Here is a 219,225-nt window from a genome sequence, read left to right as displayed (position 1 = left end):
GAAGTAGGAAGCTCGGTCGCATCGACTCCATCGAATAGCGTGATACCGACGTCACCGAACGCACCGGCTACGGTGCCAAACGCACCAATGGGCGTGACGGCTGTGGCAGTGAATGGTCAATCGCAAGCGACAGTGAGCTTTACGGCACCGATAAGCAACGGAGGCAGCCCCATAACCGGCTACACTGTGACCTCGAGTCCGGGAGGATTGAGGTCTAGTGGTACAGGCAGTCCCCTCACCGTTACGGGATTGACGTATGGGACGGCGTATACATTTACCGTCGTTGCAACAAACGAAGTAGGAAGCTCAGCCGCTTCGACTCCATCGAATAGCGTGATACCGACGTCACCGAACGCACCGGTCACGGTGCCGGGCGTACCAATGGGCGTGACAGCTGTGTTAGTGAATGGTCAATCGCAAGCGACAGTGAGCTTCACCGCGCCTGCTAGCAGCGGAGGCAGCCCGATCACAGGCTACACCGTGACTTCGAGTCCAGGAGGCTTGACGGCAAGCGGTACAGGCAGTCCAATAACCGTTACGGGCTTAACGAAAGGCATAAGCTATACGTTCACGGTAATTGCGACCAACAGCGTTGGCAGCAGCAATCCTTCCGAAGCTTCTAATGCCGTATGGCTAAGAGCTTCTTCCAATAACAACGGCAGCTCAAGCACACCAACACAGCCAACGCCTCCAACAACATCGGAGTCTGATACAACGGGTGCTACCGTTCTTGTTAATGGCAAGCTGGAGAATGCAGGAACAGTAAAGGTAACAAACGTAAATTCACAGACGGTAACAACCATCGCGATTGATCAGAATAAGCTGGAAGATAAGCTCGCGAAGGAAGGTCAGTTTGCTGTGGTGACGATATCGGTGGATACCGGATCTGATGTCGTGATCGGAGAGCTCAACGGGCAGATGGTCAGTAAAATGGAATTGCAGCAAGCGGTATTGGAAATTAAAACGGATAAAGCGAGTTTTCATATGCCGGCTCAACAGATCAACATCCAATCAATCTTAGATCAGGTGGGCAAATCGGTAGCCCTGCAAGATATTAAAGTTCAGATCGAAATCGCTGTGCCTAGAACGCCGGTGCAATGGGTTCCAAATGAATCCACAGAAGGAACGATTGCGATTGTCGTTCCACCGCTTGACTTTACTGTAAGGGCTCTCTATAAGGACAGTACAATTGAAGTCACCGAGTTCAAAGCATATGTTGAACGTACAATTGCCATTCCAGACGGCGTAGATCCTAACAAAATCACGACTGGAGTCGTGATTGAAACGGATGGAACGCTGCGCCATGTGCCGACGAAGATTGTGCTGTTGGACGGCAAGTATTATGCCAAGGTGAACAGCTTGACGAATAGCATCTATTCTGTGGTATGGCATCCGCTTGACTTTAAGGATGTAGAGCTGCACTGGGCTAAAAAATCTGTAAACGATATGGGATCGCGTATGGTTATCAATGGCATCGGCCATGGCTCCTTTAATCCCGATCAAGATATTACACGTGCGGAGTTTGCAGCTATCCTGATTCGTGGATTAGGACTGAAACTAAAGGCAGAGGCATCGGGTTTCTCTGACGTTGATCCGAAGAGTTGGTTCGCCAGTGCGATTGGGACGGCATTCACGTACAACCTGATCAACGGATTCGAGGATGGCACCTTCCGCCCGAATGATAAGATTACACGCGAACAAGCGATGACGATTATGGCAAGAGCGATGACCATTACGAAGATCGAAGCGAAACCATTGCAAAATACGGGACAAGTATTAAACTCCTTCACCGATTCGGGGACGATATCGAATTGGGCTGAGAGCGGGATTTCCGACTGCTTAAAGTTTGGGCTCGTTTCGGGACGAAACAACACAGAATTGGCTCCTAAAGCCTTCATAACAAGAGCGGAAGTTGCTGTTATTGTTCAAAGACTTTTGCAAAAGTCTGATCTAATATAACAATTATATAGCTGCATTCAATAGCGTTGCATTGATTTTACCTGAAAATTCAAAACATTAACAAAAAAAAGGCACCGACATCGCTGTCAGTGCCTTTTGGCTTGTAAATCTGAATTTAATTAGTCGTTAACCTGCTTTACTTAGTTGATGAAGTTAGCTTTGGTTAACAAACGTTTCAGCATAGCAGCTGATTGTGCGCGTGTAGCCTGGTTAGTAGGAGCGATCGTGTTGTCAGTGATTCCATCAATGATTCCTGCTTCAATCGCTGTTGCTACTTCTTGTTGAGCCCATACGATCTTGTTAGCATCGGTATACTTAGCTAACAATTCATTTTGACGTTCAGAAGTAACAGTTGGTTTAGCACCTGCGTAATTCAAAGCACGGACGACCATTGCTGCAAGCTCTTCACGTTTGATCGGTTGGTTCGGTCTGAAAGTTGAATCCTCATAACCATCAATGATTTTGGCTTTGGTTGCTGCGCCTACAACGCCTGCGAACCAATCACCTGATGCAACATCATTGAAGGAGCTGCTTCCTGCCGCTTGCTCAAGACCGAGTGAACGAACCACCAAGGCTGCAAATTCAGCACGAGTGATGTTACGCTCAGGTTCGAAAGTTGTATCGGTTACGCCATCAACAACCAGCTTGTTGGCCAGTAATTCGATGTAGCCTTGAGCCCAATGGCCTTGGCTGTCAGGGAAGTTTTTGTTCAATTCGATTGCTGTATAGATACTGTTACTATTACGTTTAATTGTAGCTGTGCTGCCTGTGTCTGCTGTATTAATCAGAGAAGGGACAAAGCTTAATTTTTTCGTTGTTGTATCGAATACAACGCCTGTCGAACGTGTGGAATCTGCTGCTTTGGTCAAAGGAAGAATACGGCTCACATAATTCGAACCGAGATCAATCGTTTGAGTTTTGCTGTCTGGTGCAAGTCCCACAAGGTTGAAATCAACCGGTGTAGCGATTTCTGTAGCACCTAAGGCAGTAGCTGCAGCTGTAATACTAGCCACATTATCTGCACTTGCAGCACTGATCGATACTTTAATAATGAGCGCATCCACTGTAGTGCCGAGAGCGCTTGCCAAGTCACTTAGTTTCAGTACCGAGATCGGAAGGATATAAGTGCCTTTACTATTGGTGATCCGTAGTGTCTTGGTTGTGTCATTAGTGAAGCTGGTCAATGCCTTAGCTGGAATCAAAGCCAGATCTCCACTAAGGTTAAGCACGACTTCATTGTTAGAAGTTAAAGCGTTTTGCAGCATGTAGGCATCAATACTTCCGTCAGAAGGAACACTCATGGTTGCTCCGGAAATAGTTCCGCCACCACCACCGCCGCCGCCACCGCCGCCAGTGCTACCGCCGTTGTTATTGCTTGTGTATGAAACTGTCGTAGTTGCAGATTCGCTTGGATCTACAACACCAGCTTTATACACAGTTGTAGTTACTGTAAGTGGACCCTCATAGCCATTAACAGATAGACTTGGTATTTGGTAGCTCCATCCTTGGCTGCTTGAGTAAGTATTGCTATAAACGGCTGGGGTCACAGAAAGCAATGCACCGCTGTTCCCGTACACATTGACGTACACTGCGTCTCCAACATTGGAATCTAAATAAGTAGTGGAAGATACAGTTGCATTCAAGCTATTGTTCTGAAATGTTAAATTAGAAAATCCCGTTGCAGCAAAAGCCAGAACAGGCAGCATGATTGAAAGCATCAGCGCAAGTACGGTAACTTGAGCAGTTTTTTTGGTAAAAGCTGGCTTCATTAACGTTTCACTCCTATCGTTTCTTTTGTTTTTTTTGTGAAAAGGTTCGTTTGTCACTATGCTTTTCACCTCCTTTTTCGACATAGATATGCTGGGTACATGTCTTGTTACAAAGTTCGAACGCAACTCCCTTGTTTAAGTCCGTCTGACCCAAAAAAGAACATTGGGTATATCTGGGTTAAAGGAGACTGAGAAGTAACGCTTAACCTAACTTTTACTTACCCTGTGTAATTAACGTTGAAACACACAAAAAAATCGCCCGCAAAAGGCGATTTTTTAATCAGCACTGGATGGCAGCCAAGCAGCATGATTTCTTTTCAGATAGAAACGGGTTTGAAGGCCCGAAGCGGGACAACAGATAAAGCCAGCATCAGGCAGGCAAATGCTATAAAGTAAGGAGAAGTATGACTTCTCATATGTCCGGCCACAATGGGACCTATAAAGGCGCCTATGGAAAAGGATATGGATAAAAACGAAAATACACGCCCATAATGGCTTGAGCTTGTAATTCCTGCCAGCAGGGAGGCGATAGCCGGAAAAATGATGCCTTTGGCCATTCCAATCATAAATAAAGAGACGTAGATCGGAATAGGCCAATGGATGGATAAGCCGAAAAAAATAATCGCCAGCCCCAGACTGCCCATAGTGGTCCTTAGAAATGGGGATTTGCGGTTCAAGAAGATCATGCTCAGGGTGACCAGTGCCCCCAGACTGACAAGTGAAAACAAAATGCCCGATGTCAGAATGGAACCGTTGGATTCCTTCATTAGAGGCAGTTCAAAAAATAATATCCCTTGTGCACAGGAAATAGCCAAAGGAATACCAAAGAAAAGCCAGGGAACACGATCGTTTTTGAGTTCAGGCAGCTCATCGGAATGTTCGGCAATGCTCTGGGCGTGTGGGATGGACAAGTCGCCAATCGCCTTCTGACCGGTTGCTTCCTTCACTCCGACCATGGCAAGGACACCGGTAGCGATCAGAATCCAGCCCAACACCGTGAAGGATTGCGCAAAGCCGAGCTTGGCTACCAGATAAGCGCCGACAGCAGGGCTTAATACAGAGGCCATCGTATGTACGAGTCCATTACCCGCCATAAACTTGCTTTGCTGGACACGGTCCTTGGCAATCTTGGCAAGCAGGGATAGACATGCAGGCGAGAGGAAGGCAAGGACAAAACCGCTGATCGAACGGATAATCAACAAATCCCAGGGATCTGTTACCCTTGATTGAACTAACAGCACAATACCTGCTACAATTAGGCTAAAGACAATAAAACCTTTACTTCCATAACGGTCTACACCATAACCTGCCAGCAGGTTACCGGGCAAGTGAGTCAGTGAGTATACACCTAAAATGAGCCCGATGAATGAAGGGGCAGCGCCTAGCGAGATTGCAAACGGGGATAATATCGGGTATTGCGCATGCAGATCGAAAAAAGCTACAAACATGAACAAATATAACCACAGCGCGGTTTTCAATCGTATCACCTCGAATGGGATCCATAGTCTGCTTGCTTTCAGCAGCGTTATACTACGTTTACGTGACAAGCCCGGAGGTTAGTACCACTATTTTTGCGAGCCGCAGAACAAGCCTTACATACAACGATTTATTGAGAAGAGGTTGCCGGGTATGGATCCGTTCCTGCTATTATTTTTGGTGGTTATATTGGTCTTTCTTATTTTTCGATTGCGAACCACCTTTCGTAAGGCCAAAAAGTTCGACAAATCCGACCAGATTCAGCGCCAGCTCGCAGAACTGAGGAAAAAAAGGGATGAAGACAACGATAAAGATAGTGTATGATTACCAGTATTGAGTGAGATGAATTTGAGGAGAGATGAAGGTTGGATTTTATTACGTCGTTTTTACAAGAGCGTTGGTATATTATTTTGTTGGCTATCGTGATCTTATTCGTTGTTGTCCGCATCGTTAAGACCGTTATCAAATGGGTCATTGTACTTGCCATATTGGCAGGATTATATTTCTATGGTGCCAGCTATAAGGATCAATTGCTCAATATTGGAGCTACGGTAACAACTGAAGTAAAGAATCAGGCGATCAAAGTCGTATCGAACGAAATGAAGGATGCGCAATATAAGCAAAATGCGGACGGGTCTTACACGGTTACGACCAAAAGCCTGAAGGTTGATGGCAAGCCGGGAGCCAGCGAGGTCACTGTCACTTTTATGAATCAGACCTTTACAATGAAGCTTGATGATATGCTGAAGGCATTGATCGAGCAAGCCAAGACGAACAAAGCAACCTAACGAGTGCTGCATTTCTTTCATCCTTGAAGAGATTAGGAGTTGAAGCAATGGCATCGACAATCAACCAAATCAGTTCAATCAATTGGATCACTGTGCTTATTGCAGGAACGCTAGTCTTTTCGATCATTCAGGGGATGATTCGAGGCGCGTCTTCCTCAGCTCGTCACTTGGCGCTGATGGCAGCAGAAGGCGCCGCTATTGTGGTTGGCATAGTGCTGTCCTGGTGGTTGTCCTCCTGGGTCTCGCCGTATGTTCAAGGATGGCTGGTTGAGCTCAATATTGTGATTCCTACCAAGGATCTTGGTCTATTTGAGCAATTTTATTACACAGTCGTTACATCGGTTCGAGATTTTCCGCTGCTGCGGCTAGGCGTTTTATTCATTATTGGTTATGCTGTAATTAAACAGATCATCTACCGGATGATCAATCCGTTCTTTGGTCATTGGGGGACAGATAAGTTTCAGGGGGAGTCAAGGCATGGCAGCACCAAACGTCCGGGTATGATTAGCAGTGTGATGGGCGGAATCATAGGTACATTTTCCGGTCTTGGCCGCTCACTGCTCATAGTAGCAGCGCTCTTTATTTACACTACCTTTTTGCCGCAAACCGAAATCACCCCGTATATACAAGCTTCTACCCTGTATCAGGAAGGTGCAACGGCAGTTATCAAGCCGGTGGCAGGCGATTTTTTGACCAATCAGCTTCCCGTATTTACCAGAAAGTTTGAGGCGGAAGTCAATAATATTTTACAAAGAAAGTATGATGTGCTGGATGCACAAATCCCTCCCGGCATAGCGGAAGCGGCCAAAGAGGTAACGCTCAAAGGAACAACTGACGAGGAAAAAGCGAAGCTGTTATATAAATGGATTGGCACCAGAGTAACTTATGATTGGGATAAGGTTAATCTCTATGAGCAAAAAAAAATCTGGAAGGAGCAAACGCCGGAAGAAACGTATGCAACAAGAAAAGGCGTTTGTATTGATTATTCCAGACTGTATGCCGTGATGGCCCGTTCGATCGGATTGGAAGTCAGAGTTGTTACAGGGCTTGGCTATGATGGTCGTGGCGGATATGGACCTCACGCATGGAACGAGGTATATTTGAACGATAGCAGCAAGTGGGTACCACTCGATTCTACCTGGGTATCCAGCGGTGGCAACTGGTTTAATCCCCCGAATTTTAATCAAACACATATCAGGGAAGTTTAAGGTTGTACGCATTACAAAGGAGTTGTAAGCATGTTTGGTAACAAAAAAGCTAATGATGACCCTCAGCAGCAGGAATCAGCCAAGAGAAGTCATTTTACATTTAGGGTTAATCTGATCTTTTTCTGCACGTTTTTCTTTTTTTCCATTCTGATTGTCAGACTTGCCGTACTGCAGTTTGTCGAAGGCAGCCAGCTGAAGGCGGAAGAAGCCAATAACACCAAGATGGATACACCGATAGGTCCGATTCGTGGCAATATCTATGATCGGGGCGGGGCGCCGCTCGCTTTTACCTCGTCAACCCAATCGCTATATTTCCGTATGGAATCCGACCAAAAGAAAGACGATGTCATAACGCTAGCTCGCAAATTAGAGGAAATATTCAAGGAGCATGGGACGCCGCCCAATAATTTGCTGGGTGCAGCGGAAATCATTAAGGAGATGGATGTCGGTTACGATCTGGACAAGAATACGACGACAGCTCCGAGCTACTCCTTTGTTCCCCGGCGGCTCAAATCAGGCTTGTCTAATGATGAAATCGCATATATACTGGAACGCCGCGATGAACTGAAATGGCTTGAGATTATGGAGGAAAGTATTCGTACTTACGACAACGGTCCCATTGCAGCCCAACTGATCGGATATATGAGACCCTTTTCCACGGCAAGAGAGCCGAACAATGGACTGCCCTTCTACAAGAACAAAGACAATACTAAAGGCTATCTAGACACTGAGTATGTCGGATACGATGGTATCGAGCTGATGTATCAGGAGGATCTTCGCGGTAAAAATGGATCAAAAACATACCCGGTGAATGCCTCGCAAAAAATTATCGGCAAAGTGTCGGTCAAAGCACCGGAAAAAGGAAATAATTTATATTTAACGATTAATAAAAATGTTCAGGAGGTTGCCGAGAAGGCCATTATCGATCAGCTTGCGGCTGCCAAGTCAACGTCCAATCGTTCTGCTTCCGCGCCGAATGCAAGGGCTGGTTATGCGGTTGCGATCGAAGTGGAAACAGGCAAGGTCGTTGCAATGGCCAGCATGCCGGATTATGATCCTAACATATGGAACGGGGTTGTGTTGACCAGCGAGTACAACCGGATCCAACCATTTATTAATAATGGTACGATTACAAGCGCCTTTCCGGATTATCCGCCAGCCGAGCTCAAGAATCATCCAACCTCGGTTGTATATGTAGGATCGATCATTAAGCCGTTATCGGTGTTAATTGGATTAAATGAAGGGCTGTTTGGGGTCGATACGCTTTATAATGACACCGGTGAGTATACGTATGGTAAGGACAATGGATCGAAGCTGACGAATTCAGACCGGGCTTCCTATGGGTATATTAATGCTGCGGATGCGATCTGGCATTCCTCCAATACGTTCATGTCAGCGATGGTTGGTTACAAGCTTCATCAAAAGTATGGAAGCCAATCAGCCGACGTTTGGGAGTCTTATCTGAACAAATTCGGTCTCGGTGTGCCGAGCGGAAGTGGTTTGCCAAGAGAAAATGCGGGTATCAGCGAGTTTAAAACGAATGAGAAGGAATCCATGCAATCGAGAATGGTATTTGCTTCATGGGGCCAGAATGAAAAATATACAACGATGCAGATGGCGCAATATGCCGCTACCCTGGCAAGCAGAGGCAAGAAGCTAAAGCCGCTTCTTGTGGATAAAATCGAAACCTATGAAGGTCAACCGGTGCAGACGATGGAGCCTGTCGTGATGGAGGAAACTACATTCCCCAAACCGTATTGGGATTCGGTCATTAAAGGGATGGAAAAGGTGTTTGTGACAGGCTTTGACGGATTTCCTTATCCTTATGCCCGTAAAACAGGAACCTCTACACAATCCGTTGGCGGCAAGCTGATTGATAATGCCGTGTTTATTGCGTTCGCTCCAGTGGAAAAACCAAAGCTTGCAATTGCTGTCGTAGTCCCTGAAGGTGGTTTTGGTTCGTGGAATGCGGCTCCGATTGCACGCAAAATTTTTGATGCCTATGATCAGTACTATGGCTTGGATGGTGTGCCCAAAGGGGCCAAAGGTACTGCGGAAGCACCATAGCTGCGAGTGTATACATGTTCACAGAACCTGTCTGTTATGGACGGGTTCTTTTGGTGTAACCTTACGGATTTTACTAAGAATATGCTATACTAAAATATCGAATAAATCGAATGATAGTTAACGTTGCCGTTGTACACTTGAGGAGGAAATGAAGACATGTGCGGTATTACCGGAGCAATGTATTTTGAAGATAGGGAACCGTCTCAGACGATGCTGAAAGCGATGACGGATTGTATGGTGCATCGCGGACCCAATGATTTTGGATTTTGGGGTGAGAACCGGATTGGACTGGGCTTTCGCCGGCTGTCCGTTATCGACCTTAAGGAAGGTCACCAGCCTCTGTCCAATGAGGACGATACCGTATGGATTGTTTTTAACGGGGAGATTTATAATTATAAATATTTACGCAGCTCGCTTCAGGAGAAGGGGCATGTGTTCAAAACACATAGTGATACCGAGGTTATCGTTCATATGTACGAGGAGTTCGGAGAGGAATGTGTGAAGCATCTCCGCGGGATGTTTGGCTTTGTGATCTGGGATCGTAAAAAGAAGCGTCTATTTGGAGCGCGTGATCATTTTGGGATCAAGCCCTTTTATTATTTCAAGAACAGCAGGCAGTTTTTGTTTGGATCGGAAATTAAAAGCTTGCTGGCTGCAGGCGGCATGGACCGCTCGATACATACAGAAAGCTTGCTCAATTATTTGACCTTTCAATATGTACCGGAGCCGGATACCATGTTTCGGGATATTCAAAAGCTGCCTCCGGGTCATTATATTTCCATCAGTTATGATGGACAGATGGAGATCAGTCGTTATTGGGACCCGATGTTTGAGACTGAAGAGCGTCCTTTTGAGGATTATGTCGAACAGATTCGCGAGGGCTTGAAGGATTCCGTTATTCATCATATGCAAAGTGATGTTGAGCGCGGCTGTTTCTTGTCCAGTGGTATTGATTCTACGGCGATAGCCACCCATATGCGTTCGATTGAGCCGATCCGCACATTTTCCGTAGGCTTCGAAGGTGCTAATAATGAGACGGGGATTGCTCAACAAACAGCAAAAGCGTTGGATACCGAGCATTATTCGAAAATTATTACGCAAAAGGATTTTTTCGATGTGCTTCCCAAGGCGGTATGGCATCAGGATGAGCCGGTAGCTGATCCTTCGGCTATCGCTTTGTATCATGTTGCGCAGCTGGCACGTGAACAGGTTACCGTTGTTCTATCCGGAGAAGGTGCGGACGAGCTGTTTGGCGGCTACCGAATTTATAACGAACCGAATTCGCTGCGCTCTCTTGACCGTCTGCCGATGGGCTTAAAGCGGATGCTGCACGCCGTTGCTAGAATGATGCCTCAAGGGGTATACGGGAGAAACTTTGTGCTTCGCGGTACGACACCGTTGGAACAGAGATTTCTGGGTAATGCGAAGATTTTCACGGAGGATATGAAATCTGAGGTTGTGCGCATGGATCAGGAAATGCTGCGCAGCTACCGCAACCCATGGCAGATTGCTGAACAGTACTATGCCAAAACAAGGCATCAGGATCCGGTCACACGTATGCAATATATCGATATGAATCTGTGGCTGCCAGGCGATATTTTGATGAAAGCCGATAAAATGACGATGGCCCATTCGCTAGAGCTGCGTGTGCCTTTTCTGGATGTGGAGCTGTATGAGGTCGCTCGTAAAATCCCGGCACGTTATCGAATCGCGGAAGGCACGACCAAATACATTTTCCGCAAAGCAATGGAAGGGATCATTCCTGATTTTATTCTTAACCGTCCGAAGCTTGGATTTCCGGTACCGATGCGCGATTGGCTGAAAGGCAATCAGGGCAAAGTGATGCTGGAGCAGATTGAAGCCAGCGGTATTGAGGATTACATTAACATGGGTACGATTCGTAACATGGTAGCCAAACACCAGAATGGACAAGGTGATTATGCAAGGCGTTTGTGGACCGTCTATATGTTTGCCCTATGGCATGTTACGTACATGCAGGACCTGCCTAAGCCTTCTGTAGCCGCAGCACTGTAGAGAGAGGGGACTTGAACGGATGAATAAGGGAAATTACAAGCTTATTGCTTTGGACATGGATGGAACACTGCTGACGGAGGATAAAAAGGTATCCGAGGAAAACCGTGCAGCGATCCAGGCTGCCGAGCAAGCCGGAATCAAGGTGATGTTCGCAACCGGACGAGGGATTCAGAATGTGGAAGCTTACATTGAGGAGCTAAAGCTGGAAGCGCCGATTGTTACCGTAAATGGAGGCGAAGTCTGGTCAGCACCAGGCAAGCTGCACAGCCGTGCACTGCTGGAGCCTGCTCTTATCAAAGAAATGCATGCACTGGCGATTGAGTATGATACTTGGTATTGGGCTTATGCGGTTGGTGATATTTATAATAAGGAACGATGGGTAGAGCAGGTGGATGCCAGACAATGGCTGAAGTTTGGTTATTATTATGAGGATGCTGCCTGTCTGCAGGCTATTCGTAGCAAGCTGGATTCATGGGGCGTGTTTGAGATTACGAATTCGCATCCAGCGAACCTGGAGTTAAATCCCAAAGGAGTTCATAAAGCGAGCGGTGTCCGACAAGTATGTGAAATGTTCGGATATGACATGTCGCAGGTGATAGCGATGGGAGACAGCCAGAATGATATTTCGATGATTCGGGAGTGCGGACTTGGTGTAGCGATGGGCAACGCACAGGAAGAGGTTAAAGCGCTGGCAGACGTAATCACAACGAGCAATGAGGAGCACGGTGTGGCGCGGATTATCGAACAATATATTTTATCGTAAGTAACTCTCAGGAGGTTTCCACCCATGCTCATAACGGCTTGGATTATAGTCATTCTCTTGTTTATAATCGGCATGATCGGGGCCGTTTATCCAATTTTTCCGGGAGCGGTAGCGATTTTTGCAGCATTTTTTGTGTATGGCTGGATGGTCAGCTTTGAGCCCTTCGGTATTTGGTTTTGGGTGATTCAATCGACGATTTTCGTGGGCTTGATTGTGGCAGATTATGCGGTCAGCGCGCTCGGGGTGAAGAGGTTTGGCGGGAATAAGGCTTCTGTCATCGGGAGTATGATCGGTTTGATTGTGGGTCCGTTTGTCATTCCTATCGTTGGTTTAATCGTGGGTCCGTTTCTCGGGGCCGTTATTGGAGAACTCATCATAGGAACAGAAGCCAAGCAGGCGTTCCGGGCAGGCCTAGGCGCATTGATCGGATTGCTTTCAAGTGTTGTGGTGAAATTGGTTTTGCAGGCTTTAATGATTGTGTTATTTTTTATTTGGGTGCTGTAAGGATAAGTTCACGCCTGGTTCGGCAGGCGGTCGAGTATACAGGCAATCAGGCAGGGAGTAGGGAATATCGTGGCAAAGGATTCACTGGTAAAAGGAACACTCATCTTAACCGTGGCAGCGCTCGTTGCAAGAGCACTTGGTGTTGTTCAAAGGGTTCCGCTAATTGTTTTATTGGGTGACATCGGGATGGCGAGCTATGGAGTCGCCTTTAACATCTACTCGATGCTGCTGGTTGTGGCGACAGCCGGTATTCCAAGTGCGCTCAGCAAAATGATTTCAGAACGCACGGAGCTTGGGCTTTATGCAGAAGCAGGTCGCATTTATCGTGCTGCCATAGCGTTCGCTGTAGGGGCGGGAGTCGTCATGACTATTTTCCTCTACGTTTTTGCGCCTTATTACGCTAACATGACATTGAATCCGCAGGCAGCGCTGCCGATTCGTACATTAGCGCCTGCGCTGCTGCTGTTTCCGTTAATTGCCATTATGCGCGGCTATTTTCAAGGTAGACGGATGATGATGCCCAATGGCTTATCACAAATTGTGGAGCAAATATTCCGTGTCGCTGCATCAGTCCTGCTGGCTTACTTATTGCTCGCGCATAGCTTGGATTGGGCAGTTGCAGGTGCTTCATTCGGAGGAGTAGTCGGTAGTCTGGCGGCGGTAGCGGTCATGATTTATTATGCGCTTAGGCTGCGTCGCAATGATCGTTCAGAAGGCTTGGGGGGATCGGAGCAAGCAGGTGCCCCTCGGTTGGAGGCAAAGACAGCTTCAAGTCCACTTGCGTTCAAAACAATTTACGCACAGCTGTTCAAGCTATCGATTCCCATTGTCATTTTCTCCTTAACCGTTACTTTGGTGTATACGATTGATTCCTCGATTGTGACCTTGCTCTTGAAGGATCAGATCGGAGAAGCCAGTGCACAGGAGATACTTGGTGTGTTGGTAGGACGTGCTCAATCGCTGGCGGGTATTCCTATCATTTTGGCGATAGCGCTCAGTCAGTCGGTGGTGCCGATCATTTCTTCCGCTTATTCCAAAAAAGATATGGTACAGGTAGGCGAGCAGACAGGTAAGGTGATGCAGCTTTCGATTTTAAGCGGTTTACCGATGGTGCTTGTTATTTGCTTGGCAGCAGGTCCCTTAAACGGATTTATTTTTGGTAACTTAAAGCATTCAGCTATTGTTGATACGTATGCGGCACCGATGATCATCGTATTAACGATCAGCTCGATTTTTCAGATTGTGATGCAAACCTCGGGTGCTGTATTGATGGGGATGGGTAAAATGCGTCCTCTCGTACTGCACGTAATAGCAGGTATTGCCATCAAGCTGGTGGCCAGCTTGGCGCTTGCACCTTGGCTTGGAATTTATGGAATTATAGCGGCTACTTGTCTTTGCTTTATGGCGATGACCGTGCTCAATTTGTGGGTGCTTCGCAAAGAAGTTTCCTTCCTTATCCTGGGTGCTCGCCGCTGGTTGGGTGTGGCGATGACGACGGTACTGATCGTGCTCATTGGTATTGGCCTGAGCAGTGTTGTTCATGCTTATATCGGGCCTTACAGTCAGCCTCGTCTGGCTCCCTTTATTCAGGCCGTTATCTTGTGTGCAGTTACGGCGGGTGCCTATCCTGTATTACTGATGTTAACCAAAACAGTAAGTGTATCGGATTTGCACCAAATGCCGCGTCCTATTCAACGTCTGGTAGGTCGGGTAGCCCCAAAGCTGATGAATACAAGCAGCAGTAAGCACTGACTCCGCGTCGGTGCTTTTTTCTTTGATAACAAAAAAAAGGAACCTGTTGTGGGAACAAGTTCCTTCATAATGGTCAGCTTTCAGCACGATGTAATCAGCCGCGACTGTTTATTCTGGCATAATCAGCATCAAGCCATAGGCAGCAGCAGTTGTCAGCACAGCACTCCAGAACACAATGCCTACTCCCATCCATAGCAGCAGTTTACGAGGCTCGGCATTGAAAGAGATCCCGATAGCAGCTCCGAGCGGAGAGCCTGTGAGGAGGGGCGATAAGAAACCGAGACCGATAATACCATAACGATTCCAGATACGGCCCATGCGGCTGTTTTTTCCATTTTTGTTTTTTTGAAATCGACGTATCAACCATTCCCGCAATGAACTCCCAAAGAAAATAATGATCAGCGCGCTGAGCCATGATCCGAGTCCGCTTAATATGCCTGTTGTGACGGGATGGAGCTGTAGAGTAAATCCTAATGGAATTGCCAGCCATAGCTCAAACATGCCGGAACCCAGGACAGAAATCCACGAAAAAATATGATTCACAAAGCTCGCTCACCTTCCCAAGTCAATTTGATTTTGTTTCTCCTACCAACACATACGTACAAGCTATCGTTTGGTCTCGTATGATTCCCTTGTATTGGACAGTTAATTTTAGCAGATCATATGACGATTTGCACGAAAATGGACCAACCTTGCCGGATTGACCGATAGATCTATAGGCAGCCATCTGCTTCTTTTGAGTCAAAAAGGCTCAAAATGGACAAATAATATAGTAGCGAGCTTTACATGACCGGTTTGTTACAAACCTAATGGATTCATAGGAAGGGATGGTTGATATGGGTGATCAACAAATAAGAATCGGATTGGTTGGATATAAATTTATGGGAAAAGCACATAGTCATGCTTATCGTGACCTGCCGTTTTTTTTCGATCTGCCGGCCGTCCCTGTGATGCAGGCGATCTCTGGCCGGGATGAGGATGGCGTAAACGCGGCGGCTGAGAAGCTGGGCTGGGCTTCTCATGAAAATGATTGGCGAGCCCTGATTCAGCGAGATGATATTGATGTCATCGATATCGTCACTCCGAACCATTCACATGCAGAAATCGCGATTGCTGCATTGGAAGCAGGGAAACATGTATTGTGCGAGAAGCCGCTGGCGATTAGTGTAGATGAGGCCAAACGTATGCTGGCAGCTGCTCGCAAATCGGGTAAGGTCCATATGATTTGTCATAATTATCGCTTCTCTCCCGCTGTACAATTTGCCAAGAAGCTCATTCGTGAAGGGCGTCTCGGTCGTATTTACCACTTTCGAGGCCTGTATTTACAGGATTGGCTTATAGACCCCGACAGCCCGCTTGAATGGCGGATGCGCAAGGAGGAGAGCGGATCTGGCAGTCATGGTGATTTGGCCTCGCATATGATTGATCTGGCGCGTTTTCTTGTTGGAGACATCGATGAGGTAGTAGGCACAATGGAAACCTTTATCAGCGCCCGCCCGCTGCCTGAACAGGAAGCCCCGGAGAAAATAACGGAGATGGGTGAGGTTGATGTCGATGATGCATCCGTATTTATTGCCCGCTTTAAGAATGGGGCGATCGGAACATTTGAGGCTACCCGTTTTGCAGGCGGTAACCGCAATGGCAATCGTTTTGAAATAAATGGTGAACGCGGCTCCATACGCTGGGATTTGGAAAGCATGAACGTACTGGAAGTATATTTAAAGGATGATGAGCCGGGTCTGCAGGGCTTTCGAACGATCACCTGTACGGAAACCGAGCATCCTTATGGGAACATTTATTGGGCACCCGGCCATAATATCGGCTATGAGCATACCTTTTTAGGCTTGATGCGTGAGTTTTTGAATGGTATCGCTACAGGTCGCTGTCCTCAACCGAGCTTTGCCGATGGGCTTCAGAATCAAATGGTGCTGGAAGCCGTCGAGAAATCAAGCCGCAGCCGACAGTGGGTATCTGTAGACGGTTAGTGAGCATTCTCGTGATGGGAACGAAGAAGCTCTCCGATTGACTATCATAAGGAAGCCTCCAAATCCACTGTCATAGTGGGTCCGCGGAGGCTTCATTTGCTTACATAAGGTGGGGAGTGAGATGGGGAGTTGACCTTTCGCACACTGCTTCATATGCTCTGTCGATTGCTTGGTCACTGGATCGGTACAAATCCACTCTTTTCGATAGCGGCAGCTCCCTTGGCGCTTAGAAGCCAGCTGAGCATACGTGAGGTTGGCTCATCCTGAGGCTCTTCATCGCGGGTGACGGCATAGAGGACTGCCGTTAACGGGTAGCTGCCATTGCGTATGTTGTCCTTATTGCTTTCAATGCCATTGAGCTTCACAAACTTCACTCCTTGCCGGCGGTGCATTTCATTAGCGTAATAATAAAATGAGTACCCGATCGCATTGTTGGCATTCGTATATTCAGCTACCTTATCAATCATGCCGCCCATTCCGGTAATTTTGTGTTCTCTTGCCGCTGTGATTAAGGAATGACCCTTCATCACCTTGGTTTCCATATAGGTTTGGCTTCCTGAGTTGGGCTCTCTCTGAAAAGAGGTGATTGCCTCGTCGTTCCCGCCAACCTCCTGCCAATTATGAACGGTGCCTGAATAAATGGCTTGGATTTGCTGGATTGTAAGCGACTCGACGGGGTTGCTTTGATGAACGAGAAAAATAAAAGCATCTTTACCGATAGGAGTCAGCTTTAAGGCCACTCCGCTCTCCTTGGCCAGCTGCAGTTCCTCATCCGAGGGTCCGGCCACCAGAATAAGGTCGGCTTTTTTACTAATCAGATTGACATAAGCATTGTGGGTTGTGTTGAAGTTGACGGTGCGTGCGGCTTTTGGACGATTCATCCCTACAAGCTGATGTGCCAGCTCTTGTCCAAGGTGGATAGCTGCCGTTGCTCCGTCTACTTTGGGGTAAGACTGCGATGTGAATTCGGCGGAGCTTGGGATGACTAAGGACATACCGAAACAGAGTGCCATACAGCAAGGAAGGGTGCTGATAGAGACCAGGGTGTTTGAACGGGACCAGGATCTTGAAGTAATGGAATAAAGCGCCGTGCCCAACATGCTGCATAGAGGAGGCAGGAAGGTAGCAGATAATCCGATAAAGGGCATCCAGCCGCCTGGTACGTAATGTCGGATATAGTCGAAGCCGCGGGTTGCCCACGATACATAAATAAGATAAATAAACCAGGTGTTTCCTTCAAAGCCATCCATTGGAGAGCTGCTGCGGTAGCAGGAATACCACAAATACACACCTACAACGAGCACGGGCAGTGAAGCAAAGGTAAGCAATCGGACGGATTCCCTGCTGACAGCGGCGATAAGCAGCCCATAGCTGATGAATGCAGCTGTAATCACCGAGAGGATCGCCGCATGAAGAATAGCCAGACTACCATCGCTCAAATTATCTGTTTGCAGCCAAGATCCAACTGAAGATTCAGTAAATACAAGGATTCCAATGCTGGCAACGAGATAAAGAATAAGCGATACGATACCCCAGCCCAGCAATGAGAAGATGATAAGTATCCAGTCTTGTGCAGGTGATTGAGCAGATTGCTTAATGTCCTCGGGAGTGGAAGGATCGGTTGGAATCATGAGATCTAACCTCTTTTCTATACAAATACGAATCATATCATGATGTTCAACTTATTCCACTTACGAAGGTCATTTCCTGCACTCGGATGATCTAATCCTTTTTGATTTTACAAGCATTATCAAAGCTGAGCTGGGCACCAATTTGCCGCAAAAGCATTGCTGTATCGAATAAAGCCCAATGTTCCGCGATTTGACCATCTCTGATTACATATTCCCGATAAATAGTCGCTTCGATCCGATTACCGGTAGGTGCAGTTCCTCGGAATTCTCCCAGATGTGTGCCACGCATAATCATCCGTACCATAACCTTATCCCCTTGCGCAATAATCTCATTAATGGTGCTGTATTGATCCGGAAAAGCGGTATTCAGCACAATAGCCATCTGTTTAAGGCCATCCACGGTGTGCGGTTGATAGGCGTGATCGATATAATCTGCGGTCAATACACTCTCGATACAGTCAAGCTTCTGTTGGTTGATTCCAAAAGGCTTCGATAAAATCCCGTACAAGCTCGATATTGGCTTGTTCCTTCGTGTTGGGTGCTGTGGTTGTCATAAAATAGCCTCCTTGTTGTGACCAAAGCTCTATCTGATCGGGCTCAGTCCATATAGTCAATTAAATTGACTAATTTTTATGTTATAATAGTTTGCAAATATTGTCAATCTAATTGACTATCTAGGGAGGCTCTACCGATGATGAATCAACCGTCCGGAAGCTATGAGTTAACGATCCTGCTTGGGCTGTCATTCAGTGCCATAACGGATGATTTGCATAGACAATTGGCCAAAAAAGGCTTTGATGATGTGCGTCCTGTTCACGGGTTTTTGTTTCAACGAATTGCAGCCAAGGGAGCTACTGGCAACGAAATCGCGGAGCATCTGGGTGTTACCAAGCAAGCCGCGAGTCAAATGATCGATTATTTGGAGCAGCATGATTATATTGAACGCAAGCCGCATCCGCTCGACGGCAGAGGGAAGCTTGTTATACTCACTGAACGAGGTTGGTCATGTATCCGGAATACGGAAGAGATTTTTATAAGCATTGAGCAGCGATATGCGGATATTGTGGGAGAGGAAAGAATGAATATGCTTAAGGCGGATTTGCGCAGCTTGGTCCATACCATCAGTGATGAGAGCAGTCCACTGAAATTTCGTCCGGTATGGTAATTACCCCAGAAAAAGGAGTTTTCGCAGTGCATGTCGAATTGGTACCAGATGCCATAACAAATCTATTATGACGGAGGTACAGAATGAATAACAGAAAACCACATTCATGGATCGCGCTGCTGCTGGTCGCAGCACTGATTATGCTGACAGGTTGCCAGTCCGTAGATGGTCTGGATTTAAACAAGGTCATGAAAAATTCGTATAGTATCCAATCTGCCGAAAGCAAACAAACGATTGCGTTGGAGATTACTCCAAATCCCGCTGCAGAGACAATGACTGAAGAAGATAAAAAAGCATTTGAGCTGTTCAGTAACGTGCAATTGACAATTTCCGAAGCCATACAACAGGATTATACCCATATTTCCATTAAAGGTGTATTTGAATACAACAAGGGAAAAATACCATTTCAACTGACAATATCTGACCAGGATTATACGATTTTGGTGGAGGGTGCCAAGAAACCGATTGTTATTCACAACAACGGAGCCCTGCAGGAGTTGCAGGCACAACAAGGCTTATCCAAGGAAATGGAGCAGTTGATCAAGCAGACCTATCAAAAAATATATGCTTGGTATCCGTCCTTTGGGGGCTATTTAGCCGGGCTTATCCCGAATGTGAACAAAATTTCTGTATCGAGCGCTAGTGAGATGGTTGGTACTGAAGGCTTGAAAGGTAAAAATATCCATGTAGAGCTCAAAGGAAGCGAACTCGTTGAGCTTACCCGATCGTTTCTGAAAAACTTGCTGGCTGATGACAAGGGTTTAAAAGAAATGCTGGGTCAAATCTATGATATCTTTGTTCCGATTGTGCAACAAGTCATGAAAGAAAATCAAGATGCAAGCGGCTCTTACAGTGATATGATTTCACCTTATTTGAACAATAAAACATTGGCTGTTGAGCTTGCCTACACGTATATTACGAGCAATTTGAAACAAACCATTGAATACTATGATACGTATGTCAAAGAACTATCCGAATCGTATTCTGGTGAATCGTTGAAGGTATTGCTGAGTGATAAGTTTTCCGTGAAGACGGACGTGTTTGTCGATGGTGATTTGATGCCGCGTAAGTCATCAACCGAGGTACTAGTCAACATGCCTGATGACAATACAACAGCAGTAAAATCGGTTAAGCTGACCACCACAGCCCAGACCTGGAACATCAACAAGCCGGTTAAAGCAGCTGTAATTGATACAAGCGCAGGACAAATTGAAATGAATTCATTTAACAAGCCAAACCAATTCCTGGCTGCTTTGGACCCGAAATCATCCTTATATGAATTATTAAAATATGATCTGCATATTACCAAAAAAGATATTAACCTGTTGATGGATAATTACAGCGGCTTCGACGATACGACCAAACCATTTTATCGTAATGGCGTTATTATGGTTCCTGCCCGTTTTGTCGTCGAGGAGCTGGATGCTGAAGTCAACTGGAATGCAGCCAATCAACAAGTTACGGTAACAGATCCCTCTAGTGGAGTAGTCATTAAGCTGAATGTTGGCAGCAAGCAGGCAACTGTGAATGGATTAATCAAGCCGCTTGAAGTCGAGGCAGAGCTTAAGGATGGGACAACTTACGTACCTGTTCGATTTATTGCCGAAAGCCTGGGTGCCACTGTGAAATGGAATTCAGATATGCAGATGGTTACGATTAGCCGCGAATAGTACTCACTGACTCATCTTGCTTCTTTTCCCATAAGCAGCAGCAAAAAGCCTGATTCTGCCGGATCAGGCTTTTTGCTGCTGCTTTATATGTGCATATATCCCTACTCTTCTTGCTGAGAAGCCTCTGGCTTTTCCTTGGGAACTGATGCTTTGGGACCGGGTAATCTACCTGCACGAGCTACCGCCTCACGAAGCAAAAATTCAAGATGTCCGTTCACACTTCGCAATTCGTCATCAGCCCAACGTTCAAGTGCCTCATACAGCTTGGGATCTATACGCAGGGCAAAGCTTTTTTTGGAAGCCATCAGATGGGTCCTCTAGTACAAGCTGCTTGTATTAATAATAGGACTCGCAGAGCGGTCGGATACAATCGCGACCAGCAGATTATTGATCATCGCAGCTTTTCGTTCCTCATCCAGATGGATCGTGCCATCCTGTTCGATTTGAGCGATTGCCATCTGGACCATACCGACGGCACCTTCCACAATCATGGTACGCGCCGAGATGATGGCCGATGCCTGCTGCCGCTGCAGCATGGCGCTTGCGATTTCAGTCGAATAAGCCAGATGTGTCAGCCGTGCTTCCATTACCTCAACGCCAGCCAGCGACAACCGTTCCTGCAGCTCTCGTCCGAGCTCTCTCGAGATTTCCTCCGAATTGCCGCGAAGCGAAAATCCAGTGTCATGAAACAAATCATACGGATATTTGCTGGCAACGTGCCTCAATGCAGTTTCACTTTGGATTTCAACAAACTGCTCATACTTGTCAACATCATACATCGCTTTAGCTGAATCGATCACACGAAACACGACGACAGCAGCAATCTCAATCGGATTACCTTCAATATCATTGACCTTCAGCTTGATGCTATTAAAATTGCGAACCCGTAATGAAACCTGTTTGCGCATAGAAAAGGGGAGAGTCAGCGACATGCCATTATCACGGATCGTTCCCACGTACCTGCCGAAGAAAGTGACGACGAGGGCTTGATTGGGTTGAACAATAGTCATACCCGACAAAAGGATGATCGAGATCACAAGTGAAACAATACCTAACATTACATACGTATTAATCAGCAATACAATACCAAGACCGACAAATATGGCAATTAACAGCAATCCAAGAAAACCGTTTTGTACCCACGCTTTATACTCTTTCATAGTATCACTCCTTAAAAGTTAATTAGTTATGCATTCATTTTCATATCATAATGATATCACTTATTCTAATAAATGTAAAACGTATGACAAAATTTTCATGAATCGATGGAGCCTTGACAGATAAAAAACATCATGCTATAACTAATAAAAGCTTTTTCTTAAAGCTTCATTCAGAAGGCGGTGGATGTTATGGAGCAAGTGAAATCAGAAGCGATTTTTCAACAAATTATAGATGGTGACAAGCCAACCATTGCAGTATTTAAAGCAACCTGGTGCAAGGACTGTCATTACATTGAGCCTTTTATGCCATCGATCGAAGAACAATATGGAGACCGATTGAATTTTATCGAATTAGACCGGGATGAAGTTCCAGATTTATGTGAGCAGCTTAACATTTTGGGGATTCCAAGCTTTATCGCTTTCCGTAATGGTCAGGAGCTTGTCCGGTTTGTAAGCAAACTGCGTAAAACAAGAGAAGAAATCGAGCAGTTTTTGGACCGTGCTGTAGAAGTAGCCACTGCTCTCAATAAATAAACCCGTTTCTGATGACGGATTAGAGCCGATTGCTTTCAGGGAAATACATCCTGGAAACAATCGGCTTTTTAGTTTCAATGCTTTGTAACAATTCCGCATGGATTTGGCTCCCTTTTATCGATATAATGATACATGAGCGATCGACTTGTCATGTCCTTGACGTATCCTGTCGAAGCTCAGAAAAGTAGGTGATATCAGCATATGAACCAGCAAAAATGGCTTAAGTACTTCTCATTTGCAAGCATGTATGGCATGTTTTTGATTCTCGTTATGGGCGCGCTCGTGACGAAAACGGAGTCCGGCCGTGGGTGTGGAGACGATTGGCCGCTATGCAACGGAAAATTTGTTCCAGCGTATACGATTGAGTCGATTATCGAATACAGCCATCGGTTTGTTGTGGGTGTGGTAGGAATTGTTTTGCTCATTGCGACCATTCTTGTTTTTGTTTGGTGTAAAAGAAAAGATGCGAAGATTTTCGTGTCAGGAGCGATGTTTTTTACAATACTGCAGGCTGTGCTGGGGGCTCTGGCTGTCATTTGGCCGCAATCCTCGTCGGTTTTGGCGCTGCATTTTGGATTTTCTTTAATGGCATTTGCATTTACTTTGCTGCTTTCCTTGGTTTTTACTCGCTTCGGAAGCATGCTGTCGGGTTCGACCGTTTCAATTACCGCTGGTCTTCGATGGGGCATTTTCCTGATTACCATTTACAGCTATGCAGTCGTATATCTGGGTGCATTCGTGCGGCATACCCAATCCTCAGGTGGATGCATTGGATGGCCGTTATGCAACGGGAGCATCATTCCCGATATGATTGGCCCGACCCGAATCGTGTTTGCCCACCGCATGGGTGCTGCGGCCTTGTTCATTCTTCTGTTGTGGTTGTTCCTTGCGATACGCTCTCAAACACGTTCTCAGGACAATATATATCAATCCGCCAAGTGGGCGCTGATTCTCGTGATTTTACAAATCTTCAGCGGCGCTTTTGTGACCTTGTCCATTGGATATGATGTGTATTTGATCGCGAGCCTGCTGCACGCGGTGCTGGTCTCCGCTTTGTTCGGGATATTGTGTTACTTATGTGTACTCGCCTTTTTGGCCAAAAAGCAGAACGGACAGGCTTACAAAGCTCGATAGCTGCGTAAGCCTGCTGGTTTTTCCATATGATCGCAGGATGAACGTAAATCTCAGTAAGTCCAAAGCGCATCTGGACTTATGAGATGGTTTGGAAGCGCTACAAAAACAAGATGGCAATAAGTTGCAAAGTCTTATATAAAAAGAGCATCGACATACACAGAAGATCACGATAATGGGTATCCTATTGTGAGGACTTGCCTGCGCCGGAAGATGGACTATCACTCTGTTGCATGAATACCGATGTTTAGGAATATAGAAGGGAAGTGAGTTCTTTATATGCTTAGAGCGATGTTCGGTGAACCGGTACGTGAGGATACAGGTCTTATTGCCTCAGCGAATCATTCGATTCAGCAATATTTGGCATTATTACATACGATTCCTTTTGCCAAGCGCAACTCTCAGGATCGGCGATATATCATTTGGGGGAACAGCTTTCTGAGCGCGCTTGATGAGCTGGAGCAAAGCCAATATGCGGCAATCCGCTACAGCGAGCACATTTCGAAGACCTATATAGATGATATGGGTGCTGAAGAACTGATTCATTATCGCCGGTATTTGTATTTTTACCGAAACGCTATCATTCGAATATTTGCCATTCTGGATAAGCTGGGTCACTTTATGAATGAACGGTTCAGGCTCAAAACCGAGGAGGTCAAATCCCGGTTTTCCTACTTTACCGTGCTTCGCAATATGCATCAGAACCATCTGTATGTCGAGCTTGAAAAGCAGCTGTATGATCTGAAAGAATCGTCCAGAAAACCCGTGGATCGTCTGCGCAACGAGCGGAACATGGAGATTCATACAATTAACGCCGATTTGTTGGATGATTTGCTGCAGGCAGCGGAGGAAGAGCAACTGCAAGACGAACGGATGAAGGCGGAAAATGTATCCGAGCGTCTGTTGGACCTGGCAGTTGGATGTGAAATGGTATTTGTTGCTGTCCGTACTACGTTTGATTATATTGGCAAGTTGTCGGAGTCAACCGGACGTTATGAAGCCTGACGGATTGACCTTGAATCAGTTGTTAGCTTCCTCTATACTTTAAAGATATATGAGCAAGTGAGGAGAGGACATTCGAACATGATCGAACAACGGAAAGTCGCGCTTATAACAGGCAGTGCCAAAGGTTTAGGCAAAATGACTGCACTCCGACTCGCCGATTCCGGCTGCGATATTATTATCAATTATGTTCATAGCGCTGTTGAGGCGCAGAAGTTATGCGAACGTATACAAGCGAAGGGTGTACGCTGTTTGGCACTCCAGGGTGATGTATCGCGTTATGAGGATTTGCAATATGTGACAGAAACAGCTGTCCAGGAACTGGGCGGCATTGATATATGTATTAATAATGCGGGTCCTTTTGTACGTGAACGCAAGTTCTTTAATGAATACAAGCAAGAAGAGATTCAGTACATAATGAACGGGAATTTGCTCGGTGTCATGCAGCTCGATCATTTGGTGCTTCCTATGATGCGCAGCAAGAAGTGGGGGAGAATCATTCACTTTGGATTCGGGCATGCCTCAGAGGCACGAGGATGGCCTCACAGGGCTGTCTACGCCGCGGCCAAGGTTGGGCTTGTCTCATTCACCAAAACGCTCTCAGTTGAAGAAGCACCCTTTGGGATCACGGTGAACATGATCTGTCCGGGTGACATTCATGGAGACAACAAGGAGAAGCTGATCGCTGATGTGGAGCATGAGATCGATCCGGAATCACCTCGCGGACGTCCGGGTGTTGGGGAAGACATTGCAAGAGTGATTGCCTATCTATGTGAGGAGCGCTCTGATTTTATAACAGGAAATATTATGGACATTTCCGGAGGACTGGATCCGATTCGTGCCAATATCCACAGTATGGAATGAACTGGATATTGTTAACAGGTAATAATTACAAAAAACCCGAGAGTGCGGAATAGCCATCAGGTACGACAGCTATTCTATGCACTCTACGGGTCTTACACTTCGTCTGTCATCCAGACGTGATGCTCAATTAAAATACTTGTACAACCTCGATAACGCCTTCTACTTCTTCAAGCAGAGCGCGTTCGATACCGGCCTTCAAGGTAATGGTTGAGCTCGGGCAGCTTCCGCACGCCCCCATCAATTTCAGCTTAATGATGCCGCCTTCCACATCAACTAGCTCTACGTCGCCGCCATCGCGCTGCAAAAACGGGCGTAGCTTATCTAAAACCTCCAGTACTTCATCGTACATGGTGCTTTGTGCTTGTTCAGTCATTTGACGTCAACTCCTTTCTAACTATATTATAATACAATTACAGTGAAATTAAAATGGTTAACAGGGCAGGTGACTCATCAACATGAGAGCAATTATAGAATTTTGCAGCAGTAATTTGCATAGCGGTACCGAACTGGTCATGAAAAAGCTTGAAGAAAGGCCAGACCTGGATGTGATCGAATACGGCTGTCTTGGCAATTGTGGGGAATGCTATACCTTTCCTTACGCACTGGTTAACGGCGAAATCGTCGCCGCTGCTAACGCAGAGGAGCTTGAACAGCAAATAGAAAACAAAATAAAACAGATCGATGAGATGCTCGATCTGTTGGGAGAATAAATCTTAACCGAAGTGGTGCTTGGATAACCAGAGCACTCCACTTTTAAGCGCCCGCGGCACCAGACCGGTAATGGGGCGCTTGCCCATAACACCAAAGCCGGATTTTTTACCTAGGGAACCAAGAACCCCCTTCAGCTTGATGGGACCCAGCTTGGGCTGCTGCTGCTTCCAGCCGGCGCGAATAACTTGTGCAATTTGCTCGCCCTGCGCTTCAGCAGCTTGTCCACTAGGTGAAAAAGGCAATGAGGCACAATCGCCAACAACATAAATGTCCGTGTAATCATGAATTTGATGGTACTCATTGATAATGAGACGGCCTTGGTTATCCTTGGGCAATTGCAGCTGCTGTACAATCGGACTTGGCTGAATACCCGCTGTCCAGATCGTTACATCCGTATGAATTATTTCCTGCTGATTATACAAATTATTGCCTTCCAGTCGTGACAGGGATACATGAGGGATCAACTCGATCTCATGAGACAGCATCCAGTCGCGAACAAATTCCTGGAGTTTGTCGGGAAAAGCGGATAAAATGCTCGGTCCACGATCCAAAATACGGATGTTCAGGTCAGGTCGGCTTTCACGAAGCTCGGCCGCCATCTCCACACCGCTTAAGCCTCCGCCCACAATTGTGATCTGTCCATATGGATTCGTATCGTTAACCCTTTGATAAGTTTTGCGTGTGCCTGACAAGGTTTGAATACTGTTGGAATATTGCTCGGCGCCAGGTATTTCGTGATATTTATCCACACAGCCAAGTCCGATGATCAGTGTGTCATAGCTCATGGGCTCATCATTTTCAAATATAACCAGCTTCTGAACAGGGTCTACTGAACGAACCTCTCCGTATTTCAGAATCAACCGAGGATCTACGGGAAATTGGACACGAATCTCCTTATCGGAGAGCGTGCCTGATGCCAAGGCATAATATTCGGTTTTTAAACCTTGGTAAGGCATCCGGTCGATAAGCACGAGCACGGTGTCGGCCGGCAAATCTTTTTCAAGCAGCTGATTAACGATCGTCAGACCGCCGTAGCCTCCACCCAAAATAACGATTTTTTTCATAATTGACAAACTCCTTTTTTACAGCCATCCAAATGATTTATATGCAGTGAGTACGTATGATGGGGCAGATGCATTTAACTACTCAAACACTTTGATTTCATTATAAAAAGTATCACGTTCAACAGCGATTCGTCCTGCTCCTTGGACAAGCCATACAAGCTCATCCCGTGTTAATCCTTCCGGTGACAGGGCACCTGCTGCATGACTGATCTTTTCTTTGATAATGGTTCCGTGTACGTCAGAAGCACCAAAGGTAAGAGCAATCTGGGTCAATTGAGTTCCAAGGTTAATAAAATAAGCTTTGATGTGTTGAATATTATCCAGCATCAGACGGCTGATCGCGATTGTTTTCAAATCGTCAAAAGCCGCTACACGGCGCTTGATTCCTGCATTGACACTGGCAGGTTGTACGGAATTCGGGATAAATACCATAAAACCGTTCGTTTCATCCTGAAGCTCACGCAAATAAATCATGTGCTGAATGCGTTCCTCCAACGTTTCGATGGAACCGTAGAGCATGGTCGCATGTGTCTTGAGTCCAATACTATGGGCCACACGCTGGATTTCCAGCCATTGATCCGTAGTCGCTTTACCGACACCCATCTTTTTACGGTATCGTTCGGATAAAATTTCTGCTCCGCCGCCTGTCAAAGTGCTCAAGCCTGCGTCGACCAAAGCCTCAAGCACCTCTTTATAGCTTAACCCACTGATGCGGGAATAAAACTCGATTTCGGCCGCGGTGTGCGCTTTAATTGTAACATTCGGGTACCGCTGCTTTAATGAGCGTATCGCTTCAAGGTAGTATTCAAATTTAACGTGGGGATTATGACCTTGGGCAATATGGAACTCACGCATGCCGGGATGATAATGCTCATCAATAATGTCAAACATTTGCTCCGCTGTCAGGGTATAGGCACCTTCTTCACCTTCATCACGGCGGAAATGACAAAAAGCACAGTGGGCCTCACATACATTTGTAAAATAAAGGCTCATGTTTTCAATGAAATATACTTTTTTTCCATTCTTGCGAAGATTGACCTCGTTAGCTAATTGGCCAATGGATAATAAATCGTCAGATTGGTACAAGAACACGCCATCCTCTGCAGACAATCGTTCACCATGCTTGACTTTTTCGGCAATTTCGGCCATTCGTTGATCGGGGTTACTAATAATAATGCTCATGATGCCACCTCCTATAAAAGTATTTGTAGAACCAACTATAGTTAATATTAATTAGGCACGAATGGGTAAGCAATACTGTCTATTATAAACAACCTCATCTTGTGGGGCAATACGCAGTTCGACAAAAAGGGTTGAAAACCCTTATAATGGAATTGTAAGAGGAATTATGTATAATTAAGCCGCTGTTTTTCATGCATACTTTTAAAGCTATAAGTCTATTTAAAAGGGTGGTGCTATAATTGATGCCCCTATACTCGAACGAATTGATGGGAATTTCCATAGAAATCGAACGAATCAGAGCCCAGATGATCAAACTTGTAGAAGAACATGGGTTCATGCACCCGATTGTGCAGCAATGCAGCGGGCAATTGGATTTGTTATTATTGTCTTATTATCAATTGGACAAGCAGTTGAAGCTTAAGGGTCTTGAGGAGTATGCATATTAAGAGTATACTGAAGTAGCAGAGGCTTTATGTAGCGAGTTTTAATGAGCTGAGCTATCTGCGGCACTTGTACACTGACCGAGTCTATATATCCAACTCATTTGGTGCATATGAAGCAAGTACTTCAAAAACTCTTAGGAGGTTATGACCGTGGTAAAAATTAGCGAAACCGCAAGCGATAAAATTAAAGAAATGCTGGCTAGCGAAGAAACGCCAAATCTGTTTCTGCGGCTTGGAGTCAAGTCAGGCGGATGCAGCGGCTATTCTTACGGCATGGGCTTTGATGATAAAGAAAACAGCGATGACAAAGTGTTTGAAATGCATGGTCTGAAAGTGGTTGTGGACGGTGAGAGCGCCAAGTATTTATATGGCGTTGAGATCGATTTTAAAGACAGCGGCATGGGTGGCGGCTTCACCATTGATAATCCGAATGCGGTAGCTTCCTGCGGCTGCGGATCATCGTTCAAGCCTGCTGACTATGAAGGAACTCCAGAACCTTGCGATGATAAAGTGGAAGTCTAAGACTTCATCAGATGAAGCCTCCAGTCCTGTAGATGCAAATGCATCCAGAGGATAGGGGGCTTTTTTGTATGCTTATATATACGTGTCAAATTGCTGTAAAACGATTCAAACTATAAGAATGGGGTAAATAAAATAAAATCATCTTATTATGGGGAAAACTTCCAAAACTATCATATAAATTTTACGACAAATTTCGAAGTTAATCACCTGTGTATAACCTTGTCCACATTATCCACTGCGCTATCAGTCACTTTATTACACTTACCAACAAATTGCGCACAGCTTATACACAAGATCCTGTGGATAACGGAACACTTGTTCTATTAGGTTGAACATGGTAATATGATTTTACTTTACAGAATTTGGGTGATTATTGATGAGGTTAATGAGCAATGAAGTACTGATTCACTGTTATTTCAAAGCCCTCGATTTGAAGCTTGAGGCAGAATTCATTAATCTGCTGAGGGACGAGATCAAACATCGCCAAATTAATTTGGACTACTACACTAATGGCGAAGCGCAGGTTAGCTAATTCTCATCATAGATTGGAACGACAAGGCAATCTAAAAAGGATATTCCAAATTCGGGCTTGGCCGGAAGGAATATCCTTTTTGGTTCAAAATGATGAGCTTCTTGTTGACAAACTACATTTTCATATTGCTGCTATGACCTGGGGATAATTTGGCAGTAGGATCGATATATACTTTCGCATTGTTAATAGCAGTTGGCGCTTCGCCAAATCCTACAGCAATCAGCTTCAGCTTGCCCGGATAAGTGGTAATGTCACCGGCGGCAAAAATCCCGGGGATACTGGTCTCCATGCGGGAATCGACGATAATAGAGCCATTGTCGATTTCAAAGCCCCATTCAGCGATCGGGCCCAGAGAGGAAATGAAACCAAAGTTGACGATAACCGCATCAACGTCGACATCAGTCGTTACACCGCTTTTGCAATCAGTCAGTACAACTCTGTTGATATAATCCTCACCGTGAAGCGCGGTAATTTCTTTGGGGGTTAAAATTTCAACCGTGGATTTATTCAAGTTTTCCACACTATGCTCATGAGCACGGAATTTATCACGACGATGTGTCAGATAAACTTTCTCGGCAATTGGCTCCAACATGAGCGCCCAGTCAACAGCAGAGTCGCCGCCACCGCTGATCAGCACCTTTTGGCCTTTGAATTTATGCAAATCACTCACGAAGTAGTGAAGGTTTTTCTTCTCGTATTTGGAAGCTTCCAGCAGCTCCAGACGTCTTGGCTCGAATGCGCCTACGCCTCCGGTAATGATAACCGCCTTGGAGGTATGCACGCCTTTGTCTGTCACGACTTCGAACAAACGCTCATCCTTCTTGATCACTTGCAATACTTTTTCTTCCAGACGAACATCCATAGGGAAGTGCTTCAACTGACGCTCCAGGTTATTAACGAGCTCCTGAGCCGTTACTTTTGGGAAGCCGGCTACGTCATAAATATATTTTTCCGGATACAAAGCAGCCAATTGACCACCTAATTGGGGCATACTTTCAATAATTTTTACGCTTGCTTGACGCATACCTCCATAAAAAGCGGCAAACATACCAGCAGGACCGCCGCCTACGATAATAATATCCACAATCTCATTTTGCATGTGCTTATTGTACCTCCCTGAATTAATTAAATATCAGTGATAATAATTATCATTGATAATGACTATCAATTATTAATATTCGAATTATATTATACATGATGACAGAATGGAAGGATATATTACATGATAAATTTGTGAACAATGAGTGAATATATGAATGGAAGTCGTAAAGCTATCATATAGGAAACGTAAGGAGCTGCAGAAAATAGTCAGCAATTAGGAGGAAACGTTTAAATACTCTTGTTAGTTTACGTTTTTTACCTGTATATTAACCAAAACAAAACTTGCTATTTGTCACTTTACAGTATACTATGTCTTGAGAACTTGTTTACACAGATGTGATTTCTGACACGTGAACGGTCATATTTTTATTTCAATTGGATCAAACTATTCGTTAGAAAATGACCCGCGATGTACTTTGTGTAAATTTTCACAAATGATTTTGTGAACAATTACAATGAATGATAAAAAGAAAAAGAAACTAACGGATGGAAGGGATTAACCATGAGTCGAATACCTCGAATAGTCATTTTGGGAGCAGGATATGGCGGTATTGTTACGGCTATTCGCTTGCAAAAGGAATTGAACTATAACGAAGCTGATGTAACACTTGTTAACAAACATGACTACCACTATATTACTACACATTTACACATGCCGGCTGCAGGAACGGATAATCCCGAGAATGCGCGTGTCAATATTCTTAAGCTAATTGATGAATTCAAAATTGATTTTGTTAAATCGACAGTTGTTCAAATTCGGCCACAAGAGAAGAAGGTTATACTGGAAGAAGGTACACTTTCTTACGATTATTTGGTTGTGGGATTGGGCGGAGAGCCTGAAACCTTTGGTATTCCTGGCTTGAAGGAATATGCGCTGAGCATTCGCAGTATTAACAGTGTTCGCTTTATTCGTGAGCACATCGAGTATCAATTTGCCCGGTTTAAACGGGAGCCGAACCGTCTGGATTACTTGACTTTTATCGTAGGCGGAGCTGGATTTACAGGAATCGAATTTATTGGAGAGATCACAGACCGCATTCCGAAGCTGTGCAAAGAATATGATGTCGATCCTTCCCTTGTGAAAGTATATAACGTTGAAGCTGCGCCAACAGCACTGCCTGGTTTTGACCCGGAGCTTGTTGAATATGCGATGAATGTGCTGCAAAACAAAGGGGTAACCTTCAAAATTGCCACAGCGATCAAAGAATGCACACCAGATGGGGTCATTCTGGCAACCGGAGAAGAAATCAAAGCAGCAACAGTTGTTTGGACCGGCGGTATTCGTGGTAACCATATGCTTGATGATGCGGGCTTTGAAACGATGCGTGGAAGAATCAAGGTTGATGAAAACCTGCGTGCTCCTGGTCATGATAATGTGTATGTACTAGGCGATTGCTCGCTTGTATTCAGCCCGGAAGGTCGCCCATATCCACCAACTGCCCAAATTTCGATTCAGCAGGCGGATATCTGTGCACACAATCTGGTTGCATCGATTCGCGGTGAGCAGCTTAAGAGCTTTACCTATGAAAGCAAAGGTACAGTAGCTTCACTTGGACGCGGCGAAGCCATCGGTATTGTTGGTTCACGTAAAGTAAAAGGCGGTATGGCAGCTATTATGAAAAAGGTTATCGATATGCGGTACCTGTACATTATTGGCGGCATTCCTCTGGTGCTGAAGAAAGGCCGTTTCTAGATATGCGGCACTGCAGCGTACAGGTACGCGGGTTATTGAAAAGGGAAGAGCTGGACCGCTATAACGCACTGATTGATGTGGGACATTTTCTGGAATCCCAGACCCGTTATGATCTGGTTTATACGGTGCAAAAAGAAATCGACATTCTTATTCTACCCGCCATCGAGCGGTTAAAGGAAAAGTCGCGTCAGCGTGATCGGGACACTGAGGCTTATCTGGCACAAAAGGCTGAGGCCAATCGGGATGACAGATTCGATGATGAAGACGAAGACGACGAATAATGTGTGAAAAAGCCTTGCAGCATCCGAAATCTTCGGTAGTTGCAAGGCTTTTAATGATGTTATAGCTTGAGCATAGTTTCCATTTTGTCGCGATTAAGCAGATTGCCCACATAGAATTCACCGAATTCACCAAAGCGTGCGCTTGTTTCATCAAACCGCATTTCATGAACGATTTTTTTGAACTGCAGGGCATCTTCTGCAAATAAGGTAACGCCCCATTCCCAATCATCAAGGCCGATCGAGCCCGCGATAATTTGCTTGATTTTACCGGCATAACTACGTCCGATCATGCCATGTGCACGCATAAATCCACGGCGCTCGTCTACGGACAGCATATACCAATTGTCGTTACCTTCGCGGCGTTTGTTCATAGGGTAGAAGCAGACATGGCGTGCTTTAGGTAATGTTGGCTTCAGGCGCGCAACAATATCAGGATCTTCCATTGGATCTGTACCCGGTTTGGCCATGTAGCTGCCCAGCTCAACTACAGATACGTAAGAGAATGTCGGAATGGTCACTTGTGCAAACAAGGTTTTGTTAAACGCCGTTTCCAACTCGTTCAGCTCTTCAAGCGTTTCCCGTAGATGCATGAACATAAAATCAGCTTTTTGCCCAACGATAGAATAGAAGGCTGTACTGCCTTCACGCTGATCCTCAGTAGCCTGATATTGGGCTAATAAGCTGTACAGCTCGTCCTCCGCGCGACCTCTTTCTTGCTTGCTTAAGCTTTTCCATGCCGTCCAGTCAATTGCACGGAAATCATTTAAAACGTACCAGCCCTCAAGGGTTTGCATTGCTTCGCTCATTAAGAACACTCCTTCTATGTATGAATAGGGATATTACATATAAGCATATCAACGTATCTCTTACGAATAAGAAACGGTGAGGCAACACCATCTCGCCTGTATTATTGTAACGAAATCGACAGCAAAGGGCAAATGGTTAGATGCTCAAGGTACATATATAAAATATGAAGCGTTCATGAAGCGTTCACTTTACCCGGAGCTAAAATTTCTATAGAATATATAGTGATGCATTCGATTGAAGGAGTTGGGGATTGTGCTGCAACTGATGATTGTTACCGTGCTGTTGCTCGTGTTGTTCTTCGGTCTCGGTTTTATATTGAACATGCTGATGAAAACGACATGGTTTCCGATTTATGGCTATATTGTGCTGGTTATCGGATTAATCATTTATTGGGGTTGGGGGACAGGCTCTCTCGCATCCAATATTGCGGAGTATTCATTTGTTGATTATGTGCCGGCTGTCGGCGGATTATTGGGAGCGGCACTCAGTGGCTGGACCATTAAGGCTTTACGTGATAAAGGTTACCAAATGTTTTAACGACCTGTACATAAGCCAAGCGTGCAGCGTAAGAGGAAAGCAGGTGTGAGCTATAATGAATGGCCAGCAACGTAAGGATGTAGTGCCAGGACGCAAGGTACAGGTAGTTCAAAAGCAAGACCAGAGGAGTGGCAAGCTGACCGCAGGTGTGGTCAAGGATATCCTGACAAATTCACCAAACCACCCGCATGGGATCAAGGTCCGGCTCGTGGATGGAACTGTGGGCAGAGTCAAGGAAATTATTACAGACTGAAATGGAAAGCTCCCGAAGGGTTTGTTGCGACAAAGCTTACGGGAGCTTTTTCAATACGGAGTGCGTCTGACCTGATCATGTCGCATATTCTAATAGAAGAAAGCGCAATCACAGCTTTGCTGTTTTCCCTCTAAGCTTAATCGATCGTTGTTTTCCTGACCAAAAACTGATGAGTACAGCAACCAGCCCGAGTGTTACAATAGAGCTAGCCAGCCATGGATTGTAAAGGACTGTTGAAGACGTGCTGATCAACACCCCACCTGCTCCAGCACCCGCCGCTAATCCCAAATGAACAATCGATGTATTTATACTGAGAACGAGACCTGACGACTGCGGCGCTTGTTGAATAAAATACGTTTGGATAGCCGGACCGGACATGAACATAGACACCACCATGACGGTGAGCAGCACTAACCCTATCATAAGCGAATCGGCAAAAAGCGGAAGCAGAGCCAGTACAGCCACATGAATGACCACACTCAAAGTTACCATACGAGCCGCCCCCCACCTGTCAACGCCATACCCTCCAAAACGGGAGCCGAATGCGCCAAACAGACCAAACACAAGCATAATGATGCTGATACTGGTAAATTTCACATGATAAATGTCCTGAATAAATGGAGTTAAGTAAGTGAACAGGATGGAATTCCCGGATTCTCTAAAAAAGGTGAACAACAAACCACTCACGATGACCATACTGCCCAGCACTTTGAATTGCTGCTGGAACGGAACAGGAGCATCCCCTTCGATATTGGGAAGAAGGCGGTATATCACGAATGTAATCCATACACTGAATAACGCTAATACAATAAAAATCGCCTGCCAGCTCAGCCAGTTGGTAATAGCTATCCCTATTGGGACACCAAGGATCATCGCGCTGCTAAAACCGAGAATGATCGTACCGATTGTGCTGCCCAGCTTCTCGGGGGGAACAATCCTCGCAGCGGTGCTTAATGCAGTGACAAGGTAAACACCTGAGCTGACTCCAAGTATGATTCGGGATATCATCAGCATCGCGATATGTCCACTTGCAAAGGATATCAGACAACCGAGTATAAATACGGTGAGTGAGCCCACCAACACTTGTCTGCGTCCCATACGGGCAGTGAGTGAAATCAGGATGGGAGTTCCAATCGCAAACGATAGCGAATAAGCTGTAATCAATTGTCCGGCAAGAGAGATGGAAATACTCAAATCATCGGCAATGACCTGCAATATTCCAGAGACGACCAGTTCGGAGGTTGCGGTGAAGAACACTCCAAGAGCTAGCAGATAAATAGGGAGTCGATTCATTACATTCAATCCTTTCTGTAACTCGCAGTACCGTCTGATCACCTATAACCAGCTTATGGATGTTCGTTATTAGGCCTTTGCGAGATCATTTGATTGAATTATAATGAGGTTACAATATAAATGTAAGAAGGCAAACTATTTGGACATTATCCAAATAAATGGACTTACTAATTTTAAGTAAGTAGGTGATATGGTTTGGAAATAGTGAATGAAGAGAAGCAGGAATTCACCAGCATTTGTTCTGTGCTGCAAATACTCGGGGCCAAATGGGCTTTTCTGGTGATCGCCGAGCTGTCCAAAGGGCCTAAGCGCTTCAAGCAGCTGCATAGGGACTTAGCGATTATCAAGACACAATCTTTAACCGATGTGCTGCGGCACCTGGAGAAAAATGGGATTGTTTTACGTGTTGTATTTCCTTCTGTACCCGTCGCGGTAGAATATTCATTGACAGAAAAAGGGGCGGATTTTCAGACCGCACTGAAGGAGATGGACAAGTGGGCGGTCAAGTGGGGAAAGACGGATTGAAATCAGGCGATAACATCCTGTCGAAATCTATGTTAAAATGTAGTTTACTAGACTAGTAACAATTCATGGATGGGATTTGAGTTAATGCGAATTACGAATATGCATCATTTCTCGGAATATCACCGTTTTTATGTGGCGCGTGATTTTTCATTAAGTGGTTTGGATATGAAAATGCTCTCCACAATCTATCAGCCTATGATCGGAGCGTATGCGGTCAGCCTGTATCATACGCTGTTTCTGCAGCTGCCAATCGATAAGGTTGGATACTCGGCTACCGAGCAGCAGCGAAGGCTGTTCTTATCGCTGGAGCTGGAGACTGGGGAGCGTGGACGCAAATATTTTATTGAACAGACAGCGAAGCTGGAGGCTGTGGGCCTACTGAAAACGACGCGGAAGTTCGCCGAAGTTTCGGATGATTATGTGTATGTCTACACGCTGTCAGCCCCATTGTCACCGAATGAATTTTTTAAAAACCAGCATTTGACCCTGCTGCTCAGGGACAAGGTTGGCAAATATATGATCTATTCGCTGCGTGATGAGCTGGTGCTGCCAGAATCAGACGAGTTGAAGGGTGCCAATGAGGAAAATTTGTCGGTTCCTTTCTACGAGCTGTTTCATTTGAATTCGCAGGTCATTGATCTGGAAATGGAGCAGGCATTTTTTGAAACGGCAGTGTCCAAACCTTCGGAAACCAAGCCTGAGAGTGCAAATAAAGGCTTTCAGTATTCGGATATCATTATGCATTTTCCGCGGGAATCGGGCAATCGTGTGTTCGTGGAGCAATTGAAATACGAGCCGGAGCAGATGGGACAAATTAATTATGTTGCCAAGAAGTACGGCTTGTATCTAACGGACATTTGCCGGCTGTTGGACGAGGATGGTGTGTTTGATCCGCAGGGCGAGTTGATGCTTGAACTGCTGCAGCACAAGGCGAACATGGTCTTTCGACAGGATAAGAAGCGTGGTGAGGAACGCGGGCGTTATTTGGCTAAGGTCGATCAACAGACACGTGGAGCAGCGTCATCTAATCAGGAGAACGGTGCAGACATCGCTAGTGACAAGACAGTTGAAATGGAGTTTTATTTGCAGGTACCGGATATTTTCCAGGGCGAATGCAATCAGCATCAGTACAACTATATTTTACGGAATGAGCCCTATATCTTTTTATTGGAGAAAATCTTTTCCAAAGGCACCGTACCGGACGGACTGCTGGATACGCTGGCGAAGGTCGATTTGAATTATGGCTTGAAAGAGGAAGTTATCAATGTCATGATCCATTACTTATATATGAACAAACGCTCATGGTCCAAGGCATCGATAGAGTTCAGCGTTACGGATATGCTGGCCAAGCAGGTGAACTCTTTCGAGCAGGCTGTGCAATATATACGCGAGCAGTCCAAGTATCAGGAGAGTAAGACGGCCCCTCGCACAGGCAGCCGAACTGGTACAGGTGGAGCCGCGGGCGGACGTAGTACGGGTACAGCACGTGGTGGAGTGAGACAGAAACCGCTGCTTCCTACGGTGGAGGACAAGCCAAGCACAGCAGCGGCCTCACGGAGTGCAGAAGAGCGTGAAGCTATGCGAAGAAGAGCGCAAATGCTTGATGGTAAAGTCTAGTAATTAGGTAGGACTTCTTTAAACATTTAATAACGGGAAGGAGTGTAAGAACCTATGGAATCGCTCGCGGATGCGTTAAAGTCGCTGCCCAACTCCAAATTTCGTCAACAAGCCGAGGAAAAGGTGAGACAAATCGTAGCTGATCCATTAGTGGTGAAGCTGCGTGCCAAATATCCGACGCTCGATGAATATACAATGAAAATCAACATGAACCGACTGTATCAATATGTGAGCGAGCATCGGAACTGCTCCAACTGTCCGGGACTGGATTTGTGCCCAAATGATTTTGCAGGGCATTATACGCTGTTATCGGTCGAGACAGAAGCCGGAAAAGCTAACCTGTATGATACCAAGGTAGCCTGTAAGAAGCAGATCGCGAGACAAAATCAGGAGGCTATCCGCAGCCGGATCCGCAGCTTTTATGTGGATGAGCGGGCACTGTCACAGGGCTACTCGTCGATGGAAATTTTCGATAAGGACCCTGCGCGTGAGGAAGCTGTGGATAGTCTTATTCGTTACATTATGAAAACCCGTGATGAAGGCTTGCAAAGCTCGGGTCTCTATTTGGCTGGAAGCCTCGGCACCGGCAAAACCTTCCTGATGTGTTATCTGCTTCACGAGCTGGCGAAGAGCGGCTACTCCGGTGCCATTGTGTACATGCCCGATTTTGCCGAAGATTTAAAGGCGATGTTCCAGGATCCGCAGAAGCTGAAGGAAACCATCGATGCGCTCAAAGATACGGACTTGCTCGTATTCGACGATATGGGAGCGGAGAATTTGAACCCGTGGCTGCGCGATCATGTAATGGGTGCAATATTGAATTACCGAATGAATCGCAAGCCAACCTTTTTCACGTCAAATCATGATTTGGATGCATTGGAGCAGCATTTTAGCTTCACCAGCAAGGATGGCGATGAAGAGTTCAAAGGAAGAAGAATTATGGACCGAATTCGTCCTTTTGTTGAGGTCATTATGGTGAACGGCTACAATAAGCGTGGCAAGTAAACTGCAATAATAGGAACAGTCAAAGTCCGTCTCTGTAGGAGAGCGGGCTTTTTCTAGTGGTATCGACACAAAAAAAGCCTGTTCCCGGAAGGAACAGACTTTACTGACGTATCATCGGCTTGAAACAAGCTCGACGCCTACTTCATTAGCAGCGTAATAACTGTTGCGGCAACGCCCATGAGCAGCAAAAAGGCGAAAAATGCACCGAAACCAATCGCCGTGTCCAGAAAATCATTACTCGGCTCTTCGTTAATATGAAGCTCGGGGTGATTTACATCGTTCATAGCCATAATTCCTCCTTGGATTGAGTAAAACCGATGGTTGAAGAATTATATTCAGTATACCCAACTTCACAGATAAATGTAAAGCATAGGGAAGTGAAAATTGTACACCACATTTATTGATTGTGACAAGATGAAGGCGGAATGCGCTGGAAACAGTTAGCCAAGCGGGTTTGCGGTTGAAAATAGGGTCTATTGTGGTATACTTTACATGTTGACAACCTATTTTATCGGATAAAGGAGAACTTTTTATGGCTATCGTAAATGTTACAGATCAATCCTTTAAGAATGAAGTTGAAGGATCTGGCACGGTTTTGGTTGATTTTTGGGCTCCATGGTGTGGACCTTGTAAAATGATCGCTCCTGTTTTGGAAGAGCTGGATAAAGAGCTTGGAAGCTTGAAAATTGCTAAGGTTAATGTGGATGACAATCCGGAATCAGCTTCCCGTTTTGGCGTAATGAGCATCCCGACTCTTATCGTTTTCAAAGATGGCCAACCTGTTGATAAAGTGGTAGGCTTTCAATCGAAGGATGCTTTGAAGAACGTTGTATCGAAGCATCAGTAATGTGCCAAGTGAGTTTTGCTACGCAAAACTCTAAGTAAATGCTTACGAAGTTAGTTTTGCTTTGCAAAACTCAAAGTGAATGCTTACGAAGTCAGTTTTGCTATGCAAAACTCATGGAGTAAAAGCTCTTTTTCTGCTATGCTGGAAAAGAGCTTTTTTTGTGCTTAAAGGAGTGGAAATGTGATGTCTACACATGAAGAGGAGCAGGAACGTAAGCAGAGGGCAGAGCAAATTCGCAGTAAGCTGGCGCTGCTGCCAGAGAAGCCAGGCTGCTATCTGATGAAAAACAAGGAAGGCACGATCATCTATATCGGCAAAGCGAAGGTGCTGCGCAATCGGGTACGCTCGTACTTTACCGGAAGTCATAATGCCAAAACCTATGCGCTTGTTAATGAAATTGCCGACTTTGAATATATCGTCACGGCCAGTAATGTCGAGGCGTTAATTCTGGAATGCAACCTGATCAAGAAGCATCATCCTCGTTATAATGTACTATTGAAGGACGACAAGTCCTTTCCCTATATCAAAATAACGCATGAAACCCATCCGCGGTTGGAGGTTACTCGCCGTGTGCTGAAGGATAAAGGAAAATATTTTGGCCCGTATCCGAATGCGTTCGCCGCTCAACAGACGAAGAAGCTGCTGGATCGGCTGTATCCGCTGCGCAAATGCAAAAAGCTGCCGGACCGGGTTTGTCTGTACTATCATCTGGGTCAATGCATAGCTCCCTGTGAGTACGAGGTAGATCAAGAAACGTACGAGCAGATGGTACAGGAAATTTCGCGTTTTCTAAACGGCGGTCATGATGAGATCAAGAAGGATTTGACGCGCAAGATGCAGGAAGCGTCCGAGGAGCTGAATTTTGAACGGGCCAAGGAGCTGCGTGATCATGTACTTCATATTGATCAGGTCATGCAAAAACAAAATATTACGACAACAGATGCGATGGATCGCGACATATTCGGCTATGCGGTAGATAAAGGCTGGATGTGTGTCCAAATATTATATATGCGTCAGGGCAAGCTGATTGAACGGCATGCTTCGATGTTTCCTTATTATGGCGATGAGTATGATGATTTCGTAACTTTTATTACGCAGTATTACAGTGAGAATCCGGCACTTCCGAAGGAAATATTTTTGCCGCTGGAGGCTGTAACGGTGCTGCCTACGGCTGCGTTGACGGCTAAGACGGAACCAGCTGAGACTACTAGCTCTCAGTCTGATCTAAGTCCGGAATCGAGCTCTGAACAACCGGAGACCGACGAATCGGAGGCAGGACCCGAGATCGAGATTGCCAAGAAGGATGTCAAGGAAGCGCTGGAGAGCTGGCTCAAGGTAAAGGTGCATTATCCACGCAGAGGCTCGAAGAAAAATATGGTTGCGATGGCTGGTGATAATGCCCGTGTAAGTCTGGATGAGAAGTTCCGGTTAATTGCCCGCGATGAGCAGCGTACCGTAATGGCTGTCGAGAATCTCGGAGATTGGCTCGGGACTGGCGTCATTCGCCGCATTGAGGCATTCGATAATTCGAACATTCAAGGTTCTGACCCGGTTTCGGCAATGGTTGTATTTACGGATGGCAAGCCGGATCGCAAGGAATACCGTAAGTACAAAATCCGTACAGTTATAGGTCCTGATGATTACGGTACGATGCGTGAGGTCATAAGACGTCGTTATGAGCGTGTTTTGAAGGAAGGCTTGCCACTACCAGATCTGGTCGTTATCGATGGAGGAAAAGGGCAAATCTCCGCGGCTATCGATGTGCTGGAAAATGAACTGGGTCTATATATTCCGGTTTGTGGACTCGCCAAGGATGACCGTCACAAAACCGCACAGCTGATCATGGGAGACCCTGCAGAAATCGTTCCACTGCCGCGTGATAGTCAGGAGTTTTACCTGCTTCAGCGTATTCAGGACGAGGTCCATCGCTTTGCTATTACGTTCCACCGCGAAACGCGCGCCAAATCGATGATCGTCTCCCAGCTGGATTCGATTCCGGGAATTGGTGAGAAGAGGCGTAAGGCGATGCTGAAGCATTTTGGCTCGATGAAAAAAATAAAAGAAGCCAGTATTGAAGATTTCCGGCTTCTGGGTATCGGGGAAAAGCTGGCCACACAAATATTACAATCACTTAATCAGGATCAAGACGAGGCATAGATAGTGCCCGTCTTTTTTTGTTGCCATGCAGCCGATACAGCACCCAGCCGACAAGACCAGGGAATATCAGATAAAAACTGCCGACCACGATATGCATCCAATCCCCGAGACCATACAGCGAGAGTCCCATCAAAATACTATCCATCGAGGCGTGGGCAAAGAGTACAGTCATAAACCCGTATTTAAGAAAGGCATATCCAAAAATGACACCGATAATGGTAACCTCAACAAGTCGGGTATAGACCGGATAAATCGGATATTGGGTATGGCTCATCGCCCAGATGATGCTCGGAAGCAGTACAGCCAGAAACCGAATGCGGACAATTTTCAGAAAGAAGGCAATGCCGAACAGCCGGTATACGGTTTCTTCGGAGATAGCCGCTGCCCAGGCCATGAGCGGAAATAGTGCAGGGAACGTCATGTTCAGCACAGAATCTGCTGCATCATTCACCGACCATACGTCAAAAGCATGCTCCGCTATAAAGAACAGCACTTGCTGGACGCCGAGAATAAAGAAACAGAGCAGGTAGCCGCGAGTCATGGCCACCCATACCTGGCTCCCAAAAGCGGGGTCCTGCCATTCCGGCAGCGGATTCCAGCTGTAACGGGACCACATCTGTCTGCCGGCAAGGACGGAGAGGTAGACGCTAACAGCCATCATCGCAATAATAATATTGAGAAACCACAAGTAAAAGAGCGCTTCGAACTGGGATGGACCCGCCGTATGTGAGGTTCGGAAAGCCGGAAGCATATTGAAGTTGTTTCCAATGTAAATAATTAGAAAAATCAAGGTCAGCCACAGGCCGCGGCGAAATGTGATTTGACGCCGATAACGTATGATGATGAACAGAGCTGCTGCTGCCATAATTAACGATACACCCATACTGATGTTGGTCATCAGGGAGGCGCTGCTATTTTGTATCTCCTTCCATTCCCCAAACGCAGCCGGGATCTTGAAATCTGGCTGGAAGGAAACGACCTGACCCTTCGAGACGTTGAGTGTAAGCTGTAGTTTTGCCTGTCCGATCAGATCGGTTCTGCTCTCATAAACAAGCACACGCCCCGATGGGGTGGCAGCATTATTTTTTTTGTTCAGGTCGGGAACGGTGTCCAGCAAAGTGAAATTGGTTGGCGAGTAACCCTGTTCCTTGATCGTCTGCTCGGCTAGCAGCTGAGGGTCCACTCCTGGCGCAGATACCGTATCTGCTTTGGACGATGGCGACACATATGTCTTCCAGCCAAGCACCTTCTGATTAGAGTAATTGATATCGATGTAATAAGTTTTAGAGCTGGCAAGGTCGTTAATTTCAACCTCGTAGTAGTCCAGCGGTAGCTGGGTATATCGCTCCGTATAAGAATTGAATAAGTGCTCCTTTTGCAAGTACCCGCTTCGTTCGGAATGAGTTTGGTATAACGTGCTCGTATTATGATCGTCTGATAATGCGAAATGCTGCCTGGCAAATACGACTGCCGTGTCAGCGGCTGCCTGCTGGGTAATAGTTGGTAGTCCATCTGCTTCTTCATTGGATGGAGGAGGCCCAGACAAATACGAGGATATGAGAATGACGGTAAAATAAAGGATAATACCGACAACTGCCAGCAGCTGAAGTGGTCTATCCAATGAACGATTGATCATATTAGTCTCCTTGGAATGAAGAAATGGGAAGGCTTGATTATTGTATTCCATAAACTTAGCATACATGTCTGATCAAATCCAATGCATTACCAAGCATAACGGGGATAAACGTTGAAAACCAAAGCGAATCCTCAGTTTGATGCCTGCCAGCTATAATAAGAATCGGAATATCCCTGCTTTTCGAGTTATTACGACTTTGTACTTATGGAAGAATAGCCTTATAATTCATATCAATTGAATACAGAAGCCGAATTTCTTTCCGAAAACGGGGGAACCATTTGTAGTAGTAAGGGGTGAATTCGATTCCATTCATGAGAGTGGAATTGATAGGGTACCTGTAAACCCGAATCCGTCAGCTAACCTCGTAGGCTTTATGGCAGGAACCTGTTTAGTTGACATTGGGTTTCCGGTGTCTTTTTTTTGCTGTTTTTCAAATATTTGTGAGGTGAGAAATGAAATTAACGTTGAAACAAATCCAATTAACGCCTCCGCAAATTCTGGTATTGGGCTTTGCCGCGATTATTTTGATTGGAGCACTGGTGCTTACGCTTCCAGTCTCATCGGCAACGGGGGAACGATTATCTTTTATTAATGCCTTGTTTACAGCGACATCTGCCACTTGTGTGACTGGGCTTGTTGTTGTGGATACAGGTACGTACTTCTCCATGTTTGGCCAAATCGTTATTGTCACGTTGATTCAGATTGGCGGACTCGGCTTTATGACGATGGCGACCTTATTTGCCTTTGCATTGAAGAAACGAATTTCTTTGAAGGAACGGCTCATTCTTCAGGAAGCGATGAACCAAGGGAGTATGGAAGGCATTGTGCGCCTGATTCGTAAAGTAATTCGCTACTCGCTTACGATAGAGCTGATAGCTGCGATCATTTTTTCCATCCGCTGGTCAATAGATCTTGGTCCAGCCAAAGGCATTTATTTCGGAATCTGGCATGCGGTTTCATTTTTTAATAATGCAGGATTCGATTTGTTCGGCTCGGTGAGCGGCCCATTCAGCAGTCTGACCTCGTATGCGGCCGACCCGGTTATCAACATCGTTTCAATGGGACTTATTGTGTTGGGCGGTATTGGTTTTATCGTCATGTCGGATCTGCTCGAATATAGAAAAGTAAAACGGTTGTCGCTGCATTCCAAGGTGGTGTTAAGTACAACGGGGGTGTTGATCCTCACAGGTGCTGTGGTGATGTATGCTTTTGAATTCAGCAATACCAAAACATTAGGATCATTGGACTGGTCAGGGAAAATATGGGCCTCGCTCTTTCAATCGGTAACACCGCGAACAGCAGGGGCCAATACGGTGGATATCGGAGCTATGCGACAGGCTTCCCAATTTTTCATGATTATTCTGATGTTTATAGGTGCCTCACCAGGCTCGACAGGCGGAGGGATCAAGACCACAACCTTTATGACGCTGATCGGTGCTATTGTGGCGATGATTCGCGGCAAGGAGGACATTGTTTTGTTCCATTACCGCTTGGGTAAGGATCGTATCCTTAAGGCGATTACGTTAACGATGATTGCACTATTTCTTGTGATTTTCGTGGCCATGATATTATCCACCACAGAGAGTCATCCATTTCTGATGATACTCTTTGAAGTCACCTCGGCTTTTGGCACGGTAGGCCTGACGATGGGATTAACGACGGATTTGACGGTGGTCGGTAAAATATTGATTTCACTGACGATGTTTGCTGGCCGTTTGGGGCCAATAACCTTGGCGTATGCGCTGGGACCAAAAACCGAAAAAGAATTATACAGATACCCTGAGGGGAAAATTACAATCGGATAGGGGAAAAGCAGGATGAAGCGCACGCAGTATGCAGTAATTGGATTGGGGAGATTCGGGTCAAGTTTGGCCAGAGAGCTGACCAAGTTAGGGCATGAGGTTCTTGGCATTGATCAGGACGAAGAAGCAGTTGATGAAATGAGCGAGGTATTGACCCATGTCGTCGTTGCAGACTCCACGGATGAAGAGGTGCTGCGCTCACTTGGTATACGTAACTTTGATTGCGTGATCGTGGCGATTGGGAGCGATATTCAATCGAGTATATTAACGGCTATTTTGCTTAAGGATATAGGGGTACCGTTGGTTGTCACCAAAGCGTTATCCGAGCTGCACGGCAAGGTGCTGAATAAAATCGGCGTTGATCGGGTCATATTCCCGGAGCGCGATATGGGAATCCGTGTAGCGCATCAATTAGTATCACCGAATCTATTGGATTTTATCGAGCTGTCCAGGGATTATACGATAGCTGAGCTGTCAGTACCGAAGCGAATGTCGGGGAGAACGCTGAAGGATCTGAACTTACGAGTTAAATATGGCTGTAGTGTCGTTGCTATTAATAAGAAAGAAGGCGTCATTATTGCGCCTACGGCTAATGATTTATTGGAAGAACGGGATATTTTGGTGATCATAGGCACGAATTCGCAGATCGAATCTTTTGAGAATGAAGTCGTGAAGTGATCGGTTGTAGGGACATGTGGATATCCTTGTGAATCAGATTCGGAGTGTGTTGAGTTGAATAACGAGGTCAGTGAGCTGGTTTACCATGTATTGTTCTTATTGATATTTATATTGGGTATGGGTATGTTGTCAGGTAAATTAGCCGCCTGGTTGAAGCTTCCAGATGTCGCTTTATTTTTGATTGCAGGGATGGTCGTGGGCCAGGGACTGCATCTGGTAACGGAGACAAGCAGCTCGTTTACGAATCAGTTTATATTAACCTTGGGTTCAGTCTTGATATTATTTGATGGCGGTCGCAATATCCGGTTGTCCGGTCTTCGAAAAGTATGGCTCACCTTGACACTGCTAAGCGTCCCCGGTGTGTTGATCACCTGTGGGGTTGTCGCTGTGACCGCACATTGGCTGCTGGGCATGCCTTTATTGTACGCAGTGCTGCTTGGGGCTATCATCTCATCGACAGATCCGGCAACTCTGATACCTGTGTTCAAGCAGGTGCGGATTCGTACCAAGGTGAGAGAAACGGTTGAGAGTGAATCGGCATTCAATGATGCGACCGGTTCGATTCTGACGTTTTCCGTACTGGCTGTGATTACCGGAGGACAGGCGATTTCTGTATCGGCAAGTGTTATGCAGTTTCTGGTTACCGCGCTTGGCGGAATTCTGGTTGGGGCTGTAATAGGTTTCATATTGGTCTATATCACGGCGCATAGCAAGCTCGGCTGGATGCGGGATTACGCCACCATAGCGATGGTGGTTACAGCTATTACCGCTTATTTGCTGGGTGAAACGATACATGTCAGCGGGTTTATGGCTACATTTACAGCAGGGCTCATTTGGGGTAATGTGCATATATTCAAGCTGGATTTACAGGACAAGCATCAAGAGATGGGTCATTTTAGCGAAAATATAACCGTTATCATGCGGATGTTGATTTTTATTATGCTTGGCAGTCAAGTTAATTTTGGCGTGATTTGGGCTAACCTGTGGCCGAGTCTTGGGGTCATCGCTGTTTTCATATTCATTGCACGTCCATTAACTGTGCTGGCTTCGGCACTGCCGGACCGCAAGGCACGCTGGACCTGGAGAGAGCTTGTATTCATGTTCTGGGTTCGTGAAACAGGAGTAATTCCTGCGGCCTTATCCGGTATGGTGGTTGGACTTGGTGTGAAGTATGCGGACGTCATGGCTTCGGTAACTTTCCTAGCGGTGCTGTTCACGATCCTGCTGCAGGCAGGTACGACGGCCTATGTGGCCCGAAAGCTGGGTGTCACTGAAACCGATACGGCTATAGATACGGAGGAGCTCAATCGCTCCGGTTAAAGTGGCTCTTGGCCTTTTCAATAAAACGTTGTGCCGATGGATGATGAACGGCTTCCTCTGTGAACAGCAGCGAGGTCGTTCTTGTTGTTTGATCTAGAGCAGGAATGAAACGGACGACCAGCTCGTTTTCCTCCAGAAAATGACGGCGAAGATAAGATTCAGGCAGCAGTGTGGCGGTTTTACAGGTGGACACGAGACGAATGATCGCTTCGAATGAATCGATTTCCATTTTGACATCAGGATGCAACGAATAACGCTGGAACAGCTCATCCATCAGAATTCGGTACCAGGTGCCCCGTGAAAATAAAATCATCGGCAGCTCGTGCAGGTCTTCGATATGAATGGTCGCCTTATCCACAAAAGGATGATTATCCGGGAGCACAATACATAGACGGTCGTCGAAAAGCGGAATGCACTGCAGCCCGGGGTGCTCAATCTTCGAGGCCACCAGGCCGATGTCCACCTTGCGCTCCTTGACCATCGGGACGATCTCATGGGTTTTTCCGGTGATAGCTTTAATATCGGTATGAGGGTAGTCCTTGGCATAAATCGTAATGAGATCAGGCAAGGTGGACTGCAGTGTGGTGAGACTGGCCCCGATGATAATACTGGATGGCTTATCGGTCGTTTTGAATGCCTCCAGAGAACGCTGCAGCTTGCGCCCCATAGCGCGCTGCTCCAAGGCATACTCGTAGCAGATTTGTCCGGCACGGGTAATCTCCAGCCGTTTGCCTTTGCGGTGAAACAGCTGGATTCCAAGCTCCTCCTCCAAACGCATAATTTTTCTGGATAAGGCCGGCTGTGAAATATTTAACGTTTGGGAAGCCTTATTCAAGCTTTCCATTTCGACGACAATGGCGAAGATATCGATATTCTCAAACATCCAAAAACCTACTTTCTGTTATGTGCAAAACGCATAAGTGATTATAAATAATCGGCACTTCCATTATAAGCACTAAAGGAGTACGATGTATAGGTCACGTAATCTTCACAAAATTTGTCTATAACTGCATAAAACGTTGTCGAATCATGGAAAATAGGCGTAGCGAACTTGTTGACGCTTGTTTCTTGCGGGGGTACAATGAAATATGGTTTTGACAATCGTGTGAACACGGCTATTTACTACTTAAGGGGGGAACGCATTCTAATGTTTCGAAATTCGTATTTAAATCGTAAGCTGCATTCATTACTTGGTGTTATCCCGGTCGGATTCTTTCTGATCGAACACCTAATAACCAACTACTCCGCTTCTAAAGGCGGACATGTGGCATTCCTGGAGCATGTTGATTTTCTGCACAATCTACCACTCACATTAGCGCTGGAGATTGTAGGGATCTGGATTCCGCTGTTGTATCATGCCATTTACGGCTTATATGTCGCTTATACAGCACGGAATAACGTATCTAACTATGGATATTTCCGCAATCAAATGTTTTTTATGCAGCGTGTGACAGGGGTTATTACATTCTTGTTCGTGGCATGGCATTTCTTTCAAACCCGTTTTCAAATTACACTGGGCTTGCCACAGGAGCAAATCGGCGTGCAAATGCACCATATTGCAACCAATCCGATCAATTTTGTATTGTACTGTATCGGGATTGTGGCTGCGGTGTTCCACTTTAGTAACGGTATGTGGTCATTCCTGGTTAGCTGGGGAGTCACTGTCGGACCGCGGGCGCAAAAAATTTCTACATTTGTATGGATGGGCGTATTTGTATTGATGACGATTATGTTCATCATGTCTTTGACCGCATTTTTAAGTCCTGAGTTCCAAAATCTGCCGATGCCGGTTAAAGGTTAAGGAGGGAATACACAACAATGGCTAATTCAAAAGTAATCGTAGTTGGCGGGGGTTTGGCCGGATTAATGGCCACAATTAAAGCCGCTGAGGCAGGTGTTCACGTTAGCCTGTTTTCACTGGTTCCTGTTAAACGTTCACATTCCGTCTGTGCGCAAGGTGGAATCAATGGCGCCGTTAATACAAAAGGCGAAGGCGATTCCACCTGGGAGCATTTTGACGATACCGTATACGGAGGAGACTTCCTCGCCAATCAACCGCCTGTTAAGGCGATGTGTGATGCTGCACCTGGTATTATCCATCTCATGGATCGTATGGGCGTTATGTTCAATCGTACACCTGAGGGCTTATTGGACTTTCGCCGTTTTGGAGGAACCCAATACCACCGTACGGCATTTGCCGGAGCTACTACTGGGCAACAATTGCTCTATGCATTGGATGAGCAGGTTCGTCGTTGGGAGACTGCGGGTCTCGTAACCAAGTATGAGCATTATGAGTTTCTGGGAGCTATTATCGATGACGATGGCGTATGCCGCGGTATTACTGCACAGGATCTACGCAGTATGGAAGTATTGTCCTTCCCTGCAGATGCGGTTATTTTGGCATCAGGTGGTCCTGGTATTATTTTCGGTAAATCGACGAATTCGGTTATTAATACAGGTACAGCGGCTAGTGCGGTGTATCAGCAAGGTGTTTATTACGCGAATGGCGAGTTTATCCAGATCCACCCAACGGCGATTCCGGGTGATGACAAGCTGCGCCTGATGTCGGAGTCTGCACGTGGTGAAGGCGGTCGGATTTGGACCTACAAAGATGGCAAGCCTTGGTACTTCCTGGAAGAAAAATATCCAGCCTACGGTAACCTGGTTCCTCGTGATATTGCAACCCGCGAAATCTTCGCAGTGTGCGTCGACGACAAGCTCGGTATTAACGGTGAAAACATGGTATACCTTGACCTTTCTCATAAGGATCCAAAGGAACTGGATGTTAAGCTTGGCGGAATTATTGAAATTTATGAAAAATTCATGGGCGATGATCCACGTAAAATCCCGATGAAAATATTCCCTGCGGTCCATTATTCGATGGGCGGCATGTGGGTCGATTTCAATCAAATGACCAACGTTCCTGGCTTATTCGCCTGTGGCGAGTGCGAGTATCAGTATCATGGTGCAAATCGCCTCGGTGCAAACTCGCTGTTGTCTGCTATTTATGGCGGGATGATTACAGGTCCGAAGGCAATCGAATATATTAAGGGCTTGGATAAGCATACCGAAGATATATCGACCAGCCTGTTTGATCAGGATCTGGCAAGACAAAAGGACAAGTATGAAAGCTTGTTAAAAATGGACGGAACCGAAAATGCTTACGTGCTTCACAAGGAATTGGGCGAATGGATGACCAACAACATGACGGTTGTTCGTTACAACAAGAAGCTGCAGGAAACCTTGGACAAGATCAACGAATTGAAGCAGCGCTACCAGAACATCAGCATGACCGATACAGCACGCTGGAACAATCAGGGTGTAGCTTTTACCCGTCAATTGTGGAACATGATGGAATTATCCCATGCGATGACATTGGGAGCTTTAATGCGTGATGAGAGCCGCGGCGCTCACTATAAACCGGAATTCACCGAGCGTGATGACGAACGTTTCCTGAAAACAACGAAAGCCAAATGGACTCCAAACGGCCCAACCATAGAATATGAAGATGTTGACGTATCTTTGATCGAGCCACGTAAACGCGACTATTCGACGGATAAGAAGAAAGGAGGACACTAATCATGGCTGAGACGAATACAGCTAACAAAAAAGTGAAATTCATTGTAACCCGTCAGGATTCTCCGGAAAGCCGCTCTTATACTGAGGAGTTCGAAATTCCATATCGTCCTAATATGAACGTCATCAGTGCCTTGATGGAAGTGCAGCGTAATCCTACGAATGCCAAGGGTGACAAAACGACACCGGTATGCTGGGAATCGAACTGCCTGGAGGAAGTATGTGGAGCTTGCTCGATGGTCATCAACGGTAAGCCTCGTCAAGCATGTACAGCATTGGTGGATAAGCTGGAGCAGCCGGTACGGATCGCACCGATGAGTACGTTCCCAGTTGTTCGTGACTTGGTTATTAACCGCGAGCGGATGTTCAATGCACTCAAAAAAGTAAAAGCATGGATTCCGATTGATGGTACGTATGACCTCGGACCAGGACCGCGGATGGCTGAATCCAAACGTCAATGGGCTTATGAGCTGTCCAAATGCATGACCTGTGGGGTATGCCTGGAATCTTGCCCGAACGTGAATGACAAAACGTCCTTTATCGGACCTGCTGCCATTTCCCAGGTTCGTTTGTTTAATGCTCATCCGACAGGTGAGATGAATGCGGAAGAGCGTCTGGATACCTTGATGGAGGATGGCGGCATTGAGGGCTGCGGTAACTCGCAGAACTGCGTTCGTTCTTGCCCGAAGGGAATTCCACTCACAACTTCTATCGCCGCTATGAACAAAGATACAACCAAACATTTGTTTGCCAAATGGTTGGGACTGTAGAGGTATTACGCGTAGACCGACTCCTTCATCTGTGATGAAGGGGTCTTTTTTACGATATTTACATATTGACGAATGGGCTTTTTATGATTACAATTTATTTAAACGTTTAAATTTTAGGTTTTAGGGGTGGTTCATTGAGCAAAAATCGTCAGATCACCATTGTCGATATTGCGGAAGCGGCTGGAGTCTCTATTGCAACCGTATCCAATGTGCTTAACCGTCGCAAGGTTCCGATGTCAGAGGGGACCATTCGCAAGGTTGAGAAGATTGCCGAAGAGCTTGGATATCGCCGAAATGTAATGGCCGCTAACCTGAGCCGCAGGAAATCCTTCGAGCTTGGGCTGATGATACCGAACTATGATGCTTATTATGGCCGTTTTGCTGAAGAAATGGAGCGGACCGCGCATCGCTTCGGTTATCATATGTCCGTTTTCTCTGCGGGTGGCTATGATCCGGATATGGAGAAACGTCATCTGGAAGTACTATTACAGCGCAGGGTTGATGGGTTATTTTGCCACGGGCTTGCAATGACTCCCGAAACGACGCGTCAAATTGTTGGCGACGGAACACCGCTTGTGCTGTTCAATGCCTGGGATTGGCCGCAGGATATAGCCATTCATGCCGTTAATCTTAATTTTGCGGATGGGTGCGTGCAGGCTGTCCATCATTTGGTAGAGGAAGGATGCGAAGCTCTGATCTATCTCAGCTCCGTACGATCCAAGGCGACGAATGAGCAGCGGTTAAAGGGCTTTAGGCAAGGATTGGCTGAGCTGCATAAAGCGTCTGTGGCATCTGGAATTGTAGATTTGGGAGGCAAACCGATGGCAGAGCTGGTGAAGCAAACTCAGGAAATCAGTGGGGGAAAGGGACCCATCGGTATTTTGGCATTTGACGATCTCACAGCTCTTCGTTTCATGTCAGCCGTTCAGGAGCAAGGCTATCGGGTACCCGAGCAGTACAAAATTTTTGGGATCAATAATGATCCTGTTTCCAGTGCTTGTTATCCGCCTATCTCAACACTTGATATTCCGTATAGCCAGCAGGCCCAATACGCAATTACGCTGATGCTTCGTCAATTGGGCGAGGAGCCGGACACGGATAAAGGGGTTCCCGCGCTTCCCGATTCAACTGAGCATGAGCTGCGTATTCCCTTGACGATGCTGCCGCGTCTGTCGACTTCAAGTTAAAAGCTGGATCATCCGTTGTACCTATCTATAAAACTAATCGAATTAGGAGCGTGATTGTGCATGTGGAAGAAAGCAATTGAAGATGTATTGGATAAAACGAGAGCTAATATTAATCGGTTTGGCGATTTATTCCCGCATGTCAGCAATAATGGGAAATACGAGCTGAACGCGAACGATGAGTGGACGGACGGATTCTGGTCCGGTATTTTGTGGTTGTGCTATGAGTATTCCGGTGATCCTGTATTTAAAGAAGCTGCTCTTAGAACGGTAGACAGCTTCCGCAGTCGTCTGGAATCGAACACGAAGCTCGATCATCATGATATCGGTTTTCTCTATTCGCTGTCTTCCAAAGCGCAATGGATTATTGAACGTGATGAAGCCGCGAAGCAATTGACGATTCAGGCAGCGGATGTGCTGCTGGCACGTTGGAGACCCAAGGGACAATACATCCAGGCCTGGGGACCGGAAGGCGATCCGGAGAATGGTGGTCGGATCATTATCGATTGCCTGCTGAATTTACCGCTTCTGTATTGGGCTTATGAGCAAACGGGTGATGAGAAGTACAAGGAGATTGCTGTTATTCATGCTGACAAATCGCGTCGTTTTCTGGTTCGTGGCGATGATTCCTCGTATCATACGTTTTATTTTGATCCGGAGGATGGCGAATCCTTGCGAGGCGGCACACATCAGGGTTATAAAGACAGCTCTACCTGGACTCGCGGACAAGCCTGGGGCATTTACGGCTTTGCCTTATCGTATCACTATACGAAAGATCCGTTATATCTGGAAACGTCCAAACGATTGGCAAGGTACTTTCTGAAACGTTTACCGGAGGATGATGTTGTATACTGGGACTTCGATGCTCCGATTCATGCAGATACGAAGCGAGACAGCTCCGCCTCGGCGATTACCTCAGCAGGTATCCTTGAATTGCTGACACATTTGGAAGCAGACGATCCGGATCGCGCATTCCTTGAGGATGGGCTCCAGCGTTCGATGAAAGGTCTGGTCAACAGCTATGCTACGATTGGACAACCGGATGCAGAGGGTCTGCTGGATCATGGCTCCTACAGCGTTCGCGGCGGCAATGCGCCGGATGATCATGTGATCTGGGGAGACTATTATTACCTGGAAGCGCTGGTTCGGTTGGAAAAGGGCATCAAGGGCTATTGGTACGATAGATAAGTCAATTGAAGATTATTGAACGGTAAAAAAGGACCTTCAGCTCTACTTTTTTAAGTGGGGTTGAGGTTCCTTTTTTCATGGTGAGGGGCTAATTCAGCCGCTGATTGTTCCTCTTCACGATGCAGTAAAAACTGCTTGCCATACTCTCCGTGAGGATGAATATTGGCATTCTCCATTTGAATCGTTGAATGAGTGATACCATACTGCTCCTTCAAGGTTTCGTTAATGGCCAGAATGATACAGAATGGCTGAATGTTCTCGTTGATGAATACATGAGCGGTCAAAGAGTAATGATCCGATGAAATCGCCCATAAATGCATCTCATGCACGTCCTCAACCCCCTCCACCTGTCCGATCGCTGCACGGACTTCATCCAGATTAAATTGCGTTGGTACAGACTCCATCAGGATTAAATAAGAAGCTTTAATGATCTTCAAACCGCCCATGAAAATAATAGCGCCGATACAAATACTGATTAAGGGATCAAACCACTGCAGCTGAGTGAAATAAATAAGTATGGCAGACACAATAACACCAACCGAGCTCAGTAAGTCGCCGATAAAATGCCATAACGCGCTCTGGATGTTCAAGTTGTTCTCTTCCTTCATGCTGCGGCTCAGTATGACCGTCAGTACAATATTAACAACCAGACCGATGGAAGAAATCACAAGCATCAGCTTGAAGTCAATCGGTTGGGGATTAATAAAGCGAGTGATGCCCTCAACAAATATTCCGACGGAGATAATCGCCAGAGCGAGTCCATTCAGGAAAGAAGCCACAATCTCAAAACGCAAATAGCCAAATGTAAATCTGGCATTGGGTGGATGTGTGGCCAAATAGATCGCAATCATGCTGAGTCCGAGCGCCAATACGTCCGAGATCATATGGGCAGAGTCAGATAGCAGGGCTAAGGAATTGGACAGCAGACCTCCAATGATTTCGACTATAGTGAAAAAAAGCGTTAATATAAGTGTAAGCCACAATGTTTTTTTGGATTTGGATTGTTCTTTGACATGGCCCAGGTGATGGTAGTCATACATGAAGCTCGCCTCCTTAACGATTAAATAAACCTATGGATGGATTATACGTCAAGGTCTGAATTTTGGCAAATACTTTAATTGATACTGTTTATCATCGTTTTGATAGCGATTATCACTATTATGAGAAGTTTTATCATTGATTTACTCTGTTTTACTATCAAATACTTCAAATTTACTAATTCAATATGGCAAAACATTCGAATTTCATTTCGTTACTTAACATGATTAATAAGCGCTTTCAAAATTGTTACACAACTGAAATATATCTGTTATGGTTTTAACATCTTCGTCGTGTATTATAATAAACAAGACCCCCTTTTTAATATAAACACTTGAAGAGTCGCCCCGTTGGCGGCTCTCTTTTTTTGTCCAGATGACAAATAATACTTATAGAGCAAGGGTTTACTGGGCATATGTGTTAAAGTTAGGGGGGCTTTTGAGGGCATGGAAGGATATTGGAAGGAAACCTGAGTAACGAAGTTTCAGTGCAGAGATTGTTTTATATCTCTATTCCATTTGATTATTGTCATCATCCAGATCAAGTAGCTTTTCTAAAGCGTTTGCTGCGTCCATTTTGTAAGGGGTAGAAATGAACATAGAGGACTCTGTTGACGAGCTGCTAGAAGAAATGGACGAGTTGATTGGAGAACATAATGTCTTTACTCGTGCAGAAGGAGACGATGGCCCATATGCTTGGGAAATCTATCAATACACACTGAAGCTGAGAGAGATTCAGAAGTGTATTTTTGCATGGCGGCCAAATAGAAAGATGCTATACTGGGTGGACGGAAGTATAGAGGATTATAGAGTTTCAGATGAACAGCAAGAAGAAAGCTACAATCGGATTTGTACACGTAATCAAGAATCATCAGCATCCCTGGCGTGATAGATTGAACTATGTATTCGATAATGAGGAGATGGCCAAAGAGGCATTTGAAATTCTGAAGCCGTTTTGTGACAAGCGCGGAGTAGAGTTGTCAATCGTATAATCTTATAAATGTGAAGCGCATTGTAGGGATATATTAGAGGTTGATGCGGATACGTATATAAACGGTTGGTTCTATTGTTATTCCTGCTATGACGGGACGGTAATCTATGATACTTCAGGAGAAACGGGACATTACGACTTCAAGCAAGTAGTGGATCGTATGGTGAATATGCCGAACAACCTCTGGGGCACCAACGAACCGATAACCCTCGTTTATTCCCTTAACCATAATGAGCAGTCCTATTATTTGCTCTTAAGTTTGCCCAGTGAAGCGATGCAAGCAGGGCAGTACTTCTTCTATACGCGTACGAACGAAGAATGTTCGTTACACTGTTCGGGATCGTCACACTCGTTAATTGGTTAACATAAAATGCACTTACCAGGAGCGATCCATTCCAATCGCAGATCCGGATTCTGGCTATGAACTGAATCCAACAGCAACTGAAGGTTATCCTCGTCCTAGAGGAACGAACGACACGCCTTATTATATGAGTTGATCGGTACTATTTGGGGTTAATCTTCGTCTAAAATTAAGCCACCATGAATCCAAGCATTATCCTTAGTACCGATTGTGACTTGATTTTGAAATTGAAGCATACGGAATTGGGGACGAAAGCAATCATTTCCAAGTGAACAGCAACCAAACAGAACCATACTCCAACGGAGAAAACCCTTATATATCGTGGCTTTAGCTGGCCGTGATAGATGGGAGTCCAATAGCCTATGTTTCCGCATACGACACATGTGGAGTGCTGTGTGTTTGTTGGTTAGGGAGTAGTGTTTTGGAGCCACATTTACCTGAATGAGTCCTAATGTATCACAAATTTTGGCTGACTCTTTAGAAGATCAATCGGATTCTGCAAATAAATTAAGATATCGTAGACGAGTTGGAGAAGGCCGGTATCCCGCCGCTTCATGTTCTTCAGATGACAACCCTGAAAGGTGCTGGATTTCTGGACCGGATGAATGATATGGGGACCGCGGATACTGGCAAAAACGCCGATTTGGTCCTTCTGGACGCCAACCCCATAGAAAGCGTACAAATTCTGGTATTAACGCTGTGATACGGGCGGGTGCTTACCACGATAATCAAAAGCTAAGCTCAATGAAGGAAAGGCTTGGAACAAAATAGAATCTAAGGCCAAAATTATCCGCATGATGACAGAGAATCCTGCAAATTTTTATGATATGGAATTTTCAATAGCTTTGTGTTGTTCATTGTTTTCAAATGCCACAGTAAGACGTGGTACAGGTATGCCTAACTTTTTTGCTTCTCTCACAACTTCAAGTACCGCAAAACCTGCTTTACTATTGTTGTATTCGATGAAAAGTCGTGGTAAGCTGCCCTTTGCAAAAATAACCTTGTTAAAAAGCGTACCGAGAAGTGCTGGTGGAATCTTAGTTAACAGTAGAGAAATTGTATCAATCTTTGCGCCTCTTGCTTTAAGTACAGGGATAATTCCCCTCATATTCTTACCAACATTTGCGAATGAGTCACTATGATTCAGGAGTGCTGGAAAACTTCCCATTTTTAACACCTCGGTCTCCATAGCCGCATTCATGGCAAAGTGATTCCATAGCCAGTTTTGCATATCCTTTATCCAACTAATTTTAAAATGGGCACTTTCAAATAGTTCTTTGACCTTGTTGTTAATATGTTCAGTGCCTACCCGTGGTTTTTCCAGAAATAGCATTTTCAAAAAGCCGCCTCTAAGCCTATTGTCCACGATGCCGCCGCCGCCTCCTGGGAACCCAAAGACAACATTGTTCATAGACAACGGTGAGATCGATGATTTCAAATCTTGCCAAACGTTATTGAATATTAGGACAGGGGTGTTTCCAGCAGCAGTCGATAGTAATTGTGCTGCTTCTGGAAGTTGTTCCGTGTTGACACTCACAATAATGAGATCATAATTTGGGCTCATCTCCTCATGCAGTTTGACGTTCCAGCTTTCTTTTATTAGCTGTTTCCCTCTTCGTGCGTCCCACATTTCAAGCTCTATATTGCTTCCGAAGGTTTCTTTTCTCCCTTTTCTAACGTAAAACTCAACTGTATGCCCTGCCTTCTCAAAAGCCCAAGCATATTGGGACGATATTACACCTCGACCGAAGAATAAAATTCTCATATTAGCCTCCTAAAAATATATATTAATCCTTGTTGATGATCAAACAACGTGTTGTATAATGTTATTGTATAGATTCACTATACGGTCATCAACCATCAGATTTTTAATATCTGTCGTATAATCGATTGAACAGAAAATGGAGGCAAATAATGCATAAGCAACCTGAAATTACGGACAAAACAAGGCAAACATTTATAAATGTATTCTGTGATTTATATAGCCAAAAACCAATCGAAAAAATATCCATTCAAGAGATTGCTAACCAATCAGGATATAATCGCAGTACATTTTATCAATACTTTACGGATATCTATGAGTTGTTGGACTGCGTTGAAGAGCGTGTCTTGAAATCCATTAACGAGGAAATGGCAAGCAGAGAGTTTTCCACACATACTTTCCAAGATGCACTTCAATGCTTGGAAAATGCAGAGGAAATTTCAGTTCTTAAAGCCCTCTTGGGCGACTATGGTTCTGTTCATTTTGTTGAACGCCTGAAAAGAGAAATTCCCTTTGAGAGATTGATTGTGGACTTTCCAACAAATGATGTCTTAGCACCATACATAATTGAGTTTTACATATCAACATTAATATCTATGTTTCGCCTTTGGATACGCAACGGCAAAGATCTATCGTCGGAAGAATTGGTCAAGTTGGTAGATAGCCTATTTGCAAATGGGATAACACCGTATCATATCTTTGGCACGGTCAATCCGCGGCGCCCTGATTCGAATAAAAAGTAAGGGGACGAGGAGAAAGAGAGTGAGGGACTTTAATATCGGCTCATCTTGCCACTTGGCGGGTATCATTGGCGCATTCTTGATATACAGGGCAATACGGCCTTGATTTTAACTGAACACATGATCGAACAACACTCCTATATTACTGACAATGAAAAAAAATACGGTGAGCGGCAGTATGAAGTTGATTTTATACGAAACCCGCCCATGTTGACTACGTGGTAAGGACTAAACCCTTATTATACAAGGGTTTAGCACAAGCTTTTCCTTACTGCTCAGCCCTCTAAAATTCACCACAACTTCGAGAGATCCACCCCGTTGGCGGCTCTCTTTTTTTGTCTGGAAGTGGAAGAAATAGGCTGTTGCTAACTCATTTTTGTATTGTAACTATTCCCCATATAAGGTATTGTTCATATTAGAGAAACACGTATAAGCAGCTGGACTGCAATATTTTTTTGTTGTTGCGGGACGTAAAATGTCTATACGGGACAATTCACGTCCCGAAATCAAAGTGCTCAGCTTCGAATTACCTGTTAAGAACTTAAGCCAATTAGGGGGAGTCCAACATGTTGAAGGAAAAAAATTATGCGTGGATGCTGATTGCTTTACTGTGGTTGTTCAGTTTCTTTGGATCTATTGGTCGGTTTGTCCAGTCCTATTACCAGAATGATATTTCTGAATATTTAGGTGTAGGAAGAGCTTTTCTTGGCTTAACATGGTCTGTAAACATATTGATTTCGGCATTATGCGCACCTATCGGCGGTTTGTTGGTAGATAAATACGGATACAAAAAGATCATGCTGCTCACAGGACTTATAGGCAACATTGCCATACTAACCGTGTTATATGCAAATACCCCGGTAGGTTATTTTATCGGCTTCGGCGTCCTGTCAGGATTGGGAGGTATGAATGCATCTTCGATTTATGTTCTGGTAACTGACTGGTTTAAAAATCATCGAGCCAAGGCTTTAATGATTGCAAGCAGTGCAAGCTCTCTGGGACTTGCCGTATTAACCCCTATTTTTGTTTACTATGAGGAATGGTTAAGCTGGACGAAATTGTACTGGATCTTATTTGTTATCGGTTGGGGATCGATTGTGTTTATCCTCTTTTTTGTCCGTACGAATCGTGTTGAGCAGGGTGCCGAGGCCGAGCATCATCAGGATAAGCAAGCTCCCAAAGAGCCTAAGCTGTTGGAAAATGCAAAAAGATGGATTCCTAATTTCATTCAGTATTGCAAAAATCCTACCCTTGTCGTCGTCATGATTGCTTTGTTTACGTGCGGCTTTAATATGGGAACGGTTGAGAGGCATTTTATTGCCATTCAGCAGGTTGCCCATGTACATGAGACCGTATTTGCGTCTTCACTGAGCTTGCTTGGCTTGCTGGAAATCGCAGGAGGATTATTTTTCTCATTTCTGATTGATCGTATCAACAGATTGTTAGCCTTATCGATTTTATATTTCACTCGAATTATTGCATTTGGATTTTTAATGATGCATTTTGAATTGTCGCCGATCCTGTTTGCTCTGCTGTTTGGCGCAAGCTATTTGGGAGCTATTCCTGGAGGTATTCTTGTAGCAACGGAAGCTATGAAGACTTCCCATAAATCGATGGGACTTCAGACGGGCGTGTTGATCCTTGTCCATCATCTGGGTGGCGTTTTCTCTGGGTATTTGGGGGGCGTTAACTACGATTTGTTTAACAATTATGATTTGCTTATAGCTGTTGATATCGGTTTAACTGCTTTTTCGGCTGCAGCCTACTACACCATATATAAAGCGAATAGAATGAAGCAAAGCCATGGGGTGTCTCGTGAATTGTCGTGAGAGTAGAAATATTGAAGGACTCGTGAAAATCCAACTATGGTTTGTAGGAAATGTCAATGCTATTATTAGTACAAGGTAAAATTTGTCTAGAGGCATTTCGTAGGTGTGAGTACATGTTGTCCATTCGATTTCAATCCCACTTTATTCTAAGGAGAGCCGACCGCATGCGCTTGTTACAAGGAAGTATTTCTGCAAGATTCAAGGTTATTTACGGACTGTTTTTTTTATTGATCATTTCATCGACCGTCTGGCTGTCCTATTTGAGCTCCAAGGGCAGTCTGGAGGAACAGCTGCGCAACACGAATATTGCACTGCTGAACCTGACCCAACAAAAAATTGAAATGATGCTGAGGGAAATTGATACGAACACGATTAATTTTATTCAGGAGCCGGAGGTTGTTTTTTTTCTGAATGGTCGTTACTTGAATGATGAGCTGCGCTTTAATCATTTTCGGGTGTTGAATGACCGGTTCAAGACGCTGATGTTTGCCAACAGTAATATTTCCTCGTTCTATTTGTACTCGATGGAAAGCAAAAGCTTGCTGACCGGAACTATGTTCTCGGATGAAGCGGATTTTTATGACATGAAGTGGAAGGATGCTTTTATGTCGATGAAAGGGTACCAGCAGTGGCTGGATACGAGAAAAATCGCGGAGATTAACACCGGACTGCTGCTTGAAAAAAATGTGATTACCTTGGTTCGTTCATTTCCGTTGATCGGTATGCCGCAATTTCGTAAAGGGGCGATTATCGTCAATATCGAGGAGAGCACGATCTCCAATCTGATACAGGATGTGGATAAGCAGCGGGTCGGGCAAACCTTGGTCATGAATGAGCAGGGAATCATTATTTCATCACAAAACAAGGAGCAATTGTTCCAGCATGTGAGCAGCATCAAGTCGGCTCCTTCACTGAGTGAATTATCGGGCAGCGGCTACGTGACTCATAATACGGACAACGGGAGCTACACGACCTTTTATTTGACGTCTGCCTACAACGGCTGGAAATATGTAAGTATCATTCCGAATCCGGAGATGAACCGTCCGCTGGAAATCATTCGCAATTTGCTGTTGGCTGTCGCGGTAGGCATGTTTGTACTGGCGATCGTGATTGTATTTGCTGTAAGCAATTATACGTTCCGTCCCTTGGAGCGCTTTTTCCGTTCATTTACGGAGAAGAAGCTGGGTCAAGCTGGTGATTTGACGTATATGGAGAAATTTTTCAAGCAGGTTATTTCTGACAATGAATCCTTGCAAAAGCAGATGCATGAGAGCCTGCCAGCCCTGAAATGGCGCTTGATTATGAGCTTGCTGATGGGAGACAAGACGAACTACAACCGGATGAAGCCGTATTTTGACACGCTTGGTATTGAGCTGAGCCCTGTCCATTTTGTCGTGATGACTATTGAGCTGGACCGTATCCAGGATATTGCGTCGTCTCGTGATGTGTATTTGTTCACCTATGCCATCAGCAATGTGGCTGAGGAGTTGGTAGACGGCGTATGCAAGGGTGTATCGGTGGAATTAACGGACGGCAGGGTTGCTGTCATTATGAGCTTCGAAGAGGATGATGCCCAGGGCAACCAGATTCAGGCGCTGCAGGTAGCCGATCTGGTGAAGGATTATGTAGAAGGCCATTTCAAGCAGACCGTTACGATTGGCATCGGTCGTCCTCATCTGTATCTGGATGGTATCCATGCTTCCTATCAGGAAGCGTTAAGTGCGCTAAAATATAAGCTCATTATGGGGGATAACACGGTTATATCGATCGACGATATTGCAGGCAACAATCTCAACGACAAATATTATCGGATTTCCGGTATGAGTGATGCCGTCGTTAACTTTATTCAGGAAACGGATAAGGTGAAGGTAGGCTTGCAGGTGGAGAAAATATTTGACGAAATTATCGCCAGCAACGTACCGCCAGAAATGATCAGGCAGATGTGCATCCAATTGATTATGAAATCGATCAAGGTGATCTCGGATAAAGGGATGGAGGTCAAGGAATTTCTCGATCCGAAGGAAAATATTTATAACCGGATTGAGTCCTGCGTAAGCGTTGACGATATCAAGAGCTATATCGCTGCGTTCCTGCAGCAGTTGATTGTCCACACTGAGGAGAAGCGCTCAAGCAGAGGTACCAATGATACGATCAAGCAGGTGCAGGAGTATCTGGAGCAGCATTATATGGACAGCGATTTGTCGCTCAATTTGTTAGCTTCCCAATTTGGGCTGAGTGTTCCTTATTTAAGCAAGCTGTTCAAGGAAACGACCGAAACGAATTTTATGGACAGTTTGATTCAAATCCGGATGGAAAAATCGAAGGAGCTGCTGATGGATCCGAAGCGGAAAGTCAATACGATAGCAGAGAGTGTTGGGTACAACAGCACCCACAGCTATATCCGGATTTTCAAGAAATATACGGGGCAAACACCAGGAGAATTCAGGGAAAACCATAAAAAAGGTGCAGAGGATAAAAAGTGAACATTTTCAAATGGATCATCAACCGTTACGATGAGGGTGTTATCTTGGAGAACAGAAAGGAGGTGCAGCTTTGAAAACACAAATCGGCGGGGCGCCCGCAGAAGCGGGTCTACATCAATCGGCGCAGCCGACTCGAATGAAGCTGGCATGGAAATATCTCAAGCGGGATAAATATTTGTACCTGCTGCTGCTTCCGATATTGGCTTACTATTTTACTTTTAAGTACGCGCCGATGTTCGGAGAGATCATTGCCTTCAAAAACTATCGGTTTGCCGATGGAATCTGGGGCAGCCAGTGGGTAGGACTCAAGCATTTTGAACGGTTGTTTACGAGTCCGGATTTCTTTAATGTATTGAAAAATACGTTGCTGCTGAATGTGTACAGCATTGTGTTTGCTTTTCCTGTGCCTATTGTACTGGCCATTATCTTGAATGAGGTCCGTGTTGAATGGTATAAGCGGACCATCCAGAACCTGCTGTACATCCCGCATTTTATTTCGTGGGTTGTGCTGGGAGGTATCGTAATTGCGCTGTTGTCCCCTTCTACAGGTGTCGTCAACATTGCGCTGGTCAAGCTGTTCGGGATTGAGCCGATTTACTTTATGGCAAGCAACTTTTGGTGGCCGATCACGTTCATTTTGTCAGGAATTTGGCAAAATGCCGGGTGGGGAACGATTCTGTATTTGGCGGCCATGGCGGGTATCGATCCTCAGCTGTATGAAGCGGCCAAAATTGATGGAGCGAACAAGCTGAGACGAATTTGGCACGTAACGCTGCCTGGAATCCGCAGTACGATTGCCATTCTGCTGATCCTGAGAGTGGGACAGATGATGGATGTCGGCTTCGAGCACATTTATATTTTGCAAAATAAAGCAGTATATGAGGTATCCAATGTCATCAGTACCTATGTGTATCATGCAGGGCTTGAAGGCATGCAGTACAGCTATACGACGGCTCTTGGATTGTTTCAATCGATTATCGGGTTGATCTTGATTGTAAGCGTGAACAAATTTATTAAAGCCATGGGTGAAAACGGGCTGTGGTAAAGGGGGTAATAAGGTGATAGGCAGACAGTCAATTAAGGTAAGAATCCTCTACGGCACGTTGTATACGCTAATGGGCCTGCTGGCTATGATGACTTTGTTTCCATTCATCCACGTGCTGGCTACCTCGATGAGCGGTTCGCGCGCTGTGATGTCCGGTGAAGTGTTTTTATGGCCGAAAGAAATCAATTTTTCCTCTTTTTCGAATTTGATTGATGATGGCCAGCTGTTCAAGGCAATGCAAAATACAGTAGTAATTACAGTGCTAGGGACGCTATTTAATATTATTGCAACGATTATTGCCGCCTATCCGCTCAGCAGGAAACGGTTGAAGGGGCGGAATTTGATTCTGATGCTGATTACCTTCACGATGCTGTTTGGTGGTGGGCTGATTCCCAACTATATTTTGATCAAGACATTGGGGATTATGAATACGTATTGGGCGCTTTGGCTTCCAGGGCTGTTGAGTACGTACAATTTCTTCGTAATGAAAACGTTTTTTGAAAATTTGCCTGCGGAATTGGAAGAGTCGGCAGCGATCGATGGTGCTAATGACCTGTTCATTATTTGGAAAATCATTCTTCCGCTATCGATGCCTATCATTGCAGCACTCACGTTATTTTATGCGGTGAGCTGGTGGAATTCGTATATGAACGTGCTGATGTTTATTACGAGCTCAGGCAAGCTGTCCCTAATGGTCAAGCTGCTGCAAATGATTGATACGACCAGCCAGAATCTGCTCAATGCGAACGCCACAAGTGGTGGTGAGGGAGCAACGATGCAAAATCTCGTTACACCTGAGGGCATACGTGCAGCAGCCATCGTTATATCCGTCACTCCGATTTTGTGTATTTATCCGTTTTTACAAAAGTATTTTGTCAAAGGGGTATTGATCGGATCGATTAAAGGCTGATCCAGATCGCAGCAGGGTAGTCATGCAAGGCTTAAACAACCAACAAACGGAGGCGAAATCATGATGTTACACAAGAAACACATCGCTCTTATGCTGGCAGGCGCTTTGGCTATCGTGCCAATCGCTGCATGCAGCACAGATGGAGGAGACAACAAGAAGACGGATACGGCAGCGAACGGGACTGATAAAAAGAAAAAGCAGGAGGTCAGCATTACGATCCTGGATCGTGGACAGGTGGCCAGCGATGAAGGAACCTATGAAAGTAACCGTGTCACCAAGTACATCAATGAAAAATCAGGTATTAATGTCAAATGGGTGCCTGTCGTACGAACGCAATCCACGCAAAAGATGAATACGTTAATCGCTGCTGGCGAGGCGCCGGACCTGATGTGGGAATTTGGCCGTGACTATATGTCGACGCTGAAAGATCAGGGAGCGATTCAGCCAATCGACGATTATATTGAAAAATACAGTACCTCCTACAAAAATTATTTGAAAGCGCACCCGGAATTGAAGCCATATACGATGTTTGATGGTAAAACCTACATTGCTACTAGTGCGCGCGGTGTCGATGCGATAGCGAACCATGCGATGTGGATTCGTCAGGACTGGCTTGACAAGCTCGGCTTGAAAACCCCGACAACGATGGATGAGCTGATGACGGTGATGCGGGCGTTTAAGGATAAGGACCCCGATGGCAACGGAAAAAATGATACGCTCGGCGCCGCCTTTAATTTTAATTACAACGGCATTGTTCAGGCGATGTTTGCTGCGCACAGCGGACTGTGGTACTTGGAAAATGACAAGATGGTTAAAGGAAACTTTACCGACCGGTATACAGATGTACTGTCACTGCTGAAAACGATGTTTGATGAAGGCTTGGTCGATAAGGAATATATTACTGATAAGAACTATCAGAAGGAAAGACAGCTGTTAGTGACAGGGAAAGCCGGTGTCTACTTTTCCAGCTGGAATATTGCCGCCGAATATCGTGAGCTCAAGCAAAATGTGCCGGATGCCAAGCTGGTTCCTTTGGAGCCCGTGTCCACGAAGTACGGTAAATTCGGACTGTTTCAGGAGCCGCCTGCGAACAAGCTGATCGTATTTAACAAAAATATGAAGGATCCGGAAGCAGCCGTGAAGCTGTTGGATTGGATGATTGATAAAAATTGGTTCGACGTCAGATTCGGTCAAGAGGGTGTTCACTACAAGCTGGTTAATGGTGTGCCGCAAGCGATTGATGCCGAGAAAAATAAAAAAGAGCTGCTGTATGCGCCTGAATATGCGGTATTGGACCAATACAGTCCGAAGCCGGAGGACTTTGCCGTGATGGCCGCACAGGATGCCATATCACAGGAATATGCCAAGATTCAGGGTGAATCGTTGAAGGTTGCTATGAAAAATAAGTTTAGAAGGGATATCCCGTTTAACCCTACGTTCCCTGAGCTCAGTGAGACGGCGACAGCGTTCACACCACTGGCTGAGGAAATCGAAACCAAGGTCATCACAGGCGGCAATCAATATAATGCCAGTTGGGGGATTGAACAGCTGCGCAAGGAATGGAAACGTCTTGGCGGTGACAATGTCGATAAGCTAGCCCAGCAATGGTACGAGAAAAATTTAAAAGGCAAGTAAGCTTGATTATTTGAATAAGGGAGTTGTGCGAAGGGATCATGGTAATGGATCATAAACAAATGCTGCTTAAACAATTGGATGTATGGCACGGACAATATAACCCAGAGGTGCAGATGGTGCGCAAGCCGTTCCATACCCCTGGCTACCACAGCACCCTGAAAAATGTCGAGTATACCCATCCTACACTTGCCGCTCTGGTATACGCGTTGGGACTGCTTGACAGCAGGCAGGCTGAATATACAGAGCGTGCATCCGGGATCATTAGTAAGGTGATCGGTCTACAGGATCAGAACCCGGAGAACTCCACTTATGGCATATGGTCCTGGTTTATGGAGGAGCCGCTTGAGATGATGGCTCCACCGGATTGGAACTGGGCTGACTTTTGCGGAAAACGACTTGTATTAGCTGAGCAGCGTCATGCCGACCTGCTCAGCCCTTCGCTGAGGGAGCAGATTAAGCAGGCTGTATGCTGCGCCTGCGATGCGATTATTAAGCGCAATGTAGGCCCCGGCTATACGAATATCGCGATTATGGGAGCATTTGTAACTCTAATTGCTGGAGAGCTGTACGGACATAAGCCGTATGCAGATTATGGACTTGAGCGGCTGCGCAAATTCAGTGATTACACGAAGGCATTGGGCACCTTTCAGGAGTTCAACAGTCCGACCTATACGATTGTCGCGATACAGGAGCTGGCCAGCATACACACGGCAACGGTTAATGAGGAAGCCAGGCAGCTAAGTGCCGATATGCTGGATGTGGCATGGCGTATGACTGCCGAGCATTTTCATGCTCCAAGCCGCCAATGGTCGGGACCGCATAGTCGCAGTTACAGTACGGTCATGACACCAGAGGTGCTGTCATTTTTGCAAATGGCGAGCGGTGGCACGCTCTCATTGAGACCGAATAAGGACATCATCTACAATCTGGATTGGTATGAGAATGCAATTGATTGCCCTCAGGCGTATTTATCTGCATTCGAGCATACCGAAACGACAACGAATCGGCAGGTTATTCAAAAGGATGAGGCAGGCCATGCCTTGAATATTGCCACCACTTATATGAGCGGAGCTGTCAGTGTGGGCACATTTAGCAAGGATGTGATGTGGAATCAGCGCCGCAACCTGCTTGGCTATGTGAGAAACGGCGATAGCTTCAGCTATATGCATCTGCGGTTGTTGCATAATGGCTACGACTATTCATCTGCGGTGTACTCCAGTGTGCAGGATCAAGGCGATGTGCTGTTCGGTATCGGCTTCTGCACAAATGGCGGGGATACCCACATTGGTCTGGATCCCATTGATGGAACGATTGAAGCAGCCGACCTGCGACTTCGATTTGAAATTGGCGGATGCCTGGAGGGTATTGAAGTCGAAGATTTTTCTGCCGATGCAGGGTCTGTGTCCGTTCGAATTGAGGATCAGACGATGCGTGTGAAGTTATTGTTTGCAGCGTTTGATGGGGAGCAGCCGGCATGGAAACTGGTTAGTGAACCAAATAAGCTGTGTCTGGACTACGTCATCTATGCGGGGGAAAGCAAGCGATTCTCGTTTATCCAAATCCAGCAAGCGCTTCTTATGTTTGCATTTCGCTTAACCGAAGGAAACATTGGCGAGCTGGATGCAACAGCTGTTTATGCGGAGCATAAGGATGATGGTTCTGAAGAGGGCGCTAGCCGGGAGGTTCACGCCGAGTATCATTCGACTGGTGGTGCTGTGCTGCAGCTGCGGCTGCCGGTTAAGCCGACTGAGAAGCAGCACATGCTTCGATCCAAGTAAATCTTGCAAGGTCATATCATGGGCAGGGAGGTATTGGAATGGCCAAAGGCACCATCATTCACAATGAATTTCACAGCATCACCGATTCATACACGGGTCAAACATTGACCCGGCTTACCGCACCTGAGCAAGTGAATCATCATCCCTATTTCTATTACAAGATGATAACGAATGACAATCGCTATCTCATATATGCCAGCGAAAGGAATGGACAGCGCAACCTGTATCGGATGGATTTGCAGGATGGCTCTGCACTTCAGTTAACAGAAGGGGCAGGTGTTCATGACTTCGGCTGCAGTCTTACCAGCGATGATCGTTATCTCATTTATTGCCGTCAGCATCAAATAATCCGCATGGATATGGCTACATTGAAAGAGGAGGTTTTTTACGAAACCGAAGCGGGCTGGACACCGAATGCAAATCCGGGCTTAAGCTCGGATGATCGTTATCTGGTGCTTGTCGAAATCAATGATCGCGATGTGATTGCCAGCAAGGGGGATTGGTCCACCTTTGAATTACAGTGGGCGAAGAAGCCGCACTGCCGAATCATGTATATCGATATCGAGCAAAAGACGAGTCGAATTGTCCATGAAGAGCTGAACTGCTGGCTGGGACACCCACAAATTCGTCCTCATGATCCAACGACGATATTATTTTGCCATGAGGGGCCCGGTCACCGGATTGATGCAAGGCTGTGGCTGATTCAGGCGGATGGTACGAATCTGCGCTGTGCCAAGGAGCAAACCCATGAGGAATTGATCACTCATGAATACTGGCTCGCAGATGGCTCCAAATTCGCATTTGTATATCGGCATGAAGATTATGAATGGCACGAAAGTATTCGTTTTATGGACCCGGATACGTTGGAAGAGGAAATATGGATGGATTCATCCAAATATTGTCATTTTATATCCAATCATGATCATTCCAAAATTGTCGGGGACGGGCAGCTTCCCGAACAGCATTTTATTTATCTTGTTGATGTTCAGGAGCGCAAGGAATACAAGCTGTGCTCTCATGGAACCAGCTGGAAAAGCTATGGCAATACGCAGGATGCGCATCCACACCCCGCCTTTTCACCGGATGGCACATTTATTATATTCACATCCGATATGGAAGGGATTCCATGCATATATAAAGTAGATCTGGATTAGAAGTCAGGTGAATAATGCGCGAGTGACCGAATGAATAGACTGTTCCCGCAGCTGCATGCAGCCAAGGAACAGTCTATTTGTACTTTCTATGATCATGTTATGTCTAGCCAGGCTGAATCAGGGAGAACAATATTCAGCTTCATACACATAAGAAGAATATTCCGGGTACATGGAGACATAATTATCAGCAGCTGTTTGTGCTTGTGTGAAGGTGCTGTAGGGTCCGAGTGTTGTTATTGCATGAGTCCCGCTGCTGTTGACAAGATCGATATCCGCAAAAAATTTGTATTGATTGCAGGTGCAAGTAGGACAATTGTATCGACCATCTGCCCAAGCTGGTGTAAGCGCTACCATAAATAAAGTCAAAGCAGCAAAAAGAGTAACCAGGTTCTTTTTCCTCATCATTCCATCGCCTCCTTTCCATAGTTTAATATAATAATAGCAAAATACATATTTTATAAAAATAGGTAATATTATATAAATATTCGACAAATTTTACTGATAGCAGATCAGTTGTTCCTCTATCAATGGGTGATTAACCCCAAAACACTGTATATTTTTATTATTATTTATAGATTTCCCTCATTTATTAATACCGCTAATCAAGCTAACATTTGATTATAAAACTACTAGATCAAATGATAGGGAGTGAACTGGAGTGGCAAAATTCAACAGATTTATTGAACCCATATGGGGTTATGTATTCATTTCTCCCTGGCTGCTGGGACTATTCGTCCTCACGATCGGGCCGATGTCCCAATCCTTTTATTTATCGTTGACAGCGTACAACCTGCTTGAGCTGCCAACCTGGATCGGTTTTGGGAATTATCATGAAATTTTTACAGATGATAAAGATTTTTGGAAGGCGATGCAGGTAACCTTCACGTATGTAGTGCTTTCTGTACCACTGAAATTATTTTTCGCTTTAATGGTAGCTATGCTTTTATTTCGTGCGATACGCGGCATGTCTGTGTTCCGGGCGATATTTTATTTGCCTTCTCTGATCGGAGGCAGCGTAGCGATATCTGCGATATGGCGAAACCTGTTTGGTGCTGATGGTTTCCTCAACAAGTCATTGAGCATTGTGGGAATACAAGGTATCGACTGGATTAATACACCGGGGACGGCGCTATACACGTTAGTTTTGTTGGCCGTATGGCAGTTTGGATCCTCGATGGTTATCTTTTTGGCTGGACTGAAGCAAATTCCTCGGGATCTTTACGAATCTGCTTCTGTGGATGGAGCTTCCAAGATTCGTTCGTTTTTTGCGATTACGCTTCCCATGCTGACCCCCATCATTTTATTTAATCTGGTTATGCAAATTATTGGCAGTTTTCAAATGTTCACGCAAGCGTTCATCGTCACTAAAGGCGGGCCGATCAATTCGACATTGGTATATGCTTTGTACGTATACCAGAAAGCATTTGCTTACTTTAACATGGGGTATGCCAGTGCCTTAGCGTGGATCCTGCTTATGATTATTGCCGTATTTACAGCATTGATTTTCTGGTCGGCCAAACGATGGGTTCACTATGAGACTTAACAAACATTTAATTATATGGATCGGATGGGGATTAGGGTGAAACGACAAAATCTAGTTCAGTATATTTTCTTGACCTTGTGCAGTATCGTGATGATTTACCCTGTCTTCTGGTTGGTGGGGAGTTCTCTGAAATCAAATGAGGATATCCCTAAAGCGAATTTGATTCCGAGTCAGTTTCATTGGGACAATTTCTCCAATGGCTGGACAGCGATTCCTGGCTTCAGCTTTGCGCATTTTTTTTATAACTCCTTTTTCATCGCAGTCCTTTCCGTGATTGGGACATTAATATCGAGCGCATTTGTTGCTTTTGGTTTTGCGAGACTGAACTTCCCATTGAAGAAAATGTGGTTCGCGATTTTGATGCTGACATTAATGCTTCCTGCACAGGTTACTTTAGTGCCGCAATATATTTTATTTAAATATTTTGATTGGGTAGGGACGACACTGCCGCTGATTGTTCCGCATTTTTTGGCGGTAAGCCCGTTTTTTGTGTTCCTTATCATTCAGTTCATTCGTGGGATTCCACAAGATTTGGACGAATCCGCCAAGATAGACGGTTGCTCTACACCGGGGATCGCTTTTAAAATTGTACTTCCGCTCTGTTCACCAGCTTTCATCACGACAGCGATATTCAGCTTTATCTGGACCTGGGATGATTTCTTGGGGCAGATGATTTATTTGACAGATACTGCGAAGTACACGGTGCCGCTCGCTTTGCGTTTATTTCTGGACAACTCCTCGGCTGTCACATGGGGACCAATGTATGCAATGTCGCTATTGTCGGTGATCCCTTGCTTTATCATTTTTATCCTTGCCCAAAAATATTTTGTGGAAGGTATAACCACTACGGGGATTAAAGGATAAGGGTTTACAAAAGGAGTTCACGGGCCTTATGCTAGTGCTAAATGGCTGGACAGTAGGTGATCTTTATCATGAAGAATCCATTTAAAACCTTTTCATTCCAGGTAACTTTCTTTGCTTCCTTCATTATCATTTCAGCATTATTGATCATGCTTCTCGGTATTACAAGCTATTATATTACGAATCAGGAAGTCGTGGAGCAAACGATCTCTTCAAGAAAACTTTTATTGAACGAAATCAATAAACAGCTGGATATTCAGCTGCAATCCGTCGAATATGATTCACTTGTCCTCGCCAGCAACCCGAAGCTGATCCATTATTTGCAGCTCAGCGAGCAATCCTTCGAGCGGATTGGGCAAAATTCAGACATTGTGGATATGCTGAGCCGACCCAGCTATGTCAAAGAAGGCATTCACTCCTTACAGCTGTATGCCAAAGATACCAGCGTAGACAAGCATATTGCAGGCAGCGGCGTGTACGATTATCAAATCATCGAAAGAAGCTCCTGGTATAACGAGATCAAGGATGCCGACTACTGCTGGATAGGCACACACCCCGTTGAGGTAGGCAGCTATGCTCCCGAAGATCGGCTTGTTGTCAGCTTTGCCCGCAAAGTGCTGTCCCCCTCGGGCAAGGAGATCGGTATCCTTGTTGTGAATTTAAAAATGCCTTTTGTGCAAAAGATTGTTTCGAGCAGCGGCACCCATGTAAGCCGATTTGTGCTCGATACACATTCCCGGCTGATTGCGGAATTTAACGATGCGTCTGGAGAAGCCGTTACCTATGAGAGTCATAGGAACGAGCTGGCTGCTATATTGGCACAATCGGAATCGGAGCAATTCGCAATAGCGAAGCTGGAGAAGAAGGAATTAATCATCTGGAATAAGCAGGATCGAACGCTGTGGATAACGATGGACGTTATTCCCTGGGAGGATATTACCAAAGGAAGCCGCAGGATAGAAACCGTTATTTTAATTGCATCTGTCCTGTGTATTCTGCTCGCTATTATTATGGCGTTCTTATTATCCCGACAATTCGCTGCGCCCATTCGAAAACTGACTCATTCTATGAACCTAATGAAAATTGGCAAGCTGAACGTTCAGATCGATAATGATTATGAGAATGAGTTCGGACATTTGAATGCGAATTTCAATCAAATGACGGAGCGTATAGATCGGCTGATCGTTCAGGTGGAAGAGCAGCATCTGAAAAAAAGAGAAGCAGAGATCCAAATCCTGCAGGAGCAGATTAACCCGCACTTTTTGTACAATACTTTAGATATGATTAATTGGCATGCGATTGAATCAGGTAGCAAGGAAATCAGCCAAATGTTGGCTCTACTTGGCAAGATGCTGCGTATCGGTCTATCCAGCGGAGCTACCTTCATTACGGTGAAGAGGGAGCTTGAGCATCTGCATTGTTATGTGGAGCTGCAAAGAATCAGGCATAAACACAAGATTCAGTTCGATATCTCGGTACCGGATTCGTTAAAAACCTACTACACGCCTAAACTGATCATCCAGCCATTTGTAGAAAATGCCCTGATTCATGGGCTTCATTCCCGTGGTGAGGGTATGATTAAGATTACTGGATGGGAAGACGAACGGAGTATATATTTGGCCATTGAAGACAACGGAATTGGGATGGATGTGGGTGGTGCTGACCCAAGCAGAGAGCATAATGGCATACGTAATGTACATGAACGCATTCAGCTGTATTTTGGCGCAAACTTTGGGGTGCACTTGTACAGTCAAATCGATGTGGGAACCAAGGTTGTCTTGTCCTTGCCCAAAATGCTTACAGAGGCACCCAGACCTTACGAAGGAGAAGTTTCATGATCAAAGCGGTAATTATCGATGATGACATCACCACGATTCAGGGTCTTACTCGTAATGTGCGTTGGAACGAATTCGGGATTGAGGTGGTGGCAACCGCCAGGAACGGCAGAGATGGATTGGATAAGATCCGGTTTCACCGACCTGAACTCATATTGACCGATATTTTTATGCCTGTGATGGATGGAATCGAAATGCTTAAAGCTGTACGCGAAGACGGAAATATGGTGGAAGTTATTATCCTGAGCGGCTATGAGGATTTTAAATACGCTCAATCTGCAGTAAAGCTGAAGGTTAACGATTACTTATCCAAACCGGCGACACTCGATGAAATTGAACGTGTGCTTCAGGAAACGGCACTTAAAATTGAGAAAAGGGCGGCTTCCGAGAGGGAAGACAAGGAGCTGCGAGAGCTTCTGGAATACAACCTGCCGATCACGAAAAAGCAGATGTTTAAAGGGCTGCTTGAACCGGAATTTTGCCATACGCCATTTTATCGCAAAGTGTCCGAATATTTGAAGATCGATTTGTCCGGACAATATTTCACCGTTTTATTAATTGAATTTTTCATGAATCGGGAGCGGAGCTTTAAACCGAGCGATGTATCCCTGTTTGCATATGCTATCAGTAATATTGTGGATGAGCTGTCTCAAAGCAAGAAGGGCGTGTACGTGGCCGACATTCAGCGTAATTTAATTACGGTTATTGTCTCGACGCCATCTCATGTGAAAAAGGACCATGTGAAGCTGCAGGTTAAGGAAATAGCGCACGAATTTTTGGGAAAAATACAAAAGTACTTAAAGCTGCAGGTATGGGCTTCTGTTGGCTTCATCGGGGAGCATATTTCCGACATTCCTAAATCTTATTCGGCTGCTGTTGATTTGTTGGCGGAGCGGGAAGAAATGCGGAATAAGCAGCTTATCGTCGCCGAGGATGTTAAGGATATGTCCAAAACGGTTACGCGCCGTCCCATGGAAAGCTATCAGGTTATCATCGATGCCGTTATATCAGGCCAAGAGGATTTGGTAGAGGAACGAATCACAGAGCTGACCAAATCGCTGCATAAGGGCGACGTGCCGAGCATCAGCGTGCTAAGGGAATTTTCCGTCGATATCGTTGGCATCCTGGCATTGGCTCTGTATGATCACGGCTTGCAGATCGAGGATATTCATGCCGGCTTCAACATGTACAAGGAACTTGAGCTTCTGTACAGCATTCCTGATTTTGCCGCCTGGCTGCGAGAGCTGCTGCTCCCGATCTGTGAGGTTATGAATCGAAGGAGCAGCCAGAAGCATCGGAAAACGATTGATTTCATCATGCGCTATGTGCAGGAGCATTATGCCGAAGACATCACTCTCGATGTTTTGGCGGATAAGGTTTATTTGACCCGGAATTACTTGAGTCAGATTTTTAAGCAGGAAACCGGAGAAAACTACAACAGCTATATGACGCGAATCCGTATGGGCAAAGCCAAGGAGCTTATGCTCAGCGGCAACTATAAGATCTTTGAAATTTCTGAATTGGTCGGTTATAAGAACCATGCCTATTTCAGCCAATTATTCAAAAAACATACGGGATTAAATCCTTCCGAGTTTAATCATTAATAACAGTCCGTATATTTTCAATATATTTTGTAGATTTCTCTTATTCTATTAAAATCCACAAATTTTATAATAGTTAGGTAAGCAAGTAAATGGATAAGGGGTGTATCAACAATGGCTAGTCATCATGCAAGGAGCCGCACATTTTTCAGCTCGTTACTAAGTTTAACCTTATTAGGAGGCCTTATGGCCGGATGTGTTCCTACGGAGAAGAACCAAGCAACCACTACAGAGAAAGTCGATCCCAAACAAACACAAGCCCAGCAGAACGTGGAGCTGAGATTTGCCTGGTGGGGAAGTCAAGGACGGCACGACAGAACGCTGAAGGTCATTGACAAGTTCCAACAGCTCCATCCGAATATCAAAATTAAACCGGAATATACGAGCTTTGATGGGTACTGGGAGAAGCTGTCCACCCAGGTGGCCGGCAACAATGTTCCTGATATCATGCAGATGAGTATTCTCTACATTAAGGAATATTCGGATCGTGGTGTGCTCGCCGACCTCACTCCTCAAGTGGGTAAGGAGCTCAAAGTTGATGATTTGAATGCGGATGTGGTGAAGAATCAAGGAACGGTTAAAGGCAAGCTGACCGGATTGCCGGTTTCCGATAATGCCTCCGTCTTAATCTACAATAAAGAAATGTACCAACAGGCAGGGGTTGAGCCTCCGAAGCTCGACATGACCTGGAAGGAATATTTTGATAAGGCACGTGAAGTGAAGTCCAAGCTTGGAGATAAAGTATACGGTGCATTCGATATGTCGACATCCTTGGAAGCCTACATGTATTATGTGTTTTCTGTCGGTGAGCAGCTTTATAAGGATAACCGACTCGGCTACACGGACCCGACGTTCACAAACTGGCTGAAAATGTGGGATGACGCTCGTAAGGAAGGCATTGTACCGCCAGCTACCATGACCGCTTCGTTCCTGCCAATCGGTAATGCTGATCCTAATAAGGATGGGTTAATGAAGGGGATTGTTCCCATCATGGGACCTCAATTTACAGCTACGTTCCCGGCATATGAGAATGTGATGAAGGATAAAATCGATATGGTTTCTTATCCGAAGGATAAACAATCCGGCAGTGCGATTTTACCGGCGATGTTCCTTTCCGCTTCGGCCAAAACGAAGTATCCGAAGGAAGTAGCAATGTTCCTTGATTTTTTCCTGAATTCGAAGGAAGCGGCAGATATATTGGAAACGGAAAGAGGCATGCCGGAAAATAAAAAAATGCTGGAGTACCTGACCGCGAAATTCAATGAGCGTGATAAGAAAATGGTGAAAATGCTGCAGCATGTGACCAGCGATAAACCTTCGATGTATGATGGTGGACCTAAAGGGACGGGTGAAGTGACCAAGCTGTTTGAACAAACAGTGCAAAAGCAGCAATTTGGTAAAGTGACCATTGATGAGGCGGTCGCTGATTTCCGTAAAGAAGCCGACAAAATCTTCGAGAAGAACAATTAATAGAATAATTTTACATCTAGAAGACTGTCTAACGATGGGCTTCTATCCTGTTCTGCTATTATATTTGGGTGAAATGGGGATTTACAATGATGAATGCTCGTCAGTTTTCAATTATTGGTTGTCAGCATGCGCATATCGGAATATTTATCAGTGAGATGCTTGAGCTCGGATATACATGTGCCGGAATCTACGAGGATGAGAATGTGGAGCTGGCACAAAGCTTTGCAGATAAATTCGGAATCCCTCTTGTGAAAGAGAAAGAAAGCCTGCTGGGCGAGTCGGTATCGATTGTCGGCTGTGCATCGATTAATGATCAAAAGATTAATGTGATTGAGTTATGTGAAAGCCATGACAAACCTATCATGATCGATAAACCGGCTGTTACGAGCACAGAAGGGCTGGAGCGGCTGAAGGCAGTGATCGAACGGGGGAGAATTCAAGTCGGGATGCTGCTTACCGAACGATTTCATCCCGCAATCTACACCTTAAAGAAACAGATTGATCAAGGGGTACTGGGCGATATCGTCTCGATCGGCATGCGCAAGCCTCATCGACTGGATGCAGCGAAAAGACCCGCGTGGTTCTTCTCCAAACAGCAGTCTGGCGGTATCCTGATTGATCTGCTGGTGCACGATTTCGATCTTTTGCGATGGTTGACCGGTAAAGAAATAGAAACGATTAACGGGTATGTCGGCAAAACGATTTTGCCTGAATACCCGACCTTCTATAACACGGCCAGCGTACAGGTCGTCATGGAGGAATGTATCACTGCCCAGCTATATACGGATTGGCACACGCCAAGCCAGAGCTGGACTTGGGGGGATGGCCGTATCTTCGTAACAGGTACCGAGGGTTGTGCCGAGCTTCGTCTGCAAGGCGATCCTCTGCTGCAGAAGGATACCGTTATGATCCAATTGACGAATCAATCGCCTATGGGATTGGTTCCACTTGAACAGCCGAAGCATTCCATTACAAGCGACTTTATACGGCGTATTCAAGGAGAAGATGCTACTGTGTCTCAGGATGACATTCTCAAGACGTCCGAAGCGACCATCACGGCGGATGATCTTGTTATCCATTTAAATACGCAGGAAAGGAAGCGACAGGTATGAGCACAGTAAAGAAGACCAAATTTGGCATTCTGGGATGTGGTGTCATTGCCGAGATTCATGCAAATGCTATCCACGAGATCGAAGAGGCGGAACTGGTTGCCATATGTGAAAAGAATGAGGAGAAAGGAAGGCAATTTGCAGAAAAGCATGGAGGTCAGCTGTACGTACAGCTCGAGGATATGCTGCAGAATGATGAGATCGAGGTTGTTTGCATTTGTACACCAAGCGGATACCACGCTGAGCAAACACTGCTTGCCGCAAGAGCGGGCAAACATGTGGTGGTGGAGAAGCCCATGGCGATCCATATGGAAGATGCGTATCGGATGATTCGGGAATGCAAGGAGCAGGGTGTTCTGCTTGCGACGATTTTTCCAAGAAGAATGTCTCCCGCCGCCCAATTTGTTAAGCAGTTTATCGCTGATGGCGGACTGGGAAAATTAAGTCTTTGTGATGCCTATGTGAAAATATACCGCAGCCAGCAGTATTATGACAGTGCCGGCTGGAGGGGGACATGGGCGATTGACGGGGGCGGTTCCATGATGAATCAGGGGATTCACACGGTTGACCTGCTGCAATGGCTGGTGGGTCCGGTCAAATCCATCTATGGACGAGCAAACACGATGTTAAGACAAATTGAGGTAGAGGATACCGCCGTTTCGCTGCTCAGCTTCCATAATGGCGCCATGGGTGTCATGGAAATCACTACAACGGTATATCCTGACTTAGGCCAACGGCTGGAGATCCATGGGGAACGGGGAACCCTCATTTACAAGGAAGACGACATTGAGCTGCTAAAGGTGAATGGTGAAGAGCTGGAGATCCCTGCATTTGAGCCGTTCCAGGTTATCCCTGACGGACACCGTCTGCAGCTTCGCGATATGGCTCTGGCTGTTCAGGAACATCGCGCACCGATTATCCCAGGGGAAGAAGGTATTCATGCGCTTGAAATCATTCTGGGTACCTATGAATCTTCTAACAGGCAGTGTGAAGTCGTGTTGGATAAACCGCATCAAAGTCTGAAGGTTGAAAATTTGCAGGTGAACGTATATAGAGGAAGACGCGAATTAGGTGCAGCGGCTGGACGACAGGCGGCACAGGCCGTACGCAAACGACTTGCGGAGCAGGAGCGTGTACGTATCGTATTTGCAGCAGCCCCTTCTCAGAATGAGTTTCTGGAGCAGTTATGCCAAGAGGAGGGTCTCGACTGGGAGCGAATCACTGCATTTCATATGGATGAGTACATAGGGCTGCCGCAAGGTTCGCCTCAGCGCTTTGCGGAGTTTCTGAAAAGTAGCATTTTCGATAAAGTGAACCCAGGTGTTGTGCATCTCATTGATGGCAGCCTTGACGTGGAGATGGAATGTCACAGATATGCGGAGTTATTGCAGGAGGCACCGATCGATTTTGTCTTTCTCGGTATCGGAGAGAATGGACATATCGCCTTTAACGATCCGCCGGTAGCGGACTTTGCAGATCTGGCTATGATCAAACCTATTGTACTGGAGGATGCATGCCGACAGCAGCAGGTGAATGACGGATGTTTCCCGAAATTGCAATCAGTGCCTACGCATGCGCTTACTTTAACCATTCCTGCCCTGATGTCTGCGTCTGAGCTGTTTTGCATGGTCCCTGGCCTGACTAAACGGGAGGCCGTTCACCGTACATTAAACATGCCGATAACGACAGCCAATCCGTCTACTATTCTTCGTACACATCCCAGTTGTACACTTTATGTAGATCAGGATTCGTTTGGGGAATCGTTATTATCCGTGTTATCGAAGTAAATTTTATAAAAGGTGCTCCTTTCTTTGGGGGTGGTGTTACGGACAAACATCCCACCAAGTGAAGAGCGCCTTTTTTGTTTTTAATTGAAGCTGCTTTCCATATCATACTTTCATCCTGGTATTATTAAACGGAGGATCATAATAAAAGTGGTAAATAAGGCCTAATAAATGGTAATCATTGTCGATTAATAGTGGATTTTGGTAGCACTTTCATGTATATTTAATACATATTTATGAAAGTTCCCCCAAGTCAAAATAGTTTAAGGATGTTATTGATGAGAAATAAGTCTTCTTATTCCCGAAAAGCTAATTTGTCCATGGTTATCAGTGAATTCGAACTACCCCCCATGCAGGATTTATTAATCATCGGCAAGCAGGCTCCAGTGGGACCCGAAGCTGTTATGCGCATGGCGGAAGCGCTCTCCCCCGAACAATTTACAGTATTAAAAATTGATCACCCCAAGGTGGAGGGAATATTAATTCGTCGCTCCTTATTGGAAATGATGGATCAGCAGCTACTGCTGGAAATTATTATGGAGGAAGCCGATTGTATGGTGAATGAATGCATGGTATTGCGAGCCGAGTTGAAATTTACGATGTTCGTTGAGCGGGAGGTAGAATTAAATTGAAGGTGGAGGACTTGATATCGGAACAGCTGCAATATATCACTTCTGGCAAAAGTGTTCAATATGCAGCCAGGCTGATGGATGAACTCGGTGTCAATTCACTTGTGGTGAATGATCAAGGTCAGATTACCGGTATTCTGACTTCCAAAGATATACGTTCGGTTCATCCCAACCGGATCGTTGCAGATGCGATGACGGGAAATCCGATTTGTATTCCCAAGTCAACCTTTATTGGAGATGCTATTTCTATCATGGAGCAGCATCAAGTAAAACGCTTAATTGTCAAAGATGGAAATCACGCAGAGGGCATTGTAACCAGAGAGGTGCTAAAAACAACACTTGGCAAATATGAGGATCTGTTAACAGGCTTATATCGATCCGCGTATATGGAATATGTGTTTAATCATTTTGTTGCTCTGAATCGGATGTTTCATATTTTGTTTATAGATCTGAATGATTTTGGCCTTATTAATAAAAAGCATGGACATCCAGTCGGTGATGATGTACTTATTCATTTTTCAACCCTGCTTAAAAACATAACGAATGAACAGGATTACATATGCAGATATGGCGGTGACGAGTTCGTCATTATTTCAACAAGGAAATTACAGGAAGTAGAGAAGCTGATTCAGCAGCTGACGGAGCCGATGCATGTGATGAATATTACATTATCGGCAGCAGTAGGTTATATTAACGGTTTCGATCACAATTACGCTTCTTCGAGCTTTAGAGAGATGATCAGCAAGGCTAGTATGATATCAACAAGCTTGAAGCCTGCATACGACGAGCACTTATTGCATGGAAAACATTGAAAAGAACGGCTCCGAGTTATAAACTAGCTTAGGGGCTTTTATTTATTCCAATGTCCTACTATCATCACGAGGAGAGCTAACTGAAGTATGGCACAATGGAAGGTTTGGATTATGGGTCTCGTCCTGGTTGTATTAACGGGCTGTTCACCTCTAACTGTACATAATGAATCTGTGGGATCTACGACTATTTTGCGAGCCGATGGAAAGCTCCAGGTGTTATTTTTGGATGTTGGGCAAGGGGCAAGCCAATTGCTGATCAGTCCATCCGGCAAAACGATGCTTATTGATGCAGGTAATAACGACAAAGAACAAGTCATGCTGGATTATCTCAAGCAATATCAAATCACAAAGCTCGATATCGTAATCGGGACACACCCGGATGCGGATCATATCGGAGGCTTGGATAAGGTCATTGATCAAACGATTGTAGACAAAATATATATGCCCAAAATATCTTCGAATACCCGTACCTTTGAATCGTTATTGGAATCGATCAGCAATAAAAAGCTCAAGGTCCAAACGGCCAACGCAGGTTTAACATTGGACTGGGACAAAGAGGTTCAAGTGGAGATGATCGCCCCGGCTGCTGTATATGACAATGCGAACAACATGAGTGCTGTTGTGAAAATTACTTATGGTACGACTTCGCTGCTGTTAACCGGTGATGCAGAGGCGGCAAGCGAGAAGGATATGATTAAATCAGGTGTCGATCTGACATCGACCGTGTTGGGGGTAGGTCATCATGGGTCGAAGTCTTCAACCTCCTTAACCTTCCTGAACAAGGTGAAGCCCCAGTATGCGATTATTCAATCGGGCAAAGACAACAATTATGGTCACCCGGACAAGACAATTTTATCCCGACTGAAAAAAGCAGGAGCCAGCGTCTATCGCAATGATTTGCAGGGGACGGTGTCAGTCATATCGGATGGAAAGAACGTCACGATTGCTACGGAAAGGAAGGAGAAGTAGCTTGAAAGGAATTGTAGATCGTATTGAAGGCAAATACTACGTCATTGAAATTGCGGGCGTGATGACCGATGTTCCACGGAGTCAGGTTGCAGCTGGAGTGAAGGCGGGACATGCGGTCGAGCAGCAGAAGGGAATTTGGGTAACTGACGCTGCAGCTACCAAAGAAAGAGAGAGCCGCATCAAGAGGCTCATGAAGGATGTATGGGCAGATTAAATATTAGTAGCTGTTGAAAATAATAATCCGATCAAGAGCAAACCTCGTCGTGCCGCGATGGGGTTTTTGTTATGGGCTGTAGATGAGTCCGACTCCGTTCAAATTCAAATTAAGTTGCTTTGTCCTATGGTGCCAGTTGAATTACCGCTCCCGCCCTCTGGCTCGCATGTAATATGCTATAAAAAAACGAACGGGAGGAGCTGATAGACGATGCGTAAACGTGTATCTCTGTTCAACTCATATATTTTCATTTTTCCAAGTTTGTTCCTGACACTGGCGCTTGGTATCTATCCCATCGTCTGGGCGCTACGCTATATGTTTTACGATTATCAAGGCTTTGGGATACCCCGATTTGTAGGTCTTGATAATTTCTCCAGACTGCTGCGTGATCAGGAGTTTTGGCATTCCGTGTACAATACATTTGTCTATGCGGGCGGTAAAATCATTCTGGTTCTGCCGATTTCGCTATTGCTTGCGGTCATTTTAAACCGCGGCTTGAAAGGTAAAGGATTGTTCAGAGCGATTTATTTTATGCCTACTATTATCAGTGCATCGGTCATGTCGATCGTATTTTTTACTATTTTCAATTCATATAACGGTGTTCTTAATCAATTTCTGATCAAGTATGGGGTTATTTCCCAATCAATAGATTGGCTCGGTCCGCAATATGCGATGCTTACGGTTATCATTACTGCGGTATGGGGCGGGATCGGTAATTACATGCTGCTGTTTATTGCCGGCTTGCAGGGCATACCAGAGGACGTATATGAGAGTGCATCACTCGATGGAGCGAATGCAGCGCAAAAGTTCTGGTATATCACACTTCCAATGCTCGGTACCGTACTGCAAATGATTATTATGCTGGCCATCATCACGGCATTGAAAGGCTATGAGAGCATCATGGTATTAACCGAGGGGGGACCGTTCGGCAAAACAGAGGTCATGTACCTGTATGTATACAAGCAGTTTTTCCCGGTGTCGGCGTCAACGGCCACTGTACAGCAAATCGGCTACGGCAGCGCGGTTGGATTTACAACAGCTTTGATTGTCGGCTTCATTACGATCATTTATTTTTACATGTCCAAACGGCTGAATCAGGATTAAGGAAAGCGGGGTGTAAGTGAGATGGATACAAACTTGAATCGCAATGGAATTAGGGCAAGCTATTGGTTGGGGCATATTGTAAAATGGGCATTTTTAATCAGTATAGCTTTTGTCACACTGTACCCGCTTATTATGGCTGTTCTGGGTTCACTCAAAACGAATGCTGAATTAACCACGGGAGCTACTTTTCTGCCAACCGTATGGCAGTTCTCGAATTATGCTACTGCCTGGAAGCAGGCCAATTTTGCGCTATTTACCTGGAACAGCTTCTTTATTAGCACCATGGTCACAATTGCAACGCTGCTGATCGCTTCGATGGCCGCCTACGCGATAGACCGTACGAAGTTTCCAGGCAAAAAACTGTATGTCGCGTTGCAGGCAAGTACGATGTTTATTTCCATTGGTGCTGTCGTACTCAGACCGCAATTTGATTTGATGGTCATGCTCGGCTTGAACAAATCGCTGTGGGGTGTCATTATCATCCTGATCAGCTCCCATGCTACGGTTTATTTTATGTTGATCGGTTTTTTCAAGGCGATTCCCCGCGATCTGGACGAGGCTGCTTACATTGACGGCTGTAACTTTTATAGCGTTTTCTGGAAAATCATTCTTCCGCTGCTGCGTCCGGCGCTTGCAGTTACGGCCTTGTTCACGTTTCGCGGCGCCTGGAATGAATATATTTTGCCGCTCGTATTCACCATGACCTCGCCGAAACTGCAGACACTGACGGTAGGTCTCGCGAATCTTCGTTATGGTATTGGTGCAGCTGCAGAGACTCAACTGATGATGGCCGGTGCTTGTCTATCGTTCCTGCCGATCCTCGTGGTCTATATGATAGCGAACAAGTCGTTCATGCAGGTTACCGCAGGTGCTGTCAAAGGTTAAAAAGCTGGTCGGAGGTAGAGGCGGGAGACGGAAAGTAGTTTTCCCCTCCATAAAAGTCGGATTGTCCTTCACGGTTCGACAAGCTCAGCCGTTATGCTGAAAGCAGTTACATGATTTCCAATTAGGAACCTATTCAAGAATGGTTTATAATTAAAAAGGAGGGTTTTATCAAAATGATGAAAAAAACGATAGGAACCGTGCTGGGCGTAGCTTTGGTCGCTTCCTCTCTGGCAGCATGTGGAGCTGGACAGGATAGCGGGACGCAAGCTGGAGGGACCTCGGGTACGGGTACAGCGACAGGCGGAAAAACCAAGATCTCTTATTGGACGATTGATCGCCATGATGCGGATTACATGAAAGAGGCCATCAAGAAATTTAATGACGCGAACCCCGACATTGAAGTGGAAATGACGGTAATGGCCGATAACTTTAACCAGGCTGTGGATATTGCATACGCCAGCAAGCAGGCTCCTGACGTGCTGCGTACGAACGATTTTCTCGGTTTTGTAAAAAAAGGCTATTTGCTGCCGATTAATGATTTGATGAACGATGATTTGAAAAAACGATATGCCAATCTGATGGTCGAGGAATCGAACATGGTTGAAGGCAAAATTTATTCGCTGCCGAATACCGGACAGTTTTGGAGATTAATATATAATGTAGATTTGTTTGAAAAAGCAGGAATCAAGGAACCGCCAAAAACAGTAGCGGAATTGGTTGATGCAGCCAAGAAGATTACAGAAGCGAACAAGGATGTAGGCGCGTACGGCTTCGCTGAAAACTTCAAGAGCGCAAGCTCCGCATTCAGCCGAATTGCCAATCCAATTGGCTCCTTCAGTGGCACTTCCGTTGTAGATGGCTACAACTATAAAACCGGACAGTACGATTTCTCCGTGTACAAGCCCATTGCTGAAGCGCTCTATCAAATGAAAAAGGATGGAAGCTTGCTGCCGGGCGTGGAATCGTTGGATATTGATCCACTGCGTGCACAATTTGCAGCCGGTAAAATTGGTATGTACTTCAATCACTCTGGCGAGCCGGGTGTATTCCAGAACCAATTCCCGACCAAAATACGCTGGGCTGCTGCTCTGCCTCCAACCCTGGACGGCAAGCAATCAGGAACCGTTTCGGTTATTGCCGGCAACTACGTTGGTATAAGTAAAGACACGCCGAACAAGGAAAAAGCGTGGAAGTTTATGGAGTACCTTGCCAATATTAATTTCCAAAAGGAATATCATGAAAAGGGCTTTGGTATCTCTGTCGTTCCTGATGTGAATGCCACTGCTAACAAACCGACTATTCCGGGCATCGATGGATTCCTGCCGAGCAAATATGATGCACTGTATTCACCAACTCCGCTTTCCGTAACGGAAGCTAAGGTTGAGGGTGTCAAGACAGGCAATGCGATTACAAAGTATATGCTTGAAGGCGGAGATGTCGATAAAATGTTGACGGACCTGACAACTCGTTATAACGCCGCTCTGGAAAAAGCACGTGCTTCCGGCGATACGAAGAGCAAAGCGAATCCAAGCTTTGATCCAGGCAAGCTGCAAGGCACTTTAGCCAAGTAATGCTGGATGGATCTGGCTATAACTGTAGTTGATTATCATAATGATGGACGCGCAGCAGAAAGCGGCGCGTTTTTTATTATTGAGGTACGGAGGAGGAACAGACGTGAAACACTGGTTTTATAGGCTTTCGCTCAGACGTCGGCTATGGATTGCCTTTTTACTGCTGACTTTAATATCTATCGCCTTGACCGGACTGATGTCCTACTGGATTGCTTACAGCTCAACAGAAAAGGAAGCCTTCCTCTCCAGCCAGAACACATTGAATAAATCGGCGCGTGTGCTCGATGAAAAGCTGCGTCATACGATTGTAGCGACCTCCTCCATGATGCTTAGCGATGAATTCAAGCAGGCGATGAATGATGTGTACGATCACCGAACATCGGCCTACTATAGACAGTTGTCTTCCCTACAGATACCGCTTGCGCAAATGAAGCTGAGTGAGCCATCGATTCAATCGATTTTAATCTATACGCCGATGGGTGATCTGTTCGCGACGAATGACCTTCGCAATAGCCAGGTCCCTTTTAAGAGCACAATATTTTCGAAGTATTTGGAAAGCACGGATCGCGCCTTGTGGATCGAAGGACATGAAGATCCTTTATTTCTCGGTAATAAAAGAGTGATCTCCTTATTGATGAAATCGATCTCCGAAGTTAATGTACAGGACGTATTTATTGTCGTTAATTTAAAGGAAGATGCCATCCGCAAAGCGATTACCGATGATTTGCTTGACCATTCGGACAATTATTTTCTCGTTTCGCGCAGCGGCGGTAAGGTACTGCCGATGGCATCCACAATGGAAACGTTTCAGAATGACCCGGAATTTATGAAGCCTATGCAGGAGCAGGAACGGGGATTTTTCAAATACTCCAAGGGAAACGAGCCTTATTTGGTCAATTATGCGCGTCTGACGCTTACGCAGGATTGGCTGCTGGTCAGTGTGCAAAAGCAATCGGATTTGCTGTATCAAGTGAATCGCATCAAAACAGCCACGCTGTTCATCATGGCCTGCTGCGCGGTGCTGGCCCTGCTGCTCTCCAATCTGATGTCAGGCTTCTTGCTGAAGCCGCTGCATAAGCTTCAAGGTCTTATGAAGAAGGTCGAGCATAACCAGCTTGATGTTCGCTTTGAGAGTAAGTACGAGGATGAGGTTACACAGGTCGGGTTGAAATTCAACCGCATGCTGGAGCAAATATCGAAGCTGATTGACGATGTGAAGGATGCCGAGAACGAGAAAAGAAAGATGGAGATTAAAGCGCTGCAGGCGCAGATTGATCCGCATTTCTTGTACAATACGCTCAATACAATCGTCTGGAAATCGGAAACAGCGCAGAATAAGGATGTTACCGATATGATTGTTTCCCTCTCCTTGCTGTTCCAGCTTGGTCTTAATGGGGGCAACGAGATGACGACCTTAGCGAAGGAGATCGACCATGTACGGCAATATTTGAGCCTGCAGCAAAAATGCTACGAAGGCTTGTTCGATTATAACATTATGATCGAGGATGATTCGCTGCTTGATATACCGATATTGAAAATCATTTTGCAGCCGCTGGTGGAGAATTCGATCCTGCATGGCTTTCAGGAAATGGACGTTGATGGACAAATTATGATTACAATCCGACGTCTGGATTCAAATTGGCTCGAGCTGCGAGTGGAGGACAATGGTTCCGGCATGGATGCCCGGCAAGTTGACGAGGATATGCGGCAGGAGCAGACGTTTAAGAAGGGCTATGCGCTGCGCAATGTATTTGGACGTCTGCGACTGCAATACGATAGCAGAGCCGATATTGAATTATCGAGCATTCCGTACCGTTCAACCGTAATTACCTTAACGATTCCATTGGAAAGTGAGTGACGATCAAAAGTGAACAGTGAGCTTAGAATGTGTGTGATAGATGACATCAAGACGGTTGTTGATGGTATCGCCAATCAAATTCCCTGGAGTCTGCATGGGATTCGTGTGGTGGGCTCGGCCAGCAACGGCGAGAAGGGTATTGAGCTCATACGTGAAACAAAGCCTCATATCGTGCTGACGGATATCCGCATGCCGCGAATGAATGGGCTGGATATGACACGTTGGGTATTAAGCGAATTTCCTCGTACCAAAATCGTTTTCCTAAGTGGATATACCGATTTTGACTATGCGCAGCAGGCCATTCAGCTTGGCGCTTTTGATTATATATTGAAGCCCTTCACACCACAAAAAATTATTGATGCCGTTCTCAAAGCCAAAGCGTCGATCGAAGAGGAACTTGGAAGCCAGCAGCGGTTTCATGAGATGGAGCGCAAGCTGAGGGAGAGTTTACCTTATTTGCGGCAGGAATATTTTCAGCTTCTGCTGCAGTTTCCCACTACGCCGGAACAGGCCGCCAAGCGTTGGGATTTTCTCAATATTGCACTCGAACGTGAGCAATTCGTTGTTATGCTTACGGAAATTGACCAGTTTGCCGAGCTGACTCATAAGCTTCCTGTGCAAGAGGTCGAGCTGATTCGGTTCACCCTGCACAATATTCTGGAGGAGACGATTGGCAATGTAACGAAAGGATTTGTGTTTCGGGATCATTCGCACCGGTTCGTTGCTGTGTTCAATTCGCCTGATTCCGGGAGTGCCGAGAGGCTGGCCGAGCAGTGCCGTGAAAATATCGAAAGCTATTCCAGATATACGGTATCTCTCGGTCTGGGGGAAAACGTACACCATATTCATGAAATTTCTTATTCGTATACTCAGGCAATGACCGCACTATCCTATAATTTTTATACCGGTGGCAACAGTGTATATGGCTACCAGCATGTGGATCATCAAACGGCACCGCGCTTTTCAACGGAAAAGGAAAAGGAGCTGTTCTATTGCCTGCGTTCGGGCAATCTGCACAAAGCGCAGGAGCTTGTAGACGAATTGTTCGATGAAACCGTATCTGTGCCTGTGCCTTATGCTCCAGAGGCTGTAAAGGTCATGTACGACGAGCTTGCCTTTATGATGAATCGGGTATTTGCAGAAAAGCTGACGACTGAAGAAATGAAGCCGCTGGAGGCGCATCTGCTGCATATTAAGAATTTGCATTCCTACAAGCTGACAGAGCTTAAGGGAGGCATCAACGAGCTGTGCAGAATCGGCTGTGAGGTCATCCAACAAAGGCAGAAAGAAGAAGCCAATCAGGTCGTCGAACAAGTAATCGCTCATATTAGACAGCATCTGGATGTGAACCTGACAGTGAATGATTACGCCAAGCTGGTCTACTTAAGCGGCAGCTACTTTGCCAATCTATTCAAGAAGGTCAGAGGGATGACGGTTGGGCAATTTGTTACGACAGAGCGAATGGAGCGGGCCAAGGCTTTATTGCTGGAAGGCAGGCAGGTTCAGGAAATTGCCCAGGCGCTCGGATATGAGGATCGACCCTATTTCAGTGAGCTATTCAAAAAGCATACAGGGATGACGCCTTCCGAATTCAAGCAGCAATATGCGAATTAATATCGGAGTTATGCATACATCGACCACAATTGCATACAGGTAAGCCAACTATCTCCATGGATTCATGGGGATTATTTGTTGTTCAGCCGACACAAGTTGGCTGTTCACAAGAAACCTATAATGTGGTTAACTTAATAGTGTATGTAATCGGTTGCAAAGTCAGTTTGGGAGAAGGAGGATCGGTCTACCATGCTTAAAGGACAATGGCTGATTGATGGAAAGGGCAGACATCGTGTATTTATACGCTTGCTTATTCCGTATATTCTCTTTTTAATATTGCCTATGATCGTCGGCTGGATCATCTATCAAAAGACGATTGAAACGATGGAAAAGGAAGTTACTGCCAATCATATGAATGTGCTTGAGCAGAGCAAGGATATACTGGAGCGAAGACTAGAGGAAATTTCCTCCATCGCCCAACAGTTGTCGGTAGATACTCGCATCATCCAATTTCAGCCGGTGATCGATCCGTTTGAGGGAACCAATACTTATCGTGTTCTGGATACCAACAAAAGCTTGTATAACTATAAGCTGTCCAACAATTTTATTTTTAATTACTACGTTCTGTTTAAAAACAGTGGTCTTGTACTGACCCCGGGCTCAAGCTATTCGATCAAGGAATTTTATGAGAATATAGCAAAGTACAGCCGACTTGATTACACAAACTGGAACAAGCTGATGTTCGATCAATATTTTACACGTAAATATATTCCTTCCCAGGAGGTTATGGTGAACAATACCCCCTATACGATGCTGACGTACATCCAATCGCTGGGCTATCCGGGAAACCCGCAGGGTGCAATCGCTGTGATGATCGATAACAGGGAGCTGCAAAAGCTGTTCCACGGACTGGATATCTCCGGTGACGGTTGGGCTTATATAGTCGACGATCAGGGGCAATTAATCAGCTCATTGTCTGCGGATGCCGTTCCACTCCCAGTCGATATCGCCAAACTGTCAGGCTCTCGGGGCGTCGTAGAGCAAACGATAGACAAGAAACCGATGATGATCACTTACGTGAAATCAGCCTCAAATGGATGGACGTATCTGGTGGGGCAGCCCACGCATATGGTGCTGGAGAAGGTTCGTTATATTCAGAAAATTACGTTATCCCTGACGTTTCTGTTTCTAGTCATCGGGGTCATTATCGCTTATTTGCTGGCGTATCGGAACAGTAAGCCGCTTCGTAATATTGTCAATATGATCATGGAAAAGGCGGACGTCAGTCCCCAGCATAGGGATGCCTATGGCTTGATCGGAGAAACGGTATCGGGCTTGATCAACAATAATCACAGGCTGAAATCGGAAATCGAGCAGCAGGCCCCACTGCTTCGCGCGGCGTATTTTCAAAGACTGTTGAACGGGGAGTTTCTGTCGGTACATGATGCGAATGCGCTTCTGAAGCATGTAGGAATGGATGTAACGGGGATGAGCTATGTAGTTGCCATCCTGCATTTGCGGGGGCTGGACAACGGCTACAGCGGAGATCTTCTGGAAGAGCTGGATATGAAGCGTGTTTTGACCAAAGAAATGCTGCGCAAGACGATGGAGCATAACGGTTTTGTCTATGATGTCGCTGAGGACCAGCTTGCTGTGCTGTTTTGCTGCAATCAATCCCAGTCGCTGCGGGTTAAGGCGCATATTGAGAGCAATCTTCTGGAAGCGGATGAAGCGGTTGGTGATCTGTTGAAATATGTCCCCATCTATGGGATTGGGGCGATTCATGACAGCCTTACAGGCGTATCCAGATCGTACGAGCAAGCAAGGCAAGCACTCAGTTTTCAACTATGGCAAAATCGCGAAGGGATTTTATGGTTCGACGAATTGCCGGATGATCGCAACAATTATTATTTTCCATCCGATTTGGAGGGCCGGTTAATGAATTTGGCCAAGGCCGGTGACAGGGTGGAGGTCAAGCGTATACTGGAGGATTTGTATCGAGAAAATTTTGAAATCCGGCGTCTTTCCTTTTCGGTCATGCAGCTCTTTCTATATGAAGTCTGGGGGAGCATCGTGAAGCTTCTGCCGCAAATGGAGCTGGCTCAGGAACAGGTTTTTCATCAGATGAAGCCATTGAGCAGCGAAACGCCTTCTTACGAGCATATGAAGAACAATTATGCCTCTGTTATATCCACCTATGAGTGGATCTGCGATAGCGTGAATGCGCATAAGAAAAGCCAAAATATACAGCTGGTCGATCATATTATCACGATCCTGAACAAGGACTATATGCAGGATGATCTGAGTCTGGATGTAGTTGCGGATCGAATACCGATTTCCAAGGTATATTTATCACAGTTTTTTAAAGAGCAAACCGGTATCAATTTTTCCGATTACCTGGAGAGCGTGCGAATGGATCATGCCAAGACGTTGCTGCTTGAATCCAGATTGACCATTAACGATATTGCTGCGAATGTCGGATACAGCTCGTCCAATACATTTTGCAGGGCATTCAAACGCCTTCATGGTGTCAGCGCTACCGCTTATAAGAAATCGCAAACCGGCTAAAATACGGGGTTATACAAGCGTTTTCTAAAATATTGCACACCAGGAATAGCAATGCACATTGCTATTCTTAACTATCGCACAAAAAGAAAGCGTTTTCGGATATACATTTGTTCTCCTGAGCCTTATGTTGGAATTACGAATAATGAAAGGGGGAACAACGATCATGAAAGTGGCAGCCGCTACCAAGACGAGAGCACAAGCGAAGATAGAGCCACTGTCCGCTCGGAGGCGCATACAGAAATGCTGGCAATTGTATGTACTACTGGCGCTTCCGTTGATTTACATTTTGGTATTCAGGTATTATCCGATGTACGGAGCGACGATTGCATTTAAGGATTACACAGCTTTCAAAGGAATTAATGGTAGTGAATGGGTGGGCTTCAAGCACTTCATCCGGTTCTTCAATTCGTATGAATTTGGCAAGCTCATGACCAACACATTAATTATTAGCTTGTACAGCCTGATTGCGGGAATCCCTTTTCCGATCATTCTGGCCTTGTCGCTTAATTATGTGAAGAATCAGTTTTTCAAAAAATCGGTCCAAATGATCACTTATGCACCTCATTTTATTTCAATCGTGGTTATGGTAGGAATTATTCTGGAGCTGCTCGATCCCCGAAATGGACTCGTGAATGTGATGCTGCGAACGCTTGGCTTTGAATCGGTCCATTTTATTGCCAAACCCGAATACTTCAGTTCGATCTATGTATGGTCTGGTCTATGGCAAAATGTTGGTTTCTCCTGCATCATTTATTTGGCGGCCTTGTCAGGTGTAGATCCTTCGCTGCATGAAGCGGCGGTTATGGATGGGGCTAACAAATTCAAACGGATGCTGCATATTGATCTGCCCAGCATTCTTCCGGTGATGATCATTTTGCTCATTTTGAACACAGGGCATATTCTGGATTTGGGCTTTGAAAAGGTGCTGTTGATGCAAAATGCGCTGAATGCACGGACCTCCGAGGTTATCGATACTTACGTGTATAAGGTGGGGCTTGCCTCGCAAGCTATGAATTATTCGTATTCCACGGCGATCAACCTGTTCAAGTCTGTCATCGGTCTCGTTCTACTCATCACGGTCAACCAAATTGCCAAGAAAGCCAAGCAGGAAAGCCTATGGTAAGGGCAGCGAGAGGAGGTAACAACTGTGGAAACTACGAATATCAGGGAAACGAATACGGATCGATGGTTTAACATCGGCAATTATGTCATTCTATCGCTGTTTTTAATTACGGTTTTATACCCGTTAGTATTCATTGTAAGCGCATCCTTTAGCAGTCCAGGTGCCGTAATTGCCGGAAAAGTATGGTTATGGCCGGTAGATCCGACCTTGGATGGCTATGCAGCCGTATTCAAGCACAAGCTGATCTGGAGCTCATTTCGTAATTCTGTCATTTATACAGTAGTAGGAACCTTGATTAATGTATCCTTGACGATTATGGCAGCGTACCCGTTAGCCAGACGGGATTTGTATGGGAAAAATGTGATCATGCTGCTGCTCGTATTCACGACGATGTTTAGCGGTGGCTTGATTCCAAACTACCTGCTCGTTAAGGACCTGAATATGTTGAATACGATGTGGGCGATGATTTTACCTACAGCTATGGGCGTATTTAATGTGATTATTGCCCGTACTTACTTCAGGACAACGATTCCTGATGAAGTGCTGGAAGCCGCGCAGTTGGATGGCTGTAATGATTTTAAATTTGTCTGGAAAATTGTTATTCCGTTATCTGGACCAATTATAGCGGTTATCACCCTGTATTCGGCTGTTGGCTATTGGAATCAATATTTTAATGCGTTGATTTATTTGAAGTCGCCTGCGTTGTTTCCGCTGCAGCTCGTGCTCAGGGAAATCCTCGTGCAAAATGAAGTCGATGCAAGTATGATGTCCAATTTGGCCGACGAAGCAAACCGCGAAGGCTTGCGAACCTTGCTCAAATATTCGCTGATTGTCGTATCTTCACTGCCTCTGATGATCGCTTATCCCTTTGTGCAAAAGCATTTCGTAAAAGGGGTCATGATTGGATCACTTAAGGGGTAGGTTGATAGCCTAACTGGAATAGAATAAAGGGGTTTGGGTTCATACAAAAAAGGGAGGTACTACAATGAAAAAGTTATGGATAGGCAGTTTGAGCTTGGCAATCGCAGCGGTTGCTGTGTTGAGCGGATGCACAGATAAGGCAGCAGGGCCCCAACAAGACAATGCGGCAACTGCAGCGAAAATAAATCCGGCAGGACAATTCCCGATCATGAAAGAAAAAACAACACTTAAGGTGCTGGTTAAAGGCAGTTCGTTCGTTGAGGATTTTGCAACCAATGAATATACGAAGTTTCTCGAAGAGAAAACCAACATTCATATCGAATGGGATATAGCACCTGAGAAGTCAGCGATAGAAAAGTTGAATTTGGTGCTGGGCAGCGGAGATTTGCCTGATGTGATCATGGGCTTTGATATTAGCCCCACACAGCAGTTGATATACGGAAATACTGGGGAATTTCTTGATTTGACCAAATATATCGATCAATATGGTACAGAAACGAAGAAAATGTTCGAGAAGCTTCCTTATGTGAAAGAAGCTATTACGGCGCCGGGCGGTAAAATCTTTGGACTGCCGCAGGTGAATGAATGTTTCCACTGCTCCATGTCACAAAAAACGTGGATTTACAAGCCGTGGCTGGACAAATTAGGGTTGCAGGTACCGACTACGACGGACGAATTCTACAATGTGCTTAAGGCGTTCAAAACCCAGGACCCGAACGGGAACGGAAAAGCAGATGAAATTCCGCTGGCAGGTGCGGCTGTAGGTCCGAATGTTAATATTGATTCTTTTATTATGAATGCTTTCATCCTTAACCCAAGTATCATTAACGGTAGTGAAAAACGGTTGTTTATCAATAATGGAAAAGTCACAGTAGCATTTGACAAACCGGAATTTAAAGACGGCTTGGAGTACCTGCACAAGCTGTATGCAGAGGGACTGATTGCTCCGCAATCGTTCACCCAGGACCGAGATCAAGCGAAGCAAATGGGCGAGAATCCGGGAACCGTCATATTAGGGGCGGCTGTAGCCCAGCATGATGGTATATTTACCGATTCAAGTAAGGGTAATGTGGGAAGATGGTTGGACTATGTTGCCGTTCCAGCGTTAAAAGGGCCAAAAGGTGTTCAGGTAGCTCCATTAAACAACAGTGTGAACCAAGGTAGACTAGTTATAACCAAAGCAAGTAAAAATCCCGAAGCTGCTTTCCGCTGGGCGGACTTGATGTACGATCAGGAAATGACACTGCGTAATACGGAAGGTCGCCCGAATGTTGAATGGAAATTAGCGGATCCGGGAGAGGTTGGAATCAACGGGAAACCGGCTATTTGGAAGTATACGGATGTGAAGCTGTCGACGGTACAAAATGTGAAATGGTCGCAAACCGGTCCATCTTTGCGTACGAATGATTTCCGTTTGGGCCTGGTCCCTGACCCGAAACTCCCGCAGGAATCTATTCTATACAATGAAACGAAAACCAAGTATGAACCTTATAAGCAAAAAGATGATACCGTTCTTCCACAGCTTTTCTTTACCAATGAGCAGGCAACAGAGCTAGCTGATTTGGATAAGACCATCAATGATCATGTCAAAGAAATGATCGCGCGATTCATTATCGGAGATGCCAAATTGGATAAAGACTGGGACGGTTACCTGAAAAATCTGGATAATATGAAGTTGAAGCGGTACCTGGAAATTTATCAGGCTGCCTATGATGCAAAGAAAACTAAGAAGTAAGGTTTCGATAATTTTGTGAAAAAGAGGCAGTCCCTCAGGTCATTCATCTGACCAAGGGACTGCCTTTGCAAATTCCTATTGCTGCTTCTCGGGTATTTCCGGGATGACTTTGGGACTGATTTCAGGAGCTGGCTGTGGTGTTGATGGTATCTCCGGGATCAAATCCGGTTTAATTTCGGGTGGAGTTTTCGGTGTTATATCCGGAATGGGTTTCGGATTAATCTCTGGTGGTTGGTTCGGATTGATTTCTGCATTCATGCTGAACACCTCCCTCATAGTTATTATTAAACAAAAAAGCTTTTTTTAAATAATTGTAAATATGATTTGCAATTTATAAATCTATATGCTATTATAAGTGAGCGTTGCAGGTCCGTAGCTCAGTTGGTAGAGCAGTTGACTCTTAATCATCTGGTCGTGGGTTCGAGTCCCACCGGGCCTATACTTTTATAATTACATATAAACTGCTGATCCAGCAGTTTCATAGTGCGAGAAAATAACCCTCTGTCATCACTTTAATGTGAGATGGAGGGTTATTTTTTATCGTAATACTATGTTGCTTTTTAGATTATATAGGGTTCTGCTATGGGGCTTAGTCTCAAAGTAAAATCTGAGACTGGCCCCCAGCAGACCGTTGTTAAATGGATAAAGGACTTGCCTGTAATTCTGCCGTGTATTCCCGCAGCACTTTGCCAAGCCTTGCTATTCCCTTGATGATCCGTTCCTCCGTCATGTTGGAATAATTGAGGCGCAGCGTATTCTCATGGCCACCATTCGGGTAGAAGCTGCCGCCAGGTACGAATGCAACATTGTGATCCAGGCAGCGTACGAGCAAGTCACGAGCGTTAAGCTCAGGTGCCAGCTCCAGCCAGGTGAATAAGCCACCGGAAGGAATATTGAAACGGACATCGGCAGGCATTTCACGACGAAGTGCTTCCATCATCGTGTCACGACGCTTGCGGTAAACCTCTACGATTTTGACGATTTGTTCACCCAGATCGTACGTTTCCAGATAGGCATCGAGCTGCCGTTGGCTAATCGTTGACGCTTGAAGGTCGGCTCCCTGCTTCAGCAGCACTAATTTGGGTATAATAGCGGAATCAGCTGCTGTCCAGCCCATGCGCAGGCCCGGGCAGAAGGTTTTGGAGAAGGTTCCCAAGTGAAGAACACGACCTTCGGTATCCAATGATTGCAGGGAAGGGATAGGTTCGCCCTCAAAACGCAGCTCACCATATGGATTATCCTCAATAATAACCAGATCGAATTCATTGGCAAGCTTGATGAGTTCTTGTCTTCTGGCTAGTGTCCAGGACCGTCCGGTCGGATTTTGAAAATCCGGAATGACATAAATAAGCTTGGCCCGCTGTGTAGTCTGCAGAAGCTCCCTTAATTGAGCGATATCCATGCCTTCGTGATCAGTAGGAACCTCGACGAATTCAGGACCATAAGCACGAAAGGCCTGAATAGCTCCAAGGTAAGAGGGGCTTTCACAGAAAATGACATCGCCTTCGTCGAGGAAAGCTTTTCCTGCCAGATCGATTCCTTGCTGGGAGCCGCTCGTAATGAGAATATTGTCAGCCGTCCAAGCCGTACCCAGTGTGCGGTTCATCCGAAGTGCAATTTTGTCCCGTAAAGGTCGATAGCCTTCAGTGGTCGCATATTGCAGCGCTTCTTTACCGTTCTCCTCTAGTACTTTTACGGCGATCAGCTGCAGCTCTCTAATAGGAAATAACTCAGGATCTGGAAGGCCTCCGGCAAACGAAATGACCTCAGGTCTTTCTGTCAGCTTTAATATCTCTCTGATTTCTGATGCTTTTAATTGGTCCATACGTTTAGCGAATCTTGAAAAGGCCATGGGGTCCATCCTCCTTGGAATAGGTGTTAAATAATAGGATCTAATCCTTCTGTTCGGTTGCCTGTTTGATGGTATCGACGAGCATCCATCGTGTCGTGCACGGCTAAGACAAATCGGCGAATGCCTTCATCGATGGAGTCCTCCTCGGCACATGAAAAGTTAAGGCGAACATAGGCCGTCTGCGGCACTTGGGCAAAGAACGGGTTGCCTGGCAAATAATCGACACCACGATCGGCTGCACGAAGCATCAACTCATTGGCATTCAGTCCGGCTGGCATCCGGCACCAGATGAATACGCCGCCTTCAGGCTCCTGCCAAGTCATACCTGGTACCTCATATTTATGAAGTGCTGCGACCATAAGCTGCTTACGCCGATGATAACGATTTCGCATATCGTTCAGATGCTCCTCCAGCAGCCCGCTGCGAATCATTCTCTCCATCAGAAACTGTGAGAGTGTGCTCGTATGCAGATCAGCCATTTGCTTGGCAATAGCCAGTTGACGAATGACAGACTTGGGAGCACTTAGCCACCCCATACGTAATCCAGAGCCTATAAGCTTGGAAAAGGTACTGAGATAGATGACATGATCATGGCGGTCCATGGCATGGATAGGTGGAACATGATGGCCGGAATAACGCAGATCACAATAAGGGTCATCCTCGACGATGATCGTCTTGTAGCGATAAGCCAGCTCAAGCAGACGTTCCCTGACATCCTGATTCATCACCAAACCCGATGGATTCTGGAAGGTAGGCAGGACATAGATCAGCTTCGGATGATACTTGGCTAACATGGACTCCAGAATATCAAGTCTCATCTGTCCGTCGGTATCTGCAGGTATTCCCATTAATCTTGCTCCGGCTGAACGAAACGATTGCATAGCGCTGAAATAACTGGGTTCTTCAACAAATATGATATCACCCGGATCGATGAATACTCGGGTAAGCAAATCAATACCTTGCTGAGAGCCGGACAGTATGAGCACTTCCTCGGCAGCGGCATGAATCCCACGCTTCTCCATCCACATACATATCGCCTCACGTAGTGAATGAATACCTTCCGTAGCGGTATGCTTCCATAACGAATCGCTTTTCTCCTGCATGAGCAATTGCAGCTGCTCTCTGAGCTTGACCGTCAGTTTAGGCCCAGGGTCTGGCAGCGCAACACTGAAGGAAATGGAGTCATTGCGCTTGGAAAGAGACAGCAGATCACGAATTAACGGGTCACCTGCTGAGAACGATCGTTCACTGAATAACTGCCGCCATGGAGGCGTACTATAGCCGGGAAGCTGGGTGGAGGCAGCAGGTGCATCCGCAGAGTTCAATGGAAGTACGACGGTTCCTTTGCCAACAAAGGATTCGATCAAACCTTCGGACTTCAATTCAACGTATGCGTTTAATACGGTACTGCGATTCACTCCTAATTGCTCGGCCAGCTTTCGCTCGGGTAGGAGACGGTAGCCGGCTGGCAGCTCACCATTGAATATAGCTTCACGTATTTGCTGCGTAATTTGCATATAAATCGGTATGGAAAGCTCTCGTGAAATAATAATATTCATAGATAGCACTCCAATGGTGATCAATTGGTTGGTGATAGGATCAATAATCACGTGTATTTTTTTATTTTACCACGAAATGAACAGATGAAAACAACCAATTGGCACGTATATAGACCAGCCAATTTTTACTATTGACCCTAACGTAACGTGATAGCTTATGATCATCTCAGGAGGTGAAGCGAGGGTATGGCTTACAGGGTAAAGGAAGTTGCAGAGCTTGTGAATATCAGTGTACGGACTCTGCATCATTATGATGAAATCGGCTTGCTTGCACCCGGGTCCATCAATCAGGCAGGTTATCGGTTGTACACGGATAGAGAGCTGGAAAGGCTTCAACAGATCTTGTTTTTCCGGGAAATCGGTTTTTCGCTGCAGGAAATCAAGGTCATACTGGATGATCCTGGATTCGATCGTACCCAGGCATTGTTAGCTCATAAGGAGCTGTTGCTGGAAAAAAAGAAGCGGTTGGAGCGCATCATCGATACGGTGAATCAAAGTATACAATCGGCACAAGGAGGCATGGAGATGAGTAACAAAGATAAGTTCGAGGGCTTTGACCAAAGTGCTATCGAGCAGCACAAAAAGAAGTATGCAGCTGAGGCGAGACAAAGATATGGTCATGAAGCAGTTGAAGCGGTTGAGAAGCGGACAGATAGCTATACGAAAGAGGATTGGGCGAACATCACAGAGAAGAACGACAAGATCCATACCCGGATCGCTGCAGCTATGCATCGCGGTACGGATGATCCCGAGGTGCAGGTGGCCGTGGGTGATTTAAGACAGCATATTACGAATTACTATTATGACTGTACACCGGAAATTTTTCGTGGACTAGGTGATTTGTACGTAATGGATCGACGTTTCACCGCCAATATTGATAAGCACGGACCTGGCTTGGCTGCATTTCTCAGAGAGGCGATGCATATTTATTGCGACAGACTTGCAGCTGGGAATTGAGTAGCTAATGGGCCTTAAAAGTGCGGTGAATAAGTCTCGCTGCGCGGCCAAATATCCTTCCGATCGCTGTTGTTTCCGTATTTTTTAAATTTTATAAAATATTTAGCGGTAAAAACACGGAAACAAAGGCGAGCGCTGACGCTTCTACAGGACCATTTGGCCGCTCCGCTCGTTATTCACCGAACTTTTAAATAAGACTAAGTATTAATAGCTAGTCTCAAATATGAACGAGGAAGCCTCCAGATCGACGAGTAAAGTCGATCTGGAGGCTTCCATTTCTTCAACTATTCAGCTTTTTTTACATACAGTCTGCTGGTTTCTTCCCAGATCTCACCCGGCTCCAGACCGAACAATCCGATCAGTTCGGGGTCGAGCTCCTGCTTGATATTCGGTGCGTTCACCAGATTGATTTGCGGCTCTGGACAAAAGAAACCTTCCGTCGCTCCGTTGTTCCAGATCATCCATTGCTTGTAGCTGGTGCCGACATCATAGACCAGAGTCAGCTTATTGCGCGTATCGGTAAGCTCCATTCGATTTCTTCCATTTTGTGGAACAGCTGTATAATGATTATCCATCGATTCAAAGAATGGGGACAACCCACCAGCCTTCATGTTATCCTCATCTGCTGTAAGCGCTTGAAACTGACCTGTCGGCAGCATCCGTTGATCCAGCTCCCAGCGTTCGCCAATCGTCATATTGAAGCGATAATCGGATGCCGAGCTGTCCGAAGCGAATGGTGCATTGATTGAGGTATGAAAGGCAAGCAGACGAGGCATCGGCGTGTCGCCGTCATTCCGAATCAGCACATGCTGCGATAAACCATCGCTGCTTAAGGAATAACGAAGCTGAATCGTAAACGCATGCGGGATATATGTATATACAGAATGCCCCTCTGTTACCGTCAAGCTTAAGGTTACCCAGCTCTGTGCTTCATCAGCTCCAAAACCATCCACCTTCCATGGAATATTATGAACAAAGCCGTGAAGATGATTGCCAGTCTTTGGTTCATTGACAGGAAAACGATACACGCTGCCATTCCAATGAAAGTCGCCGTCTTCATAACGATTCGGTGGAAACAGTACAGGGATGCCATGAATGATCGGATTGGCTTTGAAGGCTTCCATCTCATTCTGCTCCGGTTCGTGCAGGAAGCGGTACTGGTTGGCTGTATCGCGAAAGGCAATCAGATTGGCGCCCACACCCGGCAAAACAGCAGCTTCATAATTCGCTGCACGCAGCCATACAGCCGGTTCTTCTTGATACATGCCTTCATGAGCCTGTGCTTGATTGTTCATATTTTCCTCCTGAAATGATAAGAATAATAGCCTATACCCATTATAAGAAAAAGATCTAAAAAAACAAACAAAATGATAATTTTACAGCATGCCAATTGGTCAGAACCCTTTATATAATGAGGGAAAGGAGCTGATAACCATGCTAACCAAAGAAACCTATGACAGCACAACCGCTTATGTGAATACGTATTCGATTCCTTCCGAATTAAAAATCACCGATATTCGATTTGCCGATATTGAGGGTTCCCCGATGCACTGCAGTTTAATTCAGGTATATACCAATCAAGGATTAATCGGTTTTGGCGAAGTGAGGGATGCGGCGGACAAGAACTATGCGTTACTATTAAAATCCCGTTTGCTTGGAGAAAATCCATGCCAGATTGACAAGCTGTTTCGTCGTATCAAGCAATTCGGAGGCCATTCCCGTCAAGGCGGAGGGGTGAGCGGTATCGAAATCGCACTTTGGGATTTGGCAGGAAAAGCGTACGGTATCCCGATTTATCAAATGCTGGGAGGCAAGTTCCGCGATAAAATCCGAATGTATTGTGACACCGATGTGCAAGGCAGAGATACCGGACTGACAATGGGGCAAGCGCTGAAATCACGGATGGAAAAAGGCTATACGTTTTTGAAAATGGATCTGGGCATTAATCAAATTATCCAGGAGCCGGGCACCTTAAGCGCACCTTTGGGCTTCTTTGAAGATATGAAAAAGCTGTCGGACGTATGGGCAAATCGGAAAAATATCGAAATGACGGAAATGGAAATCATCCATGCCCGCAACCGCATGTATGACGCCTACAATGTTGCGCATCCTTTTACCGGCATCCATGTAACTGAAAAAGGGCTCGATATGCTGGAGCAGTATGTGAGCGACGTACGTTCAGTCATCGGCTATGAGGTACCGCTTGCGATTGACCACTTTGGTCATATCGGCGTGGAGGACTGCATCAAACTGGGACGCCGGATCGATAAATATAATTTGGCCTGGATGGAGGATATGATTCCATGGCAGTACACGGATTTATATGCCAGACTGGCGAGATCGGTCACGACACCGATTTGTACCGGGGAGGATATCTATTTGAAGGAAAATTTTAAACCGCTGCTGGAATCCGGTGGAGTTGCGGTGATACATCCGGATCTTCTGACTTCTGGCGGTATACTGGAAACGAAAAAAATCGGCGACATGGCGCAGGATTACGCTGTTGCAATGGCCATTCATATGGCTGAAAGCCCGATTGCATGCTTGGCTGCCGTTCATTGTGCAGCAGCTACGGAAAATTTCCTTGCGCTTGAATTTCATTCCGATCACATATCCTGGTGGGACGATATTGTGATTGGGCGTTCACTGGCCAAACCGTTAATACAAAATGGCTTTATAACCGTACCGGATGCGCCGGGACTTGGTATCGATTCCTTAAATGACGAGGTAATTGCCGAGCATTTGCATGCGAATATACCGGGCTTGTGGGAATCGACGGACGAATGGAACCATTCGTGGTCCAACGATCGTCTCTGGAGCTAAATAAAGACAGGATTCAGAAAAGCGAACCATCGGCGTAGCCGTCATTCGCAATTTCGAATCCTGTCTTTTTGTATGAATCGCACCTCATAGAGGCCTGAGTTATACCTTTAATTCGGCTAGCTGAATTTGCCGTTCGCGCTCTCCCGCAGCTGCAGCCTCCATTAATCCTCTTATATAACCAACTCCGTACAAGCGACCAAGTAATTCATAGCCCGGATTATCATTATTCTCGCCCTCCATCGTCGGGACGTGGTCAGGTCTAGCCGGACCTTGAAAACCAACCTCGTAATAGGTCTTCATAGCTTCGAGCATATCCGTTTTACCGTCATCATGAAACGTTTCCTCGAACTTCTCTGGCGTTCCGCGAACATCACGGAAATGGACGAAAAAGATTTTGTCCTGCGCAGCAAACTTGCGAATCACAGTCGGTATATCCTCACCTGCTGTCGCTAGTGTTCCTTGGCATAACGTAATACCGCTGTATTCGCTCGGCACCAGATCAATAGCTTGCTGCAGCGCATCCGAGCTTCGCAGAATTCGTGACACCCCACGAATCGGAGATATCGGCGGGTCATCGGGATGCAGAGCCAGCCTGACCTTTGCTTTTTCCGCGACAGGTACAATACGTTCCAGATAGTATTTCAAATGTTCCCATAATTGATCCTCACTTACGATACCGGCTTCGGTCAAAGGCGCATTGGCTAATAAGGCATGATCGTAGCCGGAGACCAGCGCACCTCCACGGGTACGGATCGTGGTTGAGGTGCGAAACCAATTGAATTGAGCCATAAAGTTATAGCAGAGCACAGAGATGCCAGCAGCCCCCATATTCGTGATGAACTGGCACATGATATCAATCTCTTCATCTCGTCCTGGCAGGCCAAGCTTGATGCGATTCGTCTCGGGCGCCGATTCAATGACTTGAAGATTGAGTCCAAAATCAGCGAATCTTTGTTTCATTTGCACCAAATTCATATAATCCCATGGTTTCATACCGTGATCTTCCTTGGGTAGAGGACCAACCGCATAATTAACACCCATCTGCTTGGCAAGATGCCAAAGCCTGCTTGGATATCCGGGGAAAAATTCAGCTAATTGAAGCATGAATAGACTGACCTCCTTATAATGAAAACCTGTGCTTTGTTCTGCATGGTCCCACAATACACCGCCCTGTTCTTTTGTAAGAAGCAGGACGGCACAAGGATACACTGGACGGTTTACTTTTTGTTCAGCTTCGCTTCGGTTTCCTTGCCTTTGGCTACGATTTTGTCATAAGCTTGTTCAATCGTTTGTTTTTTGAACATGACCGCTTCCATTTCCGATTTATACAAGCTTGTGAAATCGGACCAGCCTTGAGGAGCTGGATAGAACGGAAGCGCCTTATCCAGTGCATTACCTAACAGATCCTTACCCATCAAATCTTTTTTGCTCAAGGTAGGCTCCAAGGTTTTGTAAATCGCATCGTTGATCGGAACGCCACGAGTCAAACCGAGTGTTTTGCCTACTTCCTGATCGGAGATAAACCATTGAATAAATTTCTTGCCTTCAGCCGCATATTTGGTGGATTTGCTTAAACTGAAGAAGATTGTGGCTTGTGCCCATCCGCCTCCAGCTGGACCTACAGGATTGTTTACTACCGAAATTTTACCCGGGTTGAGTGTCTCCATGACGCCAACAGAACCGACAGTAACACCTCTTGCCATGACACCGGATACCATCGCATCAGCTTTGGGATCATTTTCTTTAAAGGCCGTGGTGGCTTCTGCAGATGGAAGGGTTCCGTCAGCACGCCATTGCTCATGCATTTGTTGAAATTTGAACCAGAGATCTTTATCCAGATTAAATTTGGTTCCATCCTGCATGATCGGTCCTTTGCCATTGGACGTCTGATAGAACTGATACCAATCCCATACGCTTGTATTATCGGTAAACGGATATTTACCTTTAGGCAGCTTGTCATGAGCTTCCTTCATGTAAGTGAAATATTCATCCCATGTCCAATCCTTATGTGGCAGCTTCACGCCAGCCGCCTCCAGCTCCGCTTTGTTGAAGGCGACTCCCGCACCGTTATGACTGAGCGGAATTCCATATAATTTGCCGTCAATCTTGACGTTGTTGACGATTCTTGGATCGACAAGTCCCTTCAGATCGACATCGGACAAATCCATGAGCAAGCCTTTTTTGGCATATTCGTTAATATAAGCTCCGTCCATTTGCAGGATGTCGGTCATGGAATTGGAGGCAGCGAGTGTAGGTAGCTTGGTCCAAAAAGCATCAAACGCCATATATTCGGAAGTGAATTTAATATTTGGATTTTTGGCGGAATACATTTCAAGAGCTTTCAGAGTCGCTTGATGGCGGTCATCCGGTCCCCACCACATGATCCGCAGGTCGGCATTTTTGCCGGCAGCTGGTGCATCCTTGGCCGGAGTACCGGTGCCAGTGGTCTCAACGGTTTTGGAGCAAGCGGTCAGAATCAATGAAAAAGCAAGCACCGCTACAATTATATTTGTCTTTTTATTGGCTTTCATTATACATAACACTCCCTTTGATCATATAGTTGTACAGGCTCCACCCGTTAATCGATCTGCCTGCACAGCGCAGCGTACGCTTCCATAACATGGCTAGCTCATGAATGGATTGCATGCCTTCCGTGAGGCCGATGAACCTGCAGGCTGTTTATCCGACTCGTATCCAACATTGTCGCTTCACGCAGTTGGTTTCTGAAGATTACAACTGCCAGTCTGTCATCCGGGTGCGGCCAACATCCCAGATCGTTCAGTACAAGCTGGGGGTACAGTTATCCTTTAATGCCGGTTGTAGCAATGCCTTCAACAAAATGCTTTTGTGCCGAGATGAACAAAATGACGGATGGAATAATCGATAGCAGGGACATCGCGAGAAGCTGTCCCCATTGAATTTCAAACTGATCAATGAACATGCGAAGCGCCAGGCCAACCGTATAGTTATCAACCGAGCTTAAATATAAAACCTGTGCAAAAAAATCGTCCCAGCTCCATATAAAAGTGAAAATCGCTACGGATACCAATGCTGGCTTAATTAATGGAAAAATTACATGTGAAAATGTTTTGTACACCGAGGCTCCATCGATCTTGGCGGCCTCATCGAGCTCTCTTGGGATCCCGCGTATAAATTGAACGACGAGAAATACGAAGAAGGCGCCGCCTCCAAAAAAGTGCGGGAGAATAAGCGGGATATAGCTGTTTACCAATCCCCAATTGTTAAACATGATGTATTGAGGCACGATGGTAACCTGTCCGGGAAGCATCAAGGTGAGCAGCAAAATCGAGAACCAGAAGGAACGAAGCTTGAATTTGAGTCTGGCAAAACCAAACGCGACGACCGCACTGCTCAATACGGCACCGAGCACATTCCAGAATTCCATCACCAAGGTGTTGAGATAAAAGGTAGTAAAGCTGTATTTGGGTGAAAATACCCAGCCTTTGGAGTAATTTTCCCACATAAAGGTGGTCGGCCAGATCGATGTGGATTTCATATCTGTTACCGTTTTGAGCGAAGCGCCCAGCCACCAGAAAATCGGATAAATCATGATCAAAGAAAATAGGATCAGGATCAAATGGCTGCGAAACGTGCCGAAACTGGTGACTCTGTTCATTTGTCATTCCCGCCTTCCGACTCATAGAATACCCAATACTTGGATGCCAGGAAGTTTAAGCCGGTCATGATCGCTATAATCACGAGCAGGATCCAGGCAAGCGCCGAGGCATATCCCATTTGATAATGTTTGAAAGCCTTTTCATAAAGATAAAAAGCATACATATACGTAGAGTTTGCGGGTCCACCAGCTGTAATGATGAATGCAGAAGTAAACGTTTGAAAGGAGCCGATGATGCCAAGGATGAGATTGAAAAACATAACGGGAGAGAGCATGGGCAAAGTAATGTGAAAGAATTGACGTATCTTGCCTGCCCCATCAACGGATGCAGATTCATACAAATCCTTCGGTATTTGCCGTAAGCCAGCCAAAAAGATAACCATCGTGGAGCCGAACTGCCATACATTGAGTAAAATGATTGTACCAAGCGAAGTATCGGGATTGGCGATCCAGGCTTTACCTTGAACACCAAACCACGAGAGGATCTGATTAACATAGCCGTCCAGACCGAACAGGTTGCGCCAGAGGATTGATACCGCTACACTGCTTCCGATTAGCGAAGGGAAGTAGATCGCCGTTCGGTATATATTCATTCCTTTCAGACTTTTGTTAATGAGAAGCGCTACCATCAATGAAAAAAATAACTTGAGTGGAAGTGAAAACAACACGAACGTAAAAGTAACTCCGAGCGATTTGGTGAACAGATTGTCTTTGAAAAAGATTTCCGTGTAATTGTCGAGTCCCGCCCACACGGGCTGCTCAAGGAGTGAATACTCAGTGAAGGACAAATAAAAGGAGCGTCCTATCGGCCATACGGTTAGCAGTAAAAAACCGAGCAGCCAGGGAGAGATGAATATGTACCCTTCCAAGTGGTTGCTGAATAAGTTTTTTTTACTTTTGCGAATGGGAACTTCTGCTATCGTGTTCATACTGGATATTTCCTTAACCCCCATTTAGTCACTTCCTTATCCTATGATTCTTGTACTTTCACAGTGTAGCAAAGCGAATTTAACATGCACAGGTGAGGATTTTATGATATTGTTTGATTTTTTAATCAGTCTTATCAGGGTGAATTTAGCTTGCTGCAGGGGGAAATACACATGATGTAAAACCATCAATGCGGTAGTTGGAGGCCATAAATGTAAATCATGGAGTATACAAAACGGATGTCATGTAAACGCATTCAAATAGCTTGAATAGTGGAAACAACTATCTCCTTTCTATTCCAATATACAGACGGTTAGTCATTTCATATAGGGGAATATCATCAGTTGTTAGGGGGAATATGATAAGAATTTACCCATTCGATGAAAAATTTATAGTTACTGTACGAAAAATGCGTAAAAAAACCACATCGACAAATCTGTGAATTTGCTTAACATAAGAGGTGGAAATACATTCAGTGAGAAGGAAGGGTTGCATTTGAAATATGATAACCCCGAAGACATTATTCAATTGACACCACTGTGGCAGGGCGAGAGATTTGCCAATGGCCGCCCCCGGGTATCGAATGATGTATTACGCCGAATGGCGAAAATTACTTTGGAGGAAGCATGGGGCACCTTGTGGAATCACGGTTATGCTTTTCAATTTGAAGGCGATCTCAAGATTGTGCATCCGAATCAGGTGATGGTAGGACGTGCCGTGACATCTGTGTTAGTTCCCAAACGTCCGGATCTGCATGAGACTTTACTGAGCTATGGTCATCAGCAGGAGGACAGAAAAGGCTTTTTCAACCAATGGGTCATCGATACGCTGCAGGAGGACGATATTGTAGTAGTTGATTTGTTTGATAAAGTCCATCAAGGGACCTTTGTGGGTGGGAACCTGTCAACGGCGATTGCTTCCAAAACGAAGCGGGGTGGTGCCGTGATCTGGGGTGGTATCCGTGATAACCAGCAAATAGTTGATATTGAAGGAGTCAACGTGTTTTATCGTGGCAGTGATCCGACAGCGATAGCAGATGTCACAATGGTAGGAATCAATACCCCGTGCCGAATTGGTAAAGCGATCTGTCTTCCGGGTGATGTGGTGCTGGGAACACCGTCAGGTGTGCTGTTCATTCCGCCTCATCTGGCAGAGCTTACAGTCGTTCAGGCAGAAAAGTCGCAGGTACGCGATATTTTTGGCTTCGTTCGATTGCGCGAAGACATCTATACAACAGCTCAAATCGATTCGCCATGGACAGTTTCCATCTGGAATGACTTCACAGCATGGTTGGATAGCACACAGGAGTCGGCTGAGTACCGTCATCTGACCTGGGATCAGGAGCTGGAGGATGCTATGAGAACAGAGACAGAAGGAAATTCAGGTCAGGTTCGATTGTAATATGAAATTAAAAAGGGGCAAAACAGGAGATCCCGCCTATTGCCCCCATAGCTTAGTGGATGGCTGATTCCCGATAATCACTTGGCGAGCATCCAACCTTTTTTTTGAATATTTGGCTGAAGTAGCGGGAGTCCTGATAACCAATCGATTCAGCGACTTCATAATTTTTTAGATGTGTGTTCTTTAACAGGTGTTTGGCTTTGTCGATGCGAATGTCGGTTAATTGCTCGATGAAGGTTTTGCCGGTATTCGTTTTGAATAGTAAGCTGAGGTAGGAGGGTGTCATGTACACTTTTTGGGCAAGGCTGTCAAGCGTGGCGTGCTGAAATTCATTCTCCATGTTCTGGATCGTTTTCATAATAATACTCGTATGGTTGTAGTTAAACTTCCGCATAATAATGCCCCGTAATTCCATGAAGCATTCAAGTACATAGGCTTTAATTTCCTCGAGATTTCTCTTGGTGACCACCGAGATTACATCGAATTGGTTGCAACGGGTATCATTCCCGAACTCCGCTAACACTCTTTTTTCCATTCCGACCAGCAAACGAACCGTAGCTTCGTACAAAACCAGCATTTCATTCGAACCGTTCTCGATCAAAAATTCGTAAAAGACGTCTATCACGTGCTCGACTTCAGAGGAATCTACGGCTGATTTGAAAGTATCATAAAGCTCCTTTTCTTTCACATATGAATATTCACACATGTACTCACTCCTAACCAAGTTTTCCGGATTACAATCTTTTTGTTAGGTTATTTGTTATGTTGTTAGCAAAAACATGCTGTTTTTACAAAATGGTATCGGTTACATTACCAATTTATGATAATAGTACAATGAATAGGGTGGGATTTCAACCTAATTTATTAGAATTTAGAGAATTAAAGCAGATTTTTAAAAAAATAAGCATACATCATGCAAATAAAACCTAACAAAATAATTTGTTAGGTTACTGTATGTTAAGCCTTATTTTTGAAAAGCGCGGGTGCTGTCTCTGACTATCAATTGACTTTGCAGTAAAACTTTTTCATACGGCATCAAAGGGTTATCGATTCTCCACAGCAATAAATCAACGGCCTTGGCTCCAAGCGCCGCTTCCTCGGCTATGATGGTTGTCAATTCAGGGAACAATTTGATGATGTCTTCATTGTTATCAAAGCCGGTTATAGAGCAATCGTCCGGCACCTGAATGGCGAGCTCGTTCAGCACATTCAAGACATGTAGGGCAATTTGATCATTGGCACATACGAAAGCAGTAGGGAAGGTGCTCCCTGAGAGCTGTACAAGCTCGGATGTAAGCCGATTGTAATTGTCTTCATCTACAGACGGCTTGATCCTAAGCAGGCTGCTGTTGTATGAATAATCATTCATTTTCTCATCCATCACGGATTTAAACCCGCACCATCGGTCAAAAAAACTTCTCGAATAATGAATATCCCCGACAAACTGGATGCGGGTATGGCCTGTATCCAATAAATAATTGGTTAACCTTCGTAAACTATCAAAGCTGTTCATAAAAACGCTATCGGAAGCGAGCAACTCATCCTCATGATCGACCAGAACGAAAGGGATCGATAAATTTCTAAGTTCCAGAAGCATTTCGGGAGCAATAAGGCCCACACTGATTACGCCTTTTAATCCTTCAGGTTTAATAACAAGGTTAAAATTTTGTGGAGAATCATCAGTGATGATAATCGTACCGATGCCTCTTTTCTCCAAATTGGCTGAAATTCCTTCCAGAATTTTGCCCCAATAGGCCGATTCCTTGTTCTGACTTCTGATGTTGGGGATGAGAATACCGATTATTTTGTAATCAGGATCTGTGGAAGGCTGCTGATCAGGGCTGCTGTTTTTTTGATTGCTATAACCGTATTCGGCAGCGACTCTATGTATCTTTTCACGGGTTGCTTCACTTATACCTGATTTGCCAGACAAGGCCTTGGATACAGCGAACTTGGATACGCCTACTTTATCGGCGATTTCCTGCATAGTAACCTTTTTGCTTCGAGACATGATGCTCACTCCGATAATAGGTTTTGATACAATTTTTGCATACTTGTAAACCGAATATCAACTGTTTTTATTTACAAACCGATGGTCGGTATGTATAATGAAATTAACTATTAAACTAATCATTTTACGGAGGTGTTACTTCTTGAAACAGGAAGAACGAAGACAGCAAACGAAGCAAAAGCTGCTTGACACGACCAAGGAGCTGATCCGCGAGAGGGGCTGCGATTCCTTGACGATGAAAGATATTATGGATCATTCGGGCTTGTCCAAAGGGGCTATTTTTCATTATGTAAAAAGCAAAGATGAGATTTATGCATGGGTGCTCAAGGAAAGAAATGAGACGATCAATCGCAGCTTCATGGGAGAGGTTGAGCGTGGAGATAAGGATTTTGAGGGGCCTTTACGGAAAATAACAGAAACCCTTCATCATTTGGATGATCCCGCGGATGTGTCGAACAAAGTTTTGAAATATTTGATTGGCAAGGAGGATCAGCCCGAGGTTGCGGAAGTGCTGGAAGAGTTTTACGAGCAGACACTCAGCTTTTCCAAACAATGGATTATTACTGGTCAGCAGCATGGTGTCATTCCGAATACGGTTGATGCGGACAAAACAGCAGGATTGTTTGTGCTAATCTCACTTGGCTTGCGTATCCGTTCTTCTTTAACTTCTGCTCCTGCTACTTTCAGTTTACAGGATTATTTCAGCTTTCTGTCTGATACGTTAAAGCCGCGATAAAAATGGAGAGGTTGTGTGTGCAAATGAGCTATTGGTTAGTGATCCATATTATCGGAGTTGTTCTGTTAGTCGGAAATATCGTGACGGCAGCGTTCTGGAAAATACGAGCGGACTTGCAAAATAATCCGGTTGTGATTCATAGTGCAGTCAAAAATGTGATGCTGGCGGATTATGTATTTACGCTGCCAGGTATCGCACTTATTACGGTATCCGGCATAGTCATGGCGGTTCGTTCAGGAATGCCGATGTCAGGTTTGAGCTGGCTTACGGTTTCACTAATACTGTTTGCGATTTCAGGGATCTTGTGGCTGGCAGTGCTCATACCGCTTCAGCGCAGCATGATTCGGCATAGTGCTCACTCCGTAGAACAAAAAGCGGTTACGGAGGGATATCGTCGCGCTTCCCGCTATTGGGCTGTTTTTGGCATAGTGTCGACGCTACTGCCGGTCGTTATTTTATATTTGATGATTACGAGGACCCTATAATTAGGTAGAGAGAGGTGGAGGAACATGGCTCCGTTATATACGCTTATTATATCGCTATTATCATTTCGATTATTTGGGGTGCTTGGTTGGTCATATTTTATTTCTTGGCATGCATCGCTTCAGGCCGCGGTGACCGTCATGCTGCTGCTTACAGCTTCAGCCCATTTCGGGAAAAGGCGTCCCGATCTGATACGGATGGTTCCCTCCTGGCTTCCTGATCCGGGTAGGATCGTAACCATTACCGGTTGGCTTGAACTGGCTGCTGCTGCAGGAATTCTGATACCTGGCATTTCGCAATTGACCTCGATTTGTCTGGTCATCCTGCTTATAGCGATGTTCCCTGCAAATATTCAGGCTGCCCGTCAGGGCTTGACCATTAATGGAAAACCTACACCTCCTCTCGGGATTCGTTCATTGCTGCAAATTATATTTGTGGTCGCAGTTCTAATAGCTGGATAGAAAGCTTTTTGTATTGGGTAACTTATATATAAGTAGCTTTTAGCAGCATAAGGACCATTCTCCGCACATCTCACAATCAAATATTGAAGGCGAGTTGTACATATGAAAAAAATCTCTTGCAAAGAGAATGAGTTTTCATTATTATATATTTAAACAATTTAAATATTATCTTGTATAATATTAAACCTATGATAGTGAGGTGAAAAGCATGGAGAAAGCAATGAGCTCATCTAAGGAAAAGGAGTCTGCTTACGACCAAGGTTCCTCATTGGAAGCCCATGATCCGAACAATCGGAAAGGATTGCTGGTTGCGGGATTAATCATCGCCATGCTGTTCGGTGCATTGGATGGAACGATTGTCGGAACCGCGATGCCAAGAATTGTTGGTGATTTGGGTGGACTTGGTTTGATGACATGGTTGACGACAGCCTATATGCTGACGTCTACGGTTATTGTTCCGATTGCCGGGAAGCTGGCCGATTTGATGGGGCGCAGAGTTGTTTATGTAACCGGCTTGAGCATTTTCATCATAGCATCCGCCCTGTGCGGATTGTCGCAAAATATGACCGAGCTCATTTTGTTCCGTGGCTTGCAGGGCATCGGCGGCGGGATAATGATGCCGATGGCGATGATTATTATAGGTGATATTTTTACAGGCAAACAGCGTGCCAAATGGCAAGGGGTATTCGGTGCCTTGTTTGGGCTTTCTTCCATTATTGGTCCGCAGGTCGGCGGCTGGATTGTTGATGCTGCCAGCTGGCGTTGGGTGTTTTATATTAATTTACCTGTTGGCGTATTGGCTATTGTATTGATTGCAATTGCCCTTCCCAAGTTTCAAAGAAAAGACAAGGTTCAATTCGATATTGCCGGTATGACCACGATGATTGTGGGTGTCGTAAGCTTGCTGCTGGCATTAACGTTCGGCGGGAAAAATTTTGCCTGGGTTTCCTGGCAGGTCATTGGATTGATTGTACTTGCGGTCGTTTCTTTGGTTAGCTTTGTTGTCATCGAATCGAAAGCGAAGGAGGCCATACTGCCTGTCTCGTTATTCCGCAAAAAAACGTTCACGATCATTAACGGGGTCGGCTTTCTGATGAGTGTCGGCATGTTCGGTGCGATCATGTTTGTACCGTTGTTCATGCAGGGAATTGTCGGGATTAGTCCGGCAGCGTCCGGTACCGTGATGACGCCAATGATGATCACGATGATTGCGGCGAGTGTTCTCGGCGGGCAGATGGTTCAGAAGATCGGTGTACGAACGCAGATGGGTATTGGGATGGTCATTATGGCTGTCGGATTTATTTTGCTAACCACACTCAGCATGACAACCTCGAAGCTGACGGCCTCCAGCTTTATGATGGTTATAGGTCTTGGCATGGGGCTGGTAATGCCGCTGCTTACATTAGCTTTGCAGGAAAGCTTTCCTAAGTCAGAGCTTGGCGTGGTCACCTCCTCAAGTCAATTTTTCCGGCAAATTGGCGGTACATTTGGGATGACCATACTAGGAGCGATTATGAACCATCATTCTAGTAATCTGCTGACTGTTAATCTCGTTCCGGTGTTGAAGCAAATTCCACAGCAAGGCAGCACATTGATAAGCGATATGATTGCCAAAATCAGTTCGGACCCGCAATCACTATATTCGGTGCTGCTCAATCCTGAGGCGCTCAGCCAGATGCCGCAGGCGTTAACCGCTCAGATTGTACCGATTTTAAAAACAGCCTTGGTGGATTCCTTGCACACTGTGTTTATGTTTGGTCTCGTATTCGTCATTTTGGGTGCCATTCTAAGCCTGTTTGTAGGCAAGGTACAGCTGTCGGATCGTAAAGGCACTGACAATAAGAATGAGCCACAAGAAGCTGTGTAATAATGCGGATTACAAGCCACACGATAACGTGTGGCTTCATGCGGAAGAGTAAAGCAGATGATAGTCGTGATCCTTTACGATATTTGCGATTAATTGGCTATTTTTGGAGTTTTAAAAACATCTGTTTTTCTGATATATTATTTCGTGTGCTAAATATTTTTATTATAATGATTAAGACATGTAAATGTTAAAGGGGAAATGATTTTGTTTAGTAAAAGGAGTGAACGTCCTTGATTGATTATTTTGATATGGAGAAGATCGAGCGTCTGCATCGGCAGCTTCATAAAAAAGTTGTATCTGAATGGAACACAGTTAGTCCGAGTCCGATGAATTTGAGCTTGCCTCAGGCGAATATGCTGCATATGCTCCGCAAAGAGGGTATTCAAAGAGTATCCGACCTCGCTGAGAGATTATGTATGACACCCGGAGGACTTACGTTATTGTGCGATAAGCTGGAAGAAAAGGGATTAATTCTAAGATATCGGGATGAAGGCGATCGCCGCAGCGTGTATCTGGAAATTAGTCCGCAAGGCGTTGAAGCCAGCATAGCAAGTCAGCAAATAAAGAATGAGCTTTTTAAAAAAATGCTTCAGGGAATACCTGCCGAGGAGCTACAAATTTTAGATAAGCTGTATACTCATCTTTTGCACAATCTTGAAGAAGAAAAGAGCTAGGCCTTTATTTATGTTCATTTATTTCGTATACGAAATAATGTAATGGATACAGACATTTTAGAGATGGAAAGAGGATTGAGGAGAAACATGAAGCGAAAAGCGGTGTTAATTGTTATTTTGACGGTACTGGTGATCGCCGGCGGTGGTATTGGTGGTATGTTCTGGTATCAGGGTCAAAACTTTGTATCATCTGAGGATGCAAGGCTTGCTGGTGATATTTATAAGGTGATGCCGCGGGTAACAGGAAAGGTTCTTTCCATGCAGGTGAACGAAGGAGATCATGTACTGGCAGATCAAATTATCGGTCAGCAGGATAGCAATAACCTGAGTATCAGTAATTTGGAGCAGGCTACGTTAAGATCACCGATTAAGGGAACTGTTATTAAATCATTAATCAAAACAGGCGAGATTGCTTCTCCAGGCCAAACGGTGGCAATGGTCGTCGATCAAAGTCAGCTTTATGTGTCTGCCAACATCGAAGAGACGGAAATTCATAGACTTCAAGTAGGTCAACCGGTAGAAATCACAGTGGATACCTTCAAGGGCTTGACCTTGACAGGAAAGGTTCAAGAGATCAGCAAAGCAACAGCATCTACCTTTTCACTGCTGCCTGCGTCAAATACAAGTGGTAATTTTACAAAAGTGACGCAGCGAGTTCCTATTAAAATTTCCATTGATAATCAACAAGGCTTTGAACTATCGCCGGGACTTAGCAGTGTGATCAAGATCAGAGTTAAAAATTAATGAACGCAACCATAATTAAGGTTAACTGATAAAGGGGAGCAAAACGATGAAAACAAGGCATCAAATTTGGGTTCCGGCGGTACTGTCGCTTGCACTGGTGAGCGCATTGTCCGGTTGTGGTTCTTCTGTCACAGGAGGCCAGGCTAATGGTGCAGGAGCTGAAGCACCCGTGAAAGTAATGAAGCTGGGTCAACTCACAGACTCCGGCTGGAGCGGTAAAATTAATCCGGATCAAGAAGTGAAAATTGTCAGCAAAATCTCAGGAAAAGTATCTACTGTTAATGTAAATGAAGGTGCTGCAGTGAAAAAGGGTGATGTGCTTGTACAGCTTGAGACCGATGATCTCGTTCAGCAGCTGAAGCAGGCAGAATCGGGAGTGGTGGCTTCCAATGCCAAGCTTGCCGATACGCAGTCAGGTGCACGATCACAAGAAATTAAAGCAGCTGAAAGCTCCGTCCGCGCGGCTGAAGCGGCCCAAGGGCAGACCGTCGCAGCAGTCGAGCAGGCCAAAGCAGGCTTTGAACTGGCAACGAACACGTACAACAGGCTTCGCAATCAGTTTGACAGCTCTTCAGCCGTAACGAAAGAGGACGTCGATCGCGGAAAGCTGGAGTACGAGAAGGCCAGAACTGGTTATGAGCAGGCTCAGGCCGCAAGTCAGGCCGCGGCTGCACAGGTCGATGCTGCGAGAGCGAAGCTTGAGCTGACACAGGCGGGAGCCACAAGCAACACGATAATGGCACTGCAAGCGGATCTGGATCGTTTGAACGCTGCTGTTCAGTTAGCGAGTAATTCTGTCAACAATGCAACCATTACGTCACCAACGGATGGCATTGTCATCAAGCGCAGCATACAGCCTGGCGAAATGGCGCAGCCGGGTGTTGCATTGTTCTCCGTTGTGGATATGAATCAGGTTCAGGTAGAGCTAAGTGTAACAGACACACAAATTGGCTCCATCAAAGCAGGAACTGCGGTTGACGTGAAGGCGGCTAATATACCGGATAAAGCATTCCCGGGTACGATTTCCTTTGTAAGTCCGGTTTCCAATGCCAACAGCAATACGTTCCCGGTTAAAGTTACTGTGGACAATAAGGATGGTCTGCTGTTTGCCGGAACTGTCGCTGAGGTGCATCTGAAGGATGCTGCCAAAGCTCGCCTTGAGGCTCCTAAATCGTCGATCATCAAGAAGGATGACAAAGAGTATGTCATCAAGGTAGACAATGGAACGGCTCACAAGATCGAAGTCAAGACAACAGAAAAAAATCAGGATTGGGTCTATATAGAAGCGAATGCCAATCTGCAAGCGCAGCAGCAAATTGCAGTGACTCCCAGCGATAGCATCGTTGACGGCGCTAAATTGAAAGTGGAATAGGTGGTGCAGTATTATGGCTGACGCTTCGACATTATCGGCGGATTCCAAAAGTGACGGCAGCATGTGGCTTGGGCTCATTGCCATTGTGCTCGGCACCTTCGTGTCCGTCCTGAACAGCAGCTTGATGAATGTTGCACTGCTGAAATTCGTTGCCGTGTTCGGCTCGGATGTGCCAACCGTTCAATGGGTTATTACCGGCTACATGCTGGCTGCAGCTGTAGTTATTCCAATGAGTGGTTTTCTGGGAGCACGGTTCGGCAACAAAAATGTATTTATTTACTCGGTGCTTGGCTTTACCATTGGTTCCGTTCTGTGTGGAATCGCCTGGAGCGATTCCACCCTGATCATGTTCCGTATCATTCAAGGGCTTGCCGGTGGTTTTATTATGCCAGTCGGCATGTCGATCATTTACACGACATTTCCACGTGAAAAAGTAGGAACAGCTATCGGATTATGGGGCGTTGCTGCAATGGTAGCGCCCGCGCTCGGACCGACCGTTGGTGGATATATGATCCAGTATTACAGCTGGCGTTGGTTGTTCTTGGTTAACATACCAATCGGGTTGTTCGCTTTTATTATGGGCAAAATTTTGCTGAAAGATTCACCAAGAAAATTGGATATAAAGTTCGATACGGCTGGCGCAGTGCTTTCCATTCTGTTTTTTGGAACCCTGATGCTCGCATTATCCAAAGGACAGTCCGAAGGCTGGACATCGCTATTTATTGTTAGCCTGTTGTTTGTATCCTTCTTCAGTCTGCTGCTGTTGATTTGGGTTGAACTCGGCAGTAAGAATCCATTATTGGATCTGAAAATATTTAAAAACCCGCAATTTACGATGAGTACCATTGCCGGTAGTCTCGTCATGATGGGAATGCTCGGAGGCACCTTTCTGACTCCTCTTTACTTGCAAAATATACAGTCCATGTCTGCCATGGATACAGGGCTTCTCATGATGCCTCAGTCCATTGCAATGGCCTTTATGATGCCGATCAGCGGTAAACTCACAGACAAGTTTGGCATCATTCCCGTTGGAATAGTCGGACTGGCCACTCTTGGCTTTACGACGATGGAGCTTCATATGCTGACGGCCGATACGCCAAATCATTGGCTTAATGTTGTCTTGACGATACGTGCTATTGGTATTGGACTTGTGATGATGCCTTTAACGTCTGCGGGTATGATGTCCATTCCGACCAGCCAAGTCGGCAATGCGTCTCCACTATCCAATGTTGTGAGGCAAGTAGCAGGATCGATGGGTATTGCTTTGTTTACTTCCATCATGAGCAGTCGTCAACTCGTTCACTATCAGCATATTTCCGAAAGCGTCCCTGTCGATTCGTTGGCAGCGAGCAATGTGATCTCAGCAATGACAGGAGCTATTTATCAATGGGGCGTGGATACGACCACTGCGAGTGGAACTGCCGCTGTATATCTTGCAGGGATGATCCAGAAGGAAGCTCTGGTTCGAGGTATTGCCGATACCTTCTATATATCTGCGATTCCAGCATTCTTGTGTATACCGGTTGTGTTCTTCCTGACCAGCAAGCGGAAGGCTGCTCCTGCCCCTGCTGAAGCGGAGGTTAAGCCTCCGGCTACAATCAGCTTGGAAAAAGATGGCGTATTGAAGGCTTAAAGATTAAAGCTTAAATCAGATTTTGGGAGGATTTACAATGAAATTATATTGGAAACAGGCCGTCTCTACGGTGATGATTGCCTCGTCGGTTGTGCTAGCTGTCTCTCCTGCATTCGCGGACGCAGCTGTGCCTGTGCCTACTGTGGTCGCGTCACCGACTTATAGTATTACAGATATGACGCAGGCTCAAGTGAAAAACGTGCTTTTAGAAAAGACCGCTGGAGGCTGGAGAATCGGTTCCGTCATAAAACTGTCAAATAGCTCCGGAGCAATTGTACGTATTCCTGATTTCGAATTGCGCGCCAAGGCAGCCGATGGTACTTCTTATACGCTTCAGCCGAGTGCAGCCAATGCCAAATCGATCTCACCACAAAGCAATGTCGAGCTTAGCTATATGACTGAGATTGATGCGAAAAATGAGATTTCTTTGACAGATCTGATATGGGTAGATGTTAATATGAATGTATACCCCAAGCAGGAGACCGTGCTTGCTGATGCAGGTATCGGATCGATTGTCTGGAAAGGCAGCGATGCTGTTATAGATGATGCTTCGCTATTGAGCTGGGGACAATCCTTCACGTTACCTGAAATCACTTCATCACTTACGTATTCAGCGGTAAGCCTGTCGACGCAATTTACAGAGCAAAAACCGACCTATGTGGTTCAGTTAAAGGTAAATAATTCGAGCAGCTTTACAGAAACCGTGCCTGATTTTACTTTGAGCGGCAAAGCAAGCGGGCAATCGTTTGTTGGTAAGCGCGTCGAGCAAAAACCGATCAGCGTGAATCCTGGAGAAAGACAATATCTGTATTACACTATTTCAACAGATGCCGGAATAAAGCCGGAGGCTTTCTATGTACTAACACCTGAAAGCTTTCTGAAGCAGGGTCAAACGACACCGCAATCCTATTATACCGGACGAATTGGCTTCCATCTGCCAACTGAGGATGCGAATATAGTCAGCTTGCCAGCTTATCAAATGGGCACGCCAATAACGATTGATGCCGTTAGTCAAGCCGTGAATCCCAAGCTAGCTGTCTCCTTGGTACGCGCAGATTGGTATGAGAACGAAGGACAAAGCTATAAAACAGTCGTTGCCAATTTGAAGTACATGAACAATAGTGATAGCCCATTGCCAATTCCTGCGCTTGGAACCGAGCTGGTGAATAGTTCAGGAACTGCCTATACCGGGAACGTGCTGCCAAGCACTATAAAAGAAGTATTGCCGGGTATGGGAGTATCAGTTGCCTATGCTTTCACAATGCCGATTTCCGAGGAAGCAGAGAGTTTTAACTTCAAGCTGCAGGAGCCACAGGGTGAATCGGGCTTTAAGGCTTCGATTGCACAATTGAATGTAGCTGTGCAGAAAACAGTGCCTAACGATACAGAGTTAAATTTATATCCTTATAATGTGAAGTTGAACTCATGGGCCTTATCGATGGTTATTTCGCAAAATGCTTCCACCAAAGATTATAATTATACGTACAAACTAAAGACATTAATGGATATTAACACCACAGATAATGTCGTGACGGAAGAAAGCAATCCCAAGCTGCTAATTGAGTTGGATAATCCTGCTGGTGAACGCATTGCCTTCAAAACCTTATTGCTCAGTGGCCCGGACCGGATCATGAGTGGTAACCAGAATATTTACTTCACTAACGGCAGCTCTGATCAGATGGAATCACCGCTTAAATTGAAAATCTATGAAACGATTACAACGCCAATAGGTGAAGCTAGACGTTTGTTATCATCTTTGACACAGTAATAGATATCGTAGAAAGAAGCTGCTGGAGAAATAGCGGGCCCTCTTCTTGGCGACATTCGAATAATATGATATAGTTTGAACAATTATCAACAAATGATGCCAGAATGGGGGCTCTGTCTATGAATCAAGCCATGCATATTTCCAAATCTATTCACAAGCTGACCCGTTTATATAATGCAACACTTGAAAAATTCATGAAAGAGCTCAATCTGACCAAGCCACAGGGTATAATCATAGGTCAAATTTATAAGGAACCGAAAACCATTGGGCAAATTACAGAAGCGGTTCAGCTTTCATACAGTACGGTATCGGGTATCATTGACCGTTTGGAACGGGATGAATGGATTCAAAGAGTACGGGATAAGACCGATCGAAGAGTGATTTGGATCCAAAGAACCGAGAAAATGGAAGAAATTAAGAACAAGGTTGAATTTTATCATGAACAATTTTTTCATACCGTGCTTAGCGATCTTGATACAGACGAGCTTGATAAGATTGCATCAAGTCTTGATTTGCTAAATTCGCAATTGGAAAAAAAGGGCTCATGAAAGTCTGTGTCAATTTTTAATGCATGCATAGCTTCCGAATCCACCCGAGTGGGTGCCGGGAGCTATTTTTATTCACAAAATTGAGCATTGACAAGGCTTCATAAACAGGTGTACGGTAAAGATACATAGGTCAATATTCCTACATAAGCGGATAATTGAAACGATGGGAGGCGAGTATATTGAAAAATGACTTGAATTTGCATAAGCTGTCGATGAACGGGCTTGGACTACAGGGTCTTGATACTGAAACGGAAGTCCGCAACGTGCTCCTGACAGGAAACGATCATTTTTGTCCGGTTTCGCTCGGTAAAAAGACGACAGTGTCACTCTGGATACTGATGGTGCTATCTATAGGCGCTGCTGTTTGGCTGCATATGTATTACTCTTCTCCATTGCTATTGGGTTTATATGCGGTTCCTGTCGTTATCGTTGCTTTGTATGTAGCCAACGTATACCTGGTGTCGACTTTTGCTGCCGCTGTAATGGGAATATGGCTGTACTTTAGCGAAACAGGCTGGATTCCTGTAATTGGTGCTGTTGCCCTGCTGCTGATCTCCATGCTGATTCGTAGAGTTACAGTTGTATCACAGCGTAATTTTGTGCAAAAGATGGAATTTGAAGAGTTGTTTATGAACACGATTTTGTCATTTTCCAAAAGCATTGATGCTCGTGATCCCTATACAGCCTTTCATTCCAACAATGTCGCCAATTATGCCAAAAAGATTGCTACCGAGCTGGGCATGTCCTCTCGGGAGATAGAAGCCGTTCATTTGGCGGGACTCATTCATGATATAGGTAAGATTGGAACTCCGGAATCGATTTTGCAAAAGGAAAGCCGGTTGACAGAGGAAGAATATGATGTAATGAAGAAGCATGCCGAGGATGGCTACCAAATTATTAAGGATATTAAAAGATTACAGGAAATCGGTGCGACAGCAATGGTCAGGCATCATCATGAACGCATGGATGGACGGGGATATCCGCATGGCTTGAAGGGTGATCAAATTCCGTTTGGAGCCAGAATTTTGGCAGCGAGCGACGCGTTTGATGCGATGACAACCAATCGTTCCTACCGGCAGAAGCTTTCAATGGAGACTGCTGCAGATGAGCTGCGCAGGCATAGTGGAACACAGTTCGACCCGATGGTCGCCAATGCCTTCCTCAGGGTATTGGTAGAGGACGGGCTGATACCGGCTGAAGAGGAGCAAGGATCCTTGGGTCTTATGGCCTCATTGCAAAAATCATAATTGAACGATAATCGAGAGTGCAGCTGCGGCTGCCTCTTTTTTGCTTTTTTGGCATGTTGATGGATGTTGAGGTGTAAGGTTGCATGCAGGCCCGGGTTTGGTTACAATAAATCTTGACCAAAAAAATGATGCAGTCAACTATTCAGATTGCTTTGTGAGACTCGGAAAGGATAGATATATGGATAGGAGCGGAAGACGTGAGCAAATTATTAGAGCGGCCCGTGAGGCATTCCAGAACTTTGGCTACAAGGCTACAACACTCGATCATATAGCCAAATACGCCAATATGGGGAAGGGAACCTTTTATCTTTCCTTCAAAACTAAAGAAGAGGTGTTCACTTGTATCGTAGACGATGAGCTCAAGCAGTTCGCCAGGTTTGCTGAGGAAGCGATAAATAAGTACGGTCTGAACATTGAATCACTGCACCATTATATATGTAACCTGTCTGGCTACCAGCAGCAGCATCCCTTGTTTTGCAAGCTCAAGCAGGAGGCGGAAGCATTTCAGACGTATGAGGTCAAGGAAGGCCTCACACGGATCGAGAACACTGCTTTTGATCAGCTCAAGGAGCTTATTATCAAGCTGATGGAAACGGGCGCCATGGAGCCGAGCGATGTGGAGTTTACTGCATTTCTTATTACCGAGCTGTATACAGCTCTGCTGTTTAAATGGGGAGAGAAGCATGACCCGCTGAGCAATGAGGAGATTTTGGAAAGGTTTCAGCAGTATTTACAACCGGGCTTATGCCCACCGAACAGAAAAAAGAATAGGGAGATTTCATCATGAATGCAGTTGAAAATAAAACCATGCCGCTCGTTTTTTTAATGATAAATATTTTTATCGCCATGCTCGGGATCGGCTTGATTATACCTGTATTGCCTGAATACCTGAAGGCGTTTAATGCTGGTGGGCAAGCTGCAGGCTATATGATAGCGGCTTTTGGATTGACCCAGTTTATATTTTCCCCAATTGCTGGGGAATGGTCTGATAAATACGGACGTAAGATTATGATCGTCACCGGTATGGGATTATTCACGATATCGAATCTGGTATTTGCTATGGCTGATCAAATATGGCTGCTGTACCTGTCCAGATTGATAGGCGGTGTCGGAGCGGCAGCCATGATTCCTTCCATGATGGCTTATATTGCCGATGTAACGAGTGTGGAGAAGAGAGGTAAGGGTTTGGGGCTTCTCGGAGCTGCCATGTCGCTCGGTTTTGTAATCGGTCCTGGTATCGGAGGTTTTCTTGCCGAATTTGGGATTCGGGCACCCTTTTACGTATCTGCCGGTGTTGCGGCCTTAGCTTTGATTGGTTCCTTAATTTTCCTGCCGGAGTCGCTTTCCAAAGAGAAGCAGCTAGCTACACGACAGGTTAGGGTTAAGAGAGAAAGTATTTTTAAGCAGTTTGTGCTTTCCTTTAAAGCGCCTTACTTTATATTGTTGCTGTTAATTTTTGCATTGACCTTTGGTTTGGCTAATTTTGAAGCGATATTTCCTTTGTTCGTTGATGCCAAATATGGATATACGGTCAGGGATATCGCGATCCTGATTACGATAGGCGCTTTAATCGGTGCTTTGGTGCAAGCTCTGCTGATCGGTAAATTAATTCAACTGTTCGGTGAGAAATTGTTAATTCATGTTACGTTCGTGTTATCGGCGGCCTGTCTTGTGCTGATGCTGCTGTCAGGCAACTTCTGGTTCGTACTGATCGTGACGATGCTGTTCTTCACTTTAACTTCTATCATGCGGCCGGCGATCAATACGCTGTTATCCAAAATGGCAGGTGAAGAGCAAGGGTATGTGGCAGGTATGAACAATGCTTACATGAGCTTGGGCAACATCTTCGGACCTGCTGTTGCCGGAACCTTGTACGAGATTCATCTCAATCTTCCTTATGCGTTCGGTGCGATCGTACTCGTCATAAGTTTCTTCTTATCCGCTGTGTGGGGACGTAAGAAATATGCGGATGCTCCTGTTGACTTGCAAAAGTCATAAGACGAATCACTGGAATTCATAAATCCTTTACCCGGATATGACAGGGGCTGGTCACTACCTGTACAATCCGGATAAAGGATTTTTTGTTGTTCTCCTGGCATGAACCTCGCGGCCAGTCCATATATTGAAACAACGGTATGGGCATCGATTTCGGGGAGAATGGGGTGAAGCCATGAGCAGGCACATTGAGCTTCAGCATGTGACGCTGGATGTAGACGGAATGACCTGTGCAGCTTGCGGGGCAAGGATCGAGAAAGTAGTAGCCAAAATGGATGGAATCGAACAAATTCATGTGAATGTAGCCCTGAGTCGCGCCTCTGTAGTCATCATCCCGGATCGAATCAGTGTAGAACGAATTGAAACGAGGATTGAACAGCTGGGGTTTACAGCGAAGGAACGTCATTCAGACGGGAACAACGGGGCCGATGCTCGAACGAGCGGCATCAGCAGCGGAATGATGTTCGGGATGTCCCTGCTGCTTACGCTTCCCTTTCTATGGGCAATGGCTGCACACCATGAGTGGACGGCCTCAGTCTGGGTACCCGAGCTGCTGCTGCATCCTTGGTTCCAGCTGGCTTTGGCGACACCGATTCAGTTCATACTCGGACTCCCATTCTATACAGGGGCTTATCGTTCTATAAAAAGCGGCAGTGTCAACATGGATGTGTTGATTGTGATAAGTACCTCTGCTGCTTATATATACAGCCATTATTTGTTGTTTCATGGTGTATCGACGATTGGTCATGGCAATGTGATGACCGGAGGCCATGGAGGCCATACCCCGTTATATTTTGATGCGAGCGCGATGATTATCACAATTGTTTGGTTGGGCAAATGGCTGGAAGCTTTGGCCAAGCGGCAAGCACTAAGCGGCATACATCAGCTTCACCGTCTCAGGCCGGAGATGGCTTCCGTCATGAGAGAAGGCCGAGAACAGCGGATCCCTGTGTCCCAGGTTGTGATCAATGACATTGTTGTCGTCCGGCCAGGCGAAAGTCTGCCAGTAGATGGTCAGGTTATAGAAGGTTACTCGAACGTCAATGAATCGATGCTTACAGGGGAAAGCATGCCGGTTGACAAAGCTGTCGGGGATCGGGTTACTGCTGGAACATTAAATGGCAACGGTATGCTCAGCATCAGAACGACCGAAGTAGGAAAGCATTCGACTTTGGCGCGAATCATTAAACTTGTAGAGGAAGCGCAGAGCACCAAAGCACCCATTCAAAGAATGGCAGATCAAATTTCCAGTATATTCGTGCCGATTATTATGGTATTAGCTGCAGCAGCATTTATCACCTGGTATATGGCGCTTGAGCCAGGTCAGCTTGGAGGCGCTTTGGAAAAGTCGATAGCCGTTCTGCTGATAGCTTGTCCTTGTGCTCTTGGTTTGGCGACACCGATTTCGATTCTGGTAGGCTCCAGCAGGGCGACACAGTCCGGTATCGTAATTAAAGAGGGTAAAATGATGGAAATATTGCCACAAGCCAATGTGATTTTGCTGGACAAAACAGGGACGATTACAGGGGGAAACCCGAGGGTTACCAACGTGTGGGCTGCTGATGTGTTAACCCGGCCCGGTTCTGCTCGTGTTCTGCCCTTTGAGAAACGTTCTGCGCAAGCTCGTAGCCGGAGCACTTACCTGTCTATGGAAGACCGATCTGCCGTTAACGAGTCATTCATGCTGCGTATGGCAGCGGGTGCGGAGCAGCATTCCGAGCATCCCTTAGGCAGGGCTGTTGTGGAAGAGGCGTTGCGCAGAGGAATCACATTTCCTCAATGTGAGAATTTCAAGTCGATACCAGGTTGTGGGATTCGTGCATTGGTAGAAGACAGAGCCGTATGGTTAGGCACACGTCAATGGCTGGAAGCTGAAGGTATAGCAGGCCTCCCGCAGGTAGAAAAGGCTAGTCAGGAGAAACGGAGACATCCACAGTCCGGTCTGGTTGATCAATGGGAGCGGCAGGGATTCACAGTCATATGGATTGCGATAGACGGGCGATGGGTCGGGGCTATAGCACTTAATGACCCGGTGAAACCGACTGCTCGCAAAGCGATCAAGCAGCTGACTTCAATGGGATTGGACGTTAGAATGGTGACGGGTGATCGAGCATCGACCGCACATTATACAGCCAAACAAGCGGGAATCAGTCAGGTATACGCGGGAATGCTGCCTGAGCATAAAGCGAATCTGGTACAAAGCTTGCGAGAGCAGGGTCATCGAGTGGCAATGGTGGGCGATGGAGTTAATGATGCACCTGCCTTGAGCGCAGCAGATATCGGAATCGCAGTCGCCAATGGAACGGACATTTCCAAAGCGGCAGCAGATATCGTGCTTCTGAAGCATGATGTAAGCGGAGTTGTCCGCGCTCTTGTCATCAGTCAAAGAACAATAAGAATCATTCGTCAAAATCTGGCCTTTTCGCTGTTATATAATGTACTGGCAATTCCGATTGCGATCATGGGCTATCTTGCGCCATGGATGGCCTGTACGGCTATGGCGCTCAGCTCTGTAACCGTCATTTGCAATGCGTTGAGGCTCCACAGGGCGTAGCTGTGATTAACCAATAACATACAGCTGGAAAATCAAGGTTTCGCACAGTGGTTTTTTATTGACGAAAAATAATCGTGCTGATAAAGTAATATTAACGATGCACTATCCCAATAAGAATAGGGGCCATAGATTTGATAAAGACGAAGTGGGAGTATTGTCGGGCGAATGACTTTAATGAGCTGCACGTACTGGGGCGTCAGGGCTGGGAGCTGGTTGGTGTTACCGGAGCAGGATCAGCAGAACTTGAAGCGGATAGAGGGGCTACCTTTTATCTGAAGCGACCTGTCCCATCAATTAGAGAGCAAATTACGTCCGAGCAGCGGGACCGGGCATTGGCAGAGAGGCAGGGAACGGAATGAAACGAGGAGGTATTTTAAATCCGACTTTGAATCGTATTTTGGCTGAGACAGGCCATACCGATCTATTGACCATCTGTGATCGTGGTTTTCCGGTACCCATGGGGATCGAACGGCTTGATCTGGCTTTGACAGATGGGATTCCGACTGTATTGGACACGGTCCGAGCCATCTATGGTGAATTTTTGATTGATTCGGTTATTGTCACGGAGGAGATGAGACAGGCAAGTCCTGAACGCTATCGTGAGCTGACTGAAGCTCTGCCGGACGTAGCTTTTCGAATCGTATCCCACCAGCAATTCAAGGATATTTGCGTGGAGTCGCGTGCAGTAATCCGAACAGGCGATACCATTCCTTATGCTAATATTATGATCGTATCAGGATAAATAAAGTAACTCTTCATTTCCAATATGTGATAAAATCTAATATATAGCAATAATATTGGGGACTATAACCAAGGCCTGTTTATTTCCTCCAGAACACAAACAGAACTGTCCTCTCGGGCAGTTTTTTTACGTATAAGTTCTTCAACATCTTGATAAACAGGAAGGTTAATTTCATGGATAAACCTAATTTCTTAACTGATGTTCGAAGCATGAAGCATGCTTATATTTCCTATTGGTCAAAGCTGTTTAGTAAACGTTTTCCAGACCATTATGATGCGACTTACTTGTACAGTCTTGGTGAAGCAGGTTTCAACTATATAACTGAATTACATATTGCTGCCGATTTCCATCCATTTCAGCGTAGCTTGATGGAGGGCTTCCTGTTATTTGAAAAGCAGGAAGAGGGCGTGGCATTCATTTTCTGGGCGCTACTGCTATGGCGGCAGACATTGCTTGAAGTTGAGGAAAACAGCTTGACGTTGACATCCTATAAACAAATGAATTCGAGAATTGATGGTATAGAAGTTTTGATTTTTACTAAATACTGGAAAAATTATTTATCGCCAGATCAGGACAACTCGTCCGCGATCACCCTGCAGCATGATGACCGAATTTCGTTGTTAGGCAAGATGGCAGCTAGTATGGCGCATGAAATTCGTAACCCTATGACCTCGATCAAAGGCTTTTTGAAATTATTGCGACACAATATTAATGAAAATAACTATGAACGGGCCGACAGCTACCTCGGTTTTATTGAGGATGAATGCGATCAAATTTTGATGCAGGTGACCGGATTTCTCAGTTTTTCCAGAAAGCCGATCATGGATGAGGAAATGGTACATATTTCTGTAAGGCAGGTGCTTGATCATATTTTATCGCTGTTAAATCCACGGCTCATTAACGAAAATGTTGACCTGTTGCTGGACATTCCACCGGGAGCGATGCTTTATGTTCAAAAAATGGGGATTCAGCAAGTGCTCTCCAATGTATTAAACAACGGGATTGACGCCTTATCCGAGCTGAGAAGCGACAAAAAAATGAGCATCTCTATCGTCGAGGACAGCTTTAACACTTATATTCAAGTAGCTAATAATGGGCCACGAGTACCTGAGGAGCTGTATAGCACCATATTCAATCCGTTTGTGACCGATAAGGAAAATGGTACAGGTCTTGGCTTGGCCATATGCAAACAGATCATGCTGAATAATGAAGGAGACATTACCTTTACCAGCAATGAAAAAGAGACCGTTTTCATGTTAACGTTTCGTAAAGCTTCTATAATAAGTTGAGTGCATACAAAACCTAATTTATCCCTGCAGGCTGTGTCACTTTCCTCTTGAATGGGGTAAGAAAGAGGAACAATCACGATGGGGAGGGCTGTTGTATGGCAAAAGCCGTAGATCCTGCAAAAAAAAATCGAGCACCTGTCGAATGGACACAGCATTCCCAATTGCCACAATCCTCCGAAGGGCCCGGCGTTAGGAAAAAGCATTTTTCATTGATGAGTTTTGCGCAAAGCTTATACGGCCGATTTGAAGATGACGACGTTCCTGCCATGGGAGCGCAGCTGACCTATTATTTAATTCTTTCGTTTTTTCCGTTCCTTATTTTCGTATTTGCCGTCCTTAGCTACTCGGATATTAGCGTAAGCGATGCAATCAAAAATGTAAGCAGCGTGCTGCCGCAGCTTTCCGATCAGATGATTGTGGATGTATTCACAGAGCTTCAGAAATCACGCAACGGCTCCCTGCTCTCCATTGGTCTATTGGCAACTTTGTGGTCGGCCTCCAATGGGATCAATGCTGTAGTCAAAGCATTAAACAAGGCTTACGATGTTGAGGAGAATCGACCTTTTTGGAAGGCAAGAGGCATATCGTTTATTTTCACAATAATTTTGGCGGTATTGATTTTTCTAAGTATGATCCTGCTGATTTTCGGTAAAGTCATCGGTGAGACCATTTATCGAGTTACGCAATTACCTGGTAATTTTGAAGTGCTGTGGGGAATTGCTCAATACGTGATTCCACTGATTACTATGGTATGTGCTTTTGTGCTGCTCTATAAGTATACGCCTAATCTCCGGCTTCGCTTTCGTGAGGTCATTCCGGGAGCTGTATTTGCTACGTTAGGTTGGGTCGTTACTTCAATTCTGTTTTCGTTTTATGTAAATAATTTTGGTAGTTATACGAAAACCTATGGAAGTATCGGCGGGATCATCGTGCTGCTGACATGGTTGTATTTATCGAGTATTCTCATTATATTAGGCGGGGAAATGAATGCGACCCTGCATTTTGACCGGGAAGGAAAAACAAAGGATGGTGCCAAGAAATTTGCATTTCCATTGCTATTTGGCAAGAAAGGCAAAAAGTGATTCAAGTCAAAGCTATCACCGATACCCATATACAGATGGGTTAGTGATAGTTTTTTGCATTTCATTTACTTGTGTTTATTAGAGTGGTTGTTGAAATACATATTTCCAAGTAAACTGATACATAGTGTTGGAGGCAGGAAGATTATAAAAATTGATTAAGATGAATAGGGAAATCAAACCAAAGGGGCGATACTACAAATGAACTTCATGGGGCAGAGGGTACTTCCAGCCGTCCGGAAAATGAGAGATTTGGAGCTGCTGATCAAAAGCCCATTTCAATATTTGGTGCTGCTGGATAGCCATGTTTCCCAACTGCAAAGCGTATCACAGCTTGCCCGCAGTAATGGGAAGAAGCTGCTCATTCATGCCGATTTGATCCATGGATTGAAAAATGATGAGTATGCAATTGAGTTTTTATGTCAGACCCTGAAGCCGGCAGGTATCATTTCGACGAAAAGCTCAGCCGTTGTAACCGCCAAAAAGCACAAGGTGCTTGCCATTCAGCGGCATTTTCTGCTGGATACTACGGCTCTTGAGACGATCTATAAAATTACAGAGAAAAACCAACCGGATTTTATTGAGGTGCTGCCAGGCGTCATGCCTCATATTATCGCAGAGATGCACGCAAAGCTCAGCATTCCTATACTTGCTGGTGGCTTGATTCGTACGGTAGAGGAGGTAGAGCTGGCCCTGCAGGCAGGAGCTGTCGCTGTCACTACCTCCCATAAAGAAATTTGGAGCCATTATTGAACCCGAGCTCAAATTACCGCATATGGAGCGTGAATACCGATAATGTCTCCCTGTTTACTTCGATTCAGCACTCAACGGAACTACGGCGTCGCGGATATGTCGCTCCAAGGTTTCAACATGTGTATCCGTTTCGGATGCACTCCAGCCAAATCGTTCAGCCATATAAGCTGTAACAGGCTGCTTCCAGCGCTGTAAGGCCTCAATGTTGAAATACAATGCACCTGTCCGGCGAATGAAAAAGTCGTGAGGTGTCGCTACCATCTCGGCTTCAATGCTATACAGAAGAGATGCGAACCATTCGCCTGGAATGGCATATTGCTTGGCTTCCTTGTCATGCAGCTTGTATAGTTCGAATACCCGATCAACATTGGAGCCGTAGCGACGGACTAATACGTCGGCAGCAGCACCTGTAAGCCCGATACTTTTTCCGTAGGCAATCTTGTCTTGAACAAATTGGCTGTAGCCGCGCGAACCACCAGTGTCACCACCGGACAGCACGATGCTTGCAGTTGTGCAAACCGGGAAAGTGCTGCGGCCTTCCTCTGTTTGCAATTGAGTGGCAACGAGATTAACGATTCGCTCGGCCATTTTACGATATCCTGTCAGCTTGCCGCCTGCTATCGTAATTAAACCCGATGGAGCGACGAATATTTCATCCTTACGCGACAGCTCGGATGGTGATTTACCATCCTCGTGAATGAGTGGTCTCAATCCCGACCAGCTGGATTCCATGTCGGCAGGAGTCAGATTGAGCGTAGGGAACATGAAGTTGGCCGCGCGGATAATGTAATCGCGGTCTTCAATCGTCATTCTGGGATGCACGATATCTCCTGTGTAATTGGTATCTGTTGTACCGATATAGGTTTTGCCTTCTCTGGGAATAGCGAACACCATTCGGCCGTCCGGTGTGTCGAAGTAGATTGCCTGATTCAACGGGAAGCGGGACTGATCAAAAACAAGATGGACACCTTTGGTAAGATGCAATCTTTTGCCCTGCTTGGAACCATCGATATCGCGAATCGTGTCCACCCAAGGACCAGCCGCATTCACGATTTTTTTGGCTTTGATATCGACGATTTCCCCACTCAGCTGATCCTGAACACGCACGCCGATCAAACGTCCATTATCGTAAAGCAGCTCATTCGCTTTGGCATAATTGACCGCTTTGACTCCACGCCGTACAGCTTCCTTCATGACTTCAATCGTCAGTCTCGCATCATCGGTACGGTATTCCACATAGTAGCCGCCGCCCTTCAGCTTATCCTTGCGCAGCAAAGGTTCTTTCTTGAGTGTAGCGTCGAGAGAGAGCATAACCCGGCGCTCCTGTTTGGTAACACCCGCTAGAAAATCATACACGAGCAGGCCAACAGAGGTAGCCAGCTTCCCATAGGTTCCGCCCTCGATAATCGGCAGCAGCATCCATTCAGGTGTTGTGACATGAGGCGCATTCTCGTATACGATAGCCCTTTCTTTACCGACCTCGGCGACCAGCTTGAATTCAAGCTGCTTTAAGTAACGCAATCCGCCATGGATCAGCTTGGTTGAACGACTGGAGGTGCCTGCGGCATAATCCTGCATTTCAATAAGTCCTGTGGACATCCCGCGTGTTCGGGCGTCCAATGCAATTCCTGCTCCCGTAATACCACCTCCGATAACAAGAATATCCAATGTCTCGGTTCCCAATGCTTTCAGAAATGCGGACCGTTGCTCCCCAGAAAAATTCAAGCTCATAGCTACCCCATCCTTCGCAATAACAGTATTTTTGACGAAAACAGCAACAAAAAAGACCGCCACACCCCCTGAGGTAAATGCCAAACGGCTCCCCAAAGGTTGTATCGGTCCACTCTTAGTCTCTGACCACTTATTAACTTGTCTTTTGTGTGAATATTACCGTCATCATATCATGAGACGGGTGATTAATCAATAATGGGATTGCAATTGTCGCCGGGTAGTAACGTGGCATAACTTAAGGTTGACAGTTAAAAACGGGATGTGGTAGATTGCTTCTTGAAAACTAATATGCGCGTGAATAGGGTTGAAATGGGGGAGAGACACGATGACAAAACCGCGTTATGTCGTTGCAATTGACCAAGGGACAACAAGCTGTCGAGCGATTGTATTTGATCCTCAGGGTGTGATAGTCAGCACAGCTCAACAGGAATTTACCCAATATTTTCCACAATCTGGTTGGGTTGAGCACGACGCTGAAGAGATATGGCAAGTACAGCTTAAGGTTCTTCGCGAGGCAGTGAGATCGCTTTCAATCGAAGATATTGCAGCGATAGGAATTACGAATCAACGTGAAACAACAGTTGTTTGGGATCGTATAACAGGCAAGCCGATTCATAGGGCCATCGTATGGCAATGCCGCAGAACAAGTGCAATGTGCGATGAGCTTAAACTTAAAGGCTGGGAACCAACCATTCGCAGTAAAACGGGATTGCTGCTGGATGCCTATTTCTCCGGTACCAAGCTCAAGTGGCTGCTGGATTCAAATGCGGATATTCGTGAAAAAGCGGAGCGTGGCGATGCGCTGTTCGGCACGATCGATTCGTGGCTGATCTGGAAGCTGACCGAAGGGCGTCAGCATGTGACGGACGTATCGAACGCTTCGCGCACGATGCTGCTAAATATTCATACGGTGCAGTGGGATGAGGACATCCTAAGAGATTTAAATATTCCGCTTGCGATGCTTCCGGAGGTGAGGTCCTCGAGTGAAGTATATGGGCACACGCAACTTCTGGGCGATGGCTTCAGTATTCCGATTGCCGGAGCGGCAGGAGATCAACAGGCAGCTTTATTCGGACAGGGCTGCTTTGTTGAAGGCATGGCCAAGAACACCTATGGTACGGGCTGTTTCGTGTTGAAGCAAACCGGCGAGAAGCCTGTTATGTCCTTAAACGGCTTGATTACGACAATCGCCTGGAAGCTGAACGGCAAGGTTTATTACGCGCTCGAAGGCAGCGTCTTTAATGCCGGTACGGTTATCCAATGGCTGCGTGATGGATTGGGTATTATCGGTGATGCTGCTGAGACAGAGGCAATTGCGTTATCTGTAGAGCATACGGAAGGCGTATATTTTGTGCCGGCATTCACAGGTCTTGGCACGCCTTATTGGGAGCCGGATGCAAGAGGAATGATAACGGGACTTACGCGTGCTTCGAAGAGAGCGCATATCGTGAGGGCTGCACTGGAATCGATTGCCTTCCAGAGTCAGGATGTGCTGCAGATTATGGAAGCTGAGTCAGGCATACATCTGCGCGAGCTGCGAGTAGACGGCGGTGCAGTCCGCAATGAGTTTTTGATGCAGTTTCAGGCTGATTTGCTTGGCGTGACGGTAACACGTCCCAAGGTGATAGAAACCACAGCGCTCGGAGCTGCATTTCTCGCAGGCCTTGCGGTTGGCGTGTGGCAGGATGTTTCCGAGCTGGAGCAACTCAAGGGCTTTGACCGTGCATACGAGCCGGGTATGGATGAAGTGAAACGCGAGGCGGTCGTTGCGGGCTGGAAGCGGGCCGTTGGATATCAGCTGGGAAGCAGCGATAATTAGAACGGTTGAATGGCAAAAAAGGACCTGAGGCGATATGAGCTTAGGTCCTGTTTGCTGCTGTATGGTGTTATTAAATACCCGAGTCAATGAGGATAAGCTCTGAAGGTAGATTGAACATTTTGCCGATGCCTCTTGCACATATTAATGCCTCTTGCTTACTGCTCCAAGTATAACTAATTTCCTCCTCTTGAATTCGATTTACAGGGACTCCGTGAATCTTGACACAATAGGTACTGATGCTTTTCCTGGATATCTCAATCTTGTTCACGGACCTGGCTTCACTTAAAGATAGTTTCATCCACATTCACTCCTATTTCGATTTAACAGGACAGCATCATCTGACAAATTCCGAGTCAACGACGCTCCCTTTTGAACGTGTCCCTAGTATATCAAAGCCTTCTGGACAATTTCTGAACAATTCCTATGGCTATCTATCCCGTGACAATAAAAAGAGGCTTACCCTTGATTTTTAAGGGAGGCCTCTCTTGTTATTCAAATTCAAATATATGGATAATTGCAGATGGTCTACTTACTCAATGGTTAAACCAAGCCCTGCTGCGACACGTTGCCCATATTCGGGGTCAGCCTTATAGAAGTGCCCGATCTGGCGCAATTTTATTTCATCGTTATCAACAGGCTTCATGGCGCCAACAATATTGTTAACCAATCGTATACGCTCTTCATCACTCAAAAGACGGTATAAGTCGCCCGCTTGTGTATAGTGATCATCATGGTCATAAGCTACACTGTTCGCAAGACCGGATACCGCGAAAGCGGCGGGTTTGGCTTCCGCAGATTCCTTCGGACCGCCATAGCTGTTCGGTTCGTAGTACACGGATTTACCGCCATTGCTGGTAGAAGTCATTTGACCATCACGCTGATAATGATTCACTTCTGTGTGGGGACGGTTGATCGGCAAAGTATTATGGTTCGTGCCAACTCGATAACGATGAGCATCTGCATAGGCGAACAGGCGACCCTGCAGCATTTTATCCGGTGAAGCTTCAACTCCTGGAACAAAAGAGCCAGGTGAGAACGTAGCTTGCTCAACCTCGGCAAAATAGTTTTCTGGATTGCGATCCAATACCATTCGGCCAACTTCGATCAGGGGATAGTCCTTTTGCGACCATACCTTCGTCACATCAAACGGATCATAACGGTACGTATCGGCATCCGCCAGCGGCATAATTTGTACATACAGCTTCCAAGCCGGGAAATCGCCCTGTTCAATGGCGTTAAATAAATCCGCGGTATGATAATCGGGATTATCACCGGCAAGCTTGGCAGCAAGATTGACATCAAGATTCTTGATGCCCTGTTCCGTTTTGAAGTGATATTTTACCCAAACGGCCTGCCCTTCGGCATTCACCCATTTGAAGGTATGGCTGCCAAAACCGTGCATATGTCTAAGCGTGGCTGGAATACCCCGATCGGACATAAGAATGGTCACCTGATGCAACGATTCCGGAGAAAGAGACCAGAAGTCCCACACCGCATCAGGGTTTTTCAAATGTGTTTGCGGATGGCGCTTTTGCGTATGTATAAAGTCAGGAAATTTAATGGCGTCTCGAATAAAAAATACCGGCGTATTGTTGCCAACCAGATCATAATTTCCTTCTTCGGTGTAGAACTTAACGGCAAACCCACGTGGATCACGAACCGTATCAGCAGAACCCAGCTCGCCGGCAACCGTAGAGAAACGAATGAACATCGGTGTGCGCTTGCCGATTTCTGATAAAAAGTTCAGCTTGGTATAGGAGGACAAGTCATGAGTCACTTCGAAATATCCATGTGCACCGGCACCTTTGGCATGAACAACACGCTCAGGAACGCGTTCTCGATTAAAATGAGCCAATTTTTCCAAAAGGTGTACGTCTTGAATGAGTGTGGGACCGCGTGATCCGGCTGTCATTGAATGCTGATTGTCTCCGACCGGGGCGCCCCAGCTGGTCGTTAGATGGTTATGGTCTGTAGTCAAATAAAATCACCTCTTATGTTAAATTAATGAAGCTCATTCTACTATATGATAACAATTCTTAAATTAAAATCAATATAAATAAAAAAGACTTATTCATGTAAACCGCCTCGAGGAGCAGTTTAAACGAATAAGTCTCGGTGTTCAAGTTACGACTCTCTTAGCCGAAATGATGCGTCCCTTCCATGTATCGTCCAGATCCGTCACAATGACGCCAATACCTACCCGGTACGTATGCAGCACTTTATTGTCTCCAAGATAGATGGCTACATGTCCGATCCGCTGGAGTCCCGATTCATTTTTTCGTTGTGGTGTCGTGAAAAAAATCAGATCGCCTTTGCGAATTTTGGTTATAGCTACATCTTGTCCAATCTGGCTTTGCTCTCTGGAAACCCGTGGAAGCGTCACTCCGTTTTCACCAAAGACATACCGTGTGAATGACGAACAATCGAACGTAGCTGTCTGCTTGGGGGAGGCGCCGAACTGATAAGGTGTGCCTATATACTTTAGGCCGGTGGTAATCACCGCATCGGCCTTTTGCTCCCACGCGGGCCGGTCCGTCTTGAACCGGTAATCCGTCGCTGCGGCAGATACATAGCCTTGTCGGCCGTTAACGGTAATCGCGAGCCATTCCCGATTGACCTCCGCCGTGACGGTTACTTTGGCACTCGCTGGTATCGTCTGCAGAACGGCTGCATTTTTATCTGCTTTCTCCAGCATGACGGAAGAGGTTTTGAGCAGCGCCGTGTTAGGCGCATAATCCGTCTGGGATGGCGCAGGCAGGTCCAGACCAGGATCATCGCTTTGAGCCGGATCGATGAAGGTGGCTGTTTTCGAGGAGTCGTCCCATCCCACCTCGTACCCAAGCGTTTCGGCTGCCAGGCGGATAGGGATGTAGGTGGTGCCTTTATAGTTCATGCTTCCCGGAAGCTGCTCAGTCCCATCGTTATATCCATCCTGCGCTGAATAACGGGTATCTCCCGCCTTCCAATAAAATGGGGACAAATCAGCGGTTACCTGCTGTATCTTCCCAGAAGCCAACGAAATTCCCGAACCGAGTCCTCCCACAAAAACAACAAGTCCAAGCGCTATGTACGAAGCTGATTTTTTCATGCTGTTCTTCCCCTCTTAAGTGAAGTTAGTACTAACTCTATTCGGAGGGAAAAGTTCATTTGGCAGGATTCTGGCATGTGTAAATACTGGAAAGTACTAATTTTGCTATCACAGCCCTCTACGCGGTAAAATATATTCATAAGGCAGGGGGAGGAAGTTATTATGCAAAGAGCGATTTGGGCTGGCATTGGAGCCGGTTTATTCATTGGAATTTTTTTTAGAATCGTGGAATTTGAATGGAAAATAAGGGTATATACACTTTTGCTGAATGTGGATTATGTACCTGTGCTGCGAGATTTGACTTTGACTGAAGCGACTGAATTTTCTATACATATGATCATCTCGGCCGTTGTAGCTCTCGTTTTTTACAAACTCATTCGACGTAAAGACTATGCCAAGCGAATTGTGCAAACCTTTGTTCTGTGGAGCGTAATCGTCGGTGCTGTGCTGTATCTGACTACCATGTTATCTTCCAAAACACCAGCCATTTATGATGTGAGCGCGATCACGGTCTGGCTTGTGGGCCACGCTATGTACGGATTCCTGTTGGCCTTGCTTATGGGTAGGCGAGCTCCCAGATAAAGCTGGGCATTAGGGTTTGATCGATATTTAAGATTGTTCAAATGAAAGGTTTATTGTATAGTGTACCAAGACAGTTCGCGACCATCCTGTCTATAAACAAAACTATGGAGGTAAGCGCATGAACAAATCAAGACGTACAGCAAGTGATCTATCAAAAGGAGGGGCAATCCCTTATCTGCCGATAGATGGGACGACAAAAAAGCTGATTTTATTGATGGCAGTCTTTATTTCGTCGTTGATGATTGCCAACATAGTGGCGATTAAAATTGTCGATGTCGGCTTTGCCGATGTCACAGCCGGTATTTTCTTCTACCCGATTACGTTTATCATTGCCGATACCATATCGGAAATATGGGGGAGAAAGGTCGCGCGGCAGGCGATCTGGATCGGGTTGTTTATGAATGCCTGCATGGTTGGAGCGTTCACACTCGTCATTCATATGCCTTCGGCGGTGTTTTTTGAGAATCAGGCCGAGCTGGCAACGATTCTGGGCGGTGTTCCAAGAATTGTGCTCGCATCCTTAGTGGCCTATTCGATCAGCCAAAATATTGATGTGTATCTATTCACTCGTCTGAGAGAGAAAACCAATGGTAAGCATCTTTGGCTGCGCAGCAATGTGGCGACGATTACGTGTCAGCTGCTCGATACTTCGGTGTTTTTCGTGATCGGGTTTATCGGAATTATGCCGATTCCCGACATGGTGGCGGCTACAGGTACGGAGTTCGGCGTCAAGATCATGATGTCTATTGTAGGCACACCGATTATTTATTTACTGGTTAGATGGGTGAGAGGAAACTCCAGGTCGACAACCCAGCAGCCTCAATATGAAGTGACTCATCATACGCAGATTCAATAGCAATGGCGAATACCCCTTATTCCACGATTTCAGCGGAGTAAGGGGTATTTGTTATTTGCTAGGGGCGCAATTCGGCATATAATAGTTTGATTTGCTCTATTTGGTCTTCCTTTATTAAAGGGATAAATTGCGTGAGATAAACCATATCTTCAACAGTTACAAGACTATCTATATAAGCTTCAAGAAGATGTAGATTATTATCTTTGAATTGTATAAATTGGTTAGGGTTCTTTTTTTTAATTATATCGGCTATTTTCACATACTCTGAGACTTGATCTAACACACGATTCCTATTCCTGAGAGCGTAATCCAATTTATGATCGAATTCCGGATCAGAGATATCATCATCATAGCTCTTGAATTCCTCAGGGCCTTTATCCATTAGAAATGTTCCATCCAGATAAAGGATTGGAGATTTTTCTGAATTATAGCCTGAGTATTTTTCAATATGGATCACTTTCATTTGATTATCGTCTGTGAAATCGATACAAGCAAAGACTACCCAAGAAGAGGAGTTATTTTTTTTAAGCAAATTTGCCATAACTTTTTGACCAGAAGCATTGCTTACTATCATATGGGGTTTCATACTGATGAAACTACCGACTCGACTTGAGAGTTCGTGATAAGCTGCAAACAAGGCATACTTGATATGCTCTGTGCGATGGAACGTGATTCTTTCTGTTCCTCCACTCCTTGAATCTCCGTCCAACACGATGTATGGAGAGATTTGACTATTTCCTAAGTTATTATAGTATACTTTCCCGGCTTTATTGTCCTTTGTTACATAAAAACAATAGAAGTCCAAGTCATCCTCAGAGCTGTTCCATACTAATTCAGTAACAACCGTTGGAGATTTCTGCATGGCAGCAGTTTCCTCTTTACTTAATTGCGTATAGGAAAGATCCTTAATGTCTGTACTGCTTGCGACTGCAACTTCTGATTTTGTCAATGGGTTGATGTCTTCGAGTTCAGTTGGATAATCATCAGAAATCTGTAATCCGTAATTGGTACAGAGATCTTTTAATCCACCGAAAAAACCACTGCCAATAGCATTGAATTTCCAGTCTCCATTATGGAGGTAGAACTCGCCAGCAACAATAGCGGTTTCTAGCGTCATGTCTGAACCAAGCTCAAAGGTATAATAAGTTTGTAAGGTGGTTGAATGGATAATATCAAGACGAATTTGTGATACCTGATTGAAATGAAATCCTAAATGATCACCTTCGTGGATGGTCAAAGCGATAGCAATTTTTTGGTGGGAAGGGTTCAGCTTGTTCCAGGAAAGCATAAAATCGACTTGTGAAAGATGATCATTAGCGGTGTAAGAAACCGCTTTGTCCAAACTAACGGGATTCCCGTAAAAAATAAAATTTTCGTCCTGCTCACACTTCCCTGAGCTAGAAAGTAAAAATGCTGACGCATCAATCTCCATATCGGGATTCAAAGACTTCCAGCTTATTTGTACCTTGATATCATGAAATCCCCGTTGCTTGGTGATATCAACTTTTTGCCCTCTATGTAAGTTCATATGTAACTCTCCTAATGTCCCATCGAATAGGGTAATAGGGGTATTGTACCACTTATTGTATAATAAGGTAATACACAGAGTTGCCATATTGTATGAAAAAAACCAGCCCGACTTGCGGACTGGTTGTAGGTCTTCCTCATTTGAACTTACAAAGGGACGATTTGACGTTCCTTTTGTTTGAAATACACCCATTCTTTAAAGCCGATCTCCTTCAAACGCTTGCTGACCTCGTCCCAGTCATCGCCTACACGCTCAGGCACATGGGCATCCGATCCGAAGGTAGCTCTGACTCCGTAATGAAGCGCCCGTTCAAGAACCTCATCAACCGGATACCAGCCGCCGCAGGCTTTGGTTTTGCCGGAGGTGTTGATCTCGATTGCGACATCGTTCTCGCCAATGATCTGGAGGGTACGATCCACGGAATCGGTCGGTACCGCCGAGAAAGGAACAAAGTAAGCGCGCATCGCATCAATATGCCCAAGAATTTGAAAAATACCGCTGCGAGCCGATTGTTCAATCAGACCGTAATAAATGTCTTTTTGTTCAACGAGCTGAGCATCGGTTAGTCCCTGGAAACGGGTTTTGTTGAAAATACTTGTACCCCCGGACAAATGAACGGAGCCGATAATGTAGTCAAAAGGGTATTGCTCATATATTTGCCGATACAGCTCTGCATGCTCAGGGAAAAAATCGGATTCCACGCCCAGCAGCACATCGATTTTTCCGCTGTATTCCTGCTTGAGCTTCAACACTTCATCAATATAGATTGCGAACTCGCTTTTGCCCATTGCAATACCCGGCTGTTCCCGTTCCTTCGTACTCCCGAAATAGGGAGAATGGTCAGAGATCCCGATTACCGATAGTCCGTGACGAATACCCGCCTCGACATAATCGCGTATGGTGCCCACGGCATGGCCGCAGCGTTCATGGTGTGTGTGTAAATCGAATTTCATTAAAATTCACTCCGATCCGATAAATTGTATTTCTTGCATGCCTTTTAAATCCAGTAAGAATTGATGCAGCGCCGAGCTTAAATAGCGTCCGGATTTATATATAACGCCGACAGGGTGGCTGATTTCGAGCTCATGAACTTTAACCATCTTTAGGGTACCCAAACGAAGCTCGTTAGCAATCGACATCTTCGAAATAATCGCAGCTCCTAAATTCAGCTCGACCATTCGTTTTACCTCTTCGCTGCTGGACAGCTCCATAACGATTTGCGGGGTGATGTTAAGCTGCTTGAAAATTTGATCGACAAACCTGCGGCCTGCTGTTTCAGGCGAAAGCATAATTAACGAAATGTCATGCAGCCTCTCTATAGGTACGTGAGCGTAGCGGCTGAGCGGATGATTAGGTGATACGACCAATTCGAAAGTATCGTAGTACAGCACCGAGCTTTCGAGTGAAGGCTGTTTTTCAAATAAGTACGTAATGCCGATATCAATGGTACCATTTTCGACGCTATGCATGATTTGTGAGGTTGTCATCGAGTGGATCGTCGTTTTGATCAATGGAAATTGATTTTGAAAATAGGACAGCACACGCGGTAAAATCTGAATGGCAATGGAGGTAGTTGTCCCCAGATGGATATGGCCTTGCGGCGTATGGTTCAAATCGTTCAGTCGTTCCTTCATATCCTCAACCGTATGCAAAATTAATTCTGCATGTTCGAGAAATATTCGTCCGCTATCGGTCAGGGTTACTGGCTGGTTACGGTCAATAAGTACGGTCTTGAACTCATCCTCCAGACTTTTAATCTGGGCGGATACAGCTGGCTGTGTGAGATTGAGCAACTCGCCCGCCTTGCGGAAGCTCATGGTTTTGGAAATCGTAATTAACGTTTCGAGTTGGTTCAAATTCACTTGATCAGACCCTCCTCTCTAAAAAGTTGTGCCTTAGGTGGGTATACAAACCGATTTGAAAAATAGATAAATTTTATCGATTTACCCAATAATATAAATACAATTTCTCAATATAGACATTATATGACACATGGCAGCGAGGAGCAAACCTAAATAAGGGAATTTCTAAAAAATGAGCCGATATTCCTTGTTAATTTTTGATTAATCACTTGTTAATTACTCAAATTTGAATATAATAATTAACGTAAGTACAAAAGTAAAAATGAGGGTGAAATGATGGTTAACAAAAAATCTAACGTCCGTCTGACGATCGTCGGATTAATGCTGGGATTGCTCCTGGCTTCACTAGACCAAACGATCGTCTCCACGGCGATGCCAACGATTGTCGGTGAGTTTGGTGGCTTGGACAAGTTTGTGTGGGTATTCTCCGCATATTTGATTGCCAATGTCGTATCGATGCCGATTTTCGGTAAATTGTCCGATATGTATGGGCGCAAGAAATTTTTCCTGCTTGGCTTGGTCGTGTTCATGATCGGCTCTGCCTTATGCGGGACCTCAACGAGTATGTTCCAATTGATCGTTTATCGAGCGATTCAGGGCATAGGCGGTGGCGCTCTGCTGCCGATTACATTCACTATCGTATTTGATCTGTTTCCTCCTGAGAAACGGGGTAAAATGCAGGGCTTGTTCGGTGCCGTTTTTGGTATTTCGAGTGTGTTGGGGCCGCTGGCTGGTGCTTATTTTACGGATTATGTGAATTGGAAATGGATATTTTTCATTAACTTGCCGCTTGGTGTGGTCTCTCTTTTGCTGATCACTTTATTTTATCACGCGACACTGCCTAATAATCCGAATCAAAAGATCGACTGGTGGGGGACGATTACTTTTGCTGCTTCCGTGTTGTGCCTGATGTTCGGGTTAGAGCTTGGAGGCAAGGAGTTCGCCTGGAACTCTCTGCAGAGCTATAGCTTATTCAGCGGTTTTGTCATTCTGCTGGCGTTATTTCTCTGGATCGAGACCCAAGTATCTGATCCCGTCGTACCGCTTAAATTGTTCCGCAATAAATTGTTTACAGCGAGTATGGGAGCCAGTCTGTTCTATGGAGCGATTCTGATGTCTGCCGCTTCTTATATTCCTCTGTTCATTCAGGGCGTTTATCAAGGCTCGGCTTCCAGTGCAGGGCAAGTGCTGACTCCGATGATGCTGGGTGTTGTCGTCAGCAGCGTATTCGGGGGCCGTTTTATTAGTAAATTGCCTTACCGTAATATATTGCTCGTATCGTGTGCACTTCTGCTTATAGCAACCTCGTTGTTATCGACGTTGTCCTATTATTCACCTGCGTGGGTCCAATCGCTGTATGGTATATTTGGAGGTACGACTCCACAGCTAACGCCACGACCATTGGTTATCGTTTATATGATTCTTATGGGTCTGGGGATCGGGGCATCCTTTCCGGTGGTTTCGATGTCATCGCTTCATAATGTCGGCTTTGAGTTCCGCGGCACCGTGACATCTATGGTTTCCTTCTTTCGTTCGATCGGCTCGGCAATCGGGGTGACCGTACTTGGAAGTGTGCAGACGGGCGCATTGACTTCGCGGCTGACTGAGCTGCTTCCGGGCTCCAATATGTCACAAATCGATCCTCGAGCGCTTTTGCAGCCTGAGGTTAGAGCCAAGATTCCACCGCAAGTGTTGGAAAAGCTGACGGTTGGGCTGGCAGATTCGATTGCTATTGTTTTTCAGTGTACATTGCTAATGGCGGTTGCTGCCTTGATCTGTATTTTGCTGATGGGTAAGGCGAGGATGGAAATTCCGGCGCATACGAAGCAAAAGGCGTAATGTCAGTACTCGAAATTATCAGGAATAAGGTGATTGCTCCATGTCCATGAAGCTGGTTATTCTCGGACTATTAATGGAAAAAGAAAGCCATCCCTATGAAATCAAGCAGACGATGATGGAACGTGAAATGCATCATTATATCAAAATGCGTGACGGTTCCTTGTACTATGCGATCGAGCAGTTGAAAAAAAATGACTATATCGAGACCGTTGAAACCGTCAAGGACAGCAGCAGGCCGGATCGGACCATATATCGGATTTCACCATCCGGCAAGCTGTTGTTTCAAGAGCTGCTGCTGCAACAATTTCAGGAAAAATCCCCTGTCTATTATCCGATGGTAACGGCATTAATGTTCTCGGGTTATGGGGATCAAGGCAGAATCTATGAGATTATTGTAAAGAAAATCGAAGAACAAAAGCTGAAGAATCGCAAAATGAAGGATCTTTATGAGGAGCATATTCCGATCGTGCCGCGCGGCGTACTGCATATGATGTATTGCTCTTATGAGCATGGCCTCACCCAGCTGCGCTGGCTGGAGCGTCTGGCGAAGGATGCCAAGGAAGGACGCCTGAGCGAAGAAGGCCTTCCCCTGGATGAACAGGCGTAGTTACCATATTTGAAAAGAATGAAGCCTCCAGATCGCTGCAAAGCGGGAATGGAGGCTTCATTCTTCATATATCCCTATGCTAGGCATCGAACCCATCTGACAAGGTATCCAGTTGGCGCGGGGTACATCAGGATCCTGATACAACGCTGATAGGCTCAAGATGGGCATGATCGTTAAATTGCAGCAGCGACCACTGCTGGTCTTCGAGCTTAAAGCGGCTGATGGACGTATTCGCTGCCTGGAATGATTGCATATGATGGGCTGGAAGTCCAACTGCGTGACGCAGGAAGGCGCGAATTGGACCTCCATGTGTAACAATGACAATATGCATCCCGCGATGGAGCAGGGCGATGCGTTCAATCTCTGCAACAACCCGCTTGTGCAGGTCTACGAAGGATTCTCCGCCCGGAGAGCGGAATTCCGGATTGACCCGACTAGCCTGCCATCCCGCAGGATCGGCTGCAGCGCAAGCCTTGTAGCTCATTCCTGTCCAGTCGCCACGGTTAATTTCCCGTAACTGGGAGGAGGTTCGAATTTCCTTGTCGTGCGGCTTCACGATAATGGCGGCTGTTTGCACGGCACGCAGCAGATCAGAGCTGTATACCACATCAAACTTCACAAATGACAACCGCGCTGCCAGCAGCTGGGCTTGACGGGTTCCTTCAATCGCTAACGGATTATTCATTTGTCCTTGAAATATAGGCTCGCGGTTGACATCCGTTACTCCATGGCGTATAAGACTGACTATTGTAGGGTTCATCTGATCAACCCTCTTTTTCTTGGCTTAGCGCTTCGGCCAGCATCATCAAATGGTCACAGACAAGCTCTGCCCGAATACCGGTACGCTGCTCATGTGCTTCCAGCGTACTTGACTTCACAAGGCCGGTAAGCACAAGTGCGGTTCGGCAGCCCGCGGCTAATCCGCCTTGTATGTCGGTTTGCAGATTATCGCCGACGACCCATATTTGATTGGATGGCAGGCCCAGTCTGGCAATAGCATAATTCATAATAATCGGAGACGGCTTGCCAATAATCGTCGGTTCCACTTGACTGGCTCGCTCTATACTTGCGGCAATGGAGCCTGCACCAGGATGAAGCTCATGGTTCATTGGCAGCAGATGGTCGGGATTGGTCAATATAAAGGCTGCGCCACCACGAATATATCGAACTGCCGTTGACAGCTTTGCATAGCTGAATTCCCGGTCGATCCCTTGCACAACAAAGGCTGGTTGAGCACCTGGCTCAACCGTCTGAAAGCCCGCATCCTGCAATGCCTGCTGAAGCCCTGTTTCTCCAATCGCATATACCTGCTTGCTGCTGGCCCGCTCCTGCATATAAAGTGTGGCTGCCTGGGATGAGGTAAGCACCTCTTCCGGCAAAGCCTCAATACCAGTTTTACGAAGGTGCGCTGCCACCTGCTCTGGCGTACGCGACGAGTTGTTCGTTACGTATAAATAGGGATAATGATGGCTGCGCAGCCATTCAATAAATGCCGGCGCATAGGGAATAGGCGCATCCCCATCATATAAAGTCCCATCCAAATCGAGTATAAAACCTTTCACTGTCGGCTCTTCCTTTCGTTGACACACTGATTCTCAACTATTGTGTGCATGTCATATTGTAACAAATAAACTAGCAGAACCGCCACAATCTATTTCGCTAGACTAATTGATTTACATTGCGGAGCCTCTGTGATATCATAGTAAAAATTTTCCCCTGGAGGTCACGATGGATGTAATTAAGGCTGTTGTCTTGGATTTGGATGGAACGCTCTTGAATAGCCGTCGCGAAGTATCAGCACGCAGTCTTCAAGCCCTCATATCTTGTTATCAGTCTGGTATTCATATGATCATTGCTACAGCAAGGCCTGCGAGGTCTTTGCGTATGCTTTTACCCCCTGAGATGCTGGAAATGGGTTGTATAATCTACTATAACGGTGCCCATACTGTTGATTCTGCTTACGATATGGAGGACCATCTATGGGTGGAGCAGCAGACGATGCTTGAGCTCTATGAGGCGATTATGAGGCGGAATTCGGGACAAATCGTATCATTTGAAGTAAAGGGTACGATGCACTGCAATCGCAGTTTGACCCCTGAGCATGCCATTCTTCTTGGTTTTCCGGACGGTACCCCGTTTCCTGAAGTATGCAAACGAGAAGAGATGAATCAATTTTTGCTTTCCAAAATGCTGCTATCGAATGACGATGATATCTATACCGAGCTGAATCTTGAATTTGGACATCGAGTCAAAATCATGTTGACGGATAAAGGCCGACTGATACAGATTATGAATGCCGGTGTTTCCAAAGCAGCTGCCCTGATGCCTGTATTGACACGCAGAGGCATACACCCTGATCATGTGATGGTTTTTGGAGATGATTATAATGATCTTGAGCTGTTTGATATGTGTGGGTATCCGGTAGCCATGGGCAATGCCATTGACGAGTTGAAATTAAAGGCAAAGCTAATGACAGCAACCAACGATCAGGATGGTGTGGCTGTCGTTCTGGAATCCCTATTACAGACCCACCCATAGTAGTACAAAAAGCGAAGTATAAGGGAAGTGGATGAACTGATGAATAAGTTTGACAAGCAGGAAAAAAGGCTGCTGCTCATATGCGTCATTGTCATCGTGTTGTTGGGTGTTTCGTTGCTGCGCCGGTTTTTTTAGCAAAAGCGGTAGGGGGAATAAACAAAATCGGTTAATTTATTAATAATGGGCATGAGGATCTGTCTTTGCTTCATAGCTTTGTAGTAGGAAGAACTACGAGGTGAAGGAGAGATGTCTCATGTCTTTTTTTGATAGGATGAAGCAAGGTGCATCGGGCGCAGCCAAAAAAGCGCAGCAGACGGTCGAGACCACTAAACTGCGTACGCAAATTACAGCCAAGGAAAAAGAGCAAGAGAAGACAAGCAAGCTCATTGGGGAAGCGGTATATAAAGCTTATACGGCGGGCAATTGGAAACAGGCGGACAAGGAAGTGACCGCCCATTGTCAGCACATTAGCGCCTTGCGACAGGAAATCCAGTCCATTGAACTGAAAATCAAACAAGCCCGCCATATGAAGGAATGCCGCTGCGGCAAGGTTGTTGCCAGTGAGGTTAAATTTTGTCCGGCTTGTGGATATTCGTTTACAAGCTCATATGAAGAGAAAGCATCTGCGGCTGAAATTCGCCTTATTTGCCAGGGGTGCCGGACCGCCAATGATGCGGATACGAAGTTTTGCTCACACTGTGGGCTGACTATGTAAGGAACTTTGGCTGCCTCGCAGGAGCTGACACCATTTATTGCAAAGGCCCTGATTGTTGATTTTGTCGGGACATGAGGTCTGTGGTCCAATCGATCATTCCGTTCATCATCGCAAGAACCAGATTAATCACATCTTCTTCTTTAAGTGGTTTGCCTGAGGTTTGATTGGATATATAGCTTTGCATTTTGTATTCCAACTGACTGGTTAAATCCTTGAGCTTGGAAAAGTCCTGGGCAATAGCTTGAAAATCACTATCTTGTCCGTTGGACCCATCATAACTGCCGCTTTGATTGCCACTGCCATCGGTTTGTTCTGAATCGCTGCAGGAAGAACTGCTGCCACCGGAAGAATCACTGCCGCCGCTATCGGCCTGTTTTGAATTACTGCCAGAAGAATCACTGCCGCCGCTATCGGCTTGCTTTGAATTACCGCCGGAAGAATCATTGCCGCCGCTATCGGCTTGCTTTGAATTACTGCCGGAAGAATCATTGCCGCCGCTATCGGCTTGCTTTGAATTACTGCCGGAAGAATCATTGCCGCCGCTATCGGCCTGCTTTGAATTATCCCCGGAAGAATCATTGCCGCCGCCGGACTGCTTTGAGTTATCTCCGGATGAGCGGCCACCGCCGTTGGCTTGTTTTGCTTGACCACCAGTTGAATTTGACCCGCTATTCCAATTTGACTGGCCGCTGTTGTTGACTTGGTTTTGAAGCATTTCTTTTATCGATTGCAATTCCTGTGTCAAGCCTTGATTTTGTTCATTTAATTGCTCGATTTCATTCTTCAGCTCGCGATTACTAATCATGGCGGTCGCTCCTTCAAATGGCATTAAGATGACCATAGTATGACTCATTCGTTTAAACTTCATCCATAAATTGACGTTTGGTATAAGCTTTTGGGGCAAGAATCCTTGGGAGAGCTGTGCTGCAGAGAGAAATGAATGATGACTCTCGCGAGTACGGTTCTATTTTTGTGTAAACAAGGCTTGCCTATTGAAAAAAAAAATGTTTTAATACATTTAAATTGTAATTATTACTATTAAAATAAACATAAATCAGGAGTTGATTTAGGAATGGATCGATTTGATTGTATTATCGTTGGAGCCGGACCGGCAGGTATAGGCGTCGGTATTGCTTTGCAGGATATGGGTTTGACCCAATTCGTTATTTTGGAAAGAAGTGAGGTAGGGGCTTCATTCTTGCTGTGGCCGGAGGAAATGCGCTTTATTACCCCGTCCTTTACGAGTAATGCTTACGGCTTGCTGGATTTGAACGCGATTGCGTTAAGTACCTCACCGGCCTACACACTTGGAACGGAGCATCCTTCCGGGGCAGACTATGCAGACTATTTGCGATACTTTTCTCCATACTGCGCAAAGACGGATTGCTGATACTTAACGAGGGTAATGGCAGCTTTCTGACTATGCTCAGTGCAGGTCAGACGTTCCTGCTGGTTTACTTGGCATCCACACTGACAGCGTGTCTGGTCACACTGTGGACCATCGGTCAGGAACTGGGTATTCGCTTCGCCGCAACGCTGGCAAGTAAACAGCTGCTCACGTCTGTAGGTAGCACGCTTTTGCTTGCATGGCTGTTCGCCTAAACCTCTAATCATGTCCAAAAGACTACCTCAGATCTCGTTTAACCTGGCAGAGCCCCCATTATGGAATAATTACGATTAAATCATTGACGAAAGCCAACACAGCTGATAGAATGAAAAAAGTAATAATTACTATTAACGTCTTTGGCCATCAAATGTAGAATTATGGGTATGTCATACGAAGGTTCTCATCGAATCGGCTTCCCAATGCGGCAGCTTTTCTTTTAACAGCCATATCGTAATAATTACTTATTAGTTAGGAGGCGGAATGTACTGTGATCGATCGGGGCGTGGAGCGTACGATTCAGGTGATGTCCAATCATGGACTGCGAATTACCGGACAGCGTAGAACGCTTGCGCGATTATTTGCAGAAGCATCCGGCTTTTTGTCAGCGAAGGAAGTTTATCAGAGTCTGGAAATGAAGCACCACGGACTTAGCTTTGATACCGTCTATCGCAACCTTAGATTATTGCAGGAATTGGGAGTGCTGGAGCAGTTCAATTTTGAGGATGGAATGAAATTCCGTCTGGGCTGCGATGGACATAAGCATCATCACCATCATCTGATATGCATGTCCTGTGATCACATCTATCCGCTCGATTATTGCCCCCTGGAGCATCTGACGAATCTTCCGGCGCATTTTCAGGTGGTGAAGCATCAATTTGAAATATACGGATACTGCGAGGAATGCCAACAACCCGATAACAAGCCCTTGCAGGACATTGTATCCGTTTGAAAGGAACATGAGTATTATGCTGCTTGCTTCAATGAATAAAGTGGTGTTTGGCTATAATGACATCCCGAGTCTGGATGGCGTCAACATCGAACTATTTTCCGGCGAGTTCGTGGCCGTAGTGGGACCCAATGGCGCCTCCAAAACCACTCTGCTCAAGCTGGTGCTTGGTCTGCTGCAGCCATGGAGCGGTGAGGTCCGGCTATCCACTTACAATAAGGATGGGAACAAGCTGGCAGTCGGTTACGTCCCCCAGCAGGTCGCTTCATTTAACAATGGATTTCCGAGCAAGATTCTCGAATTCGTGCTGTCGGGTAGGTATACCAGAGGGTCATGGCTGCGCAGGCTGCGTCCTGAGGATCATGAAATCACGGAACGTGCCCTGCGTCAGGTCGGCATGTGGGAGCAGCGACATCGGAAGATTGGAGAGCTATCTGGTGGTCAAAAGCAGCGACTGTGTATAGCCAGGGCTCTGGCGCAGCAGCCGGATTTGCTCATACTTGATGAGCCAACAACCGGTATGGATGAGGAAAGCCGATACGGGTTTTATGAACTGATGCACCATCAGGTGAACGCACATGGTCGCACAGTTGTCATGGTCACTCATGGGCTGTCAGAGGTTAGCCACTATCTGGATCGCATCATTGAGCTGGAAAGAAAGGAGCACGGAGGATGGAAATGCTGCACTACGACTTCATGCAGCGGGCATTTTGCGCCGGTGGAATCATCGCAGTAATCGCTTCGGTGCTGGGTGTGTACTTAATGCTTAGACGGCAGGCGCTTATGGCTGATATGCTGTCGCATGTTTCACTGGCCGGGGTGGCAGCCGGTGCCGTTCTGCAAGTGAATCCGGCTTTAATGGGATTTGCAGTAGCTGTGCTTGGCGCGATTGCGGTTGAATATGTACGGCGATCATACAAAACCTATAGTGAAATTTCAGTTGCGATCATCATGATCGGCGGATTGTCTACCGCTGTTGTTCTGATGAGCTTGAATCAAAGCATTAACAAAGGTTTTTCTGCTTATTTGTTTGGCTCGGTGGTGGCGGTCAATGAAACCGAGCTCTATATGATGCTGGGCGTTGCTGTGATCGGAGGGATTTTCTTTTATACGCTGAGAAGACCTTTATACCAAATTACGTTTGACGAGGAAACAGCCCGAACCAACGGTCTCCCAGTCAAGCAGATTTCACTTGCCTTCAGTATTCTAACGGGAATGATTGTAGCTGCCGCTATGCCGATTGTTGGTGTGCTGCTCGTCTCTTCCTTGATCATTCTGCCTGCCGCACTCGCGATCCGGATAGCCCCGAGCTTTGCAGCTGCGCTGCTGTTATCCATGGTCATCGGCTTGGTCGGCGTATTCAGCGGACTGACGGCCTCTTATGCCTGGAGCACCCCTCCGGGTGGCACGATTGCACTTGTACTTCTAACTTTTCTGGTAATCGGAATCGGGGTTAAAAAATGTATCATCAAGCTAGGCAAAAATCGCAATACCAGTATGGATTTACAGAAAAGAGAATTTCATAGCGAGGCTCGCAGTTTTATGAAAGAACCATCTATTCAGGAAACAGGGGGAAAGCATCATGAACGCGTGGTTTAAAACAACAGTTGTATTGGCAATCTCATCAAGCTTAATGCTTGCAGGGTGTGGGAATTCCGATTCGCAGGCAGCCTTTAGCGGCAAGAAATTGAAGGTTGCTGCATCTTTTTATCCGATGGTTGAATTCACCAGACAGGTGGCAGGTGAGCATGCCGAGGTGATCGGCTTGATTCCTTCAGGCGTTGAGCCGCATGATTGGGAGCCTTCAGCCAAGGAGATGAAGCTGATCAAGGAGGCCGACGTTTTTGTTTATAACGGGATTGTGGAGGGCTGGGTCGAGGCTTCATTGAAAAGTGCGGCTAATGATAAAAGGATTGTGGTGGAAGCCAGCAAGGGAATCGATTTGTTGGAGGGCTTGCCAGAGGAAGAGGAAGCTGATCAGAAGGCACCTGCCAAGGACGGAGCCAAGCAGGAAGAGCACCATCACGACGATGATCACGATCCACACGTATGGCTGAACCCGGTTCTGGCGCAAAAGGAAGTAGCATCGATTCAGGCTGCTTTGGAGAAAGCCGATCCTGCCCATAAAGACGATTACAAGAAAAATGCCGATGCTTACATAGCGAAGCTGAAGGATCTGGATCAAGCCTTCAAGACGGATCTGAAAAGTCCAAAACGCAAAGAATTCGTGACCCAGCATGCTGCATTCGCCTATCTGGCCAAGGAGTATGGATTGATTCAGGTGCCTATCGCAGGACTATCGCCTGAACAAGAGCCATCCCCTGACAAAATGGTTGGCATTGTGAAGTTCGCGAAGGAAAAGCAAGTGAAAACGATCTTTTTCGAAACACTGGTTGATCCTAAAGTGGCGGCTACCGTTGCCAAAGAAATAGGAGCCAAAACCGATGTGCTCAATCCCTTGGAAGGCTTGACGGATGAAGACAAGAAGAACAAGCTGGATTATATCGGCGTGATGAAAAATAATTTGGCAGCTTTGAAAAAAGCATTGAATGAATAACTATTCATAGAATCTATTCAAAAAGGTCGGTTACTGCTGAAGGGGCATGCTTAAGAGCTGTGGTTAACGCTGCCAGTATCCCCTTTTTCTCTGGCCTTTCTTCTGAATTTATAATGATAGTAATAATTACATATAAAAGGAGCTTGACCATGCAACCATTCCAAATACCCGTAACCGTGCTGAGCGGCTATCTCGGTTCTGGTAAAACCACATTACTTAATCATGTACTCAATAATCGAAATGGACTGAGAGTAGCTGTTATTGTTAACGATCTGAGTGAGGTTAATATTGATGCAGACCTTATAAAAAACGGCGGCGGCTTATCACGTACGAATGAGACGCTGGTGGAGATGTCCAACGGCTGTATATGCTGTACATTGCGGGAGGATTTGCTTCGGGAGGTTGAAAGGCTTGCTAAGGAAAACCGTTTCGATTATATCCTGATCGAATCCACTGGTGTTGGTGAACCGGTTCCCGTAGCGCAAACCTTTACGTATATGAATGAGGAGCATGGGATCGATCTGACCCGATTTTGCCGTCTGGATTGTATGGTTACGGTTGTTGACGCCTATTGCTTCTGGCAGGACTTCTCATCCGGCGAAACACTGCTGGAGCGCAGCCAGGCTGTTGGGGAAGACGATACACGTGAGGTTGTGGATTTGCTTATCGATCAAATCGAATTTTGCGATGTGCTGATACTTAATAAGTGCGATAGCGTAGAGGAGGACGAACTGCTGGAGCTTGAACAAATTCTCCGTAAGCTGCAGCCTCGTGCCAAGCTGATTCGTTCCGTTCAAGGGCAGGTGGACCCGGCAGAAATACTGAATACCGGTTTATTCAATTTTGACGAAGCGAGCGTGTCGGCAGGCTGGATCAAAGAGATGGAAAAGCCTTCACATACACCTGAAACTGAGGAATATGGCATCTCTTCTTTTGTATATGAAAGGATAAGACCTTTTCAACCGGAACGCTTAATGGAGTGGATGGCGGAGTGGCCAGCTGAGATTGTCCGTGCCAAAGGGATGATGTGGCTGGCAACGCGTAATGATTACGCACAAAATATAAGCCAAGCCGGTCCTTCGGTTCAATTTGGTCCTGCCGGATATTGGGTTGCCGCGCTTCCTGAGGAGGAGCAAGCAGCACTCCAACTGGAGGATCCCGAATTGAATGAGACTTGGGATGTGGTCCATGGTGATCGTATTAATAAGGTTGTATTTATCGGTATTGAGATGGACAAGGCACAAATCGTCTCCTCCCTGGACGCCTGTTTATTGACGGATGAGGAAATGCATCAGGATTGGACCTTGTTCGTTGACGAGCTCCCGAATATGCTGGAACCGGAATTAGAGACCGTCCAGCAGTGAATTAGGGTTACAACGGCCGCAAAGCGGAACTGGAAGGAGGTGAACAGCTTGCGAGTAATCATCACATTGGCTTGCACGGAAACTGGAGATCGTAATTACACGACAACCAAGAACAAAAGAAATCAACCGGGACGTATGGAATTGCGTAAATACAGCCCCAGATTAAAAAAATATACCATTCACCGCGAAACCAGATAATAGCCTGAACGTGGGACCGGGCTGCAAAGTCCGGTTTTTTTTAAGAGATACGGATGTATCTTCGTCGAATAGGCTCCGATCAGGAGCTTTTCTTATCATCAGGGGTTTCGAACGAAAAAAAAGAGCCAACAGATTCGGAAGCATGCTATAGCTTCTGAGTTCTTAGCTCCCTACTTCGGCTATTTGGTTTTGCGCCTGTACTTTGAGATGGCTGTTGTGGAGCCACGGTCTGACTCTGTTTTTCTGATACCCTTATCGTTGTGTTCAAAAGAACCACAAAAACTTCCGCCTGGGCTCGACTTGCCGTTCGGAACGAGGGATTAGATTGTATTTGACAGCTTCATGAGCAATCGCTGCTCCTGTCTCTGCCAGCATTTCTTTACCTGTAGATGTCTCCAGCATGGTCTCTGAATCCTCAATGGATTCATGATCCCGGCTCAGAGATTTTATCCACATAAGCCGTTCAGTCGTAACCGCGACTTCCCCGATTAGTAGCTGCTGCTCTGTCAATTGCCGCTCCATGGACTCGATTCGTTGTTTAAGCGCCGCATGCTCCCGCTCCTGTATCTTAACCCGCTCATAGAGCATCTTCATCGTGAGCTTGGGAATCGTCTGCTGCTTCGACTCATCATCATTGGATACAATAGTGCTCACCTTACCTACTCCTTCTGATTCATAGATTTCATCAGCTCGTATTCTCTGATAACTCTATCGTACAGCAAGTCCATTAAGGATACTGTCACAACCTGCTGTCAAAATCAGGGCATAATCGACGATTAAAATAACAATACGATAGCAAGCAGATCAAACAGGACTAACGGTATAATAAACGGGAAAAATGAGGTATGGACTTTCTTGCCATCATTGACGGAAGTAACCTTAAGATGTACCCTTTTACCATCGACTTTGACAATCTTTCCTACATAGGTATTTCCATTTCTGGATTTGATACGGACACGTCGATTTAAATATTTGATACATTTATTGTAATTGGAAATAACGGACATAAGGATAACCCCCTTTTCGTGTGATACTGTATGATATGGCACTGGCAAGCAATAAGTGTGGACGGTTCGGGAGTTGGCAGCCTGCAGGCTGGACCCCGGTTGTTAAGGTGATGCCATTTGAACAACGGGTGCTAGTTTGCAAACCGATCATGGTTGTGGTTCACTATGGTGTAAGTCAGGCCTCAGGAGGAAATTCATGATACGACAGGCAACAAAAGAAGACGCGGCAGCTGTTATCAGTTTAATGTATACAGCGATAGGCGGTATTGTGCACACACTGGCAGGAACCGATGATGTCGAGGATGCGTTGCAGGTGCTGGAGCAGTTTTTTCAGGAAAAAGGGAGCCGGATCAGCTTCGAAAATGTGCTGGTCCTGGAAGAGGATCAGCGAGTAATCGCCTTTATGCTTGCTTACCACGGCAGCCGCGCTGCGGAGCTGGATCGTCCATTTCTTGAACGTCTGGCCGCGATCGGCAGCACAACACAAACCATTGAACGTGAAGCGCGTGAGGATGAGTACTATTTGGATTCCATCGCTGTTCATTCGGACTATCAGGGCAGGGGCATCGGGACCGAGCTGCTGCGCTTGTTCCAACAGCAGGCCATAGAGCTTGGACATCATAAAATTATGCTGCTTGTAGATCAGGAAAATGCGTCTGCCAAGCAGCTATATGTTAAGCAGGGATATAACGAAGATGGTGTTGTTCAGGTCAGTGGACATCTTTTTTATCGGATGATTAAACGATTAGATCAGGTTCACTGAACATGCTAAATTTATATTTTTATTGTAATTATTTACATTCGATGTTAGTATATTAAAAATTATGTGGAAGGACTTCTAGGGATCCGAGGGCTGGTAACGGCCTGCTCGAACCAAGCGAAGTCGAACGCAGCTGGCTGCTGCGTTACACCGTAGGGATAAAAGACCTCGAGTAAGTTCCGCCTGTCCAAGGCGAAGCTGCTCGAGGTCTTTTCTGCGTTAGTGGAATAAAGGGGGATGAAACGATGAATGCGATCCGGGTAGCAGGGTTGACCAAATCTTTTGCCGTGAAGCGTAAAGCAACGGGTTTATTGGGGAGCATGCAATCGCTGTTCAAGCCCCAATACACGGAAAAACTGGCAGTACGCAGTGTGGATTTGCAGGTAGAGCAGGGTGAGATGCTCGCCTTTCTGGGACCCAATGGTGCCGGTAAATCAACGACGATCAAAATGCTCACGGGAATTTTGCATCCATCCGGGGGTGAAGCGCAGGTTCTGGGGTATTGTCCCTGGAAGGAAAGAAGTCGTCTGGCCTATCATATCGGTTCCGTATTCGGTCAGAAGTCCCAGCTGTGGTATCACCTTCCGCCGTTGGATTCCTTTGAGCTGATGAGTCGAATCTACGAATTGAAGCGTTCCGATTTCTACAGCCGTCGCGATGATCTGGTTCGCCGTTTTGAGTTGGGGCCTTATTTGCACACTCCAGTACGGAAGCTGTCTTTGGGTGAGAGGATGCGCTGTGAGATTGCCGCCGCGATGCTGCACCGACCCAAAATTGTATTTCTCGATGAGCCGACTATCGGTCTGGATGTAATCGTCAAACAAAAAATTCGCGAGCTGATTTTGGAAATGAATCGTGAGGAGGGCATGACGGTTTTTCTGACCTCGCATGATGCGGGAGACGTGGAGCAGTTATGCAAGCGTGTCGTCGTAATTAACCACGGTGAGGTTATTCTGGATGATGGTGTCGAACGGATGAAGCGCGAGCTGCTGACGGTGAAGACGATTCATCTGCAGCTTCAGGAGGCAGGTGCGAGCTTCAGCTTTCCTGGTGTGGAAGTGCTGCAGCAGGACGGACTCACGCTAAAGCTGTCTATCGAGACGACAGCTGTCAGCATGGAGCAGGTGCTGGCGCATATCGTAAGCCAGTACCGGGTTATCGATGTTACGATTGAAGATCCGCCGATGGATCAGATCATTAGCCATATTTATGCCAGAGAATCTGGATTCGTTGAGTAGGAGGGGAGCGCGCATATGATGCAAGCGTTGAATAAACATACAGGTGCAGGCGGCTCATACCCCCATGCTGCTGATATTGACAAACCGCCGGGCCCACGTGTATCGTTCGTCGGCAAGCTGTTTAAGTATGGGGCTATCGGCAGGGTAACGCTGCGTAATCATTTTGCCTATGTGTACGATTTCCTTATTCGCTCGATATTTCTTATTCTCATTATGTATATTTTCATTCAGCTGTGGAGTGTTACCTACCAAGGTGAAGGAACCTCACTAATCGAGGGTTATAGCTATGCACAGATGATTTGGTATATTTTGTTTGCTGAGGCGCTCACGACAGCATTTCCGAGTCTGGCGACACGGGTGGAGGAAGAGGTTAAGAATGGAGATGTTGGCTACAAGCTGACGCGCCCCTTGAACTACATTGCATTTCATTATGTAGGTTATGTTAGCGAGGTCTCTGTGCGACTGCTTGTTAATCTGAGTATAGGCGGGCTGCTTGGCATTGCGATCTTCGGATGGCCTGATTTTGGCTGGGGTTGGATGGGCTTTCTGTTGATGTCGCTTGGTGCGATAACGATTAATTTTTTGCTTAATATGGCTCTTGCTCTTTGTGCGTTCTGGGTGGAAGAAACAAGGGGACTGGAATTTGTGTACCATAAGCTGCTATTCACGGTAGGCGGAATGCTGATGCCTCTTGAGCTATTCCCCAAGCTGCTGCAGGAGGTATGTCGCTGGCTGCCATTCCAAACCGTCTTGTATTTCCCTGCCAAAACCGCTGTAAAGTGGGCAGATATATCCCTCGCTCCGATGCTGCTCACGCAAATATGCTGGATCCTGCTGCTGGGTACAGGGGTATGGATGATTTATCGCCGAGGTGTTCGCAAGCTAAATGTGAACGGCGGGTAAAAGAACGTCGATGCCAGGTGGGACCTGAGGTGATGATCTGTGAAGTCAGAGAGGGGGACAAACAAGTGATCAAGCAAGCGGCAGGTCTTATGGCATTCGTATGGGGCTGCTGGAAATTAAATTTGGCAGGTGCGATGGAATTCAGGATCAGCTTTATGTTAACTGCTGGCATGATGGTAGTGAACAATTTGGTGTGGATTGTATTCTGGGGATTGTATTTCCAGAGATTCCAGGTTGTCAACGGGTGGTCGCTGCAAGACGTTATGATGATGTGGGCGGTCAGTGCAGGAGGGTTTGGCTTGTCGGCCGTATTGTTCGGCAATGCTTATCGGTTGGCTTCGTTGATCGCGTCAGGTCAATTGGATGTATTTCTGTCCCAGCCAAAGCCGGTGCTGCTGCATATTCTGATCAGCCGGATGTCGGTTTCAGCTATTGGTGACGTTTTGTTTGCCCTGCTTGTATATGGTTTGTTTGGAGACACGTCATTGGCGGGGATATTTAAATTCATGCTGGCTCTGCTTATTGCGCTGTTGATTTTTATATTTTTCGTCGTCCTGGTGCAATCACTTGCCTTTTTTATCGGGAATGCCGAGGGTATCGGGCAGCAGGTGTTTAATGGGCTATTGGCTTTCTCTACGTATCCTACGGGCATATTTAGCGGCTGGGGGAAGCTGATATTGTTTACGGTTATTCCTGCCGGCTTTATCAGCTATTTGCCGATAGGTTTGCTGCGTTCGATGGAACCGTTATTTGTGTGGCAGGCGATTGGTGTTGCAGCAGGTTTGACGATTGTGGGGACGGCTTTTTTTTATTACGGTCTGAAAGGGTACAGCTCTGGCAACTCGATGGGGATGCGGATGTGATTCAGGCTTTCCAGGCGAAAGCCGATATCGTTAAGAAATAGCGATGTAATCTGCGTTGAGATTCCATTGCATTCATGGTATTGTCGGCTTGCTGATCTACGTTCGCTGGCTGCCGTTTATGCTATAATAAATGCTCTATTCGCTTCTAATTTGGCTGAAATGGGTAATTTACTGGGAAGCTAAATTGCTATAAAACGCAGCATAACCTGTCATAAACGGAGAGGATGTTAACCAGAATGAACGACAAATATGAGAGAATACAATCTATACCAAGCGAACACAAGGAAAAATCAAAGAAGAAATCGGAAAGACGCAGTAGAAAAGGTCTACTCGCGCTTATGCTGGCAGTTGCTGTAGGCGGCGGTACTAGTCTGACTCTGCAAGGCCCGTCCGAAGCGTACGCAGCCATACTGGGAGGAGACCGAATAACGGTTGCTTCCCATCCCTTACTTATTGATGGGGTGCGCAAGATGGTTCCAACCGCGAATGTTAAGGGTGACACTTACATCGGTTTACGTTCCCTGAACGATGAGCTGGGATTGGAAACAGGCTACGACGCAGGTAATCAAACTGTCACCGTGAACGGGCGAGGGCGGACGTTAAAGTTCGAGTTAAAGGAGTATAATAGTGCCTATTTGCTGAATGACCAGCTTATTTACGGCTTGCCGCCTATTGTACAGGAGGATACGACTTATGTGCCGCTTCGATTTTTGCTCGAAAGTGTCGGTTATGGGATATCCTACGATGCAGCGTTGGGTATGGTAGGTATTGAATCTATCCAGGAAAATCCGCTTACTTACCATACGGTGCAAATCGCTGAATCCAGTAAAGAACTATCACTGAAGGTCAGCTATCCGCAAATCAGTGGCTTGGCTGATGACGGTATTCAGCAAAAGTTGAATACTTTTCTGAAGCAGGAGGTCGAGTCTCACGTCTCGGCGAGCAAGGTATTGATGGACAAAGCAGCAGCCGACAATAAAAAGGCGGAAGCAGATAATCCGAAATTCAAGATTCCTCCTGTAAGCCTCGATGGTATATATAAGATCACCTATAATGAACAAAAGCGGTTAAGCCTCTATATCGATTATTATATTTATTTGGGTGGAGCGCATGGGATGACTGAACGTGTACCTTATACATTTGATCTCACTACGGGTAACCTGCTAACACTCCAAGAGGTAGCAGGTGGCAATGCCAATTATGTGTCGATTATTAATAATGAAATTATTAGACAGTATACGAACACAGGATTAAGTCTATTAGAGCCGTTCAAGACGATAGAGCCCGATCGTCCATACTTTCTGAAACACAATGGCGTTGTGATCTATTTTAACCCATATGAATATACGGCGTACGCTTTCGGAATGACTGAATTTGAAATACCCTATGCGGCATTTCGCTAATCCTTTCTGCCAGGAACCTGCATAATCATTGATATTCCAGCATTTCAAGACAAAAGTTATATACTTTTGCGACAGAAGTAGGTATAATGAGGGAGAAATTAGACCTATGTATGACTCGTGATATTGTCGCAAAGGAGCCAGATCATTTTATGAAGGCGGAATACATCAATCCATTTTTGGAATCTGCTAGAATTGTCATAGAGCAAGTCGCCAATATTCGTCCTTCTACCGGACAACTGGGAATAAAGGATGTCAAATTCGTAGAGAACTTTATCTGGATACAGATTGGCATGACAGGAGAAATGCAGGGAGATGTCGTATTCGGTCTGCATGAAGAGGTTGCGTTGAAGATGGTTTCCGCAATGATGGGTGGCTATGTGGTCACCGAGATGGACGAAATGAGCAAAAGTGCCATATCAGAGCTTGGTAACATGATCAGTGGTAATGCCAGCACCATGTTGTATAATCAGGGAGTGCGCGTGGATATAACGCCTCCGAAATTGCTTCATTCCGCCAATGCTGCTGGATTTATTCCCAAGAAAGCATTGACGATTCCTTTAATTATGGATGGAATTGGTGAGTTGGATATACAGGTTTTGATCGTTTGATTCTAATCGGGTACAGAGAAGTGGTAGCTTCCGGCTTGACGGACAGCTACCGCTTTTTTTTTGAAAATATATGAATTTATATGTTTCACTCTATAACATGCATATATTTCTGGGTAAACGAACTCGTCCATGAAGGACGGCGTAGCCGTTTATCCGCGAATGTAAAGTATAAAGCTGCTGCTTTCGGGGTATGGCTAGACAAACGTTACCGTTCTTCCAAATTCGGCGGTGCCGTCTATTCTTGTGGGGGTGTCTCAAATGTTTAGCGGTAAAATCGTTGTCGTCACGGGAGCTTCCAGTGGAATCGGAGCCCTCATGGCGGAGGAGCTGTCGAAGCGTGGTGCTATTCCAGTGCTGATGGCACGCTCGGTTGATAAGCTGGAGAAAGTTGCTGCCAAGCTGCAAGGTGAGCATCGTATATATGAGCTGGACGTTACTTCTACCGCACAAGTGGTCTCTACGATGGAGCAGGTTATTGAGCATTACGGACGTATTGATGTTCTGATCAATAATGCAGGTTATGGCCTATTTGAGAAGCTGCTGGATTGTTCCATCGAGGACATGGCCGACATGATGGATGTGAATTATCTGGGAACCGTTCGCTGTACCAAAGCCGTGCTGCCTGCCATGATGAAGGCAGGTAAAGGTCATATTATTAATATTGCTTCAATGGCAGGCAAAGTCGGATCAGCCAAATCCTCAGGGTATTCGGCAACAAAGCATGCGGTGCTTGGATTTACTAACAGTCTCCGACAGGAGTTGGTTGGTACAGGGATCAAGATGACTGCGATTAATCCGGGACCGATTGACACGCCTTTTTTTGACAAGGCTGATCCTTCTGGCCATTACGTAACGAACATCAAATGGTTTATGCTCAAACCGGAGCAGGTTGTCGGCAAAATCATGCGTGCGATCGAGAAGGGGACTCCAGAGGTAAATATGCCTTTTGTGGCAGGATTTGGTGCCAAGCTGTTCCAGCTGTTTCCGCGGACCTTTGAAAGGTTCACCTACAACATGATGAATAAGAAATAAACGCATTTTAACTGTACAGACCCTTATGATATGCAAAAATGCAAGCGAGCGCCTTGGACCATATGGTAGTGGTTCAAGGCGCTTGCTTGGTGTCAGGGTATGGATGCTTACATCTGTGTGTAATTAAATTGTGCTTTCCTGCAGATCGTACTACTCTTCAGGATTCGTGCTTTTGTTCTTTTCTTTCAGCTCAAGATGCATGGCGCGTACTTCCTCGAAGAGACCCCGAATGACAGCTCTACTTTCTGGATGATCCTGATTCCAATGGCTGGCCAAGGCGGGCATCGTTTTGTGAATATGATTATATATGGACCAAACTTTGATTTTTTCCACCATTTCCGGCGATCTGCTGCCTGTCACCATTTCTGCAAAGGTTTCGACCAAAGCGTTGAATTCACTTTCAAACTCTGTATTCATAGAAAAGCCTCCTTGTCTTCATATTAATAAGGTAACGCTAGTCTAGCGTATTTGTGTGAGTTCTGTAAAGCAGGAGATCCCGAAGTCCGATGGGTAATGAGTGAAGTGGCCATATGATCATGGAGAAGTGTTAGCGTTCCAAAGATATTTGGCACGAAGCGGGGCTTATTCATTGGACTTCTTAGGAAAGGAAAGAATCCTATTGATGAACATCGGTGAAACCGGAATACCTTCAGGTACGTTATTACAACGAGATCTATTGCAAAGTCATAGACAGGATGTACGCCTCTATGTATTAACCTATTCGAGTGAAGGCCTGAGGGTCAAAGGATATCTGGCAGTGCCGGACTCGAAAGGACCTTGTCCAGCATTGATCTTCTGCCGCGGCGGTATTCGCAAAGTAGGTATGCCCCGCAAACGTCGGGTGATGACTATGGCGGAACGGGGATATGTGGTGTTTGCTCCTTTTTACCGGGGGAATGAAGGTGGCGAGGGACGAGATGAGTTTGGCGGGGAAGACCGGCTGGATGTCATTCATGCGATTACAATGATCAAATCTCTCCCTGAGGTGAAGCCAGGGCTTGTCCCGTTAATCGGCTTCTCCCGTGGATCGATCATGGCTCTGTCAGCAGCCAAAGCGTGTCAGGGTGTAGGACCTGTTGTCGTATGGGGTGGTGTTAGCGATTTATTCGATACCTATGAAGAGCGTGTCGATCTGAGGCGTATGCTCAAGCGAGTTGTGGGTCATCCCCGCAAGCAAATAGATGCCTATCAAAGTCGATCTCCCGTATATTGGGTGGATGCTTTGAAGGTACCGATTATGATCGTTCATGGTACTTCAGATGCTTTGGTTCCAGTGAGACACGCGTGGAAGCTTGCCGAAGGCTTGAAGCGATCAGGCAAGGAGTTTGCTATGGAGCTGCATGAGGGCTTCGGCCATCGTTTTCCAAGGGAACAGGATGACAAGGCATTGGACGCGGTATTCGAGTGGTTGTCACAGAAGCTTCAGCAGATGGAGATCTCCTATTGATGTTACCCACTTCCATTGGTATGATGCTTTTATAGGCTTGTTTGGTTAAAGGTAAGGCAAAACCCAGAAGTCCGGTGAATCATGAGCGGAGTGGGCAAATGATCCTGGAGAAGCGTAGCGTTCGCCTTTGTTTCCGTACTTTTACAGCTAAATGTCTTATAAAATCAAAAAATACGGAAACAACAGCGATCGGAATGATATTTGCCCACGCAGCGGGACTTATTCACCGGACTTCTTGTAGATGCTTACGAAGAAGGTTTTGCCAAGGCAAAACCCTTAGGAGGAATTAGATGAACAGTTTTTCAAGTTTGCAAATTGATGAGGTTTATATAAATAAACTGCGGGAAAAAGATATTGTGGTCCCATCGCCGATTCAGGCGGAGTCGATCCCGGTTATTTTATCCGGCAAGGATGTGGTGGCGCAATCCCAAACGGGCTCTGGTAAAACCCTGGCCTACGTGCTGCCATTATTACAGCAGGTTGACAAGAACTCAAGAGAGGTTCAAGGTATCGTGATTGTGCCTACTCGCGAGCTTGGCTTTCAAATACTGGAAACCCTGCAACTGCTAGCCGATGAAGCGGGTATCCGTGTTCAGGGACTAATTGGCGGTGCTGCCTTAACCCGGCAAATCGACAAGCTAAAGCTTCGGCCGCAGCTGATTGTCGGCACACCGGGCAGAGTGATGGAGCTGTTAAAGCTGCGCAAGCTGAGCGTTCACCATGTGAAGACGGTTGTCGTCGATGAGGTCGATCAAGTATTTGATCTGGGCTCCATGCGAGAGGTAGAAGTCATCTTTAAAGGTACGCAGCGCAACAGACAAATGCTATTTTTCTCGGCTACGATGCCTGAGCCTATCCAGGCTGTCATCAGCCGCTGGATGCAGGACCCGGTTTATGTGCAAATCTCGCCTGAGCAGCGGACCTCGGAAACACTTAAGCATTTGTATTTCGTCTGCGAGGACCGTGACAAGATTGATACGCTTCGTCGTATCGTTCGTTTGTACAATATGCCTGCGGCGATTGTGTTCATTAATGAAATCGATAATGTCGCTGAAATTGTGGAAAAGCTGAAATTTGCCGGATTATCCATCGAGGCGTTGTATGGCGACGCAGGCAAGCAGGAGCGGGCAAAGGTGATGCAGGCATTTCGGGCAGGCAAATTCCAATTGCTGCTGGCAACGGATATCGCGGCGCGCGGCTTGGATATTCCTCATGTGACACATGTCATCAACTTTGAGCTGCCGATTGATGCGGACCATTATGTACATCGGGTTGGACGGACTGGACGGATGGGGAAAAAGGGTACGGCAATATCCATCCTAACGAACAAACAACGGTTTATTATCGATAAATTTGCCAAAAAGCTGGGCTGCAAGATAGAAGAACAAGAAATGGCTTACGGCAAGATTTATCAATCCGGATCACGTGGAGCAGCCAGATCAACAGGCCCTTCCAAAGGCAAGGAAACACACGTGAGTCAGGCAAACAAGAAGGAGCTCGGTTCAACTGCGGCTGAAGCCATATCTACCAGTTCTCCTAATTTGGCGCCTGCCCGCAGCGCAGCATTGGGTAAGCCAAACCCTGCCAAAGCCTCATCGGCAGCGGGTAAAGCACCGAGCAGGTCTGCATCAGGCAAGCCGGTAAGCTCACCTGCAAATAAGCCTGTGAGTCCAGGTCCATCCAGATCTGAGAGCAGAACCGAGACCAAGCTTGGGATTGCGTCGGATATTCGCAAGTCAGGTGCCTCGAATGCTGCAGCCGCAACCAAGCCTGAAGCCAAAAAAGGCACCAAGCCAGTGCAGCAAAAAACCGAGCGTGAGCTTAAGCGGGAACGTAAAAATAAAGGGGCTCCGCGCTGGTTGAAAGAAAAGCAAAACAAGCCGACATAAATTATTTGCAACTTGTTTATCGATAGTCAGGAGGAACTACGGAAATGGGGAAGCTATTGCGTTTTGTGGGAATGCTGCTTATCCTTTGTATCCTGCTGTTGGGTGTTTCCTATGCGTATGCGCAGCCGGATCGATTGCTGGACCTGAATTATTCGGAAATTTCGGTTCGTGATAAGTTAACGGATATGTTGGCAAACCGAAGGCTTGAGGTTGTGTTGACCGAAAGCGAAGTGAATGATTTGCTGAAAAAGACGCTTTCCTCACGTGCGCAGCTGAATGAGGATTGGAAGCTGTCAGGGGCACAATTCAATCTGAAGGGAAACCAGTGGACAGCTGATGTAACCTTGATGTACAAAGATAAGTGGCCGATTGGAGCCCAGCTGTTTTTTACAGTCAAATGGGAGGATCCTTTTCTGACAGCTACCCATACAGGAACCCAAATCAAGCAATTATCTGTACCGATGGATTGGTTTCAATTGCAGCCGCTGCAAATTCCGTTGAATGACTACCTGCCCAAGCCTGCAGGCATACGCGCTGTGACGTTCCAGGACAATGTGGTAAGGCTCGCGCTTCGGAGACGATAGGATCATGTAGAAATAAAAATAATTATTAAAGACGAAGAGCCTCAGCCCATCATGACAACGGGTTGAGGCTCTTGGTTTACTATTCTAGCGATTACCGCTGCCGCGCAGCTGCTTGTGAATCTTTTTCCAACGTTCCTTTTCCGCACGTGCGGCGCCTGCGTCGGCTTTACGCTCTGTATAGGCCAGCTCTTTTTGCAGCTTCAAAAAGCTATTCCAGCGAGCATCGTCCAGTGTCCCTGCTTCGAGAGCCTGCTGAATGGCACAGCCAGGCTCCCCGTGATGCCCGCAGTCGCCAAAGCGACAGCTTGCTGCCAGCTCGTCAATATCCTGAAAAGCGGTGTGCATCGATTCGCTGCTGTCCCAGAGCTGAAGCTCGCGCATTCCCGGCGTATCGATCATGAGCGAGCCGCAAGGCAGCACGATCAGCTCACGGTGTGTGGTCGTATGCTTGCCGCGGTCATCTCCATCGCGTGCGGCACCCGTTTTTTGCTTCTGTTCACCATACAGGCTGTTGAGCAGCGTTGATTTACCTGCCCCGGAGGAGCCAAGCAGCGCAATTGTTTCTCCGGGCTTCAACGTGCTGAGAATCGATTCGATCCCATCATCTTCCAGACTGTTGACGGTATAGATGGGTACACCTGGGGCAATAGCCTCTACCTCCACATATCTGGCTGCTATATCGTCGCATAAATCCTTTTTGGTCAGTACGATTTCTGGTGCGGCTCCGCTTTCATAGGCAAGCAGCAGGTAGCGTTCCAGCCGTCTTACATTAAAATCGAGGTTTAAGGCCATAACCAGAAACACACGGTCTATATTGGTGGCTACGATCTGCTCCTCGACGGTTGAACCGGCAGCTCTGCGTGAAAATTTGCTTTTTCGCTTCATGATGTCATGAATAATCACGCGCTGCTCGCCTGGCAAGGGGGTCATCCAGACCCAATCGCCAACTGCCGGATAATCCTCTCGCCGAGTTGCTTCATAGCGGCTTTTGCCAGAGAGTTCACCTAACCATTCCCCGTTCTCGCCCATGATCCGGTACAAATGCTTATGCTCCAAAATGACACGTCCAACCTCATAACCAGTATGTTGTAAGGCCTGTTCTGCAAAAAATGGCTGAAAGCCGTAAGTTTCCAGTGGTGTTTTCATGAATATCTGCTCCCTTATTCGCTTCGATTATGCAGGGAGGACAATCCGATTACACATGTATGTTTTTACCGGGTCCAATCCCTGTTAATTTGGTTCCAATTGTCCTGCATTTCGGTCATTCTAGCGTTATGAGTTACAATTCTCTTCATATACTTCACTCCCAGTTATCAGATCTATGTTCAGTATAGACAATAGCGCGTATTTTCAATAGGGTAAAAATGATTATATAAAAAAAGCAGCCCCCATCATGTCCTGCTAGGAGCATTTTGGGGGCTTCCTTATTTACGATCTAATGTGGTGTAGGGGACGGCTTATTTCTTTCGTGTATTCACATAAGCAGGGTATACGATTTTACCTATATCTAGCTTGGCGATTTCATCAGCCGTCCAGCCTTTGATTTTGTTATTGCCTACAACGCCTGTCAGCTTGATCTTGTATTTGGTTTCTAGGTAGCTGTGAAGCGCAGGCATATCGGATTCCTTCAGCTCCCGCAGCTTTTTCTTACCCTGGATTTGACCGAGCAGAATACCGATGGTTTCAGCGGCAAGGCTCGTATTCGGCTGGATGCGTGCGCTGCCGTACGCAATTGCGGACGAACCGACATTTTTACCAGCCACAAGCACATTATCATAATCCTTCAGCAAAAAGCTGCGTAGGGGCATTCCGTACTTGTCCGGTCTTCCCATTTCAATGCCCCATTTGCTGGTGCTGATACCTTGGAGATCAAGTGGATAACCGGCGATGCTGACGTTGTCCCAGAACATATTCGCCCCAAGCATATCGGATGGTTTTAGTACATAATCCGTTTCATAATGATTATATTCGCGAATATACAAGTAGTTGGGGGAGCCGTTCAGCTCGGCCTTTTCCCAGCCAATTATGTTTTTGCGGAAATGGTTGAGAATCAGCGGCAGCTCATTTTTTCCAAGCTCCATCGCTTCGGCTACCGATTTCTCGTCGGAAGGATCAACGGTGTATATCAGAAAAGCATTGATTAACACTTCGCCATCCCGCTGGTTCACGGCATTCAATCCGCGTAAAAACACTCTTTCATTACTCGGTTTATACGCACTTGTCATTCCGCTAAGACCGATCGCATAGCTTTCACTGACCGAACCACCGCCATATTTGGTTTTGCGCTCCTGTGCTGTCATATTGTTAAAGCTGGAGCTGAATTTGGCCCAATCGACATTTTTGAATTTAAGCATAAATCCGGAACTCATATATTCGATTTTGGTCTCTCCATAAAATTGCTCCAAACCGGGCATCCGGTTTACTTTTAACTGACTTAACAGTGCGGCAAAATCGCTGTTATCCACCCAATAGGCTGCCTTGATGTTCTTCTTGGCACCGTCTTTGCCTGCATACGTTACAGATTCAACGGCATTTGGTCCGAATTGTCCTGCTGTTTGTTTAATATCGACGATCTTGATGCCTGATTCTATCGGGATGTCTTTTTTGAGCTTGTCAAAGTATTGCGTAAACTCTGTAAGCTTGCGGATTTTGCCATTGCGGAAGCCATCGAACAGCTCCTTGGCACGTCCTTGCACCATCAGGTTGTACTTGTCATCCCGGGTCTCATCGAGAAACAGCATTTCACCTTGCAGCACCTGTCCGCCAAATCCTTCTCTCGGATCCAGTACTTTCACTTTAAGACCTTCATCGGCTGCGGCTCGTGCCAGATAGAGGCCTTCCAGTTCACTACCGAATATTGCGATATCGACCTGCTCTGTTGGAATAGGCGGCTCCGGTGGTGGCGTTGGTGCAGCCGTTTGCGGCTTGGCAGCCGGTGGTGTTTTGCTAATGTCGGCAGCCGACTCGATACGGGTCTTGTCCTCTTTGGTAAAAGTCATCCATGAATAAAAAACACCCACAGCGACCAACGCAAATAAGGCCAGCGCGACAGAAAGCTTTTTTGCATTCCATTTCATGCTTTTAAATCCTCCCTCAACTCATACCTCTTCGTGATCTATCCATAGTCGGAATCATCGCCCTGAAGGCATTGTCGTCCTAAGTTTACCATTTATATCCCGATTGATCAAAATGACCCCCATAAACGTTTGAGCAGCGGCGAAACTTTTAGTAATTCCAAAGAACTCTTCGCGAAGGTTCGGATTCATTTTAATTAACCAACAACAACAAAATTTATGTTATGAGGATGAGGAGAATGATGATGAATCATTTATTTAAGAAGGTATTAGTGACAGGTCTGACACTGGCTATGGTAGTAGGCGGTTCTACAGCGGCTTTTGCCGATAATAACAAAGGTAAGGGCAACGATAAAGACAATGACCGAGATAAAGGGCGCGATAAGGCTCAAACCGTTCAAGCTGTAAAGACAAATTACAATGATAAAAATAACAAGCTTGAAATCAAGCTGACGTTTGATGATGTCAAAGGCTCCGATGTCGAGTGGGCCATGCGTTATATAGCAAGTCTTGCATCCAAGCGAGTGTTCGAGGGTTATGAGGATGGTACCTTCCAGCCACGTAAAACCATTACTCGTATTGAAGCGATTACAGCTGCAGTTCGTTTGATGGGATTGCGGGATCAAGCGGAATCGGCAGAGGCGATGCAGGCGAACCTGAATTTCAGTGATGCGGATAAAATCAAATCCAAATATGCTTGGGCAACCGGTTATGTATCCGTAGCGCTGCAAAACGATTTGTTCGAGGAGTCGGAAAACGCTGTACAGCCGGAAAAGGAAGCGGATCGCTTGTGGGCGACAACTTTATTGATAAAAGCACTGAAGCTGCAAAATGAAGCAAAAACCAAAATGAATACGAAGCTTACTTTCAAGGATGCCAATAAAATCCCGGCCGGTTCTGTCGGTTATGTAGCCTTGGCAATTGAGAAAAAACTGGTTGACGGCTACGAGGATAATACCTTCCGTCCGAACAATCCGGTGACACGTGCCGAATTGGCGGCGCTGCTGGACCGCACAGGCAGTCAATTGCCTGATAACACCTCGGTTCGCGGTACGGTGAATGCTGCAGTAAGCAACAATGTGCTGACTTTGAACGTTAACGGTCAACCTTACAGTGTGGAATTGGATGCAGGAGCTTTTATTTACCGCAACGGAGCTAGAGTTGCTGCAAGCGAGCTGAGAATAGGCGACGATGTGGTAGTTCGTACTTATGGCGGCAAAGCGATTTTCGTAGAAGTAAAGACGTTGGGGAATGGCAATCAGCTGCCCGATAACACTACTTTCACAGCTTCGGTTAACACAACAGTGAGCAATAATACTTTGACTCTGACCAAGGATGGTCAGACCTACAGCGCTCAGCTTGATGCTAATGTGTCTATTATCCGTAACGGCGTGTCCGTTGCAGCTTCCGAGCTAAGAGCAGGCGATGTAGTATCAGTGAGTACGTCCGGAGGAAAAGTTATTCTGGTATCCGTGACAACACCGGTGAACGGCAATCAGCTGCCCGATAACACTACTTTCACAGCTTCGATTAACACAACAGTGAGCAATAATACCTTGACGCTGACCAAGGATGGTCAGACCTACAGCGCTCAGCTTGATGCCAATGTGTCTATTATCCGTAACGGCGTGTCCGTTGCAGCTTCCGAGCTAAGAGTCGGTGATTCGGTGCTGGTAAGAACCTATGGTGGCAAGGTGATCTTCGTTCAAGTAGTGACTCCGACACAGGATCAGCAGACTGACTTTACAGTGGTAGGTTCATTGAATACTTACACGCTGAACACAAGCGGACAAATTGCGACAATTTCAATCAATCAGACATTGAGCAGTGGTTCAGTGCAAACTGCCGTCTATAATGCAGCAAGCAACCTGTCGATCCAGGGTGATATGTCCTTGCTGACCACTAATCGTGCGATTGAACTCAGAGGCAAAAACCAGGTCGTTCATACGATCGTGATTCGATAATAGGATCCTTAGAGATCTATAGAGAGATTGACACAAGAGAGAAGAAAAAGGTTGATTACCCAGGAACAGCTCTTTCATTCAGGCCCTTAGTGCCGGATGGAAGGGCTGTTCTATTATTGTATGGGAATGGATGAGTTTCATAGGGGGCGGAATCGGGTAAAAACACATAAGCAAATGACGAATACGTGGAGGGGAACCCAATGGTGATACGACATGAAGAAAAACCACTGACTGCTTTGTCGGAGGAGAAGATAGTTGAATTTTTGATGGATATTCGCGACCGTGTCGATGCGGTAGAATTACTTAAATCTCAGCATGAGGATACGCACGAGGTCAGCTTTTATAAAGGTCAGCTTGCCGAGTTGAACCGGATTATCGAGAACAGCAAGCTGTTTTTTAATATGGATGTGTTTGATCTCAACTACGCCCATAAAATGCTGGATTCGTATGAGCTCAGCCTTCAGGACGCATCGGGTAAAGGTTTTCAGGCTAAGGTTAAAGCATTTGATGTGGAGCATGCGCAGCATAAGGCAGCGCTTGACTACCCGGATTACAGCTTTGTAGAGGCTAGAAAAATATAGTCATGTGACGGAACCACTGCTGAGAAATCTTCATGGCAGTGGTTTTTTTTGCGTGTGAAGCAGCTGCAAAAAGAAAACTATGGACAACCTGTCCTCGGGGTGTATAATTATAAAAATGTACATTCGGTGGAGGTTAATATGGACAATCAGACAATCAAGCTGGAAGATATCATCATGGCGAGTCATTTGCTGAAGGATGTGGTGTCTCATACACCTCTGCAAAGAAACTCCATTCTATCTGATAAATATAATTGTAATGTGTTCCTGAAGCGTGAGGATTTGCAAGTTGTCCGTTCCTTCAAAATTCGTGGTGCCTATAATTTAATGCGTAGTCTGCCTGAAGAAAAGCTGCGTAAGGGCGTAGTATGCGCCAGTGCCGGCAATCACGCACAAGGCTTGGCTTATTCCTGCAAAGCGCTTGAGGTGCAAGGCAAAATCTTTATGCCAACCACAACACCACGTCAAAAAATATCCCAGGTCAAGCTGTTCGGAGCTTCCTATGTGGAAGTGATCCTGATTGGAGACACCTTCGACGATTCCTTAAGGGAAGCGCTGCTGTACAGTGAGCGGGAGGGGATGCAGTTCGTCCATCCTTTTGATCATCTTAAGGTAATGGCTGGCCAAGGAACCGTAGGTCTTGAGCTGATGAATGATATGAAAGACCCGGTGGATTATGTATTCGCCGGTATTGGCGGCGGCGGTTTGGCTGCAGGCGTGGGTACCTACATTAAGGCTATTAGTCCATCCACTCAGGTGATTGGTGTTGAAGCTGCAGGTGCACCCTCTATGCGTCAATCTATCGATGAGGGTCAAATTATCACCTTAAATGAGATAGACAAGTTCGTTGATGGTACGGCGGTCAAGCGGGTAGGGGAGTTAACTTACGAGGTATGCCAAAGAGTTGTAGACGATGTTCTGGTCGTACCTGAAGGCAAAGTGTGTACGACGATTCTGGAGCTGTATAATGAGAATGCGATTGTCGCCGAGCCAGCAGGTGCGCTGACGATCACAGCACTTGAGTTTTACCGCGAGCAGATTGCCGGGAAAAATGTCGTTTGTATCATTAGTGGCGGCAATAATGATATCGACAGGATGCAGGAAATTAAGGAAAGATCATTGATTTATGAGGGGCTGAAGCATTATTTTACCGTTCAGTTTCCACAGCGGGCAGGAGCCTTGCGCGAATTCCTTGATGAGGTATTGGGACCGAACGACGATATTACACGATTCGAATATACGAAGAAAACAAGTAAGGAAAACGGCCCGGCGCTAGTAGGCATTGAGCTGAAAAATAAAGAGGATTATGAACCCCTCATTGATCGTATGGAGAGTAGAGGCATTAAATATGTGGAGATTAATAAAAATCCTACCTTGTTTAATTTGCTGATTTGAGGTTGATATACAGGTATGCTTGCAAGCCTTCCAGAGTAACACTTTGGAGGGCTTTTCTTTATGCTGACCGCCCTTGAATTTGAGAATCCGCGATCTATAACGATTTAAACCTGACATGGAGGGTAGTTTTCATGTATACTAGAAGATAAGCACAGAATCATTCCTGACTAATACTGATAGGAGAGGATGTCGCCATGTTAATTGTTTATTGGAATTGCTTACTATTTGGTATTGCCTTTGCCGTGATAACGCTTGTGATTGGAGAAGTGATTGGTCACTGGCTGGATAGCGCTGCGGCTGCGCTGCATCTGGATCATTTTGACTTTATGCAGCCCATTGTGATCGTTGGAGGCATCACTACATTTGGCGCGGCAGGTATTATTTTTCACAAATACACGCTGCTTGATGTCACACTTATAGCTATTTTGGCGGTGCTTATTGCACTTGTGCTGTCGGCTGCAATTTACATTTTTTTCGTGCGCAATATGAGCAAGGCCGAGCACTCTATCGGACATTCGGTCGGTGATTTGGTCGGCAAGGCAGCCGAGGTTTCGGTTACGATTCCGACGCTGGGCTATGGAGAAATCATTATTCATACGAACTCCGGCATATCTAATTATCCGGCTGTCAGCTTTGAGGGCTTGCAAATTATGCAGGGCCAGAAAGTAGTGATCGTTGAGTTAAGAGGCCGCGATTTTGCGGTAAGTGAGCTTAATATTTAAACCCTACTAAAAAAACGTAAAAGGTGGGATTTCTTTGACGCAATTGACTACTAACTATGAATACTTAACGATTCCTGTATTATTGATTGCTGTTCTGGTTATACTCGGATTGGCCTTTTGGTCACGGTATAAAACGGTCAGTCCAGATAAAGCGATGATCATCACCGGTTCTTTTTTAGGCTCCAAAAATGTAATGAATGATGAAACAGACCGTAAATTAAAAATCATTCGTGGTGGCGGCGCATTCATCCTCCCCGTATTCCAGCAGGCACAGTTTATTTCGCTTTTGTCCCACAAACTGGATATTGCGACTCCTGAGGTATATACGGAGCAGGGGGTACCTGTACTCGCTAACGGTGTTGCAATTATCAAGGTTGGTGGATCGATCGAGGATGTTGCTACTGCTACCGAGCAATTTCTCGGCAAAAGTGATGAGGAGCTGCGTGGTGAAGCGCAAGAGGTGCTGGAGGGCCACCTTCGGGCGATTCTCGGCAGTATGACGGTTGAGGATATTTATAAAAATCGTGATATATTTGCTCAAAAGGTTCAGGAGGTTTCGGCCATCGATCTTCGTAAAATGGGCTTGCAAATCGTTTCCTTTACGATCAAGGATTTGCGCGACAATAACGGATATCTGGACGCATTGGGTAAACCGCGGATTGCTGCTGTGAAGCGTGATGCGGATATTGCCCAGGCCCAAGCGTCCCGGGATGCGCGAATTCAAAAGGCAAATGCCGAGGAGCAGAGCCAGAAGGCCGAGCTTGCGCGCGACACGAACATTGCTGAATCCGAGAAGGATAAGCAGCTGAAGATTGCTTCATTTAAGAAGGAGCAGGATGTAGCGAAGGCCGAGGCCGATCAGGCTTATGGCATACAGGAAGCCAAGTCGAAGCAAATTATCGTAGAAGAGCAAATGAAGGTTGAGCTTGTTCGCAAAGAACGGGAAATCGATCTGGAAACCAAGGAAATATTGCGCCGCGAGAAGCAATATGATTCCGAGGTCAAGAAGAAAGCGGATGCGGATCGTTATGCGATCGAGCAAGCAGCAGAAGCGGATAAGTCCCGTCGTATGCGTGAAGCCGATGCAAGACAGTATCAGATTGAGGCAGAAGCGAGAGCCAACGCGGAGCAGGTACGTATTTCTGGGATTGCCATCGCAGAAGCGGGCTTGGCGAAGGGTAATTCCGAAGCTAATGTTGAGCGGGCCAAAGGTACCGCACAAGCGGAGGTCATTCGTCTTCAAGGGTTTGCGGAAGCAGAAGCCAAGGAAAAGCTTGCTGAAGCCTACGCCAAGTTCGGTGAAGCAGCGATTCTGGATATCATTGTCAAGATGCTGCCTGAGCTGGCTGCCAAAATTGCCGAGCCGATGTCTCATATCGATAAGCTGACCATTGTAGATGCCGGTGGCAACGGTGGCGGCGCCACAAAGATTAGCAAATATGTAACCGAGTTGATGGCAACAGCACCAGATATGCTCAAAAGCGTATCGGGTATCGATTTGGAGGAGCTCGTCAAAGGGCTGACCAATCGGTTGGGAGGCGTGGGCGCACCTGACAAACAACAGATCGTGTCCACTCCTGCTGAGCATCACAAAGTCATTCCTCTGGAACAGATCGTTGTACCGACAGAGGGGAAATAAACGAAATCAGGCAGCAGCCTTCCGGCCGTCACAGACGCTCGGAAGGCTTTTTTGCGGTTATACGGAAAAGTGTCGACTGGCCGATTGAGTCCATGAGGAGCGGAAGCTACGCGCCTGTTTTAATCACGGGCGCGGCTCCCTGCAGTTGATGAAGAGGAGCTGCCCACATGAGTAGAATAGCAAAGCTTCGCTTACGACCGTTCTGTTTTAAATTACCGTCAGGAGCTATATAATGAGGGAACAAGAGTCATTCCCGCTTGCAATTATCGGTAGGGCTCTTTCCAAGGAGGAGAAGCTACGTTGCTATCAGATCAAGTCGAACAATTTTTGAATTTATCATCCCGGCTGCGCCCCGCTTATATTCCGAGTCTGGGAAGCCATCAAGAGGCAGCCGTCAGCATTGGGGATATCCTCCCGGAGGTACCCACACTGCTAATGACATTGTACGGTAGAGTGGCCGGCACCCGCAGAGAGATAGAAGACCAGACCCTGATGGATTTTATACCCGGCTATCGGCTTATTCATCTTGAAGAATACGAGCAGGAAATGCAGCAGCTATCCGAATTATTGCTCAACAGGCATAAGGAGCCAGGCGAGATCGTACTGCCTTTGTTAACGAACTATGCGAGTGACTATATTTGCTACCGTAGGTCTGTTGAGGGTGTTGAACAAATATGTGATTTGTTATTGGCTGATCATGACGATCTGGAAGTTATTCATGCTTCACCCGAAAAGTTCATGGAAACCCTGTGTGCCTTTTATGAGCAGCAGGTATACTATTTGGATGATGAGGGATATCTCGATTATGATTTGGTAAGGGAAGGCGAGGTAGGAGCGGCTCTGAATCCTGATGTGGCGTATTGGTCATCATGAGGGATAAGCTCAAGGATCGAATAGGATGTTGTACACGGTATTAGGCGGCTAGTTAAAATGGATAGAGTATTCAGGAAACCCTGATATCTATCCATTTTGGTTATCGTTTATTTCCCAGCTCAGTGCTCTTGTCCATTGAACCGTTAACAGGGGTTTCTTCTGCGATGTTGTCGTCTGAAGGCTTATTCACTTCTTTCAGCTTTTCTGTCGTTGACTGTGTCATTTCGCCGATTCGCTTTTCAATATCAGAAATTCCCTTGTTCAAATTCGATAACTTCTCGCGCTTGCCTGTTGCAGGAAGATTAGATAAAGATCGAGCCTCATCCGCTTTAATTTCATTTTTCAAAATCCGTGTTTCGCCTTGCATATTGTTTTTCTGCGCAGACATTCTTTCAATTTGATCCAGATTTCCAGCCAGGCTCGCAATGTTATGCAGCTGTTCAGCCTGTACCTCATTATCTGTTTTCGTTTCAGCAGCGACTGCCTTTGTAGGTTTCTTGCTTTCTTCATCCAGTCCTAATGCCTTTTGCTGATCGTCTATTTGTTGTTGACTAATTTGTTGATCCAATAAACGGAGCTGCTGATCGAGTTCCTTAATCTGGTCCTTGATCGTATCTAATTGACCGCCGTCTTTCAAGGTTTTTTCCACTAATTTATTTTTGTTCTCCAGCAGGTTTTCCTTTTGTTTCATTAACGCTTCAATCATTGCATTTTTTTTGAATGTATCGTTTTTGGCAAACATGTTACGTGCCCCTTCACTAATAGACACGGAGTCTGCTTTGTCAGCTTTCTTAATGGACATACTGCTGTCTATTGCTTTTATCCCGGCGTAAGGGCTCTGGGTTATAGCTCGTGATGAAAAAGAAACTTGCATGTATTCACTCCTTTCTCCTAAATATAGGTAAATGATGGGCGTTATAATTCCACCTAAATGATATATCGGTTACAAATCAAAATTGTGTATATATAGCTCTTCATAGGTCGGATTGTTTGACTTTAAATTACATTTATTTCCATAATGTGTTCATACCATGATTTCTTATTTGCGCTTTCTTCGGCACTTGAGATAAAACTAGCACTACATTTAACAAATCAACAGACGAGCCCAGAGCATTAAGGATAATGAGGAAAATAAGTAATGGATTCAAATATCCCATGGCCCCTAACAGTAGAGGCAGAACTATCGAAATGAGCACGAATGGCGCGAGAGATACGATCAAATAACGCATGCGAGACATAATTTCCTCTGTAAATACAAATCCACCGAAAACTTGAATACCAATTCCCGTGTGCTTGGATTTCATAAAGCTTGGAATCAGGCTGAGATGGATCAGCTCATGGATCAGTAGGAGCACGAAAATAGAAAGGATATACAGGATATTAATATTAAAGCTTATCCCACCACCTTGAAACCCATAATCCTCTAAACTCACTGGTACAAATATCCTCGTTAGCATCAGCGTTAGGAAGCCTCCTACAAGCATAAAAGGAACCGATAATAAAATCGCAACGGGCAGGGATTTGGGTTCTTTTAACTGTACCCAATGCTCGGAAATGAGCCGAGCTTGTTTATCTGGGTCAGCTTTCGGTAATTGAAAAGTGATCTTCATGCTTGCTAACCCCCTGTTATGGTGAATACACGAATTAAATGCCTTCCTGCAGCATCGGTTCGTACATCATAATGGCATGATTTTCAGTAATCATTTCATCATCAATAAGTTCATGATCAATATTGTACACTTTCCTGGATATGCGGTTATGTCTGACATAACCACCCCAATACTCGTGGGTTATCCAGTGTTCCTTTTCATAGATTTCATATGTTTGGGTTGGTGGGATATCTGACTTCCATTCCCCAACCAAATGGGTATCCGTCAAGTAAATAACCAATTGATAAGTATGATTGGTTTCATTCTTGACTTGCAGGTCAAGGTAGTTATAAGCACAAGTGGCTCCACTTCCGAAGGGCTGGCTTCGATTGGAATCGGGGAATACATCGTAGCTATGTCGATATCGCTCCGTGACGGTTAATGGTGAATGTAAGGTCATCCAGTATATGAGATTGGATAATTGACATAAGCCTCCCCCGACGCCTGTCGTAACCTTTCCATAAAACAAAATCATGCCATCCACATAACCTTTTCTGCGGGTTGTATTTCCAATTAAACGCCAATATGAAAAGGTTTCGCCCGGCTTTATAAGCAGTTTATTGAGTGTCTGTGAAGCAATGATAAGATTCTTTATTTTATTATGCTGCAGCCACATATCCACATCTTTTAATTCACGAAGTAAGGGAGTCTTATGTTTGAAAATTGTATATGGCAAAAGTGTATTTTGTTTGGCTGCAGCGTATTTTTTTCTACCGACATACCATTCCAGATAACGCTTGCAGCGATAATACTTCTTACCCAAATAAATTCTAAAGGGACTTCTTGTTATTGGCTTCAAAGATTTCATCCTTTTTTTACCTCCTTACACCCGGGAATACTGCATAGTAGAAACTCGAACAAGTCTGAACATAAAAAAGATGAGTAGCGCAAAAAGGGTAGGTCCCACTTTACGTTACTCATCAAGTTGACTTTCGGGAGCTTTCAAAAAAACGCGTGCCTTCCTTAAGGAGGGAGGCCAAACCTGTATTACTTGCTCGATCTACGTTAACGTGTTTACTCGGCAGCTACTTTTTCTAAATCCTGTACGCCGCGGAAGATGGATTCAAACAGCTCTTCCAGGTTAACTTCCTCGATGCATGAGAAGGCAACACGCAGGTCGGTTTCACCCAGAGCAATCGTACCAATCCCGTATTCGTTCAGCAGGTGAACACGAAGCGTTTCGGCATCGACGGTTTTCAGCTTAAGGCACATAAAGTAGCCGGAGTTGAACGGGTAATAGTCCCAGCTTCCGTTATATTTGCCTGTGTCGAGAATGCTTTTCACTTTGTTGGCGCGGCCCTTCATGATGGCGGCTTTTTCCTGCTTTTGTTCTTTAAATTCAGGAGCGTTCAAAGCATGCAGCACGAAGGTTTGGGATGGATGCGGTCCGCTGGAAATCGTAGCACGGATGATCCCGAGTGTTTTTTGCTCCAACGCAGCCAGCATAGGATCGCTCAGTCCGGCATAGGTGATGAAGCCTACACGGAAGCCCCAGACGAATTCTTCCTTGGTCGCACCATCAATCTTGATCGATAATACACGTGGATGTAGACCAGCCAGTTGACCAGCCAACGATTCCTGCATCGAATCTTCAAAGAATAGACCGAAGTAAGCATCATCAGTAACAGCTACAACATTGATCCCAGCTTCCGCAGCTTCCTTGATGACAGCGACGATTTGCTTGCCTTCCTCGGCACCTGGTGTATAACCAGTTGGATTGTTAGGGAAGTTCAATAGTACGACCGCTTTGCCCTTATCCTTTTGAGAGAGTAAAGCTTCACGCAAGCCCTCTGCATTAAAGCGGCGCTCGCTGTTGTATAATGGGTAGTTCAAGATTTGGGCACCACGGCGAATCCCGAAGGTCAGCTCGTAGTTCTCCCAATTTTTATCAGGAATGATGACCGTATCGCCAGCCTCGGTAAACAAATCTGCGACGATGCTTAAACCATGAGTAAGTGCATTGGTGACGACCGGGTTGCCCAGGCCTTTATCGGATAAGGAAGGGTTCTCTTCAAGCATTTTTTTACGCCATGCGGTACGCAGCTCTGGCTTACCAGCTGGAGGTGCGTACTCATAAAGATCCTTCGGATTGTATGCGGATAATGTATCCTGAATAACCTTGAGATGCATCGGCTTCCCGTTTTCAAGAGCGGTTCCGATCGTAGCATTAAAGGTTGTTGCTTTTACCTTGGCTTCAGCAGATTGGCTCAAAATGCCTACCTTTGGAAAATAGATTTCTTTTCCGAGATTCGAAAGCATTTCATACACATGCGTATTTTCATTCGCAATCGTATTGTTGAGCTGTTGAGCAAGAGGGTTCATTGAAGTTTCATCCTTCCGTCTTCCATATGGAGTTGCCTAATTAGTTCGGCAACATTATACCATTTTAAGGACGATGAGTCACGGTTTGATTTGAAGGCTTGAGTTTGAATCTATACACTTGTAGGTTCAAAAGAACAGCAACTGCTTACTCGAATATTTCATATTCACGTACTTTTCGCTGCCCATATGCTGCAGCGGGAGCAGCGTCAATATGTGGTGCTGCTTCTCCGGCTTCGACCATCCGGCGGATCAACGTTTCGCGAAGCTGATCAGCAACCTTGCGATGGGATTCCATTCCGGCCAGATTGGTAAGCTCATACGGATCTGCATAGAGATCATACAGGAACTCCTCGACATATCGGTCAGAGGAAGCGGTAAGGACGGGATCGCTTTTGATTGCGGAAGTGACACTGTATTTCCAGCGCTGCGTACGGATAGCCCGCGCTGTCTGCGACTCGCTGATTTGCACAAATACTTCAGCGGGCCATTCGGCGTGACGGTTATTCAGCAGTGGAACGACGGATCGGCCCTGCATATGGTCAGGAACCTCGATACCTGCTGCATCCAGCAGCGTAGGTACAAAATCGACGAGACTGACAAGCTCCCTTACGCTACCACCGCCTGTGAATTGCGAGCCGTACAAGGCACTGGGTACCCGGATGGAGCTCTCATGGCAGGAACGCTTGTACTCGGCATTACGCGTCTTGAAATGCGAGCCGTGGTCGGACGTGAACAAAATGATCGTATCCTCAGTCAGATGTAAGCTGCGCAGCGCATCTCTTACCCTGCCGAGCGCCTCATCGAGCCGTTTGACCATTCCATAGTAGCCGCCCAGATGCTGATGGGCGGTTCCACCGAGCGCAGCCAGATCGGGCGGTACCCACCGGGAGGTATACATATCCCGGTACACATCAGGTGCCGGATAGTCGTCTCGGTGATTCTGATGATGCGGCTCCAGGTACGAGAGAAACAGGAAGAAAGGCTTGTCCTTACGGTCGTCGATATAGCGGATGGCTGCGTCTGTTAATGCGTCTACGCGATAGCCTGGCAGCTTGACGGGCTGGCAATCATTGTCGTAGAGCAAGGTTTCATAAGCATCTGAGGTATGCTCCAGGGCATCGGCTGCAAGCCAATATTGATAACCGCCGCGCAGATGCTCAGGCACCGGCTGGTCGCGGGTTACGGCGAGATGCCATTTGCCGATGTAGCCAGTGTCGTAACCGGCATCGTTAAAATAACCAGCAATCGTAGGCAGCTCCTGAGGGAGCGGGATGCCATTCCGGTAGCAGCCCGTTTCGGTGGCGTACAAGCCGGTTTGCAGGCATGACCGCGCCGGTCCGCAGACCGGCTGGCAGGTGAAGGCATGCTCCAGGTGGGTTCCCTGACGGGCCATCTGATCGAAATTTGGGGTCAGTCCGAGCGGGTTTCCATGAACGCCGGTCGTATCCCAGCGCTGCTGGTCGGTAAAAAACACGATGACATTGGGCTGCTTGCGCTGTGTCTTTGCGGAATTGCGCATCATTAATCACTCCTTATCACTTCATATCTAATACCCATGTTAAGCTCAAAACGTTAACCTTTCAATCCGGTTGTGGAAATTCCATCCACAAAATGCTTTTGAGCAATAAAGAAGACGATCACGCAGGGAAGAATCGTAACGACGGACATCGCCATAACCTGATTCCAGTGGACAGCCCCTTCGTTATCCAGCACCATCCGCAGTCCCAGCGCGACCGTAAATTTGGATACACTGTTGATATAGATCAGGGCATTAAAGAACTCATTCCAGGTCCAGATAAATTGGAAAATGCATACCGAGAACAGCGCGGGCTTGGCTAACGGCACGAGCACCCGTGTCAAAATCCGGAACGAACCACAGCCATCAATAAAGGCGGCCTCATCGAGATCGCGGGGAATCCCACGGAAAAACTGAATCAGTAAATAGACGAAAAACGCGTGAACGGCCAGCAGGGCAGGTACATAAAAGGGCAAATACGTATTCAGCCAGCCGAAATTTTTGAATAAAATATAACGCGGTATCATAATAACGGCATCAGGCAGCATCAACGTGGACATCATCAGCCCAAACAGCAGCTTTTTGAGCGGAAATTTGAAGCGGGCAAACCCGTAGGCGACGATGGTGCTGGACACTGCAGTGAGGATCACGACTGGAACGACCATAATGAACGTATTGGTGAAAAATGTGCTGAAGCTGTTTTTGCCAATTCCGGTCCAACCCTTGCTGTAGGAATCCCAGACAAATGTCGAGGGAAGAAGCCCAACCGTGGAGAATACCTCCTGATTCGGTTTGAATGAAGCGAATACGAGCCACAGCAGTGGATAAATAAAAAGCAGTCCAAATAATGACAAGAGAATTATGGTCCAGAGGTTGTTTTGACGTGTCATTTATCATCGCCCCCGTCTTCATAATGCGTCCAGCGGTTGGACGTTTTCAGCAAAATAAACGTGAATGTCATAATAATAATGAACAAGATCCAGGACAGGGCGGAGGCATAACCCATTTTAAAATAGTGAAACGCGTTATCGTACAGCATCAGTCCATACAAATAAGTCGATTTTACCGGACCACCGCCTGTAATGACGAAAGCCGCCGTAAACTGCTGGAAGGCTCCAATCGTCTGCATAATCAAATTGAATAATATAATCGGTGTCAGCAGGGGCAGAGTCACGCTGAAGAAGGTGCGAGCTTTGGAGGCTCCATCGACCTTGGCAGCTTCATACAATTCCTTGGGAACTTGCTTCAGTCCTGCAAGAAACAATACCATCGAGGAACCAAATTCCCAGACTGGAAGCAGCGTAATGGTGAATAAAGCCAGCTTGGGGTCGCCCAGCCAGTCGATGGGAGGTATCGATAAGTACGACATCAGCTGATTGACCAGCCCTTCGCGCATAAACAGAAATTTCCACAGGACGGATACAGCAATACTGCCGCCAAGAATAGAGGGAAGGTAATAGACGGTACGGAATATGCCGATACCTTTCATCGATCTGTTCAAAATAATCGCAACCAGCAGTGCGAAGGCGAGCTTGGCGGGAACAGCCATCAGGACGTAGAGAAAGGTGACCCATAACGATTTATAGAAATCACGGTCGTTCGTAAAAATGTCAATATAGTTAGTGAAGCCAACGAAGCTTGGCGGTCGGATCATGTTATAGTCCGTGAATGAGTAATACAATGATGCGAAGAAGGGGTAAAGCGTCAGGATGATAAACCCTATAAGCCAGGGGCTGATATATAACAAGCCGACATATTTTTTGCTCAGTGTTCCCATAAGTTCACTCCTGTCTGTATTCGACATAAGACGACAAACGGGAGGTGCAGCCTGCCGCTCCTCCCGTTGTTTCGAGGCTACCCCGAAGTCATCCCATTCGATTTGATCTGTCCAAGCCTGTTATTTAATCGCTTTTAATTTATCGTTCAGCCTTTTGATGATTTCCTGAGCTGCGGCATCCGGAGTTGTACGTCCGAACGCGACCTGCTGCATATAATCCTCTACGAGCTTGATCAGCTCCTGATTGCTGCTGATTCCGTTGAGCGGCTCGCCCGGCTTTTCCAACGCGATCTTGACCGCTTTGGCTACAGTTGGATCAACCAGCTGCTTCTCGACGAGTGCCTGCGAATTTTTCTCGACAGCCGGAATGCTGTAGGTATCACGAAGAATCAGTGCTGCTTCCGGATCGGTCAACAGCCAGCCAGCGAACTTGGCGGCTTCTTCCGGGAATTTGCTGCTTTTATTAATCGCCAGTGGATTACTTGGGTTAACCAGCACACCTGAATCCTTGGCGTTTTGCGGAACTGGATACATACTGACGTCGATTTGCGGGATAAATGATTTCAGCTTTGTAATGGTCGAAGACAGTCCGAATGCAATCCCGATGTTGCCTTTTTGCCACGTAATATTTTGCGTAATTTCCGGGTACAGGCTGCTTTCTGCCACAGGCTGCAAGACACCGTCATCCAACAGCTTCTTGTAATACGTCAGCGCTTCCGCCAAAGTAGCCTGGTCAAAGCCGAGTGTTTTATCCGTATTGATCCACTGCTTCCCGGTTTTTTGCTTCACATAAGGCTGCAGGAAGCCGCGGACGTCCAGCATCGAGAGCAAGTAAGCATTAGCATCCTGCTGATGCACCTTTTTACCGAATTCATGTAGATTATCCCAATCCCACTTGGTATCCTCGGGAATATTGAACTTTTTGAAAAATTCCTTGTTGTACGCCGTAACCATGCCGTTGATCCCCATTGGAAGTCCGACCATTTTGTTATTAAACACGACATATTTGTTAAGGAAATCGCTGTTGAAGGCACTGAGATTCAGATTGTCCTTTTGCGTATTCAAATCCATTACCAGATCACCTTTAACGGCAATTTCATCGATCCAGTCAAACGACAGTGGTGTTAAATCGGGTGCGGTACCGCCAGCGAACTGTGTGACCAGCTTTTGGTAATAACCGTCAAAGCCGCCATACTCGGCTTCAATCGTCACATTCGGATGCTTGCTCATGTACAAGCTGATCGCTTCCAGTATCGCTTTATGACGGCCCTCGGAGCCCCACCATGCAAAGCGAAGCGATACCTTGCCTGCCGGCTTTACGCCTCCATCTGCCTGTGAAGCGGTTCCTCCGCCACCTGTGCTGCAGCCTGTAAATACGACAAACAGCAAGGAGCAGATGCAGACCATTTGAATCCATTTCATCGTGTGTTTCAAAATTAATCCCCCTTGATTATCATTTAATAGTATAAAATATAAAGCCAATGCACTAGAATGAAAAGGCATACAGATTTGTTTTAGGTATCATTATTCACATATTTGGACGAAAAGGTATCATTATTTGCGCTTATCGTTTCTAAGGCGTATTTTTGTTAAAACAGGGGGTTTTCAACCGATGTACAAGCTGGTATTGGTCGATGACGAGGTGGAGATCAGGAACGGGCTTACGCAGTATTTTCCATGGAATGAGATTGGCTTTGATGTCGTAGGCGTATTTGAAAATGGAAAAAAAGCTTTAACCTATATAGATACCCACGCCGTTGATGTGCTGCTGTGTGATATCCGCATGCCGGTCATGACCGGGCTTGAATTAGCGCAGGAGCTGCACAGCCGTCAAAGTAAAATCAAAATTACGCTGTTAAGCGGCTACAAGGATTTTGAATATGCCAAGCAGGCGTTATCCTACGATATCAAGGGCTATATCGTCAAGCCGACCAAATATAATGAGCTGTATGAGCATTTTTCGAAGCTGAAGCAGGAGCTCGATAAGGCGGACGAGGAGCAGCATGGCAGACATGGCAATGATGACAACAGCACGTTTAACGAAAAAGTTATCGCAGCGATCCGCACGTATGTGGAGCAGAACTACAAGCACGCAACACTCGAGGAGGCCGCGTCGCTCGTCAGAATGAATTCTTACTATGTTAGCCGTTATTTCAAGGAAAAAACCGGACAAAACTTTTCCGATTATGTAGCGGAGGTTAAGATGAGCAAGGCTGCTGAGCTGTTGAAGGATATTCGTTACAAGACGTATGAAATCAGCGAAATGGTCGGCTACAGCCATGCCAAAAACTTTACACGCACCTTTAAAAAGCACTTTGGCATGAATCCGCGTGAATTTAGAAACAGCCGTGAAGATGAAAGAGGCTAGCAATGAGAAAAAAGTTTTTTTTGAAAAACCTGCTGCTGTTTCTCGTCCCGCTGCTGATTCCGATTCTGATCCTGGGTACGCTTTCTATTGTTATTACCCAGCGGTATATTCAAGGGGAAATCAACAAAAATAATCTGAATTTGTTCAACCAGATCGACCGCAATATTGAACTGATTTTTAATGAAATCGATTCGCTCAGCATCAGTCTTGGCAATCCGGAGGTTCTGTACAGGCTGGAGGACATTTTGCAGACACAAACCTTAACGCTGGAAAATCTGAGACTGATGAAAATATCGCAAAATTATATTAATGCCCCGGTTACGGCCAAGCCCTTTATAGAATCGATCTATGTGTATGTGAATAATGATCACAATCAATTCCTTGCCAACGGCGTGGGCTTGACGAATTTCAGCGAATTTCATGATGTATCGTGGAGGGACAGCTTTAATAATAATCAAAATAAAACCGACGTCTGGACGGAGCCGCGGGAAATTCAGCGTTATTCGTTTGAAGCACCGATTCCGGTTACAACTGTTTATAAAAACCTGTTTTCTACCGTACAAAATGAGCCCAACGGTGTCATCGTGTTGAATATTTATACCAACTATATCGAGAAGCTGCTGGAAAATATCGTTACCTACCCAGATCAGCATATTTTGGTGGTGGACGGGAATAACCGCGTTATTTTTAAAAATCGCCGGCTTGATGAATTGAAGCCTTTTGATCTGAAAGAAATCCTGCTGTCGGATACCTCCTTTACCTTAAATACGAACGAGGGGGCGTATTTGATCTCGCAGCTGCATTCAAGCAAATACGGCTGGAGATACATCTCGATCACACAGGGGCAAGGGCTGACGCCTATACCATTTCAGCTCAGTACGCTTTCACTCTCTCTGGTACTGTTGTCTTTCATTCTGGGGCTGCTTTTAACCTACTTTTTGACTCGGCGCAATGTGAACCATATCCGCAATATTATTACGATTATCGATTACGCGGACCGTGGAATTCCACTACCCGCTACCTCGTCTGCGAGCGGAATTGATGAGTATGATTTTATCACGCAAAAAATTATTAAAAATTTCATTGAGCAAAATTACCTGCAGGTGCAGCTGTCCGAGAAAAAGTATAAGCTTCAGGCTGCCGAGCTGCTCGCGCTGCAATCGCAGATCAATCCGCATTTTTTGTTCAACACGCTGGAGACAATTTATTGGAAGGTTGTCGGGTTGACGGGAAAGCCGAATGAAGCGAATCAGATGCTTGAATATTTGTCCGATCTGCTGAAATATGCGCTGGATACGCCTAATAGAATCGTGACGCTGGAAAAGGAAATTATTTATACAAAAAACTATATTTCGATTCAGAAAATCCGCTACCGCGACCAGTTTGATGTGATCTGGGAGTATGACGATGAGGATATTAAAAGATACAGTACTGTCAAGCTGCTGCTGCAGCCGTTGATCGAGAACTCAATCTATCACGGAATAAAAGTGAAGGAGGGCCAGAGCTGTATCAAAATAAAAATCAACCGATTTGAATCCTACATTCGCATCGCCGTTATAGATAATGGAATCGGGATGAGCCGGGAGCGCTTGCTGGAGGTCAATCAGATGTTGGGTTTGGAGGAGCAGGCCATCGAGGAGGTCGAGCATATCGGACTTGTCAACACGAATAAACGGATCCAGCTAACCTACGGTATGAAGCAAGGAGTTCGCATTCAAAGCAAGCCAGGGGTTGGAACGGTTGTTTCCGTATGTATTCCTTATTAGAAAAGAGGTGACCAAGTCCCGCGGCACCCTTACTATTTGGTCGTAAGCAAGCGTTAGTATGGATGCTGTGGCGGGAGGAAGCAATTTATGATACCATAGACAGGTATGCGGCTAACTGTCCGTACAAGAAAATGAAACGTTTTAATATTGAGGTATCGATGAATGACCTCAATCCAGTACCTATTTTCGAGGAGGCAATTGTTACAATGGAAATTCGCTACGCAACGAATCCAACGGAAACAAAAACGTATGATACGGCAAGACTAAGAAGTGAGTTTTTGATCGAAGAGCTGTTTACTCCAGGCAAGCTGAATATGGTATACAGCCATGTGGACCGTTTTATTACGGGTGGAGCGATTCCGGTATCCGAGTCTATTAAGCTCGAAGCGGACAAGCATGACATGGGTGCTGAATATTTCTTGGAACGTCGTGAAATCGGTATCATTAATGTGGGTCCTAAAGGCTCGGTCATTGTCGATGGTACAGAGTATGAATTGGACAATAAGGATGGCCTGTACATAGGTCTTGGCAACAAGGAAGTTATTTTTAAAAGCGCGGATTCCGCAAATCCGGCACGTTTCTACTTTAATTCAACGCCTGCACATAAAAATTACCCAACCGAGAAAATCGAAATCACCAAAGCTGAGCCTGCGCATCTGGGTTCTATTACTTCCTCCAATGAGCGTACGATTTACAAGTATATTCATTTGAATGGTGTACAGAGCTGTCAATTGGTAATGGGTATGACGTTGTTGAAGCCGGGCAATATGTGGAATACTATGCCTTGTCACACGCATAACCGTCGCTCGGAAGTGTATTTGTATTTTGATATGCCGGAAGATGGTCTCGTATTCCATATGATGGGCGAGCCTACTGAAACTCGTCATCTTGTTGTTCGCAACGAGCAGGCGATTATTTCCCCAAGCTGGTCGATCCATTCCGGAGTCGGCACGAATAACTATACGTTTATTTGGGCGATGGCTGGTGAAAATCAAGAGTTCAGCGATATGGATATGGTAGCTCCACAGGATTTGAGATAAGTCCTCTATTCAAAATTTCTGAATCATAACTGTACAATCCAAAGTCCGCAGGCATTATGCCTTGCGGACTTTTTGAGTTAGGGAATCCAAACGTTGGATTTTGGCTAAGACTGCTTCCGATGATGAGGGCAATAAGCTTTCATAAGCGCCGCGGTTTCGGTATCAAGCTCCAGATTTCTTTCAACGAGTCCAGCGGTGATTTGTTCTAATCGGTCCTCTTGCATATTCTGCCCGAATTTAAACTTGGCTGACATCTCGGAAATCACGATACGTACAACGGAAGTCGCTTTAAGCTGAGGGATGTAATCGGTATCCAGCGGATCAATCTGCTCATAGCCACCTTCGCTTTGCAGCTTCTGCATAAATGCGCTTAGCGCTGCTGCCTTCTGCTGCAGATCACTGACCAGCTCCGCATGTCCCTTGATCAGTACAGATTTAAAAAACGCAGTAGCCGGGCAAGCAAGCTTGGTGTCTGACCAGTAAGAAGGAATAATCGCATATTCCTTGGCAACGGAGAAGGTGACTCGTGTATCTGATTTGAGGTTTTTCATTTTTTGTCCAGCATGGCTGCCGTGGAAATACAGACAGCCCTCATAATAGACGAAATTTAAAGGAGTCAACTGCGGCCAGCCATCCTCACCATTCGAGCCTAACACGCCAAAGCTTACCTCCTGCAAAAATTGCAGCGTTTCCTCTTGATCCATCACTTCAAATTCTTTTCTTCTCATAGGGATGACCTCCTTGATTGGTTTGATTATGAGCTTAACGTACTTATTGACAAATAATAAGCTCCAATTTAGAGTTAAATGACTGTACCAATATGGTTTCTCTAATTAAATCAAGAGGAGTCCTCGGCATGCACTTTCAAATTCCGTTTCATCTATACCGTTCCAAGTACCCTACCAAGCTGCTGGCTTTGTATCATTCATTAAGAGATTCAATCCTGGATGGAGTTCTGACTTACGAAACACGGCTTCCTTCGAGCCGGGAATTGGCAGCATTGTACGGATTGTCCAGAGGAACAGTCAACGTCGTTTACGATATGCTGAATTCAGAGGGTTACGTGCGAAGCGAGATAGGACGCGGGACCTTCGTTTCGATCCATTATGAACCGAAGTCCACTCCTGAGCGGCAGAGTCAAGTTTACGTACTGTCGGATTGGGGAAAACGGCTTATGTCGCAACCAACAGGGGATGTTTCGTATGACTTACCTGCAGTTGCTGTGAAGCGAGTTGATTTTCATTGGTTTGCACCGGATATCGGATTATTTCCACAAGAAGAATGGAACCGGCATCTTCATGCTGCGGCCAAGGAATTAACTGGACAAGGAGTTATTCCACGTGGTGAACTGCAGGGAGACTATGAATTACGGAACAGCATCGCACAATATTTACGTAGGGCCCGGGGGATCGATAGTCATCCATCGCAAATTGTCATATTCAACGGTTCGATGCAGGCTATCGCGCTGACGGTTCAACTGTTGGTTAATCCCGGAGATCCTGTTATCGTAGAAAATCCGGGCTATATGGGAATTCGGCGAGCTGTGCATACAGCAGGAGGTATTACCAAGCCGATCTCTATGGACGGACAAGGAATTATTCCAGATGATTGGGAAGCCAAGCTGTTGTTTGTTACACCAAGCCGTCAGTTTCCTACAGGCGTTGTATTAAGCATGGAACGGAGACAGCAGCTTTTAAAATGGGCTTATGAGCAGGATGCGATTATTATCGAAGATGATTACGACAGCGAATTCCGTCACCGTGGCAAGTCATTGGAGCCTCTGAAGGTATTGGATCGGGAGGATCGTGTCATCTACATCGGCAGCTTTAGTAAAACGCTCTTGAGCGGCATTCGAATCGGTTATGCAGTTATGCCTGCTTCTTTGGTGGAACCGATAAGCAAGGCGAAGGCCTTATTTGAACCACGGCCTACCGGCTTACTGGAGCAGCGGACACTTGCAGCTTTTATGGGGAGTGGCAGCTACGAACGTCACCTGCGTAGAATGAAGCGTGCTTACAGTCGCAAGTTCGAATGCCTGCAAAAATGGCTGTATATGCTGCTGTCCGGTCAATTCGCCTGGGTGGAGGGTGACGCAGGTCTGCATATTTTTGGATGGTGGCGCGGCAATGAACCGACCTATCTCGAGTTTCGTGAGCAATGTGCTCAAGCGGGTATCCGCTGGTCAGAGGTTGGTGTACCTGTTCAGTCGACAGAAGCAGAAGCAGATAAAGTCAGGTATGGAGCATATTTTAATTTCCCGCATTTGTCAGAGGCAGATATCGAGTATGCGATCAAGAGGATGGAAGAGGTATGGAAGTCGATACAAACTGAATAGCTCGGAGTAAGGGCAATGCCCACTACCCCAAGCCAGGTAACTTTTATGAATGTTCTACTGAACAAGGCTGATTGCGAGTAACCTGCGTAGACTTGTCGGTTTATGATTTGCGTTTAACGAAGCCCAGTATTTGTCCCATCTTGACTTTACTGCCGACCTGAAGGTCGGTGCGGCTTTCAAAGGTATCGGTTTCCATCAGAAGCACGACTGTGGAACCAAATTGAAAATAAGCGAGCTCATCACCACGTCCGGGTCGCTGCGGCAATGGAGAGACGTATTGAATGCTGCTGACATTCATCGCTCCAACCTTGACGACGGCAATTTCTCCGTCCTCATGCTGCATATACGTAATCAGTCTTTCATTGCGGCTTAATACTCGGCGCATTTGACGGAGACCAAACTCATTAACGGGATATACTTTGCCGGGAATGTGTTCTTTTTCAATAATATCACCCTCAATAGGGGTGTGAATTCTGTGGTAATCGGTTGGGCTGAGATAAAGCACAAAGTAAAAGCCATTCTTATAGCTGACCGCACGCGGCGAGAAATTAAGCATTTCATCGATCGTGTAATCTTGTCCCTTGACATTAAGAATTAATCCTTCGCTGATCGGTCCCATACCGGTAATGGCTGCATCCACCGGACTGACTACGATATGTGGAGACATATCAATCGGACGAAGGCCATTTTTTAATCTACGTGTGAAAAAGTCATTTAAAGACACATACTCGTTCCATGGCTTCTCTGCATCCTCCAACCGGATACCATAAATGCCGGCAAAGCGCGGGATCAGCTTGCGGCTTACTCTGGATTGAGCAAATGCTCCCGTTACCCGGGATATCGCTTTACGTGAATAGAGCTCTGTCAGTAAGCGAAAAAAAGATTTCATCATGAATGCAATTCACCTATTTCTTGTCGATTGGATACTAACGAATATCTTGACACATAACCTGCTGCAACGCAAGAAAAAAGAAGCTTTTTCTGAGGATGGCCGGAGGTTCCGGTATGGATAAAAATAGGTTGCGCGCCACCGAATAGTTGGTACAATAAGCAGGAGGATCATTCATTTAGCCCATTTTATTCAAGAGGAGCTGTTCCATTTGCCTAATGTAGATATGCCCTTATCCCAGCTTCAGGATTATAAGCCTGAGCTTACGAACGAGGCTGATTTTGACTTGTTTTGGGATAACGCCAAAGCGCTTTCAAATCAAAAGCCTCTTCATGCACAAGTAAGTCTCGTGCAAGATCATCCATTGAAATCGATTTCGATATATGATGTAGTTTTTGATGGAGCGGATGGCACACCGATTCATGGTTGGTACGTAACTCCGAAGGGTGAACATCAACCCGGTTCACTGCCTGTCTTGGTCAAATATCATGGTTATTCGGGCAATCGCGGTTATCCGAACGAACTGCTGCAATGGGCTTCGATGGGAATGGCGGCTTTGGCGATTGACGTAAGAGGTCAGGGTGGCTTAACACCAGATAGGGCCGAATATCCCCAGGGAGGTATTCCAGGTTGGATGACCTTGGGCATACTGGATCCGGCTTCTTACTATTATAAGCAGGTGTATCTGGATTGTATTCGTGCTCTTGATTTCGTATGTTCACGCGAAGAAGTGGATGCCAGCCGAATTGTAGTATATGGGGGTAGTCAAGGTGGTGGGTTGGCACTCGCCACAGCGGGACTGGATTCTCGTCCGAAGCTGGCGTTGCCTGTATTTCCTTTCCTAAGCCACTTCCGCCGTTCTGTAGAGATTCATGCTTCTGGACCCTATGTGGAAATCAAGAACTGGTTCCGTCGGTATGATCCCGAGCATCGACAGGAAGAACAGGTGTATAGAACGCTCAGCTATTTCGATGGTATGAATATGGCAAGCCGGATCAAGGCCAGAACCTTAATGGCGATAACCTTGCAGGATATCACATGCCCGCCTTCGACCTGCTTTGCTGCTTACAACCACTTGGCTGGTCCAAAGGAAGTTCGACTGTACCATGATTACGGACATGAGGGATTGCCTTTCCATGAAGAGGCAATGATGCGTTTCATAGAAGCTTATCTGTAAGTAAAATCAGTGAAATCACAGAGCCGTTCACTTCCGATTTGGAGGTAAACGGCTTTTAATATCCGGTAGTCTCAAATTATACACATTTTCGACAAATTAATTCTAAAGTATTGTTTATATTTCTTTTTTATTAAGAAAAGCAGATTATAATGTTGTGAAGTAGGTCTTACTACATATAAAATAGGAGTGAAAAATGATGAAAAAAGTATTAAAGTTTCTAACGGTTTCCATTATGCTTTGGGCTTGTTTGCTTGGTATGTCTTCACTGGCATTTGCTGATGCAGCAATGGATTTTGAGATCACATCGGTAGCTTATGAGAACGGTGTCTTGACCGCAGTAGGTAAGTTTAAGAACACAGGGGACAAAAGCATTGCAGATGTAACGAAAGTAGACGTTAAGATCATCCTCCACAACGATGCTGGTGATTCCAAAGAAGTAGCTAATCACTACTTTACAGACTTAAAGCTGAATATCAAACCAGGTGAAGCAGCTGAGTACACTCTGACTTTCTCTGATGTACCTGAGTACACAGATGCAACTTCATGGACGGCTGAAGAAGGCGAATGGGAATTTACATACTTTGATGATGCACCAGCAGCAGCACCGGCAGAAGAAGCGGCAGCTCCTGCACCAGCGGCTGATACAGCACCGGCAGCGCTTGATTTCTCAGTACTTTCAGTGTTCTATGAAGATGGTAGTTTGAAAGCGTCCGGTGTTTTCACAAACACTGGCGGTAAAAACATTGATGTTGTGCAAAAAGTAAGTGTGAAAATTATTCTTCATAATGATGCTGGCGATTCCAAAGAAGTAGCTAACCAATACTTTACTGATCTGCCTGTTCACTTGAAACCGGTAGAAATGAAAGAATACACACTGATTTTCACAGGCGTACCTGAATATACAGACGCAACTTCATGGACGGCTGAAGAAGGCGAATGGGAATACACCTACTTTGAATAAGCGTTTTTCGTAAAAAGTTGTACAGTGGACAAGCCTGAATGCGGGCTTGTCTTATTTTTTTGTCGTTGACATTTTGATCAAACCTGATAATATGAAGGTTGTCACTAGGGGAGCCATTTGGGCTGAGACTGAATCCATAGATTCTAAACCCTCTGAACCTGATCTGGATGAAACCAGCGTAGGGAAGTGGAGAGCACTCGAAGCGTGTAATGGATTCATACATGCAGACCACTTCCGATATGGGAGTGGTCTTTTTGGCACTCACTTATCGGTTCAAACAGCCCCCATAATCGAAGGAGTGGGTATTATATGTCCAAAGGTTTAAAATTGACCGATATTCTGGTCACGGTCGTCATCTCTGTTGTCTTTGCGATCATTTACCGTCTGTGGGGAGATGTGTCCAATGTGGTGAAGCTCGCAGGCTTCCAGTTGGATCAGTTGATGTACGGCGTATGGTTTATGGCGGCTGTTGTTGCCTTTCTGATCATTCGTAAGCCGGGTGTAGCACTGCTTGCAGAAATTGCTGCAGCTTCCGGTGAGCTGATCGCAGGCTCTCAGTACGGAGTTGAAGCGTTAACCTATGGGATCGCCCAAGGACTTGGAGCGGAATTAATATTTCTACTGTTTGCTTATCGCCGTTTTTCGATCACAGCTGCTTGCTTGGCTGGTGTAGCTTCGGCTATTGCATCGCTTGTGTTTGATGCTTTCAAAGGCTATTTGCTTGACCTTGAATCCTGGAATTTGATTTTGTACTTTGTATTCCGGATTATCGGGTCCATCTTCTTTACCGGACTTTGCTCGTACGGTCTTGTTAAGGCACTGGAGGCAACGGGTGTTACCCAACTGGTCCGTCCAGCCAGCCAGGCTGACTTCGATGCGCTGGAGCGTAAGCAATGATGGACGTATGTGCCTCGGTCAAGGGCTTACGCTTGAAATTTGCAGGAAGCCCTTCCCTGCAGTTCGAGGATCTTTCTGTTGAATTGTATACAGGGCAGAAGGTGCTGCTGCTGGGACCAAGCGGATGCGGCAAGTCAACCTTGCTGCAGGTGCTGACTGGCTTAATTCCGCAGGCTATCGAGATTCCGATGAAATGTGATGCTATTGAGATTCCCTCCTCCTGGGGGTATGTGTTTCAAGATCCCGATACGCAGTTTTGTATGCCCTTTGTAGATGAAGAGATGGCTTTTGTACTGGAGAACTTGGGAGTGCCGCGGGCAGAAATGCCGCAGCTTATCGAGAGTGGACTTCGCGAGGTGGGGCTGAATTTTGAACAAAATCACGTAGCGATTGGCTCCATGTCGCAAGGGATGAAGCAGCGGTTGGCCATAGCGTCTGTACTGGCTTTAAAGCCGGAGGTATTGTTTCTGGATGAGCCCACCTCACTGCTTGATCCAGAAGGAACCCGAGAAGTATGGGATACGATCAAAGCGGTCGGGCAGGACAAAACGATCATCATTGTCGAGCATAAAATTGATGAGATCATCGATTTTGTTGATCGTGTCATCTTGTTTAATAAGTATGGAGAGATATTGGCCGATGGTACTCCAACAATGATTTTTGCCGATTATCGAGTGGAGCTTCAGGAATATGGCATATGGTATCCTGGAGTATGGGAGCACTATTCGGATGAGCCACTGTTTAAAGAAATTGCAAGTAGACGAAGCAATGAACTGAGCAGTAAGACGGCGTCCGCTGCTATGGCTGATACAGAGACGCTAGCCCTGCATAACTTCAATGGTTGTCAAGGACGTCGGGTGACCAAGATCGCAGTCGCTGAGCTAAGCTTGACAGTCGGGGAATGGATTGCCGTTGTCGGTCATAATGGCGCAGGCAAAAGCACGCTGCTGCAGGCCATGATGCAATTGATCCCGACAAGCGGCAGTTACAGGCTGCTGGGTCAGCAGGTACGGGGCTTTAAAGATGTTGTAGAGACAGCTGCTTATGTATTCCAAAACCCGGAAATGCAATTCGTGACCAATTCGGTGATCGATGAAGCGTCATTTGGTTTTAAGCTTGATGGACAAGCTGATTTCACAAGTAGAGCTGAAGCATTACTAGCTGAGTTTGATCTGTATGGTCAAAGAGCTCTTCATCCTTACCAGCTCTCACTTGGCCAAAAACGCAGGCTCAGTGTTGCCACTGCCATGTTCAAGGATCAGAAGCTGCTGCTTCTGGATGAACCGACCTTTGGGCAGGATGCTGCCAATACCTTCGCCATATTAGAGAAGCTGGAGGCATGGCGGCAAAAGGGAACGTCGATCATTATGGTCACCCACGATTTGGATATTGTCCGTTATTTTGCGACGCGTGTGTGGGTCGTGGATCATGGGAAGCTGACAGCAGATCTTAGCCCTGCAGACTATCTGAATTCAATTGCTGATAAGGATGATCGCTTGTATAAAGGGGCTGGCGATGAGGTTGAGCTTGTCGGAGAGGGCAGCTTGTAAGCGAAGGTTTATAAAGCTTGCTGTGTCCAGTGAAGGTTGATAAGGAAGTGGAATATTGTGCATCATACTTTGGATTTCAAGGAAACCTGGCTGCACCGTGTCAATCCCGGATTGAAGCTGCTGTTGTCGATTGCCATGTTTTTTGTAGTGCTGCTGACCGACAATATTAACGTATTGATTAATGTTACGGCTGTTCAATTGGTGCTGCTGCTCTGCTGTACGGGTCACCCCATACGCAGGCTGCTGCTGCTATGTCTCCCATTTGGTCTGCTGTTTGTCTCCTCATCGATGTCGATGATGATGTTCGGTAAAGGAGACGCAATGTGGCTGCAATGGGGACTTATACGTGTGACCGAGGAAAGCTTTTTTCGTGGGGTGCATATCGGTTTAAAAACCGTCAACATGGCACTGAGTGGCTTGCTGTTTGCGTTAACGACCCGACCGGTTGCCTTGTTTTATTCGCTGATGCAGCAGTGCAAGCTACCGGCCAAATATGCTTACAGCTTTATGGCGGCGCTGCGCCTCCTGCCGATGATGATCGGTGAGTTTCAAACGCTGCAGATGGCTATGAAGGTTCGTGGCGTGAAGCGGCGCATGGGCTTGCGTGGTATATACGATACACTGAAGGTGTATGCCATTCCCATGCTGGCACAAAGTATTCGCCGTGCACAGCGGATTGCAGTAGCGATGGAGGCGAAGCGATTCTCGACCGTACGTCAGCGTACTTATTATTACCGTATCGGCTTTTCCGTCGCCGACTTGGGTTTGGTTCTCTATTTGGCGGTGATGCTGGGCGCTGCTTGGTATACCGGTCAGCACGCTCCTTATTTTCATATCGGTGATGTCAGATATCAAGTGAACGGATAATAAAGTTCGAGGATCAAGAAAACCAACACAAGGGGGCAATATCCATGAAGTTTAGTGATCAATTGCGTCAAGCTGTCGATGTAAGCTGGCAGGCCAGTTTTGAGCATCCTTTTGTACAAGGAATTGCCAATGGCACACTGCCGTTGTCCTGCTTCCGTCATTACTTACTGAACGATGCGTATTATTTATCTCAATTTGCTCGGGTTCAGGCGCTTGGTGCGGCCAAGGCAGACAGCTTGTATGACTCCAACAGGATGGCTGCCCATGTGCAGAGCACGTATAATGCCGAATTGTCGCTGCATGAGGACTTTGCGAAGCAGTTGGGTATTTCCGATGAGGAACGAGCAGCCTTTGAACCGTCACCAACGGCTTATGCTTATACATCTCATATGCTGCGTGCGGCTTATTCCGGACATTTAGGTGATATTGTAGCGGCGATCCTGCCGTGTTACTGGTTGTATCATGAAATTGGCGAGCGTCTACAGGCTTATAAGCCCGAGGAGCCGATCTATTCGCAGTGGATCAGCACCTATGGGGGCGAAGCTTTTGGTGAGCTGGTTCAGGAGCAAATTGATCGGTTAGATAAAATTGCCGAGCAGGTTACAGATGCAGACCGTGAGCGAATGAAACGGCATTTTGTGATTAGCAGCCATTATGAATATAACTTTTGGGAGATGGCTTATACACAAGAAATCTGGCCCACCTATGGTGCGTAGAAACAAATGCCAATTGTGTAAAAATTCGCTATCATCAATAAGCTCAATAACAAGCTGTGAATGAAGCAGGGAAACCTGCGTCATTTACAGCTTTTTTATGTCTCTGACTATACCTGCCATTTTTGTAATAAGCAGATCACTTCATGGGGATACTAAATTTTATATGATCTGTTTGATTATGGCAGGATTACAGCTATGACGAGAGGATATTCACATCATGTCGTTATTTAAATGGCTTATCAAAAAACAAATTAGAAGTGGCAAAAAGCAGCATTATAAGGAAGCTCCTCCTAATAATCAGGCTCTAACCGACTCTGAGATTTCCATAATCAATGCCGGAAACTTCAAGAATCGGCTGAACTGGATCCGTCAGCAATTAAGCAACTGTTCCGATGTGGTTTATCATACATTCATTGCCGGTCCTGATCAAGAGTGCGCATTGATCTATTTGAGAGGCATGATTGACCAGAAAACGATTCAAGAAGAAGTCTTGGCTCGTATCTTATCCCTCCAGACTCAAGATGCAAACCAATTCCGCAATCAGATCTTCAATCTGAAGCAGTTGTCTGTCACCGACCTTACAGAGCTGACTACCTTGCAAGAGGGTGTGACGGCTGTTCTAAATGGACATGCTTTGCTGCTTGTTGAGGGTGAGCCGAGATTGCTCGAATTCCCATTCACTTCTTATCAGACCCGATCAATTGTAGAGGCACCTAATGAAGCGGTCTTAAGGGGGCCGCGAGAAGCATTTATAGAAAACCTGGAAGTCAATTTAACCCTGATCCGAAGACGACTGAAAACGCCTGATTTTAAGACGGAAATGCTGCTGGTCGGTACAAAGACACAAACCAAAGTGATTATCGCTTATGTTCAGGGAGTTTGCAAGCAAGAGCTAATAGATGAAGTGAATAAACGAGTATCACAAATTGAAATCGATGGTGTTCTGGCCGACAGCTATCTGGAGGATTTTATTGAAGATTTCCCCTTTTCGCCTTTCCCGCAGTTGCAGTATTCCGAGCGTCCCGATACGGTTACGGCTTCCTTATTGGAAGGAAGGGTGGCTATTATGGTGGATGGCTCACCAATCGTTCTACTTGCGCCTACCACTTTGTTCATGCTGATGCAATCCGCGGAGGACTATTATCAGAGGTATATTGCAGCCACGTGGATACGCTGGATTCGTTATATCTTTCTCATGGCATCACTACTATTGCCTTCCATTTATATCGCAGTTACCACGTTCCATCCGGAGATGATTCCGGCAAAGCTGCTGATCACGGTAACGTCATCTAGGGAGGTTGTACCCTTTCCAGCTCTCATAGAGGCCATCATGATGGAGATTTCCTTCGAAGCATTACGGGAGGCGGCGGTTCGAATCCCCAAATCGATCGGTCAAGCGATATCCGTTATCGGAGCCCTCATTATTGGCACTGCAGCCGTTCAAGCGGGGATTGTATCGGCAGCGATGGTTATTATTGTTTCGCTGACAGGCATTGCCTCCTTTATTATTCCACACTTCGATCTTGGTTTGGCCTTTCGGTTGCTGCGTTTTCCAATCATGATTTTAGCGGGGATCTTTGGTTTATTCGGGATTTCCTGCGGGATGATTCTTATCTATCTTCATCTCATCAATTTGCGTTCGTTCGGAACGCCTTATCTGTCTCCCTTTGCCCCTTTGATGATAAGTGATCTGAAGGACACCTTCTTAAGGGTACCCTGGTGGTTGATGAACAAACGTCCGTCCATATCGGGAGCCAACCGTACGAGACAGCAAGCTGATTCCCGTAAATGGGCGCAAGAACAGGAGGGGAATGGGGATTGAAAACAATATTTGTTTTATTGTCCCTGCTTTTACTTACAGGCTGCTGGTCATCCGTCGAATTAAATGATCGTGCTTTTGTAAGAATGATGGTTTTGGATAAAACCAAATCCGGCATAGAATTATCTCTCGACTTTACATTGCCGAATCGGTTGATTCCTGGATCAGCAGGAGGAGGATCGGGGGAGCAAACCGGTAAGCCGTACACGTACATTAATGAAACTGGCATTGATATCAGTGAAGCTTTTCGAAAAATGCAATCAGATATGTCACGTAAAATCAGCTTCGGACAAACACGTGTTGTGGTGGTCGGCAGAGAATTGGCAGAGGCGGGAATCCAACCTATTCTGGATTTTATTGCTCGTGAACCCGCGATGCATATTAATGCCTACCTGTTTGTAGCACCCGGAAGAGCCCGAGAAATTGAATCCATCGCGGCCATATTCCAAAGATTCCCTTCGGACATCTTAACGGCATACGGGGAAACCCACGTGGTCCTGGATACGACTATAAAAGATTTTCTTGCGGCGAACTACAACGGGGGAGATATGGTTGTGCCTATGCTCAGATTTGGAACGAAAAAAATTGCAAGCGAAAAGCAAAAAGAACAAAAATGGATGGGTACCGCTGGGGCGGCTATTTTTAAGCAGGGGAAAATGGTAAGTACGTTAAATAAAAGTGAAATGCGGGGGGGACTATGGATCCTTGGAAAACTGAAGAATGCGGAAATTTCACTTCCTTCGCCGACCGATGGTAAAAATATAAGCTTTATCGTACAAAGGGCAAATACACGAATAAGTCCACGAATCAAAGAAGATCAGATCGAAATACAACTCCAAAGTAATGCTGAAGCTGAAGTGCTCGCTTCGAGCTCGAATATTAATTTAAAGGATTTAAAACAATTAGAGAAACTCGAACAAAGTCTCAATCTGGTAGTCAAGAAGCGAATAATAAGTACGATTGCGAAGACAAGAGCGGTAAGCTCAGATGCCTTCCAACTTGGAAATTACATAGATTGGCATTATCCGACGAAGTGGAAAAGCATCAAGCCTAATTGGCGGGATGTCTATAGCAGCGAGATGAGGTTAAACGTACAAACGGATGTTACGATCACACGTCTGGGTACTTTTCAGCATGCTATCATGGAATCGGAGGCAGAGTAATGATTATTATCGGCATCTTGTTTGGCACTATTGCTTGCTTTGAATGGCGCTATATGGCGTTAAAAAAACGCAAAAAGCGGACTATTCAATGCGTACTGGGTACCGCAGCTCTCCTATTTATCGCATTAGAAGCCATATTTTATTTTAGAGAACAATGGACGGTTGGTGACGTCATTCAAACGGTATTTGCACCCATCGAAAAAATCATTCTCATGCAGGAATGAAAGGGAGGATCTCAACATTGGAACGGGTATCCCAATCGCAGATTTATATGCTGTTCTCCCATTTTCTGTTTACTACGACACTGGGTTTCTTTGCGAGCACCCTAGTGAAACATGGCCGTTATACGGCCTGGTTGTCCTTACTTCTAGGTTCAGCTATAGGGATTGTGATTACTTATTTCGCCTATAAGCTGGCCATTAAAAGGCCAACTCAGTTTTTGGGGAGTTACGGCAAGGAAATTTTGGGTAAATGGCTGCACTATCCACTGATCATCATGATGATATTTTCGTTCATGTTTGCCGCAGCGTCGGTTTTGCGGCAGTTACAGGATTTTATGATAGAAGTTTATTTGCCCGCTACACCGGGATGGGCTGTTTCTGCCATGTTCGGGATATGCCTTGCCTATGCGGTTCGTTCCGGAGTCGGAACGATTTTTCGCAGCTCACAGGGGATTTTTTTCTTAAGCGTGGCTGGAGTACTGATTGTTCCTTTTTTTGTGCACAAGGAAATCAATTATCATATGGCCATAGCGATGTTCAATCATTTTGAAATGAAAGGTATTTGGAACGGCACCTATATGGTCACAGCACTGTATGCTGAAATGACGTTTATCACCTTCCTCTTCCCGTATTTCACCAGTCAAAACAAGACAATGAGATCGTTGATATGGGCTGTAATTACGTCGGTAATTATTGTACTGACGAATCTGATTTCGATAATATTGGTTTTTGGTCCCGACTTAACGGCTAACCTGCAGTATCCACAGCTTGAACTGATACGCTACATCCGGGCCGCAGCCACTCTTGAAAATTTGGATCCTGTACTTATCGCAATCTGGTTATCAAGTTTGTTTATCAAGATCAGTTTGTTTTTATATATAGCTATTATCTGTGTAACGCATACCTTCTCGTTAAAGGACCACAAGCCTTTCTCATTATTCATGACGGTTATCGTGGTTGGTTTATCTTTATATATGGTCAGGTCAAAACCAGAATTCGACGAACTGTATAGACACGGAGAATTCACGTTTCTTTTGTTAGTAGATTTGATTCCCATTGTGTATTTTGTGGTGGATCAGATCCGTTCTTCTCGTGTGAAGCAGGGATAGATCGATAAATGTTTGTTCTATAAACATAAAAAAAGCTAAGTCCAAGGGCAGCGCCTCGGACTTAGCTTTTTTGCTATGCTCTCTACTTCTCCTACAGAGGAGTCAGGTGAATATAAGCGAAGCGGCCGTGGTGTTCTGGAGAAGCGGAGCGTTCGCTTTTGTTTCCGGAATTTCACCGATAAATGTCATCCATTCAAAAAATTCCGGAAACGACAGCGATCGTAAGAACACCATGGCCGCGCAGCGACACTATTCACCTGATTCCTCTCGCCATACAACGTTCACCTTTACAGCCCTCCAGCTGTGATCGATATCATAGTTGATGAAGGCTGGAACCTTTTACAATAAGCACAGAAAGCACAGTTGAAAGGATGGAATCAGGATGAAAAAGGAGCACAAGCACAATGATGAATCGTTAAAAGGGACCCTTGTGTCGGTCCTGCTGCTCGGAGCTTTTATCGCGGTAAGCTGGCTAGGAGTCTATGCACTCTTTATTGCCCGCGGCTAATAACTACCATAGATCAAAGGGAGATGGTCACATGCATTTACATCGATATGAAAAGATTTGGTTACTATTTGGGGTGTCCATGCTGGTTGTATTTTTAATCGTGCTGGGTGTCGGTGCATTTGCACAGGGAGCACAGCCGCCAGGCCAGCAGCACAGCGGACATGGTGCGCAGCGTGAGACCGTGAATCCGGAAACAGTGGAATCAACGGCGCCGTTCAATCAGCTGGGTCTGAAAAAAATCGGCGAGAACGAATATGACGCCTACATGCTTGCTTTCGCTTTTGGATACGGACCGGAGAAAATGGAAATTCCGCTCGGGGCAACTGTTCATTTTCACATTACGAGTAAGGATGTTGTTCATGGGTTTGAGATTCCGGGAACGAATGTGAACATGATGGTCGTGCCAGGGGAAATCACCCAAATGACGTACAAATTCACCAAGGCTGGAGAGCTGCTGGTGCTGTGTAACGAATATTGCGGTATCGCACACGAAATGATGCAGACACGGATTATTGTGAAATGACTACATGAGGAGTGTTGAGTAAGATGATAACTGAAGAACAAGCATTTGACCGCCGCGATACGAGACTGGTGCTGGCTCATATTCTGTTCGCTTTTCTGGCACTGCTGCTTGGAGGTGTGGCGGGCTTACTCCAAGGTCTGGTGCGCAGCGGGAGTATAACGCTTCCTTATGAGATTGGCTATTACCAGCTGTTGACGGCACATGGTATTTTGATGGCGATCGTATTTACGACCTATTTTATTATTGGATTTTTGTACTCTGGTGTGGCTCGAACGTTGGGCGGCCAGCTGCTGCCCATATCCAGATCACTGGGTTGGCTTGGATTTTTCATGATGACGGCAGGTACGGTGATCGCTACGATTCTGATTTTGCTTAACAAGGCAACCGTGCTGTACACCTTTTATGCGCCGATGATGGCATCACCCTGGTTTTATGTAGCATTGGTACTAATTGTCGTAGGCAGCTGGATGAGTGGATTTGGTATTTTTATCCAATATCGATATTGGAAAAGAACGCATAAAGCCAAGCTGTCACCGCTGTTCTCCTTTATGGCAGTCGTTACCATGCTGATGTGGCTGATTGCTACTTTGGGCGTAGCTGTGGAAGTGCTGTTTCAGCTGATTCCGTTGTCGTTTGGTTGGGTGGAAACGGTGAATGTGACGCTGAGTCGGACCTTATTCTGGTATTTTGGACATCCGCTGGTTTATTTCTGGCTGCTTCCCGCTTATATTTGCTGGTATGTGATTATTCCCAAAATCATTGGCGGCAAAATATTCAGTGATGCATTGGCCAGGCTGTCGTTCATTATGCTCTTGTTGTTTTCGATTCCGGTCGGACTTCACCATCAATTAATGGAGCCGGGGATATCACCTGTATGGAAGTATGTTCAGGTCATTCTGACATTTATGGTCGTGGTTCCATCACTAATGACGGCATTCTCACTGTTCGCGACCTTTGAACTGCATGGTCGATCGCTCGGTGCCAAGGGATTGTTTGGCTGGTTGAAAAAGCTGCCATGGAAGGATGTTCGCTTTTTCGCACCTTTTATGGGGATGCTGATCTTCATCCCGGCAGGTGCTGGCGGTATTATTAATGCTAGTGACCAGATGAATGCCGTTGTTCATAATACGTTATGGGTAACCGGGCACTTTCATTTGACAGTCGCAACCAGCGTGGCCCTGACGTTCTTTGGGATAACCTATTGGTTAATTCCGGCAATGACCGGACGGGTGCTTACACCGCTCTTGCATAAGCTGGGGATTGCCCAGACGATCACCTGGCTCATTGGTATGTTCTTTATGTCGAGCTCGATGCATACGGTAGGATTGCTGGGATCACCTCGCCGTACTGCGTTTACAACGTATCAGGACCATCCTGACGCGGTATTATGGATGCCTTACCATGTGGTGATGGCAATCGGCGGAACGATTCTCTTCATTGGAGTACTAATGATTGTTATGAATGTGATACTGCTGTTGAGAGCACCAAAGGGCTACACAGAGTATCCGATTGGTGAGGTTACGGAAACTGCGGAACCGACACCTGCTATTTTTGAAAAATGGAGCATTTGGGTGGCCATATTGGTAGTTTTGATTTTTGTGGCTTACACGGTTCCTGTCATGGAGCTTTTGAACAATCCGGGTGTAGGGGCCAAAGGTATGGTTACGTGGTAGAGTAAAATTTTCCAAATAAATATTTTATAATACTCCTATTTAGGAATAAAGTCTATGAAAATATGAAATAATTATTTATTAAGCGTAATATATGGTATCCTTACTTGAGACATAAAGCTTATAAGAATTGAGGAACACACCCAAATGCCATTAGAAAACTATAAGCTTGATGTTTTTAGTCCCAAACTAGAGCCATATTTAACCGAACTATATGCATTGCACCGTAAACGTGCCTCTGAAATAGATTGGAGTTATCATGAATTTATACCTTGGGAATTAGGTCGCTCCTTCATCACAGAGCCATGGTCAATTGAGCAAAGAAAGCTGCCCCTGCCTATTTATCTTGCTGTTGAGACCTCACTTTTGACTGAGGTCAACCTGCCATTTTTTTATCATCACTTGGCCACAACGTTTAAGGGTTCGCTGAAGGTGCTTCAGGATTTTGTTCACACCTGGGTGTCAGAAGAGGATCAGCATTCCAACTTGCTGGAAACCTACCTGATCATTACCCGCAATGCGGACCCGCACGAGCTGCACCAGCTCCGCAAAACGGTGGTGGAGGGCGGATTTGTTCCTGATTTTGATACAGCTATGGAAACGATGGTGTATACAGCGATTCAGGAGCTTGCGACGATGGTGTTCTACAATAATGTAGCGAAGGCTGCAGGCCCTCATGATCCGTATTTGGCTAAGCTGCTGAGAAGGATTGCCAAGGATGAAACGCTACATTTTGCTTTTTATCGGGATGCGGTGAAGGGGTATCTGGGGGTGGATCACAACTTTGTGTATTACATTCATAAAGCGATGACGAGCTTTGCCATGCCGGGCACTTCGATGCCATCATTCAAGGAACGGATGGACGTGATTGCCAAGGAAGCTAACTATGGTCCGGTATCGTATTTTAATCAGGTTTTCGATTATTTGATCCAATTCTGGGCGATTGCGAAGCTGCAGCCAAGCCGGGCTGACGCGGAAAACGCCAAGCAGGATTTGCTGCAATATCATGTGAAGCTGCAGAGGATCAGCCAGCGGCTGGCAGCCAAAGGGATCAGTTAAAATAAGCATAAGTCCCGCCATGGGGCTTATGCTTATTTGTTGTGTGGTTCCGCACGGAGCTGCTGTACATCCCGAAATGTAAAAATAGGCATAGATTATGCAAGTTTATCCTTGCGTAAACGGGATTCCAAGATAAAAGGACCAAAAGGGATAAATGCCGATAAAAACGCACCTAACACACGGAGGATGGACCAACGATTCATAATGGCCGCGAAAACAATCGCAACGCAAAAAATTACGAATAAAACGCCATGCAGCATACCGACAATGGGAACAGGATTGTAGAAATCGGTGAAGTATTTGATAGGCATTGCGATAAAGAGGATGACGAGGAAGGATATGCCCTCTGCATAACCGATAATCTTCAACAAGGAAAGGGACAGCTTTGACAATAGGAACGCCTACTTTCTAACATAATGGTGAGCATACATCTCCATTTTAGTGGATAAATCACGCCATGCATAAGATGAATGTGAAAATAATATGAATTCCAACGATAAGTTTAATTAACAATGCTTATTTAACTGAAAATGGAAACGAAGGCATAGTCCAAGCTGCATAAAGTACAATGAACAATAGCGCCCTTACTCTACCGTGCGTAGGTGAAGGGCGCTATTTTCATGTAATGATTTAAATGTGCTGAATTTTAATCAAATTGGTTGAGCCTGCTTCGCCGACTGGAACCCCGGCGGACACGACAACCAGATCTCCTGTTGCGACAATTCCACTTTGTAGAGCGCTGTGGATAGCTGATTCAAACATGTCATCTGTAGAAACGACCTCTCTGCCTGATACAGGAATGACTCCCCAGCATAAGCAAAGGCGGCGCTGCACGCGTTCACTTGCAGTGACAGCGATAATAGGTGATTGTGGACGGTATTTGGCTACCATCCGTGCGCTGAATCCGGTACTGGTCGAAACTACAATCGCTTTGGCATCCAGATCGAGTGAGGAGCTAACGGCAGACTGGCTGATAACTTCGGTGATCGTAGCTTTCTGTTGAGCGGCTTTCACCCGAAGCATATCCTTATAAGGCAGAACCTCTTCGATATTGGCTGCAATGGAGGCCATCATGCGAACGGATTCCAGTGGATACTTTCCAGCGGCAGTTTCCCCAGACAACATCAGGACATCGGTACCATCATATACGGCATTGGCCACGTCACTGGCTTCGGCTCTTGTCGGACGCGGATTGTATTGCATCGAATCCAGCATATGGGTAGCCGTAATGATCGGTTTGCCTACTGCATTGCCTTTTTGAATCATCTGTTTTTGGATAATAGGTACATCCTCGACCGGAATTTCGACCCCAAGGTCACCACGGGCTACCATTAAACCATCCGATACCTCCAGAATTGCATCCAGGTTATCGACACCCTCCTGATTTTCAATCTTGGAAATGATCTGAATGTGGGACGCTCCGCGTTTTTCCAACAGCTCCCGAATTTCAAGAATGTCGCTGGCTTTACGTACGAAGGAAGCTGCGATAATGTCGATATCCTGCTCGATACCGAATTCAATATGCATAATATCACGCTCGGTAACACCGGGCAGCGAGGTATGGATTCCGGGCAGGTTGACACCCTTGCGCGATTTGATCAAACCACCGTTAAGAATGCGGCAGTGGATTTCGGTACCTTCAATGGTTTCGACCTGAAGCTCGATCAATCCATCATCAATCAGAATCCGGGAGCCTGGTTTGACGTCTCGGGTCAGATCCTGATAGGAAACTGAGATACGGCTGGCATCCCCTTGAATCTGTTCAGTCGTTAAAGTGAGGCTGGCATCGGTCTTCAGCTCATACGACGATTCCTGAAGCAGTCCTGTACGAATTTCCGGTCCTTTAATATCCATTAATATAGCAACGGTTGCGCCCAGTTCCTTGGCAGCTTGTCTGACTCTATCGATTCTTCCCTTATGCTCGTCCAGATCTCCGTGTGCCATATTCATCCGGGCTGCGCTCATACCAGCCTGAATCAGTTTCTTCAGCATATCGACGGAATCACAGGCAGGTCCCATGGTACACATGATTTTCGTTTTGCGATGTGTCATTGTTAGCACTCCTTTATTTCTACTTGATTGGACTTATTGTAGGCAATATTATTGGATTAGACTATGAATAATAGTATCGTATTTGTATAATAGTATCTTAAGTCAATTACGGCTCGAGTGCTGTGAGATGGAATTTAACGTTTTTCAAGAGAATGGAGGTGCAGCAATGGTTGTTATCAAGTCTGTTCGGCTGGACGCAGGAACAAGCTGGTTTGAGGAGTATGAGCATGGGGCTAATCATCACGCCTTGATTATGGTCAGCTATGGCAAATGTGTGTACTGGCTCGAGGGAGAGAAGGTACTGCTGGAAAAAGGTGATCTGCTCTTCATACCCAGTAATATGACGTATTATGGCAAGTGTATACCCACGGTTACGCACGAGAAATATGTTGTGTGCTTTCAAAGCTCTGCGGCTCCGCTGCTGCCGTTGGTACATAACCCGAAGTATTGTATATGGAAAACAGGTAAATATGAACTACTGCACCAGCGATTTCGGGTGCTGCAGCAGGAGTGGAGTGAACGGCTGGCCTATTATGAATCGATGTGCGGGGCGTTAGTGCAGGAGATTCTGACCCACCTGAACCGGGAAGTCGATGAGGGGCGTCCTTCAGCTCTGAAGGAAAAGCATACCAGCCTGATGAAAGGCTATATCCAGAATCATTATCGTGAGAAGGTAACCAAGGAAGAGTTGAGTGAAGTCATAGGAAAAAGCCCGAATTATGCGGCTGCGGTATTCAGCGAGGTTACCGGTCAGACGATCGGGGGTTATGTTCATGCGATGCGCGTTAAAACGGCTGTCTATTTGCTAAGTCATTCCCAAAGAACCATCGGTGATATATCCGATTATTTGGGTTATTGTGATCCATCTTATTTCCATCGCGTATTCAAAAGAGAAACCGGCAAGCCGCCTGCCCAATATATCAAAGACAGGGATATTCCCGTTCATTAAAGGAAGATCAGCCTCTGCTCCAGATAAACAAACAAGCGTCGAATGGGCTGTCTGTGACAGCGTTCAACGCTTGCTGACCGTTATTTCTTCCCGACCCATACCAACATTTCCCCAGGTGTACGATTGCCCCATGCATAGTAAGGAACAGCTCGGAATGTAACAAGCTCCTTGGCTTCATCATCTTGTGCTGCCACGGCGCGTTGATACAATTTCCCCTCCCAATTCTGAAGCGTGGAGCGGCTTGCGGTACCTTCGAGGATGGTAATGCCGCTTAGCAGGGAAGCCTCATGACGAGCTTGCGGCATTTCATCTAATGACACTGTCATATCTCGTAAATTGGTGCTGTTATCGGTTTCCTCCAGGCAATAGACGATCGGGCCACGCTGCAGCGCGATCCTGCCTGCATTGGCGCGGACCTCGGGGTGAGCCTCAACAGCTTCGACGGGCATCTGCAGAATGAGCTCAATCCGATCATCGGGTGACCATGTGCGAGTAAGCCGTATATAACCTTTATGCATAAGGGGAATACAATCTATCGATTGGCCATTAACCTTGACCAGAGCTTTGCGGCACCAGCCAGGCAGACGCAGGCTGATGGAAAATTCAGCTGCTCGCTCGGGTGATACCTGGATGGATACCGTTTCATCCCATGGGTAGTTGGTTTGCTGTTGAATCTCAACGTGTTGGCTTCCGATATTCAAGCTGGCACGGCTTTCACCGTACAGGTGAACGATAGCCTCATCGTTTCCTTCAGCGTACATATACTGCCCAAGCGAAGCAATCAACCTTGCGATATTAGGCGGGCAGCAGGAGCAGCCGAACCACTCCTGTCGCTGCTCGGCAACCGCAGTTTTGTTGAATTTCAATGTGTTGAAATGATGGGCGGCAGGTAGTACCTCCAGATGGTTGGCGTAAAAGAAACGGCTTCCGTTCTGCGACACCCCGCTGATCGTACCGTTGTATAAGGCGCGCTCCAGTTCGTCCATATAGCGGCTGTCTCCACTCTGCAGTGCCATCCGATGAGCCCAAAATATCAATCCGATCGAGGCGCACGTTTCAGCATAAGCGGTATCGTTGGGTAAGTCGTAATCATAAGTAAATCGTTCGTAATGATCAGTCGATCCTATACCCCCGGTAATGTACATCCGCTTTTCAACCATATGGTTCCACAGCTGCTCACAAGCTTCATATAGCGAAGAATCCTTGATTTCGGCCGCCAGATCGGCCACTCCACTGTACAAATATACCGCTCGAACGGAGTGACCTTCCACCGTACGCTGTTCCCTGATAGGAAGATGTGCCTGGTAATGATCGTAGGGAGCATATCCGGTTCGTGAAGGCTGCTTGCCCCGGCTCGCGGCTTCCTGATCAAAGAAGTGAGGCTGTTGGCCACGTTCGTCGACAAAAAAATGACATAGCTCTAAATAACGCTGCTCCCCGGTTGTCCGGTACAATTTGACAAGAGCAAGCTCGATTTCAGGATGACCGTCATAACCACGGATTTGACCTTCACCGGGACCAAATACCATGTCGATGTAGTCTGCATATCGGCACATGACATCCAACAGCAGCCGTTTACCCGTCGCTTCAAAATAAGCAACAGCCGCTTCCATCAAGTGTCCTGCGCAATATAACTCGTGTCCGTCCTTTAAATCCTTCCAACGATTGTGCGGCTCGACGACGGTATAAAAAATATTCAAATAGCCGTCCTCCTGCTGTGCCGCAGCGATCAGATCGATAGCGTCATCCACCTGACGCTCCAATTCGTCATCAGGGTGAGTAGTCAGGCTGTAGGCCGCCGCCTCAATCCATTTGGCGATATCCGAGTCCCAGAACCGATGTGGCTGATTGGCGTCACCCTGCTTCCAGTCTAGCTTCCAGGCATTCAGTCTGCCCGTTAACAGGCATTGTTCATATTGAATTTGCAGGGTGATGTTACGGTTAGTTTCTTGTTGCTGCAACCAGAAGCCCCCATCGATAGAAACTCTTTTTAATGGAACAGGTGTAATTTTACGAATGTTGACAGCTTCATTGATCGTTGACAATGAAATTTCACTCCTTGTTAAATGAATTGATTTGTGAATAAAGAACAATAGTAATACCATTAGGATATCAATAGGGCGTCTTGCTGTCAGTGGACGATTCATCAGAATAGGTGGAAAAAACCGACTATCTAGGATTGGAAAAGGAACGGCAGGATTTTGAAAGGAAATATCGAATTTTATTATGTTGGAGAATAGGTTACACGAGGTTCTTAACTTGAAGGGGAGAGACAGATTTGAACAACAATTTGCTGGATAAATATTGTATCGATACGATCGGCTTCGCGGTTTCCAAGATTGGCCATATTAAAAAGGTGACCAACCGTACGATCCATGTGGATTGGGGCCATAAAGTGATGATTTATATGAACAAGGATTTCAGATGGGTACCGCTTACCAAGGAAGAGATCGAGAAGAAATATAAAAAGAACAAGTTTACCGAGGATACGCTGAGAAGAGCAGCAGCGCTGGGGATAGTTATTCAATAAGAAACAGAGAAAGTGAACTACCAAAACCTATGTAATCAGCTCCTGATTATGAACGATCAAAGCAAGACACGGAAATCAGTCAATGCAGTTTATGACTCGATTTCCGTGTCTTTATGTTTTTACGGGAGAGCTGACAGCATTAGCAAGATGGGCTCCTGACTTCGATAGCCTCTAAACATCTGGCTGGCTGACTTGTTTTCTGCAGCTCTTCCTTAGCTTTCGCCGAACTACAATCCAGTAAATATCGTGCATAAGCCATTGGATTGTCATAGGTTGCTTTCCACTCCTGCAGCATGCCGGCTTCACGAAAGCTGTAGCGTTGGTCTTTGCCATTGCATTCGATTAGCATCGGAAAGCCTTCTATCGTAATTCCGACATCAAGTCCGAGATCGGCCATATGCGGCAGATGGTTGCCCAAATGCTCTGCCACCTGCAGTGAAAACTGCTCAATGCCTTTGATTACTGCTTTCGGCTGTAGGTGCGGATATTCTGCGATAAGAATAGGCTCCAGTCTGTAAACAGTTCCACCTTGTGCAACATTGGTTAGAAAACATCGCTTGGAAGCGACCTTCGCCACAATCCCTGTAACCTGCCACTGTCCCATAGCTCCACGCTGCACGGAGACACGCAGGTCAAAAGGCTGTCCCCCGAAAGTAGCGAGAGGTAGTCGTTGTTGTACGATATAGCGTGCCCGCTGCAGTCTGCTTCGGAGCAGGAGTGGCAGTCGATTGCCTTGAAAAGTCAGCGTACGCCACGTTCTATTGTGAATACTTAATGATGCGGGATACGTGAGCTTCCAGCCTCGAACCGTTTTTTCCAGCTTCATGACCCCACGTCCGACACTGCTTTTGTTCGGTTTAATAATCAAATCATTATACAGCTTCATCATCATGTGGATATGGCTTATGCTTGCGTCGTATGTGGCTGGTATGTGCGGGCGCAGGCTCGGGTCTTTCATCAATACATCTTGAACATACAACTTTCCGTAACGGTTCCATTGGTTAAACAGCTGTTTGCCTTCCTTGATCCAGGAGTTAATTTGCCTAAATTGTTTGCGCCCGTTATAAATCGCACGATTGTGAATGACCTCAGGTACGGGTACGATTTTGCGAATAAATTGTCCGCTGTGCATGACGTAAGCATTAACGGTTTGTGCACCCGGTTCTAAATCGTCTATTCGGAAAAAGCAGGGGGTAAATCCATATTTGGCGCCTGCCTTCACATACAAGTGTACGGCTTCATATTTGGTTTTGCCTAAGGGGATGCTGCGATGCAGCTTATCATTCACGAGAATGCCCACACAGGGATAGGGCATGGTATCCACTCCCTCCGATGATTTGAGTTTCCCCTTAGTGTATGTGTACGCGGACAGACCCGTTATGGACAGGTGCTGTAGGAATAAAGTGGAATTTGACGAGTCCCTCCCTTATGGTGACTAGGTTCTAAAAATGCCATCCAAAGCATCACAAAGCAGATCAAACATAACGTCAATGTCTGTTGCGGACACAACTAAAGGCGGCATTAAACGAATGGTTAACGAATTGGGAGCGTTGATCAGCAGACCTGCCTGCAAGCATGCTGCAACCAATTCGGCACCAACTGGCTTCGGTAGGTCAAAGGCTAGCAGCAATCCCTTGCCACGAATGTGCTTCAGGTTATACTTATCCTCGATTTGATGCAGTCGTTCGACGATGTAACGGCCCTGTTGTTCTGCATGATGAGGAAGCTCCAGGCGAATCAGCTCATTGACGACGGCTAGCCCCACCGCCATAGCGAGCGGCTGTCCAGTGTAGGTCCCACCTTGATCCCCGACATCAAAAATATTAAAGGCTTCTTTAGTCAACATAGCCGAAAGCGGAAATCCGCCACCTATGCCTTTGCCCAATGTCATCACATCCGCTTGAACCCCATAATGCTCATAAGCAAACAGCTTGCCTGTTCGACCGAATCCGGTTTGTATCTCATCAAAGATCAGCATGATGCCGGAGTCATCGCAAATTTTACGAAGCTGCTGCACATATTCCACCTCAGCCTCATGGACGCCCCCCTCACCTTGAACCAGCTCCAGCATAATAGCACACGTATTAGGATTGATTGCAGCCAGACAAGCATCGAGATCATTCAAGGGGACATGCTTGAAGCCCGGTATTTTGGGTGCGAAAAGAGGTTCCCACTGCTTCTTGCCTGTTGCCGACATCGTAGCCAGCGTACGTCCATGAAAACCATTAACCGTAGTAATAATTTCAAAAGCACCGCCAAGATGAATCGAGCCGTGTTTTCTGGCAAGCTTGATGGCACCTTCATTGGCTTCAGCGCCGCTGCTCGTAAAGAAAGCTCTGTCATAACCGGTTCCGTCGGTTAAAAGCTTGGCAAACTGAATCATCGGTTTGTTGTAGAAGGAGGGGCTGGAATGAACCAGTGCAGCCGATTGCTGTGCCAAGGCTTCTTGAATAACTGCGGGAGAATGACCCAGACATGTAACTGCCCATCCTCCGACAAAATCCAGATACCGCTTGCCATCCGTATCCCATAAATACATACCTTGTCCGCGCTCCATCACAAGCTCGGGCCTTACTGCGGTTGATAAAATCGAGGTGCTTGCTGCTGCCAGTAAAGTGGCAGTTTCCAGTTCAGTTTGAATACCCATACATATCACTCCTTCTCAATAATGAATTATTATACTTATAAATGCATAAATATACAATAAATAAATCGTCATCCATGCGTGATGACTACGCTGCCGTGCCCGAGGTTAAAAGCGATGAATATACTGGTGTAAATTGAAGCTGGCCAGTGCTTAAGAAGCTGATTTTACAAAAGTAAAATTTTAATAGGAGGTTTCCCATGAAGGTACCTGTCATTGCGATCATTACACCCGGGTCATTCGTAGTGCCTTGTGCGACGAGCAGCTCGGTCGAGCTTGTGGTCGAGCAGGTAGCACGTCGTGTGACAACCGAAGTGTGTCCAGTCATTTTTGGCAAGGAAAGTCCGGATATGCCCCATACAGAGATGCTGGATGGAGTCCAATATATTCGGGTGCCAGCCCGTTCTCCGGTTGGCTATATATCGGAAGTTAGCCAAAGGTTGAAAGGACTTCGTCCAGCTCTAATGCAGGTAGAGAACCGTCCCCGGTTTGTACGTTACTTACGTAAGCGGTATCCACAGGCGGTAATTTGCCTTGTTTTGCATTCGACTACTTACATTTCGAGTCCTCATATTAGTCGTGTGGAACTGCAAAGCTGTCTGAAAGCTGCTGATTATATCGTGGTCAATAGCCGGTTTATGAAGGAGCAGCTTATCCAAAAAGCACCGAGTACCCGAAGGAAAATACGGGTGAACTACCTCGGGGTAGATACGGAACAATTTACTTCCCGTTGGTCAACACACGGAGCGGCTCGAAGACAGGAAACGCTGGATCAGCTTGGTTTGGGGGATAAAAAGGTCATCTTATATGTAGGGCGTTTACTTCGGATGAAAGGGGTTCATCATTTGTTGGAAGCCATGCCGGATGTTGTGAAGCGGGTACCTAATACAGTTGTATTTGTAGTTGGGAGCGCTTTTTACAGTTCCCGAAGGACGACCTCCTATGCCAGAGGGCTTAAGCGTATGGCTGCAAAACTGAAGGCTTCTATCCGATTCATCCCATATGTGCCGCACACGGGTATTGCCGATTGGTTTCGTCTGGCAGATGTGCTTGTGGTGCCTTCAGGGAAAAATGAAGCTTTTGGATTGGTGAACGTAGAGGCAATGGCCTCGGGTGTTCCAGTCGTGGCGACACATGTCGGAGGAATGAAAGAAATTATCGACCATGAGCGGACCGGCTTAAGTATTAGCCCTGTGCGATTAAAATACGATCTGGCTCCCTCTATTGTCAGGCTATTAACACATCCGGAATGGAGTCAAGCTTTGGGCGAAGCGAGTGTACGCAAGGTTCACGAGCAATTCACGTGGGAACGAACAGCAGAAAGATGGCTGAAATTTTATAGAGAGCAATTAAATGTAAAATGAAATAAAGTCCCTATGCAATTCAGAGTATTCCCCTCTTTATAGACGATTATTCGTTATATAACCGGATCTTTTTAAATGCGGAAGAAACTTTTATACAAGAGTTTATTCCAAAAAGAAATTAAGTGTTGTATAATGAATATAGAAGCTAAAGACAGGGGATGCTGCGACATGACTAACAATGAGCAGAATATGACAACTGTATTAGGGCAAATTTTTTGGTCCTTTTGCAAAATCAGTCCAATCTCTTTCGGCGGCGGCTATGCGATGATTCCAGCTATTGAGAAAGAAGTTGTTGAACAGCGTAAATGGATGGACGAGGAAGAAATAAGCGGTGCTTTGTCGATTGCCGGATCGGCTCCAGGTGGCATTGGTGTGAATGCGGCTACGATCATTGGGTATCGAGTTGCTGGACTCAGGGGAGCCATTGCAGCCATTATAGGTATCGGACTACCGACCTTTATAATTATGATGGCGCTGGCAATTGGTTACACTACCGTGGAGGACTCTGTGAAGGCTTCGGCTGCTTTTGAAGGCATTCATTCGGCCGTCGTCGCTTTCATTGCGGTTGCTGGCTGGAGAATGCTAAAGTCAGCGGTTCATGACAAATCGACACTGATTATCGTAGCTGGTGCACTGGCCGCGCTGCTGTTTACCTCGATCCATCCCGCTTTGCTGCTGCTGATCGGAACGATTGCGGGTATTTGGATATTTAAAATGAAAGAAAAGCTCAAGGATGTACCTCCACCAACGAAGACTGGCGGAAGAACTGCACCTGTACCCGGTCCGATCCAAGCTGGCCAATATATTTGGGGCGATGGTATTTAGTCGGATGACAGAAGGGAGGGGCAGCGTTCATGCTGTGGACATTATTGGTTACTTTTTTCAAAATAGGGCTTGTATCGTTTGGCGGCGGTTACGCCATATTAAGTGTGATTGAACGGGAGGCTTTATCCCAGCAGTGGATGACCTCCGTTGATTTTGCCCAAGCTGTAACCTTGGCCGGTATGGCGCCGGGTCCGATTGCAACGAACAGTGCTGTGCTGATCGGGTACAAGGTTGCCGGGATTCCGGGAGCGGCTGCGGCAACAATCGGAATGATTTTACCTTCATTTATTATCATTATTGCTCTGGCGGTGTTCTTTTTTAAGGTAGGTCGGGAACGCTTGTTGTCCATGATCTTTTATGGCTTGAAACCGATGGTGGCAGCGCTTATCGTCTATGCGGCGTATCGAGTAGGCACGAACGGACAACCACTGCTTGGGATCAATGGACATACACTGGCTGCACTGCTGATTTTTATTTTTGCGATGATTGGAACGATGAAGTATCACCTGCATCCGCTTGTCGTATTGTCGGTTTCGGCGTTGATGGGGATTGCTTTTTTTATGTAAAAGACAGTATGCAGCAGTACAAGCTGAGAGGACTGTTCGTCAAATCTTACTGTAAAAACAGCAGGTAATAGTGAAAGTAAGCCACACACATGTAGCAATGGATGAAAAGCATAAAAAGGTTGGGCAGAAATAATACTCTGCTCAGCCTTTTTTTGTTTACTTAAGATCTTATAAGAAATTCTTGAAATTACAGAAATTTAGACGATATGGAGATGTTAGTATAAATATATAAATAAAGCAGAGGTGATGGTATGCAAATGAAATTGGCAGCGGGCGCTTTCCCCCTCCTCTCAAAGTGGAAATCTTTGATAAGCACAATCCGAAGATATAAAGTGATGTATGCTCTTTTACTCCCGGCATTACTATACTTTGCCCTATTCAAATACATACCTATGGCGGGAATTATTATTGCTTTCAAAAACTACAACATGGCCTTGGGGTTATGGGATAGCCCGTGGGTGGGATTGAAAAATTTCAAGGATTTTATGAACGGGGTTTATTTCTGGGATATTATGAGAAATACGATAATCATATCGCTGTACAAGCTATTGTTCGGCTTCTCCGCTCCGATCTTACTTGCTTTGCTGCTCAATGAAGTTTATGTCCAATGGTTTAAGAAAATCGTACAAACGATTACGTATTTGCCCCACTTTTTATCATGGGTCATTGTTTATGGAATGATGGTGGCATTATTAGCTCCGGGAGATGGACTTGTTAACATGATATTGAAGGAAAATGGCTTCCAACCCGTCTCCTTCTTGAGTGAACCAGGCTGGGGTCGGCTGCTAATCATCTTATCTGAAATATGGAAGGACATCGGATGGGGAGCGATATTGTACCTTGCAGCATTAGCAGGAATCGATCCGAGCTTATATGAAGCGGCAAGGATGGATGGTGCTTCCAAGTGGAGACAGTTATGGCATGTTACATTACCCGGTATTCGAGGAGTCATTATTCTGATGCTGATTCTTAAATTAAGCCATATTCTGGACGCTGGTTTTGATCAAATATTCATGTTTGCCAACACCTTTAATCAGGAGAAGATCGATATTATAGACACATGGGTATATCGTGAAGGGCTGGAGCGTCTTAAGATTGGTTTGGCTACTGCTGTAGGATTGTTTAAAGCTGTCATCGGATTTGGTTTAGTTTTGGTAACGAATAAGCTCGCCAAAAAATTCGATGGGCAAATTTGGTGAGGTGGTTTTCAATATGATCAATCTGACATTTGGGGAAAAAGTATGGCAAGCAGCCGTTTATTTTATTCTTATTTTGCTATCTGTTATTTGCTTACTTCCCTTTTTATATGTGGTTGCTGTTTCCGTCACTCCAGAATCGGAAGTATTAAGAAGAGGAATTGTACTTATACCAGAATCCTTTACTTTATTAGCCTATAAAGAAGTATTTATTTCTCATGGTATCGGGCAGGCGTATAAAATTACGTTGTTTCGAACGGTAGTGGGTACAGCGCTTAATGTGTTTTTTACGGTGATAGCGGCTTACCCATTATCCAAAAAATATTTGCCTGGGCGCAGCCCATTTTTATTATTCATTGTTTTTACCATGATGTTTGGGGGAGGCTTAATCCCCACTTACTTATTAATTCGCTCTCTGGGATTGCTGGACAG

205 protein-coding genes, 1 tRNA gene and 2 riboswitches (1 of these 208 cut by a window edge) are annotated in these 219,225 nt (G+C 45.9%); of the genes, 146 read left to right on the top strand and 60 right to left on the bottom strand.

The window, feature by feature from the left end:
- The coding region (locus BK127_RS17345) for an S-layer homology domain-containing protein (protein WP_144026483.1) at window positions 1-1,959 on the top strand (1,959 nt) is incomplete at its 5' end.
- Window positions 1,960-2,099: 140 nt separating this feature from the next.
- On the opposite strand, the gene BK127_RS17340 is transcribed toward BK127_RS17345, so the two are convergent.
- Both BK127_RS17340 and BK127_RS17335 read right to left on the bottom strand, forming a co-directional pair.
- Window positions 2,100-3,728, bottom strand: a complete 1,629-nt coding sequence (locus tag BK127_RS17340; RefSeq protein WP_076232418.1) for an S-layer homology domain-containing protein — start codon at window positions 3,726-3,728, stop codon at window positions 2,100-2,102.
- Between the two features lie 317 nt (window positions 3,729-4,045).
- Window positions 4,046-5,206, bottom strand: coding sequence for an MFS transporter (locus BK127_RS17335; protein ID WP_076232416.1), 1,161 nt, complete (start codon window positions 5,204-5,206; stop codon window positions 4,046-4,048).
- A gap of 363 nt (window positions 5,207-5,569) precedes the next feature.
- On the opposite strand from BK127_RS17335, the gene BK127_RS17330 reads away from it, so the two are divergent.
- From BK127_RS17330 to BK127_RS17300, 7 genes are all read left to right on the top strand, one after another.
- Window positions 5,570-5,992, top strand: coding sequence for a hypothetical protein (locus BK127_RS17330; protein WP_076232413.1), 423 nt, complete (start codon window positions 5,570-5,572; stop codon window positions 5,990-5,992).
- Between the two features lie 47 nt (window positions 5,993-6,039).
- The gene (locus BK127_RS17325) at window positions 6,040-7,200 is read left to right on the top strand and encodes a transglutaminase domain-containing protein (RefSeq protein ID WP_076232411.1); all 1,161 of its coding nucleotides are present in this window, start codon (window positions 6,040-6,042) and stop codon (window positions 7,198-7,200) included.
- Window positions 7,201-7,230: 30 nt separating this feature from the next.
- Window positions 7,231-9,267: a peptidoglycan D,D-transpeptidase FtsI family protein gene (locus BK127_RS17320; RefSeq protein ID WP_076232409.1), complete on the top strand. Its 2,037-nt coding sequence runs from the start codon at window positions 7,231-7,233 to the stop codon at window positions 9,265-9,267.
- Window positions 9,268-9,423: 156 nt separating this feature from the next.
- On the top strand, window positions 9,424-11,301 hold the full coding sequence (gene asnB / locus BK127_RS17315; RefSeq protein WP_076232406.1) for an asparagine synthase (glutamine-hydrolyzing): 1,878 nt from the start codon (window positions 9,424-9,426) through the stop codon (window positions 11,299-11,301).
- 19 nt (window positions 11,302-11,320) lie between these two features.
- On the top strand, window positions 11,321-12,064 hold the full coding sequence (locus BK127_RS17310; protein WP_076232404.1) for a Cof-type HAD-IIB family hydrolase: 744 nt from the start codon (window positions 11,321-11,323) through the stop codon (window positions 12,062-12,064).
- 24 nt (window positions 12,065-12,088) lie between these two features.
- A complete protein-coding gene (locus tag BK127_RS17305) occupies window positions 12,089-12,568 on the top strand; it encodes a DUF456 domain-containing protein (RefSeq protein ID WP_076232402.1) in 480 nt (159 codons plus the stop codon).
- 66 nt (window positions 12,569-12,634) lie between these two features.
- Window positions 12,635-14,320: a putative polysaccharide biosynthesis protein gene (locus BK127_RS17300; protein ID WP_076232399.1), complete on the top strand. Its 1,686-nt coding sequence runs from the start codon at window positions 12,635-12,637 to the stop codon at window positions 14,318-14,320.
- A gap of 108 nt (window positions 14,321-14,428) precedes the next feature.
- Here BK127_RS17300 and BK127_RS17295 read toward each other — a convergent pair whose 3' ends face one another.
- Window positions 14,429-14,863, bottom strand: coding sequence for a small multi-drug export protein (locus BK127_RS17295; protein WP_076232397.1), 435 nt, complete (start codon window positions 14,861-14,863; stop codon window positions 14,429-14,431).
- Between the two features lie 293 nt (window positions 14,864-15,156).
- On the opposite strand from BK127_RS17295, the gene BK127_RS17290 reads away from it, so the two are divergent.
- A complete protein-coding gene (locus tag BK127_RS17290; protein ID WP_076232395.1) occupies window positions 15,157-16,305 on the top strand; it encodes a Gfo/Idh/MocA family protein in 1,149 nt (382 codons plus the stop codon).
- Window positions 16,306-16,478: 173 nt separating this feature from the next.
- Here BK127_RS17290 and BK127_RS17285 read toward each other — a convergent pair whose 3' ends face one another.
- On the bottom strand, window positions 16,479-17,936 hold the full coding sequence (locus tag BK127_RS17285; protein ID WP_076232394.1) for a PstS family phosphate ABC transporter substrate-binding protein: 1,458 nt from the start codon (window positions 17,934-17,936) through the stop codon (window positions 16,479-16,481).
- A gap of 91 nt (window positions 17,937-18,027) precedes the next feature.
- Complete coding sequence (locus BK127_RS17280; protein ID WP_256711352.1) at window positions 18,028-18,378, bottom strand: ester cyclase; 351 nt, start codon at window positions 18,376-18,378, stop codon at window positions 18,028-18,030.
- Window positions 18,379-18,627: 249 nt separating this feature from the next.
- Here BK127_RS17280 and BK127_RS17275 point away from each other — a divergent pair, with 249 nt between their 5' ends.
- Together BK127_RS17275 and BK127_RS17270 are read left to right on the top strand one after the other, a co-directional pair.
- Complete coding sequence (locus BK127_RS17275) at window positions 18,628-19,101, top strand: MarR family winged helix-turn-helix transcriptional regulator (protein WP_076232392.1); 474 nt, start codon at window positions 18,628-18,630, stop codon at window positions 19,099-19,101.
- A gap of 83 nt (window positions 19,102-19,184) precedes the next feature.
- The gene (locus BK127_RS17270) at window positions 19,185-20,771 is read left to right on the top strand and encodes a copper amine oxidase N-terminal domain-containing protein (RefSeq protein WP_076232391.1); all 1,587 of its coding nucleotides are present in this window, start codon (window positions 19,185-19,187) and stop codon (window positions 20,769-20,771) included.
- Between the two features lie 101 nt (window positions 20,772-20,872).
- Here the strand turns inward: BK127_RS17270 and BK127_RS17265 are convergent, their stop codons facing one another.
- Both BK127_RS17265 and BK127_RS17260 read right to left on the bottom strand, forming a co-directional pair.
- On the bottom strand, window positions 20,873-21,076 hold the full coding sequence (locus tag BK127_RS17265) for a type II toxin-antitoxin system antitoxin (protein ID WP_076232390.1): 204 nt from the start codon (window positions 21,074-21,076) through the stop codon (window positions 20,873-20,875).
- A gap of 12 nt (window positions 21,077-21,088) precedes the next feature.
- Entirely contained in the window at window positions 21,089-21,931 is an 843-nt protein-coding gene (locus tag BK127_RS17260; RefSeq protein WP_076232389.1) for an SPFH domain-containing protein, read from the bottom strand.
- A gap of 189 nt (window positions 21,932-22,120) precedes the next feature.
- On the opposite strand from BK127_RS17260, the gene BK127_RS17255 reads away from it, so the two are divergent.
- The 4 genes from BK127_RS17255 (at window position 22,121) to BK127_RS17240 (ending at window position 25,462) form a co-directional block, all read left to right on the top strand.
- Entirely contained in the window at window positions 22,121-22,465 is a 345-nt protein-coding gene (locus BK127_RS17255; RefSeq protein WP_076232388.1) for a thioredoxin family protein, read from the top strand.
- Window positions 22,466-22,666: 201 nt separating this feature from the next.
- Complete coding sequence (locus BK127_RS17250) at window positions 22,667-23,599, top strand: COX15/CtaA family protein (protein ID WP_076232387.1); 933 nt, start codon at window positions 22,667-22,669, stop codon at window positions 23,597-23,599.
- Window positions 23,600-23,887: 288 nt separating this feature from the next.
- On the top strand, window positions 23,888-24,601 hold the full coding sequence (locus BK127_RS17245; protein WP_256711351.1) for a Cthe_2314 family HEPN domain-containing protein: 714 nt from the start codon (window positions 23,888-23,890) through the stop codon (window positions 24,599-24,601).
- A 78-nt stretch (window positions 24,602-24,679) separates the two neighbouring features.
- Window positions 24,680-25,462, top strand: coding sequence for an SDR family oxidoreductase (locus tag BK127_RS17240; RefSeq protein ID WP_076232384.1), 783 nt, complete (start codon window positions 24,680-24,682; stop codon window positions 25,460-25,462).
- Between the two features lie 127 nt (window positions 25,463-25,589).
- On the opposite strand, the gene BK127_RS17235 is transcribed toward BK127_RS17240, so the two are convergent.
- The gene (locus BK127_RS17235) at window positions 25,590-25,835 is read right to left on the bottom strand and encodes a NifU family protein (RefSeq protein ID WP_076232383.1); all 246 of its coding nucleotides are present in this window, start codon (window positions 25,833-25,835) and stop codon (window positions 25,590-25,592) included.
- Between the two features lie 82 nt (window positions 25,836-25,917).
- Between BK127_RS17235 and BK127_RS17230 the strand changes: the two genes are divergently transcribed.
- Window positions 25,918-26,172 carry a YuzB family protein gene (locus BK127_RS17230; protein WP_076232381.1) on the top strand — a complete coding sequence of 85 codons (255 nt, stop codon included), beginning with the start codon at window positions 25,918-25,920 and terminating at the stop codon, window positions 26,170-26,172.
- A gap of 3 nt (window positions 26,173-26,175) precedes the next feature.
- Here BK127_RS17230 and BK127_RS17225 read toward each other — a convergent pair whose 3' ends face one another.
- Both BK127_RS17225 and mqnE read right to left on the bottom strand, forming a co-directional pair.
- Window positions 26,176-27,237 (bottom strand): NAD(P)/FAD-dependent oxidoreductase, encoded by a 1,062-nt coding sequence (locus tag BK127_RS17225; RefSeq protein WP_076232379.1) that lies wholly within the window; start codon window positions 27,235-27,237, stop codon window positions 26,176-26,178.
- A 78-nt stretch (window positions 27,238-27,315) separates the two neighbouring features.
- Window positions 27,316-28,419, bottom strand: coding sequence for an aminofutalosine synthase MqnE (gene mqnE, locus BK127_RS17220; protein ID WP_076232377.1), 1,104 nt, complete (start codon window positions 28,417-28,419; stop codon window positions 27,316-27,318).
- 242 nt (window positions 28,420-28,661) lie between these two features.
- On the opposite strand from mqnE, the gene BK127_RS17215 reads away from it, so the two are divergent.
- The 3 genes from BK127_RS17215 (at window position 28,662) to sda (ending at window position 29,916) form a co-directional block, all read left to right on the top strand.
- Complete coding sequence (locus BK127_RS17215; protein ID WP_076232375.1) at window positions 28,662-28,865, top strand: aspartyl-phosphate phosphatase Spo0E family protein; 204 nt, start codon at window positions 28,662-28,664, stop codon at window positions 28,863-28,865.
- A 147-nt stretch (window positions 28,866-29,012) separates the two neighbouring features.
- A complete protein-coding gene (locus tag BK127_RS17210; RefSeq protein WP_177237581.1) occupies window positions 29,013-29,384 on the top strand; it encodes a HesB/IscA family protein in 372 nt (123 codons plus the stop codon).
- Between the two features lie 385 nt (window positions 29,385-29,769).
- On the top strand, window positions 29,770-29,916 hold the full coding sequence (gene sda, locus BK127_RS17205; RefSeq protein ID WP_256711350.1) for a sporulation histidine kinase inhibitor Sda: 147 nt from the start codon (window positions 29,770-29,772) through the stop codon (window positions 29,914-29,916).
- A gap of 112 nt (window positions 29,917-30,028) precedes the next feature.
- Here the strand turns inward: sda and BK127_RS17200 are convergent, their stop codons facing one another.
- Entirely contained in the window at window positions 30,029-31,015 is a 987-nt protein-coding gene (locus tag BK127_RS17200; RefSeq protein WP_076232370.1) for an NAD(P)/FAD-dependent oxidoreductase, read from the bottom strand.
- Between the two features lie 504 nt (window positions 31,016-31,519).
- On the opposite strand from BK127_RS17200, the gene BK127_RS17195 reads away from it, so the two are divergent.
- Together BK127_RS17195 and BK127_RS17190 are read left to right on the top strand one after the other, a co-directional pair.
- A complete protein-coding gene (locus BK127_RS17195; protein WP_076232368.1) occupies window positions 31,520-32,710 on the top strand; it encodes an NAD(P)/FAD-dependent oxidoreductase in 1,191 nt (396 codons plus the stop codon).
- Between the two features lie 2 nt (window positions 32,711-32,712).
- Window positions 32,713-32,991, top strand: coding sequence for a hypothetical protein (locus BK127_RS17190; protein WP_076232367.1), 279 nt, complete (start codon window positions 32,713-32,715; stop codon window positions 32,989-32,991).
- A 59-nt stretch (window positions 32,992-33,050) separates the two neighbouring features.
- Here the strand turns inward: BK127_RS17190 and hemQ are convergent, their stop codons facing one another.
- The gene (hemQ, locus tag BK127_RS17185; RefSeq protein WP_076232365.1) at window positions 33,051-33,797 is read right to left on the bottom strand and encodes a hydrogen peroxide-dependent heme synthase; all 747 of its coding nucleotides are present in this window, start codon (window positions 33,795-33,797) and stop codon (window positions 33,051-33,053) included.
- Between the two features lie 253 nt (window positions 33,798-34,050).
- On the opposite strand from hemQ, the gene BK127_RS17180 reads away from it, so the two are divergent.
- Window positions 34,051-34,335, top strand: coding sequence for a YuiB family protein (locus BK127_RS17180; RefSeq protein ID WP_179097518.1), 285 nt, complete (start codon window positions 34,051-34,053; stop codon window positions 34,333-34,335).
- A gap of 55 nt (window positions 34,336-34,390) precedes the next feature.
- Window positions 34,391-34,588 (top strand): YwbE family protein, encoded by a 198-nt coding sequence (locus BK127_RS17175; protein ID WP_076232363.1) that lies wholly within the window; start codon window positions 34,391-34,393, stop codon window positions 34,586-34,588.
- Window positions 34,589-34,696: 108 nt separating this feature from the next.
- Here the strand turns inward: BK127_RS17175 and BK127_RS17170 are convergent, their stop codons facing one another.
- Window positions 34,697-35,881, bottom strand: coding sequence for an MFS transporter (locus BK127_RS17170; protein WP_076232361.1), 1,185 nt, complete (start codon window positions 35,879-35,881; stop codon window positions 34,697-34,699).
- Between the two features lie 195 nt (window positions 35,882-36,076).
- Between BK127_RS17170 and BK127_RS17165 the strand changes: the two genes are divergently transcribed.
- From BK127_RS17165 to dnaI, 3 genes are all read left to right on the top strand, one after another.
- On the top strand, window positions 36,077-36,406 hold the full coding sequence (locus tag BK127_RS17165) for a winged helix-turn-helix transcriptional regulator (protein ID WP_076232360.1): 330 nt from the start codon (window positions 36,077-36,079) through the stop codon (window positions 36,404-36,406).
- Between the two features lie 84 nt (window positions 36,407-36,490).
- Complete coding sequence (locus BK127_RS17160) at window positions 36,491-38,023, top strand: replication initiation and membrane attachment family protein (protein ID WP_076232358.1); 1,533 nt, start codon at window positions 36,491-36,493, stop codon at window positions 38,021-38,023.
- Between the two features lie 54 nt (window positions 38,024-38,077).
- Window positions 38,078-39,028: a primosomal protein DnaI gene (gene dnaI, locus BK127_RS17155; RefSeq protein WP_076232356.1), complete on the top strand. Its 951-nt coding sequence runs from the start codon at window positions 38,078-38,080 to the stop codon at window positions 39,026-39,028.
- Between the two features lie 137 nt (window positions 39,029-39,165).
- Here dnaI and BK127_RS43000 read toward each other — a convergent pair whose 3' ends face one another.
- Window positions 39,166-39,312: a YqzM family protein gene (locus BK127_RS43000; protein WP_144026482.1), complete on the bottom strand. Its 147-nt coding sequence runs from the start codon at window positions 39,310-39,312 to the stop codon at window positions 39,166-39,168.
- Between the two features lie 248 nt (window positions 39,313-39,560).
- Between BK127_RS43000 and trxA the strand changes: the two genes are divergently transcribed.
- Complete coding sequence (gene trxA / locus BK127_RS17150) at window positions 39,561-39,875, top strand: thioredoxin (RefSeq protein WP_076232354.1); 315 nt, start codon at window positions 39,561-39,563, stop codon at window positions 39,873-39,875.
- Window positions 39,876-40,058: 183 nt separating this feature from the next.
- Window positions 40,059-42,032 (top strand): excinuclease ABC subunit UvrC, encoded by a 1,974-nt coding sequence (uvrC, locus tag BK127_RS17145; protein ID WP_076232353.1) that lies wholly within the window; start codon window positions 40,059-40,061, stop codon window positions 42,030-42,032.
- On the opposite strand, the gene BK127_RS17140 is transcribed toward uvrC, so the two are convergent.
- Window positions 42,007-43,668: a CPBP family intramembrane glutamic endopeptidase gene (locus BK127_RS17140; RefSeq protein WP_076232351.1), complete on the bottom strand. Its 1,662-nt coding sequence runs from the start codon at window positions 43,666-43,668 to the stop codon at window positions 42,007-42,009. The genes uvrC and BK127_RS17140 overlap by 26 nt on opposite strands.
- Before the next feature lie 235 nt (window positions 43,669-43,903).
- Window positions 43,904-44,054: riboswitch (cyclic di-AMP (ydaO/yuaA leader) on the top strand.
- Between the two features lie 66 nt (window positions 44,055-44,120).
- On the opposite strand from BK127_RS17140, the gene BK127_RS17135 reads away from it, so the two are divergent.
- From BK127_RS17135 to BK127_RS17125, 3 genes are read left to right on the top strand one after another with little or no spacing between them, the layout of a single operon-like run.
- Window positions 44,121-45,473, top strand: a complete 1,353-nt coding sequence (locus tag BK127_RS17135) for a TrkH family potassium uptake protein (protein WP_076232349.1) — start codon at window positions 44,121-44,123, stop codon at window positions 45,471-45,473.
- Window positions 45,474-45,485: 12 nt separating this feature from the next.
- The gene (locus BK127_RS17130; RefSeq protein WP_076232347.1) at window positions 45,486-46,148 is read left to right on the top strand and encodes a potassium channel family protein; all 663 of its coding nucleotides are present in this window, start codon (window positions 45,486-45,488) and stop codon (window positions 46,146-46,148) included.
- Window positions 46,149-46,202: 54 nt separating this feature from the next.
- The gene (locus BK127_RS17125; RefSeq protein ID WP_076232345.1) at window positions 46,203-47,468 is read left to right on the top strand and encodes a cation:proton antiporter; all 1,266 of its coding nucleotides are present in this window, start codon (window positions 46,203-46,205) and stop codon (window positions 47,466-47,468) included.
- Here the strand turns inward: BK127_RS17125 and BK127_RS17120 are convergent.
- Window positions 47,452-48,351 carry a LysR family transcriptional regulator gene (locus BK127_RS17120; RefSeq protein WP_076232344.1) on the bottom strand — a complete coding sequence of 300 codons (900 nt, stop codon included), beginning with the start codon at window positions 48,349-48,351 and terminating at the stop codon, window positions 47,452-47,454. The two genes, BK127_RS17125 and BK127_RS17120, sit on opposite strands and share 17 nt — an antisense overlap.
- A 264-nt stretch (window positions 48,352-48,615) precedes the next feature.
- On the opposite strand from BK127_RS17120, the gene BK127_RS17115 reads away from it, so the two are divergent.
- The 5 genes from BK127_RS17115 (at window position 48,616) to BK127_RS17095 (ending at window position 54,186) form a co-directional block, all read left to right on the top strand.
- The gene (locus BK127_RS17115; RefSeq protein ID WP_076232342.1) at window positions 48,616-49,269 is read left to right on the top strand and encodes a succinate dehydrogenase cytochrome b558 subunit; all 654 of its coding nucleotides are present in this window, start codon (window positions 48,616-48,618) and stop codon (window positions 49,267-49,269) included.
- Window positions 49,270-49,286: 17 nt separating this feature from the next.
- Window positions 49,287-51,047, top strand: coding sequence for a succinate dehydrogenase flavoprotein subunit (gene sdhA / locus BK127_RS17110; protein ID WP_076232340.1), 1,761 nt, complete (start codon window positions 49,287-49,289; stop codon window positions 51,045-51,047).
- Between the two features lie 2 nt (window positions 51,048-51,049).
- Window positions 51,050-51,814, top strand: a complete 765-nt coding sequence (gene sdhB, locus BK127_RS17105; protein WP_076232339.1) for a succinate dehydrogenase iron-sulfur subunit — start codon at window positions 51,050-51,052, stop codon at window positions 51,812-51,814.
- Window positions 51,815-51,948: 134 nt separating this feature from the next.
- Window positions 51,949-53,001: a LacI family DNA-binding transcriptional regulator gene (locus BK127_RS17100; RefSeq protein ID WP_076232337.1), complete on the top strand. Its 1,053-nt coding sequence runs from the start codon at window positions 51,949-51,951 to the stop codon at window positions 52,999-53,001.
- Between the two features lie 60 nt (window positions 53,002-53,061).
- Window positions 53,062-54,186: a glycoside hydrolase family 88 protein gene (locus BK127_RS17095; RefSeq protein ID WP_179097517.1), complete on the top strand. Its 1,125-nt coding sequence runs from the start codon at window positions 53,062-53,064 to the stop codon at window positions 54,184-54,186.
- A 50-nt stretch (window positions 54,187-54,236) separates the two neighbouring features.
- Here the strand turns inward: BK127_RS17095 and BK127_RS17090 are convergent, their stop codons facing one another.
- A complete protein-coding gene (locus BK127_RS17090) occupies window positions 54,237-55,226 on the bottom strand; it encodes a cation diffusion facilitator family transporter (protein ID WP_076232333.1) in 990 nt (329 codons plus the stop codon).
- A 589-nt stretch (window positions 55,227-55,815) separates the two neighbouring features.
- Here BK127_RS17090 and BK127_RS17085 point away from each other — a divergent pair.
- Together BK127_RS17085 and BK127_RS42995 are read left to right on the top strand one after the other, a co-directional pair.
- Window positions 55,816-56,112, top strand: a complete 297-nt coding sequence (locus BK127_RS17085) for a hypothetical protein (protein WP_076232331.1) — start codon at window positions 55,816-55,818, stop codon at window positions 56,110-56,112.
- 989 nt (window positions 56,113-57,101) lie between these two features.
- On the top strand, window positions 57,102-57,278 hold the full coding sequence (locus BK127_RS42995) for an amidohydrolase family protein (protein WP_144026481.1): 177 nt from the start codon (window positions 57,102-57,104) through the stop codon (window positions 57,276-57,278).
- A gap of 117 nt (window positions 57,279-57,395) precedes the next feature.
- On the opposite strand, the gene BK127_RS17075 is transcribed toward BK127_RS42995, so the two are convergent.
- Window positions 57,396-58,340 (bottom strand): ketopantoate reductase family protein, encoded by a 945-nt coding sequence (locus BK127_RS17075; protein WP_076232329.1) that lies wholly within the window; start codon window positions 58,338-58,340, stop codon window positions 57,396-57,398.
- A 149-nt stretch (window positions 58,341-58,489) separates the two neighbouring features.
- Here BK127_RS17075 and BK127_RS17070 point away from each other — a divergent pair, with 149 nt between their 5' ends.
- From BK127_RS17070 to BK127_RS17035, 8 genes are all read left to right on the top strand, one after another.
- On the top strand, window positions 58,490-59,080 hold the full coding sequence (locus BK127_RS17070; protein ID WP_076232327.1) for a TetR/AcrR family transcriptional regulator: 591 nt from the start codon (window positions 58,490-58,492) through the stop codon (window positions 59,078-59,080).
- Window positions 59,081-59,643: 563 nt separating this feature from the next.
- Complete coding sequence (locus BK127_RS17065; protein ID WP_076232325.1) at window positions 59,644-60,906, top strand: MFS transporter; 1,263 nt, start codon at window positions 59,644-59,646, stop codon at window positions 60,904-60,906.
- A gap of 164 nt (window positions 60,907-61,070) precedes the next feature.
- Window positions 61,071-63,389 (top strand): helix-turn-helix domain-containing protein, encoded by a 2,319-nt coding sequence (locus tag BK127_RS17060; RefSeq protein ID WP_076232323.1) that lies wholly within the window; start codon window positions 61,071-61,073, stop codon window positions 63,387-63,389.
- Between the two features lie 70 nt (window positions 63,390-63,459).
- A complete protein-coding gene (locus tag BK127_RS17055; protein WP_256711349.1) occupies window positions 63,460-64,434 on the top strand; it encodes an ABC transporter permease in 975 nt (324 codons plus the stop codon).
- A 13-nt stretch (window positions 64,435-64,447) separates the two neighbouring features.
- Window positions 64,448-65,344: a carbohydrate ABC transporter permease gene (locus tag BK127_RS17050; RefSeq protein WP_256711348.1), complete on the top strand. Its 897-nt coding sequence runs from the start codon at window positions 64,448-64,450 to the stop codon at window positions 65,342-65,344.
- A 60-nt stretch (window positions 65,345-65,404) separates the two neighbouring features.
- Entirely contained in the window at window positions 65,405-66,979 is a 1,575-nt protein-coding gene (locus BK127_RS17045; protein ID WP_076232321.1) for an extracellular solute-binding protein, read from the top strand.
- Between the two features lie 44 nt (window positions 66,980-67,023).
- Window positions 67,024-68,757: a hypothetical protein gene (locus BK127_RS17040; RefSeq protein WP_144026480.1), complete on the top strand. Its 1,734-nt coding sequence runs from the start codon at window positions 67,024-67,026 to the stop codon at window positions 68,755-68,757.
- Window positions 68,758-68,795: 38 nt separating this feature from the next.
- Window positions 68,796-69,911 (top strand): oligogalacturonate lyase family protein, encoded by a 1,116-nt coding sequence (locus BK127_RS17035; protein WP_076232317.1) that lies wholly within the window; start codon window positions 68,796-68,798, stop codon window positions 69,909-69,911.
- Window positions 69,912-70,028: 117 nt separating this feature from the next.
- Here BK127_RS17035 and BK127_RS17030 read toward each other — a convergent pair whose 3' ends face one another.
- On the bottom strand, window positions 70,029-70,313 hold the full coding sequence (locus tag BK127_RS17030) for a hypothetical protein (protein ID WP_179097515.1): 285 nt from the start codon (window positions 70,311-70,313) through the stop codon (window positions 70,029-70,031).
- Window positions 70,314-70,569: 256 nt separating this feature from the next.
- Between BK127_RS17030 and BK127_RS17025 the strand changes: the two genes are divergently transcribed.
- The 20 genes from BK127_RS17025 (at window position 70,570) to BK127_RS16920 (ending at window position 96,057) form a co-directional block, all read left to right on the top strand.
- A complete protein-coding gene (locus BK127_RS17025) occupies window positions 70,570-71,454 on the top strand; it encodes a carbohydrate ABC transporter permease (RefSeq protein ID WP_076232313.1) in 885 nt (294 codons plus the stop codon).
- Between the two features lie 24 nt (window positions 71,455-71,478).
- Window positions 71,479-72,318, top strand: a complete 840-nt coding sequence (locus BK127_RS17020) for a carbohydrate ABC transporter permease (RefSeq protein WP_076232481.1) — start codon at window positions 71,479-71,481, stop codon at window positions 72,316-72,318.
- 68 nt (window positions 72,319-72,386) lie between these two features.
- Window positions 72,387-74,153 carry a cache domain-containing sensor histidine kinase gene (locus BK127_RS17015; protein WP_076232311.1) on the top strand — a complete coding sequence of 589 codons (1,767 nt, stop codon included), beginning with the start codon at window positions 72,387-72,389 and terminating at the stop codon, window positions 74,151-74,153.
- Entirely contained in the window at window positions 74,150-75,754 is a 1,605-nt protein-coding gene (locus tag BK127_RS17010; RefSeq protein ID WP_076232309.1) for a response regulator, read from the top strand. Before BK127_RS17015 ends, BK127_RS17010 begins: the two co-directional genes overlap by 4 nt.
- Window positions 75,755-75,937: 183 nt before the next feature.
- A complete protein-coding gene (locus tag BK127_RS17005; RefSeq protein ID WP_076232307.1) occupies window positions 75,938-77,221 on the top strand; it encodes an ABC transporter substrate-binding protein in 1,284 nt (427 codons plus the stop codon).
- 86 nt (window positions 77,222-77,307) lie between these two features.
- Window positions 77,308-78,333: a Gfo/Idh/MocA family protein gene (locus tag BK127_RS17000; protein ID WP_076232304.1), complete on the top strand. Its 1,026-nt coding sequence runs from the start codon at window positions 77,308-77,310 to the stop codon at window positions 78,331-78,333.
- On the top strand, window positions 78,330-80,117 hold the full coding sequence (locus BK127_RS45550; RefSeq protein WP_083689377.1) for a Gfo/Idh/MocA family oxidoreductase: 1,788 nt from the start codon (window positions 78,330-78,332) through the stop codon (window positions 80,115-80,117). The genes BK127_RS17000 and BK127_RS45550 overlap by 4 nt, the downstream gene beginning before the upstream one ends.
- 275 nt (window positions 80,118-80,392) lie before the next feature.
- Complete coding sequence (locus BK127_RS16980; RefSeq protein WP_076232302.1) at window positions 80,393-80,746, top strand: hypothetical protein; 354 nt, start codon at window positions 80,393-80,395, stop codon at window positions 80,744-80,746.
- Between the two features lie 2 nt (window positions 80,747-80,748).
- Window positions 80,749-81,555 carry a GGDEF domain-containing protein gene (locus BK127_RS16975; RefSeq protein ID WP_256711353.1) on the top strand — a complete coding sequence of 269 codons (807 nt, stop codon included), beginning with the start codon at window positions 80,749-80,751 and terminating at the stop codon, window positions 81,553-81,555.
- Between the two features lie 87 nt (window positions 81,556-81,642).
- Window positions 81,643-82,524 (top strand): ComEC/Rec2 family competence protein, encoded by an 882-nt coding sequence (locus tag BK127_RS16970; RefSeq protein WP_076232297.1) that lies wholly within the window; start codon window positions 81,643-81,645, stop codon window positions 82,522-82,524.
- Between the two features lies 1 nt (window position 82,525).
- Window positions 82,526-82,738, top strand: coding sequence for a DUF3006 domain-containing protein (locus BK127_RS16965; protein ID WP_076232295.1), 213 nt, complete (start codon window positions 82,526-82,528; stop codon window positions 82,736-82,738).
- A 210-nt stretch (window positions 82,739-82,948) separates the two neighbouring features.
- The gene (locus BK127_RS16960) at window positions 82,949-83,842 is read left to right on the top strand and encodes a carbohydrate ABC transporter permease (protein WP_076232294.1); all 894 of its coding nucleotides are present in this window, start codon (window positions 82,949-82,951) and stop codon (window positions 83,840-83,842) included.
- Between the two features lie 21 nt (window positions 83,843-83,863).
- Window positions 83,864-84,727, top strand: coding sequence for a carbohydrate ABC transporter permease (locus tag BK127_RS16955; RefSeq protein ID WP_076232292.1), 864 nt, complete (start codon window positions 83,864-83,866; stop codon window positions 84,725-84,727).
- Window positions 84,728-84,900: 173 nt separating this feature from the next.
- Window positions 84,901-86,298, top strand: a complete 1,398-nt coding sequence (locus BK127_RS16950; protein WP_076232290.1) for an ABC transporter substrate-binding protein — start codon at window positions 84,901-84,903, stop codon at window positions 86,296-86,298.
- A gap of 103 nt (window positions 86,299-86,401) precedes the next feature.
- Window positions 86,402-88,156 (top strand): sensor histidine kinase, encoded by a 1,755-nt coding sequence (locus BK127_RS16945; protein ID WP_076232288.1) that lies wholly within the window; start codon window positions 86,402-86,404, stop codon window positions 88,154-88,156.
- 27 nt (window positions 88,157-88,183) lie between these two features.
- A complete protein-coding gene (locus BK127_RS16940; protein WP_076232286.1) occupies window positions 88,184-89,770 on the top strand; it encodes a response regulator transcription factor in 1,587 nt (528 codons plus the stop codon).
- A gap of 189 nt (window positions 89,771-89,959) precedes the next feature.
- Entirely contained in the window at window positions 89,960-92,278 is a 2,319-nt protein-coding gene (locus BK127_RS16935) for a helix-turn-helix domain-containing protein (protein ID WP_076232284.1), read from the top strand.
- A 163-nt stretch (window positions 92,279-92,441) separates the two neighbouring features.
- Complete coding sequence (locus BK127_RS16930; RefSeq protein WP_083689375.1) at window positions 92,442-93,401, top strand: ABC transporter permease; 960 nt, start codon at window positions 92,442-92,444, stop codon at window positions 93,399-93,401.
- Window positions 93,402-93,425: 24 nt separating this feature from the next.
- Window positions 93,426-94,322, top strand: coding sequence for a carbohydrate ABC transporter permease (locus BK127_RS16925; protein WP_076232282.1), 897 nt, complete (start codon window positions 93,426-93,428; stop codon window positions 94,320-94,322).
- Between the two features lie 64 nt (window positions 94,323-94,386).
- Window positions 94,387-96,057: an ABC transporter substrate-binding protein gene (locus BK127_RS16920; RefSeq protein WP_076232280.1), complete on the top strand. Its 1,671-nt coding sequence runs from the start codon at window positions 94,387-94,389 to the stop codon at window positions 96,055-96,057.
- 75 nt (window positions 96,058-96,132) lie between these two features.
- Here BK127_RS16920 and BK127_RS16915 read toward each other — a convergent pair whose 3' ends face one another.
- Entirely contained in the window at window positions 96,133-96,315 is a 183-nt protein-coding gene (locus BK127_RS16915; protein ID WP_083689374.1) for a hypothetical protein, read from the bottom strand.
- A gap of 108 nt (window positions 96,316-96,423) precedes the next feature.
- On the opposite strand from BK127_RS16915, the gene BK127_RS16910 reads away from it, so the two are divergent.
- Window positions 96,424-96,496 (top strand) — tRNA-Lys (locus tag BK127_RS16910).
- A gap of 195 nt (window positions 96,497-96,691) precedes the next feature.
- On the opposite strand, the gene BK127_RS16905 is transcribed toward BK127_RS16910, so the two are convergent.
- Entirely contained in the window at window positions 96,692-97,909 is a 1,218-nt protein-coding gene (locus tag BK127_RS16905) for an aminotransferase-like domain-containing protein (RefSeq protein ID WP_076232276.1), read from the bottom strand.
- Between the two features lie 26 nt (window positions 97,910-97,935).
- A complete protein-coding gene (gene pdxR, locus BK127_RS16900; RefSeq protein WP_076232274.1) occupies window positions 97,936-99,468 on the bottom strand; it encodes a MocR-like pyridoxine biosynthesis transcription factor PdxR in 1,533 nt (510 codons plus the stop codon).
- Window positions 99,469-99,654: 186 nt separating this feature from the next.
- On the opposite strand from pdxR (BK127_RS16900), the gene BK127_RS16895 reads away from it, so the two are divergent.
- Window positions 99,655-100,425, top strand: a complete 771-nt coding sequence (locus tag BK127_RS16895) for a MerR family transcriptional regulator (RefSeq protein WP_076232272.1) — start codon at window positions 99,655-99,657, stop codon at window positions 100,423-100,425.
- Between the two features lie 284 nt (window positions 100,426-100,709).
- On the opposite strand, the gene BK127_RS16890 is transcribed toward BK127_RS16895, so the two are convergent.
- Window positions 100,710-101,720 (bottom strand): aldose 1-epimerase, encoded by a 1,011-nt coding sequence (locus BK127_RS16890; protein ID WP_076232270.1) that lies wholly within the window; start codon window positions 101,718-101,720, stop codon window positions 100,710-100,712.
- A 139-nt stretch (window positions 101,721-101,859) separates the two neighbouring features.
- On the opposite strand from BK127_RS16890, the gene BK127_RS16885 reads away from it, so the two are divergent.
- The gene (locus BK127_RS16885) at window positions 101,860-103,248 is read left to right on the top strand and encodes a mandelate racemase/muconate lactonizing enzyme family protein (protein WP_076232267.1); all 1,389 of its coding nucleotides are present in this window, start codon (window positions 101,860-101,862) and stop codon (window positions 103,246-103,248) included.
- A 99-nt stretch (window positions 103,249-103,347) separates the two neighbouring features.
- Here the strand turns inward: BK127_RS16885 and BK127_RS16880 are convergent, their stop codons facing one another.
- From BK127_RS16880 to BK127_RS16865, 5 genes are all read right to left on the bottom strand, one after another.
- Window positions 103,348-104,352, bottom strand: a complete 1,005-nt coding sequence (locus tag BK127_RS16880; RefSeq protein ID WP_076232265.1) for a mannonate dehydratase — start codon at window positions 104,350-104,352, stop codon at window positions 103,348-103,350.
- A 113-nt stretch (window positions 104,353-104,465) separates the two neighbouring features.
- Window positions 104,466-105,779 carry an ABC transporter substrate-binding protein gene (locus BK127_RS16875; RefSeq protein WP_076232263.1) on the bottom strand — a complete coding sequence of 438 codons (1,314 nt, stop codon included), beginning with the start codon at window positions 105,777-105,779 and terminating at the stop codon, window positions 104,466-104,468.
- Window positions 105,766-105,894: a hypothetical protein gene (locus tag BK127_RS44815; RefSeq protein ID WP_256711347.1), complete on the bottom strand. Its 129-nt coding sequence runs from the start codon at window positions 105,892-105,894 to the stop codon at window positions 105,766-105,768. Before BK127_RS44815 ends, BK127_RS16875 begins: the two co-directional genes overlap by 14 nt.
- A 154-nt stretch (window positions 105,895-106,048) precedes the next feature.
- Complete coding sequence (locus BK127_RS16870) at window positions 106,049-106,885, bottom strand: carbohydrate ABC transporter permease (RefSeq protein WP_076232261.1); 837 nt, start codon at window positions 106,883-106,885, stop codon at window positions 106,049-106,051.
- Window positions 106,882-107,814 (bottom strand): carbohydrate ABC transporter permease, encoded by a 933-nt coding sequence (locus BK127_RS16865; RefSeq protein WP_076232475.1) that lies wholly within the window; start codon window positions 107,812-107,814, stop codon window positions 106,882-106,884. The genes BK127_RS16870 and BK127_RS16865 overlap by 4 nt, the downstream gene beginning before the upstream one ends.
- Before the next feature lie 493 nt (window positions 107,815-108,307).
- On the opposite strand from BK127_RS16865, the gene BK127_RS16860 reads away from it, so the two are divergent.
- Entirely contained in the window at window positions 108,308-109,213 is a 906-nt protein-coding gene (locus BK127_RS16860) for an RraA family protein (protein ID WP_076232259.1), read from the top strand.
- 52 nt (window positions 109,214-109,265) lie between these two features.
- Here BK127_RS16860 and BK127_RS16855 read toward each other — a convergent pair whose 3' ends face one another.
- A complete protein-coding gene (locus BK127_RS16855) occupies window positions 109,266-109,919 on the bottom strand; it encodes a helix-turn-helix transcriptional regulator (protein WP_076232257.1) in 654 nt (217 codons plus the stop codon).
- Between the two features lie 258 nt (window positions 109,920-110,177).
- Window positions 110,178-111,224, bottom strand: a complete 1,047-nt coding sequence (locus BK127_RS16850; RefSeq protein ID WP_076232255.1) for a LacI family DNA-binding transcriptional regulator — start codon at window positions 111,222-111,224, stop codon at window positions 110,178-110,180.
- Window positions 111,225-111,366: 142 nt separating this feature from the next.
- Between BK127_RS16850 and BK127_RS16845 the strand changes: the two genes are divergently transcribed.
- The 19 genes from BK127_RS16845 to BK127_RS16755 all read left to right on the top strand — a co-directional run bounded on the left by BK127_RS16845 (window position 111,367) and on the right by BK127_RS16755 (window position 131,169).
- Window positions 111,367-111,960 carry a TetR/AcrR family transcriptional regulator gene (locus tag BK127_RS16845; RefSeq protein ID WP_076232252.1) on the top strand — a complete coding sequence of 198 codons (594 nt, stop codon included), beginning with the start codon at window positions 111,367-111,369 and terminating at the stop codon, window positions 111,958-111,960.
- 23 nt (window positions 111,961-111,983) lie between these two features.
- Complete coding sequence (locus BK127_RS16840; protein WP_076232473.1) at window positions 111,984-112,445, top strand: DUF2269 family protein; 462 nt, start codon at window positions 111,984-111,986, stop codon at window positions 112,443-112,445.
- A 24-nt stretch (window positions 112,446-112,469) separates the two neighbouring features.
- Window positions 112,470-112,904: a DoxX family protein gene (locus BK127_RS16835; RefSeq protein ID WP_076232250.1), complete on the top strand. Its 435-nt coding sequence runs from the start codon at window positions 112,470-112,472 to the stop codon at window positions 112,902-112,904.
- Between the two features lie 268 nt (window positions 112,905-113,172).
- Window positions 113,173-114,771: an MDR family MFS transporter gene (locus BK127_RS16830; RefSeq protein WP_076232470.1), complete on the top strand. Its 1,599-nt coding sequence runs from the start codon at window positions 113,173-113,175 to the stop codon at window positions 114,769-114,771.
- 230 nt (window positions 114,772-115,001) lie between these two features.
- Entirely contained in the window at window positions 115,002-115,445 is a 444-nt protein-coding gene (locus BK127_RS16825) for a MarR family winged helix-turn-helix transcriptional regulator (protein ID WP_076232247.1), read from the top strand.
- 87 nt (window positions 115,446-115,532) lie between these two features.
- Window positions 115,533-116,189, top strand: coding sequence for an HlyD family secretion protein (locus tag BK127_RS16820; RefSeq protein ID WP_076232245.1), 657 nt, complete (start codon window positions 115,533-115,535; stop codon window positions 116,187-116,189).
- Between the two features lie 46 nt (window positions 116,190-116,235).
- On the top strand, window positions 116,236-117,561 hold the full coding sequence (locus BK127_RS16815; protein ID WP_076232242.1) for an efflux RND transporter periplasmic adaptor subunit: 1,326 nt from the start codon (window positions 116,236-116,238) through the stop codon (window positions 117,559-117,561).
- Window positions 117,562-117,574: 13 nt separating this feature from the next.
- Window positions 117,575-119,194: a DHA2 family efflux MFS transporter permease subunit gene (locus BK127_RS16810; RefSeq protein WP_076232240.1), complete on the top strand. Its 1,620-nt coding sequence runs from the start codon at window positions 117,575-117,577 to the stop codon at window positions 119,192-119,194.
- Between the two features lie 37 nt (window positions 119,195-119,231).
- Window positions 119,232-120,962 (top strand): hypothetical protein, encoded by a 1,731-nt coding sequence (locus tag BK127_RS16805; RefSeq protein ID WP_076232238.1) that lies wholly within the window; start codon window positions 119,232-119,234, stop codon window positions 120,960-120,962.
- Between the two features lie 119 nt (window positions 120,963-121,081).
- Complete coding sequence (locus BK127_RS16800) at window positions 121,082-121,510, top strand: MarR family winged helix-turn-helix transcriptional regulator (protein ID WP_076232235.1); 429 nt, start codon at window positions 121,082-121,084, stop codon at window positions 121,508-121,510.
- Window positions 121,511-121,689: 179 nt separating this feature from the next.
- Window positions 121,690-122,757, top strand: a complete 1,068-nt coding sequence (locus tag BK127_RS16795) for an HD-GYP domain-containing protein (RefSeq protein ID WP_076232233.1) — start codon at window positions 121,690-121,692, stop codon at window positions 122,755-122,757.
- 154 nt (window positions 122,758-122,911) lie between these two features.
- The gene (locus tag BK127_RS16790; protein WP_179097514.1) at window positions 122,912-123,544 is read left to right on the top strand and encodes a TetR/AcrR family transcriptional regulator; all 633 of its coding nucleotides are present in this window, start codon (window positions 122,912-122,914) and stop codon (window positions 123,542-123,544) included.
- Complete coding sequence (locus BK127_RS16785; RefSeq protein ID WP_076232231.1) at window positions 123,541-124,755, top strand: MFS transporter; 1,215 nt, start codon at window positions 123,541-123,543, stop codon at window positions 124,753-124,755. Before BK127_RS16790 ends, BK127_RS16785 begins: the two co-directional genes overlap by 4 nt.
- Window positions 124,756-124,927: 172 nt before the next feature.
- Entirely contained in the window at window positions 124,928-127,306 is a 2,379-nt protein-coding gene (locus tag BK127_RS16780) for a heavy metal translocating P-type ATPase (protein ID WP_076232229.1), read from the top strand.
- A gap of 131 nt (window positions 127,307-127,437) precedes the next feature.
- A complete protein-coding gene (locus tag BK127_RS16775; RefSeq protein ID WP_076232227.1) occupies window positions 127,438-127,665 on the top strand; it encodes a hypothetical protein in 228 nt (75 codons plus the stop codon).
- A complete protein-coding gene (gene rbsD / locus BK127_RS16770; protein WP_076232225.1) occupies window positions 127,662-128,048 on the top strand; it encodes a D-ribose pyranase in 387 nt (128 codons plus the stop codon). The genes BK127_RS16775 and rbsD overlap by 4 nt, the downstream gene beginning before the upstream one ends.
- 173 nt (window positions 128,049-128,221) lie before the next feature.
- Window positions 128,222-129,337 (top strand): sensor histidine kinase, encoded by a 1,116-nt coding sequence (locus BK127_RS16765; RefSeq protein ID WP_076232222.1) that lies wholly within the window; start codon window positions 128,222-128,224, stop codon window positions 129,335-129,337.
- A gap of 95 nt (window positions 129,338-129,432) precedes the next feature.
- Window positions 129,433-130,419, top strand: coding sequence for a YihY/virulence factor BrkB family protein (locus tag BK127_RS16760; RefSeq protein ID WP_083689371.1), 987 nt, complete (start codon window positions 129,433-129,435; stop codon window positions 130,417-130,419).
- Window positions 130,420-130,617: 198 nt separating this feature from the next.
- A complete protein-coding gene (locus tag BK127_RS16755; RefSeq protein WP_076232220.1) occupies window positions 130,618-131,169 on the top strand; it encodes a glycerol-3-phosphate responsive antiterminator in 552 nt (183 codons plus the stop codon).
- A 54-nt stretch (window positions 131,170-131,223) separates the two neighbouring features.
- On the opposite strand, the gene BK127_RS16750 is transcribed toward BK127_RS16755, so the two are convergent.
- Complete coding sequence (locus tag BK127_RS16750; protein WP_076232463.1) at window positions 131,224-132,900, bottom strand: glycerol-3-phosphate dehydrogenase/oxidase; 1,677 nt, start codon at window positions 132,898-132,900, stop codon at window positions 131,224-131,226.
- A gap of 325 nt (window positions 132,901-133,225) precedes the next feature.
- On the opposite strand from BK127_RS16750, the gene glpK reads away from it, so the two are divergent.
- A complete protein-coding gene (glpK, locus tag BK127_RS16745) occupies window positions 133,226-134,719 on the top strand; it encodes a glycerol kinase GlpK (RefSeq protein WP_076232217.1) in 1,494 nt (497 codons plus the stop codon).
- A 70-nt stretch (window positions 134,720-134,789) separates the two neighbouring features.
- On the opposite strand, the gene BK127_RS16740 is transcribed toward glpK, so the two are convergent.
- From BK127_RS16740 to BK127_RS16730, 3 genes are all read right to left on the bottom strand, one after another.
- Window positions 134,790-135,017 carry a hypothetical protein gene (locus BK127_RS16740; RefSeq protein WP_076232214.1) on the bottom strand — a complete coding sequence of 76 codons (228 nt, stop codon included), beginning with the start codon at window positions 135,015-135,017 and terminating at the stop codon, window positions 134,790-134,792.
- A 231-nt stretch (window positions 135,018-135,248) separates the two neighbouring features.
- A complete protein-coding gene (katA, locus tag BK127_RS16735) occupies window positions 135,249-136,697 on the bottom strand; it encodes a catalase KatA (protein ID WP_076232211.1) in 1,449 nt (482 codons plus the stop codon).
- 141 nt (window positions 136,698-136,838) lie between these two features.
- Complete coding sequence (locus tag BK127_RS16730; RefSeq protein WP_076232208.1) at window positions 136,839-137,807, bottom strand: C40 family peptidase; 969 nt, start codon at window positions 137,805-137,807, stop codon at window positions 136,839-136,841.
- A 162-nt stretch (window positions 137,808-137,969) separates the two neighbouring features.
- Between BK127_RS16730 and BK127_RS16725 the strand changes: the two genes are divergently transcribed.
- Together BK127_RS16725 and BK127_RS16720 are read left to right on the top strand one after the other, a co-directional pair.
- Window positions 137,970-138,389 (top strand): hypothetical protein, encoded by a 420-nt coding sequence (locus BK127_RS16725; protein WP_076232206.1) that lies wholly within the window; start codon window positions 137,970-137,972, stop codon window positions 138,387-138,389.
- 118 nt (window positions 138,390-138,507) lie between these two features.
- Complete coding sequence (locus BK127_RS16720; RefSeq protein ID WP_076232203.1) at window positions 138,508-139,245, top strand: queuosine precursor transporter; 738 nt, start codon at window positions 138,508-138,510, stop codon at window positions 139,243-139,245.
- A 58-nt stretch (window positions 139,246-139,303) separates the two neighbouring features.
- On the opposite strand, the gene BK127_RS16715 is transcribed toward BK127_RS16720, so the two are convergent.
- The 3 genes from BK127_RS16715 to BK127_RS16705 form a co-directional block, all read right to left on the bottom strand.
- Window positions 139,304-140,773, bottom strand: coding sequence for a TerD family protein (locus BK127_RS16715; RefSeq protein WP_076232201.1), 1,470 nt, complete (start codon window positions 140,771-140,773; stop codon window positions 139,304-139,306).
- 146 nt (window positions 140,774-140,919) lie between these two features.
- Window positions 140,920-141,726 (bottom strand): histidinol-phosphatase, encoded by an 807-nt coding sequence (locus BK127_RS16710; protein ID WP_076232198.1) that lies wholly within the window; start codon window positions 141,724-141,726, stop codon window positions 140,920-140,922.
- Window positions 141,727-141,732: 6 nt separating this feature from the next.
- Window positions 141,733-142,635 (bottom strand): LysR family transcriptional regulator, encoded by a 903-nt coding sequence (locus tag BK127_RS16705; protein WP_076232196.1) that lies wholly within the window; start codon window positions 142,633-142,635, stop codon window positions 141,733-141,735.
- Between the two features lie 276 nt (window positions 142,636-142,911).
- Here BK127_RS16705 and BK127_RS16700 point away from each other — a divergent pair, with 276 nt between their 5' ends.
- Window positions 142,912-144,474 carry an MDR family MFS transporter gene (locus BK127_RS16700; RefSeq protein WP_076232193.1) on the top strand — a complete coding sequence of 521 codons (1,563 nt, stop codon included), beginning with the start codon at window positions 142,912-142,914 and terminating at the stop codon, window positions 144,472-144,474.
- 40 nt (window positions 144,475-144,514) lie between these two features.
- Window positions 144,515-145,081, top strand: a complete 567-nt coding sequence (locus BK127_RS16695) for a PadR family transcriptional regulator (protein WP_076232191.1) — start codon at window positions 144,515-144,517, stop codon at window positions 145,079-145,081.
- A 127-nt stretch (window positions 145,082-145,208) separates the two neighbouring features.
- Here the strand turns inward: BK127_RS16695 and BK127_RS16690 are convergent, their stop codons facing one another.
- On the bottom strand, window positions 145,209-145,841 hold the full coding sequence (locus BK127_RS16690; RefSeq protein WP_076232188.1) for a histidine phosphatase family protein: 633 nt from the start codon (window positions 145,839-145,841) through the stop codon (window positions 145,209-145,211).
- Between the two features lie 4 nt (window positions 145,842-145,845).
- Entirely contained in the window at window positions 145,846-146,643 is a 798-nt protein-coding gene (locus BK127_RS16685) for an HAD-IIA family hydrolase (RefSeq protein ID WP_076232185.1), read from the bottom strand.
- A 166-nt stretch (window positions 146,644-146,809) separates the two neighbouring features.
- Here BK127_RS16685 and BK127_RS16680 point away from each other — a divergent pair, with 166 nt between their 5' ends.
- Window positions 146,810-147,619 carry a Cof-type HAD-IIB family hydrolase gene (locus BK127_RS16680; protein ID WP_083689369.1) on the top strand — a complete coding sequence of 270 codons (810 nt, stop codon included), beginning with the start codon at window positions 146,810-146,812 and terminating at the stop codon, window positions 147,617-147,619.
- 253 nt (window positions 147,620-147,872) lie between these two features.
- Entirely contained in the window at window positions 147,873-148,334 is a 462-nt protein-coding gene (locus BK127_RS16675) for a zinc ribbon domain-containing protein (protein ID WP_076232180.1), read from the top strand.
- A 34-nt stretch (window positions 148,335-148,368) separates the two neighbouring features.
- Here BK127_RS16675 and BK127_RS16670 read toward each other — a convergent pair whose 3' ends face one another.
- Entirely contained in the window at window positions 148,369-149,139 is a 771-nt protein-coding gene (locus BK127_RS16670; protein ID WP_076232178.1) for a hypothetical protein, read from the bottom strand.
- A gap of 267 nt (window positions 149,140-149,406) precedes the next feature.
- Between BK127_RS16670 and BK127_RS16665 the strand changes: the two genes are divergently transcribed.
- From BK127_RS16665 to rpmG, 8 genes are all read left to right on the top strand, one after another.
- Window positions 149,407-149,724 carry an NAD(P)-binding domain-containing protein gene (locus BK127_RS16665; RefSeq protein ID WP_083689368.1) on the top strand — a complete coding sequence of 106 codons (318 nt, stop codon included), beginning with the start codon at window positions 149,407-149,409 and terminating at the stop codon, window positions 149,722-149,724.
- Between the two features lie 32 nt (window positions 149,725-149,756).
- Window positions 149,757-149,936, top strand: coding sequence for a hypothetical protein (locus BK127_RS16660; protein ID WP_179097513.1), 180 nt, complete (start codon window positions 149,757-149,759; stop codon window positions 149,934-149,936).
- Window positions 149,937-150,208: 272 nt separating this feature from the next.
- The gene (locus tag BK127_RS16655; RefSeq protein WP_305954306.1) at window positions 150,209-150,670 is read left to right on the top strand and encodes a Fur family transcriptional regulator; all 462 of its coding nucleotides are present in this window, start codon (window positions 150,209-150,211) and stop codon (window positions 150,668-150,670) included.
- 16 nt (window positions 150,671-150,686) lie between these two features.
- Window positions 150,687-151,403 carry a metal ABC transporter ATP-binding protein gene (locus tag BK127_RS16650; RefSeq protein WP_076232172.1) on the top strand — a complete coding sequence of 239 codons (717 nt, stop codon included), beginning with the start codon at window positions 150,687-150,689 and terminating at the stop codon, window positions 151,401-151,403.
- Window positions 151,340-152,266 carry a metal ABC transporter permease gene (locus tag BK127_RS16645; RefSeq protein WP_076232169.1) on the top strand — a complete coding sequence of 309 codons (927 nt, stop codon included), beginning with the start codon at window positions 151,340-151,342 and terminating at the stop codon, window positions 152,264-152,266. The genes BK127_RS16650 and BK127_RS16645 overlap by 64 nt, the downstream gene beginning before the upstream one ends.
- A complete protein-coding gene (locus BK127_RS16640; RefSeq protein ID WP_076232166.1) occupies window positions 152,250-153,224 on the top strand; it encodes a metal ABC transporter substrate-binding protein in 975 nt (324 codons plus the stop codon). The genes BK127_RS16645 and BK127_RS16640 overlap by 17 nt, the downstream gene beginning before the upstream one ends.
- Before the next feature lie 149 nt (window positions 153,225-153,373).
- Window positions 153,374-154,588, top strand: coding sequence for a GTP-binding protein (locus tag BK127_RS16635; RefSeq protein ID WP_076232164.1), 1,215 nt, complete (start codon window positions 153,374-153,376; stop codon window positions 154,586-154,588).
- 48 nt (window positions 154,589-154,636) lie between these two features.
- Window positions 154,637-154,786 carry a 50S ribosomal protein L33 gene (gene rpmG, locus BK127_RS16630; RefSeq protein WP_076232161.1) on the top strand — a complete coding sequence of 50 codons (150 nt, stop codon included), beginning with the start codon at window positions 154,637-154,639 and terminating at the stop codon, window positions 154,784-154,786.
- Window positions 154,787-155,050: 264 nt separating this feature from the next.
- Here rpmG and BK127_RS16625 read toward each other — a convergent pair whose 3' ends face one another.
- Complete coding sequence (locus BK127_RS16625) at window positions 155,051-155,440, bottom strand: hypothetical protein (RefSeq protein WP_076232158.1); 390 nt, start codon at window positions 155,438-155,440, stop codon at window positions 155,051-155,053.
- 122 nt (window positions 155,441-155,562) lie between these two features.
- Window positions 155,563-155,793, bottom strand: a complete 231-nt coding sequence (locus BK127_RS16620) for an eL33 family ribosomal protein (protein ID WP_076232156.1) — start codon at window positions 155,791-155,793, stop codon at window positions 155,563-155,565.
- 20 nt (window positions 155,794-155,813) lie between these two features.
- Here BK127_RS16620 and BK127_RS43730 point away from each other — a divergent pair, with 20 nt between their 5' ends.
- The 8 genes from BK127_RS43730 (at window position 155,814) to BK127_RS16585 (ending at window position 162,600) form a co-directional block, all read left to right on the top strand.
- Window positions 155,814-155,993: a hypothetical protein gene (locus BK127_RS43730; RefSeq protein ID WP_179097512.1), complete on the top strand. Its 180-nt coding sequence runs from the start codon at window positions 155,814-155,816 to the stop codon at window positions 155,991-155,993.
- Window positions 155,990-156,556, top strand: a complete 567-nt coding sequence (locus tag BK127_RS16615) for a GNAT family N-acetyltransferase (RefSeq protein WP_076232153.1) — start codon at window positions 155,990-155,992, stop codon at window positions 156,554-156,556. The genes BK127_RS43730 and BK127_RS16615 overlap by 4 nt, the downstream gene beginning before the upstream one ends.
- A 242-nt stretch (window positions 156,557-156,798) precedes the next feature.
- Window positions 156,799-157,791 (top strand): ABC transporter ATP-binding protein, encoded by a 993-nt coding sequence (locus BK127_RS16610; RefSeq protein ID WP_076232151.1) that lies wholly within the window; start codon window positions 156,799-156,801, stop codon window positions 157,789-157,791.
- Between the two features lie 15 nt (window positions 157,792-157,806).
- Window positions 157,807-158,694 carry an ABC transporter permease gene (locus BK127_RS16605; protein WP_256711345.1) on the top strand — a complete coding sequence of 296 codons (888 nt, stop codon included), beginning with the start codon at window positions 157,807-157,809 and terminating at the stop codon, window positions 158,692-158,694.
- Window positions 158,695-158,759: 65 nt separating this feature from the next.
- Window positions 158,760-159,557, top strand: coding sequence for an ABC transporter permease (locus tag BK127_RS16600; RefSeq protein WP_256711344.1), 798 nt, complete (start codon window positions 158,760-158,762; stop codon window positions 159,555-159,557).
- 236 nt (window positions 159,558-159,793) lie between these two features.
- Window positions 159,794-160,960: a PdaC/SigV domain-containing protein gene (locus BK127_RS16595; RefSeq protein WP_179097511.1), complete on the top strand. Its 1,167-nt coding sequence runs from the start codon at window positions 159,794-159,796 to the stop codon at window positions 160,958-160,960.
- Window positions 160,961-161,109: 149 nt separating this feature from the next.
- Window positions 161,110-161,568 carry a chemotaxis protein CheX gene (locus BK127_RS16590; RefSeq protein WP_076232454.1) on the top strand — a complete coding sequence of 153 codons (459 nt, stop codon included), beginning with the start codon at window positions 161,110-161,112 and terminating at the stop codon, window positions 161,566-161,568.
- 258 nt (window positions 161,569-161,826) lie between these two features.
- On the top strand, window positions 161,827-162,600 hold the full coding sequence (locus BK127_RS16585) for an SDR family NAD(P)-dependent oxidoreductase (RefSeq protein ID WP_076232147.1): 774 nt from the start codon (window positions 161,827-161,829) through the stop codon (window positions 162,598-162,600).
- 150 nt (window positions 162,601-162,750) lie between these two features.
- Here the strand turns inward: BK127_RS16585 and BK127_RS16580 are convergent, their stop codons facing one another.
- The gene (locus tag BK127_RS16580) at window positions 162,751-163,017 is read right to left on the bottom strand and encodes a DUF2573 family protein (protein WP_076232145.1); all 267 of its coding nucleotides are present in this window, start codon (window positions 163,015-163,017) and stop codon (window positions 162,751-162,753) included.
- A 205-nt stretch (window positions 163,018-163,222) separates the two neighbouring features.
- Between BK127_RS16580 and BK127_RS16575 the strand changes: the two genes are divergently transcribed.
- From BK127_RS16575 to BK127_RS16565, 3 genes are all read left to right on the top strand, one after another.
- Window positions 163,223-164,047, top strand: coding sequence for an alpha/beta hydrolase family protein (locus tag BK127_RS16575; RefSeq protein WP_076232142.1), 825 nt, complete (start codon window positions 163,223-163,225; stop codon window positions 164,045-164,047).
- Window positions 164,048-164,337: 290 nt separating this feature from the next.
- A complete protein-coding gene (locus tag BK127_RS16570) occupies window positions 164,338-165,936 on the top strand; it encodes a DEAD/DEAH box helicase (protein WP_076232140.1) in 1,599 nt (532 codons plus the stop codon).
- A gap of 44 nt (window positions 165,937-165,980) precedes the next feature.
- A complete protein-coding gene (locus BK127_RS16565; RefSeq protein WP_076232138.1) occupies window positions 165,981-166,520 on the top strand; it encodes a hypothetical protein in 540 nt (179 codons plus the stop codon).
- Window positions 166,521-166,604: 84 nt separating this feature from the next.
- Here the strand turns inward: BK127_RS16565 and rsgA are convergent, their stop codons facing one another.
- Entirely contained in the window at window positions 166,605-167,666 is a 1,062-nt protein-coding gene (gene rsgA, locus BK127_RS16560; RefSeq protein WP_076232135.1) for a ribosome small subunit-dependent GTPase A, read from the bottom strand.
- Between the two features lie 311 nt (window positions 167,667-167,977).
- Complete coding sequence (locus BK127_RS16555; protein WP_076232133.1) at window positions 167,978-169,597, bottom strand: FAD-dependent oxidoreductase; 1,620 nt, start codon at window positions 169,595-169,597, stop codon at window positions 167,978-167,980.
- Window positions 169,598-169,839: 242 nt separating this feature from the next.
- Between BK127_RS16555 and BK127_RS16550 the strand changes: the two genes are divergently transcribed.
- From BK127_RS16550 to BK127_RS16525, 6 genes are all read left to right on the top strand, one after another.
- Window positions 169,840-171,558, top strand: a complete 1,719-nt coding sequence (locus BK127_RS16550; protein ID WP_076232130.1) for an S-layer homology domain-containing protein — start codon at window positions 169,840-169,842, stop codon at window positions 171,556-171,558.
- A gap of 200 nt (window positions 171,559-171,758) precedes the next feature.
- Complete coding sequence (locus tag BK127_RS16545; protein ID WP_076232127.1) at window positions 171,759-172,139, top strand: hypothetical protein; 381 nt, start codon at window positions 171,759-171,761, stop codon at window positions 172,137-172,139.
- A 138-nt stretch (window positions 172,140-172,277) separates the two neighbouring features.
- The gene (gene ilvA / locus BK127_RS16540) at window positions 172,278-173,531 is read left to right on the top strand and encodes a threonine ammonia-lyase IlvA (protein WP_076232452.1); all 1,254 of its coding nucleotides are present in this window, start codon (window positions 172,278-172,280) and stop codon (window positions 173,529-173,531) included.
- Window positions 173,532-173,725: 194 nt separating this feature from the next.
- Complete coding sequence (locus BK127_RS16535) at window positions 173,726-174,253, top strand: NfeD family membrane protein (protein ID WP_076232124.1); 528 nt, start codon at window positions 173,726-173,728, stop codon at window positions 174,251-174,253.
- Between the two features lie 34 nt (window positions 174,254-174,287).
- Complete coding sequence (locus BK127_RS16530) at window positions 174,288-175,892, top strand: flotillin lipid rafts scaffold protein FloT (protein WP_372237358.1); 1,605 nt, start codon at window positions 174,288-174,290, stop codon at window positions 175,890-175,892.
- Window positions 175,893-176,192: 300 nt separating this feature from the next.
- Window positions 176,193-176,765, top strand: a complete 573-nt coding sequence (locus BK127_RS16525; protein ID WP_076232122.1) for a hypothetical protein — start codon at window positions 176,193-176,195, stop codon at window positions 176,763-176,765.
- A 100-nt stretch (window positions 176,766-176,865) separates the two neighbouring features.
- Here BK127_RS16525 and BK127_RS16520 read toward each other — a convergent pair whose 3' ends face one another.
- The 8 genes from BK127_RS16520 to BK127_RS16485 form a co-directional block, all read right to left on the bottom strand.
- Window positions 176,866-177,639, bottom strand: a complete 774-nt coding sequence (locus BK127_RS16520) for a hypothetical protein (protein WP_076232120.1) — start codon at window positions 177,637-177,639, stop codon at window positions 176,866-176,868.
- A gap of 133 nt (window positions 177,640-177,772) precedes the next feature.
- Window positions 177,773-178,375, bottom strand: a complete 603-nt coding sequence (locus tag BK127_RS16515; protein WP_076232117.1) for a DUF3267 domain-containing protein — start codon at window positions 178,373-178,375, stop codon at window positions 177,773-177,775.
- A gap of 34 nt (window positions 178,376-178,409) precedes the next feature.
- Window positions 178,410-179,222 (bottom strand): VanW family protein, encoded by an 813-nt coding sequence (locus tag BK127_RS16510; protein ID WP_076232114.1) that lies wholly within the window; start codon window positions 179,220-179,222, stop codon window positions 178,410-178,412.
- 206 nt (window positions 179,223-179,428) lie between these two features.
- Window positions 179,429-180,736: an aminotransferase class I/II-fold pyridoxal phosphate-dependent enzyme gene (locus tag BK127_RS16505; protein ID WP_076232111.1), complete on the bottom strand. Its 1,308-nt coding sequence runs from the start codon at window positions 180,734-180,736 to the stop codon at window positions 179,429-179,431.
- A gap of 145 nt (window positions 180,737-180,881) precedes the next feature.
- Window positions 180,882-182,255, bottom strand: a complete 1,374-nt coding sequence (locus tag BK127_RS16500) for a sulfatase family protein (RefSeq protein ID WP_076232109.1) — start codon at window positions 182,253-182,255, stop codon at window positions 180,882-180,884.
- Between the two features lie 53 nt (window positions 182,256-182,308).
- The gene (locus BK127_RS16495; RefSeq protein WP_076232106.1) at window positions 182,309-183,142 is read right to left on the bottom strand and encodes a carbohydrate ABC transporter permease; all 834 of its coding nucleotides are present in this window, start codon (window positions 183,140-183,142) and stop codon (window positions 182,309-182,311) included.
- Window positions 183,139-184,029 (bottom strand): carbohydrate ABC transporter permease, encoded by an 891-nt coding sequence (locus BK127_RS16490; protein ID WP_083689365.1) that lies wholly within the window; start codon window positions 184,027-184,029, stop codon window positions 183,139-183,141. Before BK127_RS16490 ends, BK127_RS16495 begins: the two co-directional genes overlap by 4 nt.
- 120 nt (window positions 184,030-184,149) lie before the next feature.
- The gene (locus tag BK127_RS16485; RefSeq protein ID WP_076232101.1) at window positions 184,150-185,463 is read right to left on the bottom strand and encodes an ABC transporter substrate-binding protein; all 1,314 of its coding nucleotides are present in this window, start codon (window positions 185,461-185,463) and stop codon (window positions 184,150-184,152) included.
- 178 nt (window positions 185,464-185,641) lie between these two features.
- Here BK127_RS16485 and BK127_RS16480 point away from each other — a divergent pair, with 178 nt between their 5' ends.
- The 3 genes from BK127_RS16480 to kduI all read left to right on the top strand — a co-directional run bounded on the left by BK127_RS16480 (window position 185,642) and on the right by kduI (window position 189,203).
- Entirely contained in the window at window positions 185,642-186,397 is a 756-nt protein-coding gene (locus BK127_RS16480; RefSeq protein ID WP_076232098.1) for a response regulator transcription factor, read from the top strand.
- Window positions 186,398-186,399: 2 nt separating this feature from the next.
- On the top strand, window positions 186,400-188,163 hold the full coding sequence (locus tag BK127_RS16475) for a sensor histidine kinase (RefSeq protein ID WP_076232096.1): 1,764 nt from the start codon (window positions 186,400-186,402) through the stop codon (window positions 188,161-188,163).
- Between the two features lie 206 nt (window positions 188,164-188,369).
- Window positions 188,370-189,203, top strand: coding sequence for a 5-dehydro-4-deoxy-D-glucuronate isomerase (gene kduI / locus BK127_RS16470; RefSeq protein ID WP_076232093.1), 834 nt, complete (start codon window positions 188,370-188,372; stop codon window positions 189,201-189,203).
- Between the two features lie 104 nt (window positions 189,204-189,307).
- On the opposite strand, the gene BK127_RS16465 is transcribed toward kduI, so the two are convergent.
- Window positions 189,308-189,931 (bottom strand): pyridoxamine 5'-phosphate oxidase family protein, encoded by a 624-nt coding sequence (locus tag BK127_RS16465; RefSeq protein WP_076232091.1) that lies wholly within the window; start codon window positions 189,929-189,931, stop codon window positions 189,308-189,310.
- Window positions 189,932-190,059: 128 nt separating this feature from the next.
- Between BK127_RS16465 and pdxR (BK127_RS16460) the strand changes: the two genes are divergently transcribed.
- Window positions 190,060-191,538 carry a MocR-like pyridoxine biosynthesis transcription factor PdxR gene (pdxR, locus tag BK127_RS16460; protein WP_076232089.1) on the top strand — a complete coding sequence of 493 codons (1,479 nt, stop codon included), beginning with the start codon at window positions 190,060-190,062 and terminating at the stop codon, window positions 191,536-191,538.
- Window positions 191,539-191,638: 100 nt separating this feature from the next.
- On the opposite strand, the gene asd is transcribed toward pdxR (BK127_RS16460), so the two are convergent.
- A complete protein-coding gene (gene asd / locus BK127_RS16455) occupies window positions 191,639-192,430 on the bottom strand; it encodes an archaetidylserine decarboxylase (protein ID WP_076232087.1) in 792 nt (263 codons plus the stop codon).
- Window positions 192,431-192,638: 208 nt separating this feature from the next.
- Here asd and BK127_RS16450 point away from each other — a divergent pair, with 208 nt between their 5' ends.
- The 14 genes from BK127_RS16450 (at window position 192,639) to BK127_RS16375 (ending at window position 206,667) form a co-directional block, all read left to right on the top strand.
- Window positions 192,639-193,604, top strand: coding sequence for an acetylxylan esterase (locus BK127_RS16450; protein ID WP_083689363.1), 966 nt, complete (start codon window positions 192,639-192,641; stop codon window positions 193,602-193,604).
- A gap of 196 nt (window positions 193,605-193,800) precedes the next feature.
- Complete coding sequence (locus tag BK127_RS16445) at window positions 193,801-194,565, top strand: hypothetical protein (RefSeq protein ID WP_076232085.1); 765 nt, start codon at window positions 193,801-193,803, stop codon at window positions 194,563-194,565.
- Window positions 194,566-194,661: 96 nt separating this feature from the next.
- Window positions 194,662-194,767, top strand: a riboswitch (TPP riboswitch).
- A gap of 107 nt (window positions 194,768-194,874) precedes the next feature.
- Complete coding sequence (locus BK127_RS16440) at window positions 194,875-195,462, top strand: ECF transporter S component (protein ID WP_076232082.1); 588 nt, start codon at window positions 194,875-194,877, stop codon at window positions 195,460-195,462.
- Window positions 195,462-197,012: an ABC transporter ATP-binding protein gene (locus BK127_RS42450; protein ID WP_083689382.1), complete on the top strand. Its 1,551-nt coding sequence runs from the start codon at window positions 195,462-195,464 to the stop codon at window positions 197,010-197,012. Before BK127_RS16440 ends, BK127_RS42450 begins: the two co-directional genes overlap by 1 nt.
- A gap of 57 nt (window positions 197,013-197,069) precedes the next feature.
- A complete protein-coding gene (locus tag BK127_RS16420; RefSeq protein ID WP_076232080.1) occupies window positions 197,070-197,879 on the top strand; it encodes an energy-coupling factor transporter transmembrane component T family protein in 810 nt (269 codons plus the stop codon).
- Between the two features lie 44 nt (window positions 197,880-197,923).
- Window positions 197,924-198,595 (top strand): thiaminase II, encoded by a 672-nt coding sequence (tenA, locus tag BK127_RS16415; RefSeq protein WP_076232078.1) that lies wholly within the window; start codon window positions 197,924-197,926, stop codon window positions 198,593-198,595.
- A 217-nt stretch (window positions 198,596-198,812) separates the two neighbouring features.
- The gene (locus tag BK127_RS16410) at window positions 198,813-200,417 is read left to right on the top strand and encodes a spore germination protein (protein WP_076232076.1); all 1,605 of its coding nucleotides are present in this window, start codon (window positions 198,813-198,815) and stop codon (window positions 200,415-200,417) included.
- On the top strand, window positions 200,414-201,577 hold the full coding sequence (locus BK127_RS16405; protein ID WP_179097510.1) for a Ger(x)C family spore germination protein: 1,164 nt from the start codon (window positions 200,414-200,416) through the stop codon (window positions 201,575-201,577). The genes BK127_RS16410 and BK127_RS16405 overlap by 4 nt, the downstream gene beginning before the upstream one ends.
- Window positions 201,577-201,801, top strand: coding sequence for a hypothetical protein (locus BK127_RS16400; RefSeq protein ID WP_076232071.1), 225 nt, complete (start codon window positions 201,577-201,579; stop codon window positions 201,799-201,801). The genes BK127_RS16405 and BK127_RS16400 overlap by 1 nt, the downstream gene beginning before the upstream one ends.
- Before the next feature lie 17 nt (window positions 201,802-201,818).
- On the top strand, window positions 201,819-202,907 hold the full coding sequence (locus tag BK127_RS16395) for a GerAB/ArcD/ProY family transporter (RefSeq protein WP_076232068.1): 1,089 nt from the start codon (window positions 201,819-201,821) through the stop codon (window positions 202,905-202,907).
- Window positions 202,908-203,289: 382 nt separating this feature from the next.
- Window positions 203,290-203,415, top strand: a complete 126-nt coding sequence (locus BK127_RS16390; RefSeq protein ID WP_076232065.1) for a cytochrome c oxidase subunit 2A — start codon at window positions 203,290-203,292, stop codon at window positions 203,413-203,415.
- 31 nt (window positions 203,416-203,446) lie between these two features.
- On the top strand, window positions 203,447-203,938 hold the full coding sequence (locus tag BK127_RS16385) for a cytochrome c oxidase subunit II (RefSeq protein WP_076232063.1): 492 nt from the start codon (window positions 203,447-203,449) through the stop codon (window positions 203,936-203,938).
- Between the two features lie 23 nt (window positions 203,939-203,961).
- A complete protein-coding gene (locus tag BK127_RS16380; protein WP_076232060.1) occupies window positions 203,962-205,611 on the top strand; it encodes a cbb3-type cytochrome c oxidase subunit I in 1,650 nt (549 codons plus the stop codon).
- 144 nt (window positions 205,612-205,755) lie between these two features.
- Complete coding sequence (locus BK127_RS16375; RefSeq protein WP_076232057.1) at window positions 205,756-206,667, top strand: acyl-ACP desaturase; 912 nt, start codon at window positions 205,756-205,758, stop codon at window positions 206,665-206,667.
- Window positions 206,668-206,762: 95 nt separating this feature from the next.
- On the opposite strand, the gene BK127_RS16370 is transcribed toward BK127_RS16375, so the two are convergent.
- Window positions 206,763-207,059 carry a DUF3817 domain-containing protein gene (locus BK127_RS16370; RefSeq protein WP_076232055.1) on the bottom strand — a complete coding sequence of 99 codons (297 nt, stop codon included), beginning with the start codon at window positions 207,057-207,059 and terminating at the stop codon, window positions 206,763-206,765.
- Between the two features lie 238 nt (window positions 207,060-207,297).
- Window positions 207,298-208,719: a pyruvate kinase gene (pyk, locus tag BK127_RS16365; protein ID WP_076232052.1), complete on the bottom strand. Its 1,422-nt coding sequence runs from the start codon at window positions 208,717-208,719 to the stop codon at window positions 207,298-207,300.
- Between the two features lie 166 nt (window positions 208,720-208,885).
- On the opposite strand from pyk, the gene BK127_RS16360 reads away from it, so the two are divergent.
- Window positions 208,886-209,668 carry an AraC family transcriptional regulator gene (locus BK127_RS16360; RefSeq protein ID WP_076232050.1) on the top strand — a complete coding sequence of 261 codons (783 nt, stop codon included), beginning with the start codon at window positions 208,886-208,888 and terminating at the stop codon, window positions 209,666-209,668.
- An 80-nt stretch (window positions 209,669-209,748) separates the two neighbouring features.
- Here BK127_RS16360 and BK127_RS16355 read toward each other — a convergent pair whose 3' ends face one another.
- Complete coding sequence (locus BK127_RS16355; protein WP_076232047.1) at window positions 209,749-211,713, bottom strand: glycoside hydrolase family 127 protein; 1,965 nt, start codon at window positions 211,711-211,713, stop codon at window positions 209,749-209,751.
- Window positions 211,714-211,946: 233 nt separating this feature from the next.
- Between BK127_RS16355 and BK127_RS16350 the strand changes: the two genes are divergently transcribed.
- Window positions 211,947-212,198: a hypothetical protein gene (locus BK127_RS16350; protein WP_076232045.1), complete on the top strand. Its 252-nt coding sequence runs from the start codon at window positions 211,947-211,949 to the stop codon at window positions 212,196-212,198.
- A 139-nt stretch (window positions 212,199-212,337) separates the two neighbouring features.
- On the opposite strand, the gene BK127_RS16345 is transcribed toward BK127_RS16350, so the two are convergent.
- Together BK127_RS16345 and BK127_RS16340 are read right to left on the bottom strand one after the other, a co-directional pair.
- On the bottom strand, window positions 212,338-213,486 hold the full coding sequence (locus BK127_RS16345) for a YheC/YheD family endospore coat-associated protein (RefSeq protein WP_179097509.1): 1,149 nt from the start codon (window positions 213,484-213,486) through the stop codon (window positions 212,338-212,340).
- Window positions 213,487-213,633: 147 nt separating this feature from the next.
- Window positions 213,634-214,845, bottom strand: coding sequence for an aspartate aminotransferase family protein (locus BK127_RS16340; RefSeq protein WP_076232040.1), 1,212 nt, complete (start codon window positions 214,843-214,845; stop codon window positions 213,634-213,636).
- 197 nt (window positions 214,846-215,042) lie between these two features.
- On the opposite strand from BK127_RS16340, the gene BK127_RS16335 reads away from it, so the two are divergent.
- The 5 genes from BK127_RS16335 to BK127_RS16315 all read left to right on the top strand — a co-directional run.
- On the top strand, window positions 215,043-216,206 hold the full coding sequence (locus tag BK127_RS16335; protein ID WP_076232037.1) for a glycosyltransferase family 4 protein: 1,164 nt from the start codon (window positions 215,043-215,045) through the stop codon (window positions 216,204-216,206).
- Window positions 216,207-216,374: 168 nt separating this feature from the next.
- A complete protein-coding gene (locus BK127_RS16330; RefSeq protein ID WP_076232034.1) occupies window positions 216,375-217,031 on the top strand; it encodes a chromate transporter in 657 nt (218 codons plus the stop codon).
- Window positions 217,032-217,060: 29 nt separating this feature from the next.
- Window positions 217,061-217,597, top strand: a complete 537-nt coding sequence (locus BK127_RS16325; protein WP_076232032.1) for a chromate transporter — start codon at window positions 217,061-217,063, stop codon at window positions 217,595-217,597.
- 251 nt (window positions 217,598-217,848) lie between these two features.
- Complete coding sequence (locus BK127_RS16320; protein WP_076232029.1) at window positions 217,849-218,796, top strand: ABC transporter permease; 948 nt, start codon at window positions 217,849-217,851, stop codon at window positions 218,794-218,796.
- A 13-nt stretch (window positions 218,797-218,809) separates the two neighbouring features.
- A protein-coding gene (locus BK127_RS16315; RefSeq protein ID WP_076232026.1) for a carbohydrate ABC transporter permease crosses the window boundary here: on the top strand, window positions 218,810-219,225 show its 5' end (the start). Its footprint extends 454 nt past the window's final position; 416 of the gene's 870 nt are visible here — the first part of the coding sequence; it begins with the start codon at window positions 218,810-218,812; its stop codon lies off the right edge, out of view.

This window comes from Paenibacillus sp. FSL H7-0331 (genome assembly GCF_001956045.1).
Note: the sequence above shows the minus strand (reverse complement) of the source record. Positions and strands in the feature narration are given on the sequence as shown.

Bases quoted from the DNA above. Each gene is read 5' to 3' on its own strand.
- BK127_RS17340 (WP_076232418.1), bottom strand. From the start codon at position 3,728: ATGAAGCCAGCTTTTACCAAAAAAACTGCTCAAGTTACCGTACTTGCG.
- BK127_RS17325 (WP_076232411.1), top strand. From the start codon at position 6,040: ATGGCATCGACAATCAACCAAATCAGTTCAATCAATTGGATCACTGTG.
- BK127_RS17320 (WP_076232409.1), top strand. From the start codon at position 7,231: ATGTTTGGTAACAAAAAAGCTAATGATGACCCTCAGCAGCAGGAATCA.
- asnB (WP_076232406.1), top strand. From the start codon at position 9,424: ATGTGCGGTATTACCGGAGCAATGTATTTTGAAGATAGGGAACCGTCT.
- BK127_RS17310 (WP_076232404.1), top strand. From the start codon at position 11,321: ATGAATAAGGGAAATTACAAGCTTATTGCTTTGGACATGGATGGAACA.
- BK127_RS17305 (WP_076232402.1), top strand. From the start codon at position 12,089: ATGCTCATAACGGCTTGGATTATAGTCATTCTCTTGTTTATAATCGGC.
- BK127_RS17290 (WP_076232395.1), top strand. From the start codon at position 15,157: ATGGGTGATCAACAAATAAGAATCGGATTGGTTGGATATAAATTTATG.
- BK127_RS17285 (WP_076232394.1), bottom strand. From the start codon at position 17,936: ATGATTCCAACCGATCCTTCCACTCCCGAGGACATTAAGCAATCTGCT.
- BK127_RS17275 (WP_076232392.1), top strand. From the start codon at position 18,628: ATGATGAATCAACCGTCCGGAAGCTATGAGTTAACGATCCTGCTTGGG.
- BK127_RS17270 (WP_076232391.1), top strand. From the start codon at position 19,185: ATGAATAACAGAAAACCACATTCATGGATCGCGCTGCTGCTGGTCGCA.
- BK127_RS17265 (WP_076232390.1), bottom strand. From the start codon at position 21,076: ATGGCTTCCAAAAAAAGCTTTGCCCTGCGTATAGATCCCAAGCTGTAT.
- BK127_RS17260 (WP_076232389.1), bottom strand. From the start codon at position 21,931: ATGAAAGAGTATAAAGCGTGGGTACAAAACGGTTTTCTTGGATTGCTG.
- BK127_RS17255 (WP_076232388.1), top strand. From the start codon at position 22,121: ATGGAGCAAGTGAAATCAGAAGCGATTTTTCAACAAATTATAGATGGT.
- BK127_RS17250 (WP_076232387.1), top strand. From the start codon at position 22,667: ATGAACCAGCAAAAATGGCTTAAGTACTTCTCATTTGCAAGCATGTAT.
- BK127_RS17245 (WP_256711351.1), top strand. From the start codon at position 23,888: ATGTTCGGTGAACCGGTACGTGAGGATACAGGTCTTATTGCCTCAGCG.
- BK127_RS17240 (WP_076232384.1), top strand. From the start codon at position 24,680: ATGATCGAACAACGGAAAGTCGCGCTTATAACAGGCAGTGCCAAAGGT.
- BK127_RS17235 (WP_076232383.1), bottom strand. From the start codon at position 25,835: ATGACTGAACAAGCACAAAGCACCATGTACGATGAAGTACTGGAGGTT.
- BK127_RS17230 (WP_076232381.1), top strand. From the start codon at position 25,918: ATGAGAGCAATTATAGAATTTTGCAGCAGTAATTTGCATAGCGGTACC.
- BK127_RS17225 (WP_076232379.1), bottom strand. From the start codon at position 27,237: ATGAAAAAAATCGTTATTTTGGGTGGAGGCTACGGCGGTCTGACGATC.
- mqnE (WP_076232377.1), bottom strand. From the start codon at position 28,419: ATGAGCATTATTATTAGTAACCCCGATCAACGAATGGCCGAAATTGCC.
- BK127_RS17215 (WP_076232375.1), top strand. From the start codon at position 28,662: ATGCCCCTATACTCGAACGAATTGATGGGAATTTCCATAGAAATCGAA.
- sda (WP_256711350.1), top strand. From the start codon at position 29,770: ATGAGCAATGAAGTACTGATTCACTGTTATTTCAAAGCCCTCGATTTG.
- BK127_RS17200 (WP_076232370.1), bottom strand. From the start codon at position 31,015: ATGCAAAATGAGATTGTGGATATTATTATCGTAGGCGGCGGTCCTGCT.
- BK127_RS17195 (WP_076232368.1), top strand. From the start codon at position 31,520: ATGAGTCGAATACCTCGAATAGTCATTTTGGGAGCAGGATATGGCGGT.
- BK127_RS17190 (WP_076232367.1), top strand. From the start codon at position 32,713: ATGCGGCACTGCAGCGTACAGGTACGCGGGTTATTGAAAAGGGAAGAG.
- hemQ (WP_076232365.1), bottom strand. From the start codon at position 33,797: ATGAGCGAAGCAATGCAAACCCTTGAGGGCTGGTACGTTTTAAATGAT.
- BK127_RS17175 (WP_076232363.1), top strand. From the start codon at position 34,391: ATGAATGGCCAGCAACGTAAGGATGTAGTGCCAGGACGCAAGGTACAG.
- BK127_RS17170 (WP_076232361.1), bottom strand. From the start codon at position 35,881: ATGAATCGACTCCCTATTTATCTGCTAGCTCTTGGAGTGTTCTTCACC.
- BK127_RS17160 (WP_076232358.1), top strand. From the start codon at position 36,491: ATGCGAATTACGAATATGCATCATTTCTCGGAATATCACCGTTTTTAT.
- dnaI (WP_076232356.1), top strand. From the start codon at position 38,078: ATGGAATCGCTCGCGGATGCGTTAAAGTCGCTGCCCAACTCCAAATTT.
- BK127_RS43000 (WP_144026482.1), bottom strand. From the start codon at position 39,312: ATGAACGATGTAAATCACCCCGAGCTTCATATTAACGAAGAGCCGAGT.
- trxA (WP_076232354.1), top strand. From the start codon at position 39,561: ATGGCTATCGTAAATGTTACAGATCAATCCTTTAAGAATGAAGTTGAA.
- uvrC (WP_076232353.1), top strand. From the start codon at position 40,059: ATGTCTACACATGAAGAGGAGCAGGAACGTAAGCAGAGGGCAGAGCAA.
- BK127_RS17140 (WP_076232351.1), bottom strand. From the start codon at position 43,668: ATGATCAATCGTTCATTGGATAGACCACTTCAGCTGCTGGCAGTTGTC.
- BK127_RS17135 (WP_076232349.1), top strand. From the start codon at position 44,121: ATGAAATTAACGTTGAAACAAATCCAATTAACGCCTCCGCAAATTCTG.
- BK127_RS17130 (WP_076232347.1), top strand. From the start codon at position 45,486: ATGAAGCGCACGCAGTATGCAGTAATTGGATTGGGGAGATTCGGGTCA.
- BK127_RS17120 (WP_076232344.1), bottom strand. From the start codon at position 48,351: ATGTTTGAGAATATCGATATCTTCGCCATTGTCGTCGAAATGGAAAGC.
- BK127_RS17115 (WP_076232342.1), top strand. From the start codon at position 48,616: ATGTTTCGAAATTCGTATTTAAATCGTAAGCTGCATTCATTACTTGGT.
- sdhA (WP_076232340.1), top strand. From the start codon at position 49,287: ATGGCTAATTCAAAAGTAATCGTAGTTGGCGGGGGTTTGGCCGGATTA.
- sdhB (WP_076232339.1), top strand. From the start codon at position 51,050: ATGGCTGAGACGAATACAGCTAACAAAAAAGTGAAATTCATTGTAACC.
- BK127_RS17095 (WP_179097517.1), top strand. From the start codon at position 53,062: ATGTGGAAGAAAGCAATTGAAGATGTATTGGATAAAACGAGAGCTAAT.
- BK127_RS17090 (WP_076232333.1), bottom strand. From the start codon at position 55,226: ATGTATGACTACCATCACCTGGGCCATGTCAAAGAACAATCCAAATCC.
- BK127_RS17085 (WP_076232331.1), top strand. From the start codon at position 55,816: ATGAACATAGAGGACTCTGTTGACGAGCTGCTAGAAGAAATGGACGAG.
- BK127_RS17075 (WP_076232329.1), bottom strand. From the start codon at position 58,340: ATGAGAATTTTATTCTTCGGTCGAGGTGTAATATCGTCCCAATATGCT.
- BK127_RS17070 (WP_076232327.1), top strand. From the start codon at position 58,490: ATGCATAAGCAACCTGAAATTACGGACAAAACAAGGCAAACATTTATA.
- BK127_RS17065 (WP_076232325.1), top strand. From the start codon at position 59,644: ATGTTGAAGGAAAAAAATTATGCGTGGATGCTGATTGCTTTACTGTGG.
- BK127_RS17060 (WP_076232323.1), top strand. From the start codon at position 61,071: ATGCGCTTGTTACAAGGAAGTATTTCTGCAAGATTCAAGGTTATTTAC.
- BK127_RS17045 (WP_076232321.1), top strand. From the start codon at position 65,405: ATGATGTTACACAAGAAACACATCGCTCTTATGCTGGCAGGCGCTTTG.
- BK127_RS17040 (WP_144026480.1), top strand. From the start codon at position 67,024: ATGGATCATAAACAAATGCTGCTTAAACAATTGGATGTATGGCACGGA.
- BK127_RS17035 (WP_076232317.1), top strand. From the start codon at position 68,796: ATGGCCAAAGGCACCATCATTCACAATGAATTTCACAGCATCACCGAT.
- BK127_RS17030 (WP_179097515.1), bottom strand. From the start codon at position 70,313: ATGAGGAAAAAGAACCTGGTTACTCTTTTTGCTGCTTTGACTTTATTT.
- BK127_RS17020 (WP_076232481.1), top strand. From the start codon at position 71,479: ATGGGGATTAGGGTGAAACGACAAAATCTAGTTCAGTATATTTTCTTG.
- BK127_RS17015 (WP_076232311.1), top strand. From the start codon at position 72,387: ATGAAGAATCCATTTAAAACCTTTTCATTCCAGGTAACTTTCTTTGCT.
- BK127_RS17010 (WP_076232309.1), top strand. From the start codon at position 74,150: ATGATCAAAGCGGTAATTATCGATGATGACATCACCACGATTCAGGGT.
- BK127_RS17005 (WP_076232307.1), top strand. From the start codon at position 75,938: ATGGCCGGATGTGTTCCTACGGAGAAGAACCAAGCAACCACTACAGAG.
- BK127_RS17000 (WP_076232304.1), top strand. From the start codon at position 77,308: ATGATGAATGCTCGTCAGTTTTCAATTATTGGTTGTCAGCATGCGCAT.
- BK127_RS45550 (WP_083689377.1), top strand. From the start codon at position 78,330: ATGAGCACAGTAAAGAAGACCAAATTTGGCATTCTGGGATGTGGTGTC.
- BK127_RS16980 (WP_076232302.1), top strand. From the start codon at position 80,393: ATGAGAAATAAGTCTTCTTATTCCCGAAAAGCTAATTTGTCCATGGTT.
- BK127_RS16970 (WP_076232297.1), top strand. From the start codon at position 81,643: ATGGCACAATGGAAGGTTTGGATTATGGGTCTCGTCCTGGTTGTATTA.
- BK127_RS16960 (WP_076232294.1), top strand. From the start codon at position 82,949: ATGCGTAAACGTGTATCTCTGTTCAACTCATATATTTTCATTTTTCCA.
- BK127_RS16955 (WP_076232292.1), top strand. From the start codon at position 83,864: ATGGATACAAACTTGAATCGCAATGGAATTAGGGCAAGCTATTGGTTG.
- BK127_RS16950 (WP_076232290.1), top strand. From the start codon at position 84,901: ATGATGAAAAAAACGATAGGAACCGTGCTGGGCGTAGCTTTGGTCGCT.
- BK127_RS16940 (WP_076232286.1), top strand. From the start codon at position 88,184: ATGTGTGTGATAGATGACATCAAGACGGTTGTTGATGGTATCGCCAAT.
- BK127_RS16935 (WP_076232284.1), top strand. From the start codon at position 89,960: ATGCTTAAAGGACAATGGCTGATTGATGGAAAGGGCAGACATCGTGTA.
- BK127_RS16930 (WP_083689375.1), top strand. From the start codon at position 92,442: ATGAAAGTGGCAGCCGCTACCAAGACGAGAGCACAAGCGAAGATAGAG.
- BK127_RS16920 (WP_076232280.1), top strand. From the start codon at position 94,387: ATGAAAAAGTTATGGATAGGCAGTTTGAGCTTGGCAATCGCAGCGGTT.
- BK127_RS16915 (WP_083689374.1), bottom strand. From the start codon at position 96,315: ATGAATGCAGAAATCAATCCGAACCAACCACCAGAGATTAATCCGAAA.
- BK127_RS16905 (WP_076232276.1), bottom strand. From the start codon at position 97,909: ATGGCCTTTTCAAGATTCGCTAAACGTATGGACCAATTAAAAGCATCA.
- pdxR (WP_076232274.1), bottom strand. From the start codon at position 99,468: ATGAATATTATTATTTCACGAGAGCTTTCCATACCGATTTATATGCAA.
- BK127_RS16895 (WP_076232272.1), top strand. From the start codon at position 99,655: ATGGCTTACAGGGTAAAGGAAGTTGCAGAGCTTGTGAATATCAGTGTA.
- BK127_RS16890 (WP_076232270.1), bottom strand. From the start codon at position 101,720: ATGAACAATCAAGCACAGGCTCATGAAGGCATGTATCAAGAAGAACCG.
- BK127_RS16885 (WP_076232267.1), top strand. From the start codon at position 101,860: ATGCTAACCAAAGAAACCTATGACAGCACAACCGCTTATGTGAATACG.
- BK127_RS16880 (WP_076232265.1), bottom strand. From the start codon at position 104,352: ATGCTTCAATTAGCTGAATTTTTCCCCGGATATCCAAGCAGGCTTTGG.
- BK127_RS16875 (WP_076232263.1), bottom strand. From the start codon at position 105,779: ATGAAAGCCAATAAAAAGACAAATATAATTGTAGCGGTGCTTGCTTTT.
- BK127_RS44815 (WP_256711347.1), bottom strand. From the start codon at position 105,894: ATGCAATCCATTCATGAGCTAGCCATGTTATGGAAGCGTACGCTGCGC.
- BK127_RS16870 (WP_076232261.1), bottom strand. From the start codon at position 106,885: ATGAACAGAGTCACCAGTTTCGGCACGTTTCGCAGCCATTTGATCCTG.
- BK127_RS16865 (WP_076232475.1), bottom strand. From the start codon at position 107,814: ATGAACACGATAGCAGAAGTTCCCATTCGCAAAAGTAAAAAAAACTTA.
- BK127_RS16855 (WP_076232257.1), bottom strand. From the start codon at position 109,919: ATGTGTGAATATTCATATGTGAAAGAAAAGGAGCTTTATGATACTTTC.
- BK127_RS16850 (WP_076232255.1), bottom strand. From the start codon at position 111,224: ATGTCTCGAAGCAAAAAGGTTACTATGCAGGAAATCGCCGATAAAGTA.
- BK127_RS16840 (WP_076232473.1), top strand. From the start codon at position 111,984: ATGAGCTATTGGTTAGTGATCCATATTATCGGAGTTGTTCTGTTAGTC.
- BK127_RS16835 (WP_076232250.1), top strand. From the start codon at position 112,470: ATGGCTCCGTTATATACGCTTATTATATCGCTATTATCATTTCGATTA.
- BK127_RS16820 (WP_076232245.1), top strand. From the start codon at position 115,533: ATGAAGCGAAAAGCGGTGTTAATTGTTATTTTGACGGTACTGGTGATC.
- BK127_RS16815 (WP_076232242.1), top strand. From the start codon at position 116,236: ATGAAAACAAGGCATCAAATTTGGGTTCCGGCGGTACTGTCGCTTGCA.
- BK127_RS16810 (WP_076232240.1), top strand. From the start codon at position 117,575: ATGGCTGACGCTTCGACATTATCGGCGGATTCCAAAAGTGACGGCAGC.
- BK127_RS16805 (WP_076232238.1), top strand. From the start codon at position 119,232: ATGAAATTATATTGGAAACAGGCCGTCTCTACGGTGATGATTGCCTCG.
- BK127_RS16800 (WP_076232235.1), top strand. From the start codon at position 121,082: ATGAATCAAGCCATGCATATTTCCAAATCTATTCACAAGCTGACCCGT.
- BK127_RS16785 (WP_076232231.1), top strand. From the start codon at position 123,541: ATGAATGCAGTTGAAAATAAAACCATGCCGCTCGTTTTTTTAATGATA.
- BK127_RS16780 (WP_076232229.1), top strand. From the start codon at position 124,928: ATGAGCAGGCACATTGAGCTTCAGCATGTGACGCTGGATGTAGACGGA.
- rbsD (WP_076232225.1), top strand. From the start codon at position 127,662: ATGAAACGAGGAGGTATTTTAAATCCGACTTTGAATCGTATTTTGGCT.
- BK127_RS16765 (WP_076232222.1), top strand. From the start codon at position 128,222: ATGGATAAACCTAATTTCTTAACTGATGTTCGAAGCATGAAGCATGCT.
- BK127_RS16760 (WP_083689371.1), top strand. From the start codon at position 129,433: ATGGCAAAAGCCGTAGATCCTGCAAAAAAAAATCGAGCACCTGTCGAA.
- BK127_RS16755 (WP_076232220.1), top strand. From the start codon at position 130,618: ATGAACTTCATGGGGCAGAGGGTACTTCCAGCCGTCCGGAAAATGAGA.
- BK127_RS16750 (WP_076232463.1), bottom strand. From the start codon at position 132,900: ATGAGCTTGAATTTTTCTGGGGAGCAACGGTCCGCATTTCTGAAAGCA.
- glpK (WP_076232217.1), top strand. From the start codon at position 133,226: ATGACAAAACCGCGTTATGTCGTTGCAATTGACCAAGGGACAACAAGC.
- BK127_RS16740 (WP_076232214.1), bottom strand. From the start codon at position 135,017: ATGAAACTATCTTTAAGTGAAGCCAGGTCCGTGAACAAGATTGAGATA.
- BK127_RS16730 (WP_076232208.1), bottom strand. From the start codon at position 137,807: ATGAAAAAATCAGCTTCGTACATAGCGCTTGGACTTGTTGTTTTTGTG.
- BK127_RS16725 (WP_076232206.1), top strand. From the start codon at position 137,970: ATGCAAAGAGCGATTTGGGCTGGCATTGGAGCCGGTTTATTCATTGGA.
- BK127_RS16720 (WP_076232203.1), top strand. From the start codon at position 138,508: ATGAACAAATCAAGACGTACAGCAAGTGATCTATCAAAAGGAGGGGCA.
- BK127_RS16715 (WP_076232201.1), bottom strand. From the start codon at position 140,773: ATGAACTTACATAGAGGGCAAAAAGTTGATATCACCAAGCAACGGGGA.
- BK127_RS16710 (WP_076232198.1), bottom strand. From the start codon at position 141,726: ATGAAATTCGATTTACACACACACCATGAACGCTGCGGCCATGCCGTG.
- BK127_RS16700 (WP_076232193.1), top strand. From the start codon at position 142,912: ATGGTTAACAAAAAATCTAACGTCCGTCTGACGATCGTCGGATTAATG.
- BK127_RS16695 (WP_076232191.1), top strand. From the start codon at position 144,515: ATGTCCATGAAGCTGGTTATTCTCGGACTATTAATGGAAAAAGAAAGC.
- BK127_RS16690 (WP_076232188.1), bottom strand. From the start codon at position 145,841: ATGAACCCTACAATAGTCAGTCTTATACGCCATGGAGTAACGGATGTC.
- BK127_RS16680 (WP_083689369.1), top strand. From the start codon at position 146,810: ATGGATGTAATTAAGGCTGTTGTCTTGGATTTGGATGGAACGCTCTTG.
- BK127_RS16675 (WP_076232180.1), top strand. From the start codon at position 147,873: ATGTCTTTTTTTGATAGGATGAAGCAAGGTGCATCGGGCGCAGCCAAA.
- BK127_RS16670 (WP_076232178.1), bottom strand. From the start codon at position 149,139: ATGATTAGTAATCGCGAGCTGAAGAATGAAATCGAGCAATTAAATGAA.
- BK127_RS16665 (WP_083689368.1), top strand. From the start codon at position 149,407: ATGGATCGATTTGATTGTATTATCGTTGGAGCCGGACCGGCAGGTATA.
- BK127_RS16660 (WP_179097513.1), top strand. From the start codon at position 149,757: ATGCTCAGTGCAGGTCAGACGTTCCTGCTGGTTTACTTGGCATCCACA.
- BK127_RS16650 (WP_076232172.1), top strand. From the start codon at position 150,687: ATGCTGCTTGCTTCAATGAATAAAGTGGTGTTTGGCTATAATGACATC.
- BK127_RS16645 (WP_076232169.1), top strand. From the start codon at position 151,340: ATGGAAATGCTGCACTACGACTTCATGCAGCGGGCATTTTGCGCCGGT.
- BK127_RS16640 (WP_076232166.1), top strand. From the start codon at position 152,250: ATGAACGCGTGGTTTAAAACAACAGTTGTATTGGCAATCTCATCAAGC.
- BK127_RS16635 (WP_076232164.1), top strand. From the start codon at position 153,374: ATGCAACCATTCCAAATACCCGTAACCGTGCTGAGCGGCTATCTCGGT.
- BK127_RS16620 (WP_076232156.1), bottom strand. From the start codon at position 155,793: ATGTCCGTTATTTCCAATTACAATAAATGTATCAAATATTTAAATCGA.
- BK127_RS16615 (WP_076232153.1), top strand. From the start codon at position 155,990: ATGATACGACAGGCAACAAAAGAAGACGCGGCAGCTGTTATCAGTTTA.
- BK127_RS16610 (WP_076232151.1), top strand. From the start codon at position 156,799: ATGAATGCGATCCGGGTAGCAGGGTTGACCAAATCTTTTGCCGTGAAG.
- BK127_RS16605 (WP_256711345.1), top strand. From the start codon at position 157,807: ATGATGCAAGCGTTGAATAAACATACAGGTGCAGGCGGCTCATACCCC.
- BK127_RS16595 (WP_179097511.1), top strand. From the start codon at position 159,794: ATGAACGACAAATATGAGAGAATACAATCTATACCAAGCGAACACAAG.
- BK127_RS16590 (WP_076232454.1), top strand. From the start codon at position 161,110: ATGAAGGCGGAATACATCAATCCATTTTTGGAATCTGCTAGAATTGTC.
- BK127_RS16585 (WP_076232147.1), top strand. From the start codon at position 161,827: ATGTTTAGCGGTAAAATCGTTGTCGTCACGGGAGCTTCCAGTGGAATC.
- BK127_RS16580 (WP_076232145.1), bottom strand. From the start codon at position 163,017: ATGAATACAGAGTTTGAAAGTGAATTCAACGCTTTGGTCGAAACCTTT.
- BK127_RS16575 (WP_076232142.1), top strand. From the start codon at position 163,223: ATGAACATCGGTGAAACCGGAATACCTTCAGGTACGTTATTACAACGA.
- BK127_RS16570 (WP_076232140.1), top strand. From the start codon at position 164,338: ATGAACAGTTTTTCAAGTTTGCAAATTGATGAGGTTTATATAAATAAA.
- BK127_RS16565 (WP_076232138.1), top strand. From the start codon at position 165,981: ATGGGGAAGCTATTGCGTTTTGTGGGAATGCTGCTTATCCTTTGTATC.
- rsgA (WP_076232135.1), bottom strand. From the start codon at position 167,666: ATGAAAACACCACTGGAAACTTACGGCTTTCAGCCATTTTTTGCAGAA.
- BK127_RS16555 (WP_076232133.1), bottom strand. From the start codon at position 169,597: ATGAAATGGAATGCAAAAAAGCTTTCTGTCGCGCTGGCCTTATTTGCG.
- BK127_RS16550 (WP_076232130.1), top strand. From the start codon at position 169,840: ATGAATCATTTATTTAAGAAGGTATTAGTGACAGGTCTGACACTGGCT.
- BK127_RS16545 (WP_076232127.1), top strand. From the start codon at position 171,759: ATGGTGATACGACATGAAGAAAAACCACTGACTGCTTTGTCGGAGGAG.
- ilvA (WP_076232452.1), top strand. From the start codon at position 172,278: ATGGACAATCAGACAATCAAGCTGGAAGATATCATCATGGCGAGTCAT.
- BK127_RS16535 (WP_076232124.1), top strand. From the start codon at position 173,726: ATGTTAATTGTTTATTGGAATTGCTTACTATTTGGTATTGCCTTTGCC.
- BK127_RS16520 (WP_076232120.1), bottom strand. From the start codon at position 177,639: ATGCAAGTTTCTTTTTCATCACGAGCTATAACCCAGAGCCCTTACGCC.
- BK127_RS16515 (WP_076232117.1), bottom strand. From the start codon at position 178,375: ATGAAGATCACTTTTCAATTACCGAAAGCTGACCCAGATAAACAAGCT.
- BK127_RS16510 (WP_076232114.1), bottom strand. From the start codon at position 179,222: ATGAAATCTTTGAAGCCAATAACAAGAAGTCCCTTTAGAATTTATTTG.
- BK127_RS16505 (WP_076232111.1), bottom strand. From the start codon at position 180,736: ATGAACCCTCTTGCTCAACAGCTCAACAATACGATTGCGAATGAAAAT.
- BK127_RS16500 (WP_076232109.1), bottom strand. From the start codon at position 182,255: ATGCGCAATTCCGCAAAGACACAGCGCAAGCAGCCCAATGTCATCGTG.
- BK127_RS16495 (WP_076232106.1), bottom strand. From the start codon at position 183,142: ATGACACGTCAAAACAACCTCTGGACCATAATTCTCTTGTCATTATTT.
- BK127_RS16490 (WP_083689365.1), bottom strand. From the start codon at position 184,029: ATGGGAACACTGAGCAAAAAATATGTCGGCTTGTTATATATCAGCCCC.
- BK127_RS16480 (WP_076232098.1), top strand. From the start codon at position 185,642: ATGTACAAGCTGGTATTGGTCGATGACGAGGTGGAGATCAGGAACGGG.
- BK127_RS16475 (WP_076232096.1), top strand. From the start codon at position 186,400: ATGAGAAAAAAGTTTTTTTTGAAAAACCTGCTGCTGTTTCTCGTCCCG.
- kduI (WP_076232093.1), top strand. From the start codon at position 188,370: ATGGAAATTCGCTACGCAACGAATCCAACGGAAACAAAAACGTATGAT.
- BK127_RS16465 (WP_076232091.1), bottom strand. From the start codon at position 189,931: ATGAGAAGAAAAGAATTTGAAGTGATGGATCAAGAGGAAACGCTGCAA.
- pdxR (WP_076232089.1), top strand. From the start codon at position 190,060: ATGCACTTTCAAATTCCGTTTCATCTATACCGTTCCAAGTACCCTACC.
- asd (WP_076232087.1), bottom strand. From the start codon at position 192,430: ATGATGAAATCTTTTTTTCGCTTACTGACAGAGCTCTATTCACGTAAA.
- BK127_RS16445 (WP_076232085.1), top strand. From the start codon at position 193,801: ATGAAAAAAGTATTAAAGTTTCTAACGGTTTCCATTATGCTTTGGGCT.
- BK127_RS16440 (WP_076232082.1), top strand. From the start codon at position 194,875: ATGTCCAAAGGTTTAAAATTGACCGATATTCTGGTCACGGTCGTCATC.
- BK127_RS42450 (WP_083689382.1), top strand. From the start codon at position 195,462: ATGGACGTATGTGCCTCGGTCAAGGGCTTACGCTTGAAATTTGCAGGA.
- tenA (WP_076232078.1), top strand. From the start codon at position 197,924: ATGAAGTTTAGTGATCAATTGCGTCAAGCTGTCGATGTAAGCTGGCAG.
- BK127_RS16410 (WP_076232076.1), top strand. From the start codon at position 198,813: ATGTCGTTATTTAAATGGCTTATCAAAAAACAAATTAGAAGTGGCAAA.
- BK127_RS16400 (WP_076232071.1), top strand. From the start codon at position 201,577: ATGATTATTATCGGCATCTTGTTTGGCACTATTGCTTGCTTTGAATGG.
- BK127_RS16390 (WP_076232065.1), top strand. From the start codon at position 203,290: ATGAAAAAGGAGCACAAGCACAATGATGAATCGTTAAAAGGGACCCTT.
- BK127_RS16385 (WP_076232063.1), top strand. From the start codon at position 203,447: ATGCATTTACATCGATATGAAAAGATTTGGTTACTATTTGGGGTGTCC.
- BK127_RS16380 (WP_076232060.1), top strand. From the start codon at position 203,962: ATGATAACTGAAGAACAAGCATTTGACCGCCGCGATACGAGACTGGTG.
- BK127_RS16375 (WP_076232057.1), top strand. From the start codon at position 205,756: ATGCCATTAGAAAACTATAAGCTTGATGTTTTTAGTCCCAAACTAGAG.
- pyk (WP_076232052.1), bottom strand. From the start codon at position 208,719: ATGACACATCGCAAAACGAAAATCATGTGTACCATGGGACCTGCCTGT.
- BK127_RS16360 (WP_076232050.1), top strand. From the start codon at position 208,886: ATGGTTGTTATCAAGTCTGTTCGGCTGGACGCAGGAACAAGCTGGTTT.
- BK127_RS16340 (WP_076232040.1), bottom strand. From the start codon at position 214,845: ATGGGTATTCAAACTGAACTGGAAACTGCCACTTTACTGGCAGCAGCA.
- BK127_RS16335 (WP_076232037.1), top strand. From the start codon at position 215,043: ATGAAGGTACCTGTCATTGCGATCATTACACCCGGGTCATTCGTAGTG.
- BK127_RS16330 (WP_076232034.1), top strand. From the start codon at position 216,375: ATGACTAACAATGAGCAGAATATGACAACTGTATTAGGGCAAATTTTT.
- BK127_RS16325 (WP_076232032.1), top strand. From the start codon at position 217,061: ATGCTGTGGACATTATTGGTTACTTTTTTCAAAATAGGGCTTGTATCG.
- BK127_RS16320 (WP_076232029.1), top strand. From the start codon at position 217,849: ATGCAAATGAAATTGGCAGCGGGCGCTTTCCCCCTCCTCTCAAAGTGG.